Here is a 217,442-nt window from a genome sequence, read left to right on the forward strand (position 1 = left end):
CAATGCGTTCAGCTGACCGGTACTAATGGCCCGATAGGCTTGATCCGATCCAGGAACAGCAAGGCTGTTCCAATCAGAACAAAGCATACAAACCCCAAATACTTGACTTGGTCTCTGTCGCTCCCAACCTCCCGGGGGTGTCGGCCCGCAACCTGCGTCGCAGGTCGCGTCCGCCGACCCATCGAGCAGGGCGCGACGTTGTGGGTTTTTCTCGGTTTGGTGGTCATAGCGCAAGCAAAACACCCGGCTCCATTCCGAACCCGGCCGTTAAGTGCTGCCGCGCCGATGGTACTGCGTCTCAAGACGTGGGAGAGTAGGTCACCGCCAAACCTAGTAAAATCCACGCAAACATAACCGTATCTCTCAAAACGATCACACTCGACACTGTCGCGGGATGGAGCAGCCCGGTAGCTCGTCAGGCTCATAACCTGAAGGTCGTAGGTTCAAATCCTACTCCCGCAACCAGTCGAACACCCAAGTAAGACGATCCAAACAGGTAGCCTATGGGCTGCCTTTTTTGCGTTTGACCCTCCAGTCTCTTGCGCGGCTCAAACACCCCAGCGCCCAATGGGCTCCAACATCCAAGCGCATGTGGATCGCCTCGTCGCGCGCGCGTCAGACCGCTTTGCGAGCGTCCGGCGGTAGAGCGCGGCGCGGCCTGTCTATGGCGGCGTCTGGTGCAGCTTATGCGCGAATCACCTGCAACATTCGAGCATCGGCGCGGCGAGGCGGGCCTGTTGTATGGCGTTGTCGTTCGCGGCTGCGACCGCGCCGAAAACCCCGCAGAATCGGCGTCAGGGAATTGCCGCGGTACGGTGAAATCGGCAATTTGATGCGGTGAACGCTCTGTTTTGCGCAGCTTTCGTACGAAGGGTTTCGCAACGTGACGTCATCACTCATTGGTGCATTGCGAGCGGGGGCGGCGTGGTTATTTTGCCGCAATTCGCATGCCCCGAAGCTTTGGGGCGCGAGGCTTCCGGCGCCTATGCCGCGCCGGGAACCGCTGGTTTCATCGTCACAGGGAGAGGACATTGACCCGCATTTCGCGACTGACTTTGACGGCGCTTCTGTCGAGCACCATGCTCGCCGGCGCCATGACCGCCGCCACCGCAGCGACGCACCCCGAAACGGGAGAGGAACTGGCCGCTGACCAGACCTTCACCTACCGCCTGCTCGACGATGTGAGCTCGCTCGACCCGCAGATCGTCGAGGACGTGGATGGCTCGGACGTGGTGCGCGACCTTTTCGAAGGCCTGATGAATCAGGACGAGGAGGGCAACCTCGTACCCGGCGTCGCCACTGGCTACGACGTCAGCGACGACAAGCTGACCTACACCTTCCATCTGCGCGACACCGCCAAATGGTCGAACGGCGATCCGGTGACCGCGGGCGATTTCGTTTACGCGTGGCAGCGCGCGGTGAACCCCGAAACCGCATCGCCCTACCAGTGGTACATGGAACTGATGTCGATCGAGAATGCCTCGGCGGTCATCAAGGGTGAGATGGAGCCCTCGGAACTGGGTGTCCGCGCCGTGGATGAGCATACTTTCGAGGTCACGCTGAGCCAGCCGCTGCCCTACTTCGCGCAGATGACAACGCATGGCACCACCTTCCCGGCGCCGCAGTCGGTCATCGAGGAATTTGGCGGTGAGTGGACCAAGCCCGAGAACATCGTGTCGAACGGCGCCTATGTGTTGACCGAGTACCGCCCGGGCGAGCGCATCGTGCGCGAGCGCAACGCGGAGTACTGGGATAACGAGAACACCCTTCTCGACAAGACCGTCGCGCTGGTGATCAACGACGAGAACGTCGCGCTGACACGCTACCTCGCCGGCGAGCTTGACCGCACCGACGTGCCCGCAGGCCAGTTCCCGCGGCTGAAGGAAGAGCACCCCGAGGAGGCGATCAGCTTCCCGCGTCTGTGCAACTACTACTACACCTTCAACCTCAGCGACTCGGGCCCCGAGGCGTTCAAGGATCCGAAGGTGCGCGAGGCGCTCTCGCTGGCGGTCGACCGCGATATCATCGTCAACAACATCAAGGCCGGGGGCGAGCCGCCCGCTTACAGCTTCACGCCCGAGGCAGTCGCCGGGTTCACCCCGCCGCAGAGCGAGATGGCCTCGATGACCCAGCAGGAGCGCGACGCCAAGGCCAAGGAGCTTCTTGCGGAAGCCGGCTACGGCGAAGACAACCCGCTGAGCTTTGACGTCATCTACAACACCTCCGAGGCGCACGAGAAGATCGCCGTGGTGATGACCCAGATGTGGAAGCAGAAGCTGGGCGTGCAGGCGAACCTTGCCAACATGGAGTGGAAGGTCTTCCTCGACACCCGTGGACAGCAGAACTTCGATCTGGCGCGCGGCGCATGGTGCGGCGACTACAACGAGGCCTCGACCTTCCTCGACCTGATCCAGAGCGAGTCGGGCTACAACGACGGCAAATACGCCAACGAAGAGTACGACGCGCTGCTGGCCGACGCGAAGACCGCCGAGGACACCACGCCGCTTTACACCAAGGCCGAAGAGATCATCGCCACCGACGTGCCGGTGATCCCGATCTATCACTATGCTGGCGTCTATATGATGGACAGCGACGTCGGGAACTGGCCGACCGAGAACGTGGAACAGAACTGGTATTCGAAGAATCTCTATAAGATCGCCGAATAACCACCTGTAACCTGCCGCCCCTGCGCCCGCGGGCCTGCGGGGGCGGCACCCTATCCGGATCCTCCAGAATGCTGAGCTATGTCATTCGCCGCCTGCTGGTCGCGATACCGACGATCCTTTTTCTGGTCGTCGCGTCCTTCCTGATGATGCATGTCGCACCGGGCGGACCCTTCACCTCTGAACGGCCGCTGCCGCCCGAAGTGCTGGCAAACATCAACGCCCAATACGGCCTCGACCAGCCGCTGTGGAAACAGCTCTGGGATTACTTCTACAACATCGTCGTGCATTTCGACTTCGGCCCCTCCTTCGTGCAGAAGGACCGCAGCGTGAACGACGTGATCGCGCAGGGCTTTCCGATCTCGCTGACATATGGCGCGCTGGCCTTTCTTGCCGCCTCGTTGGTGGGCATCGGCCTTGGGGTCGCCGCCGCGATCCGCCACAACACGTGGATCGACTATTTCGCCGTGTCGCTGGGCATCGCCGCGCAGGCGCTGCCGAACTTCATTATGGGCCCGATCCTCATCCTGACCTTCACCCTCTGGCTCGGCCTGCTGCCGGGCGGCGGCTGGAACGGCGGGCAGTGGGAATACCTGATCATGCCGGTGATCGCGCTCTCCACCTCCTATATGGGGTCGATCGCGCGGATCACGCGCTCGTCCATGCTGGAAGTGCTGAACTCCAACTTCATCCGCACCGCCCGTGCCAAGGGCCTGTCGAACAAGGCCATCGTCTGGCGTCACGCGCTGAAGCCGACGCTGCTGCCGGTGATCTCCTACCTTGGCCCGGTGTTCGTCTACGTACTCACCGGCTCGGTCTTCGTCGACCTCTACTTCTCGACCGGCGGCCTTGGCCAATCCTACGTCAGCTCTGCGCTGACCCGCGACTACGCGGTGCTGCTGGGGGTGACCATCCTATACGGCGCGCTGACCGTCGTGGTGAACCTTCTGACCGACCTCGCCTATGCGTGGTTCGATCCCAAGATCCGTTACTGAGGAGGCTGACCCCGTGTTCGGAAAATCCGAAAAGGCGGCGGAACTGGCCGCCGACATCACCGACTTCAACGCCGTGCGTGGCCGCTCGCTGTTCCGCGACGCCATGGGCCGCTTCGTCCGCAACAAGGCCGCTATGGCCAGCGTGATCATTCTGGCGCTGATCGTCGCCTTCGTCATCATCGGACCGTTCTTCGCGGTCTGGGACAACGAAGAGATCGACTGGGCCCGCATGGGCGACATCCTTGCCCAAGGCGCGCCGTCGATCGAGACCGGCCACTTCTTCGGCCTCGACGAGCTGGGCCGTGACCTCTACTCGCGCACCATCCAAGCGACGCAGACCTCGCTGCTGGTGGGCCTGATCGGGGCCGCGATGGCACTGCTCGTGGGCACCGCATGGGGCGTGATCGCCGGCTTCTACGGCGGCCGTCTCGACAGCGCGATGATGCGCATCGTCGACGTGCTGCTGGCGATCCCGCTGACGCTGATCCTGATCCTCATCCTCGTGGTGGCGGGCCGGAACTTCATCACGCTGTTCATCGCGCTTGGCGCGGTGTCGTGGCTGACCATGGCGCGCATCGTGCGCGGCCAGACGCTGACCCTGAAGACCCGCGAGTTCATCGAGGCCGCGCGCGCAGGCGGCGTCAGCGAAAGCGCGATCATCTTCCGGCACATCCTGCCCAACCTCATCGGCGTGGTCATCGTCTATGCCTCGCTGCTGGTGCCCGAGATGATCCTTGCCGAAAGCTTCATCTCGTTCCTCGGCCTTGGCATTTCCGAGCCGATGACCTCGCTCGGTCGCCTGATCGCCGAAGGCGCGGGGACCATGGGCTATGGCACGCTGTGGCAGCTTCTGTTCCCGCTGTTCTTCTATGTCACCATCATCATCACGATGTTCTTCATCGGCGATGGCTTGCGTGACGCTCTGGACCCGAAGGATCGCTGACATGACCATTCTTTCCGTGAAAGACCTCAAGGTCGGTTTCGAAACGCAGGACGGGCCCGTTCAGGCGGTGAAGGGCGTGTCGTTCGACATCCGCGAAGGCGAATGCCTTGGCATCGTCGGCGAGTCCGGTTCGGGCAAGTCGCAAAGCTTCATGGCTGCGATGGGCCTGCTGCCGCCCAATGGCACCGCCACGGGCTCGGTGACGCTGCAGGGCTCGGAGATCCTCAACCTGCCGGTCACCAAGCTCAACAAGGTGCGCGGCGACAAGGTCGGGATGATCTTTCAGGATCCGCTCACCGCGCTGACCCCGCATCTCAAGGTGGGCGAGCAGATGGCCGAGGTGCTGAAAGTGCATCGCGGCATGTCGGGCCGCGAAGCGGAAAAGCATTGTCTCGACTGGCTCGAGCGCGTGCGTATCCCCGAGGCGAAGCGCCGTATGAAGCAGTACCCGCACGAGCTGTCGGGCGGCATGCGCCAGCGCGTTATGATCGCGCAGGCCATGCTCTGCGAGCCCAAGCTGCTGATCGCCGACGAGCCGACCACGGCGCTGGACGTGACGGTGCAGGCCGAGGTGCTCGACCTCATGGACCAACTCAAGCGCGACCTTGGGACAGCGATTGCGCTCATCACCCACGACATGGGCGTGGTGGCGCGCATGTGCGACCGCATCAAGGTCATGCGCCTTGGTGAGTTCGTCGAGGAGGGCGAGGTGAACGAGATCTTCTCGCAGCCGCGGCACGACTACACCCGCCGTCTGCTCGACTCGATGCCGCGCATCGACAAGGGCGACGCAGGTGGCCGTGTCGAGGGCAAGGAGATCCTGCGCGTCGATGACATGAAGGTGCATTTCCCGATCAAGGTCGAGGGCGGGCTCTTCGGCAAGACCGTGCCTCTGAAGGCCGTCAACGGCGTCAGCTTCGGCCTGCGCGCCGGCGAAACGCTGGGTATCGTCGGCGAGTCCGGCTGCGGCAAGTCTACGCTGGCGCGCGCCGTGCTGCGGCTGGTCGAACCCACCGATGGCACCGTCAGCTGGTTGGGTAAACCGCTGAACGCCATGGACAAGCAGGCGCTGAAGAAGGAACGCAAGGACCTTCAGATCGTCTTTCAGGATCCGCTCGCCAGCCTCGATCCTCGGATGACCATCGCCGACTCGATCGCCGAACCGCTGAAAACCTACCGCCCTGAACTGACCAAGAGCGAGCGGCGGGAAGAGGTGCTGCGGATGATGACCCGCGTTGGGCTGGAGCCGGAGAAATACAACCGCTACCCGCACGAGCTCTCGGGCGGCCAGAACCAGCGCGTGGGCATCGCCCGGGCGATGATCAACCGGCCCAAGCTGATCATCTGCGACGAGGCGGTTTCGGCGCTCGACGTGTCGATCCAGGCGCAGATCGTGAAGCTGCTGAAGGAGCTGCAGGCCGAGTTCGGCATGTCGATGCTGTTCATCTCGCACGATTTGTCGGTGGTGCGCGAAATATCGAACCGGATCATGGTGCTTTACCTTGGCCGTATCGTGGAGATGGGCGACGCCGAGACGATCTGCTCGAAGCCTGCGCATCCCTACACCCGCTCGCTGATCTCGGCGGTGCCGATCCCCGATCCGGTGGCCGAGCGCGCGCGCACCCGTATCCGCCTGCCCGGCGAGTTGCCCTCGCCTCTCGACGCCAAGGCAGCGCTGCGCTTCCTGCCCTCGCGGCTGGCGGCGGGTGATGTGGGCTACGTGCCGCAACTCGACCAGATCGCGCCCGGCCACTTTGTTGCCGAGCACGACGATCTGGAGCGGATCATGAACGCGGGCGCGGCCTGAAAGAGCCGGTATCGGAACTGACTGGGGCGGGCCTGCGGGCTCGCCCTTTTTTGTTGCGCTGATATGCCCGGAATCAAGGCGAAGCCGCCGGGCAAGCGCCTGCCCGTCCCGGCGGGCTGGCGCTTTTGGATCATTGATCGACGTTCGGGATTAGTACGGATTTGGCAGGCATAAAGCGACGACCTTACGGGTTGCGGCGCCATCCCACGGGCAGCCGCTCGCCCGGCTCGCGTTGATCGTAGATTTATTAGACAGATTGGTCTAGTAATGCGGCATGACCAACACCGACTCGTTCCCTCATCCTTCCGAAAAACCTCGCCGCGGGCGCCCGCGCGGCGCTCCGGATGCCTCTGAGGCCCGGAGGAAACTGATCCGCGCCGGGCTCGAGCACTTGACGGAGAAAGGCTATTCGTCGGTCGGGGTGGACGAGATACTCAAGGCCGCTGGCGTGCCGAAGGGCAGCTTCTATCACCACTTCAAGGGCAAGGCGGACTTCGGTCTCACGCTCATCGCCGCCTACAACGCCTATTTTATCGACCTGCTCGACCGCGCTTTCCACAACGAGGCGCGCCCGCCGCTGGCCCGGCTACGCGATTTCACCGAAGAGGCCGAGGCCGGCATGGCACGACACGGATTTCGCCGCGGCTGCCTCGTCGGCAATCTTGGGCAGGAGATGGGCGCGCTGCCCGACGCGTTCCGCACAGAGCTGACCGAGGTGCTCGAGGGCTGGCAGGCGCGGACCACCGCTTTGCTGCGGCAGGCGCAGGAGGCCGGAACCCTCGCAGCGCATCATGACCCCGAGGCACTGGCCGCCTTCTTCTGGATCGGCTGGGAGGGCGCGGTGCTGCGGACCAAGCTCGAACTGCAGCCCCAGCCGCTGCGCGGGTTTGCAGACACCTACTTCCAACTTCTGGAACGCTGAGAGGAGAGACACGATGTTCAAAGCCATCCTGATCGAGAAGCCCGAGGAGACGCAGAGCGTCTCGATCACCGAACTGTCCGAAGACCAACTGCCCGAGGGCGATGTGCTGGTCGACGTGGCCTACTCGACGCTGAACTACAAAGACGCTTTGGCGTTGACCGGGGCCGCGCCGGTGGTGCGGCGCTTCCCGCTGGTGCCGGGCATCGATTTCTCGGGCATCGTGGCCGAAAGCGGCCACCCCGATTTCAAACCCGGTGACCGGGTGGTCCTGAACGGCTGGGGCGTGGGCGAGACACATTCGGGTGGCCTTGCCGGTCGGGCGCGGGTGAAGGGCGATTGGCTGGTGCCTCTGCCCGAGGGGATCAGCCTGAAACAGGCCATGGCGATCGGTACGGCGGGCTATACGGCGATGCTCTGCGTGTTGGCGCTGGAGCGGCATGGGGTCACCCCGGAGGCGGGAGAAATCGTGGTGAGCGGCGCGGCTGGTGGTGTCGGCAGCGTTGCCGTCGCGTTGCTGGCGGCGCGCGGCTTTGACGTGGCGGCGGTGACCGGCCGCGAGGCCGAGGCGGCCTACCTGCGCGAGCTTGGTGCCAGTAGCGTGCTCGACCGAGCAGAACTGACCGGCAAGGTTCGGCCTCTGGGCAAGGAACGCTGGGCCGGGGGCATCGACGTGGCGGGCAGCACGGTGCTCGCCAATATGCTCTCGATGATGAAATACCGCGGCGTGGTCGCGGCCTGCGGGCTTGCGGCGGGCATGGACCTGCCCGCCAGCGTCGCGCCCTTCATTCTGCGCGGCGTCACGCTTGCCGGGGTCGACAGCGTGATGTGCCCGAAGCCGGACCGCCTGCGGGCATGGCAGCGTCTGGCGAGCGATCTCGATATGACGAAACTCGAGAAGATCACCGTGGAACTGCCCTTCGACGAGGTGCCGCAAGCCGCTCCGAAATTCCTCGAAGGTGCGGTGCGCGGCCGAACCGTTGTGCCGGTGACGCCCGAGCTTGAGTGAGCGGCGCTCGAACGCACCCGGCGATATCTTGTCGGGTGCCCCCTTCGGGGCAACATCCAGAAACACAAAAGGCGCCCCTTGGGGCGCCTTTGCGTAAATGGTCGGAGTGAGAGGATTCGAACCTCCGGCCCCTGCCTCCCGAAGACAGTGCTCTACCAGGCTGAGCTACACTCCGACCGTGGAGCGCGGAGTACCCTAGCCTCCGGTCTTTGGCAAGGGCCGATTCACACCCTTTTCACGTCTTTTCATCGCGCGCAGCAACGGGCCGATGCGCAGCGAGGTGCCGAACTCGATGCGGTTGCGGGTGCGCAGCACCGGGCGATTCTCCGACGCGCTCGAGCGACCTTCGCGCAGCACGATGTAGACGCCACTGCCGATGATCAGCACGGCCCCCATCAGCGTGTAGGAATCGGGGTATTCCGAAAAGAAGATCGCGCCGTAGAGTGTGGCCCACAAAAGCTGCGAATATTGCATCGGCGCGACGATCACCGCCTCGCCCGTGCGATACGAGGCGATCAGCAGCGCCGAGCCGGTGAAGGCGAGCACGGCCATCAGGCCAAAGCCACCGACGTGTTCGATCGGCATCGGGCGATAGACAAAGGGCAGGGCGCAGCCCATCACCACGAAGTTGGTCATCATCGGGTAGAGCAGCAGCACCACCGAGCGTTCCTCGTGGCCGATCTTGCGCACGATGATCGCCGAGAGGCTGCCGAAGATCGCCGCCATCAGCGCCGCAAGGTGGCCCAGCGTCAGCTCGGTGCTGCCCGGGCGCAGCACCACGATCACCCCGGCAAGGCCGACCAGCACCGCCATCCAGCGGCGCAGGCGCACGTGCTCGCCGAGGATGGGAATCGCCAGCACGGTGATCAGCAGCGGCTGCGCAAAGATGATGGCGTAGGTCTGAGCCAGCGGCAGCACCGAGAAGGCGTAGAAGGCGCAAACCCCGGTGATCACCGTCGAGACGGTCCGCAGGCCGGTCCACCAAGGGTGCAGCGGCCGCAGGTTGCCGGGCGTGGTGTCGCGGATCAGCATGAGGCTGACCAGCGGAAAACTCAGCAGAACCGAGAAAAAGACAATCTGGAAGGGGCTGTAGGCCGCGCCCAGAACCTTCACGATGACGTCGTGTGTCGAGTAGATGCCGAAGGTGAGGAGCGCCAGCAGCGCGCCTTTCGCGTTCGATCCCATAGGTGCCGTTCCGTTGCTTCGTTGTTGCGCTCAAGGCTTAGCCTTGGGGCGGGGGAATTCAACGCGGCAGGGGCCAGAACGTGAAAACGGGGCAGCCTGTGGCCGCCCCGCCCAATGTTTCACCGGTCAACGGGCTCAGAGGCTTTCGTCGAGCGCCTCAAGGATGGCGGTGCCCATCTCGGAGGTCGAGATCGGCTGCTTGCCGTCTTCGCCGAGCAGGTCCGCGGTGCGGTAGCCCTTGGCCAGAACCGCCTCGATCGCCTGCTCAAGCCGGGTCGCCTCGTCGCCCTTGTCGAAGCTGTAGCGCAGCGCCATGGCGAAGCTGAGGATACAGGCGATGGGGTTGGCCTTGCCTTGGCCGGCAATGTCAGGCGCAGAGCCGTGCACCGGCTCGTAAAGCGCCTTGGGGCGGCCATTGGCCATCGGGGCCCCCAGCGAGGCAGACGGCAGCATGCCGAGCGAGCCGGTGAGCATCGCCGCGGCATCCGACAGCAGGTCGCCGAAGAGGTTGTCGGTGACGATCACGTCGAACTGCTTGGGCCAGCGGCAGAGCTGCATGGCGCCGGCGTCGGCATACATGTGCGACAGCTCGACCTCGGGGTAGTCCTTGGCCACCTCGGTGACGACTTCGCGCCACAGGATGCCCGATTCCATCACGTTGGCCTTTTCCATCGAGCACAGCTTCTTGTCACGGCGCATGGCCAGTTCAAAGGCGCTGCGGGCAACCCGGTCAATCTCCGACTCGGTGTAGCGCTGGGTGTTGATGCCCACGCGCTCGTTGCCTTCTTCGATGATGCCGCGCGGCTCGCCGAAGTAGATGCCGGAGGTCAGCTCGCGCACGATGACGATGTCGAGGCCCGCCACCACGTCCTTCTTCAGCGACGAAAAATCAGCCAGCGCGTCGAAACACTGCGCCGGGCGCAGGTTGGCGTAGAGGTCCATCTCTTTGCGCAGGCGCAGCAGGCCGCGCTCGGGCTTCACCGAGAAGTCCAGAACGTCGTATTTCGGGCCACCCACGGCGCCGAGCAGCACGGCGTCGGCCTCTTGTGCCTTGGCCATGGTCTCGTCGGTCAGCGGCGTGCCATGCGCGTCATAGGCGCTACCGCCCACAAGGTCTTCGCTGACATCGAATTTCAGGTCACGCTTGTCGCCGAACCAGTCGATGACGCGGCGAACCTCTGCCATGACCTCGGGGCCGATGCCGTCGCCCGGCAGGATGAGAAGCGAAGGGGTGCTCATGGAAAGTCTCTCCTCGGAATGTTGCGCAATCGCCTAGCCGAGGGGGGAGGAATGGTCAAGAAAACAAGGGTCAGGGCAACTTCATTAACCACCCTTTGAGGCGCTCAGGGTGACCGTGACCAGCCGGTGCCTTTGGCCCTCGAGGGCGGGATGAACTCGCGCGCGCGCGATGGGCAGGTCGGCAGAGGGCAGGATATAGCTCACCCGCATCGGTCCGGTGCTTGGCCAAGCCACCGTTGCCTCGTTCGGCAGCGGGTCTTGAAGTCGCGGGTTGGCAAGCAGTGCGCGCATTTCGCCGTGCAATCCATCGCCCCGCTCTGGATCAAGATTTGCGTTTCCGATCAAGACGAAAGGCGTCGCCAGCCGCGCTCCAAGCGCGCCTTCGAGATAGCGGTCCCAGAGGGCGAGTTCATCGCCGTTGCGCCGCCCGTTGCGGTCCTCGGGTCCATCGAACACCGGCGGTGTCGCGGCAAAGCACAGCAGCCTCAGCGACAGATCAGGCGTATCGAGCCGCAGCACCCAATGTGCCGTCGATGAGAGGCGCTGCGTCTCGAGGGCGGGATCCGCAGCTCGCATTCGTGTGCCGGGCAGGTCGCGCCACAGCAGGGAGGTGAAATCGCGCTCCAGCGTGAGCGGGTGGCGCGACAGCAGGGCCATGCCATGCTGCCCGGAGAACTCGCCATAGCCCTGCGCGTCGCGCGGTCCGCCGAGACGCCCGTCGCCATCCAGATCGGTGCCACTGTCCATGCCCGAATTGGGCCGCTGGGCAAAGCGGTAAGGATAGGCGGCGCCACGTGCGGCCAGCCGCTCGGCCAGAGCATCGAGCGCCGCCAGCCCGAGGTCGAAATCCATGTCGGTGAGCAGCAGCAGGTCTGGCTGTGCGGTTGCGATCTGGTCCAGCAGCGTAGGAAGCGGCGCGCGTTCCGCCAGCAGATCGCGCAGCAACAGGCCCGGCCCCTTCCGGCTAAGATCGGCGTGCCATGTGGCAAGGGTGATCTCTGGCGGGGCGGCGGTCGCGGGACCTGAGCAAAGGGCTATCCAGACGGTCACGAGCATGGCGGCGCCACTCAGGTGCCGCAACAGGCGGCTCAGACGGTCTGCACCTTGGTCTCCGCTTCGGCGTAGGCGCGGCGGCGCTTCTCTTCGATCAGGGCGGCGATACGCATCAGCGCAACCCCCCGCATCACAAGGCTTGCCGGCAAAAAGGCCCATGCGCTCATCGTCCAGATCAGGGTCTGCGGTTCGGTCAGCGACACGAGGTTGATGGTCTGCGCCGCCAGCTTCATGATCGCCGGGATCAGGAATGGCAGAAGAAACCCTAAGGCGATGTTAACGTTGCCATCGCGATTGAGGCGATACAGCACGTCCTTGCCGATGGTGGGGTCGAACAGCGGCAGGTTGATCCAGAAGTTGAAAGCGCCGTTACGCACCGGCCAGCTCAGCAGGCGCACGATCAGTACAAAGGCCAGCATGCTCAGCAGCGATATGAAATAGGCGAGACCGGCATGGGTGCGGAGGCGCGCGACGTCCTGCGCCGTCATATCGTCAGTAGCCAGCAGCACCATCAGCCGTACCGGCGAAAAGGGAAAGTCGAGCCAGTGGCCCAGCGTGCCGCCGAAGGCCGTCAGCGCGTCCGAGACCTGCGTCGGAAAGCTCTCGCCACGGCAGATCAGCGTCAGCATCAGCACGGTGGCGAAAAGCGCCAGAAAGCGCAGTCGATTGAATGGCGGGGCGTCGCGAAACTCGAGGATCGAAGGGTAGTCGCCCACATATTCCACGAAGGTCAGCAGCGCGGCGACCAGAGCCAGAAGTGCGGTGATCTGCGCCGCATCCGCCGCGTAGCCGGGCAGCAGCACGGCGGGCATTGCAATCAGCAAGGCCACTGCGACGGCACGGATGCCGGCTTTGACAAAACGAGTGATCACGGCCTCTGCCCTTTCGGTCGTGTGGCCCCCGACGCTTTGCTGCGCCTGTGTCGCCCTCTGACCCCGCCGCGCCGGCGGATTGCCTCAATATTGCCCAAATTTTGCCTTCTTCCTGAACGCGCGGCAAGCTCGCCCTGAGGGGACGGCGGAAATCTGGCGGTTTCATGGAGGAAAAGGTGCGGAATTGCATCAATTCCCTCGTTTCCCGGGAGTCTGTGGACCTAGAACCACATATTTGCCCGGTTCTGTGATCGTTCCCGATCTCGATGAAATCGCTGGACGTACAACTCTAGAAAGCTACAGAAACCTGAGGATCACCTTTGGATTGTGGGTCGCGCCTTCGCGCTTTTACCGAATTTTCATGAAATAGCCAACGAATTTGACCTGACGCAACGTCGACAGCAGGATTTCAGGGTCTGACTTCGCGCAGAAATGCGCAGAGTCAAATGCGGCAACGCGCCAGGAGGGCGGCATGCATCAGGCAGTGACAATGGACGAGGCCGTGGCGATGATCCCCGACGGGGCGCGCGTCATGCTCTCGGGGTTCATGGGGGTTGGCACCCCGGACGGGTTGGTGCGCGCGCTGGCCGCCGCGGGCAAGAAGGATCTGACGGTGATCGTCAATGATGCCGCCCGGCCGCATCTGGGCGTCGGACCGCTGGTGGCGGCGCGCTGCCTGCGCAAGTTCATTGGCAGCCACATCGGCCTCAACCCCGATGTGCAGGCGCAGATGAAATCGGGCGCGCTGGAGGTGGAGCTTGTGCCGCAGGGCACGCTGGTTGAACGCATCCGCGCGGCGGGCGTCGGCCTTGGCGGGGTGCTCACCCCCACCGGGCTGGGCACCAAGGTGGCCGAGGGCAAGCAGGTCGTTGAGGTCGAGGGCAGACCTTACCTGCTGGAGCCACCATTGCGCGCGGATTTTGCGCTGATCGCGGCGCGCAGTTGCGATTACGTCGGCAACCTGAGTTACATGCTCACCGCGACCAACTTCAATCCGATCATGGCGCTGGCCGGCGATGTGGTAATCGCCGAGCCCGAGGAAATCGTGCCGGTGGGGGTTATCCCGCCCGATGCGGTGAAGACCCCGGGCGCGCTGGTTGATCATGTGATCGGGAGGCACTGAGCATGGAGATCACCGGCATGGACCCAAAAGAGATCATCGCCCGCCGCGTCGCCTCGGAAATCCAGCCGCGCACGCTCGTCAACCTCGGCATCGGCATCCCGACGCTGGTGTCGGATCACCTCGATGAGGGGCTGGGCGTGTTCTTTCAGGCCGAAAACGGGGTGGTCGGCATGGGGCACCGCCCCCCCGAAGGCATGACCGACCGGCATCTCACCGACGCCGGCGGCAGCTTCGTCTCGGCGGTGCCCGGCGCGTCGACCATCGACAGCGCGTTTTCCTTCGGGCTGATCCGCGGAGGGCATCTCGACCTGACGGTGCTGGGCGGGTTGCAGGTGGATCAGCGCGGCTATCTGGCCAACTGGATGATCCCCGGCGTTTACGTGCCGGGCATGGGCGGCGCGATGGATCTGGTCACCGGGGCGAAACGGGTGATCGTGGCGATGATCCACAGCGCCAAGGGCGGGGTGCCGAAAATCGTGCCCGAATGTTCGCTGCCGCTGACGGCCGAGCGGCGCGTCGATCTGATCGTCACCGAAATGGCGGTGATCCGCCCCGAGGACGACGGGCTGCACCTGCTGGAAACCGGCCCCGGGGTGACCGTCGCCGAGGTGCGCGCGGCCACCGCGGCGGATTTGATCGTGCGAGGGGACGTGCCGCAGATGGACCTCTCGCGCTCGTGTTGAGGACGTCTTGGGGGCTCTGCCCCCGTCGCGCGGCGCGCGACTCCCCCGGGATATTGGTGTCTAGTCGAAGCCGGACGCCACTCCCCTTCGTCTAGATGAAAATATCCCCGCCGGAGGCAGGCCCGAGGCGGGGCCGGCACGACGCTTCAGAATTGAGGGCGGACCTTTGGACAGTCCGGGCTAAGCAAAAAGGGCTGTCCCCGCGGGGACAGCCCTTCGAGGCCTCACTTGAAAGCGGCTCAGACCCCGTCAGACCCAGGGGCGGGACTGCGCGGCGGCGCTTTCGAAGCTGTCGATCGCGCCGGCCTTTTCCATGGTCAGGCCGATGTCATCGAGGCCTTCGAGCAGGCAGTGCTTCCGGAAGGGGTCGATTTCAAAGCCAAATTCCTCGCCGTCCGAGGTGGTGACCACTTGGTTTTCCAGATCCACCGTCATGCGGGCGTTGGCGCCCTTCTCGGCGTCCTTCATCAGCACGTCCACGGCCTCTTGCGGCATGACGATGGGCAGCATGCCGTTCTTGAAGCAGTTGTTGTAGAAGATATCGGCGAAGGAGGTGGAGATCACCACCTTGATGCCGAAGTCGGCCAGCGCCCACGGCGCGTGCTCACGCGAGGAACCGCAGCCGAAGTTGTCCCCGGCGACGATGACCTGTGCCTCGCGGTAGGCGGGCTGGTTGAGCACGAACTCGGGGTTCTCGGAACCGTCGTCGAGATAGCGCATCTCGTCGAAGGCGTGCACGCCGAGGCCGGAGCGTTTGATCGTCTTCAGGAACTGCTTGGGGATGATCATGTCGGTGTCGATGTTCACCAGCGGCATGGGCGCCGCGATCCCGGTCAGCTTCTCGAATTTTTCCATCTGTCCCTCCTTGGGGATGAGGCGAAACCCGGGGGCACATTCCATGCACAACTCATGCACATCGCATGCATAGGCTTGGAGGCCCGGCCGGATCCGCCGGAATAGGGGAAGGGGCCCCTGACGGGACCCCGGGATCGCTTAAGCCTCGGCCGGCGCGTCCATCAGGTCGCGCACGTCGGTGAGATGGCCGGTGACCGCCGCCGCCGCCGCCATCGCCGGCGACATCAGGTGGGTGCGTCCGCCCTTGCCCTGACGGCCTTCGAAGTTGCGGTTCGAAGTGGCCGCGCAGCGCTCGCCCGGGGCGAGCTGGTCGGGGTTCATGGCAAGGCACATGGAGCAGCCGGCAAGCCGCCACTCGAAGCCCGCGTCGATGAAGATCTGCGCAAGGCCCTCTTCCTCGGCCTGAGCGCGGACGAGACCCGAGCCGGGCACGACCATGGCGCGCATGCCGTCCTTGATCTTCTTGCCCTTGAGGATCTCGGCCGCGGCGCGCAGGTCCTCGATCCGGCCGTTGGTGCAGGAGCCGATGAACACCGTGTCGATCTTGATGTCGGTCAGCTTCTGCCCGGCCTCGAGACCCATGTACTGCAGCGCGCGCTTGGCCGCTTCGACCTTGCCGCCGGCAAAGCTCTCGGGGGCGGGCACGACGTCGGTGACCGGCAGCACGTCCTCGGGCGAGGTGCCCCAGGTGACCACGGGGGCGATGTCTTCGCCGCGGATGGTGACCACCTTGTCCCAATGCGCGTCGTCGTCCGAGTAGAGCGTCTTCCACCAGTCGAGCGCGGCCTCGAACTGCGCGCCCTTCGGCGCGTGCGGGCGGCCCTTGACGTATTCGAAGGTGGTCTCGTCCGGCGCGATCAGACCGGCGCGGGCGCCGCCCTCGATGGCCATGTTGCAGACCGTCATCCGGCCTTCCATCGACAGATCGCGGATCGCTTCGCCGCAATACTCGATGACGTAGCCAGTGCCGCCGCCGGTGCCGGTGTGGCCGATGACAGAAAGCGTGATGTCCTTGGCGGTGACGCCCGGCGCGAGCTTGCCGGTGATCTCGACCTTCATGTTCTTCGACTTGGACTGGATCAGCGTCTGCGTGGCCAGCACGTGCTCGACCTCCGACGTGCCGATGCCATGCGCCAGCGCGCCGAAGGCGCCGTGCGTGGCGGTGTGGCTGTCACCGCAGACCACGGTCATGCCCGGCAGGGTCCAGCCCTGTTCGGGGCCGACAATGTGCACGATGCCTTGGCGCACGTCGCTGACCGGGTAGTAGTTCACGCCGAACTCGCGGGCGTTCTTGTCGAGGGCGTCGACCTGAATGCGGCTCTCCTCGTTCTCGATGCCGCCTTCGCGGTCGAGCGTGGTCGGCACGTTGTGGTCGGGCACGGCGATGGTGCGCTGCGGCGCGCGCACGGTGCGGCCGGTCATGCGCAGGCCTTCGAAGGCCTGCGGCGAGGTCACCTCGTGCACGAGGTGGCGGTCGATGTAGAGAAGGCAGGTGCCGTCTTCGTCCTGCTGGACGACATGGGCATCCCAGATCTTGTCGTAGAGCGTCTTGCCGGACATGGGGGTCCTCTCGGGGTATGTGTCTTGGAATTTGGCTGGGCTTGGCGCAGGTCGAAAGCCCCTGCGCCGGGGCGGGCTGCAAGACAGCCTTATAGGCGCGCCAGAACCGTGAAGTTCGCGCCGTGGAACCGTTCGCGCAGACGCACGCGGTCGCCGAGGTCAAGAAGCCGAGTCATGCGGCGGGGATACTCCTTTGGTGCGCGCCGATCAACCCATCGCGGACGCCCGCATGGAAAGGATCGGAACTTTCGGCGGGCTCGGGCGTAGTTTTGTTACCGCCGTGGAGGACCCAAGATGACCTTGATGAACGCCATGCACTTGATCCTGATCGCCACGCTGCTCTGGGGGCTGGTGCTGAGCCTGCCGACCGCCGAGACCCAAGGCATCAGCCTGAACCTGCCCAAGCCTTGATGCCACCTCGCCCGGCGCGGAGCGCCAAGCGAAAGGCAAATGACGAAGGCGCAAGAGTTTGATTGGCAAGAGTTTGATCGCCAAGACCTTGAGTGAAACCTGCCGCGATGCCACGCTGCGTGCTTGAGGAGCCCTGAGCGCGCATGAACCCGGAAACCGATCTGCCAGAACCTGACCCGACGCCGTTCGAGGCGTTGCAGGAAACCGGACTGACCCTTCTGGGGCAGATCGACACGCTTCTGGCGATCATGCTGCGTCCGTGGATGTTCTATCAGCTTGGGATTGCGATCGGGCTTTTTGCCTTGGCGCATCTGCTGCGCGCATGGATCGGTCCCAAGCTGCACGATTGGATGCGCGCCCGCGAGGGCTGGCCGAAATGGCAGATGCGCATCCTCATCGTGCTGCACCGGCGGCTGCGGATGATCATTTTCGTTATCCTGATCTGGCACGTGATCGGTATCATGCAGCAGATCACATGGCCGTCCCGAAGCTACCTACTTGAAATCATTGCCCAGCTGTCGAGCGCATGGCTGGTGATTGCGCTGATCACCCGACTGATCGGCAATCCGGCGCTGCGCTCGCTGGTGCGCTACGGCGCGTGGGGCTTCGTGACGATCTGGATTCTCGGGCTGACCGACGAGGCTCAGGCGCTGCTGGAGAGCGCCGCGATCAGCTTTGGCGACTCGAAGCTGTCGCTGTGGCTGATCCTGCAGGCGGTGGTGATCCTGATCGCGCTGGTGGCGCTGGCGCGCTTTTTGACCACGGCGGGGGCGGCGAGCATCCGGCGCAACGAGGGGATCAGCCCTTCGATGCAGGTGCTGGCGGTGAAATTCTTGCAGGTTGCGCTTTATGGCGCGGCCTTTTTCCTAGCGCTGAAACTGGCGGGGGTGGACCTGACGGGTCTTGCGGTGCTCTCGGGGGCGATCGGCGTGGGCCTTGGTTTTGGTTTGCAGAAGGTGGTGTCGAACCTCGTGTCGGGGGTCATCATCCTGCTCGACAAGTCGATCAAGCCGGGCGACGTGATCTCCATCGGCGAGACCTTCGGCTGGATCAACGCGCTGGGCGCGCGCTACGTGTCGATCACCACGCGCGACGGCAAGGAATACCTCATCCCCAACGAGGACATGATCACCGGGCAGGTGGTCAACTGGTCGCATTCGAACGAGCTTGTGCGGGTGGATATCCACTTTGGCACCGCCTATGGCGACGACCCGCATCTGGTGCGCAAGGTGGCGATCGAGGCGGCGCAGAGCGTCAGCCGCGTGTTGAGCCACAAGCCGCCCGTCTGCCATATCACCGGCTTTGGCGACAGTTCGGTCGATTACATCCTGCGGTTCTGGATCATCGACCCGTCGCAGGGGCTGACCAATATCCGCGGCAACGTGTTTCTGGCGCTGTGGGATGCGTTCAAGGAGCACGGCATTTCGATCCCCTTCCCGCAGCGCGAGGTGCGGATGCTGGGCGAGACGCCGGACGCGGCGGACGGGGCGATGACGGAACGTCCCGGCTGACACGCCTGCCGCACTGCGGCATGGTCCGCGCGACACCCAGACGCAGCGGAAAGGGAGAGCCGTCATGTCCTTCGATCCTTCTGAAGAAATCGTCATCCTGAGCGGTGCGCGCACCGCCATCGGCACCTTTGGCGGCGCGCTGAAATCCGTGCCGCCGATCGAGCTTGGCACCGTGGCTGCCAAGGCGGCGCTGGCGCGCGCCGGGGTCGAGGGCGGGCAGATCGGCCAAGTGGTCTTTGGCCATGTGCTGAACACCGAGCCGCGCGACATGTATCTGTCGCGCGTCGCGGCCATGCAGGCGGGCATTCCCGACACCACCCCGGCGATGAACGTCAACCGGCTGTGCGGGTCGGGCGCGCAGGCGGTGGTTTCGGGTGTGCAGGCGCTGATGCTGGGCGACGCGAACTTCGCGCTGGTCGGCGGTGCCGAGAGCATGAGCCGCGCGCCCTACATCATTCCCGATCAGCGCTGGGGCCAGAAGATGGGCGATATCCGCACCGTCGATATGATGCTGGGTGCGCTGAATTGCCCGTTCGGCACCGGCCATATGGGCGTCACCGCCGAAAACGTCGCCAAGGAAAACCACATCTCGCGCGAGGCGCAGGACGCCTTTGCGCTGGAGAGTCAGCAACGCGCCGCCAAGGCGATCGGGGCCGGGCTGTTCCGCGAGCAGATCGCGCCGGTGGAGATCGCCACCCGCCGCGAGACGGTGGTCTTCGACACCGACGAGCATCCCAAGGCAACGACGCTCGAAAAGCTGGCGGGGCTGCGTCCGGCCTTCGACCGCGAAGGATCGGTGACGGCGGGCAACGCCTCGGGGCTTAACGACGGGGCGGCGGCGCTGGTGCTGGCGCGCGGCGAGGCCGCGGCGGCCTCGGGGCTGACACCGAAGGCGCGCGTGCTGGGCTATGCCCACGCCGGGGTGCGGCCCGAGGTCATGGGCATCGGCCCGGTCCCGGCGGTGGAGAACCTGCTGGTGCGCACCGGCCTGTCGCTGGGCGATTTCGACGTGATCGAAAGCAACGAGGCCTTTGCCGCGCAGGCGCTGGCGGTGAACAAGGGGCTTGGGCTGGACCCGGCGAAGGTGAACCCCAATGGCGGGGCCGTCGCGCTTGGCCATCCCATCGGTGCCACCGGCGCGATCCTCGTGGTGAAAGCGCTTTACGAACTGGAGCGCACCGGCGGCCGCAAAGCGCTGATCACCATGTGCATCGGCGGCGGGCAAGGCATCGCGTTGGCCATCGAGCGGGTCTGAGCGGCGAGGGAATGAAAGGCGAGGGGCGCTGCCCCTCGCGCTCCCCGGCGTATTTTCAAAGAGAAGAAGGGGCGGGCGCCGGGCTTGCGGCGGCGAGGCTGTGACCGGGGTGGCGCGGGTCTAGACCTCGGCGCGGGTCCAGAGGCCGGGGTAGAGCACCGGGAAGCCCTGCGCGTCGACGGTGATCTGCGTGCTGTAGCCGGTCTGTGCTGCCTCGTAGGAGACCAGCCCGCCGCGCTCGCGCGTGTAACTCTGGTCGAGCGGATCGAGCCGCGGGCCGGGCAGGCGCAACCACGCGGCACAGACCGGCAGCCGGCCGACCTCGGGCAGACGGCGCAGCGGCATCAGGTTGGTGGCCGGGGTGAAGGCGAAATCGACGTCTGTGCACTTTGCCAGATCGGGCTGCGGCGTGCCGTTGAGCAGCCATGTGCCGTTCTCTCTTAAGAGCCGGCAGCCGACCTCTTCGCCGCCCGATGTGCCGGAGACATCGGCGCTGCGGGTGAGCCAGTCCGGTCCGCAGCGCACAACGTAGTCGAGCGCGGTCCAGCCGGTGCCGTCGCGAAACCGCGCGTGGCCGACCAGCATGTAGCCGTCTTCGTGGCGCGCCAAACGGCATTTGTCTTCGCCGTCGCGGTCGAGCGCGCGCCAGTGCATTGTTGCGAGCGTTTCGGTCATCGGCGCGCCCCGTGGACGCGGCGGCGGGCATGGCGCGCACCGCCAGCCTGTGTCGGGATCCCCTGCTGCATGCGCGTGTCCTCCCCGTCGAATTTCGCTGTACCGCCATGCGGGCGGTCCGGCCTTACCATCGTGCCCCCGCCCCTTCGTAAAGGCAAGCGAGCGTTTTGCATCGGTTTTCTTAAGCCGATGTTCACTCTGGCGCGGGCATGCTGCCGCTGTCGCAGGGGACGTTGGGCATGGAGATCGCGGCACGGCTGGCCGAGGAACGGCGCGCAAGACTGGCGGCGGAGCGTCTGCTTGAACTCAAGCAGGCGGAACTGTTCGCCGCCAACCGCAAGCTGAACCTGCACGCCCGGCAGTTGAGCCACGAGATCACCGAGACCCGCGCCGAGGTGGCCAATGTGCGCGACGAGAATCTGCGGGTGAAGACCCAGCTTGGCGCCGCGCACGAAAAGATCGAGTTGGTCGAGGGGCAGCTTTGGACTGCCCTCGCCTGCATGCGCGACGGCTTCGCCACCTTCAACGCCGAGCGGCGGATGGAACTGGCGAACCCGGCGTGGCTGGCGCTGTTCGACGGGCTCGACACGATCGCGCCGGGGGCGGGCTATGCGCATGTGCTGGACATGATGGTCGAGGAGGGAATCGTCGATCTGCAGGGCGAGCATGGCGACGACTGGCGCGCCCGCATGGCCGCCCGCTGGCAGGCCGACCCGATCCCCACCGAGACCATCCGTATCTACACCGGCCAGTTCCTGCAGTTGCAGGACCGGCATCTGCCCGACGGCGGCGTGGTGACGCTGAGTTTCGACATCACCGAGCTGATGCGCATGTGGTCGGCGCTGGAGGAACTGCCCGACGGCTTTGTCATCTATGATGCCGAAGACCGGCTGCTGATGTGCAACGAAACCTACCGCGCGATCTATCACACCAGCGCCGAGGCGATCCGCCCCGGCGCCAGCTTCGAGGATATCCTGCGCCATGGGCTGGCGCACGGCCAGTACCGTGCGGCCCTTGGTCGCGAGGAGGACTGGCTCGAAGAGCGTCTGAGTGCGCATCGCAGCGACGGGCGTGAGCTTGAGCAGCAACTGGGCGACGGACGCTGGCTGCGGGTCTATGAGCGCCCGCTGTCGGATGGGGGTCGAGTCGGGTTGCGCATCGACATCACCGAGGCCAAACGCATCCAGCAAGAGCTTGAAGAGGCGCGGCAGCGGGCCGAAACCGCGAGCCACGCCAAATCCACCTTCCTTGCCAATATGAGCCATGAGATTCGCACGCCGATGAACGGCGTCGTGGGCATGGCGGCGCTGTTGACGGAAAGCGCGCTGAGCGAGGAGCAGCGGCTCTACGCCGAGACCATCCGCAGCTCGGGCGAGGCGCTGCTGTTGATCATCAACGACATCCTCGACTACTCGAAAATCGAGGCGGACCGCATGGCGCTTTGCCCCGAAGCCTTCGATCTGGAACGGGCGATCCACGAGGTGGCGCTGCTGCTGCAGCCCACGGCGCAGGACAAGGGCGTGGCGCTGCTGGTGGAGTATGATCCGGCCCTGCCACCGGAGTTCATAGGAGATCCCGGGAGAATCCGGCAGATCCTCACCAATCTCGTGGGCAACGCGGTAAAGTTCACCGCCGAGGGCCATGTGGTGATCCGCGTCGGCGGGCGGGTGGAGAACGGGCGGGCGGCGCTGAGCCTGACCGTGGAGGACACCGGGATTGGCATCGCGCGGGACAAGCTCGATCATATCTTCGGCGAGTTCAATCAGGTGGAAGACGCCCGCAACCGTACCTTTGAAGGGACCGGGCTGGGGCTGGCGATCACCCGCAGGCTGGTCGAGATGATGGGTGGCGAGCTCTGGGTGGACAGCGCGCCAGGCGAGGGGGCCTGCTTCGGCCTGCGGCTCGACCTGCCGCTGGCGGCCCCGGGGGCTCCGGTGCAGCCGCCGCTCCCCGCGTTGCCGGAGGGTTTGCGCCGCGCGCTGGTGGTCGTGGCAGGGGCTGAGAGCCGGGCGATCCTGCTGCGGCAGCTGACGGCGCTGGGGCTGGAGACCGCATGGTGCGGCACGGGCGATGCGGCGCTGGACCATGCGCAGCACGATGTGGATCTGGTGATCGCCGAGCAGAGCTTGCCCGGGCTTGGCGGCGTTGATCTGGCGCAGGCGCTGGCGGATGGCGGGCCGCCGGTGCTGTTGCTGTCGCCGCAGCCTGCGACGGTGCCGCCGGGCTCGGGCGCGCTGGCGGTGCTTCAGACCCCCGTGTCACGGCGCAGTCTCGGCGCGGCACTCGGCGCATGGGACGGGGATGGCGCGCGCCGGTCCGTCGCGCCGCCCAAGTCACGCGCGCCCCGGCAGGCCGGGCCCGCCCCGCTCGACCTGCTTCTGGCCGAGGACAACCGCACCAACCAGTTGGTGTTCCGCAAGATGGTCGAGGCGCTGGACCTGCCGCTGCAGCTGCGCTTTGCCTGTGATGGCGCCGAGGCGGTGGGCGAGTTCGAGGCGCGGCGCCCCGATCTCATCTTCATGGATATCTCGATGCCCGGCATGGACGGCAAGGAAGCGACCCGGCGCATCCGCGCGCTCGAAGGCGGCGGGCCGAGGGTGCCGATCATCGCGGTCACGGCGCACGCAATGGCCGGCGACCGCGAGGCGCTTCTGGCCGCCGGGCTCGACGACTATCTGACCAAGCCGCTGCGCAAGCCTGATCTGGCGCGGCTGATCGAGAAATGGTCGGGTGCCGGAGAGGCTCAGCCTGCCGAAGCGTGAGGTCGGATGAACACCGGCGCATCGTCGGTGGAGCGCTCGGCGTCATAGGCGTAGCCGCCAAGATCGAAGTCCCGCAGCCCTTCGGGATCGGTGACGCGGCGGGTGACGATGAAGCGCGCCATCGCGCCGCGGGCGCGCTTGGCGTAGAAGCTGATGACCTTGGGCGCGCCGTCCTTATCCTCGAGAAATTGCGGCGTAATCACCCGCAGCTTCAGCGCCTGCAGGTCGACCGCGCCGAAATACTCCTGACTGGCGCAGTTCACCAGCACGTCGGAGCCGGTGGCCTCGGCCTGCGCGTTCAGCGCCTTGGACAGTTGATCACCCCAGTAGTCATAGAGCGACTTGCCGCGGTCGGTCTTCAGCCGCGAGCCCATTTCCAGCCGGTACGGCTGCATGGCGTCGCGCGGGCGCAGCACCCCGTAGAGGCCCGACAGGATGCGCAGGTGATCCTGCGCATAGTCCATCTCGTCGGGGTCGAGCGAGGCGGCGTCGAGCCCTTGGTAGGTGTCGCCGGCAAAGGCCAGCGCGGCAGGGCGTGTGGCCTCGGCCTCGGGGGTTTCGGCATAGTCGCGGAAGCGGTCGCGGTTGAGTTCGGCAAGCTTGTCCGACAGCCCCATCAGCTTTTTCAGTTCGGCAACGCTCAGGCCGCGCGCGGTTTCTACCAGCCGCATCGCGTCCGCGCCGAAATCCGGCGTGGTCATCTCGGTGTCACGGGGGGCCCAATCCAGCTTCTTTGCGGGCGAAATCACCACGAGCATGCGCGGCACTCCTCGAACAGATCCAGAACTTGGAATCGTTCTAATCGGCTTCCGCGAGAAGGTCCATAAAGGCCGGGCCAAAACGTTCGAAACGGCGCTCTCCGAGGATCCTTTCCAAATCCTCCGGCGCGGGATCGCGCAGACCGGCGATCTTGGCAAGCAGCGAGGCGGAGCAGGAGAGCGGCTTTTCCGTGCCATCCTCGCCGCGCACCAGCCCCGCTTGCGCGCTCATCAGCCGGTCGTAGAGATCGCTGGCGCCGCGCGCCGCGGCGCGCATGCGCTGCGGGTGGGTCTCTTCGGGGGCGCCGCCGGTGATCACCGACAGGAACTCGGCGCCGTAGCGTTCCAGCTTCTTGGCACCGACGCCGCTGATCGCCCCCATCTGGTCGAGGCTCTCGGGGCGGCGTTCGGCCATCTCGATCAGCGTGCGGTCGGGGAAAATCATGTAGGCAGGCAGCGAGGCCGCTTCGGCCAGCGCCCGGCGCTTGGCCTTCAGCGCCGACATCAGCGGCGCGTCTTCCTCGGAGACCAGCGTCTTGACCTGCGGCCGGCGCTGCGCGGCCTTGTCGATCACGTCGCGGCGCAGCTCGATGCTTTCCTCGCCGCGCAGGATCGGGCGCGCGGCCTCGGTCATCACCAGCGCGCCATGCCGCTCGGGATCGGGGCGCACCAGATCGCGGCCCATCATCTGGCGGAAGACGGCCTGCCACTGGCCCTTCTTGAGATCCCGCCCGACACCGAAGGTGGGCAAGCCATCGTGGCCGCGCTGGCGCACCTTGTCGGTTTCATTGCCCAGAAGGATGTCGATGAGATGCCCGGCACCGAAATTCTCACCGGTGCGCAGCGCCGCCGAGAGCGCCTTGCGCACCGCCTCGGTGCCGTCGAACACCTCGGGAGGGCTGTCGCAGAGATCGCAGTTGCCGCAAGGCTCCGCCGCCTCGCCGAAGTAGCGCAGCAGGGTCTGGCGGCGGCATCCCAGCGCCTCAGCCAGACCCAGCAGGGCGTTGAGCCTGCCATGGTCGGCGGCGCGGCGCTCGGGCGGGGCCATGCCCTCGTCAATCTGCGCGCGGCGCAGGCGGATGTCGTCGGCACCGTAGAGGGTGAGCGTCTCGGCAGGCGCGCCATCGCGCCCGGCGCGGCCGATTTCCTGATAATAAGCCTCGATGCTCTTTGGCAGATCGGCGTGGGCGACCCAGCGGATGTCGGGCTTGTCGACGCCCATGCCGAAGGCGACCGTGGCGCAGACGATCAGTCCATCCTCGGTGGCAAAGCGTTCCTCGACGGCGCGGCGCGCCTCGGCTTCCATGCCGCCGTGGTAAAAGCAGGTGGGGTGCCCCTCGTCGGCCAGCGCGCGGGCCAGCCCCTCGGTCTTGGCGCGAGTGCCGCAATAGACGATGCCCGAGCGGCCGCGGCGCGCGGCGGCAAAGCGCAGGATCTGCTGGCGCGGGCTGTCCTTGGGCGCGAAGGCGAGGTGGATGTTGGGCCGGTCGAACCCGCGCAGGAAGGTTTCGGGCTGCTGGCCGTCGAACAGCCGGGTGACGATCTCGGCCTGTGTTTCCTGATCGGCGGTGGCGGTGAAGGCGGCGATGGGCACGTCCAGCGCCCGGCGCAGTTCGCCGATGCGCAGGTAGTCGGGGCGGAAATCATGACCCCACTGGCTGACACAATGCGCCTCGTCCACCGCGATGAGCCCGACTCCGGCCTGCGCCAGCATGCGCTGCGCGCCGCCCGAAGCCAGCCGCTCCGGCGCCAGATAGAGCAGCCGCAGCGAGCCGTCTTCCAGCCCTTGCCAGACCGCGTCGGTCTCTTCTTGCGTGTTGCCGGAGGTCAGCGCGCCGGCGTTCACCCCGGCCTCGCGCAGCCCGCGCACCTGGTCGCGCATCAGCGCGATGAGCGGCGAGATCACCACCGTCAGCCCACCCCGCAGCAGCGCGGGCAGCTGGTAGCACAGCGATTTGCCGCCGCCCGTGGGCATGATCGCCAGCACGTTCTGCCCCTCGGCCACCGCCGCGACGATCTCTCCCTGACCGGGACGAAAGGCGTCGTAGCCGAAAATGTCCTTCAGCAGCGCCTCGGCGGGCGCGGTGTCGCGTGGCATGGGTTGGGGCCTGATTATGTGGTGACTGCTCTAGCAAGCAGACTCTCACACTAAGATTCGGTGAACAAGGCCCCGCGCCCGGTTCCGACGCGGTGTTCGCCTTGGTGGAGGCCGGATTTGCGTATTTGGAAAGAGAAGAAGCCGGCAGCTTCGGCTAGACAAAAATATCCCGGGGGAGGCGCGTAGCGCCGGGGGCAGCGCCCCCTCTTTTATCGCTCGGCCGCGTCTCGTGCGGCGGGGCAGCGCCGCGGGCAGGCGGGGCATCAGTCCGGATCGACCTTGCCGCGCATCGCCTTGACCTCGCCGCGTTCCTTCTTGGCCTTGATGCGGCGGTTCTTGGAGCCGAGGGTGGGCTTGGTGGGGATGCGGCGGCGCGGCTTTTCCAGCGCCTTGCGGATCAGTTCGGCGAGGCGCTCGCGGGCGATCTCGCGGTTGCGGGCCTGGCTGCGGGTGTCTTCGACCTGCAGCACCAGCGCGCCTTCCTTGGTCCAGCGGCGCCCGGCGAGGCGGCGCAGCCGGGCCTTCACCGGACCGGGCAGATTGGGTGAGCGGTCGGCCTCGAAACGCAGTTCGACGGCGCTGGACACCTTGTTGACGTTCTGTCCGCCGGGCCCGGAGGACCGGATGAACTGTTCGGTGATCTCCCAGTCTTCGATCGCGATAGTGTCGGTGATGCGCAGCATGGCCGGGACATTAGCGTGCGCGGCGCGGCTTGCAAGCTGACAGCCGGGGGCCAAGGCCAAAAGCGGGTCAAAAGCAGACGGCCCGCGCCGGGGGCACGGGCCGTTTCTGAAAGGGAAATGGGCCACCCTGCCTGTGGGGTGACCCATTCGAGACGTCAAGGAGGCGGGGCCGGTTAGGTCGCGCCAATTCGGGTTCCTTCACGCCAGGGGTTGCCCTAGCGTACTGCCCTCCGAACTGTTCCGACACCTTTCTCCAATGTTTCTCTAGACACTGGATCACCTCCTTTCAGCTGTTTGAAAAACGCAAGTTCAGCGTGCCATGGAAAGCCGACTCCGCAAAGCATTTTTAGCAGCTCAGGCGAGGGAACGCCCAGAAAGTGCCTTCGAAACGATCACCCGGAACGGCACGAGGGCGAGCAGGGCCAGCGACAGTTTCACCATCCAGTCGGCCACACCCAGCGAGACCCACAGCGGCACGACCGGGCCGGCGCCGAGCAGCGGCAGCGCCTCGTTCGCCCAAGCCACGTCGTTGCCCGGCTCGAGGAAGGTGAAGGCGCCGGAGAAGGCCACCGAGAAGAAGATCGCCGTGTCGAGCGAGCTGCCCACCAGCGTCGAGGCGAGCGGCGCGCGCCACCATGCGCCCGCGCGCAGCCGGTCGAAGATCGCCACGTCCGACAGTTGCGCGGCGAGGAAGGCGGCGCCCGAGGCGATGGCCACGCGCAGCGTCACGGCGGGATAGCTGTAGCCGTCGCCCTGCAGCATCACCTGCGTGCCGATCAGCGAGCAGATCACCCCGGTGACGAAGCCGGCCAGCACCACTTTGCGGGCGGCCTTGGCGCCGTAGATGCGGTTCATAAGGTCGGTGACGAGGAAGGCGATGGGATAGGTGAAGGCCCCCCATGTCAGCCATTGGCCAAAGAGAAACTGCACGAGGATGTTCGAGGCCAGCACGGTGGCGGCCATGGCAAGGATGCCGGGAAGGTAGGAGCGTGTCATGATGGTGACCCGTTTTACAAGGTGGCGGGGAACTCGGCCCACCTGACGGGCGGACGGACGGGGGCTTACTGGTTCAGCGCCTGCGGATCAAGAGATTCCGGCACGTCCACCTCGACGAACTGGGTCTTCTGGAAGAACTTGAAGTTGTCGTCCGAGATCATCGTCAGCCGCAGGCGGCCCGGCGCCGGGCGCCAGACGGCGATGCCTTCGAGGTTGTCGAACTGGAACGCGTTGCTTTCGAACAGCACCTCTTCGCGGCGCACGTGGTCGCCGGAGATGTCGAACCGCCGCACCCGGCTGCGGAAGGCGTAGCCGGTGAATTCGCGTTCGAGCAGGTAGAATTTTCCGTCGGGTCCGATGTCCGCCCCCACCGCCAAAAAGGTGCCGCGCCGGGGCAGCGAGAACGGCTGGCTCCAGCCTGTGCCGTCGAACCGCCAGACCGGGAAGGGCCGTGTGAGCTGGCCCGAGCGTTCGGGCAGGGTCAGTAGGCGTCCCGCGTCGTCGATGGCCAGCGCCTCAAGCCCCGAATTATTCTGCAGATCGGGATAGAAATCTCCCTCGGGCAGCACCCTCGCGGGTAGATCGAAGCGGTCCGAGGCATGAATGCGCGGCGGTCCCTCGAAAGAGACGTAGATGCGCCCGTCGCGGCCAATGGCGAGCCCCTCGGCGTCGTCGATATCGGGGTGGATGCGGCTGCCGGTGTGGTCCAGCAGCTTTTCCACCGGTGTCGCCTCAAGGCCGGTGATCACCCCGTCTTCGCGCTGAAACCGACCCATGACGATACTGCCGCGGTCGCTGATCGCGGTGAAGCTCTGGCCGTCTTCGCTCACCTCAAGCCCCGAGAACCCGCCGAAGCGGTCGTGCGAATTGCTCCATGTGAAGCTCTGGGCGTGGCTGGCGGCGTGACTGCCCGCGGGCGTCTCGGCGCAGGCCGAGACCGCCAGCAGGCTTGTCAGGAAAGCCGCGCGGGCCGCGCTCAGCGCGCGGCGAGGACAGAGGCGCATTGGGCCGGGAGGTCTCCCATGACGAGATCGCGCTTTGGCTTGGGCGTCACCTTCGGCGCGTCGGGATCGGGTTTCGGCGGGTTGAGGATGTTGTTCACCCACGCCTGCGCATCGGCACAGCCGTCACCCGGAGGCGGCGGCGCTTGGTTGACGCAGGATCGGTCGCCGCGCGGGCAGGCCAGACGCACGTGGAAATGGTAGTGATGGCCGTACCACGGGCGGATCTTGCGCAGCCATGCGCGGTCGCCGGTTTCATCGTTGCACATCTGCACCTTGGCGCCGGGGAAGACAAAGATACGGGCGACGCGCGGATCCTGTGCGGCGGCTTTCAGCAAGGCGTGGTGCTGCGGCGTCCAGCTGCTGTTGACATAGGCCCCGGCGGCGCGGCGCATGGAGATCGACGAAATGTTCTCGCGCTGTTGCCGGGTGAGGCTGAGGTTGTCTGCCGGGCGCATCCAGATGTCGGCGTCGAGCCCCATCTGGTGGCTGGCGTGGCCCGAGGTCATCGGGCCGCCGCGCGGCTGGCTGATGTCGCCGATATAAAGGCCGTTCCAGCCGGGCAGCTGCGCCGCCTTGCGCGACAGGTCCTGTAGGTAATCGACCACCTCGGGATGGCCCCAGTTGCGGTTGCGCGACAGCCGCATGGCCTGCCATGTCGGGCCGGTTTCGGGCAGCTGCTGGGCGCCGGCGACGCAGCCCTTTGAATAGGAGCCGAAAGAGGCTGGTTGCAGCGGTGCCGAGACCTGCTGCGCGCCGAACATCTGCTTGGCGCTTTTCGAGGAAATCACGCCGGTGACCTTCGGCAACTGGTCGGTGCTGGTGGCCCGTGGCGCGGGTTTGTCCTCGCCGCAGGCGGCAACCGCCAGGGCAAGGCTGAGGCAAATCAGGGTGCGGATCATTCTGCTCGATCTCCGTCTGGTTTGACCCAGAGTAACAGACCAAGGCCGATTACGAAAAGGAAGATGAGCGGCGTGACGCCGATCCTTTGCGAGCCGCTCAGCGCGGTGGCAGTGCCGATCAGCAGCGGCGCGAGGAAAGAGGTGGCTTTGCCCGAAAGCGCGTAGAGCCCGAAGGCCTCTGTCATCCGTGCCGGGTCGGCCTGCCGCACCATCATGCTGCGCGAGGCCGATTGCAGCACGCCGCCGCCCGCCCCGATCAGCACGCCGAAGAGATAGAAGGCGAGGTCGGGCAGGGCCGAGCCCTCGGCGACCGGCAGGCCGAAGACGCTGGAGCGGTCGACCAGCACGATGGCGACGGCGACCAGCGTCAGCAGCACGATCATCGCGGCGATCACCCGTTTCGGGCCAAAGCGTGTGTCGGCAAAGCCGCCAAGCCACGCAAAGAGCGCGCCGGAGATGATCGCGAGAATGCCAAACACCCCGGTGTCGACAACCGACCAGCCCAGCACGCCCGCCGCGTAGATGCCGCCGAAGGCATACATGCCGTTGAGCGCGTCGCGGTAGAACATCGACGAGCCCAGATAGGCAAAGAGCGACGGGTGCCGCGGCAACCGTCGCAAGGTGTCGCGCAGCTGCGCGAGGCCTCGGCGCACCGCGCCGTGCGGCGCGGCCTCGGCGCGTGGCTCTTTCACCCAAAGGAAAAAGGGCACCATGAAAACCGCGTACCACAGCGCGGTGAGCGGCCCGACGGCGCGGGTGCCCTCGCGCTGCGCCGCATCCAGCCCGAAGGCCGGGTCAAAGCCGAGGAAGGTCTTGCCGGTTTCTGCGCTCTCGGCAAAGAACGCCAGCATCAGCGCCAGCGCGATCAGCCCGCCGAGGTAGCCGAAGGCCCAGCCGTTGCCGGAAATCCGGCCGATTTGCTCTTTTGGTCCGAGGTCGGGCAGCATGGCATTGGTGAAGATTGTCGCGAACTCCATCCCCACCAGCCCCAGCGCGAAGAACAGCAGCGTCAGCGGCAGATTGAAATCGCCGGGCGCGGCGAACCACAGCATCCCGGCGCCAACCACGTAGAGCGCCGAGAACAGCCAGATCCAGCGCAGCCGGTGGCCGCCGCTGTCGGCCATGGCACCCAGCACCGGGGCCAGCAGCGCGATGACCACGCCCGCCGCGCCGATGCCAAAGCCCCACGCCGCCTGCGCGGCGCTGCCGTCGCCCATCAGTTCCTTGACGTAGGGCGCGAAATTGAAGGTGATCAGCAGCGTGTTGTAGGGCTGGCTGGCCCAGTCGAAAAAGAACCAGCCCCAGATCCGCCTGCGCGGCGCGCTCCGTGTCGTCATGCCCGTCTCACCCTTCGCAGTTCGCGCGTATCGTCGCGATGGACCTGTGCCGCGATAGAACAGGGCGGCACAGGGCAAGGCAAGGGCGGGCCGGGCTTAGGCGGCGCTTTCCTCGGCAACGTCGCGCGGTGCCGGGACCGGATCTTGCATGGGCGGCCACGGGCGCTGCGCCTCGGTCTCGATCCAGTGCAAGACCCACTCCGGCAGCGGCGGCGAAACCGTGTCACTGCCCAGAAGCTGCATCACCCGTTCGGGCGCGATCATGCCGCTCGCGGAGGTGACGGCGGCGCGGTAGACCGCGTGGCTGGCGCAGGCGCCATCGCTCTTCCACATGCTTTGTTCGATATAGATGAAACGGTGGTCCCAGCCGATCACCCGGCTGCGCATCTCGATCCGGTCCAGCAGCTTGACCCGCTTGCGGTAGCGCACCGTGGCGCCGGCGATGGCAAACCCCCAGCTTTCGCGCTTCATCAAGGCCAGCAGTCCGCTGCGCCGCGCCATCGGCATGCGTCCCAGATCGTAGAGCGTCAGCACCCGTCCGTTGTTGAGCTCGGCGAACATGTCGAGATCCCACGGCCAGCAGATGTGCCGGGTGATGCTGACATCGCCGGTGGGCAGCGGACGCGACTTTCGGACAAGGAACATCTCTTTGGCGAGGCGGAAGAACGGGTACATTGGGCGCTCCTTTCGGGGCGCAAATGGGCGACAGGGTGACGCGAACGTCAACCACGACCTCGCGGCACTCTTGAGCTTTGCCGCAAGGCTGCCTAGGTCTTGGGAAAGTTCCAATTCGAAAAGGCGCACCCGTATGCAATCGTTGTTCCAGATCCTGATGCTGATCCTTGACGTGATCTGGTTCATCATCATCGCCCATGTGATCATGAGCTGGCTGATCAATTTCCAGGTGCTGAATTTGCGCCAGCCGCTGGTCGCGCAGATCTGGGACGGTCTGAACCGGATTCTCGAGCCCGCCTATTCCGCCATCCGCCGGGTGCTGCCGCCGATGGGCGGGCTTGATCTGGCGCCGCTGGTGGCGCTGATCGGGATCTACGCGATCCGCATCATCCTCTCCAACAACGCCGGATTCTTCTACGGCTTCTAAGCCCGGCAGAGCTTTCAGGCGAAGAAACTAGGGAGGGGGGCGCTGCCCCCCTCGGCGCTTTGCGCCTCACCCCCCGGCGTATTTGCCAAGAGAAGAAGGCTGGGGCGTACCGCTGCTTCTTCTCTTTCAAAATACGCCCGCCGGAGGCGGACCCGCGATCGCGGCCGGGCGCTGCGCTGAGTTCGCGCGGGATGCGTGGTTTTCCGGCCCTTTGCCAGAGACCGTCAGAACCGGTCGAGCAGCCGTTCCAGATACTCGAGCTCTTCCTCGGGGCGTTCGCCCTCGCCCGAGCGGCGGCGAATCTCGTCGAGGAGTTCGCGGGCGCGGCGGTAGACGTCTTCGCCCTGTAGCATGGTCTCGTCGGTGCCGAACTGGCCGTTGCTGCCAGAGTTGCGGCCCAGCGGGTCGCGCTGCTGGCCGGGCTCGCCGCCCTGCGCCATGCCTTGTTGGCCCTGACCCTGCTGCTGTTGCTGCGCCAGCGCCTCGCCGAGATTGCGCATGCCCTCGCGCAGCGCCTCCATCGCCTGCGACTGCTGATCCAGCGCCTCGGCGAACTCTTCCTGCCGCAAAGCTTCTTCGGCGCCGTCCATCGCCTCGTCGGCGCGGCGCAGCGCCTCGCGGGCGGCCTCGCCGGCCTCGGTGCCCGCGCCGGGCAGGTTGCCGCGCTGGCGGTTCAACTCGTCGCGCAGCGCCTGCTGGCGGTCGGCGAGGTTTTCCTCGAGCGTGCCGCCGTCGCCCTGCTGGCTGTTGCCCTGACCTTGGCCCTGACCCTGCCCTTGGCTCTGCTGCTGGCCGGGGCCTTGTTGCTGGCCCTGCTGGCCTTGGCCGGGCTGACCCTGCTGCTGGCCCTGTTGTCCTTGCTGACCCTGCTGGCCTTGTTGCCCCTGTTGGCCCGGGTTGAACTGGTCCTGCAGTTGGCGGAACGCCTCGTCGGACAGGCCTTGCTGGTTGCGGAGGGTCTCGCCGAGTCCTTCCATCGCCTGTTCGCCGGGGCTCTGGCCCTGACCGGGCTGGCCTTGGGTGACCTGCATGTTCTCCATCATCTGCTGCAACTGGCGCAACGCCTCCTGCGCCTCGGCCATGCGGCCCTGTTCCATCAGTTCCTGGATCCGGTCCATCATGCGCTGCAGGTCGTTCTGGCTCATCTCGATCATGTTCTGATCCTGAGCCATCTGCTGCTGATTCTGGTCGGGGTTCTGCTGGGCCTGCCGCGACAGCTGGCGCATATAATCGTCGGTGGCTTCGCGCAGTTCCTGCATCAGCTCGGCGATTTCCTGGTCCGAGGCGCCGTTCTTCATCGCCTCGTTGAGCCGGTCCTGCGCCCGCTGCAGCCGTTCCAGCGCATCGGCAAGATCGCCCTCTTCGAGCAGCAGCGCCAGGTCCCACAGCGCGCCGGCGATCTCGTCCTGCTGTTCGGCAGTCATCCCGCCTGCGGTGAAAGCGTCGAGCCGCCGCTGGATGGTGCGCAGCCGCAGGTAGGGCACCGCCGAGCGGAAGATATCGTCGGGCTGGTAGCTGACGGCGCGGAGGATCTGCGCCACGTCGCGGGCGTTGTCGCGCGTCCAGAGCAGGGCGCGGCGCTGTTCGATCAGCGCGGCGGCCAGCGGGTCAAAGAAACGGCGGCCGGGCAGGGTGATCACCGAGCCGGTGTCGGCGCCGGTCTGCCCCGCCTCGTCGGCGACCTCGAAGGCGATGCGCACCGGTAGGTTGGCCCAAGGGTGCTCGGAGAAATTCTCGATCAGGGTTTCGGTGAACTCGGTGCGGCTGCCGGCGATGGGCATGGGCAGCGGCAGGCTGATCTCGGGTCGGTCCTGCGGAGCGCGGGCGAGGCCGTAGCGGCGGTCGACCTCGTCCAGCGCCAGCTCGATCCGGGCGCTGCCGGAGACCACGCCGTAATCGTCAGACGCGGTGAAGGGGATCTGCGCATCGCCCTCGTAGGAGGATTCGATCTCGCCCTGCTGGGCGACCGCCGGGCGCGTGTCGGGAAACATATTGAGATCCCAGCTGCGGCCGCCGGGGCCGTCGATCACCAGCCGGCCCGATTGCACGACGCTGAATTCCTGTGCGGTTTCCGCCGGGGCCTCGGGATCCGCTGCCGGATCCGGGATGCGCCCCGAGACCGTTTCGGCCACGTCCAGCGCGCCGACCTCGCCGTAGAGGCGCAGGGTGATGCGCGCGCCTTCGGGCACGTCGAGCGCGGCGGAGGTGATGTCGCCCAGATAGACGGACGGAAGGCGGGTGTAGGCGGGCGGCTCCATCCAGCCCTCCCACGTGGGGCCGGAGGCCAGCGCCGCGCCAGAGGGGCCCATGGAGGTGACCGAGCGCATCTGCAGCACCGAGCCGAAGATCAGCGCCACCAGCAGCGCCAGCAGCGCCACATAGCGCAGGGCGAACGGATCAGAGCGGGCGACCCGCAGGTCGGGTTGCACGGCGCGCGCCTCGTCCATGCGGGCGCGCATGCGCGCTTGGTGGGCCTTCCAAAGCGCCTGCGAGCCCGGATCATTGCTGCCGATGGCCGGGGTGTCGAGCGTGGCTTGGATCGGGTTCCCGCGCAGCGTGCCGTCGAGCCGCAGCAATGCCTCTTCGCGGCGCGGCCAGCGCATGCGGCGCACCCCGCGCGAGATCGCCCAGCCACCGGCACCCGCGGCCAGAACGCCTGCCGCCCAGACCCATTCCACCGCGACAAGATCCTGCAGGCCGAGCATCAGCGCGGCCAATGCGACGAAGATCACCGACCAGAGCGGCCAGAAGGCGCGCACAAAGCGTTCCGCCGCCATGCCCCAAAGGGTCAGGCGAAGCGGCCATCTTACCGGCTTGAGGATGTCGGCGGGCGCGCGGTCCCTTGAGGCCATGGTCGTCTCCCGGGGTCTCTCCTGCGGTCCGTTGGCCGCAGGGACCCCGTCAGAGACGGAGGCTTACAACCACTCGGGAAGCGTATCGCGGTTTATGATATCCTCAAAGCTCGGTCTCGGGCGAATGACAGCGAATTGATCTCCATTCACCAGAACCTCGGGGACAAGTGCCCGCGTATTATACTCTGAAGACATGACCGCGCCGTAAGCGCCCGCCGAGCGGAAGGCGACAAGCTCGCCGGGATTGACCGGCGGCATGGTGCGCTCCTTGGCAAAGGTGTCGCCACTTTCGCAGACGGGGCCGACGATGTCGTAGGTGCGTTGCTCGCTCGCCGGAATTGGTTCGATCACCGGCACGATATCATGATGCGCGTCGTACATGGCCGGGCGGATCAGGTCATTCATCGCGGCATCGAGAATCAGGAAGTCGCGGCCTTCGCCGTGCTTGAGGTAGATCACCTGTGACACGAGAATCCCGGCGTTGCCGGCGATCAACCGGCCCGGCTCGATCTCGATTTCGCAGCCCAGATCGCCCAGTTCCTCGCGGATCATGTTGCCGTAGTCGGTGGGCAGCGGCGGTGCCTCGTTGCTACGGGTGTAGGGGATGCCGAGCCCGCCGCCAAGGTCGAGGCGCTGGATGTCATGGCCATCGACGCGCAGCGCGTGGGTCAGATCGGCAACCTTGCGATAGGCGAGGCGGAAGGGTTCGAGATCGGTCAGCTGCGAGCCGATGTGCACGTCGATGCCGACAACCTTCAGCCCCGGCAGCGCCGCGGCGCGGGCATAAACCTCGCGGGCGCGGGCGATCGGGATGCCGAACTTGTTTTCTGATTTGCCGGTGGCGATCTTTGCGTGGGTCTTGGCGTCGACATCGGGATTCACGCGGATGGTCACCGGGGCGGTGACGCCAAGCGCGCTGGCGACCTCCGAGATCACCTCCATCTCCGGCTCGCTCTCGATGTTGAACTGGCGGATGCCACCCTCGAGCGCGGTGCGGATCTCGGAGCGGGTCTTGCCGACGCCGGAAAAGACGATGCGCTCGCCGGGCACGCCAGCGGCCTTGGCGCGGGCGTATTCGCCGCCCGAGACCACGTCCATGCCCGCGCCCGCCTTGGCCAGCGTCTTGAGGATCGCCTGATTGGAAGCGGCCTTCATCGCGTAGCACACCAGATGCGGGCCCCAGCTCAGCGCCTCGTCAAACAGCAGGAAATGCCGCAGCAGCGTGGCGGTGGAGTAGACATAGACCGGGCTGCCGACCTGCGAGATGATCTCGGGCAGGGGCACGTCCTCGGCGTGGAGAATGCCGTTGCGATAGAGGAAATGGTCCATGTCGGTCCCCGGATAACTGCTGCCGCGCTAGGGCTTCAGCGCGGGGATAAAGGATAACCTTTGCGAAGGGAACAGGGGCTGTGGGTGTCGATCACGGTCGGTCCGCGTCTCAGATCGGACGCGAGCGGAACCACAGGTAGAGCGGCAGCCCGCAGCTCACGCCGATAAGGAAGGTGGCGGGAATCGCCAGCAGCGCCAGCCAATTGCGGCGCACCGCGACCTCGGCGAGAATCCAGAGCGTCAGCGTGACCGCGGCAATCACCAGATCCCAGCTGAGCCCGGTCACCGCAGCATTTGCTTGCCATGCGGCAAAGAGCCCTTGCAGAGACCACGCGTTCGCTGAAAGCCAGCCGATGAAATACACCATCGGATGCACCGCGCCCCAAAGCGCCAACGCCAGCCACAGGTGGCGCAGCCTCATGGATAGGCGACGCCCATCTTCACGGTGCCATGCAGGCTGACACCGGGTTCGGGTGTGGTTTCTCGAGGCTCGGGGCGGGTGGGCTCGCCGTCGGCGCCGCAGGCGGCGAGCATGGCGACGAGGCCGAGGGCCAATGCGCTGCGGATAATCATGGTCGTCCTCGTGGTCGTTGCGCGCCCGGATGATCCGGTTATCCGGGCGCGAGCACCATCGCTCAGGACGTCGGGCCGGGCAAGTCGGCTCAGGTGCCGACGCCAACCCGGACCGGGCCACGCCCGGCGGAAACCCCGACGTGCGGTTTCACGCCGCCGGGGCCGATCGAGACGCCGGTGCTCATCCTGGGGCCGCGGTTCGGGTCCTCGCAGGCGGCGAGGAACATGGTCACGGTGATCAGGGTCAGTCCGGCGAGTCGTGTCATCCAAGGGTTTCCTTCCATCGTGCCACCTGCTCGCGCACGCGGGCGGGGGCGGTTCCACCATAGCTCATTCGGCTTGCCACCGAGTTATGCACGCCCAGCACATCGAAGATACCCTCGGAGATTGCATCGTTGACCGATTTCATCTCGTCCAGCGAAAGATCGCTCAGATCGCAGCCTTTTTGTTCAGCCATGGCCACCAGCGCGCCGGTGACGTGGTGGGCATCGCGGAACGGCAGGCCGGTCTCGCGCACCAGCCAGTCGGCCAGATCAGTGGCGGTGGAAAAGCCCGAGGCGGCGGCGGCTTCGAGGTTCTCGACGTTGCCGGTCATGTCGCGGACCATGCCTTCCATCGCGGCCAGCGCCAGCATCAGGTTGTCGGCGGCGTCGAAAACCTGTTCCTTGTCTTCCTGCATGTCCTTCGAATAGGCCAGCGGCAGGCCCTTCATCACCATCAGCAGCGCGACATTGGCGCCGAATATGCGGCCGATCTTGGCGCGGATCAGCTCGGCGGCGTCGGGGTTCTTTTTCTGCGGCATGATCGACGAGCCGGTCGAGAAGCGATCCGACAGGGTGACGAAGCGGAACTGCGCCGAGGACCAGATCACCAGCTCTTCGGCAAAGCGCGACAGGTGCATGGCGCAGATCGAGGCGGCAGAGAGGAATTCCAGCGCGAAATCGCGGTCCGACACGGCGTCGAGCGAGTTGGCCATGGGCCGGTCGAAGCCAAGCGCCTCGGCGGTCATCTGGCGGTCGATCGGGAAGCCGGTGCCGGCCAGTGCCGCCGCGCCAAGCGGCGACTCGTTCATCCGCTTGCGCGCGTCGCGCATCCGCGACAGGTCGCGGGCGAACATCTCGACATAGGCCATCATATGGTGGCCCCAGGTCACCGGCTGCGCGGTCTGCAGGTGGGTGAAGCCCGGCATCACCCAGTCGGCGCCGGCCTCGGCCTGACCCAGCAGCGCCTTCATCAGCGCAAGGATGCCACCCTCGGCGGCGTCGCATTGATCGCGCACCCAGAGGCGGAAGTCGGTGGCCACCTGATCGTTGCGCGAGCGCGCGGTGTGCAGACGGCCCGCCGGTTCGCCGATGATCGCCTTGAGACGCGCCTCGACGTTCATGTGGATGTCTTCGAGCGCGGTGGAGAACTCGAAGTCACCCGCTTCGATCTCTGACAAGACCGTGAGCAGACCTTCCCGGATGGCTTCGGCGTCGCTAGTCTCGACGATGCCTGTGGCGGCGAGCATGGCCGCATGGGCCCTCGAGCCGGCAATATCCTGCGCCGCCAGCCGCTTGTCGAAGCCGATCGAGGCGTTGATCGCCTCCATGATGGCATCGGGTCCTGCGGCGAAACGGCCGCCCCACATCTGGTTCGAGGTCTTGTCCGACATGTGCTGCCTTTCCGGAGGGAAGATGAAAAAACTGGCCTTTGCGATCCTCTATACCGCCGGTGTTGCGCTTGCAAATCCGGCGCTGGCCGACAGCGAGACAGCTGCCGCGTTGCGCGAGGGCGAGATGAAGAAACTGGTCTTCCATTCCGCCCCGAAACCGGCGGGCAGCGAAGGGTTCATCGACTTCGAAGGCAACCCCATGGCGCTGTCCGATCTGAACGGCAAATGGGCGCTGGTGAACTTCTGGGCGACGTGGTGCGCACCTTGCCGCGAAGAGATGCCAGCGCTGTCGGCGCTGCAAGAGGACATGGGCGGCGAGAGTTTCGAGGTGATGACAATCGCCACCGGTCGCAACCCGCCGCCGGCCATGCAGACCTTTTTCGAAGAGATCGGGGTCGACAACCTGCCGCTGCACCGCGACCCGAAGTCCAGGCTGGCGCGGCAGATGGCAGTTTTGGGGCTGCCGGTTTCGGTGATCCTCAACCCCGAAGGCGAGGAAGTGGCGCGACTGACTGGGGATGTGGATTGGGCGTCAGAGAATGCGCGCGCCGTGCTTGCAGCGCTGGTTGATGGCGAAAGCTGAGAAAGCCCTCGGGGCCGGATCAAAAAACAGGGCGGGAAAGCTCCCGCCCTGCTGCACTGATTACCCTATTACCGTCACTGGTCACCGGGGCACTCGTTACTAATTCAATCCATTCTGAGAATTCTTGAGAAAATTATTGGGTTTGCGGGGGAGAATTTGCCCTCGCGTTAAATCCGGATGTTCCCGAGCGATTTATTGCAGCGCCAGAGACACGCGCTCGACTCGCGAGCTGTCGCCATTCTGCGCGTTCTGATGCCAACTCTCGCGTGGGGCACCGATCTCGTCGAGCATGGTGCCGCCCGTGGCGATCAGCCCCTCGTCGCCCCATTCCGCCCAAGCCAGCCCACTGGATGTTTGCCGGGTCTCGCGGATTCGCAATTCGCGGCGGCCATCGGCATGAACGATCTCGTATTCGCATTCTCCCAAGGTGCGCGCGCAGCTATAGGGTTCAAAGCGCGTGACATCGCCGCCGGCAGACACGCTGAGCAGCACCGCGCCGCGGGCATCTGTGTAATAGCGTCCAGCGTAGGGCGCATCGCCCGATGCGCCGTCGTAGATGTCGAAGCGGAACAGTCCCTGCACCTCGCCGCGCGCCAGATGGCTGACCACATGGCCCTGATCGTCCTTCATCACCAGCAACGAACCCGGCGCGAAGCGCGCCGTTTCCATCGTGATGTCAGCGTAGAGTGGCGACGCGCAGAGTGCCGCCAGCAGAGTTGTGAAAAATACGCGCATGGCAGTGCGCTCCTTTTCGTTGGGCCCCCACCCAAGATTGAAATGTGAGTTAATTGCGGCCTTAAATCAAATATCAGCCGTGAATTTGCCGTAAATTGCATTCATGTGGATACAGTCCTTTAAATAAAGTCGCGACTGTTTCCTCAATTCGCGGAAATGCGGTGGCCGACGGTTCGGCCGACTCACTTTGCGCGCCAAGATTTTGACAATATTGGTTAGCGGCAGTAGCTGCCAGCGCGATAGCGGGCGGTATCGAAGTGGAAGTGATACTGATGGAACCGGTCCGATTCGGGGCCCAGAACGGTTCCGAAGGGGCCGCAGGCCCCGGTGTGAAGCTGCCGCAGGATCCGGCCACGGCGCCCGCTATCCCAGTGCCGTAGCACCGACAGTTCGCTGCCGTCGCGCAGTGCTATGGCAGAGATGTCGATGGCGCGGCCTTTGCCGTGCTCGCTGATCTTGGCTCCGGGCTGGTTGTTGCGGGCGCGGCAAGCGTAGCTGGCGGCGATGCGCAATCCCTGCACCCCGCCGCCCGTGGTGCCGACGGCGGGCTTCAGAGAATCTTCAACCCACGTCTTCAAAGCGCGGGCGGTGGTGCAGTCGATCGTGGCGCGGCGGCTCAGCGGCAGGCCCGCGACGCTGCGCAATTTCACGGCGTCCTCGATACCGCAGCCGCGGATGCGGCCCGGCAGATCGCCAACGGCGGTGCCCTGCAGCTGCGGATCGCCGCAGACGGCGCCGCGCGCTCTCTCTCGGCGCAGGGCCAGAGCCTTTTCGATCACTTCGGCGCTGCGGCTTAGGGGGCGGAGCGACGTGTCGGTGGCCTGAGGCGAACGTCCGGCGAAGGCGAGGGCAGGGCGCTGCGGCGCGAGGCCGGCCGCCGGGCCCGGCTTGGGGCGATCCAGCGTGCCGGTCTCCGAGGCAGAGACATGCGGGACGGCATGGGCATCGCGGAGCTGGGCGTCGGAGGGGTGTTCGTCGGGACGTTCGACTGGCCGGAGCGATGTTTCGGGGGCGGCACCGAGTGGCGATGCGACAAGCATCAGAACCGTCAGCGCCGCCGCCCGGCGGATCATTTTTCCACCTTCACGCGGCCAAAGTCGGGAGCTTCGGTATCTTGCCCGGCCTGCAGGATGCCGCGGCGAATCTCCCGCGTGCGGGTGAAATAGTCGAACAGCAGGTCGCCGTCGCCGGTGCGGATCGCGCGCTGCAGGGCAAAGAGTTCCTCGGTGAAGCGCCCAAGGATCTCCAGCGTCGCCTGCTTGTTGGTCATGAAGACGTCGCGCCACATGGTTGGGTCCGATGCCGCGATGCGGGTGAAATCGCGGAAACCGGCGGCCGAGAACTTGATCACCTCCTGATCCGATACGCGGCGCAGGTCGTCGGCGACGCCGACCATCGTGTAGGCGATCAGATGCGGCACATGGCTGACCACGGCGCAGACCAGATCATGATGCTCGACATCCATGCGCTCGGTCTTGGCGCCGAGCGCCTGCCAGAAGGTCTCGAGCCGCGCGGTGGCGTCCTCGGAGGCACCATCGGGCACGATCAGGCACCAGCGGTTGTCGTAGAGCGAGGCGAAACCGGAGTCGGGGCCGGAATGCTCGGTGCCCGCCATCGGGTGGGCGGGAACGAAATCCACGCCCTCGGGCAGATGCGGGCGCACCGCCTCGATGACCTCTTTTTTCACCGAGCCGACATCGGTGATCGTGCAGCCGGGCTTCAGATGCGGCGCAATGGTCTTTGCGATCGGCCCCATGGCGCCGACCGGCACGGCGAGGATCACCAGATCGGCGTCTTTCACCGCTGCCGAAAGGTCGTCGACGATCTCGTGGCACAGGCCAAGACGCCGCGCCGTTTCGCGGGTTTCGGCAGAGCGCGCGTAGCCGGTCACATGCGCGTCCATGCCGGCCCGCTTCATCGCCCAGAAGATCGAAGAGGCGATGAGGCCGAGGCCGATCAGTGCGACACGCTGGTAGCTTTGCGCATGGCTCATCGCGCGCCTGCCTTGAACTGCCCCACCAGATGCGCCACGCGGCGGCACGAGGCTTCGTCGCCGACGGTGATGCGCAGCGCGTTGGGCAGCTTGTAGCCGGTGGTGCGGCGCACAATCACACCCTGCGATTGCAGGTATGTGTCGCAGGCCTCGGCTTCTTCTTGCGAGGCGAAGCGGGCGAGGATGAAGTTCGCGGTGGAAGCATCCGAAGACACGCCATGCTCGGCGAGTGCCTCGCCCAGCCATGCGCGCATGCGGGCGTTCTCGGTACGGCATTTCTCGACATAGGCGGTGTCGCGGATCGCGGCCTCGGCGGCGGCCAGCGTCAGCGCGGTGACGTTGAACGGGCCGCGCACGCGGTTGAGCACGTCGATAATCTCTTGCGGGCCGTAGCCCCAGCCGATGCGCATGCCGCCCAGACCGTAAAGCTTCGAGAAGGTGCGGGTCATGAAGACGTTGGGCCGCTCGGTGGCCAGTTTGGCACCGCCGTCATAGCCTTCGACGTATTCGGCATAGGCGCTGTCGATCACCAGAATGGCGTGCTCGGGGATGCCGTTCGCCAGCCGCTCCAGTTCCGCCAGACCGATCATCGTGCCGGTCGGGTTCGCCGGGTTGGCGACAAAGACCAGCTTGGTGCGCTCGGTGCAGGCGGCAAGAATGTTGTCGACGCTGACCACGCGGTCCTGCTCGGCGACCTCGACGGGGGTGGCGCCGGCAGCCATTGCCGAGATCTTGTGCATCGCGAAGCCGTGCTCGGTGTGGATCACCTCGGTGCCCGGACCGGCGTAGGCTTGGCACAGGAACGCGATGATCTCGTCCGAGCCGTTGCCGCAGATGACCCGCTGCGGATCAAGGTCCCACGTCTGGCCGATCGCGTCGCGCAGGCCGCTGTGATCCGAAGAGGGGTAGCGATGCATCTCGTGCACCACGCGCCGCACCGCCTCCTGCGTCGCATGCGACGGGCCGAAGGGGTTCTCATTCGAGCTGAGCTTGATCACGTTCGACACGCCCGACAGATGGGACTTGCCGCCCACGTAAAGTTCGATGTCCATGATGCCGGGTTGCGGTTCGATGCCAGCCATTGCGGTCTTTCCTCAGCTAGGGTGCCGTGTCGTCATAGCGCGGCGCCTTGGCACATGCCAGTGCCCGAAGGCCAGTGCTCGAAGGGGGCGGAGCGGCTTAGACGACAACGTCCATCCGCTGCTGTTCGCCAACCTCGAAGACTCGCTTGTAGCGGGCGATCTCGTCGTCCGGGCCCATCGCCTTGTTGGGGTTGTCCGAGAGCTTCACCGTGGGTTGGCCATTGGCGCTGATCGCCTTGCAGACGAGGCTGAAGGGCGCCAGCCGGTCGTCGGGGGTCAGGCCGCGGAAATCATTGGTGAGCAGCGTGCCCCAGCCGAAGGAGACGCGCACCCGGCCCGAGAACTGGTGATACAGTTCAAGGATCTTCTCCTCGTCCAGCCCGTCAGAGAAAATCACCAGCTTCTCGCGCGGGTCCTCGCCGCGCTCCTGCCACCAGCGGATCGCCGTTTCCGCGCCGGTCGCGGGATCGCCGCTGTCGATGCGGATGCCGGTCCAGCCCGCCAGCCAGTCGGGCGCGTTGCGCAAAAAGCCTTCGGTGCCATAGGTGTCGGGCAGGATCATCCGCAGGTTGCCCTCGTGCTCGCGGTGCCAGTCGGCCAGCACGTCATAAGGCGCGCGCGCCAGCGCCGCGTCATCCTCGGCCAGCGCGGCATAGACCATCGGCAGTTCATGCGCGTTGGTGCCGATCGCCTCAAGATCGCGGTTCTTGGCGATCAGGCAGTTCGAGGTGCCGGTGAACCCGTCGCCCAGCCCCTCGACCATCGCCTGCACGCACCAGTCCTGCCACAGAAAGCTGTGGCGGCGGCGGGTGCCGAAATCGGCGATCTTCAGGCCCGGCTGACCGCGCAGCCGCTCGATCTTTTCCCACAGCTTCGTGGTGGCGCGGGCGTAGAGCACCTGCAGTTCGAACTTGCCCATGTGGTTGAGTACAGCGCGCCCACGCAACTCCATCAGAACGGCGAGGGCGGGAATCTCCCACAGCATCACCTCGGGCCAGCTGCCTTCGAAGGTCAACTCGTACTGGTCGCCGACGCGCTCGAGAAAATAGGGCGGCAGGCGCAGGTTTTCGAACCATTCCATGAAGTCGGGGCGGAACATCTGGCGCTTGCCGTAGAAGGTATTGCCGCGCAGCCATGTGCTCTCGCCGCGCGTCAGGCTGAGCGAGCGGATGTGGTCAAGCTGTTCGCGCAGTTCGCCCTCGTCGATCAGCTTTGCCAGCGGCACATCGGTGGAGCGGTTGATCAGGCTGAAAGTGACCTGCGTTTGCGGGCGGTTGTGGAACACCGACTGACACATCAGCAGCTTGTAGAAATCGGTATCGATCAGCGAGCGGACGATCGGATCGATCTTCCAGCGATGGTTCCAGACTCGGGTCGCGATTTCCACGGCGCACACTCCTCACGGGCAATCGGGCCCTCTGTTACGCGATTGTGACAGGAAGGGCCAAGCGCTTTCTGCCGCTCGGGCAACGGCTTGCGGCGCGGCAAGAGTGGGCGATCAGCCAGCCTCGGTCAGCGTCACGCCCGCGGCGCGCAGCCCGGCGCGCGCGGCGGCCAGCGAACCATCGAAGTCGATGGCGCGGCACAGGTCCATGCGGACCGAAACGTCGAACCCCAGCCGCGCCGCATCCAGCGCCGAGTAGTTGACGCAGAAATCCGTCGCCAGCCCGACCATCGTGAGGTGCGAGATGCCGCGGCTGTGCAGGTAGCCTTCGAGCCCGGTGGGCGTGCGCCGGTCGTTTTCGAAGAACGCCGAGTAACTGTCGATCTCCGGGTTGAAGCCCTTGCGAATGATCAGATCGGCGCGGTCGGTGTTCAACTCCGGATGAAAGGCGGCCCCCTCGCTGCCGATCACGCAATGGTCGGGCCACAGCACCTGCGTCCCATAGGGCATCTCGGTCAGGTCCATCGGCGCCTTGCCGGGGTGGCTGGAGGCAAATGACGAATGGCCCGAGGGATGCCGGTCCTGCGTCAGAACCACGGCGTCGGCGTCATCCATCAGGGCGTTGATCGGCCGCACGATCTCGTCACCACCGGGCACGGCCAGCGCCCCGCCGGGGCAGAAATCATTCTGAACGTCGATGACGATGAGCGCGTGCATGGGCGGGTCTCCGGGACGGTGTGGGCAAGGGTGGTCTGCGTGGGTTTCCACAGGCTTACGCGCCGCGCCGCGGGCCCGTCAATGCTGCGGCAATGCGGCCGCTTGCCCGACTCGGGCCAAGGGCGTAAATCCGCGCGCATGTTCACCGTCTGCGCCCTCTATCACTTCACCCGTTTCGATGATCCCGCCGCCCTGCGCGGGCCGCTGCTGGACCTGTGCCTTGCGCAGAAGGTTACCGGTACGCTGCTGCTCGCCGGGGAGGGGATCAATGGCACCATCGCCGGCCCGCGCGCTGGCATCGACACGGTGCTTGCCCATATCCGTGCGCTGCCCGGCTGCGCCGATCTGGAGTGGAAATTCTCGGAGGCGCGCGAGCGTCCCTTCGCCCGCATGAAGGTGCGGCTGAAAAAAGAGATCGTCACCATGGGCCAGCCCGACGTCGATCCGCGCGCCAAGGTCGGCCATTACGTGGCGCCCGGCGAGTGGAACGCGTTGATCCGCTCCCCCGATGTGGCGGTGATCGACACGCGCAACGACTATGAGATCGCCATCGGCACCTTCGAAGGCGCGGTGGATCCGCAGACGACCTCGTTCCGCGAGTTCCCCGAATGGTGGGAGAAGAACAAGGATCGCTTCCACAACAAGCGCATCGCGATGTTCTGCACCGGCGGCATCCGCTGCGAGAAGTCCACCAATTTCCTGCTGAGCCAAGGGGTGGAAGACGTGTACCACCTCAAGGGTGGCATTCTGAAATACCTCGAAGAGGTGCCCGAGGACGACAGCGCCTGGCAGGGCAGTTGCTTTGTCTTCGACGGGCGCGTGTCGGTTGAGCATGGGCTGCGCGAAGGGCCGCACGAGCTGTGCCATGCCTGCCGCCGTCCGATCCTGCCCGAGGACCGCACGCGGCCCGAGTTCGAAGAAGGTGTTTCCTGCCACCAGTGCATCACCGAGACCTCGGACGACGACAAGGCGCGCTTCCGCGAGCGGCAGAAGCAGATCGCGCTGTCCAAAGCGCGCGGTGAGCGCCACCTACACGCGGATACGCCGGGCGAAGGCCTCTGACTCGGAGCCGCCATGGTGCGGTTGGAACAGATCAGAAGTAACTTCGCACCAGCGCGCCCGAGAGCAGAGACCAGCCGTCGGCGATCACGAAGAACGCCAGCTTGAACGGCAGTGACACGATGGCGGGCGGCACCATCATCATGCCCATCGACATCAGCACCGCTGCGACCACCAGATCGATGATCAGGAAGGGCAGGAATACCAGAAAGCCCACCTGAAAGGCGCGGGCGATCTCGGAGAGCATGAAGCTTGGCACCAGCAGCGAAAGCGGCGCTTCGGGCGCCAGCGTTGCGCCTTGGGTGTCGGGCCGAAGGTCGGCCATGGTTTCGAATGTTGCCGGATCGCAGCGCGCCGCCATGAAGCCGCGAAAGGGCACGAGCGCGCGCTCGGCGGCTTCGGTGATGTCGATCCGCTCGTCCAGCAGTGGCTGCACGCCGACCTGCCACGCGGCGGTGAAGGTCGGCTCCATAACGAAGTAGGTCAGGAAGAGCGCGAGGCTGACGATCAGCATGTTGGGGGGGGACTGCTGCAGCCCCAGCGCCTGCCGCAGGATCGCCAGCACCGTGACGATGAAGGGAAAGCAGGTCACCATGATCGCAAGGCCCGGGGCGAGGCTGAGAAGGGTGATCAGGGCGATCAACTGCAGGCTGACCGCCGTGACAGAGCCGCCCTGACCCAAGTCGACCGTGACGTTTTGCGCCGCCGCCGGATCGGGCCAGAGTAGTAACGTCAGGGGCAGCGCTGCGGCGGCCAGCAGGGCCAACCCGGCATCCGGCATTGCCTTTGGGAAGATCGCGCTGGGCACGGCTCAGCCAGGGCTCTGCAGGTCCGCCACCTCGAGGAGCCGGACCGCAAGTTGCGCCGACTCACCTTCGCCGGTGACCTCCAGCGCGCCGGTGCCGATCAGCCTGTCTCCGACGTAGAGCTCGACCGGATCCTCGAGGCGGCGGTCCAGGGTGAGCACCGAGCCTTCGCCAAGCTTGAGAAGATCGCGCACCAACGGTCGTGCCCGCCCCACCGAAACGGTGATCTCGATCGGAACAGAGGTAAAGGGCGCGCCCGCGCCGCCCGCGGTTGCCTGCTTCGGCGTGCCGTCTGTGGTGTCATCCATGGGCGACGTTCCTCCGGTTGTCATAGGCAAAGCCTTCGACCGCCTGCGTCACCTCCTGCAGAAGGCCGCTGAGATCGATCTGCTGTTCAGTGTCGCCAAAGCGCATGTCGGCCTGCCCCGAGGTGAGCGTCGGGTCTTCCTGCAGGCGCAGGGGAAAGCCGAACTCCTGTTCAAGCAGCGGCGCGACTTGCGCGGCGCTGCCCGGCGCGACGGTGATCACCACCTCGCGTTGGCCGATCTTCTGGGCCATGGTGGTGAGCTGGGCGTGCAAATGTTGGCCCAGCGTCTCGCGCAGGAGCGCTGGCAGAAGGGCGTGCAGCATTTCCTCGAGCAGCGGCGTGACGCCGTCGAGCATTTGGCGGTAGGCCTCGTTGTAGGTGAACGACAGATCCTGCAGATTTTGTGCGAAGTCGCTGGCGATGCGACTGTGGTCCTCCGTCTGCGCCTTGATCGCATCGTCCCAGCCGGCGCGGTAGCCGGTGTCGAAAGACTCCAGTTTCGCTGCTTCCAGTTCCGCCGCGTCGGCGCCGGGCTCAGGCGCGGCAGCCGGTTTCGGAGAAGCCGCAAAATCCTCCAGAAATCCGCGCAAGTTGGTCACTTCGCTTCTTCCTTCTCATCCAGCCAACTGCGCAGGATTTCTACCGTTTCGGTTTTGCGCTCTTCTATGAGGCTGCGCAGGCGGTCCACGGGGTCCTCCTCGGCAGGGGTGTCGAAATCGACCATGCCCATGCCGCCGAAATCTCCGCTGAAATCTCCGCCGCCACCGCCGAGCGCCGGAAGCCCTCCAAAGCCCTCATCTGCCTCGATCTCGCCGCTGAGCGCCTCCGGTGCGGCGCCAGGCAAAGACAGCGGCGTGCTGGCGGGGGCGCCCTGCCCGGCAAGGATCGGGCGGACGACGAACAGGCCGAGGATCAGCGCCACGACAGCCAGAATGCCCATTTGGATGAGGTTCATCGGGTCGAGCGGGAGGGTGAACCATCCCGGCTCGACCGGCCCGGTTCCAAGCCCTTCGGGACGTTCGAAGGGCAGCGAGCGCAGGGTGATCTCGTCACCACGCGCCTCGTCGAAACCGACCGCAGAAGCGACGAGATCGCGCAGCGCGGCCAGCTCGGGATCGGGCAGCGGTACAAAGCTTGAACCGCCATCCGGTGTGGGCTCGAAGCGTCCGTTGACCAGGACTGCCACGGTCAGCCGACGGATCTCGCCCGGCACGCGGGTGACCTCGCGCATGGTCTCGGACACCTCGTAGTTCACCCGTTCGCGTGAGTCGCTGCTTTGACTAGAGGAGTTTTGGCCACCGCCGGCCTCTCCATCCGGCAGGTTCGAGGCGACTGTGACATCAGGGTTGCCACTGTTTTGATTGCTGCTGGTTTCCTCTTGGGTGTCGGTTGAGATCACCACACGGCCTTCGGGATCGAACAGCCTTTCGCGGATCGATTCGCTTTCCGTCACCGTGTCGACGCTGACCTCGACCACGGCGTTGCCGGCGCCGACCCGTGCCTCGACAAGGCGCTGCACGCGGTCGCGCAACTGCAGAGCGCGGTCCTCGGCACTGGGGCCGGCACCGGGTTCTTCCTCGGACCCGATGAGCCCGCCGGCACCGTCGATGACCGCCACCTCTTCAGGCACCAGACCGGGGACGGCGGAGGCGACGAGATAGCGCAGCGCGCGCGCCTGCGCGGGGGTGATGGCCGCACCGCTGGCTGTGACCGAGATCGAGGCGCTGGGGGTGACATCGCGCTGGAAGGGGTTGGCGCTGGAATTGGCGATATGCACGCGCGCGGTGGCGACATAGGGGTTGGCGACGATGGTGCGGGCCAACTCGCCTTCCTTGGCGCGCCAATAGGCCGCATCAAACATCTGCGACGTGGTGCCGAAGCCGGAGAGCGTATCGAGCAGTTCGTACCCCTGATTGCTGTTGGCGGGCAGCCCCTCGCTGGCGAGTGTCATGCGCAGCGCGTCGCGTTGCGTGTCGGGGACGAAGATGGCGCCGCCGCGCACGTCGAACGTGACACCGCGGGACTCCAGCGCCTCGACGACCTCTCCGGCGGCACCATTCTCCAGTCCGGCGTAGAGCAGCGACATGGTGGGCGTTCCAGCGAGCCGCGCGAGGCCGAGGACGGCCAGAACCATGGCCAGAGCGGCACCGATTGCAACCGCGCGGCGGCGCGGCGTCAACGCATTCCAGACTGTGGCGAATTGCTCCAATCCTGCCTCCGTATTTCGAGCCCGGTTTCGACTTTCATATCCGGCCCGCGATGCCTGTCATTTCGGGCGCAGCCCCACCGGGGGTCTGACCTTCGGGCACAGTCTGTTTGAACGATCAGGTTTAAGAATCGGTTAGCCTCTCCCGGTCTATAAACGGGCAAGCCAGACGTGAGGTGTGCCATGACCGACGCCACCGCCGACGCGGCCGGCGAAGAGGAAGCGCCGCGAAAAAAGGGCTCGAAACTGCCTTTGCTCATCGGCCTGCTGCTGGCCCTGCTTGGCGGCGGCGGCGGCTTTTACGCGGCCTTCTCGGGGATGCTCCCTTTCGGTTCCGCGCATGCGACGGCACAGGATGCGGAGCATGGAGGGGCCGAACATGGCGGCGAGGGCGGGGGTGATGGACATGGCGCTGGAAGCGACACGGGCCTTGGCGGCTTGGGCGGCGGCGTCGCCTTTATCGAATTGCCGCAGCTCATCGCATCGCTTGGGCCGGTCTCGGCGCTGCACCATCTTCGATTCACCGCGCAGTTGGAGGTGAGCCCGAGCCGTCAGGCGGAGGTCGAGCAACTGATGCCGCGCATCCTCGATGTCCTGAATACCTATCTGCGTGCGCTCGAGCCCGGTGATGTCGAGGCGCAGGGCGCGCTGATCCGGCTGCGCGCGCAAATGCTGCGCCGCATTCAGATGGTCGCCGGAGAGGACCGCGTGCGTGACCTTCTCGTGACCGAATTCGTATTGAACTGAAAGGGTCTGAGATGGACTTGATCGCTGATATTCTGCTGGTAGCCGGGGCGCTTGGCGCGGGATTCTACTGCTTTATCCTGTCGCGCAGGCTGACCCGGTTCACAGATCTCGAAAACGGCGTAGGGGGGGCAGTGGCAGTGCTTTCGGCGCAGGTTGACGATCTGACCCGTTCGCTCGACGCGGCGCAAAAGGCGGCCGGTAATTCTGGTGCCGAGCTGACGGACCTGACCGGGCGCGCTGAGCAGGCGGCCCAGAGGCTGGAGCTGCTGATCGCTTCGCTGCACGATCTGCCAGAAGATCAAACTGACGTGGGGCGGGCTGGCGGTGAGCGGGCCGCTGCTGGCGCGGAGCCTGTGTTCCTGAGGCACTCGCGCAGCGGCGCAGCGTGATGAGGGGGCTTTTGCGCAGGCTGCCCGGCGGTGGGCGCGCAGGGCGTGGCAAGGGCGTACTTGCGGTGATCGGCGCGTTGCTGATCGCTTCTGCGGTGGTGCGTCTGGGTGTGGGCGCTGCGCTTGCTCTCGACAATATGCCGGCCGAGACCTCGGGCCCAGCCGAAACGACCGGTGGCCACGCGGAGGTGCAGGCGGGCCATGATGCCGCGCCCCCCGGTGTCTGCGTCGGTGAGGAGGACTTGGCCCCGGCGCTCGAGGCACTGCGGGCGCGAGAGGCGCAGGTGACACAGCGCGAAGAGGACCTCCGCAGCCGGATGCAGGCCCTGCGCGTGGCCGAGGCGACGATCGACGAAAAACTTGCTGCCATGCAAGAGACCGAGGAGCGGCTCCGATCAACGCTCGCCATCGCAGAAACCGCGGCGGAGGAGGATGTCGCGCAGCTCACTCAAGTCTACGCCAATATGAAACCGCGCGAGGCGGCGGCGCTCTTCGCGCAGATGGAACCGGATTTCGCCGCGGGCTTTCTGGGACGCATGCGGCCCGATGCCGCCGCGGCAATCCTGTCGGGAATGGACCCGCAGGCGGCCTATACCATCAGCGTGATGCTCGCCGGGCGCAACGCCAACGCTCCGAAGCAATAGGGGCGCCGGTGATGAGTGAGCGTCTCGGGTGACGTGAGCAGAGCCCAAGGGCGACGCTGAAGTTCCCGCGCGCCCATCGAGAGGCTGATGGGCGGCGCGGCATTCTTGTCGGTCACGCCAGATTGCTTCTGGAGCGATTCCGGGTGACCCGAAGCCCGCCTTATTTTGACGCGGGCAATCTTGTGTTCCGTCGTAGCGGCCGCTCAGAGCCGAACCCCGCGCAGGGCGGGGCAAATACCCCTACCCACTGCACTGCGCGCGGCGGACGGGTCAGACCTTGGCGGCGGGCACTTTGTTGGCAAAGGCTTCGATCTGTGCCGCGGGCAGCGCACCGGACTGCCGCGCGGCCTCGCGTCCCTTGCCAAAAGCGATCAATGTGGGAATGCCACGGATGCCGAATTTCGCCGACGCGCGCTGATGCTGCTCGGTGTTCAGCTTCACCAGTCGCGAGCGGCCTTTCAGCGCCGCTGCGGCCTTGGAATATTCCGGCGCCATTATCCGGCAGGGGCCACACCACGGTGCCCAGAAATCCACCACTAGTGGCACTTCGTCGGTCCGGATCGCCTTTTCGAGCGTGGCATCGTCAATGTCACGCGCCTTTCCGTCCATCAATCCAGCACCACAGGTCCCGCATTTCGGTCCGGAGGCAAGTCGGTCTTGCGGGACGCGATTGGTCTGGCCACAATCAAGGCAGACAAGCTTGACCATTTCGTGATCTCCATACATTCGTTTCATATGATATGTGTTCTCTGCGCAATCGTGACAATCCCCTTGGCCGTTTCCCATTGAATTCATGTCCCGTGACACCACAATCCCCAATGCTCGAAGACAATCCTAGAGAGGTGCCCATGATCACCCGCCGTACATTCGTCACCACGGCCACCGCGGGGGCGGCACTTGCCACCGCAGCTCCCGGCTCCGCCTTTGCGCTGGAACGCAGGTTTGAGCCGCAGTCCGTCAGCATTCGTCAAGATCTTGCGCCAGAACAGATCCTGATCATGCCGCGGGCGCATTTCCTCTACTACGTCACCGCGCCGGGGCAAGCGCTGCGCTACGGCGTCGGCGTCGGCAAAGCCGGCCTTGAGTTTACCGGCGAGGCGGTGATTCAGGTGAAGAAGGAATGGCCCACTTGGCGCCCGACCAACGACATGATCGAACGCGAGCCGCAGACCTACGCACGGTTCAAGGACAATGATTATGTGCAGCCCGGCGGGCCGCAGAATCCGCTTGGGGCGCGGGCGCTCTACCTGTTCCAGAACGGTCGCGACACCTTCTTCCGCATCCACGGCACCACCGCCCCCGACTCCATCGGACGGTCGGTTTCGAACGGCTGTATCCGTATGCTGAATGAACATGTGATCGACCTTTACCAGCGCGTGCCGATCGGCACGAAAGTCACCGTGCTCTGACGCGGTTGGCCCTGCTGGGCTTTTTGTTCGAAATATGAAGTTTCGCCCGGTGAAGCACGGGGCAGGCGGCGGTCTCTAGCGGGGCCGCCGCTGTTCAATTTGGGCTATTGAAGGGGGTAACTCCGCGCAATTGCCGCATTTCCACAAGACCGTCGCCACATTCGAGCCCGAATCCGCGGGCAAAAATTCCCTTACACCATTCGGCCTCTGGCAACCGAGGCCCGTTTTGCGAAGGGTACGAATATGGCGATTGTGGCGCTTATGGCCGGCAGCATCTTCGGATTTCTCTGTGGTCTCTTTTCGTGGCTCTTCCTCGACACGTCGCTGCTCAACGCGATCGGCCTCTATTTCTCGGTCAGCCTCGTGGCGGGTACGCTTCCGCTCCTCTTCGCAACCTTCTTGGGCAAGGGCCTTCAGCACGGCGCCGCCGAAGCGCTCCGCTCCTGAACCCATCAAGAGCCGTCCGGAGATAGATCGAGCGGTTTGCGTCTGGACGTCTGGGTCGAGACGGCCTCTTAACCCTTCAACCTTCTTCACGTTCGTGGCTTTGCGGCAAATGCCCGTGCTGCCTCAGTCGTCGCCCGTCTCGGTGATCAACGCCTCGACCTGCGGTCCCAGTGCGTCGATCACACGCTGCACGCCTTCGGCATTAGGGTGAATGCCATCGTCCTGCATCACCGCAGACATATCGGCAGGCATCTCGCCATCCTCGCGCAGCCCGGCGAAGAAATCCTCGAACAGCAACGTGCCGTATTCCTCGGCGAGATCGGGGTAGATCGCGTCGAAGTCCGCCTTGTAGTCGGGCCCGTAATTGCCGGGGGCGCTCATGCCCACCAGAAGCACCGGCAGATCGCGCGCCTGCGCCTCTTGCAGGATGCCCGCAAGGTTTTCGCGCGACACCGCAGGGTCGATCCCGCGCAGCATGTCGTTGCCGCCCAACGTGACGATCATCGCGTCGATCTCGGGCGTCAGCGACCACGCCACCCGCGAGAGGCCGCCCGCCGTGGTGTCGCCCGAGACGCCACCGTTGACGATGGTCACGTCGTGGCCGCGCTCGCTCAGCCAGCTTTGCAGTTGTGGCACCAGCCCCTCTGCCGCCGGCAAGCCGTAGCCCTGCGTGAGACTGTCGCCAAGGGCCAGAACCTCGGTCGCGAGGGCCGGAGCCGGAAGTGTCAGAAAAGTGAGGCAAGCGGCAGCCTTGCTGAGCCGGGCAAAGCCCCCATATGTTTCCGAACGCGCCATTTTTCGCAAAGGCCCTTTCGATGACCGATCCTGTAATTGCCCTCAATGATGTCACGCTCAGCCTCAAGGGCAATGCCGGTCCGGTCGAAATCCTTCACGGTATCTCGATGCAGGTGCAGCGCGGCGAGACACTGGGGCTGATCGGCCCGTCCGGATCGGGGAAAAGCTCGCTGCTCATGGTGATGGGCGGGCTGGAAAATGCCACCAGCGGCGGTGTTGAGGTGCTTGGGCAGGACCTGACCGGTATGGACGAGGACCGCATGGCCCGTTTTCGCCGCGATCACATGGGCGTGGTGTTCCAATCGTTCAACCTTATCCCGACGATGACCGCGCTCGAGAACGTTGCCACGCCGCTGGAACTGGCGGGCCACAAGGATGCTTTTGCTCGCGCCGAGGCGGAACTGGAGCGGGTGAACCTTGGCCACCGCGCCGGGCACTACCCGTCGCAAATGTCGGGCGGCGAACAGCAGCGCGTGGCGCTGGCCCGCGCCTCTGCGCCGCGGCCACAGATCTTGCTGGCCGACGAGCCCACCGGCAACCTTGATGGCAGCACTGGGCAAGCGATCATGGATTTGCTGTTTGGTCTGCGCGATGAGCACGGCGCAACGCTGGTGCTGGTGACCCACTCGAACCAATTGGCGCAGCGCTGCGACCGCGTGGTACGGCTGACCGATGGTCGGGTCGATGCTGCGCATGGGCTGAGCGCGGAACGCGCGGCGGAATGAGGGCGTCGATATGAGTTTCGCCACCGCCGCCCGTTTTGCCCGCCGTGAATTGCGCGGTGGTGTGCATGGATTTCGCATTTTCATCGCATGTCTTGCGCTTGGCGTGGCAGCCATCGCCGGTGTCGGTTCGGTGCGTACGGCGATCGAGGCCGGTCTGTCGGATCAGGGCGCAGTGCTGCTCGGCGGCGATGCGCAGGCAGAGTTCACCTATCGTTTCGCCACCGACGACGAGCTTGCGTGGCTGAACAGCGTCTCGACCGAAATCTCCGAGATCACCGATTTCCGCTCCATGGCCACCGTCACCCGTGACGGCGAAACGGAGCGCGGGCTGACGCAGGTGAAATCGGTCGACGGCGCCTATCCGCTGCTGGGCGAGATGGGGCTGGAGCCGCAGATGCCGCTGGCGCAGGCGCTCGACGGGGCAGGGGGGCTGCCCGGTGCGGTGATGGCCCCGGTGCTCGCCGACCGTCTGGCGCTGCAACCGGGCGACAGCTTCACGCTCGGCACGCAGGAATTCACCCTCTCGGCGGTGATCACCCGCGAACCCGATGACGCAGGCGACGGCTTCGGGCTCGGCCCGCGCACGCTGGTGCGCACCTCCGACCTGCAGGGCAGCGGCCTGTTGGCGCCCGGCTCCCTTTACGAATCCGAATACCGCCTGCTGCTGCCGCCGGGCAGCGACCTTGACGCGCTCAAGGCCGAGGCCGAGGCACGCTATCGCGACACCGGCATCCGCTGGCGCGACGCGCGCAACGGCGCGCCGGGCATCGCCCGCTTTGTCGAGCGACTGGGCCGCTTTCTCGTGCTGGTCGGGCTTTCCGGGCTCGCGGTGGGCGGTATCGGCGTGTCGGCGGCAGTGCGTTCTTATCTGGCGCGCAAGACCTCGGTCATCGCCACGCTGCGCACACTTGGCGCGACGCGAGGCACGATCTTCCTGACATATTTCCTGCAGATCGGCGCGCTGTCGCTGGTCGGCATCGCGCTTGGGCTGATGCTCGGCGCCGGCGTGCCACTGCTGTTCGCGCCGATCATCGCCAGCGCCCTGCCGGTACCGGTCGTCTTCACGCTCTACCCCGGCCCGCTCGCCGAGGCGGCGCTTTACGGCGCGCTCACCGCGCTGCTCTTCACGCTCTGGCCACTGGCCCGCACCGAGGAGGTGCGCGCCGCGACCCTGTTCCGTGATGCGCTAGACAGCGCCAAAGGCCTGCCCGCGCCACGCTATGTGATCGCCACGCTGGTCTTGCTGGCCGCGCTGGTCGGCGCGGCGACGTTCTTTTCGGGCGATCCGCAGGTCACGCTCTGGACCGCCGCGGGATTGCTCGTGGCGCTGGTCATCCTCGCGCTGGCCGCCACCGGCATCCGCTGGGTGGCGCATCGGGCGGCGCCGCTGGCGCGCGGCCGCCCGGCGCTGCGGTGGGCGCTTTCGGCCATCGGCGGGTCGCGCGAAACGGCCGCGTCAGTGGTGCTCTCGCTGGGGCTCGGCCTGTCGGTGCTGGCCGCCATCGGCCAGATTGACGGCAATCTGCGCGCCTCGATTTCGCGCGATCTGCCCGAGGTCGCGCCGTCGTATTTCTTCGTCGACATCCAGCCCGGCCAGATCGAAGGCTTCCGCGCGCGACTGGCCGATGATCCCGCCGTCAGCCGCACCGACACGGCGCCGATGCTGCGCGGCGTGGTGACGCGGATCAACGGGCAGGACGCGCAGCAGGTGGCCGGCGATCACTGGGTCGTCCGCGGCGACCGGGGCATCACCTACGCCGAAACGCCCGACGCCCGTACCACGATCACCGACGGGGCGTGGTGGCCCGAGACCTACGACGGCCCGCCACAGGTCAGCTTCGCCGCCGAAGAGGCCGAGGAACTGGGCCTGACCCTCGGCGACGAGATCACTATCAACATCCTTGGCCGAGATATCAGCGCCGAAATCACCAGCTTCCGCGAGGTGGATTTCTCCACCGCCGGCATCGGCTTCGTCATGACGCTGAACCCCGCCGCGCTGGCCGGCGCGCCGCACACTTGGATTTCCACTGTCTACGCCGAGCCACAGGCCGAAGCGCAGATCCTGCGCGATCTGGCCGATGCCTATCCCAATATCACCGCCATCCGGGTGCGCGACGCCATCGACCGCGTGTCTGACCTGCTTGAAGGCGTCGCCGGAGCGATCCGCTGGGGCGCGGGCGCAACGCTGCTCACCGGGTTTCTGGTGCTGATCGGCGCGGCCTCGGCGGGCGAGGCCGCGCGCAGCTACGAGGCGGCGGTGCTGAAAACCCTCGGCGCCTCGCGCGGGCGCATCCTGCGCAGCTTCGCGCTGCGCTCCGCACTGCTGGGAGCCGCCGCGGGCATTGTGGCGCTGGTGGCCGGGCTGCTTGGCGGCTGGGCGGTGAGCCACTTCCTGATGGAGACGCGGTTCGACGTGATGTGGGGCTCGGCGCTGGGGATCATCTTTGGCGGCGCGCTGGCGACGCTTCTGGCCGGGCTCGCCTTCGCGTGGCGGCCATTGTCGGCAAGGCCGGCCCGGGTTCTGCGCGCCCGCGAATAGGTGCCTTGAACCTTGGGGCCGGGGCTGGCACTTCAAAGACGACCCTTGGCTGAACAGGATGGACCTCCCCGATGACCGATTCCCTGCCGATGCCGATCTCGGCGCCGATCTCGCAGGCGCAGCGCACCAGCATCCTCAACCTGCTGCGCCGCGCCGCGAAAACCGAGATCCTGCCGCGCTTCCGCGCCCTCGACCCGACCGAGATCTCCGAAAAGACCGGACGTCAGGATCTGGTGACCGCCGCTGACAAGGGCGCCGAGGCGATGATCGCACGCGGCCTGCAGCGCATGTATCCGCATGCGCTGATCGTCGGCGAAGAGGCCGTGGCCGAGCACCCCGAGATCCGCGACCAGATCGGCGAGGCGGAACTGGCGTTCACCATCGATCCGGTGGACGGCACGTGGAACTACGCGCATGGCCTGTCGACCTTCGGTATCATTTTGTCGGCCACCCGCTTCGGCGTGCCGGTTTTCGGGATGATCTACGATCCGATCATGGACGATGTGATGGTCGCCGAGATCGGCGGCGAGGCGAAGATGCTGCTGCCCAAGCGGCGGCTCTCGCGCCACGTCTCGGTTTCCGCCGGAGGCCAGCTCGACGAGCTGCAGGGCTTCATCCCCTTCTATCTGATGCCCGAGGACAAGCGCGCGCAGGTCGGCGCGGCGCTGCCGCTGTTCGAGCGCAGCCACACGCTGCGCTGCTCGGCGCATGAGTTCCGTCTGTTCGCGCAGGGCTCGGTGGATTTCCTATTCTCGGCACGGCTGACGCCGTGGGACCATGCGGCCGGGGCGTTGATCTCCAAATGCGCCGGGGGCCATGTGGCGATGCTGGATGGCTCCGAATACAACGCCGCCACGCGCGAGGGCGTGCTGCTCTGCGCTTCGAACAGGGAAACATGGGAGCGCATCCGCGATGCCTTCTCCTTCCTGCTCGAGACGCCGGCGGAGGGCTGACCAGGCGCAGGCGACGCGAAAAGGGCGGGACAGAGGTCCCGCCCTTTTCGCGTCGCCTGCGGCGTGCCTCCGGCGGGGATATTTTCATCTAGACGAAGAGGGGGACGCCGCCTCTTCGTCTAGACCTAAATATCCCGGGGAGCGCGAAGGGCAGAGACCCTCACTCTCAAGACCCCCGCCCCTACCCCGCCGCCTCGGCGTAGTCACTCATCGGCGGGCAGGTGCAGGTCAGGTTGCGGTCACCCCAGACGTTGTCGACGCGGTTGACCGGCGGCCAGTACTTATCGACCCGGAAGGCACCCGGCGGGAAGCAGCCCTGTTCGCGACTGTAAGGCCGGTCCCAGTCGCGCACGAGGTCTTCCATCGTGTGCGGCGCGTGCTTCAGCGGGTTGTTCTCGGCATCGGCGGTGCCCTCTTCGATGGCGCGGATCTCTGCGCGGATCGCCAGCATGGCGTCGCAGAAGCGGTCGAGCTCGGCCTTGGTTTCCGACTCTGTCGGCTCGATCATCAGTGTGCCCGCGACCGGGAAGCTCATCGTCGGTGCGTGGAAGCCGCAGTCGATCAGCCGCTTGGCCACGTCATCCACCGTGACCCCGGCACTATCGCCGAAGGGACGGATGTCGAGGATGCACTCATGCGCCACACGGCCCTCGTGGCCGGTGTAGAGCACGGTATAGGCCCCCTCGAGCCGCTTGGCGATGTAGTTGGCGTTGAGGATCGCCACGCGCGTCGCCTGCGTCAGACCCGCGCCGCCCATCATCTGGATGTAGCCCCAAGAGATCGGCAGCAGCGAGGGCGAGCCGAAGGGTGCCGCCGAAACCGGCCCCGCGATGCCATCCTCCAGCGGGTGCGCCGGCAGGTGCGGCACCAGATGATCCTTGACGCCGATCGGGCCCATGCCGGGGCCGCCCCCGCCGTGCGGGATGCAGAACGTCTTGTGCAGGTTGAGGTGGCTGACGTCGCCGCCCAGATCGCCGGGACGCGACAGGCCGACCATGGCGTTCATATTGGCACCGTCGATATAGACCTGACCGCCATGTTCGTGAGTGATCGCGCAGACCTCCTTCACCGTCTCCTCGAAGACGCCGTGGGTCGACGGGTAGGTGATCATGCACGCGGCCAGCGTATCGGTGTATTTCTCCGCCTTCTCGCGGAAATCGGCGAGGTCGATCGAGCCTTTCGCGTCGCATTTTACCGGCACCACTTTCCAGCCGACCATCTGCGCCGAGGCCGGGTTGGTGCCATGCGCGTTGACCGGGATCAGGCACACATTGCGCTGGCCTTCGCCGCGCTCGCGCTGCCACGACGCAATGGTCAGCAGCCCGGCGTATTCGCCCTGCGCGCCGGAGTTCGGCTGCATGGTGAAGGCGTCATAGCCGGTGATCTTGCACAGCTTATCCGACAGATCGTCGATCATCTGCTTGTAGCCAAGGGCCTGATCCTCGGGCGCATAGGGGTGCAGCGACCCGAACTCGGGCCAGCTGACCGGCATCATCTCGGCGGCGGCGTTGAGTTTCATGGTGCATGAGCCGAGCGGGATCATCGCCCGGTCGAGCGCCAGATCGCGGTCGGCGAGACGGCGCATGTAGCGCATCATCTCGGTCTCGGCGCGATTCATGTGAAACACTTCGTGGGTGAGGTAGCTGCTGGTCCGCAGCGAGGCTTCGGGCAGCCGGTAATGCGGGGCGAAATCCTCGTCCTTGCGCAGCAGGCCGAAGGCGCGCCAGACCGCCTCGATGGTGGCCGGGCGGGTGGTCTCGTCCAGCGTGATGCCGACGCGGGTTTCCCCGACTTTGCGCAGGTTGATGCCTTCCTTGACGGCGGCGCGCAGCACGCCCCGCTGCAGCAGGCCGACATCCACGGTGATCGTGTCGAAGAAGCTCTCGGGCTCGACCTTGAAGCCCGCCTCTTCCAGCCCCCGCGCCAGACGCTCGGTCTTGCGGTGGATGCGCTGCGCGATGGCCTTCAGCCCCTCGGGGCCGTGGAACACCGCATAGAACCCCGCCATCACCGCCAGCAGCGCCTGCGCGGTGCAGACGTTTGAGGTCGCCTTCTCGCGGCGGATGTGCTGCTCGCGGGTCTGCAGCGCGAGGCGGTAGGCGCGGTTGCCGTGGCTGTCGATCGACACGCCGACGATGCGGCCCGGCATGGAGCGCTTGTAGGCATCCTTGGTGGCCATATAGGCGGCGTGCGGGCCGCCGTAGCCAAGCGGCACGCCAAAGCGCTGGGTCGAACCGACGGCGATGTCGGCGCCCATCGCGCCCGGTTCTTTCAGCAGGCACAGCGCCATCGGATCGGCGGCGACGATGCCGATCGCCTTGGCGGCGTGCAGCGCCTCGATCGCGGCGGTGAAGTCGCGCACGTGGCCATGGGTGCCGGGATACTGGAAGATCGCGCCAAAGACCGCTTCGGGGTCGAGATCATCGGGGCTGCCGACGATCACCTCAATGTTCAGCGGTGCGGCGCGGGTCTGCATCACCGCGATGTTCTGCGGGTGGCAGTTCTCGTCAACAAAGAACGCCTTGGCCTTCGATTTCGCCACGCGTTGCGCCATGGTCATCGCCTCGGCGCAGGCGGTGGCCTCGTCGAGCAGCGAGGCATTGGCGATCTCGAGGCCCGTCAGGTCGCTCACCATGGTCTGGTAGTTCAGCAGCGCCTCGAGGCGCCCCTGCGAGATCTCGGGCTGGTAGGGCGTGTAGGCCGTGTACCAAGCGGGATTCTCAAAAATATTCCGCTGAATCGCCGGCGGGGTGACCGTGCCGTGGTACCCCTGACCGATCAGCGAGGTCAGCACCTTGTTCTTCTTGGCGACCTCGCGCATGTGCCAAAGCATCTCGCGCTCGGACATGGGCTTGCCCAGCTCAAGCTCATCCGCCTGCCGGATCCCGGCGGGCACGGTCTGCTTGATCAGCGCGTCGAGGTCCTCGACCCCCAGCACCTCGAACATTTTCGCCATCTCTGCGGGCGAAGGGCCGATGTGGCGGCGGTTGGCGAAGTCATAGGGCAGGTAGTCTGTGGGCGTGAAGGCCATGTCGATCCGTCCAGAAACAGCAAGGTTCAGCAGGGAAGGGGGGCAAGGCGCGGCCCTGCCCCTTTCATCTTTCTTCAAATACTCACCGGCCCGGCAGTGCCGCAGGTGCGGCGCCGGGCAGAAGATCAGCCGATGAAATTCTTGTAGGCGGCTTCATCCATGAACTCGTCGAGCGCCGAGAGGTCCTCGATCTTCATCTTGAAGAACCACGCGTCGCCCTCGGGGTCGTCGTTGACCTTCGACGGCTCGTCGGCGAGCGGCGAATTCACTTCGGTGATCTCACCATCAAGCGGCGCGAGGATGTCGGAGGCGGCCTTGACCGACTCGATCACAACCACTTCATCGTCCTTGCTGACCGTGGTGCCCTCGTCGGGCAGTTCCACGAACACCACGTCGCCCAGCTGTTCGGCCGCGTGGGCGGTGATGCCAACGACGACGACATCGCCCTCGACGCGCAGCCATTCGTGCTCTTCGGTAAATTTCATTGCGCTGTCCCTGTGTCTCAACGTTTGTAGGTCTGGGTCACGAAGGGCATCGGGGCCACTTCGACGGCGAGGCGCTTGCCGCGCACCTCGCCGAATAGCTTGGTGCCGGGGGCGGCGTGGTCAATCCCCACGTAGCCCATGGCCACCGGCGCGCCGACGCTGGGGCCAAAACCGCCCGAGGTGACGCGACCGATCGGGCTGCCGCCGGTCTCCTGTGCATAGATCTCCACGCCTTCGCGCATCGGCGCGCGGCCTTCGGGGCGCAGGCCGACGCGGGCGCGCGGCGCGCCGTTTTCCAGTTCCGAGAGGATTTTTTCAGCCCCGGGGAAGCCGCCAGCGCGATCGCCGCCGGTGCGTCGGATCTTCTGGATGGCCCAAGGCAGGGCTGCCTCGGCCGGGGTGGTGGTGCTGTCGATGTCGTGGCCGTAGAGGCACAGGCCGGCCTCAAGGCGCAGCGAGTCGCGCGCGCCAAGGCCAATAGGTTCCACATCGTCCTGCGCTAGCAGGGCGCGCGCGAGGTCCTCGGCGGTGTCCTCGGGAACAGAGATCTCGAACCCGTCCTCGCCGGTGTAGCCCGAGCGCGAGACCCAGCATTCGGCGCCGCACAGAGCGACGGTCGCCACGTCCATGAAGCGCATCTCGCGCACCGCCGGGTTCAGCGCGGCCAGCGCCGCCTCTGCGGCAGGGCCCTGCAGCGCCAGCAGCGCGCGGTCACCCAGCAGCTTCACGGAAAGGCCCTTGGGCTCGAGCGCGGCGCGCATGTGCGCCATATCCTCGGTCTTGCAGGCGGCGTTGACCACGACGAAGAGATGATCGCCGCGGTTGGCGATCATCAGGTCGTCCTCGATCCCGCCCGCGTCGTTGGTGAAGAAGCCATAGCGCTGGCGGTCTTCCTTCAGACCGGCGATGTTCACCGGAACCAGCGATTCCAGCCCAAGCGCGATGCTCTGCACATCGGCGCCCGACAGGATCACCTGACCCATGTGGCTGACGTCGAACAGTCCGGCCTTCTCGCGCGTGTGGAGATGTTCCTTGAGAACGCCGAGCTTGTACTGCACCGGCATCTCGTAACCGGCAAAGGGCACCATCTTGGCGCCCAGTTCGACGTGCAAATCATGTAGTGGCGTGCGTTTCAGCTCGTCCATGCGCTCCCGATCCCTTCGGCCCGGATAGGCGCAAGGCCCCGGGCATTTCCCGCACGGATCCCCTCCGCGCTCGAAATGCCCCCTCTGTCCTTTCGCCTGAGATCGTTATCCCTTCGGCGGGCGCCGGGGCGCCTCTCTCCAGAGTGTTTCCGCCGCGAAGGTCCTGAGGCCTGAGAGTTTCCGGGGCGGTTGCTCCTTCGGCACCGGCAAAGCCGGTTCTCCCATCACGGTGCCCGGAGAGTACGACAGTTACGCGGGGGCCGCAAGCGCGCCCGCGCTGCGCGGCAGCGAGCAGGCTTTACCCGACACCAAAATGTCGATCAGCGGAGCATTGTCGCAGACCAGCGCATCGAGGGTGATCGGGTCGAGCGTGGCGTAGAAGGCGTTGGCCGCCTCGGTCAGCGCGAGCCGCAGGCGGCAGGCCTCGGTCAGCGGGCAGGTGTTGTCGGCGTCAGCAAAGCATTCGGCCAGCGGCACAGGCGATTCGAGCGTGCGGAACACGTCGCCGATCTGGATCTCCGAGGCCGGTCGCGCCAGTTCGAGCCCGCCATTGCGGCCACGATGGGTGCTGAGATAGCCCAGTTGAGCCAGCTGGTTGATCACCTGCGCGAGATGATTTTCCGAGGCATTGCAGCACTTTGCGATCTCTGATTTGGTCACCAGACGGCCAGAGTTTGCCGCGCAGTGCATCAGGACACGGATTGCGATATTCGTTCTCTTCGTCACACGCACGGGAAAAGCCCTCGCTTTGAATGATTGCCGGGTTAAATACAGCCCCGGAGAAAACCGCGGATTGACTCACATCAATTTGAACTCAGAAAAGACGAGAAATGAGCACATCATTCTTTTTCGGTTACGGCTCGCTGGTCAACCGCAGGACCCACGGCTTCGATCCCGCGCATAAGGCGGTGGCGAAAGGCTGGCGGCGCGTCTGGGCGCGGGTGCCGGGGCGTCCGGTGTCTTTGCTGACCGTCTCGCGCGATCCGGGCTCGCAGATCGAAGGGCTAATTGCGCCGGTCTCCGACAAGGGCTGGGCGGCTCTGGACCAGCGCGAGGCCGACTACGACCGCACCGATGCGCGCGACGACGTGCATCACGAGGCACCTACGGTGGACGAACTGGCGATCTACGTCGTTCCAGAATGCGACCGGCTGCCGCCCGACACCGAGCACCCGGTGCTGCTGAGCTATCTCGACGTGGTCCTGCAGGGCTATCTTGGTGAGTTCGGCAAGGCGGGGGCAGAGCGCTTTCTGGCCAGCACCGGAGACTGGCAGGCACCGATCCTGAATGATCGCGCAAAGCCGCTTTATCCGAGGGCGCAGAGCCTCAGCGACGCCGAGCGCGGTTTTGTCGACGCTGCGCTGCTGCAGGTCGGGGCGCAGGTGTTCAGCAGATGACCCCAAGCTGGCTCCTGATGCTCTACCGGCTGTCGAAGCGGCTGGGGGTGCGGGTGCTGTTCGGAGCGCTGCTGGCGCTGGTCGCGGTGGCGCTTGCGCCGGTGCTGCAGCCTCTGATCCCGCAGGATTGGCAGGATCGTTTCGGCGCGCAGGCGGCCAAGCCCATCTTGCAGATCCTCGCCACCACGATGTTGACGGTGACGACGTTTTCGCTGTCGGTCATGGTGCAGGCCTTCCAGTCGGCGGCCAGTCAGGCCACGCCGCGCGCTTACCGGCTGCACCTCGAGGACAGCACGGCGCAGACGGCTCTCGCGGCCTTCACCGGCACTTTCCTGTTCTCGCTGACGGCGCTGGTGCTGTTCAATGCGGGACTCTATTCCGAGGCCTCGGCGGTGGTCATCTTCTTTCTGACCATCGCCAGCATCGTCACCGTGATCCTCGCCATGTTGCGCTGGATCGGCCATCTGAGCGTGATGGGCAGCATGGATCACACGCTGCAGCGGGTCGAGACCAGCGCCCTGCCGCCCCTGCAGCGGGCGATGAAGCGGCCCGCCTTGGGCGCAGCCCGGCCCGATCATGCGCTGCCAGCGGATGCGCGCGACGTCCCGGCGACGACCGCGGGCTATGTGCAATACATCAACTTTGAGGCGCTTGAGGAGAAGCTGGCCGAGCGCGAGGCGATCTTCCGCGTCTCCGCCCACCCCGGTGCGCATCTGGTGCCGGGAATGCCGCTGGGCCAGGTCGCTGGCGGCCATGTGGAGCCGGATGACATCTGCGCGTGCTTCACCTTGGGCGAAGAGCGCACCATGGAGCAGGACGCGCGCTACGGCGTGATGGTGATGAACGAGATCGCGCTGCGCGCCCTGTCGCCTGCGGTCAACGATCCGGGCACGGCAATCGATGTGGTGCAGCGGCTGAAACGGATGCTGTTCGGTCTGGGCCGACCCGCCGAGGATACGCCCGATTTCCCGCATGTGCAGATGGCGCCGCTCGACCCGGCGCATCTGATCGAAGACGGGTTTCATCCGCTGATCCGCGACGGCGCGGCACGCCCCGAGGTGATTGGCTGCGTGCTGACGGCGATGAACGTGCTGCGCCGCTCTGACTGGCCGGCGTTGGCCGCTGCCGCCAAGGACACCCGCGCCTACGCTTTCGCCCATGCCGAGGCCGCCTTCACCGTGGAGGCCGACAAGGCGTGGCTGGCGGGAAAGCGGGAGGACGGCTGAGGCGCTCCGCAAAACTAAGACCGAAGCCGAGCGGGCAGCGCATGGTCGTTTCGAAGTGAAAAAGGCGGACCCAAGGGCCCGCCTTTTTGGCATTCAGATGATGCGGCGCTTACTTCGCTAGATCCTTTGCCGGGATCTTCTCCAGCAGCGGCAGCACGTCGGCCATTTCCGGTCCGCGCTCGAGACCCGTCAGGGCCTTGCGCAGCGGCATGAACAGCCCCTTGCCCTTGCGGCCGGTCGCTTCTTTCACCGTCTTGGTCCACTCGCCCCACGTGTCGCGGGTGTAGGGGCCCTCGGGCAGCAGCGACATCGCCTCGGCGATGAACTCGCGGTCCTCGTCGGCGATCAGCGGCTCGGCACCGTCGCGGAACAGCGCCCACCAGCCGGGGATGTCCTTGCGGGTGGTGATGTTGTCGCGCGCCACGGACCAGAACAGTTCCTGCTTGTCAGCGGGCACGCCGATCTCTGTCAGCTGCGGCGCGACGGTCTCCAGCGGCAGCTGGTGCAGCTTGCGTGCGGTCAGCGGGTAGAGGTCCTGCTCGTCGAACTTGGTCGGGGCCGAACCGAACTGGCTCAGTTCAAAGCCTTCGGCGATCTCGTCCAGCGACGTGCGCAGTTCCACCGGCTGGCTCGAGCCGAGACGAGCCATCAGCGACAGCAGCGCCTCGGGTTCAACACCCGCCTCGCGCAGATCGCGGATCGACAGCACGCCAAGACGCTTGGACAGCGACTCGCCCTGCGGGCCGGTCAGCAGCGAGTGGTGGCCAAAGCCCGGAGGCGTGCCGCCGAGCGCTTCGATGATCTGGATCTGCGTCGCGGTGTTGGTGACGTGGTCCGAGCCGCGCACGATGTTGGTGACGCCCATATCCATGTCGTCGACCACCGAGGCCAGCGTGTAGAGGATCTGCCCGTCGCCGCGGATCAGCACCGGGTCCGACACCGACGCGGCGTCGATCGAGATGTCGCCGAGGATGCCATCGGTCCAGTCGATCCGCTCTTGGATCAGCTTGAAGCGCCAGACGCCGTTGCCGCGCTCGGCGCGCAGCGCCTCTTTCTCGTCGTCCGTGAGATCCAGCGCGGCACGGTCGTAGACCGGCGGCTTGCCCATGTTGAGCTGCTTCTTGCGCTTCAGATCCAGTTCGGTCGGCGTTTCGAAGGCCTCGTAGAAACGGCCCATCTCGCGCAGTTCGTCGGCAGCGGCGTGGTAGCGGTCGAGCCGCGTGCTCTGTCGCTCCGTCTTGTCCCAGTGCAGACCGAGCCATTCGAGGTCGCGCTTGATGCCGTCGACGTATTCTTCCTTGCTGCGCTCGGCATCGGTGTCGTCGATGCGCAGGATGAACGTGCCGCCGGCTTTGCGCGCGATCAGGTAGTTGAACAGCGCGGTGCGGAGGTTGCCCACATGGATGTGACCGGTGGGCGACGGTGCGAAACGGGTGGTGGTCATGCTAGCCTCCTGCATACGCGGGTGGCAATTTCACAAGCGCGGCGGTTTGTCCAGTTCGCCAGCCCTTGGCGGGGCGGGCATCCGGTGTATTCTCCGCCTCATGAGAGACATTCTGACCGTTACGCTGAACCCCGCGCTCGATTTGTCGACAACCGCCGATCGCGTCGAAGCGGGCCCCAAGCTGCGCTGCGACACGCCCGCCGTCGATCCCGGCGGTGGTGGCATCAACGTCGCGCGGCTGGCGGCCGAACTGGGTGGGCCGGCGCGCGCCTTCGTGGCCTTGTCGGGACCGACGGGCATGCGGCTTGAGGCGGCGCTGGCCGAACTGGGCCTGCCCATGGTGCGGATGAAATCGCCGGGCGAAACGCGCGAGAGCTTTGCCGTCCATGACCGCCAGACCGGCGAGCAGTACCGCTTCGTCATGCCGGGCCCGGTCTGGAGCGAAGGCGACGTGATGGACGCGCTGGATGCGATCGCCAGCACGGTTCCGCAAAGCGGGATCGTCGTGCTTAGCGGCAGCCAGCCGCCGGGGGTGCCCGACGATTTCCCGACCGAATTGTGCCGGGCGCTGCGAGGGCGCGGGGCCTATGTCATCGTCGACACGTCTGGGCCGGTGCTTGAGGCGCTGGCGCGCGGCACCGACCCGGCACCGTCGGTGCTGCGCATGGACAGCCTGGAGGCCGAGGAACTGGCGGGCCGCCCGCTGATGAGCCGCGCCGATTCCGCCGGTTTCGCCGCCGAGCTTGTGGCCCGCGGCGCGGCCGAGCGGGTGATCCTTGCGCGCGGCGCCGATGGCTCGGTGATGGCCGGACCGGACGGGCTGTGGCAGGTCAGCGCGGCCAAGGTTTCGGTGCTGTCGGCGGTAGGCGCCGGGGACAGTTTCGTGGGGGCCTACGCCTTTGGCATTTCCTCAGGGCTCAGCGCGCCAGAGGCGCTCGCCCTCGGGGCTGCCGCGGCCAGCGCGACGGTCACGACGCCGGGCACAAGCCTGTCCACCCGCGAGATGATCCACGACCTGCTGGATCAATGCGGGGCCAGCGAAATCTGAGCCGCAGTTCTGCTTCACGGACTGGGCTGGGGGCTGGCGCAGGCGCTAAAGCGCGGAAATGCAAACCCCCGGCCAGAGAGAGTTGACCGGGGGCGCCGGAGAGGCGCGGTCAGGCGACCGCGGCTTGGTCCTGCCCGTACAGCGGTCGCCGCTGCAAGGACTGGCCGGAAGATCTGGCCAGAAGATCTGACCGGGCAGGATATGCGCGATCTCGCCAAAGATGGCGAAACCGAGAGAGAAGTGGTGCGCCTGTTCTTGAGCGCGCCGACCGGACCATCGCGGCGACAGGCGCCTAGGCGCCCCGGCGCCGGGTGGGCCTCTGCGGGCCGGCATCTGTGCCCGGATGGGCTACGGCGATTCCTCTTAACGTTTTGCAAAACGTGGATGTGATCTCCTGTCAGCGCCGCGAAACTGGCCTGACGCACCGCGTGAGCTAGTCTTCCCAAGGCGGAAAACGCCATTCGTAGACTCAGGTAGGCATGCAACGCAGGAGAGGATGAGGATTATGGACAAGGACAAGATCACCCGCCGTACGGCGCTGACCGGTGCTGCCGCGCTTCCCCTTGCCGCCGGGCTGACCGGTGCCGCACCGGCCCGCGCGCAATCGGCGCAGGGGGTTCAGGTGCCACGCACCTACCGGGTGCCGCTCGGAGATTTCGAGGTCACGGCGATGATGGCGGGCACACGCACCGTGCCCGACCCGCAGGGCACCTTCGGGATGAACGTCAGCGAAGAAGAGTTCGCAGAGGTTTCGCAGGCCGCGCATATCCCGACGGACAAGGCGCAGTTCTTTTTCACCCCGACGCTGGTTAACACCGGAGAGGCGGTGATCCTGTTCGACACCGGGCTTGATCCGGCGGGCATCACCGAGGCGGTCGAGGCGGCGGGCTATGCCGCCGAGGATGTGACCCACGTGGTGATCACCCATATGCATGGCGACCACATCGGCGGCCTGTCGGACGGCGGCACGCCGACGTTTTCCAACGCTGCGCCGGTGGCCGGGCAACAAGAATGGGACCACTGGAGCGCCGCGGGCAACGACACTTTCGAAAGCAAGGTGCGCCCGCTGGAGGATCAGTTCAGTTTCCTCGGCAACGGCGATGAGGTCGCGCCGGGGATCACCTCGGTGCTGGCACCGGGACACACGCCCGGCCACATGTGTTTCATGCTTGAAAGCGGCGGCCAGAAACTGATGCTCACCGCCGATCTGGCGAACCACTACGTTTGGTCCGTGGGCAAGCCCGACTGGGAAGTGCGCTTCGACATGGACAAGGAACTGGCGGCCTCGTCGCGGCGCAAGATTCTCGGCACGCTGGCCGAAGAGAAGACGCCTTTCATCGGCTACCACATGCCGTTCCCGGCGGTGGGCTACGTCGAGGCCGACGGCGATGGCTTCCGCTACATGCCGCACACCTACCAGCTGTTGATGACCTGACGTATCGCACGTGGGGCGGCCGGCCCTAGCGAAAGGCCGGCCCGTGCGCCCAGATGGTCAGCGAGTGCCGCTCGCCGCCGGTCACCGGCGTGACCCGATGCAGCATGTAAGACGGAAAGAGCGTGGCGGTGCCGCGCTCTTTTTTCGCCGCGACCACATGGTTTGACGGCATCAGTTCCAGCGCGCCGCCCTCATACGCCCCTTCATCAGAAAGCTGCACCACCATCGTCAGCTTGCGGCGCGCTGCGAGCCGCCCTTCGCCGATGTCCGAATGCCAGTCGAAATGTCCCTCGCGCTCAGCGCCATAGCGCGCCACCTGCGCGCTTTCGTCGAAGGCATCCAGCGCGAAGTCATAGGCGGATCGGTTGGCGTCACGCACCAGTTCGATGATCCGATCCATGACCCAGCCGGTGTCTTCCACATCGTCGAGCCACACCAGATCGGCGCGGCGCATGTTATGCGCACGCTGCTGGCCCACCAGCCGCGCGTCCGAGGTCTCTGCGTTGCGCGAGATCTCGATAAGGCGGCTGCAGTCGGCCTCGGAAAAGGCCTGCGGGATGCTGTGGACGGTGATCATGCGGGGACACTCCTGAACGCGGACGCGCGCCTTTAGGGCGAGTGTGGCGGGCAATCTGCGCCAATTGCGACATGAAGGGAGGAATGCGACGCGTCTTTGCGTCGCCACCTTCGGTCCCGCCGCCCTTCGTGCTGGTTGGCCCTTTTCTCTGCCCGCGCGCGGGGCCATATCCGCATGCATGACAACGCCCGATCTTGCCGCCTTCGAGACCATGGCCCGCGCCGCGGTTAATGCCCTGCCCGACCCTTTCCGCGCCGCTGCTGCGGAAGTGGTGCTGCAGGTCGCGGACTGGCCGCCGCAGGATATCCTGCGGGAGATGCAGATCGACGATCCGCTCGATCTGACGGGTCTCTACGAGGGCGTGCCGATGACCGAGAAATCGACCAGCTGGCCGTCCCCCTATCCCGACACCGTGTGGATCTTCCGCGAGCCGATCCTGCAGGAATGGCGCGATCGTGGCGACGTGGACCTGGACGCGCTGATCGCCCATGTCACGGTGCACGAATTTGCGCACCATTTTGGCTGGTCCGACGACGACATCGCCAGCATCGACCGCTGGTGGGAATAGGCGCGGACCACGCGGCCCGCGCCTTGCCTCACCCGTTGTCGCGCCAGCGGTTGGCGATCGGGTAACGCCGGTCGAGCCAGAAGGCCTTTTGCGACAAGCGCGCGCCCGGCGCCGCTTGGAAGCGTTTGTATTCCGAGATGTAGAGCAGGTGCTCGACCTTCTTGGCATCTTCGCGCGCATAGCCGGCATCGACGCAATCGGCGATCGAGCCGTCACGGTCCACGAGAATCTCCAGAATACCGTCCAGCACCGGGTAGTCGGGCAGGCTGTCGCTGTCCTTCTGGTCTTCGCGCAGCTCGGCCGAGGGCGGCTTGGTGATGATCCGCTCGGGGATCACCGCACCTTCGGGGCCCTTCATCCACGGGCGCTGGTTCTCGTTGCGCCAGCGGCAGATGGCGAAGACGCGCGTCTTGTAGAGATCCTTGATCGGATTGTAGCCGCCCGCCATGTCGCCGTAGATCGTGGCGTAACCCACCGACACCTCGGACTTGTTGCCGGTGGTCAGCAGCATCTCGCCGAACTTGTTCGACATCGCCATCAGCAGTAGCCCGCGCAGGCGCGACTGGATGTTCTCTTCGGTAAGATCGGCATCGCGCCCGGCAAACAGCGGCGCCAGCGTGTTGGTGATCGCGTCCCGGCCCTCGGCGATCGGCACAAAGTCGTAGTGGCAGCCGAGATTGGTGGCGCAGGCCTTGGCATCCTCCAGCGAATGCTCGGAGGTGTATTCCGACGGCAGCATCACGCAGCGCACGTTTTCGGCACCCAGCGCATCGGTGGCGATGGTCGCCACCAGCGCCGAGTCGATGCCGCCCGACATACCCAGCAGCACCTTGCCGAAGCCGGTCTTGCGGCAGTAGTCGCGCAACGACAGCACCATGGCGTGGTAGTCCTGCTCCATCTCGCTCGGATGCTGCACGAACCGCCCGTCCTCGGCGCGCCAGCCTTCGGGGGTGCGCACCAGATCAACGTGGGCGATCTCTTCTTCGAAGACCGGCAGTTGCGACGCCGCCTGCCCGCCGGGATTCAGCACGAAGGAGCCGCCGTCGAAGATCTGGTCGTCCTGACCGCCCACCATGTTGAGATAGATCAGCGGCAGGCCGGTCTCGACCACGCGCGCGACCATCTTGTTCAGGCGCGTCTCGTGCTTGTTGCGACGGTAGGGCGAGCCATTGGGCACCAGCAGGAACTCGGCGCCGGTCTCGGCCAGCGTCTCGGCCACGTCTTCGTACCACGCGTCCTCGCAGATCGGCGAGCCGATGCGCACGTTGCCCACCGCGTAGGGGCCGCCGATGGCACCGCTGTCATAGATCCGCACCTCGTCGAAGACGCCGTAGTTCGGCAGGTGGTGCTTGAACACCTGCGTGACGATGCGCCCGTCGCGGCAGATCAGATAGGCGTTGTAAAGCTCGGTCCCCTCGACCCAAGGGCAGCCGATCGCCAGCGCCGGGCCGTCGGCGCAGTCCTCGGCCAGCTTGCGCACCGCCTCCATGCAATCCAGCGTGAAGGCATGCTTCATCGGCAGGTCCTGCGCGTTGTAGCCGGCGATGAACATCTCGGGCAGGGCGACAAGCTGGGCACCGGCCTCGCGGCCCTTCTCCCAAGCGTCCTTTGCCTTCGCGGCATTGCCCGCAAGATCCCCCACGGTCGGGTTCAACTGCGCGATGGTCAGGCGGAAACGGTCGGCCATGAGCCCCATCCTTTCGGTCACATCCGCGTGCCCACATAGCAGAACCACGCCCGAGGGGAAGAAGCCCATGGTAAAGAACGGGCAAAAGAGATTGTCAGCCAAGGGGGTGTTGTTTAGTTTCGCGGCGGCAGAGGGGCCGATTTTCGGCGGAAAACAACAGGCATCCGGCACAGGTCCGGCAGGGATTTCGCATGAAGCTTTCAGGCAGAACCATCCTTTCGGCAGTGGCCGTTGCGGCGCTGACCTTTCCCGCGCTCGCGCAGGTTGAGGATGGCGAGGTGCAGACCAAGCAGTATGATGATGGCGGGGTCTACGAAGGCACGTTCCAGAACGGCCTGCAGCACGGCACTGGCACCTACCGGATGCCCAACGGTTACGAATACACCGGCGCCTGGGTCGAGGGCGAGATCCGCGGCGAGGGTGTCGCGCGCTTCCCCAATGGCTCGGTCTATGAAGGGCAGTTCGCCAAGGGCAAGCCCGAGGGCATCGGCCGCATCGTCTTTGCCGATGGCGGCACCTACGAGGGGTCTTGGCTCGACGGCAAGATCACCGGCCGGGGCGTCATGCAATACGCCAATGGCATGCGCTACGAGGGTGCCTTCCGCAACGCGCTGCACCACGGGCGCGGCGTGATGACCGGCCCCAACGGCTATCGCTACGAGGGCGACTGGGTGAACGGCGTCAAGCAGGGCAACGCCGAGATCGCCTATCCCGATGGCTCGCTCTACGAGGGCCGGGTGGCCAACGGGCTGCGTGACGGGCAGGGCAAGCTGACCATGCCCGACGGGCTGATCTACGAGGGCACGTGGCGCGAGGGCCAGATCGACGGCGTCGGCAAGCTGACCCAGCCCAATGGCGATATCTACGAGGGTGAACTTGTCGACGGTCGCCGCGAAGGGCAGGGCAAGGTCACCTACGCCAATGGCGACATCTACGACGGCGCCTTCGACAATGACCAGCGCCAGGGTGTCGGCACCTTCATCGGCGAGGACGGTTACCGCTATGAGGGTGACTGGGTCTCGGGCCAGATCGAGGGGCAGGGCAAGGTCACCTATCCCGACGGCTCGGTCTACGAAGGCGATTTCCTCGGTGATCTCGCCAATGGCACCGGCAAGATCACCTATCCCGACGGCTCGACCTACGAGGGCGCTTGGGTCGACGGCGTGATCGAAGGCGAGGGAGTCGCGCGCTACGCCAATGGGCTCGTCTACGAAGGCACGTTCAAGAACGCGCGCAACGACGGGCAGGGCGTGATGACCTACCCCGACGGCTACCGCTACGAGGGCGACTGGCAGGACGGCCAGCGCCACGGCATGGGCACGGCCACCTATCCCGACGGCACCGTCTACACCGGCGCCTTCCGCGATGGTCAGCGCCACGGTCAGGGCCGGATCACCATGCCCGACGGGTTCACCTACGAAGGCGCCTGGGTCGATGGCGAGATCGAGGGTGAGGGTGTGGCCACCTACGCCAATGGCGACGTTTACGAGGGCAATTTCGCGGACGGCAAGCGGCAGGGCGAGGGTACCATGCGCTATGCCACCGGCGAGCAGAGCACCGGCGAATGGGTCAATGGCGTGCTGACCACGGACACCCCGGTGCAAGAGAGCGAGCGGCCTGCCGAAGATGCGCCCTCCGCGGACACGCCGGACGACGGCGCTGCCGAAGACGCGGAAACGGAGGCGCAAGCGCCGGCAGACGCACCCGCTGCGGAACCCGCCACCGAGTGACCTCGGAACATCCGGCGCCGGTCACGTGTTTTCCTTGCACAAGCCAAGGGAGGCGACGCGATGAGCAAGTTTCAGGTCGGAGAGAACGTAAAGTGGAACTGGGGCGCAGGCAGCGCCACAGGCAAGATCGCAGAGCGCTTCGAGCGCCGGGTGACGCGGCAGATCGAAGGCGAAGAGATCACACGCAACGGGTCATCGGACTCGCCCGCCTTCCTGATCGAACAGGACGATGGCGGTCGCGTGCTGAAGCTCGAAACCGAGCTGGAGAAGACCTGAGCCGCCACCTGCGCTTCTTCTCTTCTCAAATACGCAAATCCCTGCCGCGCCACAGGCCCCGGTGCTAGGCGTTCAGACCGTCTCGCCAGCTGACATGCGAGACAAAAAATCCTCCGCTTCGGAGAGCACGGTCTCGCGCTTGGCGTCGTCCATCCGGTCCCACGTGCGGTACATATTGCCCATCCGCGGGTTGCTCTCGAACCGCTCGCGGTGGCGGGTCAGAAAGTGCCAGTAGAGCAGGTTGAACGGACAGGCACCCTCGCCGGTCTTCTGCTTCACGCTGTAGGCGCAGTTCTTGCAGTGGTCGGACATGCGGTCGATATAGGCGCCCGACGAGACATAGGGTTTGGAGGCGATCACCCCGCCGTCGGCGAACTGGCTCATGCCCACGGTGTTGGGCGCCTCGACCCACTCGAAGGCGTCGGCATAGACCGACAGGTACCACTCATGCACCTGCGCCGGGTCGATCCCGGCGATCAGCGCGAAGTTCCCGGTCACCATCAGCCGCTGGATGTGATGCGCATAGGCCTCGTCGCGGGTCTGCGCGACGGCTTTCGACAGGCAGCGCATCTTCGTCTCCGCGCCCCAGTAGAGCGGCGGCAAGGCGCGCTGCTGGTTGAGCCGGTTGCGCCGCGGATAGTCGGGGCCTTCGTGGAAGTAGATGCCACGCACGTATTCGCGCCAGCCGATGATTTGGCGGATGAAGCCTTCGACCGAGTTCAGCGGCGCATCGCCTTTGCGATAAGCCTCCGCGGCCGCTTCGCACACCTCCAGCGGCGACAGCAGGCCGATGTTGATGTAGGGCGAGACCAGCGCGTGGTTCAGGTACTTGTGTCCGTCCAGCATGGCATCCTGATAGGCGCCGAACTCGGGCAGCGCGTAGCGGATGAAATGCGCCAGGGCGCGCTTGGCCTGCCCGCGGTCTGTGGCGAAATGGAACGGGCGCAGCGTGCCGAAGTTCTTGGAAAACCGCGCCTCCACCAGATCGAGCACCTCGTTGACGGTGTCATCGGGCGTGAAGCTCATGGGGCCGCCGTGAGCGATGCCCTCGGGCGGAGGTTTGCGGTTTTCGGAGTCATAATTCCACTCGCCGCCCTCGGGCTTGCCGTCGTCCATCAAGAGCCCGGTCTTCCGGCGCATCTCGCGGTAGAAATACTCCATCCGCAGTACCTTGCGCCCCTTGGCCCAATCCTCGAACTCGGCGTGCGTGGCGAGGAAACGGTCGTCCTCCAGCAGCGTGACATCCAGCGGCGTCTCGCGCAGCGCTTCGATCAGCCGCCATTCGCCGGGTTCGGTCGCCAGCACCTCGCGCGCGCCGGTCTCCTCGGCCCGGCGCAGCAGTTCGCCGGGGATCGACCCGGCGTTCTCGGTGTCGTCAAGCTGGCTGTAGCGCACGTCCCAGCCATCTTCGCGCAGGCGGGCGGCGAATTTGCGCATGGCGGCGAAGATCAGCGCGATCTTCTTGGGATGGTGTGCGGTGTACTCGGTCTCGGCAGCGACCTCGGCCATGACCACCACGTCCTGCGCCTTGTCGGCGCGGCGCAGCGCGATCAGATCCTCCGACAGCTGGTCGCCCAGCACCAGCACGAGGCGGCTCACCACGCCACCTCCTTGCCGGCCCAGTCGTAAAAGCGCCCGGTCTGTTCGGCGTCCAGATCGCCCAGCACATTCAGCAGGTTCTGCGCGGCTTCGTCAGGCGGTACGGCGGGATGCCGCCCGAGGTAGTCGGCGGTGAAGGGCGTTGCCACCGTGCCGGGGTGCAGCGCAACGCAGGCCAGTTGCTTGTGTGTGCGCGCCAGTTCCACCGAGGCGGTGCGGATCATCTGGTTCAGCGCCGCCTTCGAGGCGCGGTAGGAATACCAGCCGCCGAGCCGGTTGTCGCCGATCGAGCCGACGCGGGCCGAAAGCGCGGCAAACACCGCCCGGCGGTCCCGAGGCAGCAGCCGCATGGCGTGTTTCAGCACCAGCGCCGGGCCAAGCGCATTGATCGCCATCTGCTGCATCACCTGCGCCGGATCGAGCGATTTCAGGGTCTTTTCCGGGGCCGATCCCTCGGCGCTCAGCGCGCCGGTGGCGACAAGGATCAGATCGAAGCTGCCGTGGAGCGCGCCGAGGTGGCGCTCGACCGATGCTTCGTCGGTCACGTCGAGGCCGTGTTCGCGGCGCGACAGGCAGGTCACCTCGCCGCCTCCCGCGTCCAGCGCCGCAGCTAGGGCGCTGCCGATGCCGCCGCTCGATCCGATGACAAGTGCGCGTTCAAAAGTTCCGGTCATGCCCGCCGAAATAGCGGGGCCGGGGCGCTCGGCAAGCCGCTCAGCCCAGTTCCAGTGTGGCCACCGCGTTCTGCCCGCCACCGGGCAACGGCGCCGGTCCCCGATACATGCGGGCGGTGTGGAACACCGGCTGCATCCCCATGGCAAGGCAATGCGCGGCCAGCGCGGCGGACTCGGCAGGCAGGTCGATCATCACCTGATCGTCGCCGGTATGCGCCGCTGCGGCCTCCAGCAGCGTTTGTGCCACTGGCAGATCGGGGGCGCAGAGCGGGCCGATCTTCCAGCCTTCATGGCATCGGCGCAGGGTGAGGAAGCCATCCGCCTTTCCGTCGGTGCGATGGACCAGCGTGAACCGTGTTTGCGCGGGCTCCAGCCACGCGCCGTTGAACCGGGGTTTGGCATAGCCGCAAGCCTTGGCCTCCATTGCGATCAATGCCGGATGCTCGTTGGCGGCAGCAGAGTGCACGCCTTTGCCCGGACCGGGCTTCAGCGGGCCGGCGTAGCGTTTGGTCTGCCCGGCGAGCGTGAAGCCCGATTTACGGTAGTTCTCCTGCTGCGCGGGCACCCCGTCGAGCCCGACGCTGCGCTTGCCGGCGTGTTTCATCGCGTGCAGCCAGAGGGCATGCGCGATGCCCTGCCCGCGGTAAGCCGGGGCGCAGAGATAGAGCCCGAGAAAGGCAAGGCCGTCGGAATGGTTCACCACCGAAATCGCGGCGGCCATATGCCCGCCAAGCTCGGCGCAGAATAACCCCTCTGGGTCTGCCGCGTAGAACGGATCAAGGTCTTCGAGGCCGGGGTTCCACCCTTCGTCCGCCGCCCAGTCCAGCGCGCGGCCAAGGTCGGTCTTGGTCATCGTGCGCAACATCATGGCCGTAGCGCCTCACGCAGGCTGTGCGGTGTGGCCGGGGCCTCGCGCAGATCGAGCGAAGATAGCAGGTCCAACAGGTGCCCTTTCATAAGATCCTCCGCCGTGGCGCCATCGCCCTGTTCCAGAGCGGTCAGAAGCGCCTCATGTGCATGAGTTTCGCACATTGCCTTGGGTCTGCGCCAGTAAAGTGAAATCACCAGCGACGAGCGGGCGATCAGCTGGGTGATGAAATCCGCTATGGTGGACTGGTCGGCGATGCGGGCGATCTCAATGTGGAACGCACCCGACAGGCGCACGGCGGTGCCATATTCGCCGCGATCCAGCGCCGCGTGTTCCTCGGCATTGTGCTGGCGCAGTCGCGCCGCCGCTTCGGGGGTCATGCGCTCGGCCGCCGAGCGGGCGGTGCGCGGTTCCAGCAGGGCGCGCGCCTCAAACACCTCTCGGGCCTCGCGGATCGTGGGCGCGGCGACAAAGGCGCCGCGGTTGGGCTCGATGGTCACAAGCTGGTCATGCGCGAGCATCTGCAGCGCCGAGCGCACGATGGTGCGCCCCACGCCGAAGATCTCGCCGACCTCGTCCTCGTTGAGCTTCAGCCCCGGCGCCAGACGATGCTCGTGCACGGCGAGGGTGAGCGCGTCGGCCACGGCCCGCGCCTTTGATCCCTTGGTGCCCTTTCCGCGGCTGGCTGGCGCCGCCCCTCTCGCTGTCATCTCGGCCTCTCTGTTGGATCTCCAATCTCTCTGAGCCGTGCCGAACGCACAAGCGAGGAGATGATTGCATATGGAATTCACTCAGATCGTATACAATCAGAAATCAGAAAGTGCACATACCAAGGGATTTTTGGTGAAAATTTGGGCGACACAAAGAATTTGCTCTGTCGCGGTGCTGCCCGTGCTTCGTTTTTCGCGGGGCGCGGGGACAGGATCGGTCAGCAACTGAAGCTGCGATACACGCAGATCCACGGGGGACACATGCGCCAAGGACTCGATCTCGAACTCGTCGGCCTGACCAAGCGCTACGGCGAGACCGTCGCGGTCGACGCGATCAACCATCACTTCGGGTCCGGCGTCTATGCCTGCCTTCTGGGGCCGTCCGGCTGCGGCAAATCCTCGACCCTGCGGATGATCGCGGGGCATGAGACGGTCAGCGACGGTTCGATCGTGCTGGGTGGCAGCGACATCTCGCATCTGCCCCCGGCCAAGCGCGGCACGGCGATGATGTTCCAGAGCTACGCGCTGTTCCCGCACCTTACGGTGGCCGACAACGTCGCCTTCAGCCTCAAGATGAAGGGCACCGACGCCGCCACCCGGCGTAAGAAGGCGATGGAGATGCTGTCGCTCGTCGATATGACGCAATACGCCGAGCGTTTGCCCTCGCAACTTTCGGGCGGCCAGCAGCAGCGCGTGGCGCTGGCCCGCGCGCTGATCACCGAGCCGCAGATCCTGCTGCTCGACGAGCCGCTCTCGGCGCTCGATCCGTTCCTGCGCGTCCGCATGCGTGCCGAGCTCAAGCGCCTGCAGCGCGAGCTTGGCATCACCTTCGTGCATGTGACCCACGGGCAGGACGAGGCGCTGGCGCTGGCCGACGAGATCGTCGTGATGAACAACGCGGTGATCGAACAGGCGGGCCCCGCCCGCGACGTGTTCAACAGCCCCAAGACCGAGTTCGTCGCGCGGTTCATGGGCGGGCACAACGTGCTGGCGTTGCCGCAGGGCCATTTCGCCATCCGCAACGACCTGACGCGCATCGCGCCGCAGCAGGGCGCCAAGCTTGATGGCCGCGTCACCTCGGTGGAGTTTCAGGGCGCGCATGTGGCGGTGACCGTGCTGGCCGCGGGTGATCAGGACATCACCGCGTGGGTGCCCGAAGAGCAATTCTTCTCTGATCCGAAATCCCCCGGCGACGGGGTGGGCCTGGTCTGGGACGACCAGGCACTGCATCCGCTTTCGGCCTGAAGGCGGCAAGAAGGGCCGCAAAAGGTCCGGGCCTAAAGGCCGAAGTGCACCAGTCCAACACAGGGAGTTAGGACATGACGACGAAGAAACTCAGCCGCCGCGGCCTGCTGAAAGGCGCCGCCGCTGCCGGTGCGGCAACCGCCTTCCCGGCACCGATGATCTGGGCGCAGAACATCAAGGACGTCACCCTGCGCCAGTTCGGCACCGGCGTGTCGAACCTCAACGAAGTGGCGCAGAAGGTGAAGGAAGACCTCGGCTTCACGCTCGAGATGACCGCGCTCGATTCCGACGCCGTGACCCAGCGCGCCGCCACCCAGCCCGGCAGCTTCGACATCGCCGACATCGAATACTGGATCTGTAAGAAGGTCTGGCCGACAGGCAACCTGCAGGCGATGGATGTCAGCAAGATCAAGAACTACGACAAGATCGTCGGCATCTTCAAAGACGGCAAGCTGACGCCCGAGTCGGAAATCGCCCAAGGCACCGCACCGCACACCGTGGGCTTCACCGATGGTCCCGATGGCACCACCTTCGCCAACGAGCAGACCAACTGGATGACGCTCATCCCGACGATCTACAACGCCGATACTCTGGGCATCCGTCCCGACCTCATTGGCCGTCCGATCGACACTTGGGCCGAACTGCTGAACCCCGAGTTCGCCGGCAAGGCCTCGATCCTCGACATCTCGTCGATCGGCATCATGGACGCGGCGATGGTCTGCGAGGCCATGGGCGAGATCCAGTATGGCGACAAGGGCAACATGACCCGCGAAGAGATCGACAAGACCATGGCGATCTTCACCGAAGCCAAGCGCAACGGCCAGTTCCGCGCCTTCTGGAAGACCTTCGACGAGAGCGTCAACCTGATGGCCTCGGGCGAGGTGGTGATCCAGTCGATGTGGTCGCCGGCGATCACCGCGGTCAAATCGCGCGGCATCGACTGCGTCTACCAGCCGCTGAAAGAGGGCTACCGCTCGTGGGGCGGCGGCATCGGCCTGTCGAAGAACCTTTCGGGGCTCGAACTGGATGCGGCCTACGAGTACATCAACTGGTACCTCGACGGCTGGGTCGGCGGCTTCCTGATGCGTCAGGGCTACTACTCGGCGGTTCCGGAAACCTCGAAAAACCACATGTCCGAGAACGAGTGGGGCTACTGGTTCGAGGGCAAGGAAGCCACCGACACCATCACCAACCCGTTCGGCGACGCCATGGCGCAGGCCGGCGAAGTGCGCGACGGCGGCTCGTTCGAAGAGCGCATGGGCTCTGTTGCCTGCTGGAACGCCGTCATGGACGAAAATCAGTACATGGTCCGCAAGTGGAACGAGTTCATCGCGGCCTGATCCTCTCGGGTCTGACCTCCACACCTTGGTCCTGACCGAGATCGCCGCGCCCCGGATGTGCCCGGGGCGCGGCACCCTGATGCGGTGCGCCGCAACACATACTGACCGGAGGCCACATGCGCGCTGGCGAAAACAACCGACACCTGACCGGCTGGCTGCTGGCCTCGCCCCTGACGCTGGTCCTGATCTTCTTTCTGGTGCTGCCCATCGTGATGATCGTCATCGTCAGCTTTTGGCAGGCGACGGAATTCTCGATCATTCCGGCCTTCAGCTGGGAAAATTACGACTTTCTCTTCGGCTCACCGGTGACCTACCGGGTGTTCGGAAACACGATTAAATACGCGCTGATCGTCTGGGCCTGTACCTTGGTGATCGGCTTCACGGTGGCCTATTTCCTCGCCTTCCACGTTCGGACGCAGACGTGGCAGATCGCGCTCTTTTTGCTCTGCACTATCCCGTTCTGGACCTCGAACATCATCCGGATGATCTCGTGGATCCCCTTCCTCGGGCGCAACGGGCTGGCGAACTCGGCGCTGATCTCGGCGGGCATCACCGACGAGCCGGTGGAATGGCTGCTTTACTCGGATTTCTCGGTGATCCTCGCCTTCGTCCATCTTTACACGCTGTTCATGGTGGTGCCGATCTTCAACACCATGATGCGCATCGACAAATCGCTGATCGAGGCGGCCTATGACGGCGGTGCCTCGGGCTTCCAGACGCTGACCAACGTGATCATCCCGCTGTGCAAGCCGGGCATCATGATCGGCACGATCTTTGTTGTCACACTGGTGATGGGCGACTTCGTTACGGTGCGGTTCATGTCAGGCTCGCAATCGGCCAACGTTGGCCGCCTCATCCAGAACGACATCGCGCTACTGCAATACCCCTCGGCCTCGGCCACGGCGGTGGTGCTGCTGGTCACCGTGCTGATGGTCATCGGCATCCTTCTGCGCTTCGTCGACATCCGCAAGGAGCTCTGATCCATGGAATCCCGTCCCCGCTCGTTCTACGTGCTCGGCGCCTTCTTCGTGCTGTTTCTGCTGTTCCTCTACGGCCCCACCTTCACCATCGCGATCCTCAGCTTCCAAGGCCCGCAGGGCGGTCTGACCTTCCCCATGCGCGGCGTCTCGCTGCACTGGTTCTTCGACCTGTTCGAGCAGCAAGCGGTGGGCGACATCTGGGGCAGCTTCCGCCGCAGCCTCGTGCTTGGCCTGCTGGTCATGGTCACCACAGTGGTGGTCTCGATCATGGGCGGTCTGGCGTTCCGCAAGCGTTTCGCCGGCAACGCGGTGCTGTTCTATCTGGTGATCACCTCGCTGGTGATCCCCTCGATCCTCGTGTCGCTGGGCGTCGGCCTTATCTTCAGCCAAGCCGGGCTGCCGATCCACTGGGCGAGCTCGGGCTTTGGCTCGCAGTTGACGTGGACGCTGCCCTTTGGCCTGCTGATCATGTTTGCCGTGTTCAACCGCTTCGACAAATCCTTCGAAGAGGCGGCCCGCGATCAGGGCGCGAGCAACTGGCAGGCGCTGCAACACGTGGTGCTGCCGATCATCGCGCCCTCGCTGATCGGGGTGGCGCTTTTCGGTTTCACCCTCAGCTATGACGAATTCGCCCGCACCCTGCTCACCGCGGGCAGCTACAACACGCTGCCGCTGGAGATCTACGGCATGACCACCAATGTCACCACGCCAGTGATCTTCGCGCTCGGCACGCTGACCACCGTGTTTTCGCTGATCATCATCGGGGTCTTCTTGCTGATGGTGTGGTCGATGAACAAACGCCGCGCGAGGCAGGGGTCCGACGCCGGCAAGGGCATGGTCTGATGGCCTATGTGATCATCAACCCAAACAGCACCGCGGCGATGACCGAAGGCATGCTGGAGGTCGCGCGCGCCTCGGTGCCGGGGGTGACGCTGGAGGGCTGGACCAACGCTGGCGGCCCGCCCGCCATTCAGGGCCACGAGGATGGGTTGAAAGCCACGCCGAGCTTGCTCGAGCTGATCGACAAGGCCAATGCCGAAGGCTTTGAGGGCATTGTTATCGCCTGTTTCGACGACACCGCGCTTGAGGCGGCGCAGGCGCGCTCAAAGGTGCCGGTGATCGGCATCGGGCAGGCGGCTTATCACGTGGCGGCGCTGCGGGGCTGGAGCTTTTCTGTGGTGACCACCCTCGCGGTCTCCGTTCCGATCCTTGAGGGCAATATCATCGGATCCGGGTTCGAGCATCTGCTGGGCAAGGTCCGCGCCTCTGACGTGCCGGTGCTGGCGCTGGAGGAAGAGCCGGAGGCCGCGACCGAGGCTGTGGCTGCCGAGACCGCCCGCGCCATGGCGGGAGACGGCGTGGATTGCGTGATCCTCGGCTGTGCCGGCATGGCACAGCTGACGGCGGAACTGCGGGCGCGGTTCGACAAGCCGGTGATCGACGGCGTGGAAAGCGCGGCGCGGCTGATCTTGGCGCTCTGACCGGCCGAGCAATTTCGAGGTTTCAGCAACCGGCGCGTTCGCCCGGCCATAGTTTCCCGGCTACCGTTTCGGGGGGCGGCTCAGGCCAGAGCCTCGGCCGCCGCTCTTTGTGCCACCCCGCCTCTCGCCATCTTCGGCCAATTCGCGATGATCGCCGCGCAGCCGGTCACCTTGTGGCGCGCCAGCAGTTCCGGCAGCTCGACAAGGCGCCCGGTGATGATCCGTTCGCCGGGTTTCGAGACCTCCACCGCGATGGTCAGCGGGGCGTCTTCGGGCATTCCCGTCTCCAGCAGCGAGCGGGTGATCCGCTCCGACTGGCTCACCGCCATGTAGAGCGCCAGTGCAACGCCGGGCCGGGCGTGGCGGGCGCAGTCGGGCATGGGATCACCGGCGCGGGCATGGCCGGTGGCCAGCACCAGTGCATCGGTCTCGCCGCGGGTGGTCAACGGCATGCCAGCGCGGGCGGCAGCGGCCATGGCCGCTGTCACGCCGGGCACGATCTCGGTCTCGATACCATGCATTCGCGCGGCCTCTAGCTCTTCGGCGGCGCGGCCGAAGATACCGGGGTCGCCGGATTTGAGGCGCACGACATTCTGCCCACGCAGAGCCGCGGCAACGATGACGGCGTTGATCTGCTCCTGCGGCCAGGAATGCGCACCGACCTCCTTGCCGACGAAGACCAGCTCGGCCCGCGGCCCAGCCAGCGCCAGAACTTCGGGGTCGACCAGCCGATCGTAGAAGATCACATCGGCCGACTGCAGCCGCGAGACCGCGCGCAAAGTCAGCAGGTCCGCCGCGCCGGGCCCGGCACCGACGAGCGTAATCGTTCCCTTCGTCGGCATGTCGCCGGGTGCGGGAAGCGGAAAGCTGGGAAGAACGCTCATCTCGGGGTCCTCACTCTGCGGCTTCGGGGGCTTTGGCACGCGCCAGAAGCGCGGCCAGTTCGGGGCGGCAGGAACCACAGTTGGTTCCGGCCTGCAGTGCCGCGCCGATCGCGTCGACGCTCATCAGGCCCTGCGTTTCAATGCCGTCCAGAATGGTGTTCACGCCCACGTTGAAGCAGGCGCAGACCACCGGGCCCGGGTCGGGCTGGTCGGCGGGGGCGCGACCGGTGAGCACGTGCGGCGCCTCTTCGCCGGGCAGGGCGGCGACATGGCTGCGCATCACCATCACCGGCTCGGGTGAGACAAATAGCGCGGCCAGCAGCCGACCCTCGGCGTGGAAGGCGATGCGGACCGAGCCGCGGCGCGGATCGGCGACCACCTGCGCCTCGGCGCGGGGCAGGTCGAAGAGGCGGCGCGCTTCGGATTCCCAGTCGGCGGGCGTGTCGCCGCCGGCCATCTCTAGCCGCCAGCCGCTCTCGGTGCGGGCGACGGCCCAATAGTCGCTCTCGGGAGCCATCTCGGTGCAGGAGACGGCGAAGCCGTACCACTTGGCCGCAAAGGGCGCGAGCGCGACCACCGCGCCCTTGCTCTCGGGCTGGCCAGAGATCGGGTCGGTGACGGGAGGCACGAGGGCATCCACCCGTGCCGCGGGCGCGGTCTCGCCGGTCCAGTGCATGGGGGCAAAGACCTCGCCCTTTTGCACCTTGTCAGTGATCAGCGCCCGCAGCACTGCGGTTCCGTGAGTGGAGGTGACACGCACGAGGCTTGCGGGCGAAATGGCCAGCGCTGCCGCATCCGTGGGGTGGATCTCGAGGAAGGGCTCGGCAAGGTGGGACGAGAGCCGCGGCGAACGCGCCGTGCGGGTCATCGTGTGCCACTGGTCGCGGATGCGCCCGGTGTTGAGGCGGAAGGGGAAGCGCCGCGCGGTCTTGTGGGCGAAATCCCTCCATTTGACCGGCACCATGCGGGCGCGGCCGGTCTCGGTGTAAAAAGCGCCGTCTCCGAAGAACCGTCCGCCCGAGCGGGTCCCGGCGTAGGGCCAGCGGAACGGCGCGAGCGCGGCGTACTCGCCATCGGAGAGACCCGCATGGCCGGAGATGTCGAAATCCTTGCCGAATCCTCCCGCAATCCCCGATAGCGCGGCGTACTCACGGAAGATCTCGGCAGGAGAAGCGTAGTCAAAGGCCGAAGGCCAACCCATGCGCTTTCCCACTTCCGAGAGGATTTCCCAATCCGGCTTTGTCTCGCCCGGCGCTGGCAGGGCGGCGCGTTGGCGTGAAATGGTGCGGTCGGAGTTGGTGACGGTGCCCTCCTTCTCGCCCCATGCGGCGGCAGGCAGCAGCACATCTGCCAGCCGCGCAGTGTCGGTGGCGGCGGTGATGTCGCTGACCACGACGAAGGGGCAATCCTTGATCGCGGCGCGCACCCGGTCGGCGTCGGGCATGGTCACGGCGGGGTTGGTGTGGATCACCCAGAGCGCCTTGATCCTGCCTTCGCCCACAGCTTTGAACAGGTCGACGGCCTTCAGCCCCGGTGTGTCGGGGATCGTCGGCGAGCCCCAGAATTCGCGAACGGCAGAGCGATGGGAGATATTCTCGATATCGAGATGGCAGGCCAGCATATTGGCCAGACCGCCAACCTCACGCCCGCCCATGGCGTTGGGCTGGCCGGTGACCGAAAGCGGTCCCATGCCCGGCTTGCCGATGCGACCAGTGGCGAGGTGGCAGTTGAGGATCGAATTCACCTTATCCGTGCCCGAGGAGGACTGGTTCACGCCCTGCGAAAATACGGTGACGACCTTCTCGGTCCGCACGAAGAGATCGTAGAATTGCCGAAGCGTGGCCGCGTCGATGCCGGTGCGGGCGGGATCGTCGTCCGAGGCGCTCTCGAGCGTGGCATCGAACCCTTCAACATGCGCCATGAAACCCGCGTCCACTGCGCCTTGCGCGGCGATCTCGGACAGCAGCCCGTTGAACAGCGCTACATCGGTGCCGGGCTTCAGCGGCAGATGCAGATCGGCGGCGTCGCAGGTGGCGGTGCGGCGCGGATCGACCACGACGACTTTCATGCCGGGCCGGGCCTTTTTCGCTGCCACGACGCGCTGGAACAGCACCGGGTGGCACCACGCAAGGTTGCTGCCCACCAGCACCACCAGATCGGCTTCTTCGAGGTCCTCGTAGGTGCCGGGCACGGTGTCGGTGCCGAAGGCGCGCTTGTGGCCCGCCACGGTCGAGGCCATGCAGAGCCGCGAGTTGGTGTCGATATTGGCCGAGCCGATGAAGCCCTTCATCAGCTTGTTGGCGACGTAATAATCCTCGGTCAGCAACTGCCCCGAGACGTAGAAGGCGACGCTGTCGGGCCCGTGCGCGGCGATGGTTTCGCGAAAACGCAGGGCAACGAGGTCGAGCGCGGTGTCCCAACCCGTCTCGGCCCCGTTCACCCGCGGGGCCAGCAGGCGACCCGCCAGCCCCACCGTCTCGCCCAGTTGCGAGCCCTTGGAGCAGAGCCGCCCCTTGTTTGCCGGATGCGCGGGATCGCCGCGCACGTCGAGCCCGCCCGCCCCGTCGGGACGCAGCAGCACGCCGCAGCCGACGCCGCAATAGGCGCAGGTCGAGCGGATTTCAGGCAGGCCCGAGCCGTCCATCACGCGGCACTCCGCTTTCCGACGGCGACGCCGTCGAGCAGGATGCGTTCGCCCTCAAGCCGCACCGGGTAGGTGGCGATGCGGCCCTCGTCGGCGCCCTGCGCCTCGCCGGTGTTCAGATCGAACACCCAGTTGTGCAGAGGGCAGGTGACCTTCTGGCCGTGCACGATGCCCTCGGACAGCGGCCCGGCCTTGTGCGGGCAGGCGTTGGAGGCGGCAAAGACCTCGGCCTCGGCGGTGCGGAAGATCGCCACGCAGCCCACCGGGGTTTTCACCAGCCGCGCCCCGCGCAGGGGGATGTCGTCGATATGTCCGATGTCGATCCAGCTCATTCCGCAGCCTCCAGCGTGAGATCGGCGAGCGGGTGGAAGCGGCGCGCCACCTCCGGCTTGGCCCGCTCGGCCCATGGGTCTTTTTGATAGACGGACTGGGAGAGATCGAAGCGCTCGACCAGCGCCTGCCGTTCGGCGGCGTCGGCCAGCGTCTCCTTCACCCAGTCGAGCCCGACCTTGGCGACCCACTTGTAAGGCCGGTCGAGATACTTGGCGTGTTCGCGGTAAAGTTGCACGAAGGCGACGGTCCATTCGATCGCCTCTTCCTCGGTGGGCACGTCCACCAGACGCTCGGTCTCTTTCACGTCCATGCCCGCGGCCCCGGCAACGCCGATCTGGAAGCCGCTGTCGACACAGACGATGCCGACGTCCTTGCAGGTGGCCTCGGCGCAGTTGCGCGGGCACCCCGAGACGCCGAGCTTGACCTTATGCGGCGTCCAAGAGCCCCAGAGACGACGTTCCAGCTTGATGCCGAGCCCGGTGCTGTCCTGCGTGCCGAAGCGGCACCATTCGCTGCCGACGCAGGTTTTCACCGTGCGCAGACCCTTGGTGTAGGCGTGGCCCGAGACCATGCCCGCCTGATTGAGATCGTGCCAGATGGCGGGCAGGTCTTCCTTCTTCACGCCCAGCAGATCGATGCGCTGACCGCCTGTGACTTTCACCGTGGCGCCGTATTTCTCGGCCGCCTGCGCGATCGCCATCAGCTCCTGCGGGGTGGTCATGCCGCCCCACATGCGGGGCATGACGCTGTAGGTGCCATCCTTCTGGATGTTGGCGTGGTTGCGCTCGTTGACGAAGCGGCTCTGCGGGTCGTCCACATAGTCGAGCGGCCAGTCGGCGAGCAGGTAGAAGTTCACCGCCGGACGGCAGGTGTGGCAGCCGTTGCGGGTGGTCCAGCCCAGTTCCTGCCACACCGCCTCCTGCGATTTCAGTTCCTGCGACTTGATCAGCCGGCGCACGTCCTCATGGCTGAGGTCGGTGCAGCCGCAGACCGATTGCGCGGTGGGGATGACGAAATCATCGCCCAGGGTCACGGCGAGGATTTGCTCCACCAGCCCGGTGCAGGTGCCGCAGGAATTGCTGGCCTTTGTGGTCGCCCGCACCGCGCCAAGGTCTCCGGCACCGGCGTTGATGGCATCTTCGATCTGTCCCTTGCAGACGCCGTTACAGCCGCAGATCTCCGCGTCACGCGGTAAGGCTGCAACGGCCGCCATAGGGTCCGCAGCGGCCCCCCCTTGGTAGGCCGGGCCGAAGATCAGCGTCTCGCGCATCTCCTCGATATCCGTGGCGTCTTTGATCAGTCCGTGGAACCACGCGCCATCGGCTGTGTCGCCATACATCACCGCGCCGATCAGGCGGCCCCCTTCGAGGATCAGGCGCTTGTAGACGCCGCGCGCCGGATCACGGAAGACGATATCTTCGCGGCCCTCGCCGTCGGCGAAGTCGCCCGCCGAGAAAAGATCGCAGCCGGTGACCTTGAGCTTGGTGGAGACCTCCTTCTGCACGAAGCGGGCCTCCTCGCCGAGCAGGGTCTTGGCCAGAACCTTGGCCTGATCGTAGAGCGGCGCAACGAGGCCGAAGATCGCCCCGGCATGTTCAACGCATTCGCCCAAGGCCAGAACGTCTGGATCGGAGGTGACCATGTGATCGTCGACGACGATGCCGCGGTTCACCTCTAGGCCCGCCTCCTTGCCAAGCGCGGTGCTGGGGCGGATGCCAACCGCCATGACCAGCAGGTCGCAGGGGAGTTCGGTGCCGTCGTCGAGCTGCAGCGCGCGGACGTGGCCATTGCCGTCCGAGAGGATCTGCTTGGAGTTGGCCTTGCAGTGAATGCGAATGCCCTTGTCGACCAGCGACTTGCGCAGCAGGTAGCCCGCCGCCTCGTCAAGCTGACGCTCCATCAGGTGGCCCATGATGTGCACCACGTCGACTTCTGTGCCGCGTGCGGCCATGCCGGCGGCGGCTTCCAGCCCCAGAAGACCGCCGCCGATGACCACCGCGCGCTTGCCTGCGCCGAGGGCCATCATCGCTTCCGTGTCCTCAAGATCGCGGTAGGGGATCACCCCCTGCAGATCGTGACCCGGAAGCGGGATGATGAACGGGTTCGAGCCGGTGGCGATGACCAACTTGTCGTAGGGCAGGGGACCGTTCTCGCCGGTGACCACCTTGTTGTCGGTGTCGATCGCGACGACCTTTTCGCCGAAGCGGCAGGTCACACCCCGCTCTTCGTACCAGGCGGCGTCATGGGTGACGATCTCTTCGTAGGTCTTCTCGCCCGACAGCACTGGCGACAGCATCAGGCGGTTGTAGTTGCCGCGCGGCTCTGCGTTGAACAGGGTGATGTCATAGGCCCCGGGGGCCGCGTCGATCAGGTGTTCGAGCATCCGGCCAGAGGCCATGCCGGCACCGATCACGATGAGTTTCTTCGCCATGTCAGTCACTCCGCTGCGATGGCCTTGGGGGCCGGTTTGGGTTTCGGCTTGGCGCCGTGCTCGTATTCTTCGAGGAAATCGAGCACTTCCTGGCGGTAGGCGTAGTAATCGGGGTGTTCGAGCAGCGCCTTGCGGGTGCGCGGGCGGGGCAGGTTCACGTCGGTGATCTTGCCGATGGTGGCCTGCGGGCCGTTGGTCATCATCACCACGCGGTCGGCGAGCAGGATGGCCTCGTCGACATCATGGGTGACGCAGATCGCGGTGACCTTGGTGCGGCTCCAGACCTCCATGAGAACCTCCTGAAGCTCCCAGCGGGTGAGACTGTCGAGCATGCCGAAGGGCTCGTCGAGCAGCAGCAGCTTGGGCGAGAGGGCGAAGGCGCGGGCGATGCCGACGCGCTGCTTCATACCGTTGGACATATCGGCGGCGCCGCGGTCCATGGCATCGGCCAGACCGACCCGCTCGAGGTAGTATTCCACCACGTCCTGACGCTCGGCCTGCGACGCCTTGGGATAGACCTTGTCGACCCCGATGGCGCAGTTCTCGCGGGCGGTGAGCCATGGGAAGAGGTTGGGCGACTGGAACACCACGGCGCGCTCGGGATCGGCACCCTCCACATGGCGGCCATCAAGCTTGATCGCGCCCTTGGAGATGCCGTTGAGCCCTGCCGCCATGGTCAGCACGGTGGACTTGCCGCAGCCCGAGTGGCCGATCAGCGAGATGAACTCGCCGCGGTTGATCTTGAGGTTGAAGTCCTCGACCACCGTGAGCGGACCCTTCGGCGTGGGGTAGATTTTGTGGAGCTGCGAGAAGTCGAGAAAACGCTCTTCGATCAGCCCTTCCTGCGCCTGCTGCACGGCGGCGGGCACGGCGTGGATCGGGGTGACGTTTGGCAGGATGCGTGAGCCTTCGACCTTGCCCTTGATGCCGACATCCATCAGGTAGCCGGTGACCTCGGCGCGCAGCTTCTTGAACCCCTCGTGGTGGTTCATTTCGCTGCGTTCGCGCGGGCGGGGGATGTTGACGCGGAATTCGGCGCCGAGCGTGCCATCGGGGTTCAGCGCGATGATCCGGTCGGCGAGGGTGATCGCCTCATCGACATCATTGGTGATCAGCACGCAGGTCTTCTTGTCCTGCTCCCAGATCGCCTCGATCTCATCGGCGAGGTTGGCGCGGGTCAGCGCGTCGAGCGCCGATAGCGGCTCGTCGAGCAGCAGCATCTCGGGTGACATGGCCAGCGCCCGGGCGACGTTGACCCGCTGGCGCATGCCCCCCGACAGTTCGGCGGGGCGACGGTGAGTGGCGTGGCTCAGGCCGACCATCTTGATGTAATGGGCGGTCTTCTTGGACTTCTCGGTCTTGGTCATCTCGGGGAAGACCGCGTCGAGCGCGAGGCGCACGTTGCCCTCGACCGTCAGCCACGGCATCAGCGAGTAGCTCTGGAAGATCACGCCGCGCTCGGGGCCGGGGCCCTCGATGTCGAACCCCTTGAAGGTGACGCGGCCCTTGGTGGGCTTTTCGAGCCCGGCCATCAGGTTGATCAGCGTGGTCTTGCCGGTGCCCGAAAAGCCGAGGATCACGAGAAACTCGCCTTCTTCGACGGTGAGGTTGATGTCCTTCAGCACGTGGGTCGCGTGGGTGCCCTCGCCGAAGCTTTTCGAGACGTTCTGGAACTCTAGGATGCTCATCGCATGTCCTTTCGCGCTATGGGGTCGCTGCTGCGGCGCCGCTCAGCGGTTGTTCGAGAAGGTGAAGAGGGACTGCAGGGCGTACATCACGCGGTCGAGCAGGAAGCCGATGATCCCGATGGTGAACACCGCGACCATGATCTTGGCCAGCGAGGAGGACGAACCGTTCTGGAACTCATCCCAGACGAACTTTCCGAGGCCGGGGTTCTGCGCGAGCATCTCGGCGGCGATCAGCACCATCCAGCCAACCCCGAGCGACAGGCGCAGGCCGGTGAAGATCAGCGGCAGGGCCGAGGGCAGCACCAGCTTGGTGATCTTGGTGTAGGTGTTCATCTTGAGCACCTTCGAGACGTTCACCAGATCCTTGTCGATCGAGGCGACGCCAAGCGCGGTGTTGATCAGCGTCGGCCAGAGCGAGCAGAGCGTCACGGTGATCGCCGAGATCAGGAAGGATTTTGAGAACATGCCGTCGTTGGTGGCATAGGCGGCAGAGACCACCATGGTCACGATCGGCAGCCATGCCAGCGGCGAGACCGGCTTGAAGATCTGCACCAGCGGGTTGATCGCGGCGTTTGCGGTGGGCGACAGGCCCGCGCAGATGCCCAGCGGAATGGCCACGGCAGAGGCGATCAGGAAGCCAAAGAACACGGTTTTGATCGAGGTCCAGATCTGCTGGTAGTAGCTCGGCGCGCCGGTGTAGGCGACGTTCTTGACCTGATCGGCCTTGCCCGCGGCGATCAGCTTCTCATTGCGCTTGTCGACCATGGCCTCGAATTTGGCCTGTTTGACGGCCTTGGCCTGCGCGTCATGGTGCAGGTTCACCGCCTCGTCCCAGACCTGCGCCGGGCCGGGCACCGCGCCGAGCGAGGTTTGCACCTGCGGTGCCAGCGTGCCCCAGAGCACGAGGAAGGCGGCGATGGCCATCAGCGGCACGCCCAGCAGGCGCCAAACGTCTTTCATCTGCGCCTTGGGGTTATCGCCCGCGGCGGCCTTCAGCATCGGGGTGATCCACGCAAGGCCAAGGACCTTGAACCATGCATCGGCCTTGTTGATGCGGGTGAACAGACGCGCCCGGCGCGCCTCGCGCTCGGCGTCTCGGGCGAAATCGGGGTCGACGGTGGTCATCGGGTCCGGTCCTTGATCTGGATGGCGCGGGAGGGGGCGGCGCGCATCGGGAGGAGGAAGAGGGTGAGGGTCTTGGCGGTGTGTCGGAAGAAGGCCGGGCGTTGGAGGGAGCGCCGCCCGGCCTCAGTCGTGGCTGAAGAGGTCAGCCCTGAACTTCGTTGCCGACCACTTTCTGGTCGCCCTTCAGGCCGATCGGCAGGCTGTCGAGGTAGGCATTCGGGGTTTTGCCGTCGTATGCGATGCCGTCGATGATGTCCTCGGCGGGGGTCGGCGCCTTGTAGCCGTCGCTGTCCCAGGGGAAGTCGGCTTCATTGGCGAGGCCTTCGTCGACCAGCGCGCGGGCGGCTTCGAGGTAGATGTCGGGCTTGTAGACCGACTTGGCGACCTCGTCGTACCAGCTGTCGGGCTGGGCCTCGGCGATCTGGCCCCAGCGGCGCATCTGCGTGAGGTACCACACCGCGTCCGAATAGTAGGGATAGGTGGCATTGTGGCGGAAGAAGACGTTGAAGTCGGGCACGTCGCGCACGTCGCCCTTTTCGTATTCGAAGGTGCCGGTCATCGAGTTTGCGATCACCTCAGCATCGGCGCCCACGTATTCCGGCTGGCTGAGGATCTCGACCGCTTCCATGCGGTTGGCGTTATCGTTCTCGTCGAGCCACATGGCGGCACGGATCAGCGCCTTGACCACGGCCTTGGTGGTGTTGGGGTTTTCCTCGGCGAACTCGGCGGTGATGCCAAAGACCTTCTCGGGGTTGTTCTTCCACAGCTCGTAATCGGTGATCACCGGCACGCCGATGCCCTTGAACACGGCCTGCTGGTTCCACGGCTCACCGACGCAGTAGCCAGAGATGGTGCCGGCCTCGAGCGTGGCGGGCATCTGTGGCGGCGGGGTGACCGAAAGCATCACGTCGGCGCTGATCTGGCCCGAGATGTTCTCGGGGCTGTAGAAGCCGGGGTTCAGGCCACCCGCGGCGAGCCAGTAGCGCAGCTCGTAGTTGTGGGTGGAGACGGGGAAGACCATGCCCATGTTGAACGGTTTACCTTCGGCGTTGAACTGCTCGACCACGGGCACCAGCGCCTCGGCGCTGATCGGGTGCTGCGGCAGGCCGTCGGCGTTCTCGGGGATGTTCGGCTTCATCATGTCCCAGACCTCGTTGCTGACGGTGATGCCGTTGCCGTTCAGGTCCATCGAGAAGGGGGTGATGATATGTGCCTCGGTGCCATAGCCGATGGTGGCGGCGAGCGGCTGGCCCGCGAGCATATGCGCGCCGTCGAGTTGGCCGCCGATGACACCGTCAAGCAGCACCTTCCAGTTGGCCTGCGCCTCGAGGGTCACGAACAGGCCCTCGTCGAGGAAATAGCCCTGCTCATAGGCCACCGCCAGCGGCGCCATGTCGGTCAGCTTGATGAAGCCGAAGGTCAGCTCGTCTTTTTCGAGGTCTTGCGCCAGCGCCGGGGAGATAAGCGCGGTAGAGGTGGCGAGAGCGATAAGAAGCTTTTTCATTCGTCGTTCCGTCCCTTGTTGGTGGGTCCGGTGCGAGGAGGCGCCCGGACCAAATACAGAAAAGCCGCTGACACACCGTGATGGTCATCACAGAGGTCGAGCGGCTTTGCTCATGGATCCCAGGCGTTGGGAGAAATCTTCCGGTCGGGCGCCATTGCCTGACCACGGAAGATTGTTTGCCTCAGTCGCAGTGCTCGATCAAAGAAAATTCGCGATATCGGGCGCAGATTTGCGCGATAGACGCTGCAGGTCCGCCCTGATGCGCAAAAAAATGGCGTCAGCTGTCGCGTGGCTCAAAAATCCGGCCATCGAAAAACTGGTCCGGTCCCAGAAACAAGCGTCCGGCCTCCGAGGCGACGGGAATCGTCGAGGCCAGCGCGCCTTCGAGTTTCGACGAGGCGCCGGGCAGATCGGCGCTGGTGCCTTCAAGCGCGATGCGGTGCAGATCCGAGCGGAAGGTGGCGCGGGCGGCCTGTCCCGCAGCATCGGGATCGAGCCCGGCGCGCGCCGCCAGTTGCCGCCCGATCCATTCCGCTTGGCTGCGCCACGGGAAACTTGCAGCGCCGACATGAAACTCCAGCATCCGCGTCACCTCGCGTTCCTCACCCTGCGCCGAGATCACCATGCGACCGGTCAGCGCCCGGTCTAGCACCTCGGCGGGAACACCGAGGTAGTGCGGACGGCTGAGGATCTCGGCGGCCAGCGAGCGCGAGTCGGGCTCGGCCAGCCAGCGCCCGGCCCGCCATGTGGCGCGGATCAGCCGGCCCAGAAGTGATTGCTCGGTCTCGGCCCAATCGGCGCGCACCGCCAGCACCTTTTCCGGTGCGAAGGACCAGATCGCCGCGCCGGGCAGCAACAGCGTGCCGACGCCGTTCTCGACAGCGATGCTGCCCCACGGCTCGCCGACGCAGAAGGCATCGATTTCTCCTGCCTCCATCGCGTCCGCCATCAGCGGCGGCGGCACGGTGCGCACCTGCAGCGCCTCGGGCACCGACAGGCCAAGGGCCGAAAGCCAGTAGTACAAAAGCTCGGCATGCATCGAAAACGGGAAGGGCACGCCGATGCGCAGGGTCTCGCCCTTGGCGGCAATCAGCGCCTCGCCCGCCGTGCGCGCGTTGTCGAAGCCGAACGCGTGCCCCTGCGCGCGCATCCGTTCGGCCAGCGCATTGCTGACCCCGATGACGTTGCCGTTCATCGACAGCACCGACACCGCCGACAGCGCCGTGCCCGCGCCGCCCAGCCCCAGCGCCGCCGCCACGGGCACCGGCGCGAGCATATGCGCCGCATCCACCCGGCCAAAGCTGAGCATGTCGCGCAGGCTCGACCACGAGGGCGCGCGCTTGAGGTCGAGCGCGATGCTCTCCTCGGCGGCATAGCCCATCTCCTGCGCGATGATCAGCGGCGCAGCATCGGTGAGCGGGATAAACCCGACGGACAGTGTGGTGCTTTTCATCCCAGCAGCCCCGCCGCCGTCACCAGCGCCTGCGCCACGTCGGCGACGCGCTTGCCCTGATCCATCGCGGCCTTGCGCAGCAGCGCGTAGGCCTCGTCCTCGCCGACGCCACGGGCCTTCATCAGCATGCCCTTTGCGCGGTCGATCACCTTGCGCTCTTCCAGCGCGCGCTTTGTTTCGGCCAGTTCGGTGCGCATGCGCTGGAACATGCGAAAGCGCGCGATGGCCGCATCCAGCACCGGTTTCACCCGCTGCGCCTTCAGGCCGTCGACCACATAGGCCGACACCCCGGCCTCGATCGCCGCGTCGGTCAGCCCGTCGCCAGAGCGGTCGACGAACATTGCCACCGGTCGCTCCAGCGGCCCCGAGGCCAGCGCCAGTTCCTCAAGCGTGTCGCGCGAGGGGCTTTCAAGATCGATCAGCACCACATCGGGGTTCAGCGTCTGGATGCGCCGGGCAAGGCCGGTGATTTCAGACACGGTGTGGATCTCGAACTCGCCGGCATCGCGCAGGCTTTGCGCGATCAGCAGGGCGCGCTCTCGGTCGGTCTCGACGATGGCGATGGAAAGCTGGCTGGACATGTCCTCTATCGGCCATGCAGCCGTGCGCTTGTAAAGCGGCGCCCTGTGTGGGTCGGGTCAAAAAAACAGCATAAGTACATTTTCTAGGCAAAGATTGGCGCGCCCGGCCAATCGCGCGCGAAAAGGCCGGAGGCAAATCCGCGCTCCGGCCTTCGTCTAGACAGAAATATCCCGGGGGTGAGCCCGAAGGGCGAGGGGGCAGCGCCCCCTCCCTCTTGCCGGTTCAGCGCGTGCCGGCCTGCATCAGACCCTGCGCCTTCAGCTCGGCGTGTGCCTCGTCCAGCGCCTTCCACGCCCGCGCGATCAGCACGTCGATTTCTTCTTTCGAGATGACCAGCGGCGGCGAGATGATCATCCGGTCGCCGACGTGCCGCATCACCAGGTTGTTCGCAAAGCAGCGCTCGCGGGTGATGAAGCCGGCGGTCCCGGCGTCGGCGGCAAAGGGCGCGCGGCTGGCCTTGTCCGGGGTCAGCGCGATCGAACCCATCATGCCGGCAATCTTTGCCTCGCCGACCAGCGGGTGTTCGGTCAGGCTCTCGAATTTCGCCTTGAGATAAGGGCCGGTGACGTCGCGCACCTGCTCGACGATCTTTTCCTCTTCGAGGATGCGCAGGTTCTCTAGCGCCACGGCGCTGGCCACCGGGTGGCCGGAGTAGGTGTAGCCGTGGTTGAACTCGGTCTTGGCGATGACGCTGGCCACTTCGTCCGACAGGATCGAGCCGCCGATCGGCTGGTAGCCCGATGACAGGCCCTTGGCGATGGTCATGATGTCGGGCTCGATGCCCATGGTCTGCGAGCCGAACCAGTTGCCGGTGCGCCCGAAGCCGCAGATCACCTCGTCGGCGATCAGCAGGATGCCGTATTTCTTCACGATGCGGGTGATTTCCGGCCAATAGGTCTCGGGCGGGATGATCACGCCGCCGGCCCCTTGGATCGGCTCCGCGATGAATGCGGCGATGCGGTGCGGGCCGATCTCCTCGATCTTCGCTTCCAACTGGCGCGCGCGTTCGAGGCCGAACTCTTCGGGGCTCATGTCGCCGCCTTCGGACCACCAGTCGGGCTGGTCGATGTGCTCGATGCCGGGGATCGGCAGACCGCCCTGCATGTGCATGCCCTTCATCCCGCCCAGCGAGCCCGAGCCCACCGACGAGCCGTGATAGGCGTTCCAGCGCGAGATGATGACGTCGCGCTCGGGCTGGCCCTTCTCGGCCCAGTAGGTGCGCACGAGGCGTAGGTTGGTGTCATTCGCTTCCGAGCCCGAGGAGGCGTAGAAGACAGTGTTCAGATCGCCCGGCGCCAGCTCGGCGATCTTGGCCGAAAGCTGGATGACCGGCACATGCGTGGTCTGGAAGAAGGTGTTGTAATAGGGCAGTTCTTCCATCTGGCGCGCGGCGACGGCGGCCAGTTCCTTGCGGCCGTAGCCTGCGTTGACGCACCACAGACCGGCCATGCCGTCGAGGATGCGCTCGCCTTCGCTGTCGGTCAGCCAGCAGCCTTCGGCGCGGGTGATCACCCGCGCGCCCTTGCGGGCAAGGTCGGAGCCGGTGGTGAACGGGTGCATGTGGTGCGCCGCGTCCAGAGCCTGCAGCTCTTCGGTGGGCGTGTTGACGTTGATCAGGGCCATCGGCAAAGACCTCTCTGCGCTATACGGAAACTTGCCGCCTATAATATGATCAAATTGTTCGGCGTCAATCGACTCAGGACAGCCCTTCGCGGATCTGCGTCATCCCCTGCACCACGTCGCCTTCCATTGCGGCGGCGGCGGCCTCGGCATCGCCGGCTTCCAGTGCCGCCAGCAGGTCTTTGTGCAGGTCGGGCAGGTTGCGCGTGCCGAACAAGCCACAGACCACCCGCAGTGATGGACCGAACCGCAGCCACAGGCCTTCGACCATCTCGGTAAGGATCGGCGCCTCGGCCAGCGCGTTCAACTCGGCATGGAACCGGTGATTCTCTTCAAGGTAGCCGCGCACGTCGCCGCGGGCGATCGCCTGATCGAGTCGCGCATCGGTCTGGCGTAGGGCAGCAAGGGCTTCGGGGGTGCTGCGCACAGCGGCGCGCCTTGCCAACTGCGGCTCCAGCGCGACGCGCGCGATCAGCAACTGCTCCACCGCGGTGGCGTCGAGCACCGGCACAACGATGCGTCGGTTGCCCTGAAAAGCCAGCGCGCCAGCGGCGGTCATGCGGCGCAGGGCCTCGCGCACCGGGGTCATGCCAGCGCCGAGCCGGTCCACCAGTCCTTGGATCGTCACCGCCTGCCCCGGTGCCAGTTCGCCGAAGAGGATCATCTCCCGCAGTTGCCGATAAACCAGCTCATGCGCCGGCGGCCCGGCACCTTCTGCCCTTACATTCATCACATGCCCTTCTTTTGATCATTTGCGCCGCGACGTCATCTTGCACGGTTAATTCGCTCATGAAAACATTCCACCAGTTGCCAAAAGAGGCAACGTTTGATCAAATTCGGGAGATGGGGCGGAAAAGACCCCAAATCCAACGGGAGCGAATTATGAAGACATCACTGCTGAGTTTCACCGCGGGTCTCGCGCTGGTTGCCGCCGCAGCCCACGCCGACGAAGTCCGCGTCTACAACTGGTCGGACTACATTGACGAGTCACTGCTCGAGAAATTCGAGGAAGAGACCGGCATCGACCTGATCTACGACGTCTTCGACAGCAACGAAGTGCTGGAAACCAAGATGCTCGCAGGCGGTTCGGGCTACGACGTGGTGGTGCCGACCGGCAGCTTCCTGCAGCGCCAGATCGCCGCCGGCGCGTTCCAGAAGCTCGACAAGTCGAAGCTGCCGAACCTCGACAACATGTGGGACACGATCGCCGAGCGTACCGCACAGTACGATCCGGGCAACGAGTACTCGATCAACTACATGTGGGGCACCACCGGGCTTGGCGTGAACGTCGGCAAGGTGCAGGAAGTGCTGGGCGAGGACGCCCCGGTTGACAGCCTCGAGCTGATCTTCAACCCCGAGAACATGGAAAAGCTCGCCGAGTGCGGCGTCTACTTCCTCGACGCGCCGACCGAGGTGATCCCGGCGGCGCTGAAGTTCATCGGCGAGGACCCCGATTCCAAAGACGCCGACGTGATCGCCAAGACCGAAGAGGTCCTGATGGCGGTGCGCCCCTACATCACCAAGTTCCATTCGTCCGAGTACATCAACGCGCTGGCCAACGGCGACATCTGCGTGGCCTTCGGCTGGTCCGGTGACGTGCTGCAGGCGCGCGATCGCGCTGCCGAGGCCGACAATGGCGTCGAAGTGGCCTATCACGCCCCGAAGGAAGGCGCGCTGATGTGGTTCGACCAGATGGCCATCCCGGTCGACGCGCCGAACCCCGACGCGGCGCACACCTTCCTGAACTTCATCATGGACGCCGAGAACATGGCGATGGCGTCGAACTACGTCTACTACGCCAACGGCAACGAGGCGTCGCAGGAGTTTCTGGTCGAGGACGTGATCGACGATACTGCGATCTACCCCGACGCGGCGACGCTCGAGAATCTCTACACCTTCTCGCCGTATGACCCGCGGCTGCAGCGCACCGTGACGCGCCTGTGGACCAAGGTGAAATCGGGCGCCTGAGCCCGAGCCGACCGGCCCGCCCCGCGACGCGCGGGGCGGGCCATTTTTCATGACAGGACCTTCCCGCATGGCGCAGACCGCATTCGAGCCCTGGACCGACCCGGAGCAGAAGCCGATCATCGAGTTTCGCAACGTCACCAAAAGCTTTGGCGATTTCACAGCGATCCATGATCTGTCGCTGAACATCTATGAACGCGAGTTCTTCGCGCTGCTCGGCCCATCGGGCTGCGGCAAGACCACGATGATGCGGATGCTGGCGGGGTTCGAGAGCGTGACCTCGGGCCATATCTTTCTGTCGGGGCGCGACATCGGCCATGTGCCGCCCAACCAGCGCCCGGTGAACATGATGTTCCAGAGCTACGCGCTGTTCCCGCATCTGTCGATCTGGGACAACATCGCCTTTGGCCTGAAGCGCGAGAGCAAGGACAAGAATTTCATCGGCGACCGCGTCGAAGAGATGCTGCGCCTCACCCGGCTGAGCAAATTCGCCAAGCGCAAGCCGCACCAAATCTCCGGCGGCCAGCGCCAGCGCGTGGCCCTCGCCCGGTCGCTCGCCAAGGCACCGAAGCTGCTGCTGCTCGACGAACCGCTCGGCGCGCTCGACAAAAAACTGCGCGAGCAGACCCAGTTCGAACTGATGGACATTCAGGAAAAGACCGGCACCACCTTCGTCATCGTCACCCACGATCAGGAAGAAGCGATGACCGTCGCCTCGCGCATCGCGGTGATGGACGAGGGCAATCTGGTTCAGGTCGCCACGCCCGCCGAGATCTACGAGGCGCCGAACTCGGTCTATGTGGCCGACTTCATCGGCGACGTGAACATCATCGAGGGCCGCGCCACCCAGCCCGGGGAAAAGACCGGCATCGCTTGGGCCGAAGGCCAGCCGCCGATCCTCGCCACGCCGCCCAAGAGCCTGCAGGCCGGGCAGAGCGTGCATTTCGCCATCCGCCCCGAGAAAGTGACCATCGACGTCGAAAAGCCCGACCGGCCCAACACCTTTCGCGGCAAGGTCATCGACATAGCCTATCTCGGCAATATCTCGACCTACCACGTCGAGCTTGCGGGCGGTCAGATGATCAAGGCGCAGATGGTCAACGCGCGTCGCCTCGCCAATCGCCCGATCACTTGGGAAGACGAGGTCTGGGTCGGCTTCACCGACACCGCCGGTGTCGTGCTCGAGGAGTAAGCCATGCGCCGCTTCGTCCTCATCGCGATCCCCTACCTGTGGCTGCTGGCGCTGTTTCTGGTGCCCTTCATCATCGTGCTGAAGATCTCGCTGTCGGATATTGCGCTGGCCCGCCCGCCGTATATGCCGCAGCTCGATCTTTCCGCCGGATGGGAGGGGCTGAAGAGCTTCTTCTCCGCGCTCGATTTCGAGAATTTCGTCTTCCTGACCACGGATGATCTCTACTGGAAGGCCTATCTCAGTTCGCTGAAGATCGCCGCGGTCTCGACCTTTCTGACGCTGCTCGTCGGCTACCCGGTGGCCTATGCCATGGCCCGCGCCCCTCAGGAATGGCGCCCGACGTTGCTGATGCTGGTGATCTTGCCGTTCTGGACCTCCTTCCTGATCCGAGTCTACTCGTGGATGGGGATCCTGTCGAACGAAGGCGTGCTGAATCAGGTGCTCATGTGGCTCGGTGTAATTGACGAGCCGCTGCAGATCATGAACACCACCACCGCTGTCTACATCGGCGTGGTCTACACCTATCTGCCGTTCATGATCCTGCCGATCTACTCGGCGCTGGAGAAGCTCGATGGCGCTCTGCTCGAGGCTGCCGAGGACCTTGGCTGCTCGCGGCTGGCAGCGTTCTGGCTGGTCACATGGCCACTGTCGCGCAATGGCATCATCGCGGGCTGCTTTCTCGTCTTCATTCCCACCATCGGCGAGTTCGTCATTCCCTCGCTGCTCGGCGGGTCCGACACACTGATGATCGGCAAGGTGCTGTGGGAAGAGTTCTTCTCCAACCGCGACTGGCCCGTCGCCTCGGCGGTCGCCGTGGTGCTGCTGCTGATCCTGATCATCCCCATCGTGCTCTTCCAGCGCAACGAGCAGAAGCAGCGGGAGGCCGAAGGATGAGCGCCGCCCCCTTCTTCTCTTTCCAAATACGCACCGGCGCTGCCGCCGGCCACAAAGCCGGAGGCCGGGCATGAGACGCTTCAGCTGGTTCAACACGGTCTCGCTGACGCTGGGCTTTGCCTTTCTCTATCTGCCGATGGTGCTGCTGGTCTTCTACAGCTTCAACGAAAGCCGTCTGGTCACCGTCTGGGCGGGCTTCTCGACCAAATGGTACGGCGAGCTCCTGCGCGATCAGGCCTTTCTCGATGCCGCTTGGGTGACGGTGAAGGTGGCGGTGTTCTCGTCGACGCTGGCCACCATCCTCGGCACCATGGCGGCCTACGTGCTGGTCCGTGCCGGGCGCTTCCACGGGCGCACGCTGTTCTCGGGGATGATCTACGCGCCGCTAGTGATGCCAGAGGTGATCACCGGTCTGTCGCTGCTGCTGCTGTTCATCGGCATCAACCTCGACCGCGGCGTGTTCACCATCGTACTGGCGCACACCACCTTCTCCATGTGTTACGTCTCGGTGGTGGTCTCCTCGCGGCTGACCACTTTCGATCGCTCGCTGGAAGAGGCGGCGCTGGACCTTGGTTGCTCACCCTTCGAGGCGTTCCGGCTGGTCACCCTGCCGATCATCGCGCCGGCGGTGATTTCGGGCTGGCTGCTGGCCTTCACCCTGTCGCTCGACGATCTGGTGATCGCCAGCTTCACCACCGGCCCCTCGGCCACCACCCTGCCGATCAAGATTTTCTCGGCGGTGCGCCTCGGCGTCAGCCCGCAGATCAACGCGCTGTCGACCATCATGATCGCCATCGTGACCATCGGCGTGATCACCGCTTCGATTTTGTCGAAGCGGGCGGCGGTGGCGCAGCGGCGGGACGAGCAGGCGGCGATCCGTACCGACTGAGGACGAGCGATGAAACGCATCTATGAAGCTGCGGCCTATGGGCCGCAGGGCGCCTGTTTCTGGGCCGACACCCTGCGCGGCGTGGACGCCGGTGACTGGCAGGCGCTCGCCGCGCCGCGCCACTTTGAGGTTGTGGTGATCGGCGGCGGCTTCACCGGGCTCAGTGCGGCGCTGCATCTGGCGCAGGACGGTGTCGAGGTGGCGGTGCTGGAGGCCGAGCATCCGGGCTATGGCGCTTCGGGGCGCAATGGCGGCTTCTGCTGTCTGGGCGGGGCGAAGGCGCCGCATGGGCTGTTGCGCAAGCGCTATGGCGAGGACGGGTTGAAGGCGTGGTGCCAGACGGAAAGGGCGGCCATCGACACCGCCGCCGGACTGATCGCCGAGCATGGGATCGACGTCGACATCCATTCAAAGGGCGAGACGATGCTTGCCCACACGCCGCGCGCCTTCACGGCGCTGCGCGCCGAGGCCGAGACGTTGCCGCATCTTTACGGTGTCGAGGGGCGGCTGCTTGAGCCCGAGGCGCTGGCGGGCGAAGGTCTCGCCGGCCCTTTCCACGGTGCGCTCGAGGTGCCGCTGGGGTTTGCCCTCAATCCGCGCAAGTACCACGCTGGCCTTGGCCGTGCGGCCAGCGCGTCGGGTGCGGCGCTGTTTGCCGAAACTCCGGTGACCGCGCTGCGCTGCGACAGCGGCACGTGGCAGCTGACCACACCGCAGACCGTGCTCACCGCCGAGCGGGTGATCCTTGCCACCAATGGCTATTCGTCCGAGGACGTGCCGGACTGGCTGCGCGCGCGCTATCTCCCTGTGCAATCGAGTGTCTTGGTCACCGAGCCGCTCAGCGAGATGCAGCGCGCCGCGGCGGGCTGGACCTCGCATCAGATGGCTTACGATACGCGCCAGTTGCTGCACTATTTCCGCCTGATGCCCGACAACCGCTTTCTCTTCGGGATGCGTGGTGGCCTGACGGCGACGCCGCGCGCGCAGCGTGCCATCAGCAAGAAGATCCGGCGTGAGTTCATCCAGATGTTCCCAGCGTGGCGCAATGTGACGATCAGCCACGAATGGGCCGGGCTGGTGTGCCTGATGGCAAATCTCACGCCCTTCGTCGGGCCAGTGCCCGAGATGCCGGGGCTGTTTGCCGGGCTTGGGTTCCATGGCAACGGCGTCGCCATGGGCACGCATTCGGGTTTGTTGCTGGCCGATCTGGTGCAGGGCAGGGCGCCGCGTGCGGCCTATCCAGAGCTGCTGCAGACGCCGCCAAAGCGGTTTCCGCTGGGCGGCATGCGCCGGGCGCTGTTGGCACCCGCCTACATGGGCGCGGCGGTGTTCGATCTCTAGCGCAGCAGGCGACCGCCGAGGCGGAGCGTGATCCAGAGACACAAAGGGCGTGCCGTTGGCGCGCCCTTTGTGTTTCCCGTGAATCGCTGCGCCCGCGGCACCGCTGATCCGGCATAAAAAAACCCGGGCGCGAACGCCCGGGCCAGTCGGTCAAAAGCTGAAAGGAAGGAGGAAATCAGCCTTTGGAGAATTCCGGGTAGGCTTCCATGCCCAGCTCGGCCATGTCGAGACCGTTGATCTCGTCTTCTTCCGAGACGCGGATGCCGAAGATCATCTTGAGGATGAACCAGAGCACCAGCGAGACCACGAAGGTGAAGATGCCGACCACGACGATGCCGTAGATCTGGGTGCCGAAGGAGGCGTCACCGTTGGTGAAGGCCACCGCGATGGTGCCCCAGATGCCGCAGACAAGGTGCACCGGGATGGCGCCGACCACGTCGTCGATCTTCAGCTTGTCGAGGAACGGCACAGCGAAGACCACGAGGATGCCGCCGATCATGCCGATGATGGTGGCCGAACCCAGCGTCGGGGTGAGCGGCTCTGCGGTGATCGACACGAGGCCGGCCAGCGCGCCGTTCAGCACCATGGTGAGGTCGGGCTTCTTGTACAGAAGCTGGGTCACGATCATCGCCGCCACGGCACCACCAGCTGCTGCTGCGTTGGTGTTGGAGAAGATGCGGCTCACGTCAGCCACGTCGCCCACGGTGCCCATCGCCAGCTGCGAGCCGCCGTTGAAGCCGAACCAACCGAGCCAAAGGATGAACATGCCGAGGGTTGCAAGCGCGAGGTTCGAACCCGGGAACGGGGTCACGCGGCCGTCTTTGTACTTGCCGATACGCGGACCAAGGACGATGGCGCCTGCCAGAGCGGCCCAGCCACCCACCGAGTGCACGACGGTCGAACCGGCGAAGTCGAGGAAGCCAGCTTCGTCAAGGAAACCGCCGCCCCATTTCCAGGACGCCTGCAGCGGGTAGATGACGCCGGTGAGCAGCACGACGAAGATCAGGAACGGCCACAGCTTGATACGCTCGGCCAGGGCGCCCGACACGATCGAGGCGGTGGCGGCACAGAACATCAGCTGGAAGAAGAAGTCCGAGCCGGTGGAGGCATAGCCGTAATCGTCAGCCGCGTCGGCGGTCACGCCAACGGCTTCGAGGACACCGGGGCCCCAAACGCCCGACAGCACGCCTTCAACCGACCAAGTGCCCAGCGGGTACATCAGGTTGTAGCCAATCAGGTAGTAGAAGATCGAGGCCAGCGAGAAGAGCGAGACGTTCTTCATCAACTGCATGGTGACGTTCTTGGAGCGCACGAGGCCCGCTTCGAGCATGGCGAAGCCAGCGGCCATGAAGAACACCAGGAAGCCGCCCACGAGGAACAGCAGCGAGTTGAAGATGAACACCGAGTCGGTCGAGGCGTTGACCCCGGCCACGGGGCCTTCGTCCTGAGCAAGGCCCAGGCTCGGCAGCGCAATCAGCGCGGCGACCGGAGCGAGCGTCTTGAGAAGTTTCATGTCTAGTTTGTCCCTATCTGTCGTTCCGCGGCTGGCTCAGAGCGCGTCCGCGTTGGTCTCGCCGGTCCGCACGCGCACGGCTTGCTGGACGTCGAGCACGAAAATCTTGCCGTCACCGATCTTGCCGGTCTGGGCGGTGCTGGTGATCGTCTCGACGACCTGATCGGCCATCGAGCCGGCGACCACGATCTCGAGCTTGATCTTCGGAACGAAGTTCACCGCGTATTCGGCGCCGCGATAGATTTCGGTATGACCGGACTGCGAGCCGAAGCCTTTGATTTCCGTGACCATCATGCCGCGCACGCCGATGGCGGTGAGCGCCTCGCGCACCTCCTCGAGCTTGAACGGCTTGATCGTTGCAATGATCAGTTTCACCTTGGTCCCTTTCGGTTCTTGCGGAATGTCGGGACACTCCGCCTCTCCTCGTTTGTGCATGGGCAGAAAGCCGCTGCCGGTCCGACATGGAAAGGGAAACCCCCTTGTATTGGCCCGGACCTGCGCCAAAGGAGATCATAAAATGGGCGGAAGATCTGCAATTGATTAAAAATTAGGTGGTTTAAAAAGACAAATATGTGACCGTTTGGCGGTCAACATCGCGCCTCAAACCCGTTATCCTGCGCCAAAACAAACGACAGGCCGGGCAGAGCGAAATGAGTGATTCAGGGCGTGGCAAGGGCCGTTTGGTGGCCGATCGCCGCTATCCCAAGGCAAGCCAGAAATCCACGACGAAGCCGCAGGCCCGCAAGGCGTCTGGCGGCGGTGCGGGTAAAGGATCAGGCGGAGGCGGCCCGTCCCGCCCACGCAAGACGCCGCGCAAGCCTGCCCGCAAACCGGCGAAGAAGAGGAATTTTCTGGTGGCATTCGTGCTTGGGGTCTTCTCGTGGGTCCTGCGCCTGATCTGGCGGATCACGTGGCGCGTGACGGCGGTCGTTGCGCTTATGCTCGCGCTTGGCGTGGGCTTTTTCTATACCAAGCTGCCGCCGGTGAACGAGCTTCTCGACGGGCGGGCGCGCGGTTCGGTGACGCTGATCGACCGCAACAACGACATCTTCGCGTGGCGCGGGGATCAGTTTGGCGGTGCGGTGACCGCGACCAGCGTGTCCAAGCATCTCAAAAACGCGGTGATCGCGACCGAGGACAAGCGGTTCTACAAGCACTTCGGCGTCTCGCCCCGCGGCATCGCCAGCGCCATCCGCATCAACCTCTCGGAAGGGCGCGGCCCGTTGTCGGGGCATGGCGGCTCGACGATCACCCAGCAGACCGCCAAGTTGCTGTGCATCGGCGTCAATTATGACTCTGACGTGTGGGAGACCGAGGCCGATTACGTCGCCGACTGTCGCGAGTCCTCGCTCATGCGCAAGGGCAAGGAAGCGCTCTACGCCATGGCGATGGAGCTGAAGTACACCAAAGACGAAATCCTCTCGATCTACCTCAATCGCGCCTACATGGGGGGCGGCGCATATGGCGCCGAGGCCGCTGCAGAGCGCTACTTCGGCAAGAACGCGGCCACGCTGAACCCGCAGGAATCGGCGATGCTGGCGGGCCTGCTGACAGCGCCCTCGTCGCTTGCGCCGACCAACGACCTGGAGCGCTCGCAGGCGCGCGCGGCGACCGTGCTGCGGCTGATGGAGGATCAGGGCTATCTGAGCGTCGCGGAACAGCAGGAGGCGCAGGCCAGCCCCGCGACCCTGTCGGAAGAGGCGCAGCGCAAGACCGGCGGCTATTTCGCCGACTGGGTGATGTCGACCGGCCCCGAGTATTTCACCCGCGACACGATGGAAGACGTGGTAATCCGCACCACGCTCGATCCCAAGCTGCAGCAGGCAGCCGAGGACGCGATGAACTCGGTCTACGAGAGCAAGGTGAAGGAAGGTTCCAAGGCGCAGGCGGCGATTGTCGTCATGTCGGCAGACGGCGCGGTGCGCGCCATGGTCGGTGGCCGCAAGACCGGCGTGTCGGGGGTGTTCAACCGCGCCACGCAGGCCAAGCGGCAGACCGGCTCGGCGTTCAAGCCCTTCGTCTATGCCACCGCGCTGGAACTGGGATACTCGCCCTATGATACGGTGATTGACGAGCCCTTCTGCATGAATGTGCCGGGCTCGGGCGAATGGTGCCCGCAGAACTATTCCAAGAACTATAAGGGCCGCGTCACCCTCACCACCGCGCTGGCGCATTCGCTGAATATCCCGGCGGTGAAGATCTCCGAGGCGGTGGGCCGCGATCTGGTGCACAAGGTCGCCACCGACTTCGGCATCAAGTCCGAGCTGAACGACGGCCCGGCCATGGCGCTCGGCACCTCCGAGGCCTCGCTGCTGGAAATGACCGGCGCCTATGCGGGCATTCTCAACGGCGGCTCGGCGGTGACGCCCTACGGCCTCGTCGATCTGCGCCTGAAGGGCGAGGATGAGGTGCTGATGGGCACCGGCGGCGGTATCCGCGAACGGGTGATCCAATCCGAAGCGGCGGGCCAGCTTGTGTGGATGATGGAGCATGTGGTCTCCGAAGGCACCGGGCGGCGCGCGCAACTGCCCGACCGGCAGGTAGCGGGCAAGACCGGCACCTCCAACGATGCCCGCGATGCGTGGTTTATCGGTTTCACCTCGGACTATGTGGTCGGCGTCTGGATGGGCAATGACGACAACTCGCCGCTGACCGGGGTCACCGGCGGTGGTCTGCCGGCGGAGATCTGGAAAGAGACCATGCTGCGGGTCACCGAGGGCAGCGAGCCCAAGTCGCTTCCGGCGATCGCCCCGGCCGAACCGGAACCGGCGCAGCCGCAGGTGCAGCAGCGGCCCCAGCCCGAGCGCCAGCGCCGTGACAATATCATCCAGCAGGTGATCCGCGATCTGCTGGGCGGCGGCTGAGGGGCGGAATAGCCCTGCAGGCTTTTGAGCGAGGCTTGACCTGACGCGCAGAGGCGGACATGAGAGGCGAAATCCCGAAACAGGAGCCGCCCTCATGTCCGCAGCCGTGTCCGACGACCGCCTGATCGTAGCCCTCGATGTGCCCAACGCCCTCGAGGGGCTGAAAATCGCCGAAGGCATCGGCGATGCCGCATCCTTCTACAAGATCGGCCTCGGCATGCTGACCGGCGGCGGGCTGGCGCTGGCCAACGAGCTCAAGCAAGAGCACGGCAAGCGCATCTTCCTCGACATGAAGTTCTTTGACATCGGCCAGACGGTCGAAAACGCGGTGCGCGGCATCGCGCAGTTCGATCTCGACTTCCTTACCGTGCACGGCGATCCGCACGTGGTGCGCGCAGCGAAAGAGGGCGCGGCGGGCTCGAACCTGAAAATTCTCGCGGTGACCATCCTTACCTCGCTCGACCGGGGTGATCTCGACGACGGGCTGATGCAGCAGGGTGATGTGGCGGATCTTGTGGTCGAGCGCGCGGCGCGCGCCTTCGAGGCCGGGGCCGACGGGATCATCGCTTCGCCGATGGAAGCCGCCCGCATTCGCGCGCTGCCCGAGGCAGAGGGCCGGCTTATCGTTACCCCCGGTGTGCGCCCCGCCGGTGCCGCCGATGACGACCAGAAGCGCATCGCCACCCCGGCCAGCGCCATTGCCGCCGGGGCCGACCACATCGTGGTGGGCCGCCCGGTCTGGCGCGCCCCGTCGCCGCGCGACGCCGCAATGGCGATCAACGCAGAGCTTGCCTCGCCGCAGGCGCAGCGGTCGAACAAGGGTTGATCTCAAAAGCGCGCGGGACTACTCAATCGGCATGACACGTCCGATGCCCCTCGCAAACCTCTGGTGGCCCGCCTGACATAGGCGGCCGGACACATCATGCATTGCAAACAGGCCGCCGCATCGGGCGGCCTTTTTGATGCAGACACCCCATCAAGACCCCCATGTGGCGACCTCCCTGACCAGACACGGAGTTCCCATGGACCAAACCACCCTGACCCGACCCGAAACCGCCGCTGCCGCCACCACCACGGCCAAGCCGGTCATCCTCACCGGCGACCGCACCACCGGCCCGCTGCACATCGGCCATTACGCAGGCTCGCTGAAGAACCGGCTGGCGTTGCAGGACAGCCACCGGCAATACCTGCTGCTGGCCGACACGCAGGCGCTCACCGACAATGCGCATGACATCGGCAAGGTGCGGCGCAACGTGCTGGAGGTGGCCTGCGACTATCTTGCGGTGGGTATCGATCCGGCAAAGACCACCATCTGCCTGCAATCGCACCTGCCGGCGCTGGCCGAGCTGTCGATGCTGTATCTGAATTTCGTCACCGTCGCGCGGCTGGAACGGAACCCGACGATCAAGGACGAGATCCGCGCCCGCGGCTTTGGCCGAGACATTCCCGCAGGCTTCCTGTGCTATCCTGCCGCGCAGGCCGCCGACATCACCGCCTTCAAGGCGACGGTGGTGCCAGTGGGGGAGGATCAGGCGCCGCTGATCGAACAGTGCAACGAAGTGGTGCGCCGGGTGAACACCGTGGCCGGGTGTGAGGTGCTGCCCGAGGCGCAGGCGCTGATCCCTGAGGCGGGACGTCTGCCGGGTATCGATGGCCGCGCCAAGATGAGCAAGTCGGGCGGCAATGCCATCCCCCTTTCGGCCACCGAGGACGAGATCAGCCATGCGGTGCGGGCGATGTTCACCGACCCCGATCATCTGCGCGTGGCGGATCCGGGCAAGGTCGAGGGCAACGTGGTCTTCGCCTATCTCGATGCCTTCGACGAGGCGAAATCCGAAGTGGCCGACCTAAAGGATCATTACCGACGCGGCGGGCTGGGTGACACGGTTCTGAAGCGCAGGCTTGAGGACATCCTGCAGGCGCTGCTGGCGCCGATCCGGGCGCGCCGGGCCGAAGTCGCGGCGGACCCGGCGCAGGTGCATCGCATCATCGCCGAAGGCACGCAGGTGGCGCGCGAGGTCACCGAGGCAACGAAACGCGACGTCATGGACGCGCTGGGACTGTTCCGGCTCTGAGTCTTCGGGACCGCACCGTGCAAAAAAGCCCCGCGCGCCATGGGCGCGGGGGGCAGGGGTTGAACGGCCCCTAGGGGCCTTAACGCCATGGGGCTGAATTAGCCCTCGTCGTTCACGCGCACTTTCATGGCGTCGTTTAGCGCTGCGGCAAATTGCGCTTTGGTCATGTCGAGCTGCAGCTCTTGATCGGCGTTCAGCGACAGGCGCGCGGCGCGCACGGCGGCGTTCTCGATGGCGCGCTCGTCGGCACCTTCCATCTCGCCGTCAAGGTCGATGACCACGAGGCCGCGATCCATCTCGGACTTCTCGACGGTGCCGAGGATTTCACCATCGCTCGAGCGGATCGTCGCATCATTGGTGATCGCGGCGTCAAGCTGCGCCGAAACGTCGGCGGCGTCGCTGTAGATCTCGTCGGCACCCACGGCCTCGACGCCAGCTTGGGCGGTGTCGGTCGCGGTTTCGCCGATAGCGTATGCGGTGTCTCCGATCGCATCGACTGCTTGCGCCGCTTGGTCGGTGACGCTGGCCTCATTCTCTGCCTGCGCGCCGATGGCGCCGGCAACGACCATGGAAAGTGCGGCGGTGGTGGTGGTCAGGAAGCGAGTGGACATTTGCGATCTCCTCCGTCTTGGTTTTGTGCATCCCCTTGGGGTCTCTGAGGCACAAATGACGACCCCCCGGGCAATTGTTCCAAGATTTTCCCAGATCGCCGCGTTGGACGTTCCCAGCGCCGGTCCCGGCGCCGTTCACGCCGCAGGGTGCACGCGGCACGGCTTACGCGGCAGGCGCGGCTAATCCTCGTTGATGTCCCGCGTCCAGATTTTCGTCTGGCCCTTGCGCACGCCCATGAACCGTCGCAGGAGCGCCCATGCGATCAGTGCGACCACGGCGAAGGTCAGCAGCAGCATCGGCCAGCCGGCGGCCAGCCCCAAGAGCAGCAGCACGCCCACCACGGCAGCGCCGATGGCAAACCCGAGAAAGAGATAGGCCGGGCTCAGCACTTCGAGCACCAGCAGCAGCACCGCCGCCGCCATCCAGATCCACCACTGCTGGATCATGGTTTGCGCCCCTGCAGAAGCGAGAAGGCGTCGGCGAAGGCATCCAGCGCATTCGACGGCAGCACGATGGTCTGTTTGCCGTCACCGGCGCCAAGCGCCACCAGCGCTTCGACCTGCTTCAGCGCCACCTGATATTGTGCCGCCTCAATCCCGTTTTCGGCGATCGCCGCGGCCACCACCTGCGTGGCATAGGCTTCGGCTTCGGCCGAGATACGGCGCGCCTTGGCGGTCTGCTCGGCGGCGTAGAGATCGGCGTCTGCGGCCAGTTCGACCGCGCGCTTGCGGCCCTCGGCCTCGGTCACCTGCGCGCGCCGCGCGCGCTCGGCGTTGAGTTGCTGCAGCATCGCATCGCGGGTCTGCTGGTCGAGGTTCACATCGAGGATCTCGGCGCGGGTCACCTCGATGCCCCAGTTGTCCACGGCATCCTCGACGTTGCCCTTGATCGTGGCGATCAGCGCCGAGCGGTTCGATTGCACCTCGTCGAGCTCCATCTTGCCGATCTCGGCGCGGACGATCCCGGCCACGGTGGTGGCGATGGCGGCATCGACGTCGCGGATGCGGTAGACGGTCTTTTCCGGCTCGAGGATGCGGTAGAACACAGAGGTTTCGACCTCCACCAGCACGTTGTCGGCGGTGATCGCATCCTGACTTGCATTGGGCAGCTGCCGCTCGAGGATCGAGACCTTATGCGCGATCCGGTCGAGGAACGGAACGATGAAGTTGATCCCCGGCCCCAGCACCGCCCGCAGCCGTCCGAAGCGCTCGACCACATGTTTCTCGGACTGCGGCACAATCCGCACGCCAAGCACGATGCATAGGATCACGAAGCCGGCGAGCAGCAGGATCACGAGGTTTCCCCCGAGCAGGTCCAGTATCACGTCTTCCGCAGTCATCTTGTAGGTCCCCCGTCCCCCGTGGCGCCGCCCTGCGCGGGCGCCTGACGCTTGAAAGGGGGCGCTGCCCCCTCGGCGCATGCGCGCCTCACCCCCGGCGTATTTTTGAAGAGAAGAAGGGGCTTGCGCAAATATGCCCGCAGCCTGACGTCACGGGAAGAGCTTTCAAGGCGCGCGCTCTGGCGGTGTCGCACGGCGGCCTCACACCCGTGTGTAAAGCGCAAAAGGGAACTGCTGGCCGGATTGTGGCGTTTTGCACACGATCAGGAGATAAGCCATGACCGAGATGACTAGGCAGATCGGCGAAATGCGCTACAACGCCGCCGAAGGACAATTCGAAGCCCTCGTGACCTTTCACACCGACGGGGGACGCTTGCGCGTTGCCAGCAGTTTTGCCGCGCCGGTGACGACCCAGCCCGACGCCGCCGAACGTGTGCTGGTGTCGCGCGCGCTGGCTTCGCTGGACAAGCCCGACACGCTTCAGGGCCGGACGATGCCGCTGCCGTCGGAGCGGGTGCGGCGGCCTCGCGCCGCGCTGACCGAGCGTCGCGGCCTGAGTTGGCTGTCGCTGTTCCGGGCCGCCTGAGGCTCGGGCAAGAGGGCCTCGGCTGCGGAATTCACTGCGCGGCGCTTTTCAAGATAGACAGGTAGTCGCGCAATACCGTGCGGAAATGCGGGATCGCGTCGTCACGCGCTGCGAACTCCTCGGCCGCCATCATTTCCCAGCTTTCGCCCTCGCCGCCCCAGACGATGTTGTCGATCCGTGCGGCGGGCAGATGCGCGGCATAGTACCAAAGGCCGTCGCGGAAATGCTCCCAGACCAGCGCTTCGGGGGAGAGGTGCAGACCGACTTCCTCGAAAGTTTCGCGCAGGGCGCAGTCGGTGGGCGACTCGTCGGCCTCGCGCGCGCCGCCGGGGAAATCGAGGTATCCCGGCCAGGGGATGCCCTCGGTGTGATCGCGGCGCAGAATCAGCAGGTCATCTCCGAGAAACAGGATCAGCTTGGCGCCCCGGAACTCGTGGCGGTCGGGCTCTGTCGCGGATTGGGTGGTCATCAAAATGGCCTTTCAAAAAAGATCCGGTACTGGTGACTGTGGCAGCCGCCCCGGGAGCTATCGTATACTGCTGCGGTAACAGCTTCAGCCCGAAAGTGCCCCGATGCCCGCGCTCTGCCGCGATTGCCTGACCGAGTTTGACCACGGAACGCGCTGCCCGTCCTGCGGCCGCCCGCGGATCGTGCGGCATGAGGAACTGTGGGATCTGTCCATTGCACATATGGACTGCGACGCTTTTTACGCAACGGTTGAAAAACGTGAGAACCCGGAGCTTGCCGACAAGCCGGTGATCGTTGGCGGCGGCAAGCGCGGTGTGGTCTCGACCGCCTGCTACGTCGCCCGTATTCGCGGCGTGCGCTCGGCCATGCCGATGTTTCAGGCGCTGAAGCTGTGCCCGGACGCGGTGGTGGTGAAGCCGCGCATGGAGCTTTACGTCGAGGTGTCGCGGCAGATCCGCGCGATGATGGAAGAGCTGACCCCGTCGATCGAGCCGCTGTCGCTGGATGAGGCGTTTCTCGATCTCACCGGCACCGCACGGCTGCATGGCCATCCGCCTGCGGTGATGATGGCGCGGCTGGTCAAACGCATGCGAGAAGAACTGGGGGTCACTGGCTCGGTCGGGCTGTCGCACAACAAGTTCCTCGCCAAGATCGCCTCGGACCTCGACAAGCCACACGGTTTTTCGGTGATCGGCAAGGCCGAGACCGCCGAATTCCTGCGACCGAAATCCGTGCGGATGATCTGGGGGGTTGGCATGGCCTCGCAGGAGGCGCTGGAGCGCGCCGGCATTCGCACCTTCGAGGACCTGCTGCGCTGGGAGCAGCGCGACCTGATCCAGCGCTTCGGCTCCATGGGGCAGCGGTTGTGGCATCTGGCGCGCGGCGAGGACAGCCGACGTGTGACGCGCAACGCGCCGGTGAAATCGATCTCGAACGAGACCACCTTTTCGGAAGACACCGGCGATCCCGACCTGCTCGACGGGCACCTGTGGCGTATGTGCGAGAAGGTGGCGGATCGGGCCAAGGCAAAAGGGCTGGCTGGACGGGTGGTGACGCTGAAGGTCAAGCGCGCCGATTTCAAGCTGATCACCCGGCGCCAGTCGCTGAGCGACGGCGATGCCACGCAGATGGCTGACCGCATCTATCGCACGGCGCGCGGCATGCTGGACACGCTGGAGCGACAGGGCCCGTGGCGGCTGCTGGGAGCCGGCATTTCCGATCTGGTGAGCGCAGAGCAGGCCGACCGTGGCGGCGATCTTCTGGACCCGGATGCGGGCAAGCGCGCGGCGGCCGAGAAGGCCACGGATGCGATCCGCGCGCGCTTCGGCGATGCGGCAATCGTCAAGGGCCGCGCGCTGCGTTGAGGCCTAGCTGCCGCGGTTCAGAAGCTCGTCCTCTTCGTCCTCGGGATCATAGCCCAGTGCCTCGAGCCCGGCTTCGAGGTTGTCGGCCAGATGCGGGGTGCCGATCAGATAGTCGGCGGTGGGCGTGGAGGCTTCGGTGAGCGCGGTGCGATAGGCCTCGGCCCATTCGTCGGCGTCGAAGGCATCGCGGCCGATCCACATCACCGCGACCAGCGCGGCCTGTTCCTCTTCGCTCATGCGGTCGATGAAGCCGCGCAGCTCGCCCTCGGCACGCTCCATCTCGCGGGCCATAACGATCACGGCGGCAACCGTGCGGACGCTGATTTCTTCCATGGCGCGTCTCCTTTCTTCGCGCACACCATGGAGAAAAGCGTACACCTCCACCTTGATCTGCGACAAGCTGCGGATGGCGTTGGCAGGGATCTGCGGCGATGCGCGCCGCAAGGCGGCTCAGCCGGGCAGGCCGAGTGCGCGATTGAGAAACTGCAGCGCGTCCGAGGCCAGCGCCTCATGCACCGCGGCGCGGTCTTCGGCGCTGCTGCCGCAAAGCGCGGGATCGCCGCCTTCCTCTTCCAAAAGCTTGGCGCCATCGGGCGTGCAGCGGGCAAAAAGATCGTAAAGCTGCGCATCCTGCAGCGGTTGCACTTCGATCCCGGCCTGCACCGCAAGGCGGCTCTCGCCCGCCGCCGGTTCGGCCAACCCATAGACCTTGGTCGCCGCGTGGCGCGGTGCCAAAGTATCGGGACGGAACTCGGCGAGATATTCCGGGGCGATCGCCACGACTGCGCGCACACGCGGATCGCGGCGTTCGAGGGTGAGCGCCTCACCGTCAACGCTTGCCGGATCGATGCCGCCCTGTGCGAACCACTCGCAATCGGGGGCAGGGTGCGACGTCTCGCAGTTGCGGGCATAGGCCGTGGGGTCCAGTTCTCCGCCCCCCAGCATTAGCGCCGCCGTGCCGCCAAGCGCGACACCTGCCACAGCGACGCGGGTCTCGTCGATGCGCATCTGCCAGTCGGGATCGCTGAGCAACAGTTCGAGCGCCTGACCAAGCTCGGCCGGGCGCCGCCAGATCTCGCCCACCGCGCTGGCCTGATCGCGCGGGCGCTGGCCGCTAACCTCGGCGACAATGAAGCCGCCCGCCGCCAGTTTCGCCGCCAGCCAAGCGCCGCTCTGTTCGGCCGAGCGCAGACCGCCGTGCGACAGCAGCACCAGCGGCAGCTTGCCGGACATTGGCGAGGCTTCGCGCTGCGCGGGGGTGCCTTCGAAGACGGCGTTGCGACCGACCAGTTCTGAGGCGCCGCCATCGGTCTGCGCCGGGTACCAGATGGTCATCGAGATGCCGCGGTCGAAATTTGCCTCGGGGCGGACCATGGTGCTGACGCCAACGGCGGTTTCGCCCTCTTCGGCAAAGCCGGGAACGGCGAGCAGGGCCGCGAGCGCAAGGCCGGTCAGGCGGGCAATCATCGTCAGGTCCTAGGCGAGTCGAACGGAAAGTCAGGTCTGTCGTGGCAATGGCACGATCTGCCCCTCGGGCGCCAGATCTTCAAAATCAAAATTGTCCAGTTTTTGAGCACGGCGGCCAGCTTTCTCTGCGCTGGTGCGGATTTCCGAGAGATCGCGCGCCGCCATGCCGAAGTGGCGGTCGAGATTTTCCACCCGCGCGCCGAGCCGGTCCATGTCTTGGCTGAGCAGCGCCAGTTCGCGCCGGATCGCGCCCGCCTGCTCGCGCATTCGCGCATCTTTCAACACCGCGCGCAGCGTGTTCAGCGTGGCCATGCATGTGGTCGGCGAGACGATCCACACCTTCAGGCCAAAGCCTTCGCGCACCATCTCGGGGAAATTGCCGTGCAGTTCGGCATAGACCGCTTCGGAAGGCAGGAACATAAGCGCGCTCTCGGCGGTCTCGCCGTCGAGGATATAGCGGTCGGAGATGTCGCGGATGTGCTTGCGCACCGACATGCGGAACGCCTGCGAAGCGCGTTGCTTGGCCTCGGGGGTCTCGGCGCGGCGCAGCATCTCGTAGGCCTCCAGCGGGAACTTGGCGTCGATGACGATATGCCCCGGCGGTTCGGGCAGCTTGATCAGGCAATCGGCGCGGCGCCCGTTCGGGAGCGTGGCCTGCAGCTTGTAGCTGTCGGGCGGCAGCGCCTTGCTGACGATATCGCGCAGCTGGATCTCGCCGAAGGCGCCGCGGGTCTGCTTGTTCGACAAGATGTCCTGCAGCGACAGCACGTCGCCCGAGAGCCGGGTGATGTTCTCCTGCGCCTCGTCGATGGTTTTCAGCCGTTCCTGCAACTGTCCTAGCGAATGCGCGGTGCGGCGGGCATTGCCGTGCAGGTTCTCGGTCATGCTCTGCTGCACCTGCGTCAGCCGCTTTTCCATCAGTTGCAACATGGCGTTCTGGCTCTTGACCTGCGCTTCGGAAACATGATGCAGCCCGCCCGACAGCCGTTCCTGCCCTTCGGACAGCGCCTGCACCCGCTGCGACAGTTGGCTGAGCGGATAGCCAAGCCGGGCGGCACGGTTCGAGGCGCGGATCGCCATGACCATCAGAATCGCCAGCAGCGCCGCGCCTAGGGCGGCCCAGAGGCGCGGGTCGCCCAGTGCGATGCTCTGCCCGGCGATCTCGATCATGTGCGGCCGAACAGCCTCTCGATATCCGAAAGCCGCAGTTCAACATAGGTGGGGCGGCCGTGGTTGCACTGGCCGGAGTGGGGGGTCGCCTCCATCTCACGCAGCAGCGCGTTCATCTCTTCGGCGCGCATCCGGCGACCCGATCGGATCGAGCCGTGACAGGCGACACGGCTGAGGATCGCCTCGAGCTTTTCCTGCACCAGTTGCGAGCTGCCGTAGTCCGATAGCTCGTCGAGGATGTCCTTGATCAGCGCCTCGGCGTTGACCTCGCCGAGGATCGCCGGCGTCTCGCGCACCGCCAACGCCGAGCCACCAAAAGGCTCGACCGACAGGCCCATACGGCCAAGATCCTCGGCAATGTCGAGGATGCGCGACAGGTCATCCTGCGATAGCTCGACAATCTCGGGGATCAGCAGCGCCTGCGCCGCGACACCGCGCTCGGCCATCTGGCGTTTCAGCTTTTCATAGACCAGCCGCTCGTGCGCCGCGTGCTGGTCGACGATGACGATGCCGCTTTCGGTCTGGGCGATGATGTAATTCTCGTGCACCTGTCCGCGCGCCGCGCCAAGCGGCAGGTGGGCGCTTTCGGGCTCTGCGGCGGTGTCGTCCACCACGCGGCCCGACCAGTTGCCCTCCATTTCGGCAAACCCGGTGGGCTGGGGCGCGCGCGGCGGGGCGGGCACGAAGTTTGGATCAGGGGCCTGCGCCGCATAAGCCGCGCGGCGCGCCCCTGCCGAGGGGCGGTCCATCTGGTAGACCCGGGGCTGGCCGGTGGCGGTGGGCGCCGCCCCGAGCGGCGCACCGCCGCCATAGGCGCCGAAACTGTCGGTCTGCGAGGGCTGCTGGTGCAGCGGCATCTGCTGGCCCTCGGGCAGCGGCGCGCGCATCTCGGGACGCAGCGCCGCCAGCGTGTCGGCGGCGACGGTACTCGAGGCGCGATGGCCGGCCTCGGCCAGCGCGTGGCGCAGCGCCGAGACGATGAGCCCGCGCACGATGCCCGGCTCGCGGAAACGCACCTCGGATTTCGCCGGGTGCACGTTCACGTCCACCTTGTGCGGATCGCAATCGACAAACAGCGCCACTGCCGGGTGCCGCTCGCGGCTGAGATAGTCGGCGTAGGCCCCGCGCAGCGCGCCGTGCAGCAGCTTGTCCTGCACCGGGCGACCGTTGACGAAGAGGTGCTGCGCCACCGACGAGCCGCGCGAATAGGTCGGCAGGGCGGCATAGCCGGTCAGCCGAAAGCCCTCGCGCTCGGCGTCGATGGCCAACGCGTTGTCGGTGAATTCCGCCCCCAGCACCTGTGCCAGCCGGCCACGCAGCGCATCGAAGAGATCGCCCGAAACGGCGTCGGCGCGGAAGGTCACCCGGTCCTTGCCCTGCGAGACGTCGCGCAGGGTGAAAGCCACCGAGGGCTCGGCCATGGCGATGCGCTTCATCACGTCCGAGATGCCCATCATCTCGGCCCGGTCGGTGCGCAGAAACTTCAATCGGGCCGGAGTGGCGAAGAAGAGATCGCGAAGGGTCACCACGGTGCCACGGTTGAGCGCCGCCGGTTTCACCGTGCCCATCTGGCCGCCCGAGACGCTGATTTCGGCGCCTTCCTCGCCCGGCACACGGCTTTGGATGCTCAGGCGCCCCACCGCGCCCAGCGAGGGCAGCGCCTCGCCGCGGAAGCCGAAGCTGTGGATGTTCAGCAGGTCCGAGCCGTCTATCTTCGAGGTGGCATGGCGCGACAGCGCCAACGGCAATTCATCCGGCCCCATGCCGCAGCCGTCATCGGTCACGCGGATTAGCGTCTTGCCGCCGTCGGCGATCTCGACCGTGACGCGGGTGGCCCCGGCGTCGACGGCGTTCTCCACCAGTTCCTTCACCGCAGAGGCGGGCCGCTCGACGACCTCGCCAGCGGCGATGCGGTTGATGGCGGCATCATCAAGCTGACGGATGACAGGACGCATATTGGGGGTGTGGGTGTTCATGCCACCATACCTAGCAGGGTTTGCGCGATTCTGGAACGGGCAGGGCGGCGCTCAGTCAGCCGCCAGCGGCGCGACTCGGCCGCCCGAAACCTCTAGCGCATCGCCGGGGGTGACCACCACCATCAGCCCGCGTTTGCCGCCGTTGAGCACGATCCTTTCGGCCTGCATGGCGGCGGCCTCAAAGGCCACGGGGGCGCGTTTCTTCTGGCCGAAGGGGCTGATTCCGCCGGTGTGCATCCCGGTCAGCCGCTCGGCCTTGGCCGGGTCCATCATCTGCGCCGACTTGCCGCCAAAGGCGCTGGCGACGCGCTTCATCGACAGCGAGGCCCCCGAGGGAACGACAGCGCAGCATGGCTTTCCGTCGACCTCGACCATCAGCGTTTTCAGGACCTTGCTCGCATCCCAGCCAATCGCCTCGGCGGCGTGCAGCCCGATCTGCGTCTGACCCGAAACATAGTCGTATTCCAGCAGTTCGAACGCCACTTTTGCGCGTGTCAGTGCCTGTGTCGCCGGTGTGCCCTTGCTCATGACGGCACCCTCATGCCCGATATCCCATTTGCCGGTCGATCCAGGTAAGGATCACGCCCACCACCTGCGCCTGCTCGGCATCGTTCAGCGCTCGTCCCGCTGGCATCCCGTGCCATTTCGCCAGACACCCTCGGCAGCAGGTCGCCGTGGCATGCTGGGCGATGAATACAGGGTGGCCGCGCATCGGCGTCTGCTTGCCGTCGTTCTTCGGCTGCGCCGGGGCCAGCCGCTCTGCGATGAAGTCGCGCGCGTGCGACAAGATCATGTCCCGCCCTTTGGCATCGGCATAGTCCCGTTCCTTGGGGCCAAGCCGGAAGCGGCTGCGGAACTTGGAACGGGCCAGCCGCGCGAAAAGCTGGTCCGGCGCCGCACTCATTCCATGCTCTCGAGGTAGGTGCGCACCGCGTCCTGCACGTGGCGGAAGCGGTCGCCGCCAAGGTGCTTGCCGCCGTACCAGCGGGTCACCACGATGATGTGGTTGCGCAAGTCCTCGCGCTCCAGCATGCGCAGGATCACCATGCCTGCGCCGCTCTCGCCGTCGTCGTTCTTGACCGGCGCGTCCTCGGTCAGCAGGCCCCACGTGTTGTGCGTGGCCTTGGCGAATTTCTTGTTGCGCTTTAGCTCCTTGAGAAAGGCCTTGGCCTCCTCCTCCGAGGCGCAGGGGCCGCCAGAAACGGCGTATTTCGAGCCGCGATCGCTGATGATGTTCTCGAGAATGCGCATGCCAGAGGGGTAAGCCGCGATCGGGCGGGGCGCAAGGGGTCAGCCGGGCAGGTAGCCGCGCTCGATCTCCAGCAGCCGCTGCTTGCGCCAGAGCCCGCCGCCGTAGCCGGTGAGCGCGCCATCCGCGCCGATCACCCGGTGGCAGGGGATCACCAGCGCGATCTGGTTGGCGCCATTGGCCTGCGCCACGGCGCGCACCGCCGAGGGCCGCCCCAGCGCCAGCGCCAGCGCGCCATAGCTGCGCGTCTCGCCCGCCGGGATCTCGCGCAGCGCGCGCCAGACCGATCGGGTGAACTCCGAGCCATGCAGCGCCAGCGGGGTGTCGAACCGCGCGCTCTCGCCCGCGAAGAAACGGGCCAGTTCCTCGCGGATCTGCTCGGACGGGGCGAAGCGGCCAACCCCGATCTCGCCGCCCGCGCCCTTGCGCAGCTTTTCCAGTTCGCGCGGCAGCGCCTTGCGGTCCATGAACTCCAGCAGATGCAGGTGGCTCTTGCTGCAGACCGAGACCATGTCGCCGAGTGGCGTTTCGATCCAGTCCGCGCGCAGCAACGCATCCGCCTTCAGCGACCCCGGCGCCACCCCGAGCGCCCGAGCGAACCCGGCGCGGAAGGCCGAAGCGCTCTCAAACCCTGCGTCAAGCTGCGCTTCGATCACCGGGGCGCCCGAGGCCAGCGCGGTGAAGCCCTCGCGCAGCCGCCGCTGCCGGGCCATCTCGAGAAAGGTCATGCCGAACTGCCGTTTGAAGGCGCGGCGCACAGTGGAGGGATCGAGGCCCATGGCGACAAGGTCGGGCTCGGACCAGCGGAAGCCGGGGCGGGCGTCCAGCGCCTGCAGCAATCTCGAGATCGTCGGGTCACGCGCGGCCAGCGGTGCCAGCGGGTGGCAGCGCTTGCAGGGGCGGAACCCGGCATTGATGCACTCTGCCACGGTCTCGCGGAAGCTGCAGTTCTCGCGCAGCGGTTTGCGCGCCGGGCACGTCAGGCGGCAGAAGATGCCGGTCGAGGCGAAGCAGACATAGGCGCGGCCCTCGTAAGACGGGTCCCGGTTGAGCAGCGCCTGATACAGCGTATCGGTATCTGGAAGGGCAAACAGCATGGCCCGACTCTAGCCGATCCGGATGCGGCCCGCCGCCGGAAATCGGGCGTCTACTTCGGCAGCTTGGCGCGCGCGCCGGAGCGCCCCCTTGTCATCCCCTTGTCATCGGCGCGAGCAGGGCCAATTGTCAGGACAGGTTCGAAAAACAAGATATGAAAGGAGTCCCGTCATGAAAACCGAAGAAGTGGGCACCGCCCTGCTCGAGACATGGTCGGTGGACGAGGTGGCCGAGGCCTTCGACAAGGGCGAGATCGTCCTGATCGACGTGCGGACACCGCAGGAATACATGTTCGAACACATCGAGGGCGCTCTGCTGATGCCGCTGGCCTTCTTCCGCGCCGACAAGCTGCCGGGCCAGAGCGACAAGCGCATCGTCTTCCACTGCGGCTCTGGTGCGCGCTCCGAGAAGGTGGCGCGTGCGGCGATCGCCGCCGGGATCTCGCGCGTGGCGCATCTCGAGGGCGGCTTCGGCGCATGGAAAGGGGCCAAGAAACCCTACATCGGCACCAATATGGCAACCGGCGCCCCGACGCCGGTCAACTGAGCTTCTTCTCTTTGAAAATACGCCGGGGGTGAGCCCGGCACGGGCGAGGGGGGGCAGCGCCTCCCTTTTTCGTCGGTCCTCGGTGCCTCAGCCGCGGCTGGTCACCCGGTCATAGCGCTGCCGCGCCACATCCTCGTCGCGCTCGGCCTTGCGGTCGGCGGCCAGCGCCGCCTCGACATAGCCCAGATGCGCCTCGACGGCGGTCCGCGCGGCGGCGGCGTCACGCGCCTGCAAGGCGGCGTTGATCGCCCGGTGCTGCTCCAGCAGCGCCTCGCGGGTGGTGCGCTGCTTGAACATGATCGAGCGGTTGTAGAACACCCCTTCGCGCAGCAGCTGATACATCGAGCGCATCATGTGCAGCATGATGACGTTGTGGCTGGCCTCGATGATCGCGAGATGGAAATCCGCGTCGAGTCGCGCTTCCTCGGCCGGGTTCCGTTTCTGGTGTGCGGCCTGCATTTTCTGAAACAGCGCGTCGATCACCTTCAGGTCCGACGGCGTGCCGTGCAGCGCCGCACGCCCGGCGGCCAGCCCCTCCATGTCGCGGCGGAAGCTGAGATAGTCGAAGACCGCCTCGTCGTGTTTTTCGAACAGCTGGATCAGCGCCTCGGAAAAGGCCGAGCCCAGAACTTCGGTGACGAAGATCCCGGCCCCTGCGCGGGTCTCCAGCAGGCCGCGCCCCTGCAGATCGGCCACGGCCTCACGCAGGCTCGGGCGCGACACGCCGAGCCGTTCCGACAGCTCGCGCTCGGCAGGCAGGCGCTCTCCGGGGCGCAGGATGCCGCGCAGGATCAGCTCCTCGATCTGCCGCACAACGGCATTGGAGAGTTTCTCGGACTGGACGGGACGGAAAGGCATGACATGGTCCTGAGGCGCGGGAATTGGTCAGATCATATGACCAGGCAAGCCATCCCTCAAGCGCGACGGAAGGATAGCGCTGCGTCGCCGGGGGTCACCAGCGCGACAGCGCGTCCTCGTCCTCGTCCTTGGCGGCGACCCAAGAGGTGCCGCCGGTGCCGCTTTCCTTCTTCCAGAAGGGTGCGCGGGACTTGAGGTAGTCCATCAGGTATTCGGCGGCCTCGAAGGCGTGGCCGCGGTGCGCGGAGGCCGTGGCGACCATCATGATGCGCTCGCCCGGACCCATGCGGCCATAGCGGTGAATCACCAGCACCTCGCCAAGCTGCCAGCGGGCCTGGGCCTCGGCGGCGATCTTTTCCAGCGCCTTCTGGGTCATGCCCGGGTAGTGCTCGATCTCCATGGTCTCGAGCGTGCCCGACACGTCGCGCACCACGCCGGTGAAGGTCACCACGGCGCCCATGTCGGTACGGCCCGCGGCGAACCCCTCGGCCTCGGCGCCGAAATCGAAGGGCTCTTCCTGCACGACAACACGGATCGCCATGGGCTCAGCCCCCGGTCATCGGCGGGAAAAACGCCACTTCGCGCACGCCCGCGAGCGGCGCGTCGAACTCCGACAGTTCCTGATCCAGCGCCACGCGCAGCGCCGAAAGGTCGGAAAACGCCATGGCGTAGCGTTCTTCGCGCCCCCGCAGTTCCTCGATCAGGTCTTTGACGGTGGCGGCGTCTGTGTCGATCCGCTCTTTCGGCAAACCGATGCGCTCGCGCACCCATGCAAAATACAGCAGGTCCATCAGCGGTCATCCTTCAGATGCGGCAGGGCCTTGGAGAAATAGTCCCAGCCGGTGATCAGCGTCAGCGACGCGGCGATCCACAGCAGTGTCAGGCCAAGGTGGCCGGACCAGATCATCCCGGTCTCCTGCCAGCGCAGCCCGTGCGGATCGGCGCCGCCGGCATCCAGCGCGCGGGTCACCACCTGCTGGTCCAGCTCGCCGATGCTAAGCGCAAGGTAATGCTCGAACACGCCCTGTGCAAAGAGCGTGGCGATGGCGATCATCTGGAAGGTGGTTTTCCACTTCGCCAGCTTGGTCACCTTCAGCGTGCCGGCGGTGTCGCCGAGATACTCGCGCAGGCCCGAGACAAAGACCTCTCGGAAGAGGATCATCGTCGCGGGCAGCACCAGCCACGGCGACATCGACGAATAGCCGACGATCACCATCAGGGCGATCAGCACCATCGCCTTGTCGGCGATGGGATCGAGCATGGCGCCGATCTTGCTTTCCTGCCCCCACAGCCGCGCAAGGTAGCCGTCGAACCAATCGGTGACCGCCGCGCCGACGAACAGCAGCAGCGCGAACCAATCGGCCAGCGGACGCGAGAAATAGAGGAACATCACCGCCACGCCGGGAGCGGCGAGCAGGCGAAGGGCGGTGAGGATATTTGGCAGGTTCCAGCGCATGCGCCCTACGTAGCGCGGTTTCCCGGGATGGGAAAGACGCCTCACGCCTCGGTGCTGCGGCGAAATCGCTCGACATAGGCGGCGCGCGCCTGCGGCAGCGGGCGGTCGCGCAATGTGGGGGCCATATGGCTTTCGAGGAAGAAGCCGGTGGTGCGCAGCGCCTGCAGGACCTCGCCGTCGCCGCCGGGGCCCTCGCCCTTGAGGATGTCGGGCAGGGGCAGCAGCCGGTCTGCCCATTTGCCAGCCGCCTGCCGCGACACCGCGCGGCCCGTGCGCGGCGAGACGAAGCACAGCTCCTCGTTGGTGCCGCGCACCGCGCAGGCCGACAGATCAAGGCCAAAGCCCATCTCGTCGAGCAGCGCCATTTCCCAGCGCAGATAGGCCAGCGGCCAAAGATCGCGCTCGGGCAGCAGATCCAGCAGCTGCTCGGTGTGGGCATAGAGCTTGGGGTGCGCCTCGCGTTCGGGCAGCGAGAAGCTGAGCAGCGCACAGACCGCGTTGAGCCCGGCCAGCGACAGGCGGTCCGACAGCGCGTTGGCGGCGCGCGAGCGCTGCGGCTCGGCGGTGAAGGCACCCATGTGATCCTCGAGCCGAGCCTTCCACGTCAGGTCGAGCTGCGCCCCCGGTTGCAGGCTGGGCGCGATCCGGCGCGAGGCACCGCCGCGCAGCACGCCCATGTGCCGCCCGTGGTTGGGGGTGAAGACCTCGAGGATGGCAGAGCTTTCGCCGTGCCTGCGCGAGGTCAGAAGGATGCCGGTGTCGCGCCATTCCATGCGCGCACTTTCGGGCTTTGACGAGGCAGGGGCAAGGGGCCGTGCCATGGCGCCGGTCGCGCCCGGCGGCTGTCACGAAAGCCTCGGCTTTGTGCCCTAGGCTGCGCTGCGAACGTCTGGCGCCCGTCGGCGCGGCGCTTCACCGTGGTGTGACGCGGCGTGGCTTGACCTCGCTTTTCGTCCGCTGCTGCAGTAGCATGGCTGCCCCCCGGTCGCGGGGCCCTGCCGGAGACCATGATGACCCGAACCCGCCGTCTTACCGCCCTGCTGATCGCCGTGCTCGCCTTCGGCGCGCTTTGGCTGCAGGTGCATGTCGGGCTTGAACGTCGGCCTCATCGCGAGTTGTGGGAGGAACTCTGGCGACTGGGGCGCTACTTCACCATCCTGACCAACCTGATGGTTGCGGTGACCTTCGCAGCCATCGCCGGTGGCCACAGGCCAAGGCCGTGGTGGACCGCCGCCGTGACGCTGTGGATCCTCATCGTCGCGATCGTCTACCATGGGCTGCTGGCGCGGCCTCTCGACGGTATTCGCTGGTGGTCGGACATGGGGGTGCACACCTTCGTGCCAATCGCCGTCGGGCTGTGGTGGTTGGTGCTGGCACGCAAGGACGGGCTGGCACCGCGGCACGCGGTGTATTGGCTGCTATGGCCGCTGCTTTACGTCAGCTACGCCCTAATCCGCGGCGAGCTCGACGGGCGGCATCCGTATTTCTTTATCGACCCGCATGACGTCGGTTGGGCCGGTGTCGGGCTATGGTGCGTGGCACTTGGGCTGAGCTTCTGGCTCGGCGGGCTGGGGATGGTGGCGCTGGGGCGGTTTCTCAACCGTCCATCTGGTCGAGCAGATGGCGCCCCTGACGGTCCTCAAGCTCGATGACCCATAGATCGGGGTCGAACTCGCGTTGCTTCGCCACGCGCGCGTCGACCTCGTACTCCGGCCCCTCGGCCAGAACGGCCCAGCGGCGCGCGCCGCTCATCAGGTCCCATTCGCGGGTGTAGGCGACGGCCTGCCCGTCGAGCGTGGCGAGCTTGACGATCACCGCGCCCGCGGTGTCATCACCATGGGCGGTGACATAGGCGGGGATGTCCTGCTGCGACAAAAGCCGCAGGTATCCGCCGACCCAGACATGCGTGGCGAGCCGAGGCTCAGGCATTGCCGTCCTTGAAATCGAGGCCCATCTCGGAATAGCGCTCGGCGTCTTCGAGCCAGTTCTCGCGGACCTTCACCTGCAGGAAGAGGTGCACCTTGCGGCCAAGGAACTCTTCAAGCTCGGCGCGGGCGGCCTGCGAGACGGCCTTGATCGTCTCGCCGCCCTTGCCAAGCACGATGCCCTTGTGGCCGTCGCGGGTGACATAGATCATCTGGTCGATGCGCGCCGAGCCATCCTTGCGCTCTTCCCAGTTCTCGGTCTCCACCGTCAGCTGGTAGGGCAGTTCCTGATGCAGGCGCAGGGTGAGCTTCTCTCGGGTCATCTCGGCGGCGATCATGCGCATCGGCAGATCGGCGATCTGGTCCTCGGGATAGAGCCACGGGCTCTCGGGCACCTGCTCGGCCAGCCATTTGCGCAGCGTGTCGACACCGTGGCCACGCTCGGCCGAGATCATGAAGGTCTCGGCAAACGTATAGGCGTCGTTCAGCTTCTGGGTCAGCGCCAGCAGGTCCTCGGCCTTCACCCGGTCGATCTTATTGATCGCCAGCGCCACGGTGCGGCCCTGCGGCAAGTCGCGCAGCCCTTCGAGGATCGCCTTCACGCCATCAGTCATGCCGCGGTGCGCCTCGATCAGCAGCACGATCACGTCGGCATCCGACGCCCCGCCCCATGCGGCCGCGACCATGGCCCGGTCGAGGCGACGGCGCGGTTTGAACAGGCCCGGCGTGTCGACGAAGACCAACTGGCTGTCGCCTTCGATGGCCACGCCGCGAATGCGGGCGCGGGTGGTCTGCACCTTGTGGGTGACGATCGAGACCTTGGCTCCCACCATGCGGTTGGTGAGGGTCGACTTGCCCGCGTTGGGCTCGCCGATCAGGGCGACAAATCCGGCGCGTGTGGTCATTGGGGCGTTTCCGTTACTGACGATCCGTGGCCCTTACAGGCTTTTGCGGCGCGGGGCCAGAGCGGCCGCTGCGGATCAGCGTATAGCATCCCGAGACGACAATCAGCAGTGCTCCTGCAAGCGTCCAGAGGTCCGGGCGCTCGCCGAAGAGCAAATAGGCAAAGACCAGCGCCACCAGCAGCCGCGAATAGCGGAAGGGTGCGACCACGGAAACCTCGCCGGTGCGCATGGCGCGGGTGAGCGCGGTATAGGCGGCCACGCCCACGGCGCCGGTGGCCAGAAGGCGCAGCAGTTCGCTTGCTTGCGGCAGGCGCACCGGCGCGGGGTCGAAGGGCAGCAGCAGCGCGCCGGCGACGGTGACCACGGCAAAGCCCAGCACGCCCAATTGCTTGGCCGACACGGCGGGCGGCGCGGCGCGGGTGTAAAGATCGCGCATGGCAAAGCCGAACATCGCCGCCAGCGACAGCAGCGCATCGAGGCGGAAGGCCTCCGGCGTGGGGCGCACGATCAGCAGAACGCCGACGAAGCCCACTGCCATGGCGGCCCAGCGGCGCGGGCCAACCGGCTCTTTGAGCAGCAGCGCCGCCCCGGCGGTCACGACGAGTGGCGCGGCCTGCAGGATGGAGGAAGTGACCGAAAGCGGCGTGTAGGCCAGCGACAGCGCGAAGAAGAGCCGCCCCATGATCTCGAAGATCGTCCGCAGCAGCAGGCTGGGGCGCAGCATCGCCGGGTGCAGCACCGCCTCGCCCGCGCGCAGTGTCATGGCGATATAGAGACCCATGCCGGTGAGGCCGAAGATCACCGTCGCCTCGCCCGGCGGAAGGCCGGGGGCGACGGATTTGAACAGCGCATCCTCGACGGCAAAGAGCGTCATCGCGAGGACCATGAATGCTGCGCCGGCGGCGTTTCCGCTCAGCCGTGGCGCGGCGCTGTCAGCCATCTGCGGTGAGTTGCGAGAGCAGCGCCGCTGCGGCCTCCTGCTCGGCCTTGCGCTTGGAGCCAGCGGTGGCTGCGGCGCTCTGGCCCGAGGTCAGCCGGACCTCGATGGTGAAGACCGGGGCGTGATCGGGCCCGGAGCGCGACGTCTCGACATAGGCGGGCGGGGTCATGCCGCGCGCCTGGGCCCATTCCTGCAGCGAGGTCTTGGGGTCGCGCGCATCCTGCTGCACGGTCGACACGCGCTGGCCCCAGAGCCGCAGGATCATCTCGCGCGCCACTTCGAAGCCGCCGTCGAGATAGACCGCGGCGATCACCGCCTCCATCGCATCGCCGAGCAGCGCCTGCTTGCGCCGTCCGCCCGACATCATTTCCGAGCGGCCCAGTTTCAGCGCGGCGCCCAGATCGACCTCGCGCGCCACTTCGGCGCAGGCCTCCTTGCGGACAAGCGCGTTATAGCGCGGCGCAAGCTGGCCCTCGCTGGCCTTGCGGTCCTCGGCCAGTAGCGCCTCGGCCATGACAAGGCCGAGCACGCGGTCGCCGAGGAACTCGAGCCGCTGGTTGTCTTCGCGTCCGGGGCCGGACATCGACGAATGGGTGACCGCACGGCGCAGAAGCTCTGGCCGGTCGAACCGGTGCCCGAGCCGCTGCTCAAGTGCTTCTATTTCGGCAGACCGCTTCATGTGATCTTGTGGAAGAACCGGTCGGAGCGCCAGGTCCAGAAGAACAGCATGGAGCGTCCAGCGGACGAGAACATGACGCGCGTCGCCTTGCCGATGATGTTCTCGAAGGGCACGAAGCCGACGCCGCCCGCAGCATTGGGCACGCGGCTGTCGGCGGAGTTGTCGCGGTTGTCGCCCATCATGAAGAAATGCCCCTCCGGCACGGTGTAGACCGGCGTGTTGTCCGATCCCTGCATCGCGATGTTGAGGATATCATGTTGAACGCCATTGGGCAGCGTTTCGGTCCAGCGCGATTTCTCGCAGACACCGCCGGTGCCGACCGGGCCGTTCTCGCAGCGCGGGCGCAGGCCTTGCGGGCCCTGCGGCTCGGCCACTTCGGTGAACGTGCCGTTGCGCTCGATCTCGACCGGGGTGCCATTGATCTGCAGCACGCCCTGACGCACCTGAATCTGATCGCCCGGCAGGCCAATCACCCGCTTGATGAAGTCGGTGCCGTTGACCGGATGGCGGAACACCACGACATCGCCGCGCTCGGGTTCGGATCCGAACAGGCGGGTGTTGTCGCCGTCGAGAAAGCCGCAGATGTCCTTGGCGTCGATGTTGATGCCCAGCGAGTTCAGGCGGATCGACGGGCAGGAGGCGTAGGAGTAGCCGTAGGTCATCTTGTTGACGAAAAGGAAGTCGCCGATCAGCAGCGTGTCTTTCATCGAACCCGAGGGAATCCAGAACGGCTGAAAGAACAGCGTGCGGAAGACGCCCGCGATGATCAGCGCCCAGAACACCGTCTTGACGGTTTCCCAGATCCCGCCCGATTTCTCTTCTTTTGCCATGGAAACCCGCCCCTGTGCCTCGATGCGCCTTGGTTTGTTGGCTTCATGGGCGGGGGAGGGGAGAGTGTCAAGCCAGCGCTGCCGCCGGGCAATTCTCAGGGATGAGATTTGCAAAAACCGTCGTCGGGTTTTGCGCGCGCGTTACCCGGCCGTGAGGGGGCGCGCCTCGATCACCACGAAGGCCTGCGCCCAAGGGTGATCGTCGGTGAGGGTCACGTGGATGATCGCCTCGTGACCCGGCGGGGTCATCGCGTCGAGCCGGTCTTTCGCCCAGCCGGTCACCTGCATCACCGGCTGGCCGGTGGGCAGATTGGTGACCGCCATATCCTTCCACGCGATGCCCATGCGCAGCCCGGTGCCAAGCGCCTTGGAGCAGGCCTCCTTGGCGGCCCAGCGTTTGGCGTAGGTGCCTGCAACATCGCGGCGGCGTTCGGCCTTGCGCTGCTCGGTCTCGGTGAAGACACGGTTGCGGAAGCGGTCCCCGAAGCGCGCCAAGGTGCCTTCGATGCGGTCGATATTCGCAAGATCGGTGCCGATGCCGAGGATCATTTCGCTGCCTCCGAAGTCGCGGGCGGTTACGCCCGCGCCTCGTCCATCAGGCGGCGCATTTCGCCGATCGCCGGGCCGAGGCCACGGAAGATCGCCTCGCCGATCAGGAAGTGCCCGATGTTGAGCTCCATCACCTCGGGGAAGGCGGCGATGGGCTTCACCGTATCATAGGTCAGCCCGTGGCCCGCGTGCACTTCGAGCCCCAGAGAATGGGCAAAAGCGGACATGTCGCGCAGGCGCTCAAGCTCGGCGTCGCGCTCATCGAATTTGCCGTCCGCGTGCAGGTCGCAATAGGCGCCGGTGTGCAGTTCGATCACCTGCGCGCCGATGCGGTGCGCGGCCTCGATCTGCGGCTTGTCGGGGGCGATGAAGATCGACACCCGGCAGCCCGCCTCGCGCAGCGGCGCGATGAAATGCGCCAGCCGATTCTCCTCGCGGGCCACTTCCAGCCCGCCCTCGGTGGTGCGTTCCTCGCGCTTCTCGGGCACGATGCACACCGCGTGCGGCTTGTGTCGCAGGGCGATGGCCTGCATCTCGTCGGTGGCGGCCATCTCGAAGTTGAGCGGCACCGACAGCGTGCTCATCAAGCCGTCGATATCGGCGTCCGATATGTGGCGGCGGTCTTCGCGCAGGTGTGCGGTGATGCCGTCTGCCCCGGCCTCCTCGGCAAGCTTCGCGGCGCGCAGCGGGCAGGGATAGGCGCTGCCGCGGGCGTTGCGCACGGTGGCGACGTGGTCGATGTTGACGCCCAGTCTCAGGCGCCCGGCGTATTCGGTCATCGGAGGTCCTCCGGGGATGGAACGATCGGGGCAATCTGCCGCGGACCCTAGTCCGACGCGCCGCCCTCGTCAGCCGCTTTCTGCTTCTTTTTCAAGGCCGCGAGCTTTTTCTTCAACGCCCCGCGCCGGCGGTTCTGATAGGCGCGGATCACCGGCACCGACAGGTAGTAAGCCACCAGCCCGGCGATGATGCCGGGGATAATGCCGCCGATCAGATAGGGGTAGAACACCTCGTCGAAGAAGATCCGCAGGTTCGTCCAGTCGGTGGTGTCGCTGGTGAAGACGGCAAGGATGTTGTGCCACAGATCGTGCCCGGCATAGGTGAATTTCTCCAGCAGCGAGGCGTGATGCGGCGAGCGCCGGTCGATGCTCAGCAGGAAATATCCGGTTTCCAACGAGACGATGCCGATCGGCACATAGGTCAGCGGGTTGCCGAAGAAGGTGCCGAGCAACGCGGCGAGGACATTGCCGCGCACCAGAAAGGCCAGCGCGGCGGCGACGAGAAAGTGCAGCCCGTAGAGCGGCGTGAAGGTCGTGAACACACCGGCAAAGATGCCGCGGGCGATGGTTTCAGGTGTGTCGGGAAGCCGGTGCAGCCGGTGCTGGACGTAACGCGCCGCACGCCCCCAGCCGCCTCGCGGCCAGAAGAATTCGAGCACGGCCCTCCAGGCTGGCCGTTTGTCGCGCCGCTTGAAAACCAATGGCGCCCTTCCCCTTTGTTCCTATTCCGCGGCGGCAGGCACGGCCGCCAGGGAGGCATCGCGATGGCGGCTCACCGAGGCCACGTCGCTTTCGGCTTCGAGTGCGGACATCACCGAGTGGAGGTGTTCGGCATCTCTCAGTTCCAGGTCGATCTGAATTCTGAAGAAATCCGGTTTCCGGTCGATGAAGTGCAGGTCCGAGATATTGGCCCCGCGCTCGCCGATCAAGGTGCAAATACGCCCCAATACACCCGCGTCGTTGCCGACTGTTGTATCTAGGCTCACGTCGTAGGCCGCCGGGTGCGTGCCGTCGGCCCAGTGCAGATCAACCCAGCGCTCGGGCTGGTCCTCGTATTCTGCCAGAGATTCGCAGTCTATGGCGTGGACGAATACGCCCTTGCCGCGCTTGGTGATGCCGACGATGCGCTCGCCCGGCAGCGGCTGGCAGCAGCGCGCACGGGTAAAACCGGTGCCGGGTTCGAGGCCGATGACCGCCCGCTGCATCTCGACCTCGTGATCGTCGGCGGGGGTGAGATCGGGATAGACCGCGTGCACCACCTGCCGGGTGGTCAGCTCGGCGCTGCCGAGGCGGGCGAGCAGTTCGTCGGCATCCTCGATGCGTAGCGTCTGCGCGGCCTTCTCCAGCACTTTGTCGGTGGATTTCTTGCCCACATGCTCGAAAGCCGAGCGCGCAAGTTCCTGCCCAAGCTTGATAAAGCGCCCACGTCCTGCCTCGCGCAGAGCGCGGCGGATGGCACTGCGCGCCTTGCCGGTGGTGGCGATGTCCAGCCAAGTCGCCTGCGGGGTCTGGCCCTCGGCGGTGATGATCTCGACCGACTGGCCGTTCTTCAGCCGGGTCCAGAGCGGCACGCGGATGCCGTCGACCTTGGCGCCGACGCAGGCCGACCCAATGCGGGTGTGGATAGCATAGGCGTAGTCTAGCGGCGTCGCGCCGCGCGGCAGCTTCACCACGTCGCCCTTGGGCGTGAAGCAGAACACCTTGTCCGAATACATCTCGAGCTTCACCGCTTCGAGGAACTCGTCGTGATCGTCCTCGGCGTCGAACTGCTCGGTCAGCGAGGAGATCCACTTGGCGGGGTCGACGGCAAAGGGGTTCTCGGAGCGCACACCGTCGCGATACGACCAATGCGCGGCGACGCCGGTTTCGGCCACGTCGTGCATCTGGCGGGTGCGGATCTGCACCTCGACGCGCTTGCCGTCACGGCCCGAAACGGTGGTGTGGATCGAGCGGTAGCCGTTGGACTTCGGCTGGCTGACGTAGTCTTTGAACCGCCCCGGCACGGCGCGCCAGCGCTGGTGGATCACGCCGAGTGCGCGGTAGGTGTCCATCTCGCTGCGGGTGATGACGCGGAAGCCGTAGATGTCGGACAGGCGAGAGAAACCCATGCCCTTTTCCTGCATCTTGCGCCAGATCGAGTAGGGCTTCTTGGCGCGGCCAAAGACCTCGGCCTCGACGCCAGCCTCTTCGAGTTCGTGCCGCATGTCGCCGGTGATCCGGTGGATCACGTCGCCAGCTTCTTTCTGCAGGTTGATGAAGCGCCGGATGATCGAGGCGCGGCCCTCGGGATTGAGCACCCGGAACGCCAGATCCTCAAGCTCTTCGCGCATCCACTGCATGCCCATGCGGCCCGCCAGCGGCGCGTAGATGTCCATGGTCTCGCGCGCCTTCTGCACCTGTTTTTCCGGGCGCATCGCCTTGATCGTTCGCATGTTGTGCAAACGGTCGGCGAGCTTCACCAGAATCACCCGCAGGTCGCGGGACATGGCCATGAAGAGCTTGCGGAAGTTTTCGGCCTGCTTGGTCTCAGACGAGGAGAGCTGCAGGTTGGTCAGCTTGGTGACCCCATCGACCAGATCCGCCACTTCGGGGCCGAAGCGGTCAGCCACATCCTGATAGGAGGCGCGGGTGTCCTCGATCGTGTCGTGCAGCAGGGCGGTGATGATGGTCGCGTCGTCCAGTTGCTGCTCTGTGAGAATGGCGGCAACGGCGACGGGATGGGTGAAGTACAACTCGCCGGAATGGCGATACTGCCCTTCGTGCATCCGCAGGCCATAATCATAGGCCTCGCGGATCAGCTTTTCATTGGTCTTGGGATTGTAGTTGCGGACCAGTGCAACAAGGTCTTCCGCCGCGATCATGGGCGCCTATCCTCACGCTGGCCCGCTACACACGAGCCTTTCAGCTCTCTCCCTGCGCTTCCATCAGCGCGCGCAGGAGTTTCTCTTCCGACATGTCGTCGTCGGCCGGCTTGTCCTGCTCGGCGCCCATGAGCAGCGCCATGCTGTCGTCTTCGGGCTCGTCGACCTCGATCTGACTCTGGTGCGACTCGATCAGACGCTCGCGCAGTTCGTCAGCCGATTGGGTTTCCTCGGCGATTTCGCGCAGGGCGACCACCGGGTTCTTGTCGTTGTCGCGGTCGACGGTGATCGGCGCACCCGACGCCACTTCACGGGCGCGATGGGAGGCGAGCATCACCAGCTCGAACCGGTTGGGAACCTTGTCGACGCAGTCTTCTACCGTCACGCGTGCCATGAGCGTTTCACCTTGGGTTGACCGTAAGAAACAAGACTCCTACCGCGATGGCGCAGGATTGACAAGCGCAAACGGGGTGTCTTTTCGGCGCAAATCTATCACAACGGAACGACATCGGCGCGCTGGTCCTGCGGCAGTGCGGCACAAATTTCCGATGCGGTTTTATTCAAAAGCGGGTGACGCCAATTAGCGGCAATATCGCAAAGCGGCACCAGGACGAATGCGCGGTCCTGCAGGCGCGGATGCGGAAGAATCAGTTTACTAGGCGTCAATCCTTGTTGCTCTTGTGCAGGGATGTTTCGCCAATGCTCTTGGGTGGTTGTGTCGGGAGTCACAATTTCGCCAACCGCGATCAAATCAAGGTCCAGCGTGCGGCTGCCCCAGCGGCGGTCCCTTTCGCGACCGAACTGCGCCTCGACGCGGTGCAGCGCGGCCAGCACCTGCGCCGGATCACCCAGCCCCGAGATGCGGGCGCAAGCGTTCACGTAATCCGGGCCAAAACCGGCGGGAAAACATGGCGTTGCGTAAAAGCGGCTGACGTCCTCCACGGCGTAGCCCTGCCGCGCGAGAGCGGCGAGGGCAGCCTGCAAGGTCTGCAATGGTGTGCCCGCTTCGGAGGGGAGGTTGGCCCCCAGTGCAATCAGGATTTCCTGCTCAGACCCCATTATCGCTATCCTTCTGCATATATTGCTCTGCTTGAAAAGCTGACCGAAAGGCTTACTCTCAAATATGGGCGCTTCCCACACTCATTATTTCCCACTCACGGATCACGGCGCCCGATTGCTCGAAAGGACATTTGATGTTTTACAAGGACGAACGGTTGGCGCTGTTCATTGACGGGTCCAACCTGTACGCAGCCGCCAAAGCCCTCGGCTTCGACATCGACTACAAGCTGCTTCGACAGGAATTCGTGCGCCGCGGCAAGATGGTGCGCGCGTTCTACTACACCGCTCTTCTCGAAAACGATGAATACTCGCCGATCCGCCCGCTGGTGGACTGGCTGCACTACAACGGCTTCACCATGGTGACCAAGCCCGCGAAGGAATACACCGACGCGCAGGGCCGCCGTAAGGTGAAGGGCAACATGGACATCGAACTGACCGTCGATGCCATGGAACTGGCGCCGCGCGTCGATCACATCGTGCTGTTCTCTGGGGATGGGGACTTCCGGCCGCTGATCGAAAGCCTGCAGCGTCAGGGTGTGCGTGTGTCGGTCGTCTCGACGATCCGCAGCCAGCCGCCGATGATCGCGGATGAACTGCGCCGTCAGGCCGACAACTTCATCGAGCTTGACGAGCTGCGTGAAGTGATCGGACGCCCTCCGCGGGAGCAGCAGGCTGAGCGCAACTTCGAGGTCGCCAACGGGCATTGACCCCGAAAGGTGACGATCGAGCAGCGTATATCGTGGGGATGAGGTTCGCTGTTCATGTTGACTGAGGCTGCCGGTCTTGGCGGTCTCTTTCTCGCGGCGTTTGGCGCCGCGACGATCCTGCCGTTTCAGTCCGAGCTGATCTTCGCCGGGCTGCAACTGCGGAGCGATATTCCGGTCTGGGCGTTGGTGCTGGTCGCGAGCATCGGCAACACGCTCGGCTCGGTAGTCAACTATGCGCTAGGTGCCGGGATCGAGCATTACCGGCACAAGCGCTGGTTTCCCGTGTCCGAACCGCAGCTTGAGCGCGCGCAGCGTTGGTACGCCAAATGGGGTGTCTGGTCGCTGCTGCTGAGTTGGGCGCCGCTTGGCGATGGCTTCACAGTTGTCGCCGGCATCATGCGCACGCCGCTTTGGATTTTCGTTGGACTGGTCGCGACCGCCAAAACGGGGCGCTACATCATTCTCGCTTGGCTCACGACTGCGACGCTTGGCTGAGCCCCCTCTGGACCCGCAGGGTCAGAGCCACTAGGTCTGGACTATAAGAAGCGTCGCTGCGCGGCGCCTCAACCGAACTCGTGAGCTTATCCGTGACCGAAGCAATGACCAAATCGCCCCTCACTCTTTATCTCGCCGCCCCGCGCGGGTTCTGCGCGGGCGTCGACCGGGCGATCAAGATCGTCGAAATGGCGCTCGAGAAATGGGGCGCGCCGGTCTACGTGCGCCATGAGATCGTGCACAACAAGTTCGTCGTCGACGGGCTGCGCGACAAGGGTGCTGTGTTTGTCGAAGAGCTAGAGGAATGCCCGCTCGACCGGCCGGTGATTTTCTCGGCCCATGGCGTGCCCAAGGCGGTGCCCGCCGAGGCAGCGCGGCGCGAGATGGTCTATGTGGATGCCACCTGTCCGCTGGTGTCGAAGGTGCATATCGAAGCCGCCCGGCACCATGAGAACGGGCTGCAGATGATCATGATCGGTCACGAGGGCCACCCGGAAACCATCGGCACCATGGGCCAGTTGCCCGAAGGCGAGGTGCTGCTGGTCGAGACCGTGGCGGATGTGGCGCATGTCGAGGTGCGCGACCCCGAAAAGCTTGCCTTTGTCACGCAGACCACGCTGTCGGTGGATGACACCGTCGATATCGTCGCCGCCTTGAAAGAGCGCTTCCCGGCCATTGTCGGACCGCACAAGGAAGACATCTGCTATGCCACCACCAACCGTCAGGACGCGGTGAAGGCGATCGCCGGCGATTGCGATGCGCTGCTGGTGGTCGGGGCGCCGAACTCGTCGAACTCCAAGCGGCTGGTCGAAGTGGCACGCAAGGCGGGCTGCAGCTACGCGCAGCTTGTGCAGCGCGCCGAAGACATCGACTGGCGGGCGCTCGAGGGCATTCGTTCGGTCGGGGTCACCGCCGGGGCCTCGGCGCCCGAGGTGCTGATCGACGAGGTCGTCTCGGCCTTTGCGGCGCGCTATGAGACGACCGTCGAGCAGGTCGAAACAGCGCAGGAAGACATCGAGTTCAAGGTGCCGCGCGTGCTGCGCATGCCAGCCTGACACCCGCAAGCGCGACGCGGTCTCGCGTCGCGGCGGAATTGCTGCCAATGTGCGGCCTATGGCCCGCCCGTTTGATCCTGAAGATATCCTGCGCCTGCCACTGATGGCCAATCTCGCCACGGTGGACGGCGATGGTGCACCGCGCAACGCCCCGGTCTGGTTCGATTGGGACGGTGGGCGGCTCTCGATGCTGGGCCACCGCGACGGCAGCTCGGTGCGCCGCGTCTTGGCAGAGCCGCGGGTGGCGGTCGAAATCGTCGACTATGACAATCCGGTCGGCATTCTGCGCCATCTTGGCCTGCGCGGCCGCGCCGAGGTTGTGCCGATGGACGCCGTCATCTTTCGTCGTTTGCTGCGCCGCTATCTGGGCCCCGACAGCACGTGGAACCGATGGTTTGTTGACACCGTCGCGCGCATTGACGATCCCGACGGCCGCTTGATCCGGCTCGCGCCGGAGACGATATTCACCAACGACGTCAGCTATTTTCGGAGCGGTCCGGCGCTGGCGTCGCAGCGACAGGAGAGCCCGTGATGAAGCCAAGCGATCCGGCGGTGCGCCCGCGGCGGGAGGATGCCCAATGCTGAAGCAAGTGCCCCGCGCCCCGCTGTTTCTGGCGCTTGCCGGCGTGCTGCCGTTCCTTTGGTCGGTGGCCACGCATTTCAACGAGGCGCTGTATCAATGGTCGACAGCGAACCTCGGAAGCCGTTTCGTCGCGCCATATCTGCAGCTTTCCTACGGCACCGTGATCCTTGCCTTCATGTCCGGTGTGCTGTGGGGGTTTGCCACCAAGGCAGGCGGCAGTAAGGCGGCGGTGGCCTACGCGCTGTCGGTGCTTCCGGCGCTTTGGGCCTTCTTCATGGTTGGCGGCGGGCCGGTCGCGGCGGGGATGAACCTGATCTTTGGGTTTCTGGGGCTTCTGCTGCTTGACGCGTTCTTCCAGATCTGGGGGCTGGCGCCGCGCTGGTGGCTGGCGCTGCGCGTGCCGCTCACCGCGGCTGTGGTGGCCTGCCTTTCGGTCGGAGTGTTCCTGTGACCGACGCGGAAACGCTTCGGGTCTATGCGCAGAAAGCGCGGGACTACGAGGCCATGGCGCACCCGGGCGCTTCGCCCACGCTCACCGCTTTCATTGCAGCGCTGCCAAAGGGCGCCTGCGTGCTCGATCTTGGCTGCGGGCCGGGGCTGGACGCAGCGCATATGGCGCAGGCGGGACTGCGGGTGGACGCGATGGATGCGGCGCCCGAAATGGTGGCTCTGGCCGCAGCGCGCACCGGTGTGTCCGCGCGGCAGGGCAGCTTCGACGATCTCGAGGCGCTGGCGCGCTACGGCGGTATCTGGGCCAGCTTCAGCCTGTTGCACGCGCCGCGCGCCGCGATGCCGCGCCATCTGGCGGCCATCGCCCGTGCGATGAAGCCCGGCGGCGTTCTGGGGCTGACGCTGAAGGAAGGCGAGGGCGCGGCGCGCGATCGGCTCGGGCGCTTTTACACCTACTACACCGAGCCAGAGTTGCGCCGCCTTCTGGCGGATGTCGGCCTGCGCGTTGGCACCGTGACGCGGGGCGAAGGCAGCGGGCTTGACGGCACCTCGTCGCCATGGCTTAGCGTGCTCGCCCATGGCTGACCTATTTGCATATACCGACGGAGCCTGCTCCGGAAACCCCGGCCCGGGCGGCTGGGGCGTTCTCATGCGCGCGATGGAGGGCGACTCCATCAAGAAAGAGCGCGAACTCAAGGGGGGTGAGGCCGAGACCACCAACAACCGGATGGAGCTTATGGCGGCGATCAGCGCGCTCGAGGCGTTGTCGCGCCCGTCGCAGATCACCATCGTGACCGATAGCGCCTACGTGAAGAACGGCGTCACCGGCTGGATCCACGGCTGGAAGCGCAACGGCTGGAAGACCGCGGCCAAGAAGCCGGTGAAGAACGTCGAGCTTTGGCAGCGTCTCGACGAGGCGCAGAAGCGCCATGAGGTGACTTGGGAATGGGTCAAGGGCCACGCCGGCCATCCCGAGAACGAGCGCGCCGACGAACTGGCGCGGGCGGGCATGGCCCCGTTCAAGGGATAAGGACATGAGCCCGCTCGTCCTGCTCGACTACGCGTCGGTGCTCATCTTTGCGCTGACCGGCGCGCTGGTGGCGAGCCGCAAGCAGCTGGACGTGGTGGGCTTTGCCTTTCTCGCCTGCCTGACCGCCGTGGGCGGGGGCACCACCCGCGACCTTCTGCTTGATCGTCATCCGGTGTTCTGGGTGGCCGAGCCAACCTACCTTGCCATCGCCTGCGCCGCTGCGCTGCTGGTCTTCTTCACCGCGCACCGGCTCGAGAGCCGCGCCAAGGCGATCCTCTGGCTCGACGCGGCGGCGCTGTCGGTGGCGGTGGCGGCGGGCAGCAGCATCGCGCAGGCCGTGGGCGCCGCGTGGGGTGTGGTGCTGGTGATGGGGGTGATGACCGGCTGCCTCGGCGGGTTGATGCGTGACGTGGTGGCCAACGAGATGCCGCTGCTGCTGAAACAGGGCGAGCCCTACGCCACCTGCGCGCTCTGCGGCGCCGTGGCGCTGCTTGGCGCAACAGCGCTGGGGCTGCCGCCGTTCTCTGCCGCGCTGATCTGCGCCGGGGTCACCTTTGTGTTGCGGGCCTCTGCGATTGCCTTCGGCTGGGGCATTCCGGTCTACAAGTCGCGCCCGCCGCGGCAGTGAGACGGCGCCAAACAAGAGCGAGGGGCGCTGCCCCTCGCGCTCCCCGGCGTATTTTCAAAGAGAAGAAGGGGCGGCGGCTGGCGTGCCGCCGCTGAGCCGGGTCACTGCAGGTCCGCGAAGGCTTTTTGCAGGCGTGTTCCAGCCTCTTCGATGGTGGCGCGCGGCGCGGCGAGGTTGATGCGCATGCAGGTCTCGCCCCCCATGCCGAACGACGGGCCGGGGCTGACGGCGATCTTGGCGATGTCGCGGACGCGGGCGTTGACCTCGTCGAAGTCCATCCCGGTGCCCGAGAAATCGACCCATGCCAGATAGGTGGATTGCAGCGGCATCGAGCGCATGCCGGGGATGGCATTGACCATCTCGTCGAACACCGCGCGATTGCCATCGAGATGCGCGATCTGCGCGTCGACCCATTCCGCACCCTCGGGCGAATAGGCGGCGGCGGTCATGATCAGGCCGAGCGCATTGGGCTTGCTGTCGAGGGCGGTCAGCCGGTCTTCCATCTGCTTGCGCAGGCCCGCGTCGCTGATCGTCAGCGCGCCGACGCGCTGGCCAGCGATGTTGAAGGTCTTGGAGGCGGCGGTGAGGGTGATCAGCCGCTCTTCGCATTCCGGGGCCGCCACGGCCATCGGCACGAAGGTCTCGCCGGGGTAGACGAGATCGTGGTGCACCTCGTCCGACAGCAGCATCAGATCGTTGCGCTTGGCGAACTCGGCGACGGCGCGCAGCTCATCGGCGGTCCAGATGCGGCCCGAAGGGTTCTGTGGCGAGCACCAGATCAGCATCGTCTCTTTGCCGGTCAGCCGCGATTGCGCGTCCTCAAGATCGAGCTCGTAGCGGTCGCCGTCGCGTTTCAGCGGGCATTCGGTGACCACCCGGTTCGCGCGACGCACCTTGGCGGCGAACTCATGGTAGACCGGCGAGAAGATCGCCACGTGATCGCCGGGCGCGGTGTAGACGTCAAGGCACATGGCCACGCCATTGCCCAGCCCGTGCACCGGCACGATCCAGTCCTGCTCGATCTGCCAGTTGTGGCGGGTCTGCATCCACCATTGCACCGCGCTGGTGTAGAGGCCCATCGCCGAGAAATAGCCGAAGACGCCGAGATCGACCTGCGCCTGCAGCGCGTCGCGCACGCAGGGCGCGGTGGGATAGTCGGAATCGGCGGTCCACATTGCCAGACCCTCGTCCTGCGGCACGCCGAAGAGCTTTTCCATCAGGTCCCATTTGGCGGAGCCGGTGCCCCGGCGGTCGATCGGTTGGTTGAACAGGTCTTTCATCGGCGGCGTCACTTTCCTACGGCATCTCGAACAGCACTCGCGCCCGACGCTAGCGATCGCGCGCGTGAGTGCAACCACTGCGCTGCGCGCATCTTGCGCGATCACGTTCATTTGCCTAAGTGACACCCATGAAACGCCCCATCCTCATCCACCCCGATCCGCGGCTGAAAAAGCTCTGCGCGCCGGTGCCCGACTTGTCGGACGAACTGCGCGTGCTGGCCGACGACATGCTCGAAACCATGTATGAAGCGCCGGGCATCGGGCTGGCCGCGCCGCAGATCGGCGTGCTGGAACGGCTGATCGTACTGGATTGCGCCCGTTCCGACGATGGCGAGACGCCGCGTCCGCTGGTGATGTTCAATCCCCGGGTGATCGCTGGCTCGGACGAGCGCAACGTCTACGAGGAAGGCTGCCTGTCGATCCCCGACCAATACGCCGAGGTCGAGCGGCCCAAGCTGGTGCAGGTCGAATGGCTCGACCGCGACGGCAAGCTGCAGACCGAGGAGTTCGACGGGCTCTGGGCGACCTGCGTGCAGCATGAGATCGACCATCTCGATGGCAAGCTCTTCATCGACTATCTCAAGCCGCTGAAGCGCCAGATGATCACCCGCAAGATGCAGAAGCTGAAACGCGAAAGGGCGCGGGTTTGAGCCTGCTGCCGATCCTGCGCTGGCCCGATCCGCGCCTGTCTCAAGCATGCGCCGAGGTGGCCTCGATCGACGAGGTGACGCAGCTGGTCACCGATCTGCTGGAGACCATGTATGACGCACCGGGCCGCGGGCTCGCCGCGCCTCAGGTGGGCGCCATGCAGCGGCTGTTTGTCATGGATGCAGGCTGGAAAGACGGCGAGATGTCGCCGCGGGTCTGCATCAACCCACGCGTCACTTGGGCGTCGGATGAGACGGTCACGGGCGGCGAAGGCTGCCTGTCGATCCCCGGCGTCACCGCGCAGGTGACGCGCGCGGCGCGCATTCGTCTGGCCTATACAGACCTGACCGGCGCGGCGCAGCAGGTCGAACTGACCGGGGCCGAGGCGATTATCGCGCAGCACGAACACGATCACCTTGATGGGCTGGTGCACTTCGACCGGCTGGACGCGGATGCGCGCGCGGCGCTGATCGCAGACTACGACGCGCTGGCCTGACGCGCCGCGAAGGAGTTCTTGGTATGACCGCACGCAAATGCATCCCGTGGCCCGACAAGCGGCTGCGTACGCCGGCAGAGCCGGTCGCAGGGATCACCGACGAGATCCGCGGCATCTGGGACGATATGATCGACACGATGGAGGCGATGCCCGGCGTCGGGCTCGCAGCGCCGCAGATCGGAGTGATGCTGCGGCTGGCGGTGGTCGATGCCTCGGAAGAGCGCGGCAAGGCGATCCGCATGGCCAACCCCGAGATCCTGCATGCCTCGGTCAAGATGCACGCGCATGACGAGGCCAGCCCCAACCTGCCCGGCGTCTGGGCCAAGATCGAACGTCCACGCGGCGTCACCGTGCGCTTCATGGACGAGACCGGAGAAACCCGCGAGCAGGATTTCGTTGGGCTCTGGGCGACCTCGGTGCAGCATCAGGTCGATCACCTGAACGGCAAGATGTACTTCGACCACTTGGGCAAGGTGAAGCGCGACATGCTGATCCGCCGCTCGAAGAAGCGCGGCTGAGCCCCGCCTTTTCCCGAGGCTGCGCTGGCGGCGCGGGCGTGTTTTGCGTATTTGTCGAAGAGAAGAAGGGTGGACGCAGTTCGCGCGCCTCGCCTTCGGATATGCTTGGACTGACGAAAGGGAGCGGGCGGATGCGCGTGGTCTTCATGGGAACGCCGGAGTTTTCGGTGCCGGTGCTGGAGGCGCTGGCAAGCGCCGGGCACGAGATCGCCGCGGTCTACTGCCAGCCGCCGCGGCCCGCCGGGCGCGGCAAGAAGGAGCGGCCTTCGCCGGTGCAGGCGCGGGCCGAGGAAATGGGCCTGCAGGTGCGCCATCCGGTGAGTCTGAAAGGCGCCGAGGCGCAGGCCGAGTTCGCCGCGCTGAAGGCCGATGTGGCCGTTGTGGTCGCTTACGGGCTGATCTTGCCGCAGGCGGTGCTGGATGCGCCGGCCTATGGTTGCCTGAATATTCATGCCTCGCTGTTGCCGCGCTGGCGTGGCGCGGCGCCGATCCATCGGGCGATCCTGTCGGGCGATGCCGAGACCGGCGTGTGCATCATGCAGATGGAGGCGGGGCTCGACACCGGGCCGGTGCTGCTGCGCGAGGCGCTGGAGATCGGCACGGAAGAGACCACCGGCGCGCTGCATGACCGTCTGGCGACGCTGGGCTCGCGCCTGATCGTCACCGCGCTGGAGCGGCTGGATGATCTGCACCCCGCGCCGCAGCCCGAGGCGGGGGTGACCTACGCGCAGAAGATCGACAAGGCCGAGGCGGTGCTCGACTGGTCGCGCTCCGCCGAAGAGGTGTCGCGACACATCCGCGGGCTGGCGCCGTTTCCAGGGACGTGGACCATGGCGGGGGATCAGCGGATCAAGCTGCTGGGTGCGCGCGTGGTGCCGGGCGAAGGCGCGCCGGGCGAGGCGCTGGACGACGGTTTTGTCATCGCCTGCGGCAGCGGCGCGGTGCAGGTGACGCGGGCACAGCGCGCGGGCAAAGGGGCGCAGGACGTCGAGACCTTCTTGCGCGGGCTGAAGATTCCCGCCGGCACGGTCCTGGGGTCGGGTCATGACGCCGGGGCGCGGACCGGGCACCCCTCGGAGCAAGGCGCGGGCTGAGCCGCGCAAAGGGAGGCTGGCATGGGCATTCTGTGGCTTCTGATCCTCGGTGCGGCGGCGGGCTTTTTCGCCACGCGCGTGATGCAGGTGCGCACCGGCGTGGTTCAGACGGTGCTGATCGGCATGGGGGGCGCGCTGATCGGCGGGCTGGTGCTGCGCGGCCTGATCGCGGTCACCGGGGCGCTGGCAGGGCTGGTGGGCGCGGTGCTGGGCGCCATGCTGCTGATCTGGATCTTGCAGAAATTCGGGCCGCGCTGACGCCGCCTTTGGCTTGGGTTGTGCGCTCATGCGAAGGGGCTGCGCGCCCCTGCCTGTTTGCCTGATCGCCCCGAGCCGCTAGCTCATGGCCCATAGCAACGCAGGAGTGCGAGAGATGGGCCTTTTGGTCGACGGCGTATGGCAGGACAAGTGGTATGACACCGACAAGACCGGCGGCAAGTTCGTGCGGTCGACAGCCAAGTTTCGCAACTGGGTGACGGCGGACGGCGCGGCCGGGCCTTCGGGCGAGGCCGGGTTCAAGGCCGAGCCGGGGCGGTATCATCTCTATGTCAGCTACGCGTGTCCCTGGGCGCATCGCGCGCTGATCTTCCGCAAGCTCAAGGGGCTCGAAGATCTGATCCCGTATAGCGTGGTGCATCCCGAAATGCTGTCCGAGGGCTGGGAGTTCCGCACCGATTTCGACGGTGCGACCGGCGATACGCTATACGATCTGCCCTACCTGCGTGACGTCTATCTCAAGGCGAACCCGAAGGTTTCGGGCCGGGTCACGGTGCCGGTGCTGTGGGACAAGCAACAAAAGACCATCGTGTCGAATGAGAGCGCCGAGGTCATCCGTATGTTCAACAGCGCCTTCGACGGGCTGACCGGCAACACCGACGATTACTGGCCCGAGGCGCTGCGCGAGGCGATCGATCCGGTGAACGAGCGCATCTACGACACGGTGAACAACGGGGTCTACAAGGCCGGTTTCGCCACCTCGCAAGAGGCCTACGAAGAGGCCGTTGAGCCGCTTTTTGACACGCTGGACTGGCTCGAAGAGCGCCTGTCGCGGCAGCGCTACCTGATGGGAGAGAGGATCACCGAAGCCGACTGGCGCCTGTTCACCACGCTGATCCGCTTCGACATGGTCTATCACGGCCATTTCAAATGCAACCGCGCGCGGATCGTCGATTACCCGGCGCTCTGGGCCTACGTGCGCGAGCTTTACCAATGGCCGGGCGTGGCGGAGACCGTGCGTCTCGACCATATCTCGCACCACTATCACTACAGCCACGACACCATCAATCCGCACCGCATCGTGCCGGTCGGGCCGAAGCTTGACCTCGACGCGCCGCATGGGCGCGAGGCACTGGCCGCGGCCTGACGCCCTCAGAGGGGGTGGTGCCCGCCGTAATGCTCGATCATCGCCACCAGATCAGCAGGGGCGGTGGCGCTCGGCAGGTAGGCGCAGGCGTTTCCGCAGTGGCGGAAAATGGACCCGTCCGAGAACACCGCCGCGTCGGTGACGAAGACCACCCGGCACTTTGGCTGTCTGTAGGAGGCAAAATCGGCGACGGCGAGGGCGCTGCCCTCGGCGAGCATGAGGTCGATAACGATGATATCGACCTGTTCTCGCTGCATTACATGCGTCGCCGCATACTGCCCGGAGGCGACGCGCACCAAGGCGCCGCGGCGCTCGAGGTGGCGTGTCCAAAGCTGCACGAGCGCCTGATTGTGTTGGACTATGAGCACCTTCATCGCGTTCTCCTGATAGGCACTCCCCTGAAACATTTTCACTGCCGCCGCCGCTTCGCGGGCGACATAAGTTTTAATTGATCTTTACCCTTCCTCTCCTTTTTTAGGGGGGCTTCCTAAACAAATGATTAATTTCCGAAGCAACGCATGCGGGCTGCGGGCCGAAAGCGTTCACGCCTGCGTGTTCACGCAGTGCTGCGCGCGATGTGATCGCCGGTCAGGGCGGCGCGGTTGCCTGCCCTGCCGGGACTGCTAGGGTGACGCAAACTTTTGCCCAAGAGGTCCCAATGCGTATCTGGCCCCTTCTGACCGCCCTATTGCTGCCCGCCGCCGTGCAGGCCCAGCCCGTGCCCTGTGGCGGCGACTTCCGCGCCTTTCTGGACGGTGTGACCGAGCAGGCGGTGGCGCAGGGGGCCGATCCCGCTGCGGCTGAGCGCTTTTACGGCGGGCTGCGGCAGGATCCCAAGGTGCTGAAGGCCGATCGCGCGCAGGGCATCTTTCAGGCACCCTTCATCGAGTTTTCACGCAAGCTGATCTCGCAGGACCGGCTCGACAAGGGCCGCCGCAAGGCCGAGGAATGGGATGCGGTCTTTGATCGGATCGAGCGCGACTACGGCATCTCGCGCGGCGTTCTGCTGGCGTTCTGGGCTTTCGAGACCGATTACGGCGGCTATCAGGGCAATTTCAACACCGCCAACGCGCTGGCCACGCTGGCGCATGATTGCCGCCGGCCCGAACTGTTCCGCCCGCAGTTGATCGCCGCCGAAGAGCTTTACGAGCATGGCGATTTCGACCCCGCCACCACCACCGGGGCTTGGGCGGGCGAGATCGGCATGGTGCAGATGCTGCCCAAGGATATCATCGAGAATGGCGTGGACGGTGATGGCGATGGCCATGTGTCGCTGAAGTCTTCGGTGCCCGACGCGCTGATGTCTGGGGCTAAGATGCTGTCGGGCCTTGGATGGCGCCCGAACGAGCCGTGGATGCAGGAGGTCACGCTGCCCGCCGGGTTCGACTGGTCGCTGACCGGGCTGGAAACCACGATGAGCGTGGCGGAATGGGAACGTCTCGGCGTCTCGGGGCGCAATGGCGCGCTCGACGATGGACGGCTGCAGGCCTCGGTCCTGCTGCCGCAGGGGCGGGGTGGTCCTGCGTTCATCGCCTATCCCAACTTCCGCGTTTATTTCGAATGGAACCAAAGCTTTACCTATGTGCTGACTGCGGCCTATTTCGCCACCCGGCTCGAAGGCGCGCCGGTCTATGACGCGGGCACGCCGACGCCGGGGCTCTCGGGGCAGCAGATGCAGGAATTGCAGCGCAAGTTGCAGGCGCGCGGGCACGATGTTGGCGAGGCAGACGGCATCCTTGGCGCGGGCACGCGCGGCGCGGTGCGTCGCATGCAGGCCGAACTGGGGCTGCCGGTGGACGGATGGCCAACAAAGACGCTGCTCGACGCGCTGTGACAGGGTCGGCGGCGGGCATTCGCGCAGGCTGAGCGGGCTTCAGCCGGGGGGCGCATTGCCGCGGAACCGGCGTGTGCCGCGTCGGGTTTTCCGGGCATGAAACACTTTGCGACACACCCAGCTTCTTTGGCTGCGCTTTGTGCACTCCTCCTCTCGGCCTGTTTGCCAAAGGATGGGCCGGGCGCGGCGCTGCAGGACACCGATAGCGCAGAGGCCTCTGGCATCCCTCAGGATATGCGTGGGCGCTGGGGCCTCGTGCCTGCCGATTGCACTGCCCCGCAGAGCGATGCCAAAGGGCTGATGACCGTGGAAAGGGACGGGCTTGTCTTTTACGAATCCCGCGCAACGCTCACGGCGGTGGCCGAGCGCGCCCCCGCGCGCCTAGAGGCCGCCTTCGATGTCACCGGCGAGGGGCTGAGCTGGCGCCGCGAGATGGTACTGGTGCTGCGCGGCGACACGTTGGTGCGGCAAGAGAGTGGGGAAGGGGCTGCCCACGAACCGCTCACCTACACCCGCTGCGGCTGATCCTTCTGGGGCTTATCCTCGGACGACCGGGCCGGCGGTAACGCCGGCCCGACATCTACCACACAGATCAGGCGAGCGCGGCCTCGGCAGCCGCCGAAAGGCGCAGCAGGCGGTCTTCGCCCATCGGCGTGCCCATCAGCGAGAGGCCGCAACTGGGTGTGTCGGTGGGTAGCGTGGTGACCGCAAGCCCCATGACGTTGCCGACGCGCGTGTTGCGCAGGGTCAGAAGGTTCTCGGTGACGTAATAGTCATCATCGGTCATCAGCCGGGCGGCCTTGGGCGGCAGGTTCGGTGCGGTCGGGCAGAGCACTGCGTCGAACCCGGCGGTGGCCTCGGCCCAAGCGGCGCGGGCCTTCATCATACGGTCCCATGCGGTGATGTATTCGGCAGCGGTAAACGCTTTGCCCCCTTCGAAGCGGGCGCGAATGGGGGGGAACATCAGATCGCCGCGGGCGGTGATCTCGGCGCCCCAAGTGGCCCATGCCTCGGCAGTGTAAAGCACCGCCGCGTCGCCCATCGGCACCGCCACCTCGGGCACGTCGATCGGCACGATCTCGGCCCCGGCAGCGGCGAGTTTGTCCAGCGCTGCGGCATAGGCAGCTGCGGGCTCGGGGCGCAGATCGTCCATGACGATGGTTTGCAGCGTGGCAAGACGCACGCCCTTGAGCGAAGCGCCCGAGAGGTCGGGCGCCGCGCGCCCTTCCAGCGCGGCCAGCATCAGCGCGGCGTCCTCGACCGTCCGGCACAGCGGGCCGACCGTGTCGAAGCGCGCGGCCAGCGGCACCGCACCCTCCAGCGAAAGCCGCTCCGAGGTGGTCTTGAGGCCCACGAGGTCGTTCCACGCCGAGGGGATGCGCACCGAACCGCCAGTGTCAGAGCCCACCGCCGCGGCGGCCAACCCGAAGGCGACCGAGGCGGCAGCGCCCGAGGACGAGCCGCCGGCCACCGCTTCGGGATCGTTCACCGAAGGCGGCGTTGCGGTGACCGGGTTAAGCCCGAGGCCGGAGAAGGCCAGTTCGGACAGATGAGTCTTGCCAAGGCAGACGAGCCCCATGGCGGTGGCGGTCTGCAGCACCTGGGCGTCGGTGTCGGGCACGCGATCCTTGAGCAGTGCCGAGCCTGCCTCGGTGGCCACGCCAGCGGTGTCAAAGAGGTCCTTCCAGCTGATCGGCACGCCATCCAGCGGCGAAAGGCGGCGGCCCGCCTTGGCGCGGGCGCTTGCGGCCTCGGCTTCGGCCAGCGCGCGTTCAGGGGTGAGACGGGCGTAGATGCGGTCTTTCAACGGGTGCGCCGCGATCTTGTCGAGAAAGGCCTGCGTCAGATCAACCGGGTCCACCTCGCCTGCGCCGATCGCCCGCCCCAGATCCGCCGCGCTTTTGCCTGTCCAGTCCGTCATGCCGCCATCCTATTTTTTGCGTTCGGCGCGACGGTAACGGCACGGCGCCGCATGGACAATCCCGGCCGCAGGACCATAGTACGCCCCATGACACAGGACAGCGATCTGCTCATCATCGGCGGCGGGCTCAACGGCCCCGCCCTCGCGCTGGCGGCGGCCAAGGCCGGGCTCAGCTCTACCGTCATCGACGCTCTGCCCGGCGAGACACGCGCCGATCCGGCGTTCGATGGCCGCGCCTACGCGCTGGCGCTCGCCTCGGTGCGTCTGCTGGCCAACCTCGGCCTATGGGACGAACTGGCGCCGCAGGCCCAGCCGATGAGCGCGATCCGCGTGACCGACGGGCGCGTCGGCGAGGCGGAAGTGTTTCTCGGCCTCGACTTCGCCTCGGCAGAGATCGAGGAAGGTCCGATGGGTCATATGGTCGAGGATCGCTTCCTGCGCCGGGCGCTGCTGCAGGCCATGGCCGACTCGCCACTGGTGACGCACCACGCGGGCACCACGGTGATCGGGCAGGATCTGGATGCCTCGGGCGTGACCGTTGACTTGGCCGATGGCGACAGCCTGCGCGGCCGTTTGTTGATCGGCGCCGACGGGCGCAACAGCGGCACCGCCACACGCGCCGGGATTCGCCGCACCGGCTGGACCTACGGTCAGACGGCGCTGGTCTGCGCCATCGCGCACGCGCAGCCGCACGAGGGTGTGGCGCATCAGTTCTTCATGCCCAGCGGGCCGCTGGCGATTCTGCCGCTGACCGGCAATCGCAGTTCGATCGTCTGGAGCGAGAGCGCGGCACAGGCCCGCGCGATCAACGCGTTGCCGGATGACGAATACCTGCAGGTGCTGCGTCCGCGCTTCGGCGATTTCCTTGGCGAGATTTCCCTCGCCGGTCCGCGCTACACCTATCCGCTGGGGCTGACCCTTGCCAACAGCTTCATCGGCGAGCGTCTGGCGCTGGTGGGGGATGCGGCACATGGCATGCATCCGATCGCCGGGCAGGGGCTCAATGCCGGGCTGCGCGATGTCGCAGCGCTGGCGCATGTGCTGGCGCATGCGCAGCGGCGCGGCGAGGATGTGGCGTCTGAGCTGGTGCTGGCCCGTTACCAGAGCTGGCGTCGGTTCGACACGGCGGCGCTGGCGGCGGCGACCGACCTTTTCAACCGGCTGTTCTCGAACGACAACCCGCTGCTGCGCGCCGGCCGCGATCTGGGCATGGCGCTGGTGCAGGGGCTGCCGGGGCTGCGCCGAAACTTCGTGCGCGAGGCGGCCGGGCTGACCGGCGATCTGCCCGAACTGATGGCCAAGTGACCCGCGGCCAAGTGAACCACGGCCAAGGGGCCGCCGGTTGGAATGGGTCACGGTCGTATAGGTAAGCATGGCGCCGCCGGCCCGCTTCGGCCCGCGGCGCCGCAGGATCAGCGAATGCGCTGACCGTTGGCCAGAAGATGACCGTCGGCATCCACCTCGATGGTCGAGGTCATCGTGTCGGGCTCGGATCCCGCCACGGTGAACATCCCCAGCATCATCCGTGCGCCCATGGCGTCCTGCTGGCTCAGCAGCCCCATGGCGATCAGCTTGTCGATCAGCCCGTTGGCGCCGACCAAGGTGAAATCCACCGCGCCCTCGGGCCGCGGCATGCCGCCGTAGCTTTCGGTGTCTTCGTTGTGGAAGGTGAAATCGCCCTCGCTGGTGATCTTTGCACCCGCCGCTTCGAGTGTCAGGCTGTTGAGCGACAGCGCGTTGAGTTCTGCGGGGGCGGTTTCTTCCCCCTCAAGCTGCGCAAGATCAGCGGGATCAAAAATCGAGATCAGCGGCGTCGCCTTGCCGGTGATGTCGAAGGCCAGCGTGGCAGGGTCGCGGGGCAGGGTGCCGCCGGGATCGAAAATGCCCCAGATCTGATCCGACACCGTCAGCCCGCCCAAGGTGACACCGAGCGCCAGATCCTGCGGCGTGTCGGAGGTTGCCAGAGGCAGCGTCAGATTGAAGGCGACCTTCTCCATCGCGGCGCTGAGCGGGAAGGGCAGCGAGCTTCCCTCGGCCTCGTAGTTCAGCGACGCCAGCGTCAGCGCATAGGTCAGTTGCGCCCCGTCGACGGAGCCTTCGAAGCTGCCGCCCTCCGAGCTGCTGCTGCCGGTCATCGTGTCGCCGTCCTGCGTGACGGCAAAGCTGGCCTGACCGGTCTCATAGGTGAAACGGCCGCTGCCCTCGAAGCCCGCAGCCATGAAGGCGGCGGCGTCTTCGCTGCCGATCTCTTCGGGGATCACCGACATGCCTTCGCTGGTGAGCCCGGTCATCCGCCCCGAGATCTGGCCAGTGGCATTGTCTTCTTCGGGGTTGCTGCCAGAAATGTCGTAGCGCAGTTCGTCGGTCTGGTAGCTGTGGCTGTAGCGGCGGGTGCCATCGCTGCTGTCAACCTCGGACGTGCCGCTGAGCGGGCCGGTGGCCAGGCGGGCGCTGACCACCTCGCGCGGCAGTTCCTCACCCTCGGCGATCAGCCGCACCAGGTCCAGAGAGGTGGCGGCGGCGCTATAGCTGTAGTCCATCGCCTCCGGGGTGCCCGACGCGATCATCTCCAGCGCTTCCTGACCCAGTTCCAGCGTCATCTCTACCGGCTCTGCGCCGTCTTCGGTGACGCGGATGTCGATCGGCATCGGATCGGCAAAGCGAATCCCCACCGTGCCGTCGCCGAGGTCTTCCAGCGTCAGATCGCCGAAGCCCACGGTGACTTCACCGGCGGCCTGCGCCTCGGTTTCGGCCACCGCCATGGTCAGCATCAGGTCGCTGAGCAGCAGGTTGTCGCTGCTCGGGCTTTCGGTCACCGAAAGCTGATAGCCAACGCCTTCGAGCATTCCCGACAGGTCGTCCCACACCTGTTCGGGTGTGACGTCCGCAAATGCGGGCGGCGTCAGCGCCAATACCGCGGCGCCGGCTCCCATGAGCCCTGTCAGAACACGCATCCCAATCCCTTTCGTGGCGTCTATCGCAAAACAATGCCCTAGAGTTCGCCTCCGCGTTCGCCGGGGTCAAGAGGGTGGACCGGCGATTGCCCGGAGTTTACCTATGTGGGGAATTCCAAACGATGGGGCAATCCATGGACCTGACAGGGAAAACCGCGCTGATCACCGGGGCAAGCCGGGGCATCGGTGCCGCCGCCGCCCGGATCTTCGCAGAGGCCGGAGCCAATGTGGCGCTGGTGGCCCGCAGCCGCGAGGCGGTGGCCGAACTGGCCGGCGAGATCGGTCCCAAGTCAATCGCCATCCCCTGCGACATTTCGCGCTACTGGGAGATGGATCAGGCAGTACAGGCCTGCGTCACCGCCTTTGGCGGGATCGACATTCTGGTCAACAACGCCGGGGTGATTGAACCGATCGCGCCCTTGGCCGGGGCCGATCCGGGCGCCTGGGGGCAGGTGATCGACGTCAACCTCAAGGGCGTCTACCACGGCATGCGCGCGGCCCTGCCGCTGATGCTGGCGGCGGGTGGCGGCACGGTGCTGACCATCGGCTCGGGCGCGGCGCATCGTCCGCTGGAGGGCTGGTCGGCCTATTGCGCCTCGAAGGCAGGGGCGTTGATGCTGACCCGCATGGCCGACGAAGAAGGCCGCGAACGCGGCATCCGGGCGATGTCGCTGTCGCCGGGAACGGTGGCAACGCAGATGCAGCGCACGATCAAGGCTTCGGGCGTAAATGCCGTGAGCGAGCTGGATTGGGAAGATCACATCCCGCCCGAGTGGGTGGCCAAGGCGCTGCTGTGGATGTGCGGTCCCGAGGCCGACGCGCACCTTGGCGACGAGGTGTCGCTGCGCGACGAGGGCGTTCGCAGCGAGATCGGCGTGGCATGATCTCGCTGGAGAAAGAGGGCGGCTATTGGCTGGCGGTGATAGACCGCCCGGAGAAGGCCAATTCGCTGACGCCGGAGATGCTCGAGCGGCTGTGCGACATCGCCGAGGCGGCGGTCGCGGCGCAGGCGCTGGTGCTGACCGGCGTGGGCAAGGTGTTTTCTGCCGGGGCCGACCTCGAGGCGGCACGGGCCGGTCTTGCAACCTCGCCACTCTGGGAGCGGCTTTCGGCGGCGCTCGCCGCGCTGCCGGGCCTGACCATCTGCGCGCTCAACGGAACGTTGGCGGGGGGCGCCATGGGCATGGCGCTGGCCTGCGATCTGCGCATCGCGGTGCCGGGCGCCAAGGTGTTCTACCCGGTGATGAAGCTGGGGTTCCTGCCACAGCCTTCCGACCCGGTGCGGTTGGCCGCGCTGGTCGGACCGGCACGGGCCAAGATGATCCTCATGGCCGGGCAGAAGGTGCCGGTGGAAGAGGCCCAACCTTGGGGTCTGATCGACAGGATCGTGCCGGCGGATCATCTCATGGCCACGGCACGCGCACTTGCAGAGGACACGCTGGCGGCCGATCCGGTTCATGCAGCGCGGATCAAGCGCCTCATTCCGTGACGGCGACTGGGATAAAGCCTGCAGATGGCTGAGATCATCAGCGCATCGGCGGCGAGGCGGCGAGGCGGGTCACGCGGCCTGACTGCGCGCCTGCGTGCCCTGCGGCGCACCAAGATCGAATTCGGCGACCAAGGCGGCGAGGCGCTGTGCCCCCTCGGCGAGTTCGGTGGAGGCGTCGCGGCTGGCATCGGCTACGGCGGTGTTCTGCGAGGTGAGATCACGTAGCCGCGCGGTGGCGTCGTTGACGCCCTGCAATTCGCGACTTTGCGCCTCGGCGGCGGTGCTGACGCTGGAAAGTACCTCGTCGACCCGCAGGATTTGCTCGAAGATGGCTTGCAGCGCCTCGCCCGTTTCGCCCACGAGGTTGACGCCGCCGCTCACCTCGCGGGCGCTTTCCTCGATCAGCCCCTTGATCTCCAGCGCTGCATCGGCGGAGCGGCTGGCCAGCCCCTGCACTTCCATGGCGACCACGGCAAAGCCTTTGCCCGACTCGCCCGCGCGCGCCGCCTCGACCCCGGCGTTGAGGGCCAGAAGGTTGGTCTGAAAAGAGATATCCTCGATTACGGCGGTGATCTGCGCGATCCGGCCCGAGCTTTCGGCGATCCGGTCCATGGCCGCGACCGCATTACGCACCACCTCGCCCGAGCGATCAGCGCGCCCCTTGGCCTCGTCGGCGAGCCCTTTCACGTCGCGCAGCGCGGTGTTGGTTTCCGCCAGCGTGCTGGTCAGGCCAGAGACCGTTTCGGCGGTGCCGCCGATGGTGGCGACCTGTTGCGTCGTGCGCTCGGCCAGATCGGCGGCGGAGCTGCGCAGGCTGCTTGAGCGTTCCTCAAGCTCGCCCACCGTGTCGGAGACCGCGCGCATCACCTCGCGCAGCCGGGCGGTGGCGGTGTTGAAATCGGCGCGAATGGCGTCGTATTCCTCGGCCAGAGGCTTGTCGAAGCGCAGCGTGAGATCAGCCCGCGCGAGCGCGTTCAGCCCCTCGGTCATCAGGTCCACCACTTCTTGATGGCGGGCATTGAGCTGTGCCTCGTCCTCCGCACGTTTCTCGATCGCGGCGCGCGAAAGCTGCTTGAAGCGATAGATCGACTGCGCCATGCGCCCGATCTCGCCCCGGCTTTGGATGTGTGGCACCCAAGCCTCGAAACGGCCTTCAACGAACTCCATCATTATCTCGGTGAGGCGGCGCAGGCGGCGGGTTAGGAACTCGGCCATCACCGTCGCCGTCGCTGTGAGCAGAAGCGTCGCCAGAAGCGTCAGCGCGCCGGTGATGAGCAGCGTGCGGCGGGCGCTTTGTGTGAGCGACAGCGCCTGCGCCGAGATTTCTGAATTGATCTCGGTTTCGAGCGCACGCAGCGCGTCGATCCATGCGGTGGAGGCGGCGAACCACTGCGGCGCGGTCAGGCTGCCGCGCGCACCGCCGTAGGGCAGGGCGGCGATGGTCTCGACCATCGGGGCCAAGGCCTGCGCCGGGGCGCTGTCGCGCAGATCGATCAGCATCTGCGGTCGATTCAAGGTTTGTGCAGCGCGTGACAAGAAGGCCTCTTCCCGCGCTGTTAATTTCATGAAGCGTTGATGGACGGCGGGCGGGAAAACGTCGGTGCCCAGCCCTGTCGCCCCCATGGCGCGGGCGAGACCGGCGCTTTCTTTGGCCATCTCGATCTGCTCGCGCGCTTCCATCAGCGCGGCGCTGTCAGAGGCATGGGCATTGCCGCGCATCTGCCCCGCTGCGCGCATCAGATTATCGATCAGCCCCGTGTAGAAGCTGGCCAGTTCGGGCACGCTGAGCGACAAACGGTCGATGCCGTCGCGGGTGTCTGACAAAACCCCAAGCCGTTCTTGCGCTGCGCTCATGGCCTCGGGGGCCCCTCGTTCGGTTTCGGGCAGGGCGCCGCGCGCGCGTGCGAGGGCGGCATCGGTATCGGTGCGCTGTGCGGTGAGTTCGGCATTGAAATTCTTGCCGCGTGAGGCGGTGAACCCGGCGGAGTAGCCGCGTTCCTTCTGCAGCTCGTGCACGAGGTCCGACAGGACCTCTGCCTCCGCCGCGATCGCGGCGATCCGCGCCTGATCATCGGCGCTGTGTTTCAAGCGCAGGATCTCATGCCCGGCGAAATATATCACGAGCGCCAGAAGCGGTCCGAGCGCGGCGAGAAGGATAAGGCGCAGGCTCATGGGAGCGGTCCGTCACAAGGGCAATCCGGGGCCATCTGGCCGGGAACGGATGAAAGCTTGCTGAACGGGACACGGGAAAATGTCTTGGACTTTAGTGGATGAGAAAAGGCCCTGTCCCCGCGGGGACAGGGCTGGATCGCTTATTGCAGCGCTGCGGTCACCGCCTCCTTGGCGTCGCCGCCGTCGAGCGTGGTGACCCCGTCGAGCCAGCCGTCGAGCACGCCGGTGTTGGCGCTCAGCCATACGGTGGCAGCGTCCTCGGCGTCGGCACCGTCATTGAGGATGGCGCCCATGATCTCGTTCTCCATTTCCAAGGAGAACGACAGGTTTTCCAGTAGCCTGCCGACGTTCGGGCACTCCGCGACATAGCCTGCGCGGGTGTTGGTATAGACCGTTGCGCCGCCATAGTTCGGGCCGAACCAATCATCCCCGCCCGACAGGTACGTCAGGTCGTAGTTGGCGTTCATCGGGTGTGGCTCCCAGCCGAGAAAGACCACCGGCTCGTCGCGCCCCGAGGCACGGCCGACCTGCGCCAGCATGCCTTGCTCGGAGCTTTCCTTGACGTCGAAATCCTTGAGACCGAAGGCATCGGCCTCGATCATGTCGAGGATCAGGCGGTTGCCGTCGTTGCCCGGCTCGATGCCGTAGATGGTTTCGTCGAGGGCATCGGCATGGGCGGCGATATCGGCAAAATCCTCGATCCCCAGCGCGGCCCCAGCGGCATTGGTGGCCAGCGTGTATTTGGCCCCCTCGAGGTTGGCACGCAGCGTGTCGACGCTGCCCTTCTCGCGGTAGGGGGCAATATCGGCCTCCATGGTGGGCATCCAGTTGCCCAAGAAGACATCGATATCGCCGCGGTCCATCGAGGTGTAGGTGACCGGCACAGAGAGGACTTTGACGTCGGTGTCGTAGCCGAGCGCCTCCAGAACCACCGTCGTGGCGGCCGTGGTGGCGGTGATGTCGGTCCAGCCTACGTCGGCGAAGGTGACGCTGTCGCAATCGGCGTGCGCCGTCCCGGCAGCGGCCAGCGCGGCGATCAGCGCGAGGCGGGAAATGGTCATGATAGCTCCCCTGTTGGTTTTTGTGGCGCAAGTAGGCGCGCATCCCCGAATTTTTGCAACCGTATGAGACGCTGCGCCCTCTCGCCTTTGCCGCGTGGCCTGTGGCACTGTCGGCGCAAACAACGACCGGAGACAGGCATGGCACAGCTCGAGACGAAAATCGCACAGGGGCGGGGTGACGAGGTCGCGGATCTGGTGCTGAAGGGCGGGCGCATCTTCGATCTGATGACGGGCGAGCTGATTGAGGGCGATGTGGCGATCTGTGGCGATACGATCGTCGGCGTCTACGAGAGCTACACGGGCAAGCGGGAGATCGACGTCGACGGCGCGATTCTCGTTCCCGGCTTCATCGACACGCACCTGCATATCGAAAGCTCGCTGGTCACGCCCTTCGAGTTCGATCGCTGCGTGACGCCGCGCGGGGTCACCACGGCGATCTGCGATCCACACGAGATCGCCAATGTGATCGGCGCGGCGGGCATCCGGTACTTCCAGCAGGCCTCGGCGCACACGCTGATGGACATCCGCGTGCAGCTGTCGTCCTGCGTGCCGTCGACGCATATGGAGACCGCTGGTGCCGAGCTTCTGGCCGACGATATTGCCGAGCTGATGGGCCATCCTTCGGGCATCGGGCTGGCAGAGTTCATGAACTACCCCGGTGTGATCTACCGTGATCCCGAGGCGATGAAGAAGCTGCGGCTCTTCGAAGGCGGCCATGTGGACGGGCATTGCCCGCTGCTGTCGGGGCGCGATCTCAATGCCTATGTGGCGGCGGGCATCCGTACCGAGCATGAGGCAACCAGTGCCGAGGAGGCGCTGGAGAAGCTGCGCAAGGGCATGCGGGTGCTGATCCGCGAGGGCTCTGTCTCGAAGGACCTGCACGCGCTGCAGCCGCTGCTGAGCGAGCGCACCTCGCCCTATATGTGTCTGTGTACCGACGACCGGAACCCGCTGGATATCGGCGAGCACGGGCACCTCGACTACATGATCCGTACACTGATCGAACTGGACACACCGCCGCTGGCCGCCTATCGCGCGGCGTCGCTCTCGGCGGCGGAGGCCTTCGGGCTGAAGGATCGCGGCATGATCGCGCCGGGCAAGCGGGCGGATATCGTGGCCATCGACAGTCTCGAGGGGTGTCACGCACAGATGGTGCTGGCGGGCGGCGTGGTGGTGGATGACGCCGGTTTTGCCGCGCGGGACACTATTCCCGAGGTCGGGCGAGATTCGGTCCACGCGCCGAAGCTGACGGCGCAGAGCTTCCGCGCCACCGCCAACCGCGAGGAAACCGACGTGATCGGTATCCGCGAGGGGCAGATCCTCACCGACCACCTGCACGAGACCGTCGCGATCGAGAACGGCGACAAGGCCCCCGACGTGGCGCGCGATCTCATCCGCATTGCGGTGGTCGAGCGGCACGGCAAGAACGGCAATATCGCCACGGGCTTTGTGCGCGGCTTCGGGCTGAAGAAGGGGGCGATCGCCTCGACCGTCTGCCACGATCACCACAATATCGCATGCGTCGGCGCGGATTATGCGGACATGGCGCTGGCGTCGAACCGTCTGGCAGAGATCGAAGGCGGCTTCGTGGTGGCGGCAGAGGGGGAAATCCTCGCCGAACTGGCGCTGCCGGTGGCGGGGCTAATGAGCCTGTTGCCCTTCGAGGAGGTGCGCGACCGGCTGGTCGAACTGCGCGCCGCTGCGCGCGGGCTCGGGGTGACGCTGGAAGAGCCCTTCCTGCAGTTGGCTTTCCTTGCGCTGCCGGTGATCCCCGCGCTGAAGATCACTGATCGCGGTATGGTGGACGTCACGAAGTTCGAGATCATCCCCGGCTGAGCGGGCTCAATCCTCGTCGTCGTCCTCGTCATCGTCGTAGAACGGCGTGACCTGGGCGACGATCACCGAGTTCTCTTCGAGTGCGCGGGCCATCAGCTCGCGCTCGTTGTCGTCGATGTCCATGCCCTGCGCCTTGCGCTCTTCCTCGGTGCCGTAGCCGGTCACGTCGAGCGGGTTCATGTCGGCCTGTTTAAGGATCGCTACGGTCTCGCGCACCGCTTCGGCCTCGTCCACGCCGGAGGCATAGCACAGCAGTCCGGCGCCGGTCGCGGCCTTGGGAAGCCCGTCGCCCTCCTTGCGGCCGACCTCGACCAGAAGCGTGTAGACCTGCTGTTTCGACGGTTTCTTGCCCATGTTCTCTCGCTCCGCGATGCCTGCCGCCCGCAATGCGCAAGCGGCAGGGACATGTCAAGCAAGCGGCCTCATAGGGCGGCTTAGGGGGCGATCACCGCGACCGCCACGGCGCAGCCGTAGATGGTCATCATCAGCACGCTCTCGATGCCGATCCGGGCCGGGCCTTCGCGTTGGCGCAGGATCAGACCGCCGAGCAGGATGGCGGTCATGATGAGGCCGGTGGCCAGCCAGTAGAGATCGGTCTGCCCCATGGCATGGAAGATCGAGCCGTCGCGGTACGCCACGTCCGAGAACACCATGAACAGCGTGTCGAAGGTGTTGCCGCCAATGATGCCGCCGACGGCCAGTTGCAGCGCGCCGCGACGCACGGCGACAAGCGTGGTGATGAGCTCGGGCAGGGAGGTGACGACAGCGGTGATCAGCGCACCGACAAGGCTGGAGCCAAGGCTGAAGCGGTCGATGAAGGTGCTGCCGACCTGACTGATTACCCAGCCGCAAGCGCCCATGATCGCCACGAGCGCAACGAAGAGCAGCGCCGGTTTCAGCACCGAGGCATTCGGATCGTTTTCCTCGTCCGGCTCATCGTGCCGCGTGTCCGAGGTCTCGACCGGCTTCCACATAGGTTGGTCGCGCACCGAGGACGACAGGCGCACACCGGCGACGTAGGCGGCGAACATGATCACCGACACCGGGTGGATTTGCCAGAAGGTGAATTCGGGCCCTGCCGCAGCCGCAAGCGGCAGCGTAAGCAGCAGCATGAGCATCACCGCTTGGAACAGGTTGGCGGGTTCGGCGGCGGCGTGCTCAAGGTTGGCGCGACGGTGTAGCAGGTCCGCGAGGGCGAGAAACAGCGTCTGGGCTGCGATCCCGCCCACGGCGTTGGACACGGCGAAGCTGGCATCGCCGTTGGCGGCGGCGCTGACCGACACCACCACGCCCGAAAGCGATGTGGCGCCGCCCAGCAGCAGCCCGCCGACCATCGCCTCGCCGAGGCTCGTGCGGTCGGCGATCAGGTCCGCCAGCGAGGTCGCGCGGACCGAGACGGCAACAACAATAATGCCGGCGACCGCAAAGACCGCCAGCAGGAGCGGGAGGGAAAGCTCGGAAATCACTGGGTCAGCGCAGCTTGCGGTAGCCCCAGATCAGCAAGCTGGCACCGATGATGCCGACGATCAGCTGCGGGATCCACGTGTTCGCAGCATAGATGCCGACAAGCGAAAGGATAAGGTTGAGCACCACGGCGCCGATAATGCCGAGGATGATGTTGGTCAGAATGCCGGTGTCGGCCTTCATGATCATGGATGCGATCCAGCCGGCGAGGCCGCCGACGATGATGGAAGCGATAAGGCCGAGACCCATAGCGTATACCCCTGAATAAATTCTTGACGCAGAGTGAACGCTTTGGGCGGGCGATGGTTCCTTCGCGTGATGCGCTGACAAGGCCGAAAACGAGGCGGCGCCGCCGGACAAGCGCCATCCCAAGGGCAGGCGCTCGTCCGGATTCCGCCGGGCCGGACGCGCCCACAAAGCAAGAGGGGCGCCCGAGGCGCCCCTTCGCGATGTCTTCGACGGGCCGAAGCCCCACCGCGATCAGTCGCGCAGCAGTTCGTTGATGCCGGTCTTGGAACGCGTCTTCTCGTCGACGCGCTTCACGATCACCGCGCAATAGAGGCTGACACCGTTCTTCGACGGCATGGACCCTGCGACGACCACGGAGTAGGGCGGCACTTCGCCGTACATGACTTCGCCGGTTTCACGGTCTACGATCTTGGTCGACTGGCCGAGGAAGACGCCCATGCCGATCACCGAGCCCTCGCGGACGCGCACGCCCTCAACCACTTCGGAGCGCGCGCCGATGAAGCAGTTGTCCTCGATGATCACCGGGTCTGCCTGAAGCGGCTCGAGCACGCCGCCGATGCCGACGCCGCCCGACAGGTGCACGTTCTTGCCGATCTGCGCGCAGGAGCCGACGGTGGCCCATGTGTCGACCATGGTGCCGCTGTCGACATAGGCGCCGATGTTGACGAAGGACGGCATCAGCACCACGCCGGGCGCAATGTAGGCCGATTTGCGGACGACGCAGTTGGGCACGGCGCGGAAGCCAGCAGCTTTCCACTGGTTGTCGCCCCAGCCCTTGAACTTGCTGTCGACCTTATCCCACCAGCCGCCGGACTGCGGGCCGCCATCATGCTGTTCCATGTCCTTGATGCGGAAGCCCAGAAGCACGGCCTTTTTGGCCCACTGGTTCACGACCCATTCGCCGTCGACCTTCTCGGCGACGCGCAGCTGGCCCGAATCGAGCGCGTTGAGCGTGTCTTCGATGGCGTCGCGGGTCTCGCCGGTGGTGGCGGGGGTGATGGTGTCGCGCGCCTCCCAGGCGGCTTCGATCGCAGCTTCGAGCTGGGCGTTGGACATGTGCATCTCCTGTCACTCGGGTTTACAGCCCTATAGCTTCCACATGCCGCCGCGACAATGCGCGCGTGCACGCAACGCGCGCGGCCAGCGCGCGGCGATGCAACGCAGACCTATGGTGGCTATATACGCAGGCCGCTTTCGGCTATCTTATCCGGCACCATAAGACTTGAGCGGCTGGCGCGCGGCGCGGCGGCCGCCCGAACAGGGAAGGAAATCGCCATGTGTCAGGTCTTTGCCGGGCAGGCGCCGGAGCGCTATGCCACCACCACCCGGCGGTTGCGGCTCAATGGGCAGAGCACCAGCATCCGTCTAGAAAACTCGTTCTGGGCCATCCTCGACGAGATTGCCGAGGCCGAGGGAGTGACCACGCCGGCCTTCGTGTCGAAGCTGCATGCCGAGGTGCTGGAACTGAGCGGCGAGCCGTCGAATTTCACCTCGCTGCTGCGGTGTGCCTGCCTTGTGTTCCTCGAAAGCAAGACGGTTCCCGCGGCGCCCCTGCTGGCCGCCGAATAAGCCGCCGATCTGCCAGCGTGCCGGGTAGTACGCCGTTACTACCCGCCGCCATGCGCGCCTCGTCTACAATCGGGTCTGACACGGATCCGAAAGACAAGACGAGGAGCATCCCTTGGCCAAAGCCATCCACAGCATGATCCGCGTGCTCGACGAGGCACGCTCGCTGGAGTTCTACGACAAGGCCTTCGGCCTGAAGGTCGCCGATCGGCTCGACTTTCCCGACTTCACGCTGATTTACCTAAGCAATTCCGAGACCGACTTCGAGCTGGAACTGACCGTCAACAAGGACCGGGCCGAGCCCTATGACCTTGGCGACGGCTACGGCCATTTCGCCGTATCGGTCGAGGACCTAGACGCTGAACACGCCCGGTTCGAGGCCGAGGGGCTGGCCCCTCGCAAGCTGGTGGAATTCGCCCCGGCAGGCGAGTTGGTGGCCCGCTTCTTCTTCGTCGCCGACCCCGACGGCTATCAGATCGAGGTTCTGGAGCGGAGCGGACGTTTCAAATGAGCAAGTGACTGTCTCGGCGGATGGGGAAGAGGAGCCCCGCCGCCGGGGTATTGATGGGAGGAGACCACATGACGATCACTGCAAGCCACCGGAGCCCCAATCGGGCGCTGACCCGGCGCCAGCTGCTGTCGCGCGCCAGCGCGGCGGGGGCGTCCTTTGTCGTGGGCGCGGGCTTTGTCGCCGCGCCCGACGCGACTTGGGCCGCCGAAACGGCCAGCCTCGACGCCCGCGTGTTTGCCACGCTGGTGCAGATGGCGCGGGACATCTATCCGCACGACCGCATCCCCGACGAGAATTACGTGATCGCGGTGAAGGGTTATGACAACCCCGAGGCCGCCGAGAGCATCACTGCCGGCATCGCCGCGCTGGATGCTGCGGCGCAGGGCCGGGGCTTTGCCAGCTATCTCGACACCGGCTGGGAGCGCGACCGCGTCGACATTCTGCGTGGCATGGAGCAGAGCGCCTTCTTTCAGCAGATCCGCGGCGGGTTGGTCACCGGGCTCTACAACCAAAAAGCCGTCTGGCCGATCTTTGGCTACGAGGGCGAGAGCTATTCGCAGGGCGGGTACATCAACCGCGGCTTCGATGACATCGCGTGGCTCTGAGGGGAGGATCGAGACATGGCTGCACCTTTCGACATGAATGACGACAGCGTCGTCGTGATCATCGGCACCGGCGCTGGCGGCGGTGTGCTGGCGAACGAACTTGCGCAGAAAGGCGTGAGCGTCGTGGCGCTGGAAGCGGGCGGGCGCTACCTGCCCGAGGACTACATCAACGACGAATGGGAGAGCTTCGGCCAGCTGGCCTGGACCGATGCGCGCTCGACCAGCGGCGACTGGCGGGTGGCGAAGGATTTCTCGGGCCTGCCGGCGTGGATCGTGAAAGCGGTCGGCGGCACCTCGATCCACTGGGCGGGCGCGTCGCTGCGGTTTCAAGAGCATGAGTGGAAGGCCAAGACGACCTATGGCGATGTGCAGGGCGCGAACCTGCTCGACTGGCCGATCGACGCCGCCGAAATGGCGCCGTGGTACGCCAAGGCCGAGGACAAGCTCGGCGTCACCCGCACCGGCGATCGTGCGGGGCTGCCCGGCAACAACAACTACAAGGTCTTTGAGGCCGGGGCCAAGGCTCTGGGCTATGAGGAGGTGCACACCGGGCGCATGGCGATCAACTCGGCCGACTACGACGACCGCATGGCCTGCCAGCAGACCGGCTTTTGCTTTCAAGGCTGCAAGTGGGGGGCCAAATGGTCGGCTGCCTATACCAACATTCCGCGCGGCGAGGCGACCGGCAACCTTGAGGTGCGCGAGCATGCCCATGTGGCGCGTATCCTGCATGACGACGGCGGCAAGGCCACCGGTGTGGAGTACTATGACAAGGACGGCACTCTGCAGATGCAGAAGGCGCGGATCGTCTGCGTGGCGGGCAACTCCTTCGAAAGCCCGCGGCTGCTGCTCAACTCCGCCTCGTCGATGTTCCCCGACGGGCTGGGCAACAGCTCGGGGCAGGTGGGGCGCAACTACATGCGGCACACCACCGGCTCGGTCTATGCGATCTTCGACAAGCCGGTGCGCATGTGGCGCGGCACCACCATGGCCGGGATTGTGCAGGACGAGGCGAAACACGACCCGTCGCGCGGCTTTGTCGGTGGCTACGAGATGGAGACACTGGCTCTGGGTCTGCCGTTCATGGCGGCCTTCCTCGACCCCGGGGCGTGGGGGCGGGAGTTCACCACGGCGCTGGATAGCTACGAAAACATGGCCGGGCTGTGGATCGTCGGCGAGGACATGCCGCAGGAAACCAACCGGGTGACGCTGAACCATGACCTGAAGGACCAGTTCGGCCTGCCGGTGGCCAATGTGAATTTCAGCGATCACCCCAACGACATCGCCATGCGCAGCCACGCCTACGGGCGGGCCAAGGCGATCTATGAGGCGGTGGGCGCGACCCGTACGCTGCCGACGCCGCCCTATCCGTCAACCCACAACCTCGGCACCAACCGCATGTCGGAAAACCCGCGCGACGGTGTGGTCAACAAGCACGGGCAGAGCCACGACGTACCGAACCTCTTCATCTCGGACGGCTCGCAGTTCACCACAGGCGCGGCGGAGAACCCGACGCTGACCATCGTGGCGCTGGCGATCCGGCAGGCGGACCACATCGCGCGGGAGATGTCGTCGCAGAATATCTGAGGTTTTCTCGGACTGCGTTCTGGGGGCGCCGCGCTGTGCGGCACCCCCTTTCTTGGTGAGACGGATGGGGGCGCTGCCCCCGTCCGCCTGCGGCGGTCTCCCCCGGGATATTTTAGTCTAGACGAAGGCCGGCGCCCGGGCTCTGGCGGGTCAGCCGAAGGGGTCGGGGGCGATGTTGCCGCCGCAGAGAAGCACCGCCACGCGCTCGCCCGGCTCGGGTCGATAGGCGCCGGAGCGCAGCGCCGCGAGGGCGGTGGCGCCGGCCGGCTCGACCAGCAGGCGGTGGCTTTGCCACAGGGCGCGTTGCGCTTCGGTGATCGCGTCATCGGTGACGGTCAGGCTGCGGGCGAGGTGCTGTTGCGCCAGCCCGAGGCAAATGCCGCCGATGCGGCGCGCGCCGAGCGCATTGGCTGCCACGCCCGATGGCGCGACGTCGACCGCGGTGCCGGCGTCGAGCGCCGCGGCGAGCGTCGGGGCGTTTTCCGGCTCGACCGCGACGATGCGGCGGGCGCCCTGCAGCCATGCCAGCGCGCCGGCGATCAGCCCGCCGCCACCGACGGCGATCAGCACGGTATCGGCATCCAGCCCCTGCTGCTCCCATTCGCGCATCATCGTGCCCTGTCCGGCGACGGTTGCGGGCGCATCATAGGCGTGGATCTGCATCGCGCCGGTCTCTGCCTCATAGGCGCGGGCGGCGTCCAGCGCGTTGGCGTATTCGCCCGGCACCACCGTCAGGGCCGTGCCGGTGCGTTCGATGAGCGCGATCTTGGCGGGGCCTGCGATCTCGGGGACGAAGATCTGCGCGGGATGTCCCAGCGTGGTGGCCGCATAGGCCACGGCGGCGCCGTGGTTGCCGCCCGAGGCGGCCACGACACCGGCGGCGGGCACCTCATCCGAGAGCAGCGTGTTGAAGGCGCCGCGCGCCTTGAAACTGCCGGTGTGCTGCATGTGTTCGAGCTTCAACTCGAGCGGCTGGTCCCAGAGCACGGCGGTTTGCATCAGCGGTGTGCGCTGGACATGCGCAGCGATGCGGCCCCCGGCGCTGGCGATCTCGGCTTTCCAGTCCATTCTCAAATCCCTTGCTGCCCTTGCCGTCGGGCACGCTATATTCGGAGTCTGAGCAGAACAAGGACGGCTGACAATGAACGACGAACGCCATTCCATCTTTCGCGATGCGGGCCACGACCGGAAGACCGCCGAGGCCATTCCGGACACGCCGCAGACCCGCGCCCCGTCCTATCGCCTCGCCTTCGCCGACGAGGCCTTTCTGTGCCGCGAAGAGTTGCGTCCGGTGCGGCTGCAGCTGGAACTTCTCAAACCGCAGCTGGAACTGGACGAGCGCCAGATCGACAGCACCGTCGTGCTGTTCGGCGGCGCGCGCATCCCGGCGCCGGCTGACAAGGACAAGGCCCGGACCAAAACGCTGGCGGACCTGTCGCGCTTTTATGAGGAGGCGCGGCTTTTCGCGCAGGCGATGACGCGCAAATCCGTTGCCACCGGCAACCGTGAGTTCGTGGTCACCACCGGCGGCGGCCCCGGCGTGATGGAGGCCGGCAACCGCGGCGCCGAAGAAGCAGGCGGGGTGTCGATCGGGCTCAATATCGTGCTGCCGCACGAGCAGGCGCCGAATGAGTTCGTGACGCCCAACCTGTGCTTCAACTTCCACTATTTCGCGATCCGCAAGATGCACTTCCTGATGCGAGCGCGGGCGATCTGCGTCTTTCCGGGCGGGTTCGGCACGCTCGACGAGATGTTCGAGACGCTGACGCTGATCCAGACCGGGCGCATGGAACGGGTCCCGATCCTGCTGTTCGGCCGGTCCTTCTGGGATGGGATCATCAATTGGGAGGCGCTGAAGGAGGCCGGGACGATCAGCCCCGAGGACCTCGATCTCTTCCGCTTTGTGGAGACCGCAGAGGAAGCGGCGCATCTGATCGAGGAATGGGATCCCGCGCCGCCGCGCGAGGATATTCCGGGCCGCTGATTGCGCGCTGGCCCACAGGGGTAAAAGGGCAAGAGGGGCAGCCGGTCAGGCTGCCCCTCTTCGCATGTGCGCTGGCTCCTTAGGCGCTTGCTGCGCGTCAGATCAGAGCGATTGTGCCTCGTCGGATTTCACCGGCTGCTTCTCGCCGCGCTCCACCCAGCGGGCGATGATGTCGCGGGCGAGGCCCTCGTCGCGGTCGCCGATGGCTTGGCGCAGGTCCTTCATCGCCGTCGCCACCTCGAATTCCGACAGGTAGCTTTCCTGCGCGCGCAGGATCTTCTGGTGCGGTGTGGTCAGCATGTCGGTGGAGATCAGCAGCTCTTCGTGGAGCTTCTCGCCCTTGCGCAGCCCGGTGACCTCGATCTCGATGTCGCCGTCGGGATTGGTATCGTCTTTCACCGAATAACCGGCGCCCTCGATCATTTGCCGCGCTAGCTTGTGGATCGGCACCGGCTTGCCCATGTCGAGCACGAAGACATCGCCCCCGCGCGAGAAGGACCCGGCAAGCAGAACGAGACGGGCGGCCTCGGAGATGGTCATGAAGTAGCGGGTGACCCGGCGGTCGGTCAGTGTGACGGGGCCGCCGCGGGCGATCTGTTCTTCGAAGAGCGGAATGACCGAGCCAGAGGAGCCCAGCACGTTGCCGAAGCGGACCATGGAAAACCGGGTTTCGCTGGAGCGCGTGGCGAGGTCCTGCACGATCAGTTCGGCGAGGCGCTTGGAGGCGCCCATGACGTTGGTCGGGCGGACCGCCTTGTCGGAGGAGACGAGAATGAACCGTTCGACGCCGGCGTCGCGCGCGGCCTCGGCGACGATCTTGGTGCCGAGGACGTTATTGCGCATGCCCGCGATGACATTGCTTTCGACCAGCGGCAGGTGCTTGTAGGCGGCGGCGTGCAGCACCACGTCGATGCGGTAGTCGCGCAGCACCTCGGCGAGCAGCGTATCGTCCATCACCGAGCCGAGCACCGGGGTAATGCTGAGGCCCTCGGACAATGCCCGCAGTTCCTTGTCGATGTTGTAGAGCGCCAGTTCTGAATGATCGAGGGCGACAATACACTCGGGCTTGCAGCCGAGCAGCTGGCGGCAAAGTTCGGAGCCGATCGAGCCGCCGGCGCCGGTGATCAGGATGCGACGGCCAGAGTAGGCGTGGCTGACGCCGGGCAATTCGCTTTCGAGCCGGCCGCGGCCAAGCAGATCGTCCAGCGACACCGGAGAGACGCGCTTGCGCAGTTCGCCTTCCCCGACCAGTTCGGCGAAGGAGGGCAACGCGTGGACCTCGCAGCCAATGGCGCGCAGGCGGTGGGCGATGCGGGCCAATTCTGGCTGCCGGATCGAGGGCATGGCCAGGACCACCCGGTCGATCACCTTGGTTTCGATCAGGTGCTTGATGGAGGAGGAGGCATGCACGCGCAGCCCCGAGACCACCAGCGATTGCAGCGTGGGGTTGTCGTCGACGAAGCACACCGGTTCGATCGCGTCGTCGTGGCGCAACGCGGCGACCAGCTGCTGTCCGGTTTGGCCCGCGCCGTAGATCAGCACGCGCATACGGCGGTTGCTGCGGCGGTAGAGGGCGATTGTCAGATGGCGCAGCACGATCCGCCACGTGGCGCTGAGCACCATCAGCAGCAGAACGAGGTTGAGGTAGACCGCGGGCGAGATCGGCGTGCCGATCAGCGCGTCGATGACCAGTGCCGCAACGCCGGTGAGCAAAGAGAAATACGCGGTGCGGGTGATGCCGCGCGTCTCGAAGGCATTGAGTTTGATCCGCGGCAATTGCAGCCGCCAAGAGATCACGCCCCCGGCCAGCATCATCAGCACCAACAGCGGCAGAAGTTGCGCGGTGTCCGGCAGATCGGACCGCACGGTGGCGTTCAGCAGGAGCGCCGAGACCATCGCGATGCCGACCATCAGCACATCGAGCGCAAGGAAGATCATCTGCTTCTGCGCGCGGCTCATATCAATGAGCGTCTTGTACAGCCGGGCCCGGGATCTGCGAATACGCAGCCTAGAGATCAAACCGGCGATTCCTGAGGGGCGTCCCGAAATCTTCTGCCTCTTTTCCGCTCGCCGCATGGCTGGTTCTGCCCAAATGGTCTTCAAATACGTTTATGTTCTACTCACTTGCCTAAACATTGGACAAGCACGCACGCGAGAATGCTCTGCTGAAGAGCGGATTTCCCCGGCGAATACCTGCCCAATGCCACGAAATGCATCATGCGGGAAGGGAAACCCTTCGAATTCATTACATTCCGGTGGAACGAGGGCGAATGCGTGGTTTTTTCGCAGCGCATCGGGCATTCGACGCCGGTTTTGCTGGAAAACAGGCCTTCCGCATATAGATGGCATGCGGTAAGACGCGCGCCAGCTTGCAGCGCGGGATCCGCCCGTGCGCAGCAACTCAGGAAGGAGAGCCAGAACCATGGGCTACAAGGTCGTTGTTGCCGGTGCCACGGGGAACGTGGGCCGCGAAATGCTGAACATCCTTGCCGAGCGCGAGTTCCCGGTCGACGAGATCGCCGTCCTCGCGTCGAGAAGGTCCCTCGGAACCGAGGTGAGCTTCGGCGACAAGACACTCAAGACCCAGGACCTCGCCACGTTCGACTTCACCGGCTGGGACATGGCGCTCTTTGCCATCGGCTCCGACGCAACGAAGGAATACGCCCCGAAGGCCGCGGCCGCGGGCTGCGTGGTGATCGACAACAGCTCGCTTTACCGCTACGACCCCGACGTGCCGCTCGTCGTTCCCGAAGTGAACGCCGACGCCGTGCACGGCTATTCCAAGAAGAACATCATCGCCAACCCGAACTGCTCGACCGCGCAGATGGTCGTGGCGCTTAAGCCGCTGCACGACCGCGCCAAGATCAAGCGCGTCGTCGTGTCGACCTACCAGTCGGTTTCTGGTTCGGGCAAGGAAGGCATGGATGAGCTGTGGGAGCAGACCAAGTCGGTCTACAACCCGGTCTCGGAAGTTCCGCCGAAGAAGTATCCCAAGCAGATCGCCTTCAACGTCATTCCGCACATCGATGTCTTCATGGAAGATGGCTCGACCAAGGAAGAGTGGAAGATGGTCGTCGAGACCAAGAAGATCGTGGACCCGTCGATCAAGCTGACCGCGACCTGCGTGCGCGTGCCGGTGTTCGTCGGCCACGCCGAGGCGATCAACATCGAGTTCGAGGATTTCCTCGACGAGGACGAAGCGCGCGACATCCTGCGCGAAGCACCCGGCATCATGGTTGTCGATAAGCGCGAAGACGGCGGGTACACCACGCCGGTGGAGTGCGTTGGCGATTTCGCCACTTTCATCAGCCGCATCCGTCAGGACCCGACCATCGAGAACGGTCTGAACCTGTGGTGCGTTTCGGACAACCTGCGCAAGGGCGCGGCTCTCAATGCCGTGCAGATTGCAGAGGTGCTGGGGCAGAAGGTGCTTCAGAAGGGCTGATCTCCGGATCAATTTCTTAACGATTTGTTAAACCCGCCCCGGCCTGGGGCGGGTTTTTTCTATGTTTTTTAGAGTTTTGTCAGAAATTCGGATCGCACCCCATCCTTTGGGATAGGTGCGCCTCGCCCACTGGGAACGGCACCTATTCCGCCGTCAGGATGGGCGGAAAACTCGCGGGTTGGTAGAAAAGAAACATCAGCAGCGACGGGCATCCGCCGCACCCGCCAGAAGGCGCAACCCAAACCAAGGAGTGCCGAAATGACCATTGATCTCGCAGATATCGCCCGGGGCCGCCGCATCGTTGCCGTTGCCGCCCGCGACTTGTCTCTGCTGAGCCGGCGGGACCGCCCGATGCCCAAGCTGATGACGCGGCTGCTGAACAGCTTCCGCCTGCCCTCTTGAGAGGTGCTTGCCCAGGAATTCGTCACCAGTACCGCCTTGGCGATCCCTGATCGCGCGTAACAAAGGCCATTTATCCCCCGGGGGCGGGGAGTTGCGAGCCCCCATGACCCTCGTGTCGCGTTGAGTTTCGCTGGCGGTGTTGTTTTGAGTGCCGGCAATGGCGCGGGGGTCTCCGGTGAGGACCGGATATGTGTGGTGCCAGTAGAAAGAGCGGGGCGTGCGGTCGGTGATCGCGCGCCCCGCTGGTTGTTTGGTGGTGCGGACCATGATCCCGGCGGTTGATATTTGTGTCAAATGTCCGGAATTCGTGACCTGCCAGACGATAGAATGCCCGCCTCAAGGCAAGGATTTCATGCTATTATAGGAGTCTTTTCAGTATCGACGAGATTTGAACAATGGATAGTCATGATCGCACCGGAGCCTTTTCCGGATCATTTCTCGATGCCAGCTTGCCAAATTCATCCGGCATGACGCCCTCGGACGCACAGGCGGATGCCTTCAGTGGCGAACGGGATCTTCCCAATGAACCAGATTGCGAGACCGCCGCGCTGTTGCGCATGGTGGTTCTGCCGCAGATAGAGGCCGCCTCGAGTTGGGCTGACCTTGTTCTGAGGCTGCGCAGCAAAGGATTCGGGCTTGGCTTCCGGGCTGGCCGGATGATCCTCAGCCGGCTCGACAGCGGCGCGGAGCTTTGCACGGGCCGCAGCCTGGGGGCGCCATTGCGCGCCGTGGCCTTGCGGCTCGGTCGCCCGGCGCTGCGGCTCAGCCGCGATGGGCAGAGCGCGCAGCTGCACGGGTAGGGTCGTTCAGGTCGCTCAGACCTGAACGTAGCCGCTGGCCTTGGGATCGTAGCATTCGATCGAGCCGCTGCCGATGTCGTGCCAGAGGCCATGGATCGACAGGTCTTGGGCCTCAACGGCCTGACGTACGAAGGGGAATGTCATCAGGTTCTCGAGCGAGACGAGCACCGATTCCTTTTCCAGCGCGCGCGCCATGTTCTCGGGCTTGCGCTTCAGCACGCGGTCGTAGCCGGGGCGGAGGATGTCCATCCAGCGGCCGACGAAGCTCGATTTTTCCTCGAGCTGCGGGGCCTTGCCGGAGCACATGTCGAGGCAACCCTGCACGCCGCCGCAGCTGGAGTGGCCCATCACGATAACATGCGCGACCTTAAGTGCGGTGACCGCGTATTCGATCGCTGCCGAGGTGCCGTGCTGCTGGCCGTCGGGCTGGTAGGGCGGCACGAGGTTGGCGATGTTGCGGTGAATGAAGAACTCACCGGTGTCGGCGCCGAAGATCGAGGTGACATGCACACGGCTGTCACAGCAGGAGATCACCATGGCGCGAGGGTGCTGCCCCTCGGAGGCAAGGCGGCGGTACCAGGCGGAATTCTCAGCGTAGCTGGTCGCCTTCCAGCCTTGGAATCTCTGGACCAGGTAGGCGGGTAGCGGTTTGGCGTTGTGCATCTCGATCCTCCAAGCAACTTGAAGCCTTCGCTCGAATACGCGGGATTATCGCGGAATTCGAGAGAAGAAACACCACGGTCTAACCTTTTGAGAACTCGGGTCAGCTAGAGATGGGGCGCCGTGGGGGCGTGGAGAAGAGGATGAGGCGTTGAAAGAGGCGGTGAAACAGGTCGCTGTGCTTGCGCCCAGCGAAAAGGCCGGGCTCGATCCCGAACGTCTCGAGGCGCTCTTCGTGCGCCTCGGACCGCAGGAGGCGGAAAACGCATTGTGCCGCGCGATGGAGGAACTGGCCTATAGGCTGGGGCATCTCGATCGCCTGCACCGAGAGGGGCGCTGGACCGAGATGCGCAGCCAGACCTGCGAACTGGGCGAGATCGCGCGCTTCGTCGGGATGCAGGCCACGGCGCGTATTTCGCGCGATGTGGTGCACTGTCTCGACGACGGCGACCGGGTGGCCCTATCCGCAACGCTGGCACGGCTGGGCCGTATGGGAGAGCGGTCTCTCTACGCGATCTGGGACATGGAAGATCAGTCGATCTGAGCCGTCATCGAACGGCCCGACCATCCCCTTTGGGGGTATCTTGGCGACAGCACCACAGCGCTGGCAGCGCGGCAACGCCTTGCGCGCGGTGATCCGGGCGTACAACTGGGGCGGCCGAACACAGCGTGCCCGCATCCCTCCGCTCTTCACGGCTCCGCTGGCCCCCTTGCGGGCACCGCTGGCTCGGATAGGCTCTGGCCAAACCGACCAAGAGGCTCCCCATGACCCTGACTTTCGCTTCCGCCGATGCCGATGCGCTGCCGCTCCACGTCTTAGAAGCCGAGGCGCTCGCTGGCTGGCTCGAGACGCAGCCCGAGGCGGTGCGCACTTGGGTCGCTGCCAGCGGATTCGCCGGCGAGATCGGCAACGCGGTGATGATTCCCGGCGAGGGTGGCACGCCCGCGGCAGCGCTTATCGGCTACGGCTCGGCGGCGCGTCGGCGCCGCAGCCGCTTTGCCCTTGCCGCTGGCATCGGGCGGCTGGCCCGCGGCACCTATCGCATTGCCTCGGGTCTGCCCGCAGAGGCGGCAGAAGAAGAGGCGCTTGGCTGGCTGCTGTCCGGCTACCGGTTCACCCGTTACGCTGGTGAGGCGCCCGAAATGCCTGCGCTCGTCGCGCCCGAGGGGGTGGATGCGGCCAAGGTCGAAGTGCTCGCCGCCTCCGAGGCGTTGACCCGTGATCTGATCAACACGCCCGCATCCGACATGGGCCCCGAGGAACTCGAAGCCGCCGCGCGCACCCTCGCGGGCGACTTCGGGGCCGCGATCGAGGTGACCACCGGCGAGGCGCTGCTGGAACAGAACTTCCCGATGATCCACGCCGTGGGCCGTGCCAGCCCGCGCGCTCCGCGACTGATCGACATGCGCTGGGGCAGCGAGGGGCCACGGCTTACGTTGGTCGGCAAGGGCGTGTGTTTTGACACTGGCGGGCTCAACCTCAAGCCGGGTAGCTCCATGGGGTTGATGAAAAAGGACATGGGCGGTGCGGCCAACGTGCTGGGTCTGGCGCGGATGATCATGGCGCTGGGTGTGAAGGTGCAGCTCCGGGTGCTGGTCCCGGCGGTGGAAAACTCGGTCAGCGGCAATGCCTTCCGCCCGCAGGACATCCTCACCTCGCGCAAGGGGCTGACGGTAGAGATCAACAACACCGACGCCGAGGGGCGGCTGGTGCTGGCCGATGCGCTGGCGCTGGCGGATGAGGAAGAGCCCGACTTCATCCTGTCGATGGCCACGCTCACCGGCGCGGCGCGGGTTGCAGTGGGGCCCGATCTTGCGCCGTTCTATACCGACGACGAAGGCTTCGCCGGCGCGCTCTCCGCCGCCAGCGGCCCGGCGGCGGACCCGGTTTGGCGCCTGCCGTTCTGGGAGCCCTATGAAGAGAAGATCGAGCCCGGCATCGCCGATCTCGACAACGCGCCAGCGGGCGGCATGGCCGGATCGATCACCGCCGCCCTGTTCTTGCGCCGCTTCGTGACCGAGACCCCTTACGCCCATTTCGACATCTACGGCTGGAACCCGGCCCCGGCGGCCGCCCGACCCAAAGGCGGGGCGCTGCAGGGGCCGCGGGCGATCCTCGCGGCGCTGCCGCAGGTGCTGAACCTGTGATGGATGGTGCCATGGACCCCCGCCTGACCCCGTCAAACGGTCGCGTCGCCGCCGCCCATCTGCAGGGCGAGGTGGAGGCGCAGCATTTTACCGAAGGCACGCCCGCCTCGGTGAACGCCCCGGTTGCCGATCTTCTGCGCATTCCCGGTGGTGCCCGTGATCGGCAACTCGTCTATGGCGCCGCGCTCATCGTCTACGAACGCCATGAAGGCTGGGCCTTCGTGCAGGCGCAGGCGGATGGCTACGTCGGTTTCGTGTCGGAAGAGGCGCTGGGACCGGTGACAACGCCGACCCATCGCGTCGCCACCCGCGCCACCCATGCCTATGCGGAGCCGGACATGAAGACCGAGGATCAGGTGTTCCTCAGTCTCGGCGCGCAGTTGCAGGTCAGCGGCGAAGACGCGCGCTTCGTCAAGACCGAGGCCGGCTTCGTGCCCGCCGGGCACCTGCTGCCGCTGGCGCGGCCCGAGCCCGATCCGGTGGCCGTCTCGGAGCGGTTGCTGGGCACGCCCTACCTCTGGGGCGGTAATTCGGCGCTGGGGATCGATTGCTCGGGGCTGGTACAGGCCGGGCTGCAGGCCTGCGACATTGCCTGCCCCGGCGACAGCGACATGCAGGAAAAGGGGCTGGGCGAGACACTGGCCCCGGGAACCGAGCCCAAGCGCGGCGATCTGCTGTTTTGGAAGGGGCATGTGGCCTGGGTCGCCGATCCCGAGACCTTGCTGCACGCCAACGCCTATCACATGGCCGTCGCCTTCGAGCCGCTGGCCGAGGCGGTGGCCCGTATCGAAGCGCAGGGCGATGGCCCTGTCACCCGCCACGCCCGCCTGACCGGAGCCCTCTCATGACCAGTGATCCCTTTTTCCACCCCGTCTCTGGCATGGAACTGCCGCGTTTCGCCGGCATTCCGACCTTCATGCGCCTGCCGCTGGTGCAGCCCGACCACGCCCGTTTCAAAGAGGTCGAGATCGGTCTCGTCGGCGTGCCTTGGGACAGCGGCACCACCAACCGTCCCGGCCCGCGCCACGGCCCGCGCCAGCTGCGCGACGCCTCGACGATGATCCGCGCCGAGCACGGTCACACCGGCGTGCGCCCGTTCGAGGCCGCTGCCTGCGCCGATCTGGGCGACGTCGGCCCCAACCCCGCCGACATTCAGGACAGCATGGCGCGGATCACGGCGTTCTACGAGCAGGTCGTGGCGGCGGGGATCCGGCCCCTTACCGGCGGCGGCGATCACCTTTGCTCGCTGCCGGTGCTACGCGCGCTCGGCAAGGCAAAGCCCTTGGGCATGGTGCATTTCGACAGCCACACCGATCTTTGGGACAGCTACTTCGGCGGCTTCAAATACACCCATGGCACCCCTTTCCGCCGCGCTGTGGAGGAAGACCTGCTCGATCCCAAGCGGGTGGTGCAGATCGGCATCCGCGGGCCGATGTATGATCACGAGGATCGCGATTTCGCCAAGGCCGTGGGCATCCGCATCATTCCGATCGAAGAGTTCCACGCCCGCGGTGTCGCGGATGTGATGGCCGAGGCGCGCGAGATCGTCGGCACCGCGCCGACTTACGTGAGCTACGACATCGATTTCGTGGACCCGACCTTTGCTCCGGGCACCGGCACGCCCGAGATCGGCGGGCCGAACTCCTATCAGGCGCTGCAGGTGGTGCGCGAGCTTGCAGGGCTGAACATCGCCGGCGCCGACCTCGTCGAGGTCTCGCCGCCCTTCGACAGCACCGGCGGCACCGCTTTCCTCGGCGTGACGATCATGTTCGAGCTGCTTTGCGCCATGGTTGGCGAGACCAGTTGAGCCACAAAGTCCCGCGCGGTCAGTCGTCGACCGCGCGGATGAGCTTGCGCTCCAGAACGCGCAGCACGGTCTTCAGGTCGTGCCCGCGTTTCAGCACCTGCCCGTCCATCGAGATCACCGCATATTCTCCCTGCCGGTTGCGCAGTTTGGGGCGTTTCTCGATGCGGTAGAGCGGGTGCTCGGCGGTGCGCCGGAAGACCGAGAACACCGCCACATCGCGCAGCGAGGATATCCCGTAATCACGCCATTCACCGGCCGCGACCATGCGGCCGTAAAGCGAGAGGATGACGTTCAGCTCGGTCCGGTGGAAGGCAACAACATCGCTGCCGCGTCCCGGAAAAGGTGTCAGGCTGTTCATCCCTCAAAGCTGCGCTTGATGTGGTCACAAATCAAGATCCTCCGTGCACCTCACGGGGTTATGAGCGTTCGCTTGGCGGAAATATCCCCGATGGAGCGGTGCGGCGTGGCTTGGCGGCCAAGCGCCGCGATCAGGTTCCCGACAACATCCGCGACACCGACAGCGCGTAACGGTCCGTCATGCCCGAGACGAAATCGGCGAGCGCGTGCAGCGCCGCCTCCGGCCCGTCGACATCGCGCAGATCGAGCGAGAGCGCCCGGGCAATCTGCGCCGGGTTGCCGCTGAGCGCGCCTGCATCCCAGCCCGCCGCCGCCAGCGCCTCATAGACCGGCAGTACCCCGTCCAGCACGTTGCGGATCACCTGCCGCCCCGAGATCTCCAGCTCGGTCTTGCGCCTTGAGGTGAAGATGCGTTCATGCGCCATGTCCTCGATGCGCCCGAAGGTGGCCGCGCAGTCCGAGGCGCCGATCAGCGAATCCGAAAAGCTGCCCGCCATGATCGCCGGGTAATTGGCGCAGAACGCCGCCACGCAGGCATCGATCGCGCGGCCGATCGCCAGCGAGCGCAGCAGCGCGATATGTTCGGTCCGGGTCAGCCCGGCGGTGTCGCGGTTGGGGCGGCCGGCAAGCTCTTCGAGCAGCTCTCGCACCACGCCATAGGGCAGGTCGCCCGCGGTGTAGGCGTCTTCGAGGTCGACCACGTTGTAACAGATATCATCGGCGGCCTCGACGACGAAGACCAGTGGGTGGCGGCGCCACCAGCGATGCGAGCCATGCTCTTCGGCTGGCAGCCCGCAGCCTCGCGCGACCTCGGCGAAAAGCGCCTCTTCGCTGGCAAACACGCCGAACTTCTTCAGCCCGACATAGCCTTTGCGGGTCTCTTCGGCCAGCGCGGCGCGGGTCGCGGCGGTGGCGGGATACTTCATGAACGCGCCAAGCACCGCCTTTGACAGCCGCATGCCGCCGGCGCCGCGGTACATCTCCAGCCGGGTGACGATGCGAAAGCCCTGTGCGTTGCCCTCGAAGGCGGTGAACTCGCTCCGGAGCGCTGGGTCGAGTGCGCCGCATAGGCCGCGCCCGGCATCGAAGCGCTCGGCGAACCAGTCGCCGATCGATGCCTCGCCCGAGTGGCCGAAGGGCGGATTGCCGATGTCATGCGCGGCGCAGGCGGCCTGCACGACATTGGCGAGGCTGTGATCTTCATGTGGGCCGATCTCGCCCTGTTCGATCAGCCAGTGCCCGATGTGCATCGCCAGCGAGCGCCCGACGCTGCCCACTTCGACCGAATGGATCAGCCTGTGGTGGATGTGGTCGTTTTCATAAAGCGGATGCACCTGCGTTTTGTTGGCGAGCCTGCGGAACGGTGCGGAGAAAACGATCCGGTCGTGATCCTGCACAAAGATCGATCGGTTGCGCCCTTCGGTGTACTTGGGGTCGCTCAGCCGCTCGGCGCAAAGAAGGTCGGTCCACTGCATCGCTCTGTCCCGTTCGTGTGAGGCGCATCTGTTGCCGCCAGACCTAGCCGAGGGCAGGGTCCGGGGAAAGAGCGCCGCCCGCTGCCGCTTCGTCTAGATGGAAATATCCCGGGGGAGGCCGCAAAGCGGCCGGGGGCAGAGCCCCTTTTGCCGCGCATCTGTCGCGGATCCGGATCCAAAAGTTTCCGATCCGCTCCAGCCTGCGCAATCTCTCGCCGAAAACCGACGCAATGGATACATTTCACGTCTTGCCCGAATCCGCGCCCTGGCATAGATGCGGCGGTGGGACACCCTTCCCCAACGAAGGGCGACTATCTGTAAGGTTAGAGACATCATGGCTAGACCCCAACCGTCCGCGCGGCCGGCTAATCCGCGCTTTTCTTCCGGCCCCTGTGCCAAGATCCCCCATTTCTCGCTGGACATGCTGTCCGACGCCCCGCTCGGTCGCTCGCACCGTGCCAAGGTCGGCAAGGACAAGCTGAAGGCTGCCATCGAAGGCACCCGCGAGATCCTCGGAATTCCCGCCGACTACAAGATCGGCATCGTGCCCGCCTCCGACACCGGCGCCATGGAAATGGCGATGTGGTCGCTGCTGGGCGAGCGCAAGGCAGAGATGCTGGCGTGGGAATCCTTCGGCGCTGGCTGGGTCACCGACGTGGTGAAGCAGCTGAAGATCGACGCCGAAGTGAAGACCGCCGATTATGGCCAGATCGTCGATCTCGGCACCGTCGACTTCAACAATGATGTCGTCTTCACCTGGAACGGCACCACCTCCGGTGTGCGCGTGCCGAATGGCGACGCGATCCCCGAAGGCCGCGATGGCCTGACCATCTGCGATGCGACCTCGGCCGCCTTCGCGCAGGACCTGCCGTGGGACAAGCTCGACGTCACCACCTTCTCTTGGCAGAAGGTGATGGGCGGTGAAGCGGCGCATGGCGTTATCGTGCTGAGCCCGCGCGCCGTGGCACGTCTGGAAAGCTACACCCCCGCGTGGCCGCTGCCGAAAATCTTCCGCATGACCAAGGGTGGCAAGCTGATCGACGGCATCTTCGAAGGCGCGACGATCAACACGCCCTCCATGCTGGCGGTCGAGGATTACCTCGTTGCGCTGGACTGGGCGCGCAAGATCGGCGGCCTGAAGGCGCTGCACCAACGCGCCGACACCAACGCCAAGGTGCTGTGGGACTTCTGCGACCGTCACGACTGGATTGCCAACCTCGCCGAGGATGACGCGACCCGCTCGAACACCTCGGTCTGCCTGAAGTTCACCGACGATCGTATCAAGGATGGCGCGGCGTTTGCCAAGGCAGTGGCCAAAAAGCTCGAGAGCTACCATGTCGCCTATGACATCGGCGCCTATCGCGACGCCCCGGCGGGCCTGCGTATCTGGTGCGGTGCCACGGTCGAAAGCGCCGACATCGAGGCGCTGACGCTGTGGCTCGAATGGGCCTTCGAGACCGAGATCGAAGCACAGGCAGAAACGGCCTGATCCGCACGTTTTAAGCAAAATGCGGGACCGCGCCCGGCGGTCCCGTCTTTCCCTGCATCCAGATTTCCCCGAAAGGACCGCTGACATGGCTCCCAAGGTTCTCATCTCCGACAAGCTTTCCGACGCCGCCGTTCAGATCTTCAAGGATCGTGGTATCGAGGTCGACTTCCGCCCCGATCTTGGCAAGGACAAAGAGGCCCTCGCCGAAGTGATCGGCAACTACGACGGTCTCGCGATCCGCTCGGCCACCAAAGTGACGCCGTCGATCCTCGAAAAAGCGACCAACCTGAAGGTCGTCGGCCGTGCCGGCATCGGCACCGACAACGTCGACAAGGAAGCCGCGTCGAAGCACGGCGTGATCGTGATGAACACGCCCTTCGGCAACATGATCACCACCGCCGAGCACGCCATCGCCATGATGTTCGCCGTCGCCCGCCAGCTGCCCGAGGCCTCCGCCTCGACCCATGCTGGCAAGTGGGAGAAGTCGAAGTTCATGGGCGTCGAGCTGACCGGCAAGACCCTCGGCGTGATCGGCGCCGGCAACATCGGCGGCATCGTCTGCGACCGCGCCCGCGGTCTGAAGATGAAGGTTGCGGCCTATGACCCCTTCCTGAGCCAAGAGAAGGCCGACAAGATGGGCGTCGAGAAGGTCGAGCTCGACGAGCTGCTGGCCCGCGCCGATTTCATCACCCTGCACGTGCCGCTGACCGACCAGACCCGCAACATTCTCGGTGCCGAGAACCTCGCGAAGACCAAGAAGGGCGTGCGGATCATCAACTGTGCCCGTGGCGGCCTCGTCGACGAGGAAGCGCTGGCCGAGCTGCTGAAGTCGGGCCATGTGGCCGGTGCCGCCTTTGACGTCTTCGCCGAAGAGCCGGCGAAGGAAAACCCGCTGTTCAACCTGCCCAACGTGGTCTGCACGCCGCACCTCGGCGCCTCGACCACCGAAGCGCAGGAGAACGTGGCGCTGCAGGTGGCCGAGCAGATGGCCGACTATCTGCTGACCGGCGCTGTTTCCAATGCGCTGAACATGCCGTCGGTGACGGCCGAGGAAGCCAAGGTCATGGGCCCGTGGATCAAGCTTGCCGGCCATCTTGGCAACTTCATCGGCCAGATGACCGACGAGGCGATCACCGCGATCAACATCCTCTACGACGGCACGGTTGCCGAGATGAACCTCGAGGCGCTGAATTGCTCGCTGATCGCAGGCATCATGAAGCCGATCTCGCCCGAGGTGAACATGGTTTCCGCGCCGGTGATCGCGCGTGAGCGTGGCATCCAGATCAGCACCACCAACCAAGAGCAGTCGGGTGCTTTCGAAGGCTACATCAAGGTGACCGTGGTGACCGAGAAGCGCGAGCGCTCGATCGCAGGCACCGTGTTCTCGGATGGCAAGCCGCGCTTCATCCAGATCAAAGGCATCAACATCGAGGCCGAGGTGGGCGAGCACATGCTCTACACCACCAACGAAGACGTGCCGGGCATCATCGGCAAGCTGGGCTCGATGCTGGGCGATCACAAGGTCAACCTCGCGAACTTTACGCTTGGCCGGTCGGCGGCGGGCGGCGAGGCCATCGCCATCGCCTACCTCGATGAAGGGATCGCCGATGACGTTGTCACCGCGCTGCGCGACACCGGCCTCTTCCAGCAGGTCAAGCCGCTGGAATTCGACGTCGCCTGACAAAACGGCTCAACGCCGAAGCGACGGTTGGGACAGTGAAGACAAGGGGCGCCTCTCGGGGCGCCCCTTTTGCCGTTCTTCCGGCGCGCGTCTTTTGCCACGTTGCGCGCACATGCGCGCGCCCGCCCTTGTCTCGCCAGTCCCCGAGGTCCAAGTAAACGCTACGGAAAGGACCTCTCATGCAGCCCATCTATGCCATTGGCGATATTCACGGTCAGATCGACCGCCTTCATGACGCGCTGGAGATGATCGCACGCGACGCGCACGCCGACGCGCCGATTGTGTTTCTTGGCGATTACGTGGACCGCGGCCCCGACTCGCGCGCTGTGATCGACCTGCTGATGCAGGGGCAGGCCGAGGGCAAGCCGTGGACCTGCCTAATGGGCAACCACGACCGCTTCTTGCTGCGCTTTTTGGAAAACCCGCGGTACATGGACCCCAATGTCTCGCGCCCGCTGCTCTGGACCGACCCGCCGCTTGGCGGAACGAAGACGCTTGCCTCTTATGGGGTCGACGTTCGCGAGGGGCGTCCGCTTTCGGAGGTTCACGCCGACGCGCTGGAGGCGATCCCGCAGGCACATCGCGACTGGCTCTCCGATCTGCCGCGCGTGCATGAGACCGAAGAGCATATCTTCGTCCACGCGGGGCTGCGGCCCGGAGTGCTGCTGAATTACCAAAAAGAAGACGATCTGGTGTGGATTCGCGCGCCCTTCCTCGACTGGCAGGGCGATTGGGGGCGTCTGGTGGTGCATGGGCACACGGCGCTGGATATGCCAACGCTCTATCCCAATCGTCTCAACATGGATGGCGGAGCGGGCTATGGGCGCCCGCTCTACCCGGCGCTTCTACTGGGCCGCGACGCTTTCCTGCTCGGTCCCGTGGGCCGTGTCCGGCTGTAGCGCACACCACGCCTGATACTGCGACAGGAACACCCGGCCCGACAGGTCTTCGAGGAAATGCGAGCGCTTGAGCCTGTCCATCACCGGGCCTTTCACTTCGGTCAGATGCAGGGTGATGCCTTGTTCGTCGAGCCGGCGGTTGATCTCTTCGAGCGTTTCCAGCGCGCTCATGTCGACCTCGTTGACCGCCGGGAACATCAGCACCACATGGCGCAGGTTCTTGCATTCGGCGACGCGGGCCAGAACGTATTCCTCCAAGAAGCGCGCGTTGACGAAGTAAAGGCTTTCGTCCACCCGCAGGGTGAGCACGCCGGGCAGGGTCTCGACCTCGTGGCGCAGCACGTTGCGGAAGTGATGCGTGCCCGGCACCAGCCCGACCTCGGCCACATGCGGCTTTGACGTCTTGTAGAGGTGCAGCAGGATCGACAGCAGAACGCCCGCCGATACCCCGACCTCGACGCCGACCAGCAGTGTTAACACGATGGTGGCCGAGACGGCGGTGAAGTCGACCTTCGAGTAGACCCATGTCTTCTTCAGGATCGAGAAATCCACGAGGCTGAGCACGGCGACGATGATGGTCGCGGCCAGCGTGGCCTTGGGCAAAAAGAACAGCAGCGGGGTCAGGACCAGCGTGGCAAGGCCGATGCCGACAGCGGTATAGGCGCCCGCTGCCGGCGTCTCGGCGCCCGCATCGAAGTTCACCACCGAGCGCGAGAAGCCGCCGGTGACGGGAAAGCCGCCCGAGAGCGCCGAGCCGATGTTCGATGCGCCAAGGCCGATCAGTTCCTGATCTGGGTCGATGCGCTGGCGGCGCTTGGCCGCGAGAGTCTGGGCGACCGAGACCGACTCCACGAAGCCGATGATCGAGATCAGAATGGCGGGCATCAGCAGGGTTTGCCACATCGCCGGATCGAGAGAGGGCGCCGAGAGCGGCGGCAGGCCCATCGGCACCTCGCCGACGACGCGCACGCCCATTTCGTTGAGCCCGAAGCCCCAGCTTAGCAGCGTGGTCACGGCGACGGCGGCCACCGGGCCCGCTTTGGCGAGGATGTCGGCCATGCGCGGGCCAAGGCCGATGCTGCGCAGCAGGGGCTTCAGCCCCTTGCGGACCCAAAACAGAAAGCCGGTTGCGGCCACGCCGATCACCAGCGTGATGATGTTGGTCTCGCCCAGATGCGACAGCAGCGACCCCACCAATTCGATCAGCGTGTGGCCATGGGCGTCGATCCCGAAGATATGCTTGAGCTGCGAGGCGGCGATCAGCACACCGGAGGCGGTGATGAAGCCGGCGATCACCGGGTGGCTGAGGAAGTTGGCGAGAAACCCGAGGCGCAGCACGCCGATCAGCACGAGGAAGGCGCCGGAAATGAAGGCCAGGGTGACCGCCGCCAAGGCGATCTGCGCCGGGTCGCTCAGGCCAAGCTGTCCGATCGCAGCAGCCGTCATCAGCGACACCACGGCCACTGGGCCCACGGCCAGCGCCCGGCTGGTGCCGAAAATGGCGTAGGCGACCAACGGCAGGATCGAGGCGTAGAGGCCCATCTCGGCTGGCAGGCCCGCAAGCAGCGCATAGGCCAAGGATTGCGGGATCAGCATGATCGTCACGATGACGGCGGCCACAAGGTCGGAGGTTGCCGTGTCGCGGTTGTAGCGGCTGGCCCAGTCGAGGATCGGAAGATAGCGGGTCAGGCGGCGGGGGAACTGCATGAGGCGTGGTCCTGATTGGCGCTCGCCCCGGACGGAGCCGGGGTTTGAATGTCTATATATTCCCAAAAATGAATTTGTGAAGTGGGAAACGCATTTCCCTCTGAATAGTCATGACGCGGAACATTGTCCGCGCCAAACTCCCATTGCGAGGAAAATTTATCAAGATGCCGATACAGCTTCGGGCTTTGCCATCCATTCCTTGCCGCGCAGCATCGCCTTCCAATAGACCGGGGGCAGGATTTGCTCCTTCAGCAGCCATGCGGCGCGCGACGGCTTCGTGCCGTCGATCAGCCATTTCGGGAAGCTCGGCAGCAGCGCGCCACCGTAGCCGAACTCGGCAAGCACGATCTTGCCACGTTCGACCGTCAGCGGGCAGGACCCATAGCCATTGTAGAGCGCCGCGGGGGCCTTGCCATCGATATCCGCCGCGACGTTCTCTGCCACCACGGGGGCCTGCATCCGCGCCGCCGCCGCGGTCTTGGCATTGGGCGCGTTCATCACGTCCCCGAGGCTCCAGACGTTATCATAGACCTTGTGGCGCAGCGTGTTCTGATCCACGTCGACCCAGCCCGCGGCATCGGCCAGCGGCGAGACCTTGATGAAGTCCGGCGCCGTCTGCGGCGGGCAGACGTGCATCATGTCGAACTCCACCGTCACCTCGGTGGCGTCAGTGTCGGGCTTGGAGACCTTGAAGGTGGCCGTGCGCGCCGGGCCGTCCACGGCCACGAGGTTGTGGAAGAAGTTCAGCTTGGCGCGGTACTTCTCGATGTAGTGCTGCAGCGCCGGGACATAGTCCTTCACCCCGAAGAGCACGCCGCCGGCGTTCATGAACTCGATCTGCACGCGCGGCAGAACCCCGGTGCGGAACCAGTGGTCGCCCGACAGGTACAGCGCCTTCTGCGGCGCACCGGCGCATTTGATCGGCATCGGCGGCTGGGTGAACAGCGCCCGCCCGCCCTTGAACCCGCGCACGAGATCCCATGTGTAGGGGGCCAGATCATAGCGGTAGTTCGAGGTGACGCCGTTCTTGCCCAGCGTGTCGACCAGCCCCTCGACCTTGTGCCAGTCAAGCTTCAGCCCCGGGCAGACGATCAGCCGCGCGTATTTCACCACGCGGCAGCCATCGAGCACGACGGCATTACTCTCCGGCTCGAAGGCGGCGACGGCAGCCTTGATCCAATGGACCCCCTGCGGAACGAGGCTGCCCATGGTGCGCGCGGTGGTCTGCGGCTCGAAAATGCCGCCGCCGACCATGGTCCAGCCGGGCTGGTAATAGTGGACGTCCGCCGGGTCGAGCACGGCGATCTCAAGCTCGGGCTTGCGCGCTTTGAGGCTGGCGGACACAGCGATACCGGCGGCCCCGCCGCCCACCACCACCACGTCGAACTTGGCATCGCCGGTGTCTGTCGGGGTCTTGCCGCCGTTGACGATGCGACGCACCACCCCGGCCATGTCATAACCAGCCGCCTTGGTGGCGGCGAGGATGTCCGCGGGGGGAAGGGCCTTGGACTGGCTCAGAGACCAAAGCGTGGCAGAGCGCGTGCCGCTGCGGCAGTAGGCCAGAACCGGGCCGGGCAGGTCGCGCAGCGCCTTGCCAAAGGCGTCGGCATCGGCGTCCTGCACTTTCCCCGAGACGACGGGAATATACCGGGCCTCAAGGCCTGCGGCGCGGGCCGCGCTTTCGATCTCTTCGAAGTTCGGCTGATCGGCGCCTTCGCCATCGGGGCGGTTGCAGATGATGGCGCGATAGCCCGCTTGGGCGATCTGCGGCACGTCGGCTGCGGTGATCTGGGGCGAGGCGGCGATGTCGTCGGTGATCTTGCGGATGTCCAAGTCGTATCCTCCCAACTCGATTCGAGAGAATACTACACATTCTGAAATAAGAATGCATTGAGTTCGACCGCGCCAGAGCGACCACATTGTCGCAGGGGCAGGGCGGCGCGGAGGTCGCCTCAGCGGCGGAACCCTTGCCTTACATAAGAAAAACGCCGCCCCGAGGGACGGCGTTTTCCGAAATCCGGAAGGGGAGGGATCAGAAGCCCAGACCTTCGTATTTCTTTTTGAACTTCGACACGCGGCCGCCCGCGTCGAGCAGGCGCGAGGAGCCACCGGTCCAAGCCGGGTGCACGGTCGGGTCGATGTCGAGAGTCATCTGGTCGCCTTCCTTGCCCCAGGTCGAGCGGGTCTGGTAGACGGTGCCGTCGGTCATCTTGACGTCGATGACGTGATAGTCGGGGTGGATGCCCTTTTTCATGACGTCTCTCCTTATGCGCCGGCGAGCGGCTTGTAGTTGGTCTGCTCTGCGATACGGGCGGATTTGCCGCGACGCGAACGCAGGTAGTAAAGCTTGGCGCGACGGACTTTACCGCGGCGCACCACCTCGATCGAATCGATGTTGGTGGCATAAAGCGGGAAGACGCGCTCGACGCCTTCGCCGAAGGAAATCTTGCGAACGGTGAACGAGCCAGCGATGCCCTTGCCGTTCTTACGGCTGATGCAGACGCCTTCGTAGTTCTGCACACGGGTACGCGTGCCTTCGGTCACCTTGTAGCCGACGCGAACGGTGTCGCCGGGCTTGAAGTCGGGGATGGTTTTCCCCAGGGCGGCAATTTGCTCCGCCTCGAGCTGTGCGATCAGATCCATCTGACGCTCTCCTATCTGCTCACGGTTTTTCCCGTGAAGGTGTCGCGTTCCCAGAGCTCCGTGCCTTCGACCGGGTCCGCCGCAGCGCCCGCAGGAGATGGATAACATCTTTGGCCTTTTTCCGGCCGCTGGCTGCGCGAGGTCGCCAAGGCCGCGTCCGGTCCGCCGGGTTCGCGCCGAAGAAACGCGACAAGCGGGAACGAACGAATCCACGAGCGCCCGGCAGGGCGTCGCGGATTGGCGCCGTATAGGCGGGCGCGGCGTTTCGATCAAGGGAAATGTTGCGGCCGGGCCGAGGGGACGGCCAAGTCGAGGGGCTCTGCCCCTCGTGCTCCCCGGCGTATTTTTGAAGAGAAGAAGCGGCGGCCGTGGGTGCTTTGGTCAGCGCTTGCCTTTTGGCGCGTCGCGGTGCTGCGCTTCATGCGCCGCCCAGAGGTCGGGACGGCGGGCGCGGGTGATCTCTTCGGATTGCTGCCGCCGCCATGCCTCGATCGCGGCGTGATTGCCCGACAGCAGCACGTCGGGGATGCGATGGCCTTCCCATTCGGCGGGACGGGTGTACTGGGGATGTTCCAGAAGGCCGCTGGAAAAGCTCTCTTCCTCGGTCGACGCGGCGTTGCCCAGCACGCCGGGGATCAGCCGGATGGTGGCATCGAGCATCATCTGCGCCGCCAGTTCGCCGCCGGTGAGGATGAAGTCGCCGAGCGAGACCTCGATGATCCGGTAGTGATCGATCACCCGCTGGTCGAGCCCTTCGAACCGGCCGCAGATCATCGTCACGCCGGGCGCCTGCGCGAGATGCTGGGCCATCTGCTGGTCGAAGCGGCGACCGCGCGGGCTGAGGTAGATCAGCGGGGCGCGCTGGTCGATGCGGGCGCGGGCGTGATCGATGGCGCGGCCCATGACATCGGCGCGCATCACCATGCCGGCGCCGCCGCCCGCAGGCGTGTCATCGACGTTGCGATGTTTGCCCTCGCCAAATTCGCGCAGGTGGATGGTGCTAAGCTGCCACAAGCCGTCCTGCAGCGCGCGGCCGGTCAGCGAATGGCCAAGCACGCCGGGGAATGCCTCGGGGAAGAGGGTGATCACCTGCGCCTGAAAGGCGCGGGAGAGCTCCGGGGCCTCGGTCATCAGCTCGCGCGGGGCGAGGCTGGGACGAATGGTCTTGCGGCCCGCGGCGCGCTGGGGGGTGTCGGTCATGGCTGGCTGTCCTTTGCGCCCCGTCTAGCCGCGGCGGGCGTAAGGCTCAAGCCGAGAGCTGCGGGCCGCGCTGGGATCGGATGAGCGCGAGGCGGGGCCGCGCGGCGCGGCGCACATCGGCGGGGGACGGCATCTGGTCGCGCAGCGCGAGGATGCGGTGCGGCCTGTGGAAGCACTGTGCCAAGGCGCCGGCGCGTTCCGGGGACGCGCGCAGCAGGGTCGCGAGAAGCCAGAGCTCGGTCATGGCAGGGCGGTCAAGGGCTTCCAGCGCCGTGCCACCTCCGCTTCTGGCAAGGCAGCGTTCGAGCACCCGGCGGACGGCATGTTCGGCGGTCTCCTGTGTCCCTGCGCGGGGCGCGGGGCTGGACAGCAGCGCCGCCAGTTCGGCGCGCATCCGCAATGCCGGGGGCAGCGGCAGGGGCGGGCGGGAGAGTGCGCGGCGGGTCAGCAGCAAGGGCGGCGGCGCGGCGAGGCGCGCCCGGGTGCGGCGCAGCGCGAGACCGGCAAGCAAAAACAGCAGCCACAGCGCCGCCAGAAGATGCGGCCCGCCGGTGGCGGGGTCCGCAGCGCCGATCAGCGCCACGGGCGCGAGAGCGAGACCGACGAGGCCGGCGGCGATGGCAGGGTGGTCGATGAGGGCGTGAAGGCCGTGGCGCAGCAGCGCCCTTGGGCGGGACAGGAAAAAGAACAAATCAAACCTCGGTACAAATACACTGAACCTGCGCCGCCCATCTTGGCCGACTATCGGTCATGGCGCCAGTGTTTCGGAAAACCGTTTCCATATCGGATACGGCTACGCGGCTTGGATCGGATTGATGATGTCTGGCCGGAGGGGAGTGCCCGCTCAGTCCAACAGACCCTCTGGCGGGTCGGCAATGATCCGGCCGGAGGCGAGATCGACAGTCGGCACGACCTCACGGGTGAAGGGCAGCAGCACCGTCGAGCTGGCCCCGGGGATCTGCAGCTCCAGCAGGTCCGAAGCGCCGTGATTGAGCACCGCCTTGACCGTGCCGATCTGCACGCCGCCGGTGTCGAGCACCGTCAGACCGATCAGATCGGCATGGTAGAACTCGTCATCGGGCAGATCGGGCAGACGGTCGCGCGGCGCATAAAGCTGCACGCCCTTCAGCGCGTCGGCCTCTTCCTTGGTGCGCACATCCGAAAGCCGGGCGGCAAAGCCGCCCTTGAGCGGGCGGGTGATCTGCAGATCGAAGCTGCGGCTGCCGTCTTCGGTGGTGAGCGGGGCGTAATCGGCAATGGCTTCGGGATCGGCGGTGAAGCTCTTCAACCGAACCTCGCCGGTAACGCCGAAGGCACCGCCAAGGGCGCCGACACAGATCATCTCGTCCAAATCGATGCGCCTCCCGTCTGCGCCATGCCGTGGATTGCTGAGCGCGGCATAGCCCGCCACCTCCGGCTTGGCAATCTTCCTGCTCAGAACCGCAGGTTGAACACCCGGGTGACCCCGACCCGCACGCGGAACTGATCGTTGGAGCCTTCGTCGACAATCGGGCTGTCGGCGGCGTCGCCCTGAAGGTTGTCCCAGTTGATCGCGCCTTCGACGCCCCAGAGATCGTTGATCTGGTAGCGCGCGCCAAGCTGCAGCCCGGCGCTGACAAGGCCGCCATCGGGATCATAAACGGGAAGCTCGGCGGTGGCCTCGTCGGGGTCGATGCCGGAATAAGTGTCGAGAAACTCGTCGTCGGCCCAGATGAAGCGCGGGCCGAGCGTCAGCTTCCAGCGGTCGGTGGGGCGCGCCACGTAGTCGATGCCGATCGAACCGACATAGCCTTCGTGCCCGCCAAAGCCGCGGCGGACGTCGGCGAAGGCCTCGAATTGTTCTGCGGTGTAGCCCACGCCAAGGCCGACCTCATAGGTCGGGTCGATGTCGTCGAGGCTGGACAGCGACGAGTCGGCACTGGAATCGCGCTTGCCGAGGTAGCGGAACGAGCCGTGCACGTCCCAGCCGTAGCCATCGGTCCAAGGGTCGTCATCGCCGATCTCGGGCACACCGCGCAGTCGCAGATGCTTGAAGCTGAAGCCGATGTCGGGACCGGCTTCGTATTCGTCCGAGCCAAGGAACTTCGGCGCCGCCGAAACCCCGCCGCGCAGGGTGAAGGAGAACACGTTGCCGCTCGACTGGGTCGAGGTGACCGGCTGCGCCGGTGCCGCCTCGGCGGTTTGCGTGACGCCGAACTCCTGCGCCAATGCCGGACCGGCAAACAGCGCGCTGGCCGCGGCGGCCAAGGTCATCGGGGCGAGGGCTCGAAGCATCGGCATGCAAGATCTCCGGGTGTTCTCAAAGGGCTGCTGACCGGAGTGTAGGGCGGACGGGCCTCATGTCCAAGCGTCGACGAAAAAGGCGCGCAGGATTGCTCCTGCACGCCCTTCGAGTGTGACAAGGATGTCGCGCAGATTACTCTGCGCCTTCCTCTGCCGGTGCCTCTGCAGCTTCGGCTGCTTTGGCGGCCTTGGCTTCTGCGCGCTCTTGAGCGGCTTTGCCCGGCTTGGCTTTCTTGGGGTTGTTACGCTCTTTCTTCTCGACCACGCCTGCGGCTTCGAGGAAGCGCGAGATACGGTCGGTGGGCTGGGCGCCCTGGCCGAGCCAGTACTGGACGCGCTCTACGTCCATGACCACGCGGCGCTCGTCGTCCTTGGCGAGCAGCGGGTTGTAGGTGCCGAGCTTCTCGAGGAAGCGGCCGTCGCGCGGCATGCGCGAGTCGGTTGCGACGATTGCGTAGTGGGGGCGCTTTTTGCTGCCGCCACGGGCGAGACGGATTTTCATGGCCATTGGTAAATCTCCTTCGAATGGCGTTTTATGACGGGCAAAGCCCTGTCAGGATTGGTGTTTTTCGTGGTGCTTGATGACTTCCTGAATGATGAAGTTCAGGAAGTTTTCGGCGAAGGCCGGATCGAGATCCGCTTTCTTCGCCAGGTCCTTGAGCCGCGCGATCTGCTGCTCTTCACGCGCGGGGTCGGAGGGGGGCAGCTCGTGAGTGGCCTTCAGCCGGCCCACGGACTGCGTGTGCTTGAACCGCTCGGCGAGCGTGAACACGAGGATCGCGTCCAGCCGGTCGATGCTGTCGCGGTGGTCTTTCAGAAGGTCTGCGGCGCGGGTGGCGGGATCACTCATGCTCGGCTCCTTTGAACAAAAAAGAAGGGGCACACTCCATGCACATCCCATGCACAACACATGCACAGGAGGCGGCAGGAACCGCGCGCCGGGTCTTGGGGGAGACAGCGTCAGTCAACGGCCCATCCCTTCGGTTTGAAGAGGGGGTCGATGTAATTGGCGATCTCCATGTCGATGCCATGCGACAGCTGGCTGCCGCGCAGCGCTGCGGGCGCCGGGTGGCGGTAGACCGCGTCGCTGCCATCGACGGTGGCGGCCTCTGGGTCCTTGCGGGCCCCGAGCCGTTCGGCAAGGCGGATGGAATCGAGGTTCTTGGGGTCGATGTAGCTGACCGCCCCGTCCCATCCGGCCTCGTCGTAGAAATACTGGCGCACGCGCTGCGTGGCTTCGAGCGCATAGCCCTTGCCGCCGCGGTCCGGCCAGATGATCCAGGCGATCTCACGCTCGGGCCATTTGGCGGGGAACCAGCCGCCAGCCATGCCGACCGTCTCGCCGGTGGCGCGCAGGTGGATCATCCACATGCCAAAACCGCGGATCTGCCAGTGGCCGATCTCGGCGGCGTAGAGCATCCACGTCTCGTAGGCGTTCAGCGGCCCGCCCATGAAGCGCGAGCGGTAAGAGGCGAAGGTGGCCTTGAAGTCCGGGTAATCCTCGGCCTGCGGCGCGCGCAGCACCAGCCGTGCCGTTTCAAGCACGGGGATGTCCGGGTCGGCCTGCACCTGCGCCGGCTGGATGTGGTCGAGAACCGCGCTCATGCCTCGGCCCCGTTCATCTGCGGATGACGGAAGATGTGCACCTTATGGCCCATCAGGCCGGTCTCGCGCTCGAAGCGGGCGCCGAGGCGCTTGGCCAGCGCCAGCGAGCGATCGTTGGCCGGGTCGACGAGGCTGATCATCCGGGTCAGGCCAAAAAGCTCGGCCGCCGCGCTGCGCGCCGCCGAGGCCGCCTCATAGGCGTAGCCGTGACCTTCGTGCGAGGCGAAGATCGAATAGGCCAGTTCGGGCTCGGGCCATTCGATGTGGTTGAGCGGGCCGGTGAAGCCGCACATCTCGCCGCTGGCGCGCTCGGTGATGTGCCAGATGCCATAGCCGCGAATTTGCCAGTGCCCCGACGAGCGCAGCAGCGTACGCCAGACCTGACCACGCTCGATCGGGCCGCCGACGAACTGCGAGCGGCGGTCGGCGTAGAAGGCGCAGAGCGCATCGAGATCATCCAGATGCGGCGCCCGCAGAATCAGGCGCTCGGTCTCGATCACCGGCACGGTGACCGGCTGCGGGGTGGCTTGCGTCACGCTCATCCCAGCACCTCCTCGGCAGAGGGGTGACGGTAGAGCATGTCCTCGCCCATGGCGTAATTGGTGTAGGTGCGCTCGTAGACCGCGCCGAGCCGTTCGGCCAGCGCGACCGAGCGGGTGTTGCCCGGCACGATGTTCGAGGTGATGGTCTTGAGGCCCAGATCCTCATAGGCGTAGCGGCGCACGCGCAGCGCCGCCTCGCGGGCGATGCCCTTGCCCTCGAAGCCGTCGAAGACCACCCAGCCGATCTCGGGCTCGGGCCAACCTTCGGGCTCCCAGACGCCGCAGATGCCGGCGGGCTGACCGCTGGCCTTGTCTTCAATGGTGAAATAGCCGTAGCCGCGCAGGTGCCAGTGGCCGACGTTGAGCGCGAACCAGCGCCATGCGTCGCCGCGATGTTCGTAGCCGCCGAAGCCCTCGGCGCGCACCGGGTCGAGCAGGAACGCGATCATCGCCTCGGCATCCGCCGGCTCGGGGCCGCGCAGGATCAGGCGTTCGGTTTCGAGGCGGGGGGCGTTCACGAGACTCATGCGTAGGCCTCCACACTGCCGTCGGCGTCATCCTCGGGAGCGCCGTATTGCGCGAAAGGGTCGGCCTTGGGCGCCGTGGCTTGGGCCGGGTGCGAGTATTTGGAGAAAGATGAAGCGCGCACGCCCTCCGCACCGGCCGCCTGCGGGGCGGTCGGGTCTGTCACCTCGGAGAGGTGAAGGGGGAGGGCGCGCGGATCGCTCATTTCTTCTTGCCGAATCCGCCGAGGCCCGGCGGCAGCGCGCCGCCGCCCATGCCGGGCATGCCGCCGAGGCCGCCCATGCTACCGGGCATCTTGCCGCCCATGGCCTTGGCCGCGGCCTCGATCTGCTTGGGGTCCATCTGGCTTGGGTCCATGCCCTCGGGCATCTCGCCGCCCTTGCCGAACATGCCCTTCATGGCCTGTTTCAGCATGCCGCCTTTGCCCATTTTGCCCATCTTCTTCATCATGTCGGACATCTGGCGCTGCATCTTCAGCAGCTTGTTGAGGTCCGACACCTCCATGCCCGCGCCCTTGGCGATGCGCTTCTTGCGGCTGGCCTGAAGGATCTGCGGGTTGGCGCGCTCCTTCTTGGTCATCGAGTTGATGAGGGCGATCTGCTGGCGCAGGATCGAATCGTCCATGCCGGCCTGATCCATCTGCTTGGCCATTTTGGCCGCGCCCGGCATCATCTGCATCATGGCGCCGAGGCCGCCCATCTTCATCATCTGCTCAAGCTGCATCTTCAGGTCGTTCATGTTGAACTGACCCTTCTGGAAGCGCTTCATCATGCGCTCGGCCTGTTCGGCCTCCAGCGTCTGCTGCGCTTTTTCGACCAGCGCGACGATGTCGCCCATGCCAAGGATGCGGCCCGCGACGCGCTCGGGCTCGAAGGTTTCCAGCGCGTCCATCTTCTCGCCAAGGCCGACGAACTTGATCGGCTTGCCGGTGATCGCGCGCATCGACAGCGCGGCGCCGCCGCGGCCGTCGCCGTCCATCCGGGTCAGCACCACGCCCGAGACGCCGATCTTGTCGTCGAACTCGGTGGCGACGTTCACGGCGTCCTGACCGGTGAGGCCGTCGACCACCAGCAGCGTTTCGCGCGGGGTGACCACGTCGCGCACGTCGGCGGCCTGTTGGATCAGTTCCTGATCGATATGCAGGCGGCCGGCGGTGTCGAGCATGTAGACATCATAACCGCCGAGGCTGGCCTGCGTCTTGGCGCGCTTGGCGATGGCGACCGGGTCCTCGCCTTTGACGATCGGCAGCGTGTCGACGCCGATCTGCTGGCCGAGGATCTGCAGCTGCTCCATCGCCGCCGGGCGGTTCACGTCGAGCGAGGCCATCAGCACCTTCTTGCGGTCGCGCTCTTTCAGGCGGCGCGCAAGCTTGGCGGTGGTGGTGGTCTTGCCCGAGCCCTGCAGGCCGACCATCAGGATCGGCGCGGGCGCGTTGTCGATGCGCAGCGCGCCGGGCTCACCTTCGCCGGTCAGCGTGGCGATGAGCTCGTCGTGGACGATCTTTACCACCTGCTGGCCGGGGGTCACCGACTTGGTGACGGCGGCGCCGGTGGCCTTCTTCTCGACGGCCTTGATGAACTGGCGCGCCACGGGCAGCGAGACGTCGGCCTCGAGCAGGGCGACGCGCACTTCGCGCAGGGCGGTGCGGACGTCGTCCTCGGAGAGGGCGCCCTGCTTGGTGAGGCGGTCGAAGACGCCGCCGAGGCGTTCGGAAAGAGATTCGAACATGGGCCGTCTGGCTCCTTCTTCTCTGGTCCGTATCTGGTGTGCAGACCCGAGATGGGGGCCGCGTGGCATGGAATCAAACTTAAGCCCCGTCGCCTGTCCCATTCGGCAATGCGAAAACGCCTCCGTGGGCGCAACGCGCTGACGGAGGGCGATCCCGGGCATTGCCCAAGGGACCGGAAGCGATGGGACTCCCGGTGGATTGCGCGCGATGTACGCGCATGGGGGTGCGGAGTCAAGCTGGGCAGGGGTTTGCCGCCTTTTTGGGCAGCGCTGCGCCGCAGCGCGGGGGCTGTGGGTGCAAAAGTGGCACAGTTCCGCCCTGTGCACGGCAAACGGGCGAATTCCCTATTTAAGAACTGGTCGGATGGGTGAATTAACGCTATGTAACCAACTGAGACGCTTACTTGATAGGTGACAGTATGAAAACCAAAGCACTTTTCGCATCCGCAGCCATCGTCAGCATGATGGGCGCATCCGCAGCATTCGCCGGCTCGCCGGCACCGGTCGTCGAAGAAGACGATCCCTATGCTGTTGTTCCGGTTGCAGCTCCGTCGAGCGGCACCGCACTGGCAGTTGCCGGTGGCCTCGCAGCCCTCGCGCTGATCGCGGCAGCTTCGGACGGCGACTCGTCCAGCTCGAGCTCCAGCTCGGACTGATACGATCAGACCTTCGCGGCGGCCTCGTCCGCAGCCTTGAACAGCGCCCGGCCCGTGCCGGGCGTTTTTCGTTTCAGCCATACCACGCAGGCACCGGCGCGGCACCGTCGCTCTGGCTCGGCTGATCTTGCGCCGCTCTCCCTTGCATTTCCGCACCGCTTCGCGCTTTCTTGCGCCAGTTCGTGACCCGGTGCACAGGAGAAGCCGATGGACAATTGGGACGAGATTCGCACCGCCTATCATGTTGCGCGGCTCGGCACGGTCAGCGGCGCCGCCGAGGTTCTGGGCGTGCACCATGCCACGGTGATCCGGCATATCGACGCGCTCGAATCGCGGCTCGGGGTGAAGCTGTTCCAGCGCCACGCCCGCGGCTACACGCCGACCGAAGCCGGCAGCGATCTGTCGCGCGTGGCGCAATGCACCGACGATCAGTTCCAGCAACTTGTGGGCCGCATCAAGGGGCGCGGCGAAGCGGTCTCGGGCGAGCTTCTGGTCACCTCGCTGGTCAATTTCTCGACTTTGATGATCGGTGCGCTGACGTCGTTCCGGGAGGCCTACCCCGATGTGACCGTGCGCTATCTGACGGGCTCGCGCCTGTTCCGGCTGGAATACGGCGAGGCGCATGTGGCGCTGCGGGCCGGGGCTGCGCCGGAAGAGCCGGACAATGTGGTGCAGCCCTTCGCCCGCCAGTCGACCGCGCTCTACGCGGCGAAGTCCTACATCGCGCGCCGCGGCAAGCCGAAGGGCGTTGCGGACTTCGGCGGGCATGACTTCGTCGGCTTTGACGATCTCGAATCGCGCGCTCCTTACAATCGCTGGATGAAGAGCAACGTGCTGCAGGAGCGCATCGTGTTCCGCACCTCGGACGACCGCGTGCAGTTGCAGGCCATCCGCGCCGGTGCGGGCATGGGATTCATGTCGGTCACCGAGGCCGAACAGGACCCGGAACTGGTGCAGGTGCTGCCACCGCAGGAGGACTGGTCGTCGCCGCTGTGGCTGGTGACCCACGTTGACCTGCACCGCACACCGAAGGTGCAGGCCTTCCTCAAGCACCTGAAGTCCTACGCCGCCGAACAGGACATGACGTGAGTCTGACGCCCGCGGCGCGCGGTCACCTTGCGATGCTGGCCTTTTCGGCCTGCGTCGCGGGGTCATTCTCGCTCGGTGCCATGGCGGCCCCCAGTATCGCGCCCTCTGCGTTGAACGCGGTGCGTTTCGCGCTGGCGACGCTGCTGCTTGGGGCGGTGGTGATGTGGCGCGGCGGGGTGCCGCGCAGCGCGCTGAGCGCCCCTTGGCGCTACGGCGTGATCGGTGCGTTGATGGTGGCCTATTTCGTGCTGATGTTCGAAGGGCTGCGCACCGCTGAGGCGGTCAGCATGTCGGCGGTCTTCACCCTGACGCCGGTGATGGCGGCGGGCTTTGGCTGGCTGCTGCTGCGCCAACATATGAGTCGCCGCATGGCGCTGGCCCTGGCGATCGGCGGTATTGGCGCGCTCTGGGTTATCTTTCGCGCCGACATCGAGGCATTGCTGCGCTTCGCGCCGGGGCGGGGCGAGCTGATCTACCTTGTCGGCTGCGCCGCGCATGCGGTCTATGCGCCGATGGTGCCGCGGCTCAATCGCGGCGAGCCGGGGCTGGTCTTCACTTTCGGCACAATGGTGGCGGGCACGCTGCTGTTGCTGATGGTCGGCTGGGGGGACATCCGGGCGACCGACTGGGGCGCGCTGCCGGGAATCGTCTGGGTGACCATCCTTTACACCACGCTGGCGGCGACCGCGCTGAGCACGGTGCTGCTGCAATTCGCCGCCATGCGCCTGCCGAGCGCCAAGGTCATGGCCTACACCTATCTTATTCCAAGCTGGGTGATCCTATGGGAGCTTGCGCTGGGGCGCGGGGCGCCGCCTGCGGCGATCCTTGTGGGAATCGGCCTGACGGTGGTGGCGCTGCTGTTGTTGTTGCGCGAAGGCTAGGGCGCGCGACGCGGCTGTTCGGCGCGCTCAGGCCGGGTCTTCGGGTTTAAGTTCGACCTGCAGGAAGCGTTCAAAGGCGTCGAGGTTGATCGGCTCGAACTGTCCGAATCCCTGCATCCAGACCGACGCTTCGCGCAGCGCGTCGGGCTCGAGCTTGCACCATTTCACCCGGCCGCGCTTTTCCTGACTGATCAGCCCTGCCGAGGCGAGGATGGTGAGATGCTTGGAAATCGCCGCCAGCGACATCTCGAAGGGGTCGGCAACATCGGTCACCGCCATGTCATCCTCCAGCAGCATGGCGAGGATGCGCCGCCGGGTCGGATCGGCAAGAGCGGCAAAGACGGTGTCGAGATCGGGAGTCATGGCCTCATAAGCCCCGCGCCGGGCATCGCCGTCAAGCGCCGCCGTGGCGACCGGATCTCTATAGTCAACTTCGGGGTTGAATATGGTTTTCCCTGTCCGTTGGCGCTAGCGCCCTTGCGTCGGGGCGTCGTGTTGTTCTCGATTGTAGTGTTTTCAATGACTTAACTTGCGCCTCCACGTGATCACGGCGGGTTGACTTAAATCCCCCCTGCACGTAGCAACCTTCTCGAACGTCCGAATGGAGCGACAAGGTGGGCGATCCCGATCCGAAGCGGCAACTCGACGCGCTGGAGGCAAAAATTGCGGCGGCCAAGGCTGCCCGGGAGACCCGGAAGTCGCACCACGAGGAGCACTATTCTCAGGCCAACATCGCCTGGCGGATGGTGACGGAAATGGTGGCCGGTCTTGGGATCGGCTTTGGCATCGGCTACGGGCTGGACCTCCTTCTGGGGACCTTGCCTTGGCTTATGGTGCTGTTCACATTGCTGGGCCTCGTGGCGGGCATCCGCGTGATGTTGCGGACCGCCGCCGAGATGCAGCTGACAAAATACTCCGGCGACGCCGGAGAGGGGCAATCCTCCGGCGAGACCGGAGATGACGAGAAGAGGGATCGCGGCAATGGCGACTGAAGCGGCTCACGGTGCAGAACAGGCGGCAGAAGGCGGGCTCGTCTTCCACCCGATGGACCAGTTCATGGTTAAACCGCTCTTCGGAGCCGGCGACGTGGGCATGTTCACCATCACCAACGTGACGCTGTGGATGTTCCTTTGCATCCTCGCGATCGTCGGTGTCATGGTGCTGGGCACCTCGCGCCGCGCCATCATCCCCTCGCGCAGCCAGTCGGTCGCCGAACTGGCCTACGGCTTCATCTACAAGATGATCGAGGACGTGACCGGCAAGGAAGGCCTGAAGTACTTCCCCTACATCATGACGCTGTTCATGTTCATCGTCTTCTCGAACTTCCTCGGCCTGATCCCGATGAGCTTCACCACCACCTCGCACATCGCGGTGACATGGGTTCTGGCTCTGGCGGTGTTCCTCGGCGTGACGATCCTTGGCTTCGTGAAGAACGGCACCCACTTCCTCGGCCTGTTCTGGGTCAGCTCGGCCCCGATGGCGCTGCGCCCGATCCTCGCCGTGATCGAAGTGATTTCCTACTTTGTCCGCCCGGTCAGCCACTCCATCCGTCTTGCTGGCAACGTGATGGCCGGTCACGCCGTGATGAAGGTCTTCGCAGGCTTCGCCGCGCTGGCCGTCGTCTCGCCGGTGTCGATCGTCGCGATCACCGCGATCTACGGGCTCGAAGTTCTCGTGGCCTTCATCCAGGCCTACGTGTTCACCATCCTGACCTGCGTCTACCTCAAGGACGCGCTGCATCCTGCCCACTGAGGCGCAGGCCGGTCCGGACAACCTCTATCCATCCAATTCCATCGTAAGGAGAGACTCAAATGGAAGGCGATATCGCAAACCTCGGTCAGTTCATCGGCGCCGGCCTCGCAGGCCTGGGTTCGGGCATTGCGGCCCTCGGCGTGGGTAACGTTGCTGCAAACTTCCTGGGCGGCGCACTGCGCAACCCGTCGGCAGCTGCTTCGCAGACCGCGACCCTCTTCATCGGCATCGCATTCGCAGAAGCTCTGGGGATCTTCTCGTTCCTCGTCGCTCTGCTGCTGATGTTCGCCGTCTAATCCTTCGGGACCTTATCCTTACGCGGGGGCGGCACCGTCTTTGACGGGCCGCCCCAAGTAGAGACAACGTTCCGACGGAGGACGACATGGCGGTCGAACCCATTCAAGAAGAAATGGCCGGTATCTGCGTCGACGCGCATGGCTCCGCCATCGGGATGCCGCAGCTTTGCGGCGAATGGATCCCGAACCAGATCTTCTGGCTCATCATCACGCTGCTGGTGATCTTCTTCGTGCTGTCGCGCGTCGCTCTGCCGCGGATCGCGTCCGTTCTGGCCGAGCGTCAGGGCACCATCACGAACGATATCTCCGCCGCCGAAGAGCTGAAGCGCCAAGCCAAGGACGCGGAAGCGGCCTATGAGAAGGCGCTGGCCGATGCCCGGAGCGAAGCTCAGGCCATCGCCCAGAAAACCCGCGATGAGATCAAGGCCCAGCTCGACGCCGCAACGGCTGAGGCGGACGCCAAGATCGCCGAGAAGACCGCAGAGTCCGAAAAGGTGCTCTCCGAGATTCGCGCCAGCGCGGTAGAAAGCGTCGAGGCCGTGGCCAAGGAAACCGCGGAGGCCATCGTGGCCGCCATGGGGACCAGCGCCGACAAGGCCGCAATCGACGCGGCTGTGGCAAACCGGATGAAAGGCTGATCCCATGCGCAACCTCATCACCCTGAGCGCGCTCGGAACCCTGATGGCCAGCCCCGCGCTGGCCGCCTCCGGCCCGTTCTTCTCGCTCCGCAACACCGATTTCGTCGTGCTGCTGGGCTTCCTGCTGTTCATTGCAGTCCTCGTGTACTTCAAAGTGCCGAAGATGCTGGGCGGCCAGCTTGATCGCCGTGCCGAGGGCATCCGCGACGAGCTTGAAGAAGCCCGCGCGCTGCGCGAGGAAGCACAGACCCTTCTGGCCTCCTACGAGCGCCAGCAGCGCGAAGTGCAGGATCAGGCGGATCAGATCGTGGCGCAGGCCAAGGTCGATGCCGAGAATGCCGCAGAGCAGGCTCGCGCGGACCTCGACGCGTCTATCGCGCGCCGCCTTGCCGCTGCCGAAGATCAGATCAAATCGGCGGAGACCTCGGCCGTGAAGGAAGTCCGCGACCGCGCGATTTCCGTGGCCGTGGCCGCTGCATCCGATGTGATCGCCGAGAAACTCGGCGCGCAGGACAAGGCCAAGCTGGTCGACGAGTCGATCAAGACGGTGGGTGCCAAGCTGCACTGACCGGTCCGACACGACACTTCTTGCAGAGCCCGGCCATTGGCCGGGCTTTTGCGTTCTTGGGGGAGTCATCGGCCCGGGGCTGTGATCGGAAAACGCGCCGCTTGATGGGGCGTGGCGCGGCAATGGCCACATCCGGAGTGCGCTGCGGGGCTCTCGCCCCTTTCCCTTGACGCGGACCCCATATACTGTGGAAGTACCGCAAGCACAGCCAAACATGTGGGCGGACAGCCGAGGGGACAACGTGGCACATATCATCGTCGTTGGGAACGAGAAGGGCGGGGCTGGCAAGTCCACCGTCTCGATGCATCTGGCAACCGCGCTTGTGCGCATGGGCCATCGCACCGGCGCGCTCGATCTGGACCTGCGGCAGCGCTCGGTGGGCCGCTACATCGAGAACCGCCGCCGCTTTTGCGAAAGCGAGGGCATCGAGCTGGCCATTCCGCGCTATCTCGATTTGCCCGAGGTGCAGCCCGAGGCGCTGGCCCCGGGGGAAAATGCCTTTGATCACCGTCTTTCGGCGGCCGTGGCGCAGCTTGAAACCGATTGTGACTTTGTGCTGATCGACTGCCCCGGCTCGCACACGCGGCTGAGCCAAGTGGCGCACTCGCTGGCCGACACGCTGGTCACGCCGCTCAACGACAGTTTCATCGATTTCGACCTGCTGGCCCATATCGACAGCGACGGCGAGAAGATCCTCGGCCCCTCGGTGTATTCCGAGATGGTCTGGAACGCCCGCCAACTGCGCGCGCAGGCCGGTCTGCAGCCGATCGACTGGGTGGTGCTGCGCAACCGCCTCGGCGCGCAGAACATGGTCAACAAGATGAAGATGGAAAAGGCGCTGACCAAGCTGTCCAAGCGCATCGGCTTCCGCATCGCGCCCGGCTTCAACGAGCGTGTGATCTTCCGCGAACTCTTCCCGCGTGGGCTGACGCTGCTTGACCTGAAGGACATCGGCGTCGGCAACCTCAATATCTCCAACGTGGCGGCACGGCAGGAATTGCGCGATCTGGTGAAGGCGCTGGAACTGCCCGGCGTGGAAGTGAACTTCTGAGGGGCTGACGTTCGCCCGTCAGTGGTTGCGCATGTGCAGCGCGATCAGCGATGCCCCGATGCCCGAGCTGATCAGATCGATGCCAAGGAAAATGCCCAGTAGACCGGTCGCCGATCCCGGCAGCGTCGCCATGATCAGCACCCCGAGCACCACCGACACGAGCCCCGCGAAGACCAGCCAACTCCAGCCAGCCCGCTCGCGGACGGACAGGCCGATGGCGATACGAACCACACCGAGCGCGAGGAAGAAGGCCGCGACCAGCCATGTGAGCGACACCAGCCCGCGGAACGGGTTGGCCAGCAGAAACACCCCGAAGGCCAGCACCAGCAGGCCCAGCAGCGCCTCGATCACGCGGGCGCCGACACTGGCCTCGTCGTTGAAGGCGATCCAAAGCTGAAGCGATCCGGCGATGATGAAGGCGATGGCCGAGATGGTCAGCACGGTCAGCGAAGCTGCAAACGGGTTCACCAGAGCGCCAATCCCGCCGAGGATCAGGATGATGCCGAGCACGAGCATCCAGCCCCATTTCTTGCGTGTGGTCTGGGGGCGTGGGCCGTCGGACATGGGGTCTCTCCGTGAGTTGGCGGCGGGCGAGGGCTGGGGAGGATACCCCCCACGTTAAGGTCACTGTGCCGGAAGCCCCGCGGCACCCGCAAGACAGGCCGGAGTTGTTAGCGTAAAATTAGGGAAGTTTCGCAAAGCATTGTGCATGACCTTGGCCGGACCTTTCCCAACGCGCAGGCGGCGCGCGGCACGCTGCGTGGCAAGGAGGCGATTGGGCGCCCGCCGCTCGTGGATCTTGCTGGCTTTTCCGGCGCTGGCGGCCTGCGCGGGGCAGATCGGCGGTCCGGCCTATGTCGGGGCATCGCCGATGCGCGCCGAGGTTGGCGACATGCGCTTCGTTCTGCGGGTGCTGGACGATCGGGCCGAGGCAATACGTGTGAGCCCGATGTTCCCAGCGAAATTCGATGAGGTGGCCGAGCGGGCGCAGATCGCGGTCGCGCGGGCCAGTGGCTGCCACCCGGCATGGGTGGTGGGCGATCCGTCGGTGGTAGAAATTGGCCTGTCTTGCGGCACAAAACCTGCGCCGAAAAAACCCAAACGGCACCACACCGCCTGCGATGTTCTGAAGGCGACGGGAGGCCGCTGCGGATGAACGGATCAGAGAGGCTTTTCGTAAAACAGGCTCGAGCTGTTCTCGACATAGCCGCCGAACGGGCCGCGCCGGGCAAACCCGGTGCTCTCGTACAGTGCCATGGCCGCGGGCAGCTTGTCGCCGGTCTCGAGCCGCAGAAGCGGAATGCCCGCATCGCGCGCCTCGGCTTCCAGATGCTGCAACAGCCGCCGCGCCAGCCCCAGACCGCGCGCTTCGGGCGAGACGAACATCGATTTCACCTCGGCATAGCCTTCCGCCCGGGCGATGGCGGCACAGCCCAAAAGCACACCGTTTTCCTCGGCACCGTAGAAGGTGATCTCGGGGCCGCAAAGCGCGTCGATGTCCAGGCGGTAGTTCTCTTCCGGCGGAAACAGCGAATCCATCAGCGCGTGGCTTTCCCGCAGCAGCGCCTCGGCGCGCGGATCACGTGGAGACACTGGAGCGATGCTGATCGACATAGGCGCTTTCCTCTGGGCACGGCTTCGGATATTGGCGGGGCCTCCGCCGGGGTCAACCCACAAATATGGCGCAAGCCCCGCAATATCTTGTGGACAACTGGCAGAGGGCCGCCACATCAGGGGTAAAGCGTTTGACTTGGCCCCGCCCGAACCGCCAAATTCGGGGATAACTTCGGAATCAGGGCATCGCTTTGCAGTTCACACGGCTTCGACTGACGGGCTTCAAGAGCTTCGTTGATCCCACCGATCTGGTCATCTCTGACGGGCTGACCGGGGTCGTCGGGCCCAATGGCTGCGGCAAGTCCAACCTGCTCGAGGCCCTGCGCTGGGTGATGGGCGAGAACCGGGCCAAGGCGATGCGCGGCGCAGGCATGGAAGACGTGATCTTCGCCGGCGCCCATTCGCGCCCGGCGCGCAATTTTGCCGAGGTTTCGCTGTCGCTCGACAATGCCGACCGCCGCGCCCCGGCGGGCTTCAATGACGCCGACCAGCTGGAGATCGTGCGCCGGATCACGCGCGACGTCGGCTCGGCCTATAAGGTCAACGCCAAGGACGTGCGCGCCCGCGACGTTCAGATGCTGTTCGCCGATGCCTCCACCGGCGCGCATTCGCCCGCGCTGGTGCGGCAGGGCCAGATCTCGGAACTGATCAACGCCAAGCCGAAGAACCGCCGCCGCATTCTTGAGGAAGCCGCGGGGATCTCGGGGCTCTACCAGCGCCGTCATGAGGCGGAGCTCAAGCTCAACAACACGGAGGCGAACCTGCTGCGCGTCGATGACGTGATCGAGCAACTCGCGGCGCAATTGGGGCAGCTTGACCGGCAGGCCCGGCAGGCGGCGCGCTACCGCGCCATCGGCGCCGATCTGCGGCAGGCCGAGGGGCTGCTGCTCTACCGCCGCTGGATGGAGGCCGAGGAGGCCCGGCAGTCCGCCGAAACCGTGCTGCGCGCGCGGATCACCGCCGCCGCCCAGGCCGAAAGCGCTGCCCGCGCCGCCGAGCGCGCGCGGGCGGAAAAGGACGAGGCGCTGCCGCCGCTGCGTGAGGAAGAGGCGATCGCCGCCGCCATCCTGCAGCGCCTGACCGTGCAGCGCGATGCGCTGGCCGAGCAGGAAGCGCGGGCGCAGGACACCATCGAAACGCTGACCCGCCGGATCGAACAGATCGGCAAGGACATGGAGCGCGAGGGCGCCCTCAACCGCGACGCGGGCGAGACCATCGAAGCGCTGGAATGGGAAGCGCGCGAGTTGGCCAAGGCTGGCGAGGGCCATGATGACCGGTTGGCCGAAGCCTCCGACGCTGCCTCCGAAGCCTCCGCCGTGCTGCAAGAGCGCGAGGCCGCGCTGACCCAGCAGACCGAGGACGTGGCGCGGCTCGCCGCGCGGCACCAGTCGGCGCAGCGCTATCTGGCTGACGTGCGCAAGACGCTGTCGCGGCACGACGCCGAGGCGCAGAAGGCGCGCGATGCCGTGGCCGAGGCGCGCGGGCGCTTGGCGCAGGCGACCGCAGCCATGGAGGACGCGCAGGACCGCTCCGAAGAGGCGCAGGCCATGGCCGCCCGCGCCGAAGAGCTGCTGTTGCAGGCCGACGAGGCGCGCACCGACTGCCAGAGCCGCGAGGCCGAGGCCCGCGCCGAACGGTCTGAGGGCGAAGGCGAGTTGAGCGCGCTGAGTGCCGAGGTCTCGGCGCTGTCGCGTCTGCTCGAGCGCGACACCGCCGAGGGCGGGCAGGTGCTCGACCGGCTGCAGGTGGAGCAGGGCTTCGAAAAGGCGCTTGGCGCGGCGCTCTCCGACGATCTGCGCGCGCCGGAAGTGGCCGACGATGGCCCCTCGGGCTGGTTCGAATTGCCGCGCTACGCTGACGAACAGGCGCTGCCGCAGGGCGTCACGGCGCTGTCGCAGCATGTGTCGGTGCCCGATGTGCTGGTGCGCCGGATGGGCCAGATCGGCCTTGTCGATCCCGATGAGGGCAACGCTCTGCAGCCCTTGCTGAAGCCCGGGCAGCGGCTGGTCAGCCGCGACGGTGATCTCTGGCGGTGGGACGGTTTCCGCGCATGGTCCGAGGATGCGCCCTCGGCGGCGGCGCTGCGGCTGGAGCAGCTCAACCGCCTCGAAGGGCTGAAGCGCGAACTTGCCGAGGCCGAGGCCCGGGTCGAGGGCATGCGCACCGCGCATGACGCGCTGGTCGCCCGGCTGGCCGAGCTGACCCGTGCCGACAAAGTGGCGCGCGAGACGCGGCGCGAAGCCGACCGCGAGGTCAACGAGGCGATGCGCGCGTTCAACCGCGCCGAGAGCGAGCGGAGCATGGCCGAGAGTCGCCTCGAGAGCCTCGCGCTGGCGGTCAGCCGCCACGATGACGAGGCGACGACCGCGCGTCAGCAGGTGGTCGAGGCCGAGCGCGGGCTTGCGGAACTGGGCGATCTCGAAAGCGCCCGGGCCGAGGCTGAGGATGTGCGGATGACCGTCGAGGCGGCGCGGATGACGATGATGACCCGCCGCTCGGCGCATGACGAGTTGCGCCGCGAGGGCGAGGCGCGCACCGCGCGCCAGCAGAGCGTGACCAAAGAGCTTTCGGGCTGGCGCCACCGGCTGGAAACCGCCGAGAAGCGCAGCGCCGAGCTTAGCGAGCGCCGCAAGGGCCATGAGCGCGAATTGGTCGAGGCGCAGGCGGTGCCGGACGAACTGGCGGCGAAGCGCGAGGAACTGGCGCTGTCGATCGATGACGCCGAACAACGCCGCGCCGCCGCCTCCGACATGCTCGCGGCCGCGGAAAGCGCCATGCGCGCCGCCATCGCCGCCGAGCGCGATGCCGAGCGTGCCGCCTCGGAGGCGCGCGAGGCCCGGGCGGGTGCCGAGGCGCGCGTAGACGCCGCGCGCGAGACTGTCACCGCCGCTGCCGAGCGCATCGAGGAAGAGCAGGAAACCACGCCCGAAAAGCTGCTGGCGCGGCTCGACATGGCGCCCTCGGACATGCCCGGCTCGGACGAGATCGAGGCCGATGTGAACCGGCTCAAGCGCCAGCGCGACGCGCTCGGCGCGGTGAACCTGCGGGCCGAGGAAGACGCCCGCGAGGTGCGCGAAGAGCATGACACGCTGGTGCAGGAAAAGACCGACCTCGAAGAGGCGGTGCGCACTCTGCGCGCGGGCATCTCGTCGCTCAACCGCGAGGGGCGGGAACGGCTGCTTGCCGCGTTCGAGCAGGTGAACAGCAATTTCTCGATGCTTTTCACCCACCTCTTCAACGGCGGAGAGGCGAACCTCGTGATGGTCGAGAGCGACGATCCGCTTGAGGCCGGGCTCGAAATCATGTGCCAGCCGCCGGGCAAGAAGCTGTCGACGCTTTCGCTGCTGTCGGGCGGTGAGCAGACGCTGACGGCGCTGGCGCTGATCTTCGCGGTGTTCCTTGCCAACCCTGCGCCGATCTGCGTGCTCGACGAGGTCGACGCCCCGCTCGACGACGCCAACGTCACGCGCTTTTGCGACCTGCTCGATGAGATGTGCCGCCGCACCGAGACGCGCTTTTTGATCATCACCCACCATGCGGTGACCATGAGCCGGATGGACCGCCTGTTCGGCGTGACGATGCAGGAGCAGGGCGTCAGCCAACTGGTCTCGGTGGATTTGAAGAAAGCGGAGCGGCTGGTCGCCTGACCCGGCGCCGCGCCGCTTGAGAGGCCCGGCCTGCCTCCGGCGGGGATATTTTCATCTAGACGAAGTGCGCAGTGTCATTCCTTCGTCTAGACCCAAATATCCCGGGGGTCCGGGGGCAGCGCCCCCGGCCTTGCCTCATTCCTCCCAGTAGACGCCGGTCAGGTCGGTTGCCTGGGTCGGCTGGTTTTCCCACAGCCCGCGGAGATTGGCGTCGGCGATGGTGGGAAAAGCCAGCTGGAACAAATAGCCGTTGACGTGGTCCTCGGCGATCATCACCTGCGCCTGCTTCAGCATTTCCGAGCGCGCCGCTGGATCGCTGGTGGCGGAAAGCTGCGCCATCAGGTCCTGAAACGCCGGGTTGTCATACTGGAAATAGTAGTCGGGCCGCGCGTAGATGGAGATGTCCATCGGCTCGGTATGGCTGACGATGGTCAGGCCGAAGTCCTTGCCTCGGAACACTTCTTCGAGCCACTGCGCCCATTCGAGGTAGGTGATTTCGGTGTCGATGCCGATCTCGCGCAGCTGCGCGGCGATGATCTCGCCGCCGCGGCGCGCGTAGGAGGGCGGCGGCAGCTTCAGCGTGGTGGTGAAGCCGTCGGGGTAGCCGGCATCTTCCAGCAGCGTGCGGGCCGCCTCGACATCATGCTGGGACAGATCCAGCAGATCGACGTAGTCGGGATTGTGCGGCGCGAAATGCGTGCCGATCGGCGTGCCAAGCCCGAACATGGCGCCGTCGATGATCGCCTGCCGGTCGATGGCCTGCGCCACCGCCTCGCGCACCAGCGGATCTTCGAAAGGCGCGGTGCCGTTGTTCATCGCCAGAATCGTCTCGCCCTCGGTCGAGCCCACCAGCACCTGAAAGCGCGGGTCGGCCTCGAACTGCATGAGGTTCTCCGGCGCCGGGTAGCCAGCGAAGGCGTCGATGTCCTGCGCCATCATCGCGGCAAAGGCCGCGCTCGGGTCAGAGATGAAGCGGAAGGTGGCATGGCTCAGCGCGGGCGCCGCGCCCCAATAGCCGTCATAGCGCTTGAGCCCGATCCGGTCGCCCTGCACCCATGTGTCGAATGCGAAGGGGCCGGTGCCGATCGGCACGTTCTTGATTGCGTCGATGCTTTCGGGGGCCACGATCACCGCGTCCCCCCACGCCATATTGAACAGGAACGCCCCGTCCGGCTCCGACAGCGTCACCTCGACGGTGTGCGGATCGGCGACCGTGACCTCGGAAATGCCGGCGAAGAGCGCCTTCTGCGCATTTTGGCTGTCCTCGGCGCGGGCACGGTCGAGGCTGAATTTCACATCCTCGGCGTCCATCGTGGTGCCATCGTGGAAGCTCACGCCGTCCCGCAGGTGAAACGTATAGCGCGTGCCGTCGTCCGAGATATCCCAGCTTTCCGCAAGGCCCGGCTGAATGGACCCGTCCTCGGCGAATTTCGTCAGCCCCTCGAACACGTTGGAATAGAGCACCGAGTCGATTGCGCCGGCGGCGGCCGAGGTCGGGTCGAGATGCGGCGGTTCGAGCTGCAGCGCGATGATCAGGTCGTCTTGCTGCGCGGCCGCGGCGGTGCCGGAGAACAGCAGCGCGGCGAGAGAAAGGCTGAGACGGGTCATCGGGCGGAGATCCTTTCGCGGGACAGAGGAGCGTGCGTCCGGCCCAGACTGAGCGCAATTGCGACGTCAGCGCAAGGCGCTCTGCCGCGGCGCGCCCGCCGCCGCGACAGCGTTTGCCCGGGATTGAGGCTGGATCGGTGCGGCGCGGCCTGCTAAGTGGCGCCAGCCCGTTCGCCAGCTGCCGTGGAGAGGAGACAGCCATGAGCGCAACAGCGCGCAAGCGTGCCCCGCTGCCCGAGGACATCCGTGCCCGCAAGGGTGGCGTGCCGCTGGTCAGCCTGACTGCCTATACAACCCCGATGGCGCAGGCGATGGACGCGCACTGCGACTTCGTACTCGTCGGCGACTCCGTCGGCATGGTGCTGCACGGGCTGCCGTCGACGCTGGGGGTGACGCTGGAGATGATGATCCTGCACGCACAGGCGGTGAAACGCGGGCTCGACACCGCGATGATGGTGGTCGACATGCCCTTCGGCAGCTACGAGGAAGGCCCGCAACAGGCGTTCCGCAACGCCGCGCGGATCATGGCCGAAACCGGCGCCGCAGCGGTGAAGCTCGAAGGCGGCGTGGGCATGGCCGACACAATCCGCTTTCTTGTGCAGCGCGGCATTCCGGTGATGGGCCACATCGGCCTGACCCCGCAGTCGATCAACACGCTGGGCGGTTACAAGGTGCAGGGCCGCGGCGCCGCCGCCGAGGCCCTGCGCACCGATGCCCGCGCCGTGGCCGAGGCCGGGGCCTTTGCCGTGGTTCTCGAGAAGCTGCCCGCAGCGCTCGCCGACCGCGTCACCGCAGATCTGCCCATCCCCACCATCGGCATTGGCGCCTCGGCGGGCTGCGACGGGCAAATCCTCGTGGTCGACGACATGCTGGGTGCCTTCACCGCCTTCAAACCGAAATTCGTGAAACGCTACGCGGCGCTCGGCCATCAGGCCGAGGCGGCGATCGAGGAATATGCGGCAGAGGTGCGCGCCCGGGAGTTCCCCGGCCCCGAGCATCTCTTTGCCGACGAGGCTCCGGAGACGAAGACATGACCCCTCCCATCCTGCGGACGAAGGCGGCGCTGCGCGCGGCGGTGCTGGGCTGGAAACGCGCTGGCGAAACCATCGGCGTGGTGCCGACCATGGGCGCGCTGCACGCCGGGCACCTGAGCCTCGTCGAGGCCGCGAAGGCGGGCAACGACCGGGTGATCGTGACGATCTTCGTCAATCCCAAACAGTTCAACAACGCCTCCGATCTCGAAAACTACCCGCGCACCGAAGAGGCCGATGCCGTCAAGCTCGCGCCCTTCGCGGTGGATGCGATCTACGTGCCGAGGCCGGAGGAGATCTATCCCGAGGGCTTTGCCACGGCGGTCACCGTCTCGGGCCTTACCGACGGGCTCTGCGGCTCGCACCGACCGGGGCATTTCGACGGAGTCACCACGGTCTGCGCCAAGCTCTTCCTGCAGACCCTCGCTGACCATGCGTACTTCGGCGAAAAAGACTATCAGCAGCTGCAGGTGGTCACCCGCATGGCGCGCGACCTCGACCTGCTGACCGAGGTCATCGGCTGCCCGACGGTGCGCGAGCCGGACGGGCTGGCGCTGTCTTCGCGCAACGTGCTGCTGCCGCCCGAGACCCGCGCCGCCGCCCCCGCCCTGAACCGGGTGATGCGGCAGGTGGCAGAGCGTCTGGCTGAGGGCGAAAGCCTTGGGCCGGTGCGCTTTCAGGCCGAGGCGGCGCTGCATCAGGCGGGGTTTTCCGAGGTGGAATACATCGAACTGCGCAGCGCCGATGGGCTTGAGCCGCTCGAGCACCCCACAAAGCCCGCCCGTCTGCTCGCGGCTGCGTGGCTCGGCGGGGTGCGCCTGATCGATAATATCGCTGTAAACTGAGGCAAGGCCGGGGGCGCCGCCCCCGGACCCCCGGGATATTTGGGTCTAGACGCAGGAATGACACTGCGCACTTCGTCTAGATAAAAATATCCCCGCCGGAGGCAGCCCGGAGCGCGCCGCGGGCGCACTGCCGGAAGTTAGGGCAGCAGCAGCCGCTGCAGGCTGCGGCCCATGACGCGGGCACTGTCGAGCATGTCGGTGACGCCGATCCACTCATCCGGCTTATGCGCCAGTTCCAGCACGCCCGGCCCGTAGGCGATGCAGTTCTTCAGCTTGCCGATGCGGTCGATGTGCTTTTGATCGTAGCTGCCGGGGGAGGCGACGTAGGTCGGATCCTGTCCAAGAATCTCGCGGATGGCCTCGGCGACCGTGGTGACCACCGGGGCGGTCTTGTCGGTCATCGAGGGAATCACCCTGTTGATCTCCCGTATCTCGTAGTCAAACTGCGGACGACGGGATTTCAGGTCCTCCAGCAGCGCGATCACCTCCTCTTGCACGCCGTCGACGGTTTCCTCGATCAGGAAGCGCCGGTCGATCACGATGCGGCAACTGTCGGGCACGCAATGGGCGGGCAGCCCCTCGTGTTCTTCGGGCTGGCCGCCGTGGATCGAGTTGATGTTCATCGTCGAATTGCGTGCGCCCTCGGGGACCACGGGCATGTCCGTGGTACGCGCGGCCATGGCGGGGAACAGCGTCTGCTCGAAGGCGTCGAGCACCGCGCCCATATGGCGGATGGCGCAATCGCCGAGGAAAGGCATGGAGCCATGGGCGATCTCGCCCTTGGTCTCGATCTCGGCCCACCAGCCGCCGCGGTGTCCGAGGCAGATGCGGTGTTTGTCGAGCGGCTCGGGGATGATCACATGCTGCACCCGCTCCGGCGCGAACCAGCCCTCCTTGGCCAGATGCGCGACACCACCGTAGCCGCCGGATTCCTCGTCCGCCGTGGCGCTGATTTCGACCGCGCCGGCAAAATCGGGATGGGTTTCGAGAAACGCCTCCACGGCGATCACTGAGGCGGCGAGCCCGCCCTTCATGTCGCAGGTGCCGCGGCCGTAGATGCGGTCGCCCTCGAGCGCGCCGCCAAAGGGGTCGCGGGTCCAGCCGCTGCCCACCTCGACCACGTCGTGATGCGAGTTGAAATGCACGCAATCGCCGGGGCGCGCGCCCTCTCGCCGGGCCACGAGGTTCCAGCGCGGATATGCCTCGCTGTCGCCGGGGGCGCCCTCGGCGCGGATCAGCGTGCAGTCGAAGCCCCGCGCCGCGAGGCGGCGCTGCAGATATTCGCAGATGTCGCGGTAGTTCTGGCCCGGCGGGTTCAGCGTGGGAATGCGCACGAGGTCCTGCGTCAGCGCGATCAGCGCGTCACGCTTGTCTGCGATGCGGGTCTCGAGGCGGGAAGCGAGCGTGTCGGTCATGCCAGCACTCTTTCCCCGTTTGGTCCGGCGCGCAAGCGCGGCGCGCCGGAAAGCGGGATCAGGGTAAGCGCAGCCGCGGTGCCTCTCCGAGAGGGATCGGCCCAAGCCGGGCGCGGCCTGCGTCCAGCGTCAGCGGCAGATCGAGTGTTTCGCGGTTGCCCGACAGGCCGGCGACGAGGCCCAGCCCATCCTCCAGCATCTGCGCCATGCCCTCGGGCAGTTGGCCGCTTTGCTGCGCCATGGCGATCATCTCGCGCCAGTTCACTGCCTTCACGGTGACTTGGCCGTCCATCCGGCCGCCACCGTCCACATCGACCTCGCCGGCCACTTTGAGCTGCAGATCGTCGACCTTGTACTCGGCAAGCCGCAGGTCGACGCGGGTGGGCTGCGGGTGCGGCCCGGCCTGCTTGCCGACGCGCAGCGGCAGATCGGTGTCGAAGCGCGCGTCGAGGCGGATCGCGTCGGCGACCCGGCCGCCGCTGCCGGCGATGGCGTCCGCCCCCACGGCGACCCGGTAGCTGGTGTCGCTGTCTTCGGCGCGGCTCAGCGCGGCGGTCAGCCCGGCCAGCGCGGCGGTGCTGGCGCCGGTGAGGTTGAGCGTCTGGCTTTCGAAGTTGGCGCGCACCACGATGTCGCCTTCATGGATGAAGCTGGCGCGCATGCCGTCCGAGGCGATCTGCGTCTCGCCCATCTCGGTGGTGAGCGTCATCTGCGGCGGGAAGGCGACGATCTCGTGCCCGAAGTTGTAGACCACGCGGTAGATGTCGACGAAGGGCGCCTCCCAGCGCAGCCCGTCCGGGCTTTCCAGCACCAGACCGCTCAGCCGCGCGTCCATGCGGTTGGGAAAGCCCTTGATGTTTAGGTCCTCGTAGCTGGCGGTCCAGCCCTCGGCGCGGCGTGCCTCCATCCAGCTGTCGATGGCCTGACGTTCGAAATGGGCGGATACGAACCAGAACCCCGACCACGCCAGCGCGGCGACGATCACCGCAATCGCAAGTTTCTTCACAACACGCCCCCCTTTTCCGAAGCAACCGTTTGGTGTTTACAGCCGCCATGTGGAAAGGACCAGAATGATGGCGCTTTGGGTCTTCGGATACGGCTCACTTCTTTGGAACCCCGGCTTTCCCGTGGCAGAGAGCGCGCATGCGACCTTGCCCGGCTATCGTCGCTCGTTCTGCATGCGCTCGATCCACCACCGCGGCACGCCCGAGGCGCCGGGGCTGGTGCTGGCGCTGGACGAGGAGCACGAGGCCGCTTGCGAGGGGCTGGCGCTGCGCGCCGAGCCCGGCACGGAGGGGCCGACGCTGGCCTATCTTCGCGAGCGTGAACTGGTTTCGGCGGCCTATTACGAGGCGACGCTGCCGCTGGTGCTGCAGGACGGGCGCGAGGTGGAGGCGGTGACCTACATCATCGATCCTGATCACGTGCAGTACTGCGGCGGGCTCGATCTGGAAGAGCAGGCGCGGATCATCGCACAGGCGATCGGCGGGCGCGGGCCGAACACAGAATATCTCTACAACACCACGGCGCATCTGGAACATCTGGGCATTCCTGATGCCGAGTTGCACTGGTTGACGGAACGTGTCCGCGCGCTTGTGGATAACGGCTTGGCTTGATCTAGGCGAAGCCTTAGGCTGACAAGCAGAATTTCGCTTTGATCAGGGGCCCGTAATGGACCGACGCAGCCTCGAGGCAGAGGCCCATTTCAGCCAACCCGTCCGCCAGGTCCTGATGATGCTGGTGGTGCTCGGCCTGTGCGGGGGCGGCGCGTTTCTGGTGCTGCCACGCGTGCTGCCGGTGTTCCAGTCGAACCCTTATCTCAACGGTTTCATCCTGTTCGTCTTCGTGCTGGGCGTGCTGGCCTGCTTTTTGCAGGTGGCGCAACTGATCGGCTCGGTGCGCTGGATCGAGGGGTTTGCCTCTGGCCGCGACGCGGGCGCCCGCCCGCCGCGCCTGTTGGCGCCGCTGGCGGCGCTGCTGCGGCGGCATGACAAGCGGCTGCAGATCACCACCACCTCGACCCGCTCGATCCTCGACTCCGTGGCGACCCGGATCGACGAGGCGCGCGAGATCACCCGCTATATCACTTCGCTGCTGATTTTCCTCGGCCTGCTGGGCACGTTTTACGGGCTTGCCACCACCGTGCCTGCGCTGGTCGACACCATTCGCAGCCTTGTGCCCGAAGAGGGCGAGAGCGGGGTGCAGACCTTCTCGCGCCTGATGAGCGGCCTTGAAGGGCAGCTCGGCGGCATGGGCGTGGCCTTTGCCTCTTCGCTGCTCGGCCTTGCAGGCTCGCTGATCGTCGGGCTGCTGGAGCTGTTTGCCGGCCACGGGCAGAACCGGTTCTACCGCGAGCTTGAGGAATGGCTCAGCTCGATCACCAAGCTCAGCTTCTCCTCGGGCGAGGGCGAAGGCGGCGGTGACGAGGCGCTGATCGGCATGGTGCTCGACCAGATGAACGATCAGATGGCCCGGATGACGGCGCTCTACACCGAGAGCGAGCAGGGCCGGATGGAAGTTGAAGGGCGGCTGGGCCAGCTTGCCGACTCCATCGAGCGGATGACCGAGCGGCTGGAGGCTACGGCGCCGTCGTCGAACTCTCTGGCGCGTATCGCCGAGGGGCAGGAAAAGCTGATCGAAGTGCTGGAAAGCCGCGAGACCGCCGAAGGGCTGGACGCCGAAAGCCGCATGCGCCTGCGCTCTATCGACGTGCAGATGCTGCGTTTGCTGGAAGAGGTCGCCGCGGGCCGTCAGGAAAGCATGGCCGAGTTGCGTACCGATCTGGCCACGCTGACCCGCGCCATCGGGCAGATCGCTCGCCCGCAGGCGCCGCAGGTGCGCGCCGTGCGGCCGGGGCCAGCGCGGTCGGGCGGGACCGAGGGCTAAGCCATGGCTTTGTCGCGCCGCACCGGGGCCCGTCTGCAGGCCAATATCTGGCCCGGTTTCGTCGACGCGATGACCGGCCTTCTGCTGGTGCTGATGTTCGTGCTCACCATCTTCATGGTGATCCAGTTCGTGCTGCGCGAGACCATTACCGGACAAGAGACCGAGCTCGACAGCCTGACCGGCGAGATCGCCTCGCTGTCGCAGGCGCTGGGGCTGCAGGAGCGGCGCAACACCGCGCTTACCAATCAGTTGGGCGAGCTCGAATCCACCCTGTCCGACACAGAGGCGCAATTGGCCGAGCAGCGCTCGATCATCGCCTCGCTGACCGCGCAGCGCGACGAGCAGCAGGGGCGCATCGCCTCTTTCGAGGAGCAGGTCGCCTCGCTGATCGCCGAACGCGACGATGCGCGCGGCACGGTTGCCGACCTGTCGGAAGAGCGTGACAGCCTCAGTTCCGAACGGGATGATCTGCAGACCGCGCTGGCCTCCGCGCGGTCCGAAATGGACGAGCAGGCCGAAGCGGCGCGCCTCGCGGCGGCGCAGCGCGAGGCGATGGAGGCCCTGATCGCCGATCTGCGCGCGCAGAATGCCGATCAGGAACAGCAGTTGGGCGGGCTGAGCGCGCAGGTGAGCGAGCTGCAGGATGACCTGAGCGAAGAAGAACAGCAGCGCCTTGCCGAGGCCGAGGCCGCCGCGGCGCTGCGCAGGCGGCTCGAGGGCGCGCAGGCAGAGCTGACCTCGATGACGCTGGCGCTGGAGCAGGAACGCAAGAAGGCCGAGGACACGCTGACGCTGTTGGCCGCCGCGCGGCAGGGGCGCGAAGAGCTGACGGCGCGGCTTGCCGCGGCGCTGGCGGCGGACAACTCCGACGAGTTGGAGGCGCGGGTCGCCTCGCTCGAGACACAGCTTTCGCAGGCGCAGGATGCTGGCGACGACGCAGCCGGAGAACTGGCGGCGCTGCGCAGCGATTTGGCCGCAGCGCGCCGGGCGCGCGAGGCGGCAGAGGTTCAACTGGCCGAGGCGCTGGCGGCGCAGAGCGACATCGAACTGGACGCGCAGCAGGTGCAGGATCGGCTCGCGGCGGCGCTGGCCGCCAAGGCCGCTGCTGAGGCGCGGCTTGAAGAAGGGCTGAGCGAAGACGAGCGGCAGCAGGCGCTGCTGGCGCAGGCCCGTGCGGAACTGCAGGACAGCGCGGCGCGGGCCAGTGCGGCGCAGAAGCAGTCGGAGCTGTTGAACCAGCAGGTCGCGGCACTGCGCACACAGCTGTCGCAGCTGCAGGGTTTGCTTGACGAGAGCCGCGAGAAAGACGCCGAGGCGCAGGTGCAGATCCAGAACCTCGGCACAGACCTCAATGCGGCGCTGGCTCGCGTGGCTGCCGAAGAGCGTAAGCGCCGGCGGTTGGAAGAAGCCGAGCGCGCCCGCCTCGAAGCGCAGGCGCAGGATCTGGAACGCTACCGCTCGGAGTTTTTCGGTCGGCTGCGCGAGGTGGTTGGCGATCAGGAGGGCATCCGCATTGAGGGCGATCGCTTCGTGTTCTCCTCGGAGGTGCTGTTCCCGCCGGGTGGTGCGCAGCTGTCGCCGGCTGGGGAGCGGGAGATTGGCAATGTCGCCGGTCTGATCCGCACCATCGCCGAAGAGATTCCGGCAGAACTCAACTGGATCCTGCGGGTTGACGGGCACACGGATGACACGCCGCTGCGCTCCAGCGCGCCCTTTGCCGACAACTGGGAACTCAGTCAGGCGCGGGCGCTGTCGGTGGTGCGCTACATGGTCGAGAACGAGGGCATCCCGCCGCAGCGCCTGTCAGCCAACGGGTTCGGGCAATTCCAGCCGATCAGCGCAGCGGACACAGCCGAGGCGCGGGCGCAGAACCGCCGGATCGAACTGAAGCTGACCGAGAAATAATTGGCGGCGCCGCGCGCGGGGCGGGGGTGCGGCGGGCACCGCAATCATCAATCCTTGATGAACTCCATGCGGTAGATCACCTCTTCGCCGGTGGCGGGGTCGGTGCCGGGCGCGCCGCTGATCACCAGCCGGGTCCCGGTCAGGGTGAACGGGCGCTCGAGTGCGCCCTGCCACTTCGGATTCCATGCGCCGTCGACCTCGTGGATGACCCGGTCTCCCTCGAGCCGGTAGGTGGCGACATAGGCCAGCATATCGTCGAAAAGCGCGGCCTTCTCTTCCACCGTCCAAGCTCGGCCACCGGGCGGAAGGCGGTCGCGGCGAAAGACCGTGGCCATCATCCGGCCGCATCGGTGGTAGGCAATGTACCCGATCGGCGCGGGCCCCAGCGCATCGCGGGTCTCGCCGGTTGCCAGCGCTGTGCGGGTCCACGCCAGCATCCGCCACGATCCGATCAGGTCCTCGGGGTCTGCCATGCCGCGCCCTCCCGTTCAGCGATCCTGTGATGATGCACGCGGTGTCTCGCTCGCGCCAGCCTATGGCTTGCGTGGGATGATGGGGCAGGGGGTAAGGGCAAAGAAAATCCCCGCCGGCGGAACCGGCGGGGATTGGATGTTCAGGCTTGGGCGCGTGTCAGTCCGCCGTCAGAAGCGGTGGCTTGCGCGAGGACAGGCGGAGCTTGTCCGGCCCTTCGGTCTTCAGCGCCAGCTTGTCGTCCTTGACGGTGACCTTGACCAAGCCGCCTTTGACCAGCTTGCCAAAGAGCAGTTCCTCGGCCAGCGGCTTCTTGATGTTCTCTTGGATCACGCGGCCCAGCGGGCGGGCGCCCATCTTGTCGTCGTAGCCCTTGTCGGCCAGCCATTCGGCCGCCGGCTTGGTGAGCTCGATCGACACGTTGCGATCCATGAGCTGCGCTTCGAGTTGCAGCACGAACTTCTCGACCACCGAGAGGATGACCTCCTTGGGCAGGGGCTGGAAGCTGATGACCGCGTCGAGACGGTTGCGGAATTCCGGCGTGAAGGTCCGCTCGATGGCGGCGGTGTCTTCGCCCTCGCGGCGGTCGCGACCGAAGCCGATGGCCGCCTTGGCCTGTTCCGCGGCACCCGCGTTGGAGGTCATGATGAGGATCACGTTGCGGAAATCCACCGTGCGCCCGTTGTGGTCGGTCAGCGAGCCGTGGTCCATCACCTGCAGCAGGATGTTGTAGACATCCGGGTGCGCCTTCTCGATCTCGTCGAGCAGAAGCACGCAGTGCGGGTGCTGGTCCACACCATCGGTGAGCTGACCGCCTTGGTCAAAGCCGACGTAGCCCGGAGGTGCACCGATCAGGCGGCTGACCGCGTGTTTCTCCATGTACTCGGACATATCGAAACGCAGCAGTTCCACCCCCAGCGAGCTTGCAAGCTGCTTGGCGACCTCGGTCTTACCGACGCCCGTGGGGCCGGCGAAGAGGTAGTTGCCGATCGGCTTCTCGGGCTCGCGCAGACCGGCGCGGGCCAGTTTGATCGCGGAGCTGAGCGCCTCGATCGCATTGTCCTGACCGAACACCACGCGCTTGAGCGTGCTTTCGAGATCCTTGAGCACCTCGGCGTCGTTCTTGGAGACG

At 65.8% G+C, this 217,442-nt stretch carries 221 protein-coding genes, 2 tRNA genes, 1 rRNA gene and 1 riboswitch (1 of these 225 running past the window's edge); of the genes, 100 read left to right on the forward strand and 124 right to left on the reverse strand.

Annotated features, from left to right (window positions below; translation table 11 throughout):
- Positions 1–215: 215 nt before the first annotated feature.
- The 8 genes from rrf (at position 216) to acuI (ending at position 8,336) form a co-directional block, all read left to right on the forward strand.
- Positions 216–330, forward strand: a 5S ribosomal RNA gene (gene rrf / locus ACXAJT_RS15050).
- 58 nt (positions 331–388) lie between these two features.
- Positions 389–465: transfer RNA gene (locus ACXAJT_RS15055), tRNA-Met, on the forward strand.
- 614 nt (positions 466–1,079) lie between these two features.
- On the forward strand, positions 1,080–2,666 hold the full coding sequence (locus tag ACXAJT_RS15060) for a peptide ABC transporter substrate-binding protein (protein WP_475236941.1): 1,587 nt from the start codon (positions 1,080–1,082) through the stop codon (positions 2,664–2,666).
- A gap of 68 nt (positions 2,667–2,734) precedes the next feature.
- On the forward strand, positions 2,735–3,658 hold the full coding sequence (oppB, locus tag ACXAJT_RS15065; RefSeq protein ID WP_475236513.1) for an oligopeptide ABC transporter permease OppB: 924 nt from the start codon (positions 2,735–2,737) through the stop codon (positions 3,656–3,658).
- Positions 3,659–3,671: 13 nt separating this feature from the next.
- Positions 3,672–4,601 (forward strand): ABC transporter permease subunit, encoded by a 930-nt coding sequence (locus ACXAJT_RS15070; RefSeq protein WP_475236514.1) that lies wholly within the window; start codon positions 3,672–3,674, stop codon positions 4,599–4,601.
- A 1-nt stretch (position 4,602) separates the two neighbouring features.
- Positions 4,603–6,408 carry an ABC transporter ATP-binding protein gene (locus ACXAJT_RS15075; protein ID WP_475236516.1) on the forward strand — a complete coding sequence of 602 codons (1,806 nt, stop codon included), beginning with the start codon at positions 4,603–4,605 and terminating at the stop codon, positions 6,406–6,408.
- A 274-nt stretch (positions 6,409–6,682) separates the two neighbouring features.
- The gene (acuR, locus tag ACXAJT_RS15080; RefSeq protein ID WP_475236517.1) at positions 6,683–7,330 is read left to right on the forward strand and encodes an acrylate utilization transcriptional regulator AcuR; all 648 of its coding nucleotides are present in this window, start codon (positions 6,683–6,685) and stop codon (positions 7,328–7,330) included.
- 13 nt (positions 7,331–7,343) lie between these two features.
- Entirely contained in the window at positions 7,344–8,336 is a 993-nt protein-coding gene (acuI, locus tag ACXAJT_RS15085) for an acrylyl-CoA reductase (NADPH) (protein WP_475236519.1), read from the forward strand.
- A 98-nt stretch (positions 8,337–8,434) separates the two neighbouring features.
- Here acuI and ACXAJT_RS15090 read toward each other — a convergent pair.
- The 5 genes from ACXAJT_RS15090 to ACXAJT_RS15110 all read right to left on the reverse strand — a co-directional run bounded on the left by ACXAJT_RS15090 (position 8,435) and on the right by ACXAJT_RS15110 (position 12,685).
- A tRNA-Pro gene (locus tag ACXAJT_RS15090) sits at positions 8,435–8,511 on the reverse strand.
- 20 nt (positions 8,512–8,531) lie between these two features.
- On the reverse strand, positions 8,532–9,521 hold the full coding sequence (locus ACXAJT_RS15095) for a DMT family transporter (protein WP_475236520.1): 990 nt from the start codon (positions 9,519–9,521) through the stop codon (positions 8,532–8,534).
- Positions 9,522–9,656: 135 nt separating this feature from the next.
- Entirely contained in the window at positions 9,657–10,760 is a 1,104-nt protein-coding gene (gene leuB / locus ACXAJT_RS15100; protein ID WP_475236521.1) for a 3-isopropylmalate dehydrogenase, read from the reverse strand.
- Between the two features lie 84 nt (positions 10,761–10,844).
- The gene (locus ACXAJT_RS15105) at positions 10,845–11,816 is read right to left on the reverse strand and encodes an endonuclease/exonuclease/phosphatase family protein (RefSeq protein WP_475236523.1); all 972 of its coding nucleotides are present in this window, start codon (positions 11,814–11,816) and stop codon (positions 10,845–10,847) included.
- Positions 11,817–11,848: 32 nt separating this feature from the next.
- Complete coding sequence (locus tag ACXAJT_RS15110; RefSeq protein ID WP_475236526.1) at positions 11,849–12,685, reverse strand: hypothetical protein; 837 nt, start codon at positions 12,683–12,685, stop codon at positions 11,849–11,851.
- Between the two features lie 472 nt (positions 12,686–13,157).
- Between ACXAJT_RS15110 and ACXAJT_RS15115 the strand changes: the two genes are divergently transcribed.
- Positions 13,158–13,808: a CoA transferase subunit A gene (locus ACXAJT_RS15115; RefSeq protein ID WP_475236527.1), complete on the forward strand. Its 651-nt coding sequence runs from the start codon at positions 13,158–13,160 to the stop codon at positions 13,806–13,808.
- A gap of 17 nt (positions 13,809–13,825) precedes the next feature.
- Complete coding sequence (locus ACXAJT_RS15120) at positions 13,826–14,491, forward strand: 3-oxoacid CoA-transferase subunit B (protein WP_475236943.1); 666 nt, start codon at positions 13,826–13,828, stop codon at positions 14,489–14,491.
- Positions 14,492–14,740: 249 nt separating this feature from the next.
- Here ACXAJT_RS15120 and leuD read toward each other — a convergent pair whose 3' ends face one another.
- A complete protein-coding gene (gene leuD / locus ACXAJT_RS15125; RefSeq protein ID WP_475236529.1) occupies positions 14,741–15,346 on the reverse strand; it encodes a 3-isopropylmalate dehydratase small subunit in 606 nt (201 codons plus the stop codon).
- A 138-nt stretch (positions 15,347–15,484) separates the two neighbouring features.
- Positions 15,485–16,906 carry a 3-isopropylmalate dehydratase large subunit gene (leuC, locus tag ACXAJT_RS15130; RefSeq protein WP_475236531.1) on the reverse strand — a complete coding sequence of 474 codons (1,422 nt, stop codon included), beginning with the start codon at positions 16,904–16,906 and terminating at the stop codon, positions 15,485–15,487.
- Between the two features lie 554 nt (positions 16,907–17,460).
- Here leuC and ACXAJT_RS15135 point away from each other — a divergent pair.
- Together ACXAJT_RS15135 and ACXAJT_RS15140 are read left to right on the forward strand one after the other, a co-directional pair.
- The gene (locus tag ACXAJT_RS15135; protein ID WP_475236533.1) at positions 17,461–18,828 is read left to right on the forward strand and encodes a mechanosensitive ion channel family protein; all 1,368 of its coding nucleotides are present in this window, start codon (positions 17,461–17,463) and stop codon (positions 18,826–18,828) included.
- A gap of 64 nt (positions 18,829–18,892) precedes the next feature.
- Positions 18,893–20,083: an acetyl-CoA C-acyltransferase family protein gene (locus tag ACXAJT_RS15140; protein WP_475236534.1), complete on the forward strand. Its 1,191-nt coding sequence runs from the start codon at positions 18,893–18,895 to the stop codon at positions 20,081–20,083.
- 120 nt (positions 20,084–20,203) lie between these two features.
- Here ACXAJT_RS15140 and ACXAJT_RS15145 read toward each other — a convergent pair whose 3' ends face one another.
- Positions 20,204–20,758 carry a putative glycolipid-binding domain-containing protein gene (locus ACXAJT_RS15145; protein WP_475236535.1) on the reverse strand — a complete coding sequence of 185 codons (555 nt, stop codon included), beginning with the start codon at positions 20,756–20,758 and terminating at the stop codon, positions 20,204–20,206.
- A gap of 239 nt (positions 20,759–20,997) precedes the next feature.
- Here ACXAJT_RS15145 and ACXAJT_RS15150 point away from each other — a divergent pair, with 239 nt between their 5' ends.
- Positions 20,998–23,520: a hybrid sensor histidine kinase/response regulator gene (locus ACXAJT_RS15150; protein ID WP_475236944.1), complete on the forward strand. Its 2,523-nt coding sequence runs from the start codon at positions 20,998–21,000 to the stop codon at positions 23,518–23,520.
- On the opposite strand, the gene yaaA is transcribed toward ACXAJT_RS15150, so the two are convergent.
- The 8 genes from yaaA to ACXAJT_RS15190 form a co-directional block, all read right to left on the reverse strand.
- The gene (yaaA, locus tag ACXAJT_RS15155; protein WP_475236536.1) at positions 23,502–24,278 is read right to left on the reverse strand and encodes a peroxide stress protein YaaA; all 777 of its coding nucleotides are present in this window, start codon (positions 24,276–24,278) and stop codon (positions 23,502–23,504) included. The genes ACXAJT_RS15150 and yaaA overlap by 19 nt on opposite strands.
- Positions 24,279–24,318: 40 nt before the next feature.
- Positions 24,319–26,376, reverse strand: a complete 2,058-nt coding sequence (recQ, locus tag ACXAJT_RS15160) for a DNA helicase RecQ (protein ID WP_475236537.1) — start codon at positions 26,374–26,376, stop codon at positions 24,319–24,321.
- 263 nt (positions 26,377–26,639) lie between these two features.
- A complete protein-coding gene (gene arfB, locus ACXAJT_RS15165) occupies positions 26,640–27,059 on the reverse strand; it encodes an alternative ribosome rescue aminoacyl-tRNA hydrolase ArfB (RefSeq protein ID WP_475236538.1) in 420 nt (139 codons plus the stop codon).
- A gap of 354 nt (positions 27,060–27,413) precedes the next feature.
- On the reverse strand, positions 27,414–28,055 hold the full coding sequence (locus ACXAJT_RS15170; RefSeq protein ID WP_475236539.1) for a queuosine precursor transporter: 642 nt from the start codon (positions 28,053–28,055) through the stop codon (positions 27,414–27,416).
- A 65-nt stretch (positions 28,056–28,120) separates the two neighbouring features.
- Entirely contained in the window at positions 28,121–29,059 is a 939-nt protein-coding gene (locus ACXAJT_RS15175; RefSeq protein WP_475236540.1) for an esterase-like activity of phytase family protein, read from the reverse strand.
- Positions 29,032–29,958: a penicillin-insensitive murein endopeptidase gene (gene mepA, locus ACXAJT_RS15180; RefSeq protein ID WP_475236541.1), complete on the reverse strand. Its 927-nt coding sequence runs from the start codon at positions 29,956–29,958 to the stop codon at positions 29,032–29,034. Before mepA ends, ACXAJT_RS15175 begins: the two co-directional genes overlap by 28 nt.
- Positions 29,955–31,358 (reverse strand): MFS transporter, encoded by a 1,404-nt coding sequence (locus ACXAJT_RS15185; protein WP_475236946.1) that lies wholly within the window; start codon positions 31,356–31,358, stop codon positions 29,955–29,957. The genes mepA and ACXAJT_RS15185 overlap by 4 nt, the downstream gene beginning before the upstream one ends.
- 33 nt (positions 31,359–31,391) lie before the next feature.
- The gene (locus tag ACXAJT_RS15190) at positions 31,392–31,970 is read right to left on the reverse strand and encodes an acyl-CoA thioesterase (protein ID WP_475236542.1); all 579 of its coding nucleotides are present in this window, start codon (positions 31,968–31,970) and stop codon (positions 31,392–31,394) included.
- Positions 31,971–32,103: 133 nt separating this feature from the next.
- Between ACXAJT_RS15190 and ACXAJT_RS15195 the strand changes: the two genes are divergently transcribed.
- Positions 32,104–32,397, forward strand: coding sequence for a YggT family protein (locus ACXAJT_RS15195; protein WP_475236544.1), 294 nt, complete (start codon positions 32,104–32,106; stop codon positions 32,395–32,397).
- 224 nt (positions 32,398–32,621) lie between these two features.
- Here ACXAJT_RS15195 and ACXAJT_RS15200 read toward each other — a convergent pair whose 3' ends face one another.
- The 6 genes from ACXAJT_RS15200 to argH all read right to left on the reverse strand — a co-directional run bounded on the left by ACXAJT_RS15200 (position 32,622) and on the right by argH (position 38,805).
- Positions 32,622–35,249, reverse strand: coding sequence for a TIGR02302 family protein (locus tag ACXAJT_RS15200; protein ID WP_475236546.1), 2,628 nt, complete (start codon positions 35,247–35,249; stop codon positions 32,622–32,624).
- A 63-nt stretch (positions 35,250–35,312) separates the two neighbouring features.
- Complete coding sequence (gene lysA, locus ACXAJT_RS15205; protein WP_475236547.1) at positions 35,313–36,578, reverse strand: diaminopimelate decarboxylase; 1,266 nt, start codon at positions 36,576–36,578, stop codon at positions 35,313–35,315.
- A gap of 109 nt (positions 36,579–36,687) precedes the next feature.
- On the reverse strand, positions 36,688–36,999 hold the full coding sequence (locus tag ACXAJT_RS15210) for a DUF2834 domain-containing protein (RefSeq protein ID WP_475236549.1): 312 nt from the start codon (positions 36,997–36,999) through the stop codon (positions 36,688–36,690).
- Complete coding sequence (locus tag ACXAJT_RS15215) at positions 36,996–37,151, reverse strand: argininosuccinate lyase (protein WP_475236551.1); 156 nt, start codon at positions 37,149–37,151, stop codon at positions 36,996–36,998. The genes ACXAJT_RS15210 and ACXAJT_RS15215 overlap by 4 nt, the downstream gene beginning before the upstream one ends.
- 89 nt (positions 37,152–37,240) lie before the next feature.
- Positions 37,241–37,417, reverse strand: coding sequence for a hypothetical protein (locus ACXAJT_RS15220; protein ID WP_475236552.1), 177 nt, complete (start codon positions 37,415–37,417; stop codon positions 37,241–37,243).
- Positions 37,414–38,805, reverse strand: a complete 1,392-nt coding sequence (gene argH / locus ACXAJT_RS15225; RefSeq protein ID WP_475236554.1) for an argininosuccinate lyase — start codon at positions 38,803–38,805, stop codon at positions 37,414–37,416. The genes ACXAJT_RS15220 and argH overlap by 4 nt, the downstream gene beginning before the upstream one ends.
- 22 nt (positions 38,806–38,827) lie before the next feature.
- Here argH and ACXAJT_RS15230 point away from each other — a divergent pair, with 22 nt between their 5' ends.
- Complete coding sequence (locus ACXAJT_RS15230) at positions 38,828–39,388, forward strand: TlpA family protein disulfide reductase (RefSeq protein WP_475236555.1); 561 nt, start codon at positions 38,828–38,830, stop codon at positions 39,386–39,388.
- Positions 39,389–39,580: 192 nt separating this feature from the next.
- On the opposite strand, the gene ACXAJT_RS15235 is transcribed toward ACXAJT_RS15230, so the two are convergent.
- The 6 genes from ACXAJT_RS15235 to pncA all read right to left on the reverse strand — a co-directional run bounded on the left by ACXAJT_RS15235 (position 39,581) and on the right by pncA (position 45,299).
- Positions 39,581–40,123: a hypothetical protein gene (locus ACXAJT_RS15235; RefSeq protein ID WP_475236557.1), complete on the reverse strand. Its 543-nt coding sequence runs from the start codon at positions 40,121–40,123 to the stop codon at positions 39,581–39,583.
- A gap of 215 nt (positions 40,124–40,338) precedes the next feature.
- Positions 40,339–41,196 carry an extensin-like domain-containing protein gene (locus tag ACXAJT_RS15240; protein ID WP_475236559.1) on the reverse strand — a complete coding sequence of 286 codons (858 nt, stop codon included), beginning with the start codon at positions 41,194–41,196 and terminating at the stop codon, positions 40,339–40,341.
- A complete protein-coding gene (locus ACXAJT_RS15245) occupies positions 41,193–42,116 on the reverse strand; it encodes a prephenate/arogenate dehydrogenase family protein (protein WP_475236561.1) in 924 nt (307 codons plus the stop codon). Before ACXAJT_RS15245 ends, ACXAJT_RS15240 begins: the two co-directional genes overlap by 4 nt.
- Positions 42,113–43,198 carry a histidinol-phosphate transaminase gene (gene hisC, locus ACXAJT_RS15250; protein WP_475236563.1) on the reverse strand — a complete coding sequence of 362 codons (1,086 nt, stop codon included), beginning with the start codon at positions 43,196–43,198 and terminating at the stop codon, positions 42,113–42,115. The genes ACXAJT_RS15245 and hisC overlap by 4 nt, the downstream gene beginning before the upstream one ends.
- Before the next feature lie 97 nt (positions 43,199–43,295).
- Positions 43,296–44,585 (reverse strand): nicotinate phosphoribosyltransferase, encoded by a 1,290-nt coding sequence (gene pncB, locus ACXAJT_RS15255; protein WP_475236566.1) that lies wholly within the window; start codon positions 44,583–44,585, stop codon positions 43,296–43,298.
- Positions 44,586–44,696: 111 nt separating this feature from the next.
- Positions 44,697–45,299, reverse strand: coding sequence for a bifunctional nicotinamidase/pyrazinamidase (pncA, locus tag ACXAJT_RS15260; protein ID WP_475236567.1), 603 nt, complete (start codon positions 45,297–45,299; stop codon positions 44,697–44,699).
- 138 nt (positions 45,300–45,437) lie between these two features.
- Here pncA and trhO point away from each other — a divergent pair, with 138 nt between their 5' ends.
- Entirely contained in the window at positions 45,438–46,361 is a 924-nt protein-coding gene (gene trhO / locus ACXAJT_RS15265; RefSeq protein WP_475236568.1) for an oxygen-dependent tRNA uridine(34) hydroxylase TrhO, read from the forward strand.
- A 31-nt stretch (positions 46,362–46,392) separates the two neighbouring features.
- Here the strand turns inward: trhO and fliP are convergent, their stop codons facing one another.
- Genes fliP through fliF form a run of 4 tightly spaced genes read right to left on the reverse strand, consistent with a single transcriptional unit; the run spans position 46,393 to position 49,680 of the window.
- Positions 46,393–47,139, reverse strand: a complete 747-nt coding sequence (gene fliP / locus ACXAJT_RS15270; RefSeq protein ID WP_475236947.1) for a flagellar type III secretion system pore protein FliP — start codon at positions 47,137–47,139, stop codon at positions 46,393–46,395.
- Between the two features lie 30 nt (positions 47,140–47,169).
- On the reverse strand, positions 47,170–47,472 hold the full coding sequence (locus ACXAJT_RS15275) for a FliM/FliN family flagellar motor switch protein (protein ID WP_475236570.1): 303 nt from the start codon (positions 47,470–47,472) through the stop codon (positions 47,170–47,172).
- Positions 47,465–48,070 carry a FliH/SctL family protein gene (locus ACXAJT_RS15280; protein ID WP_475236571.1) on the reverse strand — a complete coding sequence of 202 codons (606 nt, stop codon included), beginning with the start codon at positions 48,068–48,070 and terminating at the stop codon, positions 47,465–47,467. Before ACXAJT_RS15280 ends, ACXAJT_RS15275 begins: the two co-directional genes overlap by 8 nt.
- Positions 48,067–49,680 (reverse strand): flagellar basal-body MS-ring/collar protein FliF, encoded by a 1,614-nt coding sequence (fliF, locus tag ACXAJT_RS15285; protein ID WP_475236573.1) that lies wholly within the window; start codon positions 49,678–49,680, stop codon positions 48,067–48,069. Before fliF ends, ACXAJT_RS15280 begins: the two co-directional genes overlap by 4 nt.
- A gap of 180 nt (positions 49,681–49,860) precedes the next feature.
- Here fliF and ACXAJT_RS15290 point away from each other — a divergent pair, with 180 nt between their 5' ends.
- The 3 genes from ACXAJT_RS15290 to ACXAJT_RS15300 are packed head-to-tail and all read left to right on the forward strand — an operon-like array spanning position 49,861 to position 51,457.
- A complete protein-coding gene (locus ACXAJT_RS15290) occupies positions 49,861–50,424 on the forward strand; it encodes a flagellar basal body-associated FliL family protein (RefSeq protein WP_475236574.1) in 564 nt (187 codons plus the stop codon).
- A gap of 11 nt (positions 50,425–50,435) precedes the next feature.
- Positions 50,436–50,813, forward strand: coding sequence for a hypothetical protein (locus ACXAJT_RS15295; protein WP_475236576.1), 378 nt, complete (start codon positions 50,436–50,438; stop codon positions 50,811–50,813).
- A complete protein-coding gene (locus ACXAJT_RS15300; protein ID WP_475236578.1) occupies positions 50,813–51,457 on the forward strand; it encodes a MotE family protein in 645 nt (214 codons plus the stop codon). Before ACXAJT_RS15295 ends, ACXAJT_RS15300 begins: the two co-directional genes overlap by 1 nt.
- A gap of 270 nt (positions 51,458–51,727) precedes the next feature.
- Here ACXAJT_RS15300 and trxC read toward each other — a convergent pair whose 3' ends face one another.
- On the reverse strand, positions 51,728–52,165 hold the full coding sequence (trxC, locus tag ACXAJT_RS15305) for a thioredoxin TrxC (RefSeq protein WP_475236579.1): 438 nt from the start codon (positions 52,163–52,165) through the stop codon (positions 51,728–51,730).
- 140 nt (positions 52,166–52,305) lie between these two features.
- Here trxC and ACXAJT_RS15310 point away from each other — a divergent pair, with 140 nt between their 5' ends.
- Entirely contained in the window at positions 52,306–52,866 is a 561-nt protein-coding gene (locus ACXAJT_RS15310; RefSeq protein ID WP_475236580.1) for a L,D-transpeptidase, read from the forward strand.
- 243 nt (positions 52,867–53,109) lie between these two features.
- On the forward strand, positions 53,110–53,313 hold the full coding sequence (locus ACXAJT_RS15315) for a hypothetical protein (protein ID WP_475236582.1): 204 nt from the start codon (positions 53,110–53,112) through the stop codon (positions 53,311–53,313).
- A 123-nt stretch (positions 53,314–53,436) separates the two neighbouring features.
- Here ACXAJT_RS15315 and ACXAJT_RS15320 read toward each other — a convergent pair whose 3' ends face one another.
- The gene (locus tag ACXAJT_RS15320) at positions 53,437–54,108 is read right to left on the reverse strand and encodes an arylesterase (RefSeq protein WP_475236583.1); all 672 of its coding nucleotides are present in this window, start codon (positions 54,106–54,108) and stop codon (positions 53,437–53,439) included.
- A 20-nt stretch (positions 54,109–54,128) separates the two neighbouring features.
- Between ACXAJT_RS15320 and ACXAJT_RS15325 the strand changes: the two genes are divergently transcribed.
- The 3 genes from ACXAJT_RS15325 to ACXAJT_RS15335 all read left to right on the forward strand — a co-directional run bounded on the left by ACXAJT_RS15325 (position 54,129) and on the right by ACXAJT_RS15335 (position 58,325).
- On the forward strand, positions 54,129–54,833 hold the full coding sequence (locus tag ACXAJT_RS15325; RefSeq protein WP_475236584.1) for an ABC transporter ATP-binding protein: 705 nt from the start codon (positions 54,129–54,131) through the stop codon (positions 54,831–54,833).
- 10 nt (positions 54,834–54,843) lie between these two features.
- Complete coding sequence (locus tag ACXAJT_RS15330) at positions 54,844–57,372, forward strand: ABC transporter permease (RefSeq protein WP_475236585.1); 2,529 nt, start codon at positions 54,844–54,846, stop codon at positions 57,370–57,372.
- Between the two features lie 71 nt (positions 57,373–57,443).
- A complete protein-coding gene (locus ACXAJT_RS15335) occupies positions 57,444–58,325 on the forward strand; it encodes an inositol monophosphatase family protein (RefSeq protein WP_475236586.1) in 882 nt (293 codons plus the stop codon).
- 181 nt (positions 58,326–58,506) lie between these two features.
- On the opposite strand, the gene gcvP is transcribed toward ACXAJT_RS15335, so the two are convergent.
- The 4 genes from gcvP to ACXAJT_RS15355 form a co-directional block, all read right to left on the reverse strand.
- Positions 58,507–61,356, reverse strand: coding sequence for an aminomethyl-transferring glycine dehydrogenase (gcvP, locus tag ACXAJT_RS15340; protein WP_475236587.1), 2,850 nt, complete (start codon positions 61,354–61,356; stop codon positions 58,507–58,509).
- Positions 61,357–61,481: 125 nt separating this feature from the next.
- A complete protein-coding gene (gene gcvH / locus ACXAJT_RS15345; RefSeq protein WP_475236588.1) occupies positions 61,482–61,841 on the reverse strand; it encodes a glycine cleavage system protein GcvH in 360 nt (119 codons plus the stop codon).
- Positions 61,842–61,858: 17 nt separating this feature from the next.
- Entirely contained in the window at positions 61,859–62,986 is a 1,128-nt protein-coding gene (gene gcvT, locus ACXAJT_RS15350; RefSeq protein WP_475236590.1) for a glycine cleavage system aminomethyltransferase GcvT, read from the reverse strand.
- A gap of 148 nt (positions 62,987–63,134) precedes the next feature.
- A riboswitch (glycine riboswitch) is annotated at positions 63,135–63,220 on the reverse strand.
- A gap of 15 nt (positions 63,221–63,235) precedes the next feature.
- Entirely contained in the window at positions 63,236–63,718 is a 483-nt protein-coding gene (locus tag ACXAJT_RS15355; RefSeq protein ID WP_475236592.1) for an RrF2 family transcriptional regulator, read from the reverse strand.
- A gap of 98 nt (positions 63,719–63,816) precedes the next feature.
- Between ACXAJT_RS15355 and ACXAJT_RS15360 the strand changes: the two genes are divergently transcribed.
- Both ACXAJT_RS15360 and ACXAJT_RS15365 read left to right on the forward strand, forming a co-directional pair.
- The gene (locus ACXAJT_RS15360) at positions 63,817–64,383 is read left to right on the forward strand and encodes a gamma-glutamylcyclotransferase family protein (RefSeq protein WP_475236594.1); all 567 of its coding nucleotides are present in this window, start codon (positions 63,817–63,819) and stop codon (positions 64,381–64,383) included.
- Positions 64,380–65,609: a DUF2254 domain-containing protein gene (locus ACXAJT_RS15365; RefSeq protein WP_475236595.1), complete on the forward strand. Its 1,230-nt coding sequence runs from the start codon at positions 64,380–64,382 to the stop codon at positions 65,607–65,609. The genes ACXAJT_RS15360 and ACXAJT_RS15365 overlap by 4 nt, the downstream gene beginning before the upstream one ends.
- 109 nt (positions 65,610–65,718) lie before the next feature.
- Here the strand turns inward: ACXAJT_RS15365 and gltX are convergent, their stop codons facing one another.
- Complete coding sequence (gltX, locus tag ACXAJT_RS15370; RefSeq protein WP_475236596.1) at positions 65,719–67,053, reverse strand: glutamate--tRNA ligase; 1,335 nt, start codon at positions 67,051–67,053, stop codon at positions 65,719–65,721.
- A 100-nt stretch (positions 67,054–67,153) separates the two neighbouring features.
- Between gltX and ACXAJT_RS15375 the strand changes: the two genes are divergently transcribed.
- Positions 67,154–68,101, forward strand: coding sequence for a 1-phosphofructokinase family hexose kinase (locus ACXAJT_RS15375; protein WP_475236597.1), 948 nt, complete (start codon positions 67,154–67,156; stop codon positions 68,099–68,101).
- A gap of 505 nt (positions 68,102–68,606) precedes the next feature.
- Positions 68,607–69,536 carry an MBL fold metallo-hydrolase gene (locus tag ACXAJT_RS15380; RefSeq protein WP_475236598.1) on the forward strand — a complete coding sequence of 310 codons (930 nt, stop codon included), beginning with the start codon at positions 68,607–68,609 and terminating at the stop codon, positions 69,534–69,536.
- Between the two features lie 25 nt (positions 69,537–69,561).
- Here the strand turns inward: ACXAJT_RS15380 and ACXAJT_RS15385 are convergent, their stop codons facing one another.
- Positions 69,562–70,113 (reverse strand): 2OG-Fe(II) oxygenase, encoded by a 552-nt coding sequence (locus ACXAJT_RS15385; RefSeq protein WP_475236599.1) that lies wholly within the window; start codon positions 70,111–70,113, stop codon positions 69,562–69,564.
- Positions 70,114–70,291: 178 nt separating this feature from the next.
- Between ACXAJT_RS15385 and ACXAJT_RS15390 the strand changes: the two genes are divergently transcribed.
- Complete coding sequence (locus ACXAJT_RS15390; protein ID WP_475236601.1) at positions 70,292–70,681, forward strand: metallopeptidase family protein; 390 nt, start codon at positions 70,292–70,294, stop codon at positions 70,679–70,681.
- 28 nt (positions 70,682–70,709) lie between these two features.
- On the opposite strand, the gene ACXAJT_RS15395 is transcribed toward ACXAJT_RS15390, so the two are convergent.
- Entirely contained in the window at positions 70,710–72,368 is a 1,659-nt protein-coding gene (locus tag ACXAJT_RS15395) for an NAD+ synthase (RefSeq protein ID WP_475236603.1), read from the reverse strand.
- A 191-nt stretch (positions 72,369–72,559) separates the two neighbouring features.
- On the opposite strand from ACXAJT_RS15395, the gene ACXAJT_RS15400 reads away from it, so the two are divergent.
- Positions 72,560–74,098 carry an MORN repeat-containing protein gene (locus tag ACXAJT_RS15400; protein WP_475236605.1) on the forward strand — a complete coding sequence of 513 codons (1,539 nt, stop codon included), beginning with the start codon at positions 72,560–72,562 and terminating at the stop codon, positions 74,096–74,098.
- Between the two features lie 60 nt (positions 74,099–74,158).
- On the forward strand, positions 74,159–74,374 hold the full coding sequence (locus tag ACXAJT_RS15405) for a hypervirulence associated TUDOR domain-containing protein (protein WP_475236607.1): 216 nt from the start codon (positions 74,159–74,161) through the stop codon (positions 74,372–74,374).
- A gap of 72 nt (positions 74,375–74,446) precedes the next feature.
- Here ACXAJT_RS15405 and ACXAJT_RS15410 read toward each other — a convergent pair whose 3' ends face one another.
- Genes ACXAJT_RS15410 through ACXAJT_RS15425 form a run of 4 tightly spaced genes read right to left on the reverse strand, consistent with a single transcriptional unit; the run spans position 74,447 to position 78,225 of the window.
- The gene (locus ACXAJT_RS15410; protein ID WP_475236609.1) at positions 74,447–75,973 is read right to left on the reverse strand and encodes a cryptochrome/photolyase family protein; all 1,527 of its coding nucleotides are present in this window, start codon (positions 75,971–75,973) and stop codon (positions 74,447–74,449) included.
- Positions 75,970–76,647, reverse strand: a complete 678-nt coding sequence (locus ACXAJT_RS15415; protein WP_475236611.1) for an SDR family NAD(P)-dependent oxidoreductase — start codon at positions 76,645–76,647, stop codon at positions 75,970–75,972. The genes ACXAJT_RS15410 and ACXAJT_RS15415 overlap by 4 nt, the downstream gene beginning before the upstream one ends.
- Positions 76,648–76,687: 40 nt before the next feature.
- Positions 76,688–77,515 (reverse strand): GNAT family N-acetyltransferase, encoded by an 828-nt coding sequence (locus tag ACXAJT_RS15420; protein WP_475236614.1) that lies wholly within the window; start codon positions 77,513–77,515, stop codon positions 76,688–76,690.
- Positions 77,512–78,225 carry a GntR family transcriptional regulator gene (locus ACXAJT_RS15425; protein ID WP_475236615.1) on the reverse strand — a complete coding sequence of 238 codons (714 nt, stop codon included), beginning with the start codon at positions 78,223–78,225 and terminating at the stop codon, positions 77,512–77,514. Before ACXAJT_RS15425 ends, ACXAJT_RS15420 begins: the two co-directional genes overlap by 4 nt.
- Positions 78,226–78,295: 70 nt before the next feature.
- On the opposite strand from ACXAJT_RS15425, the gene ACXAJT_RS15430 reads away from it, so the two are divergent.
- From ACXAJT_RS15430 to ACXAJT_RS15455, 6 genes are all read left to right on the forward strand, one after another.
- Positions 78,296–78,454: a hypothetical protein gene (locus ACXAJT_RS15430; RefSeq protein WP_475236619.1), complete on the forward strand. Its 159-nt coding sequence runs from the start codon at positions 78,296–78,298 to the stop codon at positions 78,452–78,454.
- A 32-nt stretch (positions 78,455–78,486) separates the two neighbouring features.
- Positions 78,487–79,470, forward strand: a complete 984-nt coding sequence (locus ACXAJT_RS15435; RefSeq protein ID WP_475236622.1) for an ABC transporter ATP-binding protein — start codon at positions 78,487–78,489, stop codon at positions 79,468–79,470.
- Positions 79,471–79,544: 74 nt separating this feature from the next.
- Entirely contained in the window at positions 79,545–80,810 is a 1,266-nt protein-coding gene (locus ACXAJT_RS15440; protein ID WP_475236625.1) for an ABC transporter substrate-binding protein, read from the forward strand.
- A gap of 116 nt (positions 80,811–80,926) precedes the next feature.
- The gene (locus ACXAJT_RS15445) at positions 80,927–81,790 is read left to right on the forward strand and encodes an ABC transporter permease (RefSeq protein WP_475236628.1); all 864 of its coding nucleotides are present in this window, start codon (positions 80,927–80,929) and stop codon (positions 81,788–81,790) included.
- A 3-nt stretch (positions 81,791–81,793) separates the two neighbouring features.
- On the forward strand, positions 81,794–82,633 hold the full coding sequence (locus tag ACXAJT_RS15450) for an ABC transporter permease (RefSeq protein ID WP_475236629.1): 840 nt from the start codon (positions 81,794–81,796) through the stop codon (positions 82,631–82,633).
- Positions 82,633–83,271 (forward strand): aspartate/glutamate racemase family protein, encoded by a 639-nt coding sequence (locus ACXAJT_RS15455; RefSeq protein WP_475236631.1) that lies wholly within the window; start codon positions 82,633–82,635, stop codon positions 83,269–83,271. Before ACXAJT_RS15450 ends, ACXAJT_RS15455 begins: the two co-directional genes overlap by 1 nt.
- A gap of 80 nt (positions 83,272–83,351) precedes the next feature.
- On the opposite strand, the gene cobA is transcribed toward ACXAJT_RS15455, so the two are convergent.
- The 11 genes from cobA to ACXAJT_RS15510 form a co-directional block, all read right to left on the reverse strand.
- The gene (gene cobA, locus ACXAJT_RS15460; protein WP_475236633.1) at positions 83,352–84,155 is read right to left on the reverse strand and encodes a uroporphyrinogen-III C-methyltransferase; all 804 of its coding nucleotides are present in this window, start codon (positions 84,153–84,155) and stop codon (positions 83,352–83,354) included.
- A 10-nt stretch (positions 84,156–84,165) separates the two neighbouring features.
- A complete protein-coding gene (locus tag ACXAJT_RS15465; protein ID WP_475236950.1) occupies positions 84,166–86,799 on the reverse strand; it encodes a molybdopterin-dependent oxidoreductase in 2,634 nt (877 codons plus the stop codon).
- Entirely contained in the window at positions 86,799–87,131 is a 333-nt protein-coding gene (gene nirD / locus ACXAJT_RS15470; protein WP_475236635.1) for a nitrite reductase small subunit NirD, read from the reverse strand. Before nirD ends, ACXAJT_RS15465 begins: the two co-directional genes overlap by 1 nt.
- Complete coding sequence (gene nirB / locus ACXAJT_RS15475) at positions 87,128–89,563, reverse strand: nitrite reductase large subunit NirB (RefSeq protein WP_475236636.1); 2,436 nt, start codon at positions 89,561–89,563, stop codon at positions 87,128–87,130. Before nirB ends, nirD begins: the two co-directional genes overlap by 4 nt.
- 5 nt (positions 89,564–89,568) lie before the next feature.
- Complete coding sequence (locus ACXAJT_RS15480; RefSeq protein ID WP_475236638.1) at positions 89,569–91,251, reverse strand: ABC transporter ATP-binding protein; 1,683 nt, start codon at positions 91,249–91,251, stop codon at positions 89,569–89,571.
- Between the two features lie 42 nt (positions 91,252–91,293).
- Complete coding sequence (locus tag ACXAJT_RS15485; RefSeq protein ID WP_475236641.1) at positions 91,294–92,376, reverse strand: ABC transporter permease; 1,083 nt, start codon at positions 92,374–92,376, stop codon at positions 91,294–91,296.
- A 142-nt stretch (positions 92,377–92,518) separates the two neighbouring features.
- Entirely contained in the window at positions 92,519–93,880 is a 1,362-nt protein-coding gene (locus ACXAJT_RS15490) for a CmpA/NrtA family ABC transporter substrate-binding protein (protein ID WP_475236645.1), read from the reverse strand.
- Positions 93,881–94,157: 277 nt separating this feature from the next.
- Positions 94,158–95,333 carry a CmpA/NrtA family ABC transporter substrate-binding protein gene (locus tag ACXAJT_RS15495; RefSeq protein WP_475236646.1) on the reverse strand — a complete coding sequence of 392 codons (1,176 nt, stop codon included), beginning with the start codon at positions 95,331–95,333 and terminating at the stop codon, positions 94,158–94,160.
- Positions 95,330–95,914 carry an ANTAR domain-containing response regulator gene (locus ACXAJT_RS15500; RefSeq protein ID WP_475236648.1) on the reverse strand — a complete coding sequence of 195 codons (585 nt, stop codon included), beginning with the start codon at positions 95,912–95,914 and terminating at the stop codon, positions 95,330–95,332. The genes ACXAJT_RS15495 and ACXAJT_RS15500 overlap by 4 nt, the downstream gene beginning before the upstream one ends.
- 223 nt (positions 95,915–96,137) lie before the next feature.
- Positions 96,138–97,538 (reverse strand): aspartate aminotransferase family protein, encoded by a 1,401-nt coding sequence (locus ACXAJT_RS15505; RefSeq protein WP_475236650.1) that lies wholly within the window; start codon positions 97,536–97,538, stop codon positions 96,138–96,140.
- 73 nt (positions 97,539–97,611) lie between these two features.
- On the reverse strand, positions 97,612–98,265 hold the full coding sequence (locus tag ACXAJT_RS15510; protein WP_475236652.1) for a GntR family transcriptional regulator: 654 nt from the start codon (positions 98,263–98,265) through the stop codon (positions 97,612–97,614).
- Between the two features lie 152 nt (positions 98,266–98,417).
- Here ACXAJT_RS15510 and ACXAJT_RS15515 point away from each other — a divergent pair, with 152 nt between their 5' ends.
- From ACXAJT_RS15515 to ACXAJT_RS15535, 5 genes are all read left to right on the forward strand, one after another.
- Positions 98,418–99,503 carry a polyamine ABC transporter substrate-binding protein gene (locus ACXAJT_RS15515; protein WP_475236655.1) on the forward strand — a complete coding sequence of 362 codons (1,086 nt, stop codon included), beginning with the start codon at positions 98,418–98,420 and terminating at the stop codon, positions 99,501–99,503.
- Between the two features lie 67 nt (positions 99,504–99,570).
- Positions 99,571–100,692, forward strand: a complete 1,122-nt coding sequence (locus tag ACXAJT_RS15520; RefSeq protein WP_475236656.1) for an ABC transporter ATP-binding protein — start codon at positions 99,571–99,573, stop codon at positions 100,690–100,692.
- 3 nt (positions 100,693–100,695) lie between these two features.
- Positions 100,696–101,586, forward strand: a complete 891-nt coding sequence (locus ACXAJT_RS15525; protein WP_475236658.1) for an ABC transporter permease subunit — start codon at positions 100,696–100,698, stop codon at positions 101,584–101,586.
- Positions 101,587–101,656: 70 nt separating this feature from the next.
- Positions 101,657–102,475, forward strand: coding sequence for an ABC transporter permease (locus ACXAJT_RS15530; protein ID WP_475236659.1), 819 nt, complete (start codon positions 101,657–101,659; stop codon positions 102,473–102,475).
- A gap of 9 nt (positions 102,476–102,484) precedes the next feature.
- On the forward strand, positions 102,485–103,816 hold the full coding sequence (locus tag ACXAJT_RS15535) for an NAD(P)/FAD-dependent oxidoreductase (protein WP_475236661.1): 1,332 nt from the start codon (positions 102,485–102,487) through the stop codon (positions 103,814–103,816).
- Between the two features lie 175 nt (positions 103,817–103,991).
- Here ACXAJT_RS15535 and ACXAJT_RS15540 read toward each other — a convergent pair whose 3' ends face one another.
- Both ACXAJT_RS15540 and ACXAJT_RS15545 read right to left on the reverse strand, forming a co-directional pair.
- Complete coding sequence (locus ACXAJT_RS15540) at positions 103,992–105,329, reverse strand: ammonium transporter (RefSeq protein ID WP_475236663.1); 1,338 nt, start codon at positions 105,327–105,329, stop codon at positions 103,992–103,994.
- A 36-nt stretch (positions 105,330–105,365) separates the two neighbouring features.
- Positions 105,366–105,704, reverse strand: a complete 339-nt coding sequence (locus tag ACXAJT_RS15545) for a P-II family nitrogen regulator (RefSeq protein ID WP_066103691.1) — start codon at positions 105,702–105,704, stop codon at positions 105,366–105,368.
- Positions 105,705–105,979: 275 nt separating this feature from the next.
- Here ACXAJT_RS15545 and ACXAJT_RS15550 point away from each other — a divergent pair, with 275 nt between their 5' ends.
- From ACXAJT_RS15550 to trpS, 3 genes are all read left to right on the forward strand, one after another.
- Positions 105,980–108,193 carry a transglycosylase domain-containing protein gene (locus ACXAJT_RS15550; RefSeq protein WP_475236664.1) on the forward strand — a complete coding sequence of 738 codons (2,214 nt, stop codon included), beginning with the start codon at positions 105,980–105,982 and terminating at the stop codon, positions 108,191–108,193.
- 94 nt (positions 108,194–108,287) lie between these two features.
- Positions 108,288–109,019, forward strand: coding sequence for an orotidine-5'-phosphate decarboxylase (pyrF, locus tag ACXAJT_RS15555; protein ID WP_475236666.1), 732 nt, complete (start codon positions 108,288–108,290; stop codon positions 109,017–109,019).
- Between the two features lie 196 nt (positions 109,020–109,215).
- On the forward strand, positions 109,216–110,268 hold the full coding sequence (gene trpS, locus ACXAJT_RS15560; RefSeq protein WP_475236667.1) for a tryptophan--tRNA ligase: 1,053 nt from the start codon (positions 109,216–109,218) through the stop codon (positions 110,266–110,268).
- A gap of 98 nt (positions 110,269–110,366) precedes the next feature.
- On the opposite strand, the gene ACXAJT_RS15565 is transcribed toward trpS, so the two are convergent.
- From ACXAJT_RS15565 to ACXAJT_RS15575, 3 genes are all read right to left on the reverse strand, one after another.
- Positions 110,367–110,879: a hypothetical protein gene (locus ACXAJT_RS15565; protein ID WP_475236669.1), complete on the reverse strand. Its 513-nt coding sequence runs from the start codon at positions 110,877–110,879 to the stop codon at positions 110,367–110,369.
- A gap of 180 nt (positions 110,880–111,059) precedes the next feature.
- Positions 111,060–111,326 (reverse strand): hypothetical protein, encoded by a 267-nt coding sequence (locus ACXAJT_RS15570; RefSeq protein ID WP_475236671.1) that lies wholly within the window; start codon positions 111,324–111,326, stop codon positions 111,060–111,062.
- Positions 111,323–112,219 (reverse strand): SPFH domain-containing protein, encoded by an 897-nt coding sequence (locus ACXAJT_RS15575; RefSeq protein ID WP_475236673.1) that lies wholly within the window; start codon positions 112,217–112,219, stop codon positions 111,323–111,325. The genes ACXAJT_RS15570 and ACXAJT_RS15575 overlap by 4 nt, the downstream gene beginning before the upstream one ends.
- 277 nt (positions 112,220–112,496) lie before the next feature.
- On the opposite strand from ACXAJT_RS15575, the gene ACXAJT_RS15580 reads away from it, so the two are divergent.
- Positions 112,497–112,805 carry a hypothetical protein gene (locus ACXAJT_RS15580; protein WP_475236675.1) on the forward strand — a complete coding sequence of 103 codons (309 nt, stop codon included), beginning with the start codon at positions 112,497–112,499 and terminating at the stop codon, positions 112,803–112,805.
- 31 nt (positions 112,806–112,836) lie between these two features.
- On the opposite strand, the gene ACXAJT_RS15585 is transcribed toward ACXAJT_RS15580, so the two are convergent.
- Positions 112,837–113,274 (reverse strand): NUDIX domain-containing protein, encoded by a 438-nt coding sequence (locus ACXAJT_RS15585; protein WP_475236676.1) that lies wholly within the window; start codon positions 113,272–113,274, stop codon positions 112,837–112,839.
- 103 nt (positions 113,275–113,377) lie between these two features.
- Between ACXAJT_RS15585 and ACXAJT_RS15590 the strand changes: the two genes are divergently transcribed.
- Complete coding sequence (locus ACXAJT_RS15590) at positions 113,378–114,637, forward strand: DNA polymerase IV (RefSeq protein WP_475236678.1); 1,260 nt, start codon at positions 113,378–113,380, stop codon at positions 114,635–114,637.
- A 3-nt stretch (positions 114,638–114,640) separates the two neighbouring features.
- Here the strand turns inward: ACXAJT_RS15590 and ACXAJT_RS15595 are convergent, their stop codons facing one another.
- The 8 genes from ACXAJT_RS15595 to ACXAJT_RS15630 form a co-directional block, all read right to left on the reverse strand.
- The gene (locus ACXAJT_RS15595; RefSeq protein ID WP_475236680.1) at positions 114,641–114,970 is read right to left on the reverse strand and encodes a DUF3775 domain-containing protein; all 330 of its coding nucleotides are present in this window, start codon (positions 114,968–114,970) and stop codon (positions 114,641–114,643) included.
- Positions 114,971–115,087: 117 nt separating this feature from the next.
- Positions 115,088–116,104 (reverse strand): alpha/beta hydrolase family protein, encoded by a 1,017-nt coding sequence (locus ACXAJT_RS15600; RefSeq protein WP_475236681.1) that lies wholly within the window; start codon positions 116,102–116,104, stop codon positions 115,088–115,090.
- A 30-nt stretch (positions 116,105–116,134) separates the two neighbouring features.
- Positions 116,135–117,274: a DNA recombination protein RmuC gene (locus ACXAJT_RS15605; RefSeq protein ID WP_475236682.1), complete on the reverse strand. Its 1,140-nt coding sequence runs from the start codon at positions 117,272–117,274 to the stop codon at positions 116,135–116,137.
- Positions 117,271–119,250, reverse strand: a complete 1,980-nt coding sequence (gene mutL / locus ACXAJT_RS15610) for a DNA mismatch repair endonuclease MutL (protein ID WP_475236683.1) — start codon at positions 119,248–119,250, stop codon at positions 117,271–117,273. Before mutL ends, ACXAJT_RS15605 begins: the two co-directional genes overlap by 4 nt.
- A 51-nt stretch (positions 119,251–119,301) precedes the next feature.
- Positions 119,302–119,778: an aminoacyl-tRNA deacylase gene (locus tag ACXAJT_RS15615; RefSeq protein ID WP_475236684.1), complete on the reverse strand. Its 477-nt coding sequence runs from the start codon at positions 119,776–119,778 to the stop codon at positions 119,302–119,304.
- Positions 119,779–119,788: 10 nt separating this feature from the next.
- Positions 119,789–120,154 (reverse strand): DUF4186 domain-containing protein, encoded by a 366-nt coding sequence (locus ACXAJT_RS15620; RefSeq protein WP_475236686.1) that lies wholly within the window; start codon positions 120,152–120,154, stop codon positions 119,789–119,791.
- Entirely contained in the window at positions 120,151–120,501 is a 351-nt protein-coding gene (locus tag ACXAJT_RS15625; RefSeq protein ID WP_475236688.1) for a YigZ family protein, read from the reverse strand. The genes ACXAJT_RS15620 and ACXAJT_RS15625 overlap by 4 nt, the downstream gene beginning before the upstream one ends.
- 39 nt (positions 120,502–120,540) lie before the next feature.
- On the reverse strand, positions 120,541–121,596 hold the full coding sequence (locus ACXAJT_RS15630) for a bifunctional transcriptional activator/DNA repair enzyme AdaA (protein ID WP_475236690.1): 1,056 nt from the start codon (positions 121,594–121,596) through the stop codon (positions 120,541–120,543).
- A gap of 169 nt (positions 121,597–121,765) precedes the next feature.
- Between ACXAJT_RS15630 and ACXAJT_RS15635 the strand changes: the two genes are divergently transcribed.
- Complete coding sequence (locus ACXAJT_RS15635) at positions 121,766–122,140, forward strand: rhodanese-like domain-containing protein (protein ID WP_475236693.1); 375 nt, start codon at positions 121,766–121,768, stop codon at positions 122,138–122,140.
- Positions 122,141–122,227: 87 nt separating this feature from the next.
- Here ACXAJT_RS15635 and ACXAJT_RS15640 read toward each other — a convergent pair whose 3' ends face one another.
- The 5 genes from ACXAJT_RS15640 to recO all read right to left on the reverse strand — a co-directional run bounded on the left by ACXAJT_RS15640 (position 122,228) and on the right by recO (position 125,227).
- Positions 122,228–122,998 carry a FadR/GntR family transcriptional regulator gene (locus ACXAJT_RS15640; RefSeq protein ID WP_475236694.1) on the reverse strand — a complete coding sequence of 257 codons (771 nt, stop codon included), beginning with the start codon at positions 122,996–122,998 and terminating at the stop codon, positions 122,228–122,230.
- Between the two features lie 94 nt (positions 122,999–123,092).
- Positions 123,093–123,539 carry a molybdenum cofactor biosynthesis protein MoaE gene (locus tag ACXAJT_RS15645; RefSeq protein WP_475236695.1) on the reverse strand — a complete coding sequence of 149 codons (447 nt, stop codon included), beginning with the start codon at positions 123,537–123,539 and terminating at the stop codon, positions 123,093–123,095.
- 4 nt (positions 123,540–123,543) lie between these two features.
- Positions 123,544–123,789, reverse strand: coding sequence for a molybdopterin converting factor subunit 1 (moaD, locus tag ACXAJT_RS15650; protein ID WP_475236696.1), 246 nt, complete (start codon positions 123,787–123,789; stop codon positions 123,544–123,546).
- A complete protein-coding gene (gene pgsA, locus ACXAJT_RS15655; RefSeq protein ID WP_475236698.1) occupies positions 123,789–124,454 on the reverse strand; it encodes a CDP-diacylglycerol--glycerol-3-phosphate 3-phosphatidyltransferase in 666 nt (221 codons plus the stop codon). Before pgsA ends, moaD begins: the two co-directional genes overlap by 1 nt.
- Before the next feature lie 41 nt (positions 124,455–124,495).
- Positions 124,496–125,227, reverse strand: a complete 732-nt coding sequence (gene recO / locus ACXAJT_RS15660; protein ID WP_475236700.1) for a DNA repair protein RecO — start codon at positions 125,225–125,227, stop codon at positions 124,496–124,498.
- A gap of 237 nt (positions 125,228–125,464) precedes the next feature.
- On the opposite strand from recO, the gene ACXAJT_RS15665 reads away from it, so the two are divergent.
- On the forward strand, positions 125,465–126,106 hold the full coding sequence (locus ACXAJT_RS15665) for a Pr6Pr family membrane protein (protein WP_475236702.1): 642 nt from the start codon (positions 125,465–125,467) through the stop codon (positions 126,104–126,106).
- Here the strand turns inward: ACXAJT_RS15665 and ACXAJT_RS15670 are convergent.
- The 11 genes from ACXAJT_RS15670 to folK form a co-directional block, all read right to left on the reverse strand.
- On the reverse strand, positions 126,051–126,383 hold the full coding sequence (locus ACXAJT_RS15670; RefSeq protein ID WP_475236705.1) for a DUF1491 family protein: 333 nt from the start codon (positions 126,381–126,383) through the stop codon (positions 126,051–126,053). The two genes, ACXAJT_RS15665 and ACXAJT_RS15670, sit on opposite strands and share 56 nt — an antisense overlap.
- Positions 126,376–127,284 (reverse strand): GTPase Era, encoded by a 909-nt coding sequence (era, locus tag ACXAJT_RS15675; RefSeq protein WP_475236707.1) that lies wholly within the window; start codon positions 127,282–127,284, stop codon positions 126,376–126,378. The genes ACXAJT_RS15670 and era overlap by 8 nt, the downstream gene beginning before the upstream one ends.
- Before the next feature lie 13 nt (positions 127,285–127,297).
- The gene (locus ACXAJT_RS15680; RefSeq protein ID WP_475236708.1) at positions 127,298–128,224 is read right to left on the reverse strand and encodes a DMT family transporter; all 927 of its coding nucleotides are present in this window, start codon (positions 128,222–128,224) and stop codon (positions 127,298–127,300) included.
- Positions 128,217–128,903, reverse strand: a complete 687-nt coding sequence (gene rnc, locus ACXAJT_RS15685; protein WP_475236709.1) for a ribonuclease III — start codon at positions 128,901–128,903, stop codon at positions 128,217–128,219. Before rnc ends, ACXAJT_RS15680 begins: the two co-directional genes overlap by 8 nt.
- Positions 128,900–129,733, reverse strand: a complete 834-nt coding sequence (gene lepB / locus ACXAJT_RS15690) for a signal peptidase I (RefSeq protein ID WP_475236711.1) — start codon at positions 129,731–129,733, stop codon at positions 128,900–128,902. The genes rnc and lepB overlap by 4 nt, the downstream gene beginning before the upstream one ends.
- Before the next feature lie 141 nt (positions 129,734–129,874).
- Positions 129,875–130,282 (reverse strand): holo-ACP synthase, encoded by a 408-nt coding sequence (gene acpS / locus ACXAJT_RS15695; protein WP_475236712.1) that lies wholly within the window; start codon positions 130,280–130,282, stop codon positions 129,875–129,877.
- Positions 130,283–130,308: 26 nt separating this feature from the next.
- Positions 130,309–131,061, reverse strand: a complete 753-nt coding sequence (locus ACXAJT_RS15700; protein ID WP_475236714.1) for a pyridoxine 5'-phosphate synthase — start codon at positions 131,059–131,061, stop codon at positions 130,309–130,311.
- A 47-nt stretch (positions 131,062–131,108) separates the two neighbouring features.
- Positions 131,109–131,762, reverse strand: coding sequence for a DUF2062 domain-containing protein (locus ACXAJT_RS15705; protein WP_475236716.1), 654 nt, complete (start codon positions 131,760–131,762; stop codon positions 131,109–131,111).
- Between the two features lie 21 nt (positions 131,763–131,783).
- Complete coding sequence (locus ACXAJT_RS15710) at positions 131,784–133,922, reverse strand: RelA/SpoT family protein (protein WP_475236718.1); 2,139 nt, start codon at positions 133,920–133,922, stop codon at positions 131,784–131,786.
- Positions 133,923–133,962: 40 nt separating this feature from the next.
- A complete protein-coding gene (gene rpoZ / locus ACXAJT_RS15715; protein WP_475236720.1) occupies positions 133,963–134,316 on the reverse strand; it encodes a DNA-directed RNA polymerase subunit omega in 354 nt (117 codons plus the stop codon).
- A gap of 98 nt (positions 134,317–134,414) precedes the next feature.
- Complete coding sequence (gene folK / locus ACXAJT_RS15720; RefSeq protein ID WP_475236721.1) at positions 134,415–134,981, reverse strand: 2-amino-4-hydroxy-6-hydroxymethyldihydropteridine diphosphokinase; 567 nt, start codon at positions 134,979–134,981, stop codon at positions 134,415–134,417.
- A 134-nt stretch (positions 134,982–135,115) separates the two neighbouring features.
- Here folK and ACXAJT_RS15725 point away from each other — a divergent pair, with 134 nt between their 5' ends.
- The 8 genes from ACXAJT_RS15725 to ACXAJT_RS15760 all read left to right on the forward strand — a co-directional run bounded on the left by ACXAJT_RS15725 (position 135,116) and on the right by ACXAJT_RS15760 (position 139,929).
- A complete protein-coding gene (locus ACXAJT_RS15725) occupies positions 135,116–135,688 on the forward strand; it encodes a LabA-like NYN domain-containing protein (protein ID WP_066103767.1) in 573 nt (190 codons plus the stop codon).
- Between the two features lie 54 nt (positions 135,689–135,742).
- Positions 135,743–136,183 carry a YqaA family protein gene (locus ACXAJT_RS15730; protein ID WP_475236724.1) on the forward strand — a complete coding sequence of 147 codons (441 nt, stop codon included), beginning with the start codon at positions 135,743–135,745 and terminating at the stop codon, positions 136,181–136,183.
- 104 nt (positions 136,184–136,287) lie between these two features.
- Complete coding sequence (ispH, locus tag ACXAJT_RS15735; RefSeq protein WP_475236726.1) at positions 136,288–137,238, forward strand: 4-hydroxy-3-methylbut-2-enyl diphosphate reductase; 951 nt, start codon at positions 136,288–136,290, stop codon at positions 137,236–137,238.
- Between the two features lie 58 nt (positions 137,239–137,296).
- Positions 137,297–137,770 (forward strand): pyridoxamine 5'-phosphate oxidase family protein, encoded by a 474-nt coding sequence (locus ACXAJT_RS15740; RefSeq protein WP_475236728.1) that lies wholly within the window; start codon positions 137,297–137,299, stop codon positions 137,768–137,770.
- Positions 137,771–137,816: 46 nt separating this feature from the next.
- A complete protein-coding gene (locus tag ACXAJT_RS15745) occupies positions 137,817–138,272 on the forward strand; it encodes a DUF3429 domain-containing protein (RefSeq protein WP_475236730.1) in 456 nt (151 codons plus the stop codon).
- The gene (locus ACXAJT_RS15750; protein WP_475236732.1) at positions 138,269–138,856 is read left to right on the forward strand and encodes a class I SAM-dependent DNA methyltransferase; all 588 of its coding nucleotides are present in this window, start codon (positions 138,269–138,271) and stop codon (positions 138,854–138,856) included. Before ACXAJT_RS15745 ends, ACXAJT_RS15750 begins: the two co-directional genes overlap by 4 nt.
- A complete protein-coding gene (gene rnhA / locus ACXAJT_RS15755; RefSeq protein ID WP_475236733.1) occupies positions 138,849–139,301 on the forward strand; it encodes a ribonuclease HI in 453 nt (150 codons plus the stop codon). The genes ACXAJT_RS15750 and rnhA overlap by 8 nt, the downstream gene beginning before the upstream one ends.
- Positions 139,302–139,305: 4 nt before the next feature.
- Complete coding sequence (locus ACXAJT_RS15760) at positions 139,306–139,929, forward strand: trimeric intracellular cation channel family protein (protein ID WP_475236735.1); 624 nt, start codon at positions 139,306–139,308, stop codon at positions 139,927–139,929.
- Between the two features lie 101 nt (positions 139,930–140,030).
- Here the strand turns inward: ACXAJT_RS15760 and ACXAJT_RS15765 are convergent, their stop codons facing one another.
- Positions 140,031–141,209 (reverse strand): MalY/PatB family protein, encoded by a 1,179-nt coding sequence (locus tag ACXAJT_RS15765; protein WP_475236736.1) that lies wholly within the window; start codon positions 141,207–141,209, stop codon positions 140,031–140,033.
- Positions 141,210–141,337: 128 nt separating this feature from the next.
- On the opposite strand from ACXAJT_RS15765, the gene def (ACXAJT_RS15770) reads away from it, so the two are divergent.
- From def (ACXAJT_RS15770) to ACXAJT_RS15795, 6 genes are all read left to right on the forward strand, one after another.
- On the forward strand, positions 141,338–141,859 hold the full coding sequence (gene def / locus ACXAJT_RS15770; protein WP_475236738.1) for a peptide deformylase: 522 nt from the start codon (positions 141,338–141,340) through the stop codon (positions 141,857–141,859).
- A complete protein-coding gene (gene def / locus ACXAJT_RS15775) occupies positions 141,856–142,353 on the forward strand; it encodes a peptide deformylase (protein WP_475236741.1) in 498 nt (165 codons plus the stop codon). The genes def (ACXAJT_RS15770) and def (ACXAJT_RS15775) overlap by 4 nt, the downstream gene beginning before the upstream one ends.
- Before the next feature lie 23 nt (positions 142,354–142,376).
- The gene (gene def / locus ACXAJT_RS15780) at positions 142,377–142,871 is read left to right on the forward strand and encodes a peptide deformylase (protein WP_475236744.1); all 495 of its coding nucleotides are present in this window, start codon (positions 142,377–142,379) and stop codon (positions 142,869–142,871) included.
- A gap of 131 nt (positions 142,872–143,002) precedes the next feature.
- A complete protein-coding gene (gene fmt / locus ACXAJT_RS15785) occupies positions 143,003–143,965 on the forward strand; it encodes a methionyl-tRNA formyltransferase (RefSeq protein WP_475236745.1) in 963 nt (320 codons plus the stop codon).
- Positions 143,966–143,986: 21 nt separating this feature from the next.
- Positions 143,987–144,223, forward strand: a complete 237-nt coding sequence (locus ACXAJT_RS15790) for a GlsB/YeaQ/YmgE family stress response membrane protein (protein ID WP_475236746.1) — start codon at positions 143,987–143,989, stop codon at positions 144,221–144,223.
- 115 nt (positions 144,224–144,338) lie between these two features.
- Entirely contained in the window at positions 144,339–145,328 is a 990-nt protein-coding gene (locus ACXAJT_RS15795; RefSeq protein WP_475236748.1) for a glutathione S-transferase family protein, read from the forward strand.
- A 5-nt stretch (positions 145,329–145,333) separates the two neighbouring features.
- Here ACXAJT_RS15795 and ACXAJT_RS15800 read toward each other — a convergent pair whose 3' ends face one another.
- Complete coding sequence (locus ACXAJT_RS15800) at positions 145,334–145,702, reverse strand: response regulator transcription factor (RefSeq protein ID WP_475236750.1); 369 nt, start codon at positions 145,700–145,702, stop codon at positions 145,334–145,336.
- Positions 145,703–145,986: 284 nt separating this feature from the next.
- On the opposite strand from ACXAJT_RS15800, the gene ACXAJT_RS15805 reads away from it, so the two are divergent.
- Both ACXAJT_RS15805 and ACXAJT_RS15810 read left to right on the forward strand, forming a co-directional pair.
- Positions 145,987–147,162, forward strand: a complete 1,176-nt coding sequence (locus ACXAJT_RS15805; RefSeq protein WP_475236753.1) for a lytic murein transglycosylase — start codon at positions 145,987–145,989, stop codon at positions 147,160–147,162.
- A 300-nt stretch (positions 147,163–147,462) separates the two neighbouring features.
- Entirely contained in the window at positions 147,463–147,687 is a 225-nt protein-coding gene (locus ACXAJT_RS15810) for a hypothetical protein (protein WP_475236754.1), read from the forward strand.
- Positions 147,688–147,754: 67 nt separating this feature from the next.
- On the opposite strand, the gene ACXAJT_RS15815 is transcribed toward ACXAJT_RS15810, so the two are convergent.
- A complete protein-coding gene (locus tag ACXAJT_RS15815) occupies positions 147,755–149,083 on the reverse strand; it encodes an amidase (protein ID WP_475236755.1) in 1,329 nt (442 codons plus the stop codon).
- An 87-nt stretch (positions 149,084–149,170) separates the two neighbouring features.
- On the opposite strand from ACXAJT_RS15815, the gene ACXAJT_RS15820 reads away from it, so the two are divergent.
- Positions 149,171–150,388 carry a UbiH/UbiF/VisC/COQ6 family ubiquinone biosynthesis hydroxylase gene (locus ACXAJT_RS15820; RefSeq protein WP_475236756.1) on the forward strand — a complete coding sequence of 406 codons (1,218 nt, stop codon included), beginning with the start codon at positions 149,171–149,173 and terminating at the stop codon, positions 150,386–150,388.
- Positions 150,389–150,495: 107 nt separating this feature from the next.
- Here ACXAJT_RS15820 and ACXAJT_RS15825 read toward each other — a convergent pair whose 3' ends face one another.
- Entirely contained in the window at positions 150,496–152,037 is a 1,542-nt protein-coding gene (locus tag ACXAJT_RS15825) for a DUF2125 domain-containing protein (protein WP_475236759.1), read from the reverse strand.
- Positions 152,038–152,171: 134 nt separating this feature from the next.
- On the opposite strand from ACXAJT_RS15825, the gene ACXAJT_RS15830 reads away from it, so the two are divergent.
- Positions 152,172–152,921 (forward strand): SDR family oxidoreductase, encoded by a 750-nt coding sequence (locus tag ACXAJT_RS15830; protein WP_475236760.1) that lies wholly within the window; start codon positions 152,172–152,174, stop codon positions 152,919–152,921.
- Positions 152,918–153,526: an enoyl-CoA hydratase/isomerase family protein gene (locus tag ACXAJT_RS15835; protein WP_475236762.1), complete on the forward strand. Its 609-nt coding sequence runs from the start codon at positions 152,918–152,920 to the stop codon at positions 153,524–153,526. The genes ACXAJT_RS15830 and ACXAJT_RS15835 overlap by 4 nt, the downstream gene beginning before the upstream one ends.
- Before the next feature lie 69 nt (positions 153,527–153,595).
- Here the strand turns inward: ACXAJT_RS15835 and ACXAJT_RS15840 are convergent, their stop codons facing one another.
- Both ACXAJT_RS15840 and choX read right to left on the reverse strand, forming a co-directional pair.
- The gene (locus tag ACXAJT_RS15840; protein WP_475236763.1) at positions 153,596–155,698 is read right to left on the reverse strand and encodes a methyl-accepting chemotaxis protein; all 2,103 of its coding nucleotides are present in this window, start codon (positions 155,696–155,698) and stop codon (positions 153,596–153,598) included.
- Between the two features lie 140 nt (positions 155,699–155,838).
- Complete coding sequence (gene choX / locus ACXAJT_RS15845; RefSeq protein ID WP_475236766.1) at positions 155,839–156,759, reverse strand: choline ABC transporter substrate-binding protein; 921 nt, start codon at positions 156,757–156,759, stop codon at positions 155,839–155,841.
- A 138-nt stretch (positions 156,760–156,897) separates the two neighbouring features.
- On the opposite strand from choX, the gene ade reads away from it, so the two are divergent.
- A complete protein-coding gene (gene ade / locus ACXAJT_RS15850; protein WP_475236769.1) occupies positions 156,898–158,595 on the forward strand; it encodes an adenine deaminase in 1,698 nt (565 codons plus the stop codon).
- 6 nt (positions 158,596–158,601) lie between these two features.
- On the opposite strand, the gene ACXAJT_RS15855 is transcribed toward ade, so the two are convergent.
- The 4 genes from ACXAJT_RS15855 to dapD form a co-directional block, all read right to left on the reverse strand.
- Positions 158,602–158,949, reverse strand: a complete 348-nt coding sequence (locus ACXAJT_RS15855) for a hypothetical protein (protein WP_475236771.1) — start codon at positions 158,947–158,949, stop codon at positions 158,602–158,604.
- Positions 158,950–159,029: 80 nt separating this feature from the next.
- Complete coding sequence (locus ACXAJT_RS15860) at positions 159,030–160,061, reverse strand: sodium:calcium antiporter (RefSeq protein ID WP_475236775.1); 1,032 nt, start codon at positions 160,059–160,061, stop codon at positions 159,030–159,032.
- Positions 160,062–160,065: 4 nt separating this feature from the next.
- Positions 160,066–160,308, reverse strand: coding sequence for a GlsB/YeaQ/YmgE family stress response membrane protein (locus ACXAJT_RS15865; protein WP_066103819.1), 243 nt, complete (start codon positions 160,306–160,308; stop codon positions 160,066–160,068).
- A gap of 231 nt (positions 160,309–160,539) precedes the next feature.
- Positions 160,540–161,364 (reverse strand): 2,3,4,5-tetrahydropyridine-2,6-dicarboxylate N-succinyltransferase, encoded by an 825-nt coding sequence (gene dapD, locus ACXAJT_RS15870; protein WP_475236778.1) that lies wholly within the window; start codon positions 161,362–161,364, stop codon positions 160,540–160,542.
- A 219-nt stretch (positions 161,365–161,583) separates the two neighbouring features.
- Between dapD and ACXAJT_RS15875 the strand changes: the two genes are divergently transcribed.
- The 4 genes from ACXAJT_RS15875 (at position 161,584) to ACXAJT_RS15890 (ending at position 164,577) form a co-directional block, all read left to right on the forward strand.
- Entirely contained in the window at positions 161,584–161,877 is a 294-nt protein-coding gene (locus ACXAJT_RS15875; protein ID WP_475236780.1) for a ribbon-helix-helix domain-containing protein, read from the forward strand.
- Between the two features lie 112 nt (positions 161,878–161,989).
- Positions 161,990–162,385: a VOC family protein gene (locus ACXAJT_RS15880; protein WP_475236783.1), complete on the forward strand. Its 396-nt coding sequence runs from the start codon at positions 161,990–161,992 to the stop codon at positions 162,383–162,385.
- 68 nt (positions 162,386–162,453) lie between these two features.
- Positions 162,454–162,990, forward strand: a complete 537-nt coding sequence (locus ACXAJT_RS15885; RefSeq protein ID WP_475236786.1) for a Twin-arginine translocation pathway signal — start codon at positions 162,454–162,456, stop codon at positions 162,988–162,990.
- Positions 162,991–163,005: 15 nt separating this feature from the next.
- Positions 163,006–164,577, forward strand: coding sequence for a GMC family oxidoreductase (locus ACXAJT_RS15890; RefSeq protein ID WP_475236788.1), 1,572 nt, complete (start codon positions 163,006–163,008; stop codon positions 164,575–164,577).
- Between the two features lie 150 nt (positions 164,578–164,727).
- On the opposite strand, the gene ACXAJT_RS15895 is transcribed toward ACXAJT_RS15890, so the two are convergent.
- Positions 164,728–165,645 carry a threonine/serine dehydratase gene (locus ACXAJT_RS15895; protein ID WP_475236790.1) on the reverse strand — a complete coding sequence of 306 codons (918 nt, stop codon included), beginning with the start codon at positions 165,643–165,645 and terminating at the stop codon, positions 164,728–164,730.
- Positions 165,646–165,718: 73 nt separating this feature from the next.
- Here ACXAJT_RS15895 and ACXAJT_RS15900 point away from each other — a divergent pair, with 73 nt between their 5' ends.
- Positions 165,719–166,561, forward strand: coding sequence for an LOG family protein (locus ACXAJT_RS15900; protein WP_475236792.1), 843 nt, complete (start codon positions 165,719–165,721; stop codon positions 166,559–166,561).
- Between the two features lie 102 nt (positions 166,562–166,663).
- Here the strand turns inward: ACXAJT_RS15900 and ACXAJT_RS15905 are convergent, their stop codons facing one another.
- Positions 166,664–168,520 carry a polysaccharide biosynthesis protein gene (locus ACXAJT_RS15905; protein WP_475236794.1) on the reverse strand — a complete coding sequence of 619 codons (1,857 nt, stop codon included), beginning with the start codon at positions 168,518–168,520 and terminating at the stop codon, positions 166,664–166,666.
- A 463-nt stretch (positions 168,521–168,983) separates the two neighbouring features.
- Between ACXAJT_RS15905 and ACXAJT_RS15910 the strand changes: the two genes are divergently transcribed.
- From ACXAJT_RS15910 to ACXAJT_RS15920, 3 genes are all read left to right on the forward strand, one after another.
- On the forward strand, positions 168,984–170,006 hold the full coding sequence (locus tag ACXAJT_RS15910; RefSeq protein WP_475236796.1) for an aspartate-semialdehyde dehydrogenase: 1,023 nt from the start codon (positions 168,984–168,986) through the stop codon (positions 170,004–170,006).
- 258 nt (positions 170,007–170,264) lie between these two features.
- Positions 170,265–170,408 (forward strand): hypothetical protein, encoded by a 144-nt coding sequence (locus ACXAJT_RS15915; RefSeq protein WP_475236799.1) that lies wholly within the window; start codon positions 170,265–170,267, stop codon positions 170,406–170,408.
- 395 nt (positions 170,409–170,803) lie between these two features.
- Positions 170,804–171,208 (forward strand): hypothetical protein, encoded by a 405-nt coding sequence (locus tag ACXAJT_RS15920; protein ID WP_475236801.1) that lies wholly within the window; start codon positions 170,804–170,806, stop codon positions 171,206–171,208.
- A 15-nt stretch (positions 171,209–171,223) separates the two neighbouring features.
- Here ACXAJT_RS15920 and ACXAJT_RS15925 read toward each other — a convergent pair whose 3' ends face one another.
- A complete protein-coding gene (locus ACXAJT_RS15925) occupies positions 171,224–171,871 on the reverse strand; it encodes a carbonic anhydrase (RefSeq protein ID WP_475236803.1) in 648 nt (215 codons plus the stop codon).
- Between the two features lie 160 nt (positions 171,872–172,031).
- On the opposite strand from ACXAJT_RS15925, the gene ACXAJT_RS15930 reads away from it, so the two are divergent.
- The 4 genes from ACXAJT_RS15930 to speB all read left to right on the forward strand — a co-directional run bounded on the left by ACXAJT_RS15930 (position 172,032) and on the right by speB (position 175,823).
- On the forward strand, positions 172,032–172,412 hold the full coding sequence (locus ACXAJT_RS15930) for a hypothetical protein (RefSeq protein ID WP_475236806.1): 381 nt from the start codon (positions 172,032–172,034) through the stop codon (positions 172,410–172,412).
- A 221-nt stretch (positions 172,413–172,633) separates the two neighbouring features.
- Entirely contained in the window at positions 172,634–174,016 is a 1,383-nt protein-coding gene (locus ACXAJT_RS15935) for a leucyl aminopeptidase family protein (protein WP_475236808.1), read from the forward strand.
- Between the two features lie 11 nt (positions 174,017–174,027).
- Complete coding sequence (locus ACXAJT_RS15940) at positions 174,028–174,864, forward strand: C40 family peptidase (protein ID WP_475236811.1); 837 nt, start codon at positions 174,028–174,030, stop codon at positions 174,862–174,864.
- Entirely contained in the window at positions 174,861–175,823 is a 963-nt protein-coding gene (gene speB, locus ACXAJT_RS15945) for an agmatinase (RefSeq protein ID WP_475236812.1), read from the forward strand. The genes ACXAJT_RS15940 and speB overlap by 4 nt, the downstream gene beginning before the upstream one ends.
- A 19-nt stretch (positions 175,824–175,842) precedes the next feature.
- On the opposite strand, the gene ACXAJT_RS15950 is transcribed toward speB, so the two are convergent.
- Together ACXAJT_RS15950 and dgt are read right to left on the reverse strand one after the other, a co-directional pair.
- On the reverse strand, positions 175,843–176,181 hold the full coding sequence (locus ACXAJT_RS15950; protein WP_475236813.1) for a DUF2794 domain-containing protein: 339 nt from the start codon (positions 176,179–176,181) through the stop codon (positions 175,843–175,845).
- A gap of 130 nt (positions 176,182–176,311) precedes the next feature.
- On the reverse strand, positions 176,312–177,655 hold the full coding sequence (dgt, locus tag ACXAJT_RS15955; RefSeq protein WP_475236814.1) for a dGTP triphosphohydrolase: 1,344 nt from the start codon (positions 177,653–177,655) through the stop codon (positions 176,312–176,314).
- Positions 177,656–177,989: 334 nt separating this feature from the next.
- On the opposite strand from dgt, the gene ACXAJT_RS15960 reads away from it, so the two are divergent.
- From ACXAJT_RS15960 to ACXAJT_RS15970, 3 genes are all read left to right on the forward strand, one after another.
- On the forward strand, positions 177,990–179,144 hold the full coding sequence (locus ACXAJT_RS15960; protein ID WP_475236815.1) for a phosphoserine transaminase: 1,155 nt from the start codon (positions 177,990–177,992) through the stop codon (positions 179,142–179,144).
- A gap of 85 nt (positions 179,145–179,229) precedes the next feature.
- Positions 179,230–180,825 (forward strand): phosphoglycerate dehydrogenase, encoded by a 1,596-nt coding sequence (gene serA / locus ACXAJT_RS15965; RefSeq protein ID WP_475236817.1) that lies wholly within the window; start codon positions 179,230–179,232, stop codon positions 180,823–180,825.
- A gap of 179 nt (positions 180,826–181,004) precedes the next feature.
- Positions 181,005–181,724, forward strand: coding sequence for a metallophosphoesterase (locus ACXAJT_RS15970; RefSeq protein WP_475236820.1), 720 nt, complete (start codon positions 181,005–181,007; stop codon positions 181,722–181,724).
- On the opposite strand, the gene ACXAJT_RS15975 is transcribed toward ACXAJT_RS15970, so the two are convergent.
- From ACXAJT_RS15975 to ffh, 15 genes are all read right to left on the reverse strand, one after another.
- Positions 181,671–183,431 carry a SulP family inorganic anion transporter gene (locus ACXAJT_RS15975; RefSeq protein WP_475236822.1) on the reverse strand — a complete coding sequence of 587 codons (1,761 nt, stop codon included), beginning with the start codon at positions 183,429–183,431 and terminating at the stop codon, positions 181,671–181,673. The two genes, ACXAJT_RS15970 and ACXAJT_RS15975, sit on opposite strands and share 54 nt — an antisense overlap.
- A gap of 159 nt (positions 183,432–183,590) precedes the next feature.
- Complete coding sequence (locus ACXAJT_RS15980) at positions 183,591–185,264, reverse strand: bifunctional protein tyrosine phosphatase family protein/NAD(P)/FAD-dependent oxidoreductase (protein WP_475236825.1); 1,674 nt, start codon at positions 185,262–185,264, stop codon at positions 183,591–183,593.
- Positions 185,265–185,463: 199 nt separating this feature from the next.
- Positions 185,464–185,685, reverse strand: coding sequence for a 50S ribosomal protein L31 (rpmE, locus tag ACXAJT_RS15985; RefSeq protein ID WP_475236827.1), 222 nt, complete (start codon positions 185,683–185,685; stop codon positions 185,464–185,466).
- Between the two features lie 11 nt (positions 185,686–185,696).
- Positions 185,697–186,074 carry a 50S ribosomal protein L19 gene (gene rplS, locus ACXAJT_RS15990; RefSeq protein ID WP_475236828.1) on the reverse strand — a complete coding sequence of 126 codons (378 nt, stop codon included), beginning with the start codon at positions 186,072–186,074 and terminating at the stop codon, positions 185,697–185,699.
- Between the two features lie 381 nt (positions 186,075–186,455).
- Positions 186,456–187,274 (reverse strand): tRNA (guanosine(37)-N1)-methyltransferase TrmD, encoded by an 819-nt coding sequence (trmD, locus tag ACXAJT_RS15995; RefSeq protein ID WP_475236829.1) that lies wholly within the window; start codon positions 187,272–187,274, stop codon positions 186,456–186,458.
- A gap of 46 nt (positions 187,275–187,320) precedes the next feature.
- Positions 187,321–187,965, reverse strand: a complete 645-nt coding sequence (locus ACXAJT_RS16000) for a hypothetical protein (protein ID WP_475236831.1) — start codon at positions 187,963–187,965, stop codon at positions 187,321–187,323.
- Between the two features lie 153 nt (positions 187,966–188,118).
- Complete coding sequence (rimM, locus tag ACXAJT_RS16005; RefSeq protein WP_475236952.1) at positions 188,119–188,616, reverse strand: ribosome maturation factor RimM; 498 nt, start codon at positions 188,614–188,616, stop codon at positions 188,119–188,121.
- A 92-nt stretch (positions 188,617–188,708) separates the two neighbouring features.
- Positions 188,709–189,554, reverse strand: a complete 846-nt coding sequence (locus ACXAJT_RS16010) for a MipA/OmpV family protein (protein ID WP_475236834.1) — start codon at positions 189,552–189,554, stop codon at positions 188,709–188,711.
- A gap of 136 nt (positions 189,555–189,690) precedes the next feature.
- Positions 189,691–190,065, reverse strand: a complete 375-nt coding sequence (rpsP, locus tag ACXAJT_RS16015; protein WP_475236837.1) for a 30S ribosomal protein S16 — start codon at positions 190,063–190,065, stop codon at positions 189,691–189,693.
- A 45-nt stretch (positions 190,066–190,110) separates the two neighbouring features.
- Positions 190,111–190,407, reverse strand: a complete 297-nt coding sequence (locus tag ACXAJT_RS16020) for a chorismate mutase (RefSeq protein ID WP_475236839.1) — start codon at positions 190,405–190,407, stop codon at positions 190,111–190,113.
- Between the two features lie 110 nt (positions 190,408–190,517).
- Positions 190,518–191,162 (reverse strand): GNAT family N-acetyltransferase, encoded by a 645-nt coding sequence (locus ACXAJT_RS16025; RefSeq protein ID WP_475236841.1) that lies wholly within the window; start codon positions 191,160–191,162, stop codon positions 190,518–190,520.
- Positions 191,159–191,704 (reverse strand): GNAT family N-acetyltransferase, encoded by a 546-nt coding sequence (locus ACXAJT_RS16030; RefSeq protein ID WP_475236842.1) that lies wholly within the window; start codon positions 191,702–191,704, stop codon positions 191,159–191,161. Before ACXAJT_RS16030 ends, ACXAJT_RS16025 begins: the two co-directional genes overlap by 4 nt.
- Positions 191,701–192,231 carry a GNAT family N-acetyltransferase gene (locus ACXAJT_RS16035; RefSeq protein ID WP_475236843.1) on the reverse strand — a complete coding sequence of 177 codons (531 nt, stop codon included), beginning with the start codon at positions 192,229–192,231 and terminating at the stop codon, positions 191,701–191,703. The genes ACXAJT_RS16030 and ACXAJT_RS16035 overlap by 4 nt, the downstream gene beginning before the upstream one ends.
- Positions 192,228–192,434 carry a hypothetical protein gene (locus tag ACXAJT_RS16040; RefSeq protein WP_475236845.1) on the reverse strand — a complete coding sequence of 69 codons (207 nt, stop codon included), beginning with the start codon at positions 192,432–192,434 and terminating at the stop codon, positions 192,228–192,230. The genes ACXAJT_RS16035 and ACXAJT_RS16040 overlap by 4 nt, the downstream gene beginning before the upstream one ends.
- A complete protein-coding gene (gene ffh / locus ACXAJT_RS16045; protein ID WP_475236847.1) occupies positions 192,431–193,957 on the reverse strand; it encodes a signal recognition particle protein in 1,527 nt (508 codons plus the stop codon). The genes ACXAJT_RS16040 and ffh overlap by 4 nt, the downstream gene beginning before the upstream one ends.
- A gap of 419 nt (positions 193,958–194,376) precedes the next feature.
- Here ffh and ACXAJT_RS16050 point away from each other — a divergent pair, with 419 nt between their 5' ends.
- From ACXAJT_RS16050 to ACXAJT_RS16060, 3 genes are all read left to right on the forward strand, one after another.
- The gene (locus ACXAJT_RS16050) at positions 194,377–194,613 is read left to right on the forward strand and encodes a hypothetical protein (protein ID WP_475236849.1); all 237 of its coding nucleotides are present in this window, start codon (positions 194,377–194,379) and stop codon (positions 194,611–194,613) included.
- Between the two features lie 207 nt (positions 194,614–194,820).
- On the forward strand, positions 194,821–195,702 hold the full coding sequence (locus ACXAJT_RS16055) for a LysR family transcriptional regulator (protein ID WP_475236851.1): 882 nt from the start codon (positions 194,821–194,823) through the stop codon (positions 195,700–195,702).
- 2 nt (positions 195,703–195,704) lie between these two features.
- Positions 195,705–196,583: a DMT family transporter gene (locus ACXAJT_RS16060; RefSeq protein ID WP_475236954.1), complete on the forward strand. Its 879-nt coding sequence runs from the start codon at positions 195,705–195,707 to the stop codon at positions 196,581–196,583.
- A 27-nt stretch (positions 196,584–196,610) separates the two neighbouring features.
- On the opposite strand, the gene ACXAJT_RS16065 is transcribed toward ACXAJT_RS16060, so the two are convergent.
- Entirely contained in the window at positions 196,611–196,946 is a 336-nt protein-coding gene (locus ACXAJT_RS16065) for an ArsR/SmtB family transcription factor (RefSeq protein ID WP_475236854.1), read from the reverse strand.
- A gap of 251 nt (positions 196,947–197,197) precedes the next feature.
- On the opposite strand from ACXAJT_RS16065, the gene ACXAJT_RS16070 reads away from it, so the two are divergent.
- The 6 genes from ACXAJT_RS16070 to ACXAJT_RS16095 all read left to right on the forward strand — a co-directional run bounded on the left by ACXAJT_RS16070 (position 197,198) and on the right by ACXAJT_RS16095 (position 200,888).
- Positions 197,198–197,575: an AtpZ/AtpI family protein gene (locus ACXAJT_RS16070; protein WP_475236856.1), complete on the forward strand. Its 378-nt coding sequence runs from the start codon at positions 197,198–197,200 to the stop codon at positions 197,573–197,575.
- The gene (locus ACXAJT_RS16075) at positions 197,565–198,335 is read left to right on the forward strand and encodes a F0F1 ATP synthase subunit A (RefSeq protein WP_475236859.1); all 771 of its coding nucleotides are present in this window, start codon (positions 197,565–197,567) and stop codon (positions 198,333–198,335) included. Before ACXAJT_RS16070 ends, ACXAJT_RS16075 begins: the two co-directional genes overlap by 11 nt.
- Before the next feature lie 59 nt (positions 198,336–198,394).
- Positions 198,395–198,631 (forward strand): F0F1 ATP synthase subunit C, encoded by a 237-nt coding sequence (locus tag ACXAJT_RS16080; protein WP_066103893.1) that lies wholly within the window; start codon positions 198,395–198,397, stop codon positions 198,629–198,631.
- An 86-nt stretch (positions 198,632–198,717) separates the two neighbouring features.
- On the forward strand, positions 198,718–199,269 hold the full coding sequence (locus ACXAJT_RS16085; RefSeq protein ID WP_475236860.1) for a F0F1 ATP synthase subunit B': 552 nt from the start codon (positions 198,718–198,720) through the stop codon (positions 199,267–199,269).
- 4 nt (positions 199,270–199,273) lie between these two features.
- A complete protein-coding gene (locus ACXAJT_RS16090) occupies positions 199,274–199,837 on the forward strand; it encodes a F0F1 ATP synthase subunit B (protein WP_475236863.1) in 564 nt (187 codons plus the stop codon).
- Between the two features lie 241 nt (positions 199,838–200,078).
- Positions 200,079–200,888 carry a division plane positioning ATPase MipZ gene (locus tag ACXAJT_RS16095; RefSeq protein ID WP_475236864.1) on the forward strand — a complete coding sequence of 270 codons (810 nt, stop codon included), beginning with the start codon at positions 200,079–200,081 and terminating at the stop codon, positions 200,886–200,888.
- An 18-nt stretch (positions 200,889–200,906) separates the two neighbouring features.
- Here the strand turns inward: ACXAJT_RS16095 and ACXAJT_RS16100 are convergent, their stop codons facing one another.
- Entirely contained in the window at positions 200,907–201,452 is a 546-nt protein-coding gene (locus tag ACXAJT_RS16100; protein ID WP_475236867.1) for an HdeD family acid-resistance protein, read from the reverse strand.
- Between the two features lie 211 nt (positions 201,453–201,663).
- On the opposite strand from ACXAJT_RS16100, the gene ACXAJT_RS16105 reads away from it, so the two are divergent.
- Entirely contained in the window at positions 201,664–202,044 is a 381-nt protein-coding gene (locus tag ACXAJT_RS16105) for a hypothetical protein (protein ID WP_475236868.1), read from the forward strand.
- Between the two features lie 5 nt (positions 202,045–202,049).
- Here ACXAJT_RS16105 and ACXAJT_RS16110 read toward each other — a convergent pair whose 3' ends face one another.
- Positions 202,050–202,502, reverse strand: a complete 453-nt coding sequence (locus ACXAJT_RS16110; RefSeq protein WP_475236869.1) for a GNAT family N-acetyltransferase — start codon at positions 202,500–202,502, stop codon at positions 202,050–202,052.
- Between the two features lie 191 nt (positions 202,503–202,693).
- Between ACXAJT_RS16110 and smc the strand changes: the two genes are divergently transcribed.
- On the forward strand, positions 202,694–206,149 hold the full coding sequence (gene smc / locus ACXAJT_RS16115) for a chromosome segregation protein SMC (RefSeq protein ID WP_475236870.1): 3,456 nt from the start codon (positions 202,694–202,696) through the stop codon (positions 206,147–206,149).
- 135 nt (positions 206,150–206,284) lie between these two features.
- Here smc and ACXAJT_RS16120 read toward each other — a convergent pair whose 3' ends face one another.
- A complete protein-coding gene (locus tag ACXAJT_RS16120; protein ID WP_475236872.1) occupies positions 206,285–207,757 on the reverse strand; it encodes an ABC transporter substrate-binding protein in 1,473 nt (490 codons plus the stop codon).
- A gap of 200 nt (positions 207,758–207,957) precedes the next feature.
- On the opposite strand from ACXAJT_RS16120, the gene panB reads away from it, so the two are divergent.
- The gene (gene panB, locus ACXAJT_RS16125) at positions 207,958–208,791 is read left to right on the forward strand and encodes a 3-methyl-2-oxobutanoate hydroxymethyltransferase (RefSeq protein ID WP_475236873.1); all 834 of its coding nucleotides are present in this window, start codon (positions 207,958–207,960) and stop codon (positions 208,789–208,791) included.
- Entirely contained in the window at positions 208,788–209,633 is an 846-nt protein-coding gene (gene panC / locus ACXAJT_RS16130; protein WP_475236874.1) for a pantoate--beta-alanine ligase, read from the forward strand. Before panB ends, panC begins: the two co-directional genes overlap by 4 nt.
- Before the next feature lie 137 nt (positions 209,634–209,770).
- On the opposite strand, the gene ACXAJT_RS16135 is transcribed toward panC, so the two are convergent.
- Both ACXAJT_RS16135 and ACXAJT_RS16140 read right to left on the reverse strand, forming a co-directional pair.
- Complete coding sequence (locus ACXAJT_RS16135) at positions 209,771–211,048, reverse strand: acetylornithine deacetylase/succinyl-diaminopimelate desuccinylase family protein (protein ID WP_475236875.1); 1,278 nt, start codon at positions 211,046–211,048, stop codon at positions 209,771–209,773.
- A gap of 58 nt (positions 211,049–211,106) precedes the next feature.
- Positions 211,107–212,054, reverse strand: a complete 948-nt coding sequence (locus ACXAJT_RS16140) for a DUF2125 domain-containing protein (protein WP_475236877.1) — start codon at positions 212,052–212,054, stop codon at positions 211,107–211,109.
- 67 nt (positions 212,055–212,121) lie between these two features.
- Here ACXAJT_RS16140 and ACXAJT_RS16145 point away from each other — a divergent pair, with 67 nt between their 5' ends.
- From ACXAJT_RS16145 to ACXAJT_RS16155, 3 genes are read left to right on the forward strand one after another with little or no spacing between them, the layout of a single operon-like run.
- Positions 212,122–212,664 carry a gamma-glutamylcyclotransferase gene (locus ACXAJT_RS16145; protein WP_475236878.1) on the forward strand — a complete coding sequence of 181 codons (543 nt, stop codon included), beginning with the start codon at positions 212,122–212,124 and terminating at the stop codon, positions 212,662–212,664.
- A 55-nt stretch (positions 212,665–212,719) separates the two neighbouring features.
- A complete protein-coding gene (locus ACXAJT_RS16150) occupies positions 212,720–213,934 on the forward strand; it encodes a biopolymer transporter ExbB (RefSeq protein WP_475236880.1) in 1,215 nt (404 codons plus the stop codon).
- Positions 213,935–213,937: 3 nt separating this feature from the next.
- Positions 213,938–215,839: a peptidoglycan -binding protein gene (locus tag ACXAJT_RS16155; protein WP_475236882.1), complete on the forward strand. Its 1,902-nt coding sequence runs from the start codon at positions 213,938–213,940 to the stop codon at positions 215,837–215,839.
- 47 nt (positions 215,840–215,886) lie between these two features.
- Here the strand turns inward: ACXAJT_RS16155 and ACXAJT_RS16160 are convergent, their stop codons facing one another.
- Both ACXAJT_RS16160 and clpA read right to left on the reverse strand, forming a co-directional pair.
- On the reverse strand, positions 215,887–216,312 hold the full coding sequence (locus ACXAJT_RS16160) for a lipocalin-like domain-containing protein (protein WP_475236884.1): 426 nt from the start codon (positions 216,310–216,312) through the stop codon (positions 215,887–215,889).
- A 157-nt stretch (positions 216,313–216,469) separates the two neighbouring features.
- Positions 216,470–217,442, reverse strand: partial view of an ATP-dependent Clp protease ATP-binding subunit ClpA gene (gene clpA / locus ACXAJT_RS16165; RefSeq protein ID WP_475236889.1) — the end only. 1,355 nt of this gene lie beyond the right edge of the window; only the last 973 of its 2,328 coding nucleotides appear in the window; the start codon falls outside the window, past its right edge — the gene reads right to left on this strand; the stop codon is at positions 216,470–216,472.

It is taken from the genome of Salipiger sp. ABF4_146 (genome assembly GCF_056161345.1).

What these genes read in the sequence shown, in the direction of transcription:
- ACXAJT_RS15060 (WP_475236941.1), top strand. Translation starts at nt 1,080, where the DNA reads ATGCTCGCCGGCGCCATGACCGCCGCCACCGCAGCGACGCACCCCGAA.
- oppB (WP_475236513.1), top strand. Translation starts at nt 2,735, where the DNA reads ATGCTGAGCTATGTCATTCGCCGCCTGCTGGTCGCGATACCGACGATC.
- ACXAJT_RS15075 (WP_475236516.1), top strand. Translation starts at nt 4,603, where the DNA reads ATGACCATTCTTTCCGTGAAAGACCTCAAGGTCGGTTTCGAAACGCAG.
- acuR (WP_475236517.1), top strand. Translation starts at nt 6,683, where the DNA reads ATGACCAACACCGACTCGTTCCCTCATCCTTCCGAAAAACCTCGCCGC.
- acuI (WP_475236519.1), top strand. Translation starts at nt 7,344, where the DNA reads ATGTTCAAAGCCATCCTGATCGAGAAGCCCGAGGAGACGCAGAGCGTC.
- ACXAJT_RS15095 (WP_475236520.1), bottom strand. Translation starts at nt 9,521, where the DNA reads ATGGGATCGAACGCGAAAGGCGCGCTGCTGGCGCTCCTCACCTTCGGC.
- leuB (WP_475236521.1), bottom strand. Translation starts at nt 10,760, where the DNA reads ATGAGCACCCCTTCGCTTCTCATCCTGCCGGGCGACGGCATCGGCCCC.
- ACXAJT_RS15105 (WP_475236523.1), bottom strand. Translation starts at nt 11,816, where the DNA reads ATGCTCGTGACCGTCTGGATAGCCCTTTGCTCAGGTCCCGCGACCGCC.
- ACXAJT_RS15115 (WP_475236527.1), top strand. Translation starts at nt 13,158, where the DNA reads ATGCATCAGGCAGTGACAATGGACGAGGCCGTGGCGATGATCCCCGAC.
- ACXAJT_RS15120 (WP_475236943.1), top strand. Translation starts at nt 13,826, where the DNA reads ATGGACCCAAAAGAGATCATCGCCCGCCGCGTCGCCTCGGAAATCCAG.
- leuD (WP_475236529.1), bottom strand. Translation starts at nt 15,346, where the DNA reads ATGGAAAAATTCGAGAAGCTGACCGGGATCGCGGCGCCCATGCCGCTG.
- leuC (WP_475236531.1), bottom strand. Translation starts at nt 16,906, where the DNA reads ATGTCCGGCAAGACGCTCTACGACAAGATCTGGGATGCCCATGTCGTC.
- ACXAJT_RS15135 (WP_475236533.1), top strand. Translation starts at nt 17,461, where the DNA reads ATGAACCCGGAAACCGATCTGCCAGAACCTGACCCGACGCCGTTCGAG.
- ACXAJT_RS15140 (WP_475236534.1), top strand. Translation starts at nt 18,893, where the DNA reads ATGTCCTTCGATCCTTCTGAAGAAATCGTCATCCTGAGCGGTGCGCGC.
- ACXAJT_RS15145 (WP_475236535.1), bottom strand. Translation starts at nt 20,758, where the DNA reads ATGACCGAAACGCTCGCAACAATGCACTGGCGCGCGCTCGACCGCGAC.
- ACXAJT_RS15150 (WP_475236944.1), top strand. Translation starts at nt 20,998, where the DNA reads ATGGAGATCGCGGCACGGCTGGCCGAGGAACGGCGCGCAAGACTGGCG.
- yaaA (WP_475236536.1), bottom strand. Translation starts at nt 24,278, where the DNA reads ATGCTCGTGGTGATTTCGCCCGCAAAGAAGCTGGATTGGGCCCCCCGT.
- recQ (WP_475236537.1), bottom strand. Translation starts at nt 26,376, where the DNA reads ATGCCACGCGACACCGCGCCCGCCGAGGCGCTGCTGAAGGACATTTTC.
- arfB (WP_475236538.1), bottom strand. Translation starts at nt 27,059, where the DNA reads ATGCTGCGCATCACCGACACTATCGCGATCGAAGACTGGGAGATCACC.
- ACXAJT_RS15170 (WP_475236539.1), bottom strand. Translation starts at nt 28,055, where the DNA reads ATGACACGCTCCTACCTTCCCGGCATCCTTGCCATGGCCGCCACCGTG.
- ACXAJT_RS15175 (WP_475236540.1), bottom strand. Translation starts at nt 29,059, where the DNA reads ATGCGCCTCTGTCCTCGCCGCGCGCTGAGCGCGGCCCGCGCGGCTTTC.
- mepA (WP_475236541.1), bottom strand. Translation starts at nt 29,958, where the DNA reads ATGATCCGCACCCTGATTTGCCTCAGCCTTGCCCTGGCGGTTGCCGCC.
- ACXAJT_RS15190 (WP_475236542.1), bottom strand. Translation starts at nt 31,970, where the DNA reads ATGTACCCGTTCTTCCGCCTCGCCAAAGAGATGTTCCTTGTCCGAAAG.
- ACXAJT_RS15195 (WP_475236544.1), top strand. Translation starts at nt 32,104, where the DNA reads ATGCAATCGTTGTTCCAGATCCTGATGCTGATCCTTGACGTGATCTGG.
- ACXAJT_RS15200 (WP_475236546.1), bottom strand. Translation starts at nt 35,249, where the DNA reads ATGGCCTCAAGGGACCGCGCGCCCGCCGACATCCTCAAGCCGGTAAGA.
- lysA (WP_475236547.1), bottom strand. Translation starts at nt 36,578, where the DNA reads ATGGACCATTTCCTCTATCGCAACGGCATTCTCCACGCCGAGGACGTG.
- ACXAJT_RS15210 (WP_475236549.1), bottom strand. Translation starts at nt 36,999, where the DNA reads ATGAGGCTGCGCCACCTGTGGCTGGCGTTGGCGCTTTGGGGCGCGGTG.
- ACXAJT_RS15215 (WP_475236551.1), bottom strand. Translation starts at nt 37,151, where the DNA reads ATGATTATCCGCAGCGCATTGGCCCTCGGCCTCGTCGCCATGCTCGCC.
- ACXAJT_RS15220 (WP_475236552.1), bottom strand. Translation starts at nt 37,417, where the DNA reads ATGACACGACTCGCCGGACTGACCCTGATCACCGTGACCATGTTCCTC.
- argH (WP_475236554.1), bottom strand. Translation starts at nt 38,805, where the DNA reads ATGTCGGACAAGACCTCGAACCAGATGTGGGGCGGCCGTTTCGCCGCA.
- ACXAJT_RS15230 (WP_475236555.1), top strand. Translation starts at nt 38,828, where the DNA reads ATGAAAAAACTGGCCTTTGCGATCCTCTATACCGCCGGTGTTGCGCTT.
- ACXAJT_RS15235 (WP_475236557.1), bottom strand. Translation starts at nt 40,123, where the DNA reads ATGCGCGTATTTTTCACAACTCTGCTGGCGGCACTCTGCGCGTCGCCA.
- ACXAJT_RS15240 (WP_475236559.1), bottom strand. Translation starts at nt 41,196, where the DNA reads ATGATCCGCCGGGCGGCGGCGCTGACGGTTCTGATGCTTGTCGCATCG.
- ACXAJT_RS15245 (WP_475236561.1), bottom strand. Translation starts at nt 42,116, where the DNA reads ATGAGCCATGCGCAAAGCTACCAGCGTGTCGCACTGATCGGCCTCGGC.
- hisC (WP_475236563.1), bottom strand. Translation starts at nt 43,198, where the DNA reads ATGGCTGGCATCGAACCGCAACCCGGCATCATGGACATCGAACTTTAC.
- pncA (WP_475236567.1), bottom strand. Translation starts at nt 45,299, where the DNA reads ATGCACGCGCTCATCGTCATCGACGTTCAGAATGATTTCTGCCCCGGC.
- trhO (WP_475236568.1), top strand. Translation starts at nt 45,438, where the DNA reads ATGTTCACCGTCTGCGCCCTCTATCACTTCACCCGTTTCGATGATCCC.
- fliP (WP_475236947.1), bottom strand. Translation starts at nt 47,139, where the DNA reads ATGCCGGATGCCGGGTTGGCCCTGCTGGCCGCCGCAGCGCTGCCCCTG.
- ACXAJT_RS15275 (WP_475236570.1), bottom strand. Translation starts at nt 47,472, where the DNA reads ATGGATGACACCACAGACGGCACGCCGAAGCAGGCAACCGCGGGCGGC.
- ACXAJT_RS15290 (WP_475236574.1), top strand. Translation starts at nt 49,861, where the DNA reads ATGACCGACGCCACCGCCGACGCGGCCGGCGAAGAGGAAGCGCCGCGA.
- ACXAJT_RS15295 (WP_475236576.1), top strand. Translation starts at nt 50,436, where the DNA reads ATGGACTTGATCGCTGATATTCTGCTGGTAGCCGGGGCGCTTGGCGCG.
- ACXAJT_RS15300 (WP_475236578.1), top strand. Translation starts at nt 50,813, where the DNA reads ATGAGGGGGCTTTTGCGCAGGCTGCCCGGCGGTGGGCGCGCAGGGCGT.
- trxC (WP_475236579.1), bottom strand. Translation starts at nt 52,165, where the DNA reads ATGGTCAAGCTTGTCTGCCTTGATTGTGGCCAGACCAATCGCGTCCCG.
- ACXAJT_RS15310 (WP_475236580.1), top strand. Translation starts at nt 52,306, where the DNA reads ATGATCACCCGCCGTACATTCGTCACCACGGCCACCGCGGGGGCGGCA.
- ACXAJT_RS15315 (WP_475236582.1), top strand. Translation starts at nt 53,110, where the DNA reads ATGGCGATTGTGGCGCTTATGGCCGGCAGCATCTTCGGATTTCTCTGT.
- ACXAJT_RS15320 (WP_475236583.1), bottom strand. Translation starts at nt 54,108, where the DNA reads ATGGCGCGTTCGGAAACATATGGGGGCTTTGCCCGGCTCAGCAAGGCT.
- ACXAJT_RS15325 (WP_475236584.1), top strand. Translation starts at nt 54,129, where the DNA reads ATGACCGATCCTGTAATTGCCCTCAATGATGTCACGCTCAGCCTCAAG.
- ACXAJT_RS15330 (WP_475236585.1), top strand. Translation starts at nt 54,844, where the DNA reads ATGAGTTTCGCCACCGCCGCCCGTTTTGCCCGCCGTGAATTGCGCGGT.
- ACXAJT_RS15335 (WP_475236586.1), top strand. Translation starts at nt 57,444, where the DNA reads ATGACCGATTCCCTGCCGATGCCGATCTCGGCGCCGATCTCGCAGGCG.
- gcvP (WP_475236587.1), bottom strand. Translation starts at nt 61,356, where the DNA reads ATGGCCTTCACGCCCACAGACTACCTGCCCTATGACTTCGCCAACCGC.
- gcvH (WP_475236588.1), bottom strand. Translation starts at nt 61,841, where the DNA reads ATGAAATTTACCGAAGAGCACGAATGGCTGCGCGTCGAGGGCGATGTC.
- gcvT (WP_475236590.1), bottom strand. Translation starts at nt 62,986, where the DNA reads ATGGACGAGCTGAAACGCACGCCACTACATGATTTGCACGTCGAACTG.
- ACXAJT_RS15360 (WP_475236594.1), top strand. Translation starts at nt 63,817, where the DNA reads ATGAGCACATCATTCTTTTTCGGTTACGGCTCGCTGGTCAACCGCAGG.
- ACXAJT_RS15365 (WP_475236595.1), top strand. Translation starts at nt 64,380, where the DNA reads ATGACCCCAAGCTGGCTCCTGATGCTCTACCGGCTGTCGAAGCGGCTG.
- gltX (WP_475236596.1), bottom strand. Translation starts at nt 67,053, where the DNA reads ATGACCACCACCCGTTTCGCACCGTCGCCCACCGGTCACATCCATGTG.
- ACXAJT_RS15375 (WP_475236597.1), top strand. Translation starts at nt 67,154, where the DNA reads ATGAGAGACATTCTGACCGTTACGCTGAACCCCGCGCTCGATTTGTCG.
- ACXAJT_RS15380 (WP_475236598.1), top strand. Translation starts at nt 68,607, where the DNA reads ATGGACAAGGACAAGATCACCCGCCGTACGGCGCTGACCGGTGCTGCC.
- ACXAJT_RS15385 (WP_475236599.1), bottom strand. Translation starts at nt 70,113, where the DNA reads ATGATCACCGTCCACAGCATCCCGCAGGCCTTTTCCGAGGCCGACTGC.
- ACXAJT_RS15390 (WP_475236601.1), top strand. Translation starts at nt 70,292, where the DNA reads ATGACAACGCCCGATCTTGCCGCCTTCGAGACCATGGCCCGCGCCGCG.
- ACXAJT_RS15395 (WP_475236603.1), bottom strand. Translation starts at nt 72,368, where the DNA reads ATGGCCGACCGTTTCCGCCTGACCATCGCGCAGTTGAACCCGACCGTG.
- ACXAJT_RS15400 (WP_475236605.1), top strand. Translation starts at nt 72,560, where the DNA reads ATGAAGCTTTCAGGCAGAACCATCCTTTCGGCAGTGGCCGTTGCGGCG.
- ACXAJT_RS15405 (WP_475236607.1), top strand. Translation starts at nt 74,159, where the DNA reads ATGAGCAAGTTTCAGGTCGGAGAGAACGTAAAGTGGAACTGGGGCGCA.
- ACXAJT_RS15415 (WP_475236611.1), bottom strand. Translation starts at nt 76,647, where the DNA reads ATGACCGGAACTTTTGAACGCGCACTTGTCATCGGATCGAGCGGCGGC.
- ACXAJT_RS15420 (WP_475236614.1), bottom strand. Translation starts at nt 77,515, where the DNA reads ATGATGTTGCGCACGATGACCAAGACCGACCTTGGCCGCGCGCTGGAC.
- ACXAJT_RS15425 (WP_475236615.1), bottom strand. Translation starts at nt 78,225, where the DNA reads ATGACAGCGAGAGGGGCGGCGCCAGCCAGCCGCGGAAAGGGCACCAAG.
- ACXAJT_RS15430 (WP_475236619.1), top strand. Translation starts at nt 78,296, where the DNA reads ATGGAATTCACTCAGATCGTATACAATCAGAAATCAGAAAGTGCACAT.
- ACXAJT_RS15435 (WP_475236622.1), top strand. Translation starts at nt 78,487, where the DNA reads ATGCGCCAAGGACTCGATCTCGAACTCGTCGGCCTGACCAAGCGCTAC.
- ACXAJT_RS15440 (WP_475236625.1), top strand. Translation starts at nt 79,545, where the DNA reads ATGACGACGAAGAAACTCAGCCGCCGCGGCCTGCTGAAAGGCGCCGCC.
- ACXAJT_RS15445 (WP_475236628.1), top strand. Translation starts at nt 80,927, where the DNA reads ATGCGCGCTGGCGAAAACAACCGACACCTGACCGGCTGGCTGCTGGCC.
- ACXAJT_RS15450 (WP_475236629.1), top strand. Translation starts at nt 81,794, where the DNA reads ATGGAATCCCGTCCCCGCTCGTTCTACGTGCTCGGCGCCTTCTTCGTG.
- ACXAJT_RS15455 (WP_475236631.1), top strand. Translation starts at nt 82,633, where the DNA reads ATGGCCTATGTGATCATCAACCCAAACAGCACCGCGGCGATGACCGAA.
- cobA (WP_475236633.1), bottom strand. Translation starts at nt 84,155, where the DNA reads ATGAGCGTTCTTCCCAGCTTTCCGCTTCCCGCACCCGGCGACATGCCG.
- ACXAJT_RS15465 (WP_475236950.1), bottom strand. Translation starts at nt 86,799, where the DNA reads ATGGACGGCTCGGGCCTGCCTGAAATCCGCTCGACCTGCGCCTATTGC.
- nirD (WP_475236635.1), bottom strand. Translation starts at nt 87,131, where the DNA reads ATGAGCTGGATCGACATCGGACATATCGACGACATCCCCCTGCGCGGG.
- nirB (WP_475236636.1), bottom strand. Translation starts at nt 89,563, where the DNA reads ATGGCGAAGAAACTCATCGTGATCGGTGCCGGCATGGCCTCTGGCCGG.
- ACXAJT_RS15480 (WP_475236638.1), bottom strand. Translation starts at nt 91,251, where the DNA reads ATGAGCATCCTAGAGTTCCAGAACGTCTCGAAAAGCTTCGGCGAGGGC.
- ACXAJT_RS15485 (WP_475236641.1), bottom strand. Translation starts at nt 92,376, where the DNA reads ATGACCACCGTCGACCCCGATTTCGCCCGAGACGCCGAGCGCGAGGCG.
- ACXAJT_RS15490 (WP_475236645.1), bottom strand. Translation starts at nt 93,880, where the DNA reads ATGAAAAAGCTTCTTATCGCTCTCGCCACCTCTACCGCGCTTATCTCC.
- ACXAJT_RS15495 (WP_475236646.1), bottom strand. Translation starts at nt 95,333, where the DNA reads ATGAAAAGCACCACACTGTCCGTCGGGTTTATCCCGCTCACCGATGCT.
- ACXAJT_RS15500 (WP_475236648.1), bottom strand. Translation starts at nt 95,914, where the DNA reads ATGTCCAGCCAGCTTTCCATCGCCATCGTCGAGACCGACCGAGAGCGC.
- ACXAJT_RS15505 (WP_475236650.1), bottom strand. Translation starts at nt 97,538, where the DNA reads ATGGCCCTGATCAACGTCAACACGCCCACCGAAGAGCTGCAGGCTCTG.
- ACXAJT_RS15510 (WP_475236652.1), bottom strand. Translation starts at nt 98,265, where the DNA reads ATGAATGTAAGGGCAGAAGGTGCCGGGCCGCCGGCGCATGAGCTGGTT.
- ACXAJT_RS15515 (WP_475236655.1), top strand. Translation starts at nt 98,418, where the DNA reads ATGAAGACATCACTGCTGAGTTTCACCGCGGGTCTCGCGCTGGTTGCC.
- ACXAJT_RS15520 (WP_475236656.1), top strand. Translation starts at nt 99,571, where the DNA reads ATGGCGCAGACCGCATTCGAGCCCTGGACCGACCCGGAGCAGAAGCCG.
- ACXAJT_RS15525 (WP_475236658.1), top strand. Translation starts at nt 100,696, where the DNA reads ATGCGCCGCTTCGTCCTCATCGCGATCCCCTACCTGTGGCTGCTGGCG.
- ACXAJT_RS15530 (WP_475236659.1), top strand. Translation starts at nt 101,657, where the DNA reads ATGAGACGCTTCAGCTGGTTCAACACGGTCTCGCTGACGCTGGGCTTT.
- ACXAJT_RS15535 (WP_475236661.1), top strand. Translation starts at nt 102,485, where the DNA reads ATGAAACGCATCTATGAAGCTGCGGCCTATGGGCCGCAGGGCGCCTGT.
- ACXAJT_RS15540 (WP_475236663.1), bottom strand. Translation starts at nt 105,329, where the DNA reads ATGAAACTTCTCAAGACGCTCGCTCCGGTCGCCGCGCTGATTGCGCTG.
- ACXAJT_RS15550 (WP_475236664.1), top strand. Translation starts at nt 105,980, where the DNA reads ATGAGTGATTCAGGGCGTGGCAAGGGCCGTTTGGTGGCCGATCGCCGC.
- pyrF (WP_475236666.1), top strand. Translation starts at nt 108,288, where the DNA reads ATGTCCGCAGCCGTGTCCGACGACCGCCTGATCGTAGCCCTCGATGTG.
- trpS (WP_475236667.1), top strand. Translation starts at nt 109,216, where the DNA reads ATGGACCAAACCACCCTGACCCGACCCGAAACCGCCGCTGCCGCCACC.
- ACXAJT_RS15565 (WP_475236669.1), bottom strand. Translation starts at nt 110,879, where the DNA reads ATGTCCACTCGCTTCCTGACCACCACCACCGCCGCACTTTCCATGGTC.
- ACXAJT_RS15570 (WP_475236671.1), bottom strand. Translation starts at nt 111,326, where the DNA reads ATGATCCAGCAGTGGTGGATCTGGATGGCGGCGGCGGTGCTGCTGCTG.
- ACXAJT_RS15575 (WP_475236673.1), bottom strand. Translation starts at nt 112,219, where the DNA reads ATGACTGCGGAAGACGTGATACTGGACCTGCTCGGGGGAAACCTCGTG.
- ACXAJT_RS15580 (WP_475236675.1), top strand. Translation starts at nt 112,497, where the DNA reads ATGACCGAGATGACTAGGCAGATCGGCGAAATGCGCTACAACGCCGCC.
- ACXAJT_RS15585 (WP_475236676.1), bottom strand. Translation starts at nt 113,274, where the DNA reads ATGACCACCCAATCCGCGACAGAGCCCGACCGCCACGAGTTCCGGGGC.
- ACXAJT_RS15590 (WP_475236678.1), top strand. Translation starts at nt 113,378, where the DNA reads ATGCCCGCGCTCTGCCGCGATTGCCTGACCGAGTTTGACCACGGAACG.
- ACXAJT_RS15595 (WP_475236680.1), bottom strand. Translation starts at nt 114,970, where the DNA reads ATGGAAGAAATCAGCGTCCGCACGGTTGCCGCCGTGATCGTTATGGCC.
- ACXAJT_RS15600 (WP_475236681.1), bottom strand. Translation starts at nt 116,104, where the DNA reads ATGATTGCCCGCCTGACCGGCCTTGCGCTCGCGGCCCTGCTCGCCGTT.
- ACXAJT_RS15605 (WP_475236682.1), bottom strand. Translation starts at nt 117,274, where the DNA reads ATGATCGAGATCGCCGGGCAGAGCATCGCACTGGGCGACCCGCGCCTC.
- mutL (WP_475236683.1), bottom strand. Translation starts at nt 119,250, where the DNA reads ATGAACACCCACACCCCCAATATGCGTCCTGTCATCCGTCAGCTTGAT.
- ACXAJT_RS15615 (WP_475236684.1), bottom strand. Translation starts at nt 119,778, where the DNA reads ATGAGCAAGGGCACACCGGCGACACAGGCACTGACACGCGCAAAAGTG.
- ACXAJT_RS15620 (WP_475236686.1), bottom strand. Translation starts at nt 120,154, where the DNA reads ATGAGTGCGGCGCCGGACCAGCTTTTCGCGCGGCTGGCCCGTTCCAAG.
- ACXAJT_RS15625 (WP_475236688.1), bottom strand. Translation starts at nt 120,501, where the DNA reads ATGCGCATTCTCGAGAACATCATCAGCGATCGCGGCTCGAAATACGCC.
- ACXAJT_RS15630 (WP_475236690.1), bottom strand. Translation starts at nt 121,596, where the DNA reads ATGCTGTTTGCCCTTCCAGATACCGATACGCTGTATCAGGCGCTGCTC.
- ACXAJT_RS15635 (WP_475236693.1), top strand. Translation starts at nt 121,766, where the DNA reads ATGAAAACCGAAGAAGTGGGCACCGCCCTGCTCGAGACATGGTCGGTG.
- ACXAJT_RS15640 (WP_475236694.1), bottom strand. Translation starts at nt 122,998, where the DNA reads ATGCCTTTCCGTCCCGTCCAGTCCGAGAAACTCTCCAATGCCGTTGTG.
- ACXAJT_RS15645 (WP_475236695.1), bottom strand. Translation starts at nt 123,539, where the DNA reads ATGGCGATCCGTGTTGTCGTGCAGGAAGAGCCCTTCGATTTCGGCGCC.
- moaD (WP_475236696.1), bottom strand. Translation starts at nt 123,789, where the DNA reads ATGGACCTGCTGTATTTTGCATGGGTGCGCGAGCGCATCGGTTTGCCG.
- pgsA (WP_475236698.1), bottom strand. Translation starts at nt 124,454, where the DNA reads ATGCGCTGGAACCTGCCAAATATCCTCACCGCCCTTCGCCTGCTCGCC.
- recO (WP_475236700.1), bottom strand. Translation starts at nt 125,227, where the DNA reads ATGGAATGGCGCGACACCGGCATCCTTCTGACCTCGCGCAGGCACGGC.
- ACXAJT_RS15665 (WP_475236702.1), top strand. Translation starts at nt 125,465, where the DNA reads ATGACCCGAACCCGCCGTCTTACCGCCCTGCTGATCGCCGTGCTCGCC.
- ACXAJT_RS15670 (WP_475236705.1), bottom strand. Translation starts at nt 126,383, where the DNA reads ATGCCTGAGCCTCGGCTCGCCACGCATGTCTGGGTCGGCGGATACCTG.
- era (WP_475236707.1), bottom strand. Translation starts at nt 127,284, where the DNA reads ATGACCACACGCGCCGGATTTGTCGCCCTGATCGGCGAGCCCAACGCG.
- ACXAJT_RS15680 (WP_475236708.1), bottom strand. Translation starts at nt 128,224, where the DNA reads ATGGCTGACAGCGCCGCGCCACGGCTGAGCGGAAACGCCGCCGGCGCA.
- rnc (WP_475236709.1), bottom strand. Translation starts at nt 128,903, where the DNA reads ATGAAGCGGTCTGCCGAAATAGAAGCACTTGAGCAGCGGCTCGGGCAC.
- lepB (WP_475236711.1), bottom strand. Translation starts at nt 129,733, where the DNA reads ATGGCAAAAGAAGAGAAATCGGGCGGGATCTGGGAAACCGTCAAGACG.
- acpS (WP_475236712.1), bottom strand. Translation starts at nt 130,282, where the DNA reads ATGATCCTCGGCATCGGCACCGATCTTGCGAATATCGACCGCATCGAA.
- ACXAJT_RS15700 (WP_475236714.1), bottom strand. Translation starts at nt 131,061, where the DNA reads ATGACCGAATACGCCGGGCGCCTGAGACTGGGCGTCAACATCGACCAC.
- ACXAJT_RS15710 (WP_475236718.1), bottom strand. Translation starts at nt 133,922, where the DNA reads ATGATCGCGGCGGAAGACCTTGTTGCACTGGTCCGCAACTACAATCCC.
- rpoZ (WP_475236720.1), bottom strand. Translation starts at nt 134,316, where the DNA reads ATGGCACGCGTGACGGTAGAAGACTGCGTCGACAAGGTTCCCAACCGG.
- folK (WP_475236721.1), bottom strand. Translation starts at nt 134,981, where the DNA reads ATGGGGTCTGAGCAGGAAATCCTGATTGCACTGGGGGCCAACCTCCCC.
- ACXAJT_RS15725 (WP_066103767.1), top strand. Translation starts at nt 135,116, where the DNA reads ATGTTTTACAAGGACGAACGGTTGGCGCTGTTCATTGACGGGTCCAAC.
- ACXAJT_RS15730 (WP_475236724.1), top strand. Translation starts at nt 135,743, where the DNA reads ATGTTGACTGAGGCTGCCGGTCTTGGCGGTCTCTTTCTCGCGGCGTTT.
- ispH (WP_475236726.1), top strand. Translation starts at nt 136,288, where the DNA reads ATGACCAAATCGCCCCTCACTCTTTATCTCGCCGCCCCGCGCGGGTTC.
- ACXAJT_RS15740 (WP_475236728.1), top strand. Translation starts at nt 137,297, where the DNA reads ATGGCCCGCCCGTTTGATCCTGAAGATATCCTGCGCCTGCCACTGATG.
- ACXAJT_RS15745 (WP_475236730.1), top strand. Translation starts at nt 137,817, where the DNA reads ATGCTGAAGCAAGTGCCCCGCGCCCCGCTGTTTCTGGCGCTTGCCGGC.
- rnhA (WP_475236733.1), top strand. Translation starts at nt 138,849, where the DNA reads ATGGCTGACCTATTTGCATATACCGACGGAGCCTGCTCCGGAAACCCC.
- ACXAJT_RS15760 (WP_475236735.1), top strand. Translation starts at nt 139,306, where the DNA reads ATGAGCCCGCTCGTCCTGCTCGACTACGCGTCGGTGCTCATCTTTGCG.
- ACXAJT_RS15765 (WP_475236736.1), bottom strand. Translation starts at nt 141,209, where the DNA reads ATGAAAGACCTGTTCAACCAACCGATCGACCGCCGGGGCACCGGCTCC.
- def (WP_475236738.1), top strand. Translation starts at nt 141,338, where the DNA reads ATGAAACGCCCCATCCTCATCCACCCCGATCCGCGGCTGAAAAAGCTC.
- def (WP_475236744.1), top strand. Translation starts at nt 142,377, where the DNA reads ATGACCGCACGCAAATGCATCCCGTGGCCCGACAAGCGGCTGCGTACG.
- fmt (WP_475236745.1), top strand. Translation starts at nt 143,003, where the DNA reads ATGCGCGTGGTCTTCATGGGAACGCCGGAGTTTTCGGTGCCGGTGCTG.
- ACXAJT_RS15790 (WP_475236746.1), top strand. Translation starts at nt 143,987, where the DNA reads ATGGGCATTCTGTGGCTTCTGATCCTCGGTGCGGCGGCGGGCTTTTTC.
- ACXAJT_RS15795 (WP_475236748.1), top strand. Translation starts at nt 144,339, where the DNA reads ATGGGCCTTTTGGTCGACGGCGTATGGCAGGACAAGTGGTATGACACC.
- ACXAJT_RS15800 (WP_475236750.1), bottom strand. Translation starts at nt 145,702, where the DNA reads ATGAAGGTGCTCATAGTCCAACACAATCAGGCGCTCGTGCAGCTTTGG.
- ACXAJT_RS15805 (WP_475236753.1), top strand. Translation starts at nt 145,987, where the DNA reads ATGCGTATCTGGCCCCTTCTGACCGCCCTATTGCTGCCCGCCGCCGTG.
- ACXAJT_RS15810 (WP_475236754.1), top strand. Translation starts at nt 147,463, where the DNA reads ATGACCGTGGAAAGGGACGGGCTTGTCTTTTACGAATCCCGCGCAACG.
- ACXAJT_RS15815 (WP_475236755.1), bottom strand. Translation starts at nt 149,083, where the DNA reads ATGACGGACTGGACAGGCAAAAGCGCGGCGGATCTGGGGCGGGCGATC.
- ACXAJT_RS15820 (WP_475236756.1), top strand. Translation starts at nt 149,171, where the DNA reads ATGACACAGGACAGCGATCTGCTCATCATCGGCGGCGGGCTCAACGGC.
- ACXAJT_RS15825 (WP_475236759.1), bottom strand. Translation starts at nt 152,037, where the DNA reads ATGCGTGTTCTGACAGGGCTCATGGGAGCCGGCGCCGCGGTATTGGCG.
- ACXAJT_RS15830 (WP_475236760.1), top strand. Translation starts at nt 152,172, where the DNA reads ATGGACCTGACAGGGAAAACCGCGCTGATCACCGGGGCAAGCCGGGGC.
- ACXAJT_RS15835 (WP_475236762.1), top strand. Translation starts at nt 152,918, where the DNA reads ATGATCTCGCTGGAGAAAGAGGGCGGCTATTGGCTGGCGGTGATAGAC.
- ACXAJT_RS15840 (WP_475236763.1), bottom strand. Translation starts at nt 155,698, where the DNA reads ATGAGCCTGCGCCTTATCCTTCTCGCCGCGCTCGGACCGCTTCTGGCG.
- choX (WP_475236766.1), bottom strand. Translation starts at nt 156,759, where the DNA reads ATGACCATTTCCCGCCTCGCGCTGATCGCCGCGCTGGCCGCTGCCGGG.
- ade (WP_475236769.1), top strand. Translation starts at nt 156,898, where the DNA reads ATGGCACAGCTCGAGACGAAAATCGCACAGGGGCGGGGTGACGAGGTC.
- ACXAJT_RS15855 (WP_475236771.1), bottom strand. Translation starts at nt 158,949, where the DNA reads ATGGGCAAGAAACCGTCGAAACAGCAGGTCTACACGCTTCTGGTCGAG.
- ACXAJT_RS15865 (WP_066103819.1), bottom strand. Translation starts at nt 160,308, where the DNA reads ATGGGTCTCGGCCTTATCGCTTCCATCATCGTCGGCGGCCTCGCCGGC.
- dapD (WP_475236778.1), bottom strand. Translation starts at nt 161,364, where the DNA reads ATGTCCAACGCCCAGCTCGAAGCTGCGATCGAAGCCGCCTGGGAGGCG.
- ACXAJT_RS15875 (WP_475236780.1), top strand. Translation starts at nt 161,584, where the DNA reads ATGTGTCAGGTCTTTGCCGGGCAGGCGCCGGAGCGCTATGCCACCACC.
- ACXAJT_RS15885 (WP_475236786.1), top strand. Translation starts at nt 162,454, where the DNA reads ATGACGATCACTGCAAGCCACCGGAGCCCCAATCGGGCGCTGACCCGG.
- ACXAJT_RS15890 (WP_475236788.1), top strand. Translation starts at nt 163,006, where the DNA reads ATGGCTGCACCTTTCGACATGAATGACGACAGCGTCGTCGTGATCATC.
- ACXAJT_RS15895 (WP_475236790.1), bottom strand. Translation starts at nt 165,645, where the DNA reads ATGGACTGGAAAGCCGAGATCGCCAGCGCCGGGGGCCGCATCGCTGCG.
- ACXAJT_RS15900 (WP_475236792.1), top strand. Translation starts at nt 165,719, where the DNA reads ATGAACGACGAACGCCATTCCATCTTTCGCGATGCGGGCCACGACCGG.
- ACXAJT_RS15905 (WP_475236794.1), bottom strand. Translation starts at nt 168,520, where the DNA reads ATGAGCCGCGCGCAGAAGCAGATGATCTTCCTTGCGCTCGATGTGCTG.
- ACXAJT_RS15910 (WP_475236796.1), top strand. Translation starts at nt 168,984, where the DNA reads ATGGGCTACAAGGTCGTTGTTGCCGGTGCCACGGGGAACGTGGGCCGC.
- ACXAJT_RS15915 (WP_475236799.1), top strand. Translation starts at nt 170,265, where the DNA reads ATGACCATTGATCTCGCAGATATCGCCCGGGGCCGCCGCATCGTTGCC.
- ACXAJT_RS15920 (WP_475236801.1), top strand. Translation starts at nt 170,804, where the DNA reads ATGGATAGTCATGATCGCACCGGAGCCTTTTCCGGATCATTTCTCGAT.
- ACXAJT_RS15925 (WP_475236803.1), bottom strand. Translation starts at nt 171,871, where the DNA reads ATGCACAACGCCAAACCGCTACCCGCCTACCTGGTCCAGAGATTCCAA.
- ACXAJT_RS15935 (WP_475236808.1), top strand. Translation starts at nt 172,634, where the DNA reads ATGACCCTGACTTTCGCTTCCGCCGATGCCGATGCGCTGCCGCTCCAC.
- ACXAJT_RS15940 (WP_475236811.1), top strand. Translation starts at nt 174,028, where the DNA reads ATGGACCCCCGCCTGACCCCGTCAAACGGTCGCGTCGCCGCCGCCCAT.
- speB (WP_475236812.1), top strand. Translation starts at nt 174,861, where the DNA reads ATGACCAGTGATCCCTTTTTCCACCCCGTCTCTGGCATGGAACTGCCG.
- ACXAJT_RS15950 (WP_475236813.1), bottom strand. Translation starts at nt 176,181, where the DNA reads ATGAACAGCCTGACACCTTTTCCGGGACGCGGCAGCGATGTTGTTGCC.
- dgt (WP_475236814.1), bottom strand. Translation starts at nt 177,655, where the DNA reads ATGCAGTGGACCGACCTTCTTTGCGCCGAGCGGCTGAGCGACCCCAAG.
- ACXAJT_RS15960 (WP_475236815.1), top strand. Translation starts at nt 177,990, where the DNA reads ATGGCTAGACCCCAACCGTCCGCGCGGCCGGCTAATCCGCGCTTTTCT.
- serA (WP_475236817.1), top strand. Translation starts at nt 179,230, where the DNA reads ATGGCTCCCAAGGTTCTCATCTCCGACAAGCTTTCCGACGCCGCCGTT.
- ACXAJT_RS15970 (WP_475236820.1), top strand. Translation starts at nt 181,005, where the DNA reads ATGCAGCCCATCTATGCCATTGGCGATATTCACGGTCAGATCGACCGC.
- ACXAJT_RS15975 (WP_475236822.1), bottom strand. Translation starts at nt 183,431, where the DNA reads ATGCAGTTCCCCCGCCGCCTGACCCGCTATCTTCCGATCCTCGACTGG.
- rpmE (WP_475236827.1), bottom strand. Translation starts at nt 185,685, where the DNA reads ATGAAAAAGGGCATCCACCCCGACTATCACGTCATCGACGTCAAGATG.
- rplS (WP_475236828.1), bottom strand. Translation starts at nt 186,074, where the DNA reads ATGGATCTGATCGCACAGCTCGAGGCGGAGCAAATTGCCGCCCTGGGG.
- trmD (WP_475236829.1), bottom strand. Translation starts at nt 187,274, where the DNA reads ATGACCGACACCCCCCAGCGCGCCGCGGGCCGCAAGACCATTCGTCCC.
- rimM (WP_475236952.1), bottom strand. Translation starts at nt 188,616, where the DNA reads ATGATCTGTGTCGGCGCCCTTGGCGGTGCCTTCGGCGTTACCGGCGAG.
- ACXAJT_RS16010 (WP_475236834.1), bottom strand. Translation starts at nt 189,554, where the DNA reads ATGCCGATGCTTCGAGCCCTCGCCCCGATGACCTTGGCCGCCGCGGCC.
- rpsP (WP_475236837.1), bottom strand. Translation starts at nt 190,065, where the DNA reads ATGGCCATGAAAATCCGTCTCGCCCGTGGCGGCAGCAAAAAGCGCCCC.
- ACXAJT_RS16020 (WP_475236839.1), bottom strand. Translation starts at nt 190,407, where the DNA reads ATGAGTGATCCCGCCACCCGCGCCGCAGACCTTCTGAAAGACCACCGC.
- ACXAJT_RS16025 (WP_475236841.1), bottom strand. Translation starts at nt 191,162, where the DNA reads ATGAGCGCGGTTCTCGACCACATCCAGCCGGCGCAGGTGCAGGCCGAC.
- ACXAJT_RS16030 (WP_475236842.1), bottom strand. Translation starts at nt 191,704, where the DNA reads ATGAGCGTGACGCAAGCCACCCCGCAGCCGGTCACCGTGCCGGTGATC.
- ACXAJT_RS16035 (WP_475236843.1), bottom strand. Translation starts at nt 192,231, where the DNA reads ATGAGTCTCGTGAACGCCCCCCGCCTCGAAACCGAACGCCTGATCCTG.
- ACXAJT_RS16040 (WP_475236845.1), bottom strand. Translation starts at nt 192,434, where the DNA reads ATGAGCGATCCGCGCGCCCTCCCCCTTCACCTCTCCGAGGTGACAGAC.
- ffh (WP_475236847.1), bottom strand. Translation starts at nt 193,957, where the DNA reads ATGTTCGAATCTCTTTCCGAACGCCTCGGCGGCGTCTTCGACCGCCTC.
- ACXAJT_RS16050 (WP_475236849.1), top strand. Translation starts at nt 194,377, where the DNA reads ATGAAAACCAAAGCACTTTTCGCATCCGCAGCCATCGTCAGCATGATG.
- ACXAJT_RS16055 (WP_475236851.1), top strand. Translation starts at nt 194,821, where the DNA reads ATGGACAATTGGGACGAGATTCGCACCGCCTATCATGTTGCGCGGCTC.
- ACXAJT_RS16065 (WP_475236854.1), bottom strand. Translation starts at nt 196,946, where the DNA reads ATGACTCCCGATCTCGACACCGTCTTTGCCGCTCTTGCCGATCCGACC.
- ACXAJT_RS16075 (WP_475236859.1), top strand. Translation starts at nt 197,565, where the DNA reads ATGGCGACTGAAGCGGCTCACGGTGCAGAACAGGCGGCAGAAGGCGGG.
- ACXAJT_RS16080 (WP_066103893.1), top strand. Translation starts at nt 198,395, where the DNA reads ATGGAAGGCGATATCGCAAACCTCGGTCAGTTCATCGGCGCCGGCCTC.
- ACXAJT_RS16085 (WP_475236860.1), top strand. Translation starts at nt 198,718, where the DNA reads ATGGCGGTCGAACCCATTCAAGAAGAAATGGCCGGTATCTGCGTCGAC.
- ACXAJT_RS16090 (WP_475236863.1), top strand. Translation starts at nt 199,274, where the DNA reads ATGCGCAACCTCATCACCCTGAGCGCGCTCGGAACCCTGATGGCCAGC.
- ACXAJT_RS16100 (WP_475236867.1), bottom strand. Translation starts at nt 201,452, where the DNA reads ATGTCCGACGGCCCACGCCCCCAGACCACACGCAAGAAATGGGGCTGG.
- ACXAJT_RS16110 (WP_475236869.1), bottom strand. Translation starts at nt 202,502, where the DNA reads ATGTCGATCAGCATCGCTCCAGTGTCTCCACGTGATCCGCGCGCCGAG.
- ACXAJT_RS16120 (WP_475236872.1), bottom strand. Translation starts at nt 207,757, where the DNA reads ATGACCCGTCTCAGCCTTTCTCTCGCCGCGCTGCTGTTCTCCGGCACC.
- panB (WP_475236873.1), top strand. Translation starts at nt 207,958, where the DNA reads ATGAGCGCAACAGCGCGCAAGCGTGCCCCGCTGCCCGAGGACATCCGT.
- panC (WP_475236874.1), top strand. Translation starts at nt 208,788, where the DNA reads ATGACCCCTCCCATCCTGCGGACGAAGGCGGCGCTGCGCGCGGCGGTG.
- ACXAJT_RS16135 (WP_475236875.1), bottom strand. Translation starts at nt 211,048, where the DNA reads ATGACCGACACGCTCGCTTCCCGCCTCGAGACCCGCATCGCAGACAAG.
- ACXAJT_RS16145 (WP_475236878.1), top strand. Translation starts at nt 212,122, where the DNA reads ATGGCGCTTTGGGTCTTCGGATACGGCTCACTTCTTTGGAACCCCGGC.
- ACXAJT_RS16150 (WP_475236880.1), top strand. Translation starts at nt 212,720, where the DNA reads ATGGACCGACGCAGCCTCGAGGCAGAGGCCCATTTCAGCCAACCCGTC.
- ACXAJT_RS16155 (WP_475236882.1), top strand. Translation starts at nt 213,938, where the DNA reads ATGGCTTTGTCGCGCCGCACCGGGGCCCGTCTGCAGGCCAATATCTGG.
- ACXAJT_RS16160 (WP_475236884.1), bottom strand. Translation starts at nt 216,312, where the DNA reads ATGGCAGACCCCGAGGACCTGATCGGATCGTGGCGGATGCTGGCGTGG.